Origin of the sequence: Yersinia sp. Marseille-Q5920 (assembly GCF_946902935.1) — a bacterium.
GTDB lineage: Bacteria > Pseudomonadota > Gammaproteobacteria > Enterobacterales > Enterobacteriaceae > Yersinia > Yersinia rochesterensis.
In genome coordinates this window covers 1-230686 of the sequence record NZ_CAMPQA010000005.1, presented here as the reverse complement: position 1 = coordinate 230686, position 230686 = coordinate 1, and the positions used below count along the sequence as shown (strand labels likewise).

Sequence of the window (230686 nt, the reverse complement as noted above, 5' to 3'; positions counted from 1 at the left end):
ACTGATAAACCGTGCCACTCAAGGTGTTTACCCGCCCGCTTCGACGGTAAAACCCTATATTGCTGTTTCGGCTCTCAGTGCCGGTGTTATCACCAAAAACACCAGTCTGTTTGACCCCGGCTGGTGGCAACTCCCTGGTTCAGAAAAACGTTTTCGCGACTGGAAGAAATGGGGCCATGGCCGGTTGAATGTCACCAAAGCGCTGGAAGAGTCGGCCGACACCTTCTTCTATCAGGTTGCTTATGACATGGGGATTGACCGCTTATCCTCCTGGATGACCAAATTCGGTTATGGTGAATATACCGGTATCGACTTATCCGAAGAACGAGCTGGCCTGATGCCGACTCGCGAATGGAAACAAAAACGCCATAAAAAGCCATGGTATCAAGGGGATACTATCCCCGTGGGCATCGGTCAGGGATATTGGACTGCCACCCCGATCCAGATGGCAAAAGCATTGACGACCCTGATTAATGATGGTGCGGTTAAAACACCGCATTTATTGCAAAGCACCCGTATTGATGGCGTTTTAGTGCCTTATAAACAAGAAGATACCACCCAAATTGGTGATATCCATTCCGGTTACTGGGAAATCGCCAAAGATGGCATGTATGGTGTAGCCAATCGCCCTAACGGAACCGGCCGTAAATTCTTTGAAGGTACGCCGTATAAGGCTGCGGTAAAATCCGGTACGGCGCAGGTTTACAGTTACGAAACCTACAATGCTCATAAAGTGGCTGAGCATTTGCGTGACCATAAATTAATGGTCGCCTATGCCCCCTACGAAAACCCGACGGTCTCTGTCGCCATGATCTTAGAAAATGGTGGTGCCGGGCCTGCGGTGGGGACAATTACTCGCCAAATTCTCGACCATATATTGTTGGGCGATAACAACACTGAATTGCCGGACGCAACTCCTCTGCCTCCGGGAGTTGAAGCAGACTAGCGAAGGCAAATTAGTTGAAGCGGATTAAGGTAACTCATGACTGATAATCAACAAAAAGGCTCTTTGTGGTACAAAATGCACATTGACCTGCCGTTTCTAATTTGCGTATTGGCGCTGCTGGCTTATAGCGCCTTCGTGATGTGGAGCGCTAGTGGTCAAGACATCGGCATGATGGAACGCAAGGTAGGTCAAATTGCGATGGGCTTGGTTGTGATGCTGGTGATGGCGCAGATACCGCCCCGCGTCTACGAAAGTTGGGCGCCCTATCTCTATTTCGTTTGTGTCATTTTACTGGTGCTGGTCGATGCATTTGGACAAATCAGTAAAGGGGCGCAGCGCTGGCTGGATTTGGGTTTCATCCGCTTCCAACCCTCTGAAATTGCGAAAATTGCGGTTCCATTGATGGTCGCCCGCTTTATGAACCGTGACGTCTGCCCGCCCTCATTGAAAAATACCGGCATCGCACTGATTTTAATCTTTATGCCGACTTTATTAGTCGCCGCGCAACCCGACCTTGGCACCTCTATCCTGGTCGCCGCCTCCGGGTTATTCGTTTTGTTCCTTTCCGGTATGAGCTGGCGCTTGATCGCGATTGCCGCGGTTTTGGTTGCCGCATTTATTCCTATCCTGTGGTTCTTCCTGATGCATGGCTACCAGCGCGATCGCGTGATGATGCTGCTCGACCCGGAAAGTGACCCACTTGGGGCTGGCTATCATATTATTCAGTCTAAAATTGCTATTGGTTCCGGTGGGTTATCAGGAAAAGGCTGGCTACACGGAACTCAGTCACAGTTGGAATTCTTACCCGAGCGCCATACAGACTTTATCTTTGCCGTGTTAGCCGAAGAATTGGGCTTAATTGGTGTGCTGGTGTTATTAGCCCTTTATCTGTGCCTTATTATGCGCGGCCTGGTGATTGCGGCCCACGCGCAAACCACCTTCGGCCGGGTGATGGTCGGGGGGTTAATGCTGATACTCTTTGTCTACGTGTTTGTTAACATCGGCATGGTAAGTGGAATTTTACCTGTGGTTGGCGTACCTTTGCCTTTGGTCAGCTATGGAGGCTCGGCGCTGATAGTGCTGATGGCCGGGTTTGGTATCGTGATGTCGATACATACTCATCGAAAAATGTTATCTAAGAATTTATAGAGGTGAGCAATGCGTAAGGAATGGCTTTGGATAGGCATCGCAGGCGTGCTGTTATCAGCATGTACCAGTCAGCCTCCGGCACCCCAGCAACAAGTGCAGCAGACATACAACGGCCCGGTGGAAGAAATCGGCGGTGCAGAACCACGCTATGAGCCATTTAATCCTAGTTTTAATCAGGATTATAAGGTTAATGGCCAGTCCTATAGCATTGTCAAAGACCCGCAAAACTTCAGTCAGGTTGGCCTCGCGGCGTGGTATGGCGAAGAAGCTAATGGCAACACCACGGCTACTGGCGAAACTTTTGATCCCAACGCATTGACAGCGGCCCATCCCACTCTGCCTATCCCAAGCTATGTGCGAGTCACCAACATCAGCAATGGTCGCCAGATTGTGGTTCGCGTCAACGACCGCGGCCCTTACACGCCAGGTCGGGTGATCGATTTATCCAAAGCAGCAGCCGATCGCCTAAATATTTCAAATAATACCAAAGTGAAGATTGATTTTATCAATGTGGCACCGGATGGCTCATTATCTGGCCCCGGCATGGTTGGCACCACTATCGCGAAACAAAGTTATGCATTGCCAAACCGCCCAGATTTAGGTTCCAGCGGAATGGGGACACCAATACAGCAGGATGCTCCCGCAGTCAGTGCGCCTGTCCGCCCTATTGATAATAGTCATTTGTCCGGTGCAGATACTAACCAGCCAGTGGCCCCACAAAGCAGCGGCTTCCTGCGTGCATCAACGCCAGTCCCGGCGGGCGTGCTGGAAAGTTCAGAACCCACGACAGTGAGTTCACAACCTGTACAGCCGCCGGTGGTCGCCAACCCCGGCCCGGTGACCTCATCAGAGGCCGCGACACCATCATCGGGTGGTTATGTGGTTCAAGTCGGTGCGTTGAGTGATGCGCAGCGGGCGCAAACTTGGCAGCAAAGTTTGAGTCAACGTTTTGGTGTGCCGGGGAAAGTGGCCGCCAATGGCAGCGTACACCGCGTTCAACTTGGGCCATTCAGCAGCCGCCAGCAGGCCGTTGAACTGCAACAACGCCTGTCGAGCGAAGCTCAGCAGCAGTCATTTGTGGTTGCGGCACCTTAAATCATACATACCTTGTAGCAATTTAAGGCCCGTCTACTAAAAATAACCGTAACTCTCAGTCCAAACAGGATGTTACGGTTAAAATTATAAACGCTACATACGTTTATAACCCAATTAATTGGCGTTGCAGCAAGGCAGCAACGTCAAGTAAGAAGGCTATGGTATGATGTAGCACTTTTTTAACTTACTCCCACGGATGTTGTTGTCCTGACCATGAAATATGTAACTACTTCTCGCATTATCAAGAGCTTGATGCTCGGCACTGTCATTGTTATGAGCGCAGCTTCTGCTGCAAACGCTGATGACGTCAATTTAAAAACCATGATCCCCGGTGTGCCACAGATCGACGCGGAAGCCTACGTTCTGATTGATTACAACTCCGGCAAAGTATTAGCAGAAATGAATGCGGATACGCGCCGCAACCCGGCTAGCCTGACAAAAATGATGACCAGCTATGTTATTGGGCAGGCAATCAAAGCAGGTAAAATCGGGCCAGAAGATATGGTTACCGTGGGTAAAGATGCTTGGGCGACTGGCAACCCAGAGTTCAAGGGCTCCTCGTTGATGTTCCTGAAACCAGGCGACCGTGTGCCGGTATCTAAACTGACCCGTGGTATCAACTTGCAATCAGGTAACGATGCCTGTGTCGCGATGGCCGATTACGTTGCCGGTAGCCAAGACTCATTCGTAAACCTGATGAACAACTATGTTAAAGCGCTGGGCCTGCAAAACACCCAGTTCAAAACCGTCCACGGTTTAGATGCTGAAGGGCAGTACAGCTCAGCACGCGATATGGCATTGATCGGGCAGGCGCTGATCCGCGATGTCCCGGATGAATACGCCATTTATAAAGAAAAAGAATTTACCTTCAATAATATCCGCCAGACCAACCGCAATGGTTTGTTGTGGGATACCAGCTTGAATGTTGATGGCATCAAAACCGGCCATACCGAAGCGGCGGGTTATAATCTGGTAGCCTCGGCTACCGATGGGCAGATGCGTTTGATTTCGGTGGTGTTAGGCGGCCATACCTTTAAGGGCCGTGAAACTGAAAGCAAAAAACTGCTGACCTGGGGCTTCCGTTTCTTTGAAACCGTAGCGCCACTGAAAGTCGGTAAAGAATTTGCTTCTGAACCGGTCTGGTTTGGTGATAGCGACCGTGTACAATTAGGGGTTGATAAAGACGTTTACCTGACAATCCCACGTGGCCGGATGAAAGATCTGAAAGCCAGCTATGTACTTAATACCCCTGAAATTCATGCACCACTGGCGAAGAATCAAGTTGTCGGGATGATTAACTTCCAGTTAGATGGTAAAACCATCGATCAACGCCCACTGGTGGTGATGAACGAAGTTAAAGAAGGCGGTTTCTTCAGCCGCATGGTGGATTACATCAAGCTCATGTTCCACCGCTGGTTTGGCTAAGCCCTAGCTTGAAAAACCACAAATAAGTCCCATATTATAAATAATGTCAAACTCCCGCCTCGGCGGGAGTTATAATTTTATAGTCGGAAATTTTTATTGTTATCTTAATACCTATCCGGCAATAATTTTTCCGACAACAAACTGTCCGTCAACCCCAGGAGCGCACATGAAAACTAAACTGAATGAACTGCTTGAGTTCCCTTGCCCCTTTACCTACAAAGTCATGGGCATTGCTGAACCTCAACTGGTTAACCAGGTGGTTGAAGTGGTACAGCGCCATGCTCCGGGCGATTATACCCCCGAAGTAAAACCGAGCAGCAAAGGCAACTATCACTCCGTTTCCATCACTATCACAGCGACCCATATTGATCAGGTGGAAACGCTGTATGAAGAATTAGGTAACCTGGAACTGGTCAGAATGGTGCTGTAGCGCTATTCCAATACTGCCTTTTCACCTATGGTCCGAACTGCTGACTCAGCTTTCGGGCCTTATTTTTATCTCTAAATTATTCTTTCAATCACCAAACTATCTCTTTCAATCGCCAAAACAGTGGCTCCTCACTGCTGGGCTGGTATACTGACGCCACCATTTCTGTAACCAGATGATGCCTCGCTTGCAACAACACAAGATCATTTTACGCCAGCTAGGGTTACAACCCTATGCCCCCGTATCTCAAGCCATGCATAATTTCACTGAGTTTCGCACCGATAGCAGCGCAGATGAAATCTGGCTGGTTGAGCATCAACACGTTTTTACTCAGGGTCAGGCAGGAAAAGCTGAACATGTTCTGGTGCCCGGAGATATTCCGGTTATCCAGAGTGACCGAGGGGGTCAGGTCACCTACCATGGCCCCGGTCAGCAAGTCATGTATATCATGATTGACCTCAAGCGCGCCAAATTGGGCGTGCGGCAATTAGTCACCGCGATTGAGAATACTGTCATTGAGACTCTGGCTCATTTTGACATTAATTCACGGGCTCGCCCGGATGCTCCCGGTGTGTATGTTGGCCAACAAAAAATTTGCTCATTGGGCCTGCGTATTCGTCGAGGCTGTTCATTTCACGGTCTGGCACTCAATGTTGCCATGGATTTGGAGCCATTCCAGCGCATCAATCCATGTGGTTACGCCGGCATGCAAATGACCCAGGTCAGTGCGCTAAAAACGGGTACCACTATTGCCGATATCCAACCCATATTAGTGCGCGAGTTTACCCGTGAATTAGGCTATTCACCGGCAGAACAGCAATCCTGGGCATTGGCGGACTATTTACCTGTTGGTACCCAATAGCTCAATAACTGTCAATATGTGGTATTCAAACGCCCTATAGCATCCCATTTACAAACGCCTACAAAATTGGGGGCTGAATGGGACGGGCTAAAGATGATATAATTTTTAAACAATTTTCAAAAATTTTTTAACGAACGCCACATCCTGTTGAATTTAATAAAAAATCTCAAATTGAGAGATTCAGAACTGGAACCTGTACGATTATGAGTAAACCGATTCAGATGGAACGCGGCGTCAAATACCGCGACGCAGATAAAATGGCGTTAATCCCGATTAAAACCGTGGTTACCGAACGCCAAGAGCTGCTACGCAAACCCGAGTGGATGAAAATCAAGCTTCCTGCTGACTCCAGCCGCATTCAGGGTATCAAGGCTGCAATGCGTAAAAATGGTCTGCACTCGGTTTGCGAAGAGGCCTCCTGCCCTAACCTGTCGGAGTGCTTTAACCACGGTACCGCGACATTTATGATCCTCGGGGCAATTTGTACTCGCCGTTGCCCATTCTGCGACGTTGCCCATGGCCGCCCGGTCACACCGGATGCCAATGAGCCAGAAAAACTGGCTCAGACTATTAAAGATATGGGTCTGCGCTATGTCGTTATCACGTCTGTCGACCGGGATGATTTGCGTGATGGTGGTGCTCAGCACTTTGCAGATTGCATCTCAGCAATTCGAGCCAAGAATCCAACAATTAAAATAGAAACGCTAGTGCCTGATTTCCGTGGTCGTATGGATCGCGCATTAGATATTTTGACGGTAACTCCACCGGATGTGTTTAACCATAACCTGGAAAACGTTCCTCGGGTGTATCGTCAGGTTCGCCCAGGGGCTAACTATGAATGGTCGCTTAAATTATTGGAGCGCTTCAAAGAAGCTCATCCAGAGATTCCTACCAAGTCTGGGTTAATGGTGGGCTTAGGTGAGACCAATGCCGAAATCGTGGAAGTGATGCATGATTTACGCCGCCACGGCGTCACTATGCTGACACTAGGGCAGTATTTACAGCCGAGCCGCCACCATTTACCGGTACAGCGCTATGTCAGCCCGGCAGAGTTTGATGAGATGAAAGCAGAAGCAATGGCAATGGGCTTCACTCATGCAGCTTGTGGCCCATTTGTGCGTTCCTCTTACCATGCAGACTTACAAGCAAAAGGGTTGGAAGTAAAATAAGCAAATTGGCCTGAATAAATGCTCAGGTTAATTTGGATGAAATATTTTATTACACCTTAAATAATAAATAATCAAAAACGGATTTCCATTGGAGATCCGTTTTTAATTTTCAGCCTGTTTCCATTATCAACCACAGAAGAATTGCCGATAAGACCCCGGCTAATTCATGATCATTCTTCTATAGCAACCGAAATGGCAGCCAAGCAAGCATAATCAGTCTTTATGCTCGATCGGCGGTTTGGCTTCTGTTGCTGTTTTAGACTCAGCGGTCGTGTTGGCTGGCGGAGCATCATCATTGCCCATGGCTTTTTTAAAGCCTTTCAAGGCCGCACCTAAGTCAGCACCCAGTGTGCGCAGTTTGCTGGTACCAAACAACAACACAATTAATATGCCGACTACCAATAATTTGGTAATACTGAGACCTTCCATACGCACCTTCTTGATTAGCACTGTTTATTAAAACATGGGCTATTTACGAATAAATTGCCGATTAAAACAAGAGTAATATGTAACAGATTTCGTTAGTGAACTATGATTTACTCAGAGTCTTTTCTCACTTATTTTGACTCATTCCGGATGAGACATTGCCGTTAACATCCCCCCAAAGCAGAAACAACGAGGGAATCGCCAATTGCCTTATTCAAGTAGAATAAACACCCGCAGATCTGGGTTAAGTTTTGCTAAAAGGACTTATTTACCTCGCGTATTTGGCTTAGGCGTTGGTATGTTTTGTGTCGGCTCAGTACTCTACACCCAGAATGCTCCATTATGGCTTTGGTTCATGCTCGCCCTTAATGGATTAGTCTGGCCACATATTTCATACCTATTGGCTACACGCTCTGAACAACCGTTTGAACAAGAAATCATAAATATGAAAATAGACTCAGCACTGGGTGGTGTCTGGGTCGCAATAATGTCATTCAATGCTCTGCCGTCCGTCGTGATTCTTTCAATGATGAGCATGAACAATATTGCTTCTGGCGGGAAAAACGTTTTTTGCAAAGGCCTTGCATTGCAGATTGCCTGTAGTTTACTGACTGCATGGATATTTAATTTACCCTTTAAACCTGAAACCTCGCCACTCCAGGTCTATGCCTGTCTACCGATGATAATTATCTACCCCTCCCTACTTGGATTAGTCACCTACCGAACCGCAAAACGCCTGGCCGAAAATAAAGAAGAGTTATTGCGTATTAGTGTTAGGGATGGATTAACCGGGCTTTATAATCGCAGGCATTGGGAACATCAACTACATAATCAATTTGATAGTTGCCGACGCTACCAACAGGGTGCCACACTTATTTTACTTGATATTGATAACTTCAAATCGATTAATGATACCTTTGGTCATGCCGTGGGTGATGAAGCTATTACTGTTCTTGCCGAAGAATTATTGCTAGGGCTGCGGGCCATCGACATTGTTGGCCGTTACGGTGGGGATGAGTTCGGTGCTATTTTGCCTAATACTACGGCAGAACAAACACGGGAAGTATTAATGCGAATTCAGGAAAAACTGGCTGATTTAGTTTTTACCCACGCTCCATCCTTACAGCTTAGAGTCAGTGCTGGTATCGCAGATTACCGACACGATATGATTAACTATCAGCAATGGCTAAAAGCCGCCGACTCTGCGCTGTATCTGGCAAAAGACAATGGCCGTAACCGCATTGAACTGGCAAGCTAAATAACGGCAAAGTACCGGCATAGTGTCATCTCTAAAGAAAGGTGTTTATGTTTAATACATTACTGGCAGTATTTATTGGTGGTGGAGTGGGTAGCGTCGCTCGTTGGCTAGTCAGTATGAAGCTAAACAGTTTTTCACCCAATATCCCCGTGGGTACGCTTATTGTAAACTTGGTTGGCGCTTTTATTATCGGCCTGACATTAGCACTATTCACCCGAATCACACACATTGACCCCGTTTGGAAATTACTGATTACCACGGGTTTCTGCGGTGGCCTGACGACATTTTCAACCTTTTCAGTTGAAGTTGTCTATTTACTTCAGGATGGGAAATTAGCGTGGGCTGCTGGTACAGTTGCACTTAATCTGGCCGGTTCACTGGCTATGACTATGCTGGCTTTCATATTAGTTAATTACTTTGCGGGTCAATAAGCGCGGGCATGACAGCACTATTTTTTACATAGTCTTAATGTTTTATTAATCTACAGACTGGATAATTATTTAGTTAAGAACAGTTAACCGCTGGGGTGACTGATGTGCTGGATAAATCCCATGTTTAGTTTACCTAAAACAGGAACCGAATGGCTGGCAGTCATTTTTTGCCTATTGATCACCGCCGCTTTCTTAAAGGCATATCTCTTTTAGTTAATTCCCTCGGGGCTAGAAATAAAAAACCCGCCTGATAAGAATGAGGCGGGTTTTAAGAAATATTGGCTACTTAGATAGCGATAACATTAGCAGCAGATGGCCCTTTGGCACCGTTCGTGATTTCAAATTCTACACGCTGGCCTTCAGCAAGAGTTTTGAAACCGTTGCTAGCGATGGCTGAGAAATGAACGAAAACGTCTTTACTGCCATCTTCTGGGGTAATGAAGCCAAAACCTTTAGATTCATTGAACCACTTAACGCTACCTTTAATCTTAGACATCAAACTTACCTTTACGTGAATGTTGGACACAAAATGTGTGTCCAATACAGTACAGCAATAGAACCGTTTTTTGTCCACGGTAGAGATCACAAAAATTAGATAAAAAGTGAAAAAGCCATCTTTTCTGCTCAATTACTAGCACAGAAATCCATATTTTTTTCTTTTACAACACAGCCTAAAGGGCTCAAAGAAAGTACCAGACTGTATCTGAAAGCGATTCACCTGTATTATACTTACCCATTGGATACGCTAATATGAGATGCATGATGAACGGTAGAATAACAACTTTTTTTGAAGATAAAGGTTTTGGTTTTATCACCGATGAGAACGGAGATAACCGTTATTTTCACGTTATTAAAGTTGCTAATCCCGAGATGATCAAAAAAGGCGCGGAAGTCACTTTCGAGCCGACAACCAATACTAAAGGGTTATCCGCATTTGCAGTGAAAGTGGCCATTGAGAGCAAATACATATTCATTGCTAATGAGAGAATCAAACTCACCAGTATCAAATCATTCAATACCTTTACTAAAGAAGTTCCTGCGCAGGCTGAGATCGATAAAGCCAACACCATCCTTTCAGTCAACTTACTGATGAATAAAATTCGGCCGCAGGAAGAAGATATTTCAGAAAAAACCGTGCCATTGAAAATGTTATCAATAACTACGTTCCAAAATACCACCTACACATTCTCTGAGCATGAGGTTGATATCGACAGTACGATTGCCAAGTTGAAGAGTATTTAGTCTGTTTTTTACTGAAATAACGCGGCATCGCAACCCATAAACAGCCCCAAATAACTTTGGGGCTGTTTGGGGGGCTCCCCAGGGTTTTGAAGCTGGCATCCCTGCCCGCTAGCACAAGAAAATCCCTTTGGTATTCTCTGGTGTCGACGGAAAAAGCAACCAAAATTCAGTCCATTTTCATATTAACTATTTGAACATAAACATTTTAATTAACTCAACATCAGTACGGGCACCCAGCTTTTTCATGGCAGACCGTTTTTGCCCACTAACTGTTTTCTCACTCTTTTTCAAAATTCTGGCGATATCCCCGCCCGAAAATCCTTCATTGAACAATTTCAATACGATATTTTCATTAGGCGTCAAATATTGTCGCTCTGACGATGGCTGACTTAATACTTTCGGGGATTTTCGCTCAGTTAGACTCTCTTTAAGTCCGCGAACCTTACGTTTAAAAACAGTTGAAATCTTGTTGGTAACAGTATCGATGGAGTCTTCTCTGAAGATCATCGTGACATTACTGAACCTTGGGATACCCTGTAAAAAGCTATTCAATCGGGAATCACAAATTAAAAAAACATCTGCTTCTGAAGGCGCTTTATCCAGACGTTTTAGAGCATCAAAAAAACTAAACTCATCAACTCCAATAAAAATGATATCTGCTGAATAAAATGCTTTACGATAGAATTTAATCTCTTTTTTAAACCCTAACGATGTAAATATCTTTTTTACGATGGTTACCATACCCAACGTTTGATATTTGTCGTTATCAACGATCATACAGCTTATCATATTGGCTACACCCGCTAGTGCTTCAGCACCCTATGAATTGTTAACTCACATCTATTTGTGATGAAATAAAAGCTATTAGAAATTATGTAGATAGCCCAGAACACACCTTACTTTGCAGTAAACCATAAGGGAACGAGGATATATATAGGATGTCAACACCGGAGAGTGTAGGAAACGTCTTTTTCTAAAAAGAATATTTCTTAGTTGTTTATTTAGCTTTAAGTCTACCAGACGTGACAGCAATGGGATTATATGTAAAAATAGTGAGAAATTAGTAGCCTAAACAGGAAGGTTCTAATGCTATACCTACGTTATCTGAAGCTGGATATCTCGTTTAACTTTATTTTAAGCCAAACAACTTTATGAGAAACGTCGGTTTACATGCGCTGAAAACATTAAGCTGTTTTTCTGCCGTTACCTTTTATTCTGCCAGTAAAACTTGTACTGAACAGTGTTTTCTCGGTGGAGAAGTGATGGGCGTTCTGTACTTTTTATCGATCATCGCAACCCCACTTTTCTTTATGATTATTGGTTATATCGACTCAAATGATGAGATAGATCAGGCAGATATACTCAGAAAGTTAAAATCTATAATAACTATTATTATTTTCTGGAACGTGCTTTTCTACTTTATCAACGAAGATGGCTTCAAGCGGGGTTACTTCCTGCAAAGTTGGCTTTTATTCAGTATTGCTATTATTTATCTAATCAACCCAATAATCTCTAAGATATTAAAAAGTAACAGAACAGCAATCATAACCCTCTCATGCTTGGTTATATTTTCTGTTTCTATCGATTTAATCAGTGCATTCAGTGAAAAACCCTACCTAATTGATTTTCCGCAATACTTTAGATTATGGACGTGGATCTTCTATTATATGACCGGCAGGTTCCTTTGCTCCAAAGTTTGCCAAAGAATAACCAAAATGCCGAGAGTACGTCTTGCAGCAAAAGTTCTTCTTATCCCGACAGCAGTTTCCATGTATTTCTATGAAAGTTTTATGTCGATGTATGTCTATAAAACAGTAAATGCCAGCTATTTCCTCGATAACCTACATGTTTTAATACTGAGTTTATGCTTATTTGTCATATTTGATAACTTTGACACTAAACATGAATGGATAAAGAAAACATTAGCCTATATCAGCCCATCCATGATTGGGGTTTATATTTTGCATGATGGAATTTTCTATTTCATCGCCAGCGCATATAACTTATCGGATGTCACATTGAGGTTCACACTGCTGTTATCCGTATTTGCTGCATCAGTGCTGTTATCACGGATTTTATTACTCAATAAATATACGTCGCGCTTTATCTCATTTTGATTTATTTCATCGCTAACACATATCCATTTTTTCTGTGACACATGGGCATCACGCCTGTACTCCTGTAAGTGTATTTGGTCAGATGGGGGGTCGGGCTGGAATCTCGTCTGGCACGATGTCAATTTGACATGACCATGAGGGAATACGATGTCTACCTCTGCACGAAACCAGTTATTTGGAACAGTCCATGCCATTGTTGACGGTTCAGCCACCAATGAAAGCCTGGAAGAAATGGCGCTATCGGTAGGAAGTGAAGTCACTGCATTATTTAGAGCATCAAGTGTCATTCTTGCTACCAAGAAAGCATAAGAGCGCCCTATCTTCATAGATTCTATTTTTATAATAGAATAAGCCGCCATCAGGCGGCTTATTTAATGTCGAATGCAGGACAAAACCGCCGCATGATCACTGAGGTCGGTATATATCTCTGTAATGAGCTAATCTCTCCTGGAAGAAATCGCATTCATCCGGCGAAAGTTTCGCTTCAATTTCATCAACATTTATTTTCTTTTTTTGGTTTTCCATAAAAGCAACCGTGGATGCCACAAAGTCTAGGCTGGTATGGCAATATGCTGAAACGAGTTTCTCAAGTGCTGACATATTATCCCCCTTATGTGACAATGCACATCATGAAAGTTAACACAAATAATTATATTAAAAATGAGATCAATATCAACTTAAACAGGATTCATCTCCTGTAAGAGCCCCGCCCTGTGTGACTTGATTGATTTTACTGACATTACCCTGAAACTGGATATTTTGTCGCGGATAGCTGTTTTTTAGCGGGATTTACGTTATCGTTTGGCTAGCCAACTTGAAACTCATCATTTATAACGAGAATTGAAATGAGAAAAACGACGATGATTATGATCGCGATTGCGCTGGTAGTATTCGCTTACACGCATTTTACCGGAGCCTAGCGCTATTAGACCTATGTTAAAAGTCATTGCACAAGATTTTATAAAACCTGAGCACATCAGTGATGTCACGCCACTCTATAAAGAATTAGTGGAAAGAACAAAACTTGAGCCACTATGTATTTCCTATGATTTATTTATCGATCATAAAGATCCCGGCAACTTTATTTTTATCGAAGAATGGCCAGACCAAGCGGCATTAGATATACATTGCGCTTCAGAGCATTTCAGGCGACTGGTTCCACAAATCAATCAATATCAGCGAAAAGAGTGCACACTCATCTTTATGCACTCTTTTAAATAGCCTTTAAAAACAAAGAGCTATGGTGCAAGTTGCTCCTCTTCATGATATTGATTCTGCCACATGGCCGCGTACTGGCCATTTTTCAGCAATAACGCCTCATGCCGCCCACGTTCAACTATTGAGCCCGCTTCCATCACAATAATTTCATCGGCATCAATAATGGTGGATAAGCGGTGAGCAATGACCAGAGTAGTATGGTCGCGGCTAACTTCGCGCAGGTGGGCCTGAATTTCGCGCTCAGTATGAGTATCTAACGCGCTGGTCGCTTCATCAAAAACCAAAATAGCTGGGTTTTTAAGAATAGTGCGCGCAATCGCCACTCGCTGTTTCTCACCCCCTGATAACTTAAGCCCACGCTCCCCTACTCGCGTGTCATAACCATCTGGCAAACTAATGATAAAATCATGAATATGGGCCAGTTTCGCCGCGCGTTCTATTTCTGCAAAGCTGGAAGAAGTTCTGCCGTAAGCAATGTTATAACGCAGCGTGTCATTGAAGAGCACTGTATCTTGCGGCACGATGCCAATAGCCTCACGTAAACTTGCTTGAGTTACATTGCGGACATCTTGATCATCAATATAAATCGCGCCATCAGTGACATCATAAAACCGGAATAATAGACGAGATAGTGTTGATTTTCCGGCTCCCGATGCGCCAACAACCGCCACTGTTTTGCCCGCAGGGATAGTGAAACTCACTTTATTCAGAATAGGTCTACGCGGATCATAACCAAAACTGACTGAGTCAAACCGCACTTCCCCCTTTGTAAGATGTAAAGCCGGCGCATCAGGGCGATCAGTAATCTCTTTTTCCACCATCAACAAATCGAGCATATTCTCCATATCAATCAATGCTTGTCTGATCTCAGAATAAATAAACCCAAAGAAATTGAGCGGCTGGTACAGCTGAAGAAGGTAAGCATTTACCAACACAAAATCACCAATGCTCATACGGCCTTGTGTGATACCTTGCGCCGCCATGGCCATCATCACCACCAACCCGATGGAAATAATTGCCGTCTGCCCGAGACTTAACGCCGTAAAACTGAACTGATTTTTAATTGCAGCATATTCATACAGTTGGCGCGAAGTATTAAAGCGCTCAGCTTCAAACTCTTCATTACCAAAATATTTTACCGTTTCATAATTTATCAGGCTGTCGATAGACTTGGTGTTAGCGTCTGAATTAGCTTGATTTAGCTCACGCCGAAAACGGGTTCGCCAACTAACCGCCACAACAGTAAATAGGATATAGCATGCCACTGTCGCCAGAATGGCGACAGCAAACCAGCCATCTAGCAAATGCCACATGATAAGAGAGACCAGGGTTATCTCAAATAAAATGGGGAATATAGAGAACAAAATGCGGGAAAGCACTGTTGCAACCGCTTGTGTACCGCGTTCAATAGATAAAGATAACCCGCCGGTTTGCCTGTCCAGATGAAAACGCAAACTTAGTTCATGTAATTGTTTAAATACCCGTAAACCAAGTAATCGAGTCGCATTCTGGCTGACGTGCACAAACATCACGTTACGCAATTCTTCGAATAGGGAGGCACTAACTCTCGCGACCCCATAAGCAATTATTAAGGTGATGGGGATAGCCATCATCTTGGCATTTTCACTGCTTAATGTGTCGATCATCGTCCTGTAAGCAAGAGGCACAAGTGTGGTACTGACCTTAGAAACCACCATAAATATGACGGCGGCAATCAGGTAATACCGGAGTTTCGAGTTATTTTTAGGCCACAAGTAAGGTAATAGAAATTTGAGTATACGGGAGCGATCCATATTTATGTATTTGTCATCTCAGGTGAAATGGGAATCATTACTTTTTATATTCTGCCACGTATCAAGGTAATAGCCTAATAAACAAGGCAATATCTTGCTCTAAATAATCATGCGTTTTTGATGATTTATCGGGGACTGGCTGGATACCCGCTAACGGGCATAGGTAGGGTGCGGCTTCCGAATTGGCTCATAATATATGCTTTCGAAAACCGCTATTAAAAATATAATTATTCGTCGAAGAACCAGTATCCCTGATTAACCAACTCAGTTAACTCCGCAATGAAAGCCGGATTACGGAGTGCCTCACCCAGCTCTTCCTTGCCGAGAATAGTATAGCGACACAGCGCATCAGCGGCTGTAGAGTCACAGATTTCCAACCGCTCACTATTGATAAAGAAACTGTCGCCCACTTGTAGAACCCGCAGCCCACTAAGGCGAGTCAAGACTTCACCATCCGTCAGGGCGTCGACAATCTCTTTCGGCTCGTAAGGCGGCTCCGCCGGAGCAATGTCCAACTCATGGCGCGGTGTCGTTGCAAAGCGGCCAAACCATTGCTTAAAGTCTTCTGGTTGATTAATCATCTCGATCATCATCCCACGCAGGCGGTCGAGTTCATATTCTTCAACCCGGCCTGGATGTTCTCGACAGGTTAAATCAGGGTCGCTGTAATGCTCATTACCAAGATCGTTTTCCAGCGCATAGTCAGCAAAACTGCTGATTAAATCCCGCCCATTTGGCCCGCGAAAACCCACCGAGTAGTTAAACGCCGTTTCGTGAGTGAAACCATCGTGTGGGAAGCCCGGTGGAATATATAAAATATCGCCCGGCGCTAAATCTTCATCAATAATGGGGGTGAATGACTCAACATGCAGCAGTGCCGGATGTGGGCAAAACTGCTTTAACGGTAGCTTATCGCCAACCCGCCAACGGCGGCTGCCCATCCCTTGGATAATGAACACATCATATTGATCAATATGCGGCCCAACTCCGCCACCAGGGACAGAAAAGGAAATCATCAAATCGTCTAAACGCCAATCTGGTAACACACGAAACGGCCGAACTAATTCAGCAGAGGGGGCATGCCAGTGGTTAACCGCCTGAGCCAACAGTGACCAGTTGGTTTCACCTAGATTATCAAAGTGCTCAAATGGCCCATTACTCGCCTGCCACTGGCCATTTGTATGGCTGACCAGACGGCTATCTACCTCAGCTTCCATTGCTAAGCCCGCCAACTCGTCCGGCGTAATCGGATCGACAAAATTCGGGAAGGCATTTTTTAATACAACTGGCTGTTTTTGCCAATATTTCTCTAAAAACTCGGGCCAATTAAGGTTAAGTTGATAAGCCATACTTTCATACCACTGAGAAAATAAATGGCCTTGATTATAAAGTGGAGCCACCCCGACTGCCTTGTCATGGGTCAATGACACTCATCAGTTAAGTAAAAACAGATCATCTGTATGCTCCGTGAAGCCAAGGCTGGGATTTTGGGCGTTCAGGTCATGCGTATTCTGAACAGCATTACGTTATTCCTTGGCTATCCGCATAGGGACAATGACAAACCTATCCTTTAATGTGATAAAATGTGTAGAACAGGTGAATATCAATACAATAGCCTGTTATTTGTCACTTTTTTATATTTATTAATTTTAATTTCAAGAGGTTAGCGTGATGGGTTTACCAAACTGTCCGAAGTGTAGTTCTGAATATACATGGCAGGAAGGGGAAAAATTAAATTGCCCAGAATGTGGTCATGAGTGGTCGGAAAATAGCGATTCTGCAGCAGCCGATGAAGGCCTGGTGGTGCGTGATGCCAATGGTAATTTACTGGCTGACGGTGATGCGGTAACTGTTGTTAAAGACCTAAAAGTAAAAGGCAGCTCTTCAACTCTGAAGATCGGAACCAAAGTGAAAAGCATCCGTCTGGTTGAAGGTGACCACAATATCGATTGTAAAATTGATGGATTTGGCCCAATGAAGCTGAAATCTGAGTTTGTGAAGAAAAGCTAATAGCTTAACCAGCTGTTTTCCCCTTGCCCAGTGCGGTTCTGCGGAGCAAGGGGATTTGCTAGCACCGCCTATGATTGCGGCTTAGTTTCCTGCTTGAGAAAATCACTCAGGAAATATTGCGCATTGCCCTCATTAGAAAGCAATTCACTATACATAATAGGATGGTCGCCTTTCTCGCCAGGTAAATATAATTTCCCTAAGTTATTGTTATTAATGATCAAAACTACAATTTTCTTCCCATTAACATTGACACTATAGTCACTGCGATCGTCTTTCTTCTCAACATCCATAATTTGAATTTTCTTATCCCAATCATGGTCGGCATTTGTTATCTGTACTAATGCCTTATTTTCAGAGCGAGGGCCATAACGCAATGTCCAAACTTCAATACCTTCATTGCCTTGCCAGGCCTTAACAGAATCAGCAACTTCAGGGCGAACAGGTTCGGCAGCGAAACTTGTAGCGGATACCGCACATAACAGAGTAAGAAAGAAAAGTTTTTTAAACATCCAAGAGTCCTTTTGTGTTAATTGAAAACGACAATCCTAATATCGTCGAAATACCTATATCTATCTGCAAATGACCGCAAAAGAAAAATTTAATTTTATACTAACCAGAAAAATTGTACTCAAGGTTTTATTAAAACCCATAAAAATAGAGACAATTCTTGATGATTCAATCGATCATTACTCTCAGTTTTAGTCTAAAACGGAATGGCGACTGAAAAATTGTGTCATGGTTCTGCTCCATCGCACCGTCCCATCCCCCCAATTTTACAATCCCCTCCAGTTATTCTGATAAAAAACTCATTTAGATATATCTTTTTCACATCCTCCTCTTGCCAATTTCGATATATCGATATAAATTAGATATATCGAAATTGTTTCGATATATCTAAAGGAGATTCATTATGTTTGGTTTTTCAAAACGTGGTCATCATTGTGGTGGAGAACACCATGAAGGGCAGCACCATCGCAACGAAAGAATGCATCGCGGCGGTCGCCACTCTATGGCAACAGAAACAACCGAAGCCGCAAGAGGCGGCAGACGTGGGCGTGGCGAAAAAATGCATCGCCTGTTTGAACATGGTGATTTGCGGGTTGTCCTGCTAGCACTGCTTGATAAAAAGCCCTGCCATGGCTACGAACTGATTAAAGCTATCGAAGAGGCATCCTCAGGATTATATGTTCCAAGCCCAGGTGTTATCTATCCCACTCTGACTCTGTTAGAAGAACAGGATTTTGTTACCCCAATTGCAACTGGCAATGGGCGTAAAAGCTACCAAATCACGGATGCTGGGAAAGCTGAATTGCAGCAAAACCAACAGATGGTTGATGTTATTTTTTCACGACTGGCGCAGGTAAATCGCCGCCCAGAGGGAAACCTGGCTGAAGGGATTTCTGAGGCCATGCACCGTTTACGCCACATTCTACGCAGCAGTATGATGCGCTCAGATGTGACGCCACAACAGGTTGAGCATATTAATGCAGCATTATTGACGGCAGTAGAAACCATTGAAAAAGAGTTAGAACCCAAGGCGGCAGAGACTCAAGAAGCGGAGAAAAACTAATGCCGGGATATCGCTATAGGATCACCATTGAGCCACTGACTGATCGCAAAGGTGAAGCCATAGATAAAGCCCCGGTAACATTCGAAGCCGAGAATCACGATGAGATCCTCGGCATCATCGAGCGGTTACAGGCGCACGAAGACTTAGACTTTGGTAAAGAGAAAACAGCCGCATTTGCATTAGGTCTGAAGCTGTTTTCGGAAACGATGATGGAGAATCGTAAACACCCGATATTTACCCCATTGCGAACTGCATTTATGGATTTTATGATCAACTTGAAGAAAGGCTCGACACGCGATCGTAGCGAGTAACACATCAAAAACTAATAATAAAAATACTGCTGTATTCGAATAAAATGCATTGCCGGGAATATAAGTCATAGACGTCATTCCCGGCGAATTATTTAACTCAAATCAGCACCATTACTGGCAATAACTTTTTTATACCAATAGAAAGATTTCTTTTTCTTACGCGCTAAGGAACCCTTTCCCAAATCATCGCGATCAACATAGATAAAACCATAGCGTTTGCTCATTTCCCCGGTAGAGGCGGAAACCAGATCAATACATCCCCATGAGGTATATCCGATGACCGGAATACCATCATCAATGGCCTCACCCATGGCTTTAATATGTTCACGTAAATAACTAATACGGTAATCGTCTTCAATTTCACCCTGCGGGTTAATTTCATCTTTAGCACCCAGCCCATTTTCAACTAAGAAAAGTGGCTTCTGGTAGCGGTCATACATCATATTCATGGTGATGCGTAACCCTAAAGGATCAATTCCCCATCCCCATTCACTGACCTGAATATGGGGATTTTTCAAGGATTTAACAATATTAGCGGCGCTGCTGTTATGTTCATTCATATCCGCCGAAGCACAGCGCGAGGCGTAATAGCTGAAGGAGACGAAATCTACTGTATGTTTAAGAATGTCGTCATCCCCCTCTTGTGTGGTAATTGAAATACCTTTCTCCCTGAAAAGGCGTTTTGTGTAAGCGGGGTAAGCTCCACGGGCTTGCACATCAATGAAAAATAGATTTTCGCGGTCTTTTTCCAGCGCCGCCCAAACATCTTCGGGTTTACAGGTTCGTGGGTAAAAGTTCCCTCCTGCCAGCATGCAACCTACCTGATTTTCAGGATTGACCTCATGAGCAATTTTGGTCGCTAATGCGCTGGCGAGCAGTTCGTGATGGGCGGCTTGGTATTTGACTTGTTCCTGATTCTCATTCGGCTCAAACACTAATCCCGCCCCAGAGAATGGGCTATGGAGAAGAATATTAATTTCGTTAAATGTGAGCCAATACTTCACCAAACCATCGAAAGCTTCAAAGCATGTTCGGGCATAGTCGGTGAAAAATTTAACCATTTTTCGGTTACGCCACGAGCCATATTCCGTCACCAGATGCATGGGAACATCAAAGTGACATAATGTTACCAGCGGCTCAATATTGTACTTTTTACATTCATTAAAGAGGTCGCGGTAAAAAGCAATACCCTCGGTGTTAGGTGCCATTTCATCACCATTAGGGTAAATCCGGCTCCATGCTATAGATGTACGGAATACGGTAAATCCCATTTCCGCCATTAATGCGATATCCTCTTTATAGCGATGATAAAAATCAATTGCCTGATGGCTTGGATAAAACTCATCATCTCTTAAGGTAAAACGCTTTTCCTGCCCTAACTTTACGGCCAAACGGTGTGGCCCATGAGGGATCATATCTACCGTCGTCAGCCCTTTTCCGCCTTCAAAACAAGCACCTTCGGCCTGGTTTGCGGCTAATGCGCCGCCCCATAAGAAACCGTCGGGAAATGTTGATACTGACATTCAATACCTCTTCATTTAGTTAATTTTTACTGCACTGTGCGAAACAGCAGGGTCAGTAGAATCGGCGCTGCCACCTACACTGTCTTCAACAGGAATATCTTCAAATCCCAGTAAAAGTGTCGTGACGAAAGAGATAACTATTGCCAGAACCATGACGCCAAACACCCATACAATACTCATTGGATTAGCCGGATCGAAGAACTGAACACTGGTAAATAACCCAGGCGAAGCCATGGAATGGCTAGCTAACCCGCCAATTCCGGCCACCGCGCCACAGATAAATCCACTGATAAGGCTGGCGATTAATGGGCGTTTGAGCCGCAACGCCACTCCATAAAGTGCCGGTTCAGAGATACCCGCTACAATCGCTGAAGCTGCGGCGGCCAACGCCGTTTGCCGCAACTCCGGATTTTTGGTGCGCCAGGCAACCGCCAGAGATGAGCCGCCCAATGACAGATTTGCACCAATTTCCGATGGCATCACCATGCCCTCTTTCCCTGTCTCGGCAATGGTCTGAATAATGGTCGGCGTAAAGACACGGTGCATGCCAGTCATGACCAATAATGGCCAGAGCGCGCCCATAATCGCCACAGAGAGCCAACCCAGATAATCATGAACGGTATAGACCAAAGAAGAAATGCCGCTACCAATCCATATTCCCAATGGCCCAATAAACATAATGGCAATAGGCGCTGAAATCAGCACGATCAGCATCGGTTTAAGGAAGTTTTTAGTCACTGCAGGAGTGATATGGTCAACCCATCGCTCAATATAAGACAGCAACCAAGTCATACAAAGTGCCGGGATAACCGTGTAGGTATACTTCACCGCAGTGACAGTTACGCCCATAAATTCAACATGTTGGCCTTGCGCGGCTTTTGCCATTAAATCAATAAAGGCTGGATGAACCAATACCCCGGCAATAGCGATAGCCAGCGACATATTGGTTTTGAATTTTATCGCCGCAGAAGCCGCCACCATCACTGGCAGGAAGAAGAAAGCACCATCACCAATGACATTGAGAATAATGAGAGTTGATGAGCCTTTCTCAAAGATGCCGGTCATATCCAGTATCATCGCCAGCAGTTTCACCATGGAGCCGCCGATGATGGCAGGAATCAAAGGTGACATGGTGCCAATCAATGCATCCAGTATCCCTGCCCCTATTCGCTTTAAGGTGATTTTATTCTTCTGGGGCAGCGCGTTTGCCGGTAATGCGCCTTCCGGGAGCAGTTTCATCACTTCAGCAAAGGCATAGCTCACATTATTGCCAATGATAACCTGGCACTGATTCTCACTATGTACTACACCCAGCACACCGGTTATAGCCTTCAACTTAGCCAAATCAACCGCACTTGCATCATTGAGTACAAAGCGTAAACGCGTCATACAATGAGTCACAGCCCCGATATTATTGGCCCCACCAATAGCATCAACGATTTGCTGTGATACTGCGGCATAATTTTTTGACATGAGTAACAACTCCCCGTAATGGCACGCGCCGAGCTAAGTGTCCTTTCTGTGCTGAGATAAAATTCCCCATCGCCACAAATCCACAGTTAGCCATTAAATTCATATAGTTATACATTATTCATTGACCGGAAAGGTGTTGTCACTAGCCATTCCCTGACACATAGGTAACCGGTTCCACATGAGAATCTTAAAATATGAGGTAAAATTCAATAGATGAATTTATTCTATTTTAATTCTGTGATGGTGATCGATATCAGAATCTTGCAAACGGGTATGGTTCGCAGCGACGGCCAAGTCACGAATGCCGCTAACTCTTCTGCAATTTCAAGGGCGAAGAGTATAGAATGACAATAATTTCAACGTGTCAGGAAGGGCCTATGTCTACAATGCAAGAAGTGGCAAAGAAAGCCGGTGTTTCAAAAGCCACTGTTTCGCGGGTTTTGTCGGGCAAAGGCTATGTCAGTGATGCAACTAAAAATCAGGTTTTTAAAGCGATTGAAGAGACTGGATATCGGCCAAATTTACTGGCGAGAAATCTGGCGACAAACAAGTCCGAATGCATCGGATTAGTGGTAACCAATACCCTGTATAACGGCAGTTACTTTAATGAAATACTGTCTCAGGCAGCGCAAAAATTAGAAAATAATGGCCGTCAGTTGGTACTGGTTGATGGGAAACACAGTGCGGAAGAAGAACAAGATGCCATTCAATTTCTCCTCGATTTACGCTGTGATGCCATAATCATTTATCCCCGGTTTTTAACTGTTGATGCTATGGATCTGATTATTGATAAATATAAACAGCCGATTATGGTGGTTAACAGAAAACTGCGAAAAAATCATAGCCATTGCATTTTCTGTGATCATAAAGGCTCGAGCTATAATGCAACTAAATATCTTATTGACCAAGGTCATCATGATATCGCCTTTATTACGGGTTCACTTGATTCACCTACTGCCATTGAGCGGCTTTCTGGATATAAAGCAGCATTAACTGAATTTTCGCTGCCAGTTCAAGATAAACTTATCGTGCAAGGCAAATGGACACCAGCAAGTGGTGCAACGGCGATTGAGTCTTTATTAACCAGTCAGTTACCTTTCAGCGCAATTATCGCCAGTAATGATGATATGGCCATTGGGGCGATGAAGAAATTAAATGAAGCCGGTTTAAAAGTCCCTGAGGATATTTCCATCATTGGGTTTGATAATATTCCTATTGCACCTTTCCTGCTCCCGCCATTATCCAGTATTAAAGACCCCGTCAGTGGCATGATAAATGAAGTCATTAATCGGCTGATATCCATGCTAGATGGCGGATATTTATCAAATGAAAATATATTCCAATCTGAATTACTCATCAGAGATTCTGTCAATAAAGGGCCTTTTTTTAACTCACCCAAAATAAAATAGCGATTATTGACTATAACATGAGCAATAAAAAAGGAGCCAAAGGCTCCTTCAAATAAAGCAACAAAGGTTATTTAACCCGAACACCTTCGACTGACAGAATAAGTTCAACTTCCTGTGAAGCTGGGCCTAAGTCAGTGGTGATATTAAAGTCTTTCAGTTTAATATTACCATTAGCTTCAAAACCGGCACGATAACCGCCCCATGGGTCATTACCCTGCCCAGTTAGTTTACTTTCCAAGGTCACTGGTTTAGTGACGCCATTTAATGTCAGATTACCAACCACAGTATAGCCTTCGGCATTTTTCTTCACTTCGGTAGACTCAAATGTCGCCTGTGGGAATTTACTGACATTCAGAAATTCTTTACTGCGCAGATGTTTATCACGCTCAGCATGATTGGTATCAACGCTATTAGTGTTGATCACCACATTGACTTTATCAGCCGCAGGATCTTTCTCATCAAAAGTGAAAGACCCATCGAAATCATTAAAACTGCCATATAACCAGCTATAGCCTAAGTGTTTAATCCGAAACTCAATAAAGGCGTGTTGACCTTCTTTATCAAATTTATATTCGGCGGCTACAGCGCTACCTGCGGTAAACATCAGTGCGCCTACAGTCAGGCCCAAGAGGGTCTTATTAAACATGCTTAATTCTCCATAATACAGTTGGTTAATCGGTGCTACGTCCCAGCATCCGTTTGAGGGTAATATCACCATCAATAACATGGTGTTTAATTGCGGCGAGTCCATGTAATAGTGAAAGCACTACAACAGCCCAGGCCAGATAAAGATGTACGGTACCAGCGGTATCAGCTTGATCAGGTAAACCCGTTAATGTGGCAGGAACAGCAAACCAGCCAAACACATTGATTGATTGCCCATCAGCCGTCGAGATTAAATAACCACTAAACATAATACAAAATAAAACAATATATAAAACCAGATGCGCTAATAACGCGCTAACGCGTGTAAAGCGGCTATAACTTAATAATGGCTTTGGGGGTGGCGAAATAAAGCGCCAGATGACCCTAAATAACATTACAGCAAATAATATACAGCCAATACTTTTATGTATCTCTGGCGCCTGATGATACCAGCCATCGTAGTAGCCTAAAGTCACCATCCATAAACCAAGCGCAAACAGTGAATATACTGTTAATGCCACCAGCCAGTGGACACTAATAGTGATGCGGCCAAACTGCTCCTTGGTATTTTTCCAAAGCATAATGATTCCCTTTTGCTCAATTCATAGAGCAATAGTCAAACATTATTAAATATAAAATCAACACTTATTTGACATAAGATATATTTTTGTAACTGCGGTCAGTTATTTTGCAACAGATGATTATTAGTCAGTCAATATAACTGTCGGACTTTACTTAACCTGACATATACCCGTCATACTTCAAGCTGCATGTGCGTTGGCTACCTTCGTTCACCCCAGTCACTTACTTGTGTAAGCTCCTGGGGATTTACTCTCTTGCCGCTTTCCTGCGACTCGAATTATTTAGGGTATATTTGAGATGAAGATAACCCTTTAACTGAGAAGACAATTACTGAGGAGACTGTTGCAGTGTCCAGTTCAATACCTGTGAGGCCAACTGATCACTTGCCAAGCCAAAGGCCGCCACCACTTCATTCATCTGCGCACCGTTAATAGGCTGGCGAACTTCAAAATGGCGAGTCGCCATAATTCTGCGATCTGAAATCCTCACCAGCCGGGCATCAAAACGGATCAATACTTCACTGTTACCCGCTTGATACACGCCCTGAAATGCCGATAAGTCGCCACTCAACTCCACATCAGCTTGAAGACTATCATCATCACTGCTGACGGCGGGAATTCGGCCATCAGTGCGGAATTCTTGAATCAGGCGATTACGCACCAAAATAGGCGCGGGATCAGTCCAACGCGAATTTTTGTAGACTGCAATTTCCTGCCCCTCGGGCTGAACAGCAATACGCGAGCTATTAATAAACTGGTTGGTCGCCGGTTGTGAAACCCGCAGTGACCAATTCACTGTCTGCGCGCGCGGTGCATTTGCCGCTGGGGGTACCGGCAGCAGATAAACCTGGGATATCGGCGCAGTCGGTAAAATAGTGCAAGCTGACAGTAACATCGCCAGCGTGGATAACATCAACAGCCCGATGCGGCGGCCCGCAAAGCGCATTATCTTCAGAGATATCATCGAGGCGTAAACTCCTGTGTTCTTTCACGACCACGCAGCAGAGCCGCAGGGTTTTCTTCCAAACGGGAAACGGCAGCTCGCAATGTCGCTAATGTTCTGCGTAATTCATCAACAGCTGGCCCCAATTCATTCATCCCTTGCATACCATTATTGAGTGAAGTTTGATTTTCACTGACCAATTTATTAAGGATAATGCTGGTATTTTGCAATGATGCCATGGTCTTAGCGGCATCATTAACCAGTTGTTTGCCCTGCCCGTCCATCAAGCCATTGGCATTGCGCAGTAAGCGGTTGGTTTGTGTCAGTGTCTCATTGGCCTGTTTGCTGGCTTGCGCTAGCTGTTGCAGCATGGTGCGAATATCTTGGCGTTGATCAGCGACAGTCTGGGTGACAAGCGCGAGATTATCCAACGTGGTGATAAGTCGCTTTTGATTATCAGGCGCCAGTAGTTGGTTCAACCGCATCAGCACTTCATTGGCGTTACTCATGAAATTCTCACCATTAGCCAGCAATTGGCTCATCGGTGACGGGGTGGCGATAATGACAGGAATTTCGCCATTTTCACCCTCCAATAGCGGGCTTGACGGGGTGCTGCTACTAAATTGAATATTTGAGGTGCCAGTGATTCCTGCAACTGTCAGCCGGGCTTGAGTATCTTCGCGGATAGGCGTCGAAGCAGACACACGAACACGCGCCCAAACCTTATTGGGGTTTTCGCTGTCCAAACGCAACTGAATTACTTCGCCCACCCGAATGCCACTGTATTGCACGATGCTGCCCTGAGACAGCCCGCTCACCGGCTCATTGAAGACGATATCGTATAGCTTGAACTGGCGATTAGAACCGGCGTTGGTCAGCCATAGGCAGAATAACAGTGCGGCGCTGACCACAATGAGAGTGAACAAACCAATGACAACATGGTGAGCACGGGTTTCCATTTACAACCTCTCTTCGCTATTAATCGCTGCCGCCGCCTGATAAGCAGCTCGCCCACGTGGGCCATGAAAATACGCTTGAATCCAATCATCATCAGTTGCAGCCACATTATCCAAGGTATCCACCACCAACACTTTCTTTTGTGACAACACGGCCACGCGGTCACACAGGGTATAGAGCGTATCCAGGTCGTGAGTGACCAGAAATACCGTCAAATTGAGTGCATCGCGCAAGGTGCGGATCAAACTGTCAAACGCCGCTGCACCAATAGGATCAAGGCCCGCCGTCGGCTCATCGAGAAATAGAATATCCGGGTCTAATGCCAACGCGCGGGCCAAAGCAACGCGTTTGACCATCCCGCCCGACAGTGAAGCGGGATATTTGCTGCCGGCCCCCGGCGGTAACCCCGCCAATGCCAACTTAACTTGCGCTAACCGCTCGGCCTCGCCACGCGGCAAGCCCGCATTTTCGATGAGTGGCAAGGCCACGTTTTCCGTCACCGTCAAAGAGCTAAATAATGCGCCGCGTTGAAATAATACACCAAATCGGCGCTCAACCTGGGAACGGGCCAAGCCCGATAATGTCATTAAATCCTGGCCAAATACATGAATCTGCCCGGCGGTTGGGCGGCGTAACCCGACAATACTGCGCAACAACACCGACTTACCGGTGCCTGACCCGCCAACAACACCAAGAACTTCGCCGCGCTGCACATCAAGATTGAGATCTTGATGCACACACTGTGGGCCAAAGCTGTTAACCAGATTACGAATTTGAATGATTGGGTCTTGGGTTATTTGGCTCACCATCCCATCTCCATGAAAAATAGCGCTGCGACGGCATCAAGCAAAATCACCACAAAGATAGAATGCACCACACTGGTGGTGGTGTGCACCCCGACAGACTCAGCACTGCCAGTGACTTTGAACCCTTCAAGACAACCAATAATCGCAATCAGGAAGGCGAAAATGGGCGCTTTGCTTATCCCCACCAGAAAATGCTGCAATCCATTACTGTTTTGCATAATCGAGAGGAACATGGTGGGTGAAATATCGAGTGCTAAAGCGCAAACCACCATGCCGCCAAAAATGCCGCAAACCATGCCAATAAAGGTCAACATCGGTAGTGAAATCAACAACGCCAAGACTCGCGGCAACACCAATAACTCCACCGGATTTAACCCCAGAGTTTGGATGGCGTCGATTTCTTCATTGGCTTTCATCAGCCCGATTTCAGCCGTAAAGGCGCTGGCGGTACGCCCTGCCATCAAAATGGCGGTGAGCAGCACGGCAAACTCGCGCAGAAAAGAAAACACCACCAAATCGACGGTGAAAATACCCGCACCAAAAGTGGTTAATACCGTGGCCCCGAGGAAAGCAATAACCGCCCCGACCAGAAAAGTCAGCAGCATAATGATGGGAACTGCATTCAGGCCAATTTGTTGAATATTGGCAATCAGCGAAGTCATGCGCCAGCGTGAGGGCCGGAAAATAGTGCTAAATAAGGCCTCAAGTGTCAGGCCGACAAAACCCAGCAACGATTTGATATCTTGCCATAAATTGTCCACCGACCGGCCGGTATTCGCCAATAACTCAAGCCAAAATGACGGCGATTTTTCTGATGGTTCGGCGGCTAAATCCGGCAAAACACGGCTCACTGTTTCCAGCAAAATGCGGCGTTCTTCTGGCAACTTAGGGGCCAGTTCACGCAGATGGCTGATGCGCGCCTCACCCAGCAGCAAGGCTAATAAAGTGGCACCCGCAGTGTCCAAAGCGCCCAATTGGTTGAGATCAAAGACCACTGATGGGGGCGGATTAGTGCGAAACTGCGCCACGACCGGTTCTAAATCACGGTAATGCGCCAGCACCCAATCCCCTTTAATAGAGACCCGGACAGGTTGAGCTGAGCTGTCGATATCGAGTTGTGTTGTGAAAAGCCGCGCGGTCATAGAAAAAGCCTTACTCTTTATTGGAATACGGTTTTGATACTATTTAGCCTATAAAAACTATTTAGCTATCAAAACTATTTAGCTATCAAAACTATCCAGCTATCAAAACTATCCAGCTATCAAAACTCACACCGCTACCTTAAGTAGGTATATCACACACTTTACTCAGTGTAATGGCTAAAGAGTAAGGACTATTTATTTACTGAGAATTTAACCTCTGGCGGCTAATTTGTGGCGTTGTCACGCGGAGCTTTTTCCCACTGCGACACGCGCTGTCCCGGCATGGCGAACCACACAATAACGGCAAGCAGAATCAACAAAATGCTGGCGGTGCCCAAGACCAAACTGTGCGAAGCGGAGAAAGCTAGCTTTGCACTATTGAGTAGAGCTTCATAACCACCAAGGTTATTCACCACCTGAATAGTTTCGCTAATGGAGGCTCTGGCCTGCTCGACTAAACTCAGCGGCAAATCCTCTGGTAGCACAATGGAGGCGGTATAGGCCCGCGATAGCATCAAACCAAAGATTGCCACCCCCAGCCCGGCACCCAATTCATAGGCCATGCCCTCGACCGCACCCGCCGCACCGGCTTTTTCAGGGGGTGCGGCACTCATGATTGCCGCAGTGGAAGCCAATAGAGAAGCTTCAATACTGAAACCGAGCAATATCATCCACCCCCATGCCAGATAAACCTGCGTGGCAAAATCTGTCCAAGCCAATCCCAGAAAACTCAATGAACTCAATGCAATACCGGCACTGGCGACGGTGCGCAGCCCCAGTTTAGCCACTAACCAGCCCGATAGCGGCCCACTTACCCCGCTGGCTATCATCAGCGGCAGCAAAAATATCCCCGCTTCAAGTGGAGTTTTTCCTAACACAAATTGCAATTCTTGAGTCAGAAGTAATTCAAACCCCACCAGCGTTATCATCGCCGTCATCGCCATGACCATACCCACGGCGATAACTCGCTGACTTATCAGCCGAAAATCGATCATTGGAGCGGATGCCGATAATTGATGGCGTACAAAAGCAAATAACATCACGCCGCCCACCAATGCCGCCAGTGACGTCATCAGCGGATCGCCGTTACCGCGCAGCCCGGTTTTGGCGGCATAAACCAACATCAAGATCGCGGTCACCAATACCAATGCAGGGGCTAATTTCCACGTCTGTTCGGTGCGCATTGGCTGATGAGGAATAACCACCAATGTGGCAATGACTACCACAATAACAATGGGAATATTGATCAGGAAAACTGAGCCCCAATAAAAGTATTCCATTAATAGCCCGCCGACTAACGGCCCCATCGCCGCGCCCATGGTGCCGATAGCGACCCAAATCCCTAGCGCCAAAGCCCTTTCGCGTTCATCGGTAAAGATATGGCGCAGCGCAGATAAAGTGGCGGGCAGAATCATTGCCGCACCAATCGCCAAAAAGGCGCGCGCAGCAATTAACGCCGCCACCGAAGGTGCCAAAGCCGCCGCCAAAGAAGCCAAACCAAACAATACCGATCCCAGTAAAGCCAGGCGTTTAAAACCGATGCGGTCACCCAGCGCCCCCATCGGGAGTAATAAACAGGCCATCACCAATGAGTAAATATCAATAATCCACAGTAACTCACTACCGGTGGCCGCCAAGGCGATCCCCAGCCGCGGGGCAGCCACATGGAGCACTGTTGCATCAATAGAAACAGGGAGATACATCAGAATAATAACGTAGAAAATCATCCACTTTTTAGACATACAAACACTCAAATAAATAAAGTTGAACACCTGTTCAATTTTATAATAATAGCGGAAAGTTGAACTAACGTCCAATTCATCACATAATGATGAAAACACTAATGAGTCAGATAAAGGAATCTCTTTGGCCTATTTGAATCGTGAAGAGCGGCACAACACCATTTTGCAAGCAGCGATGCGTGTTGCAATCACCGAGGGGATGGCCGCCACTACCGTGCGCCGTGTCGCCAGTGAAGCGGGGGTGGCTATCGGGCAAGTGCATCATCACTTTTCGTCCGTTTCGCGGCTGCGGGCTGATGCTTTTCTATTATTAGTGAAACAATCTTTGGCCGCTTTTGCGCTAGACAGCCAAAACTTACCTGCCCACGAGCGAGTGCTCTTGGTATTGGGCTATCCGCAAGATGAAGCCGGCAAACGCGAAACCCGGTTATGGAATGAAATCTCGATACTCGCCGAGCGCGATGACTTGATTAAAGCGGCCTGCGCTACCTCAATGTCGGATTGGCATCAGGCCACCGTCGAAGTGATTAATGCAGGAATAGCCAATAATGAATTCCGCTCTGATATCAATGCCAGTGATATCGCATGGCGCTTGATTGGGCTGGTCTGTGGTCTGGATGGATTGACACAATTAACCGAATTAGGTTTTTCCGAAGCCGAGATCCTGCGCCATCTGGCGGTCATGATAAAAACTGAGTTACTCAAAAACACTTAACTTAACACCAGCCTCAGCCGGTCTCTTATCACAGGTTTGACTCGAGACACCGGCCATGCTGGTTATATATCCACCCATTCCCAACGTCATTGGCGTTGTAGCACGATGGTGAAAACTGCTGCAACATCAAGGAAGAAAGGGATTATTGAGAGCCAACTATGACTCAACAATCTACTGTCGCCGATGTTATCTATTATAACGGCACGATTTACACGGCTGATGCCAATAACCAGGTTTGCAGCGCTATCGCACTGGGCCAGGGCTATATTCTGGCGACTGGCGGTGACGAACTGATCCCCCAGTTCTCTTCCCCGAAAACTCAACTTATCGATCTGGCGGGTAAGTTTATGATGCCCGGCCTTATCGATAGCCATATGCACCCCTTTTGGGGCGGTAAGCAGCTGATTGGTTGTAATCTTAATTATGCGGCACTGAGTGTTGAGCAGACGTTGGATATCATCCAGCAACATCTCGATAGTGACCCGTTTAAGGGCGAAAATGACTGGCTAACCGTCCGCGCCTGGCAACGCCAAGCTATGACGCCGGTCGGGGCCGATATGAGCCGAGCCGCCCTCGATTCACTCAATACTCGTCGCCCGGTGGCTTTATTCTCAAATGACTGCCACACACTGGCGGCGAATAGCCGCGCGCTTGAGTTGCTGGGAATTGACGAAAACACTCCCATCCCGCCGGACGGCAAAATAGCCCGTGATGCGAACGGAAAACTCACCGGTATTTTGGAAGATGCGCCCGCCATGCGCGCTTTTGACAGCATTCCTTCTGCTACGCCAGAAAAAAATGTGCAGATTGCCGCCCATGTGCAACAAGTTTTGAATGCTCAGGGCGTCACAACAGTGATGGATACCCGTGTATTTTCCGAGCAATTAGTCGCTTTCCATCAATTATATCAACGCAATGAGCTGACTTTGCGGGTTCTGGGGGCCAAAGAAGTCACGCCAGATAGCCTACAAGGGCCGGAAGATGCCGCGCGCGTGGTGCAGGAAGTGGTGGAATTTGGCCGCCTATGGGGGAGTGATGAGTGGACACCGGCACCGGGATTTGCTGTTGATCACTTGAAACTGTTTATTGACGGCGTATTACAGCCGCCGACCATGACCGCCGCCCTGCTCGAACCTTATCGTGCCAATCACGGCACGGCTGAAAACCCAGACTGGCAGCCAACTGAGCACTATGGCGACCTCTATTTTACCGCGCCGGTGGTCAATGCGGTGATTCTGGAATGTGCCCGCGCCGGTCTTCATCCGCACACTCACACGGTGGGTGATGGTGCAATCGAAATGGTGCTGGACGCAGTGGAACAGATGCGCGCCGCCTTGCCGGGCAAAGATATTCGGCCGGGGCTTGCTCACAATGAGCTGGTGGCTCCCCATCAGTATGACCGTTTTGCCAAATTAGGGGCCACTGCGGTGCTCTCTTTCCAGTGGGGCGGCTTGCCGGGGGTGCTGATTGATGAAGAGCGCGAGATGCTGGGCGAAGCCCGTTTCCAACATATGGAGCCAGCGGCGCGTTTCCTCGATGCCGGGGCGCGTATTGCTTATGGTAGTGACTGGCCGATTGACCGCTTGGATGAATGGTACAATCTGCAAGTGGGGATGACCCGCCGTGCATGGCATCTTGACGGCAATCCTGCCGGCCCGCGGCTGGATAATGACCGCGACTTAACCCTGATTGAGACATTGCGCTCAGCGACCATTGATGCGGCTTATATGATTGCCAAAGAGCAATATATTGGTTCACTGGAAGCGGGCAAATTCGCCGACATTATCATTCTGAAAAATAACCTGTTTGAGCAGTCACCAGAGGTGATTTATCAAACTCAGGTAGAATCCACCTTAATCGGCGGTAAAGTGGTTTATCTGGCCGGATAAATAAGCATTAGCCCCCGAACCACTGGTGTAATTTGGTGATTCGGGGGATAAACAGGCCAAAATCAGCAGCAATTCCTATTAATAGTCTAATTCATCAATCTGGCGAATAACGCGGCAATACCAAGTCGGAAAGGTATTGGCTTTCAAACCTGTATCTCTTGTGTCAGAATCCGCTCCTTTATATTTTAAAGCTGTGAAATACAGCTTAGCGGTGCTTGTCCACACCAGGAGATGATACGGTAATGCCACAAAATATTCAGTTGCGCAGAGTGCTTAAAACCCCCGCGCTGGTCGCTTTCGGGCTTGCCTATATGGTGCCTTTGGGCGTATTTACGACCTACGGACAGGTGACTGTATTAAGTCAGGGGCATTTACCCATTGCCTACCTGGTTACCGTCGCCACCATTCTATTTACCGCCCTCAGTTATTGCCGGATGACTAGCGCCATGCCGCTATCAGGTTCCGCCTATTCTTACGTTCAGCGTAGTTTTGGTGGAAAAACCGGTTTTCTGGTGGGTTGGGCGCAAATTTTGGATTATCTGTTCCTGCCAATCCTTAACTATTTGGTTTTAGGCATTTTCTTGCACGAGGCATTCCCGGCGATCCCTGCTCCGGTCTTTATTATTGCGTCTATCGTCAGTGTCAGCCTGCTGAATATTCTGGGTGTGCGTCTGCTTACCTCAGTGAATTTCTCGCTGATCGCCGCACAGATGGTTTTTATCGTCTTATTTATTGCACTTTCTTTCAGTCAGGCGGATTTAAGCCCAGTGGCATTAATGAAGCCGCTACTGGTCAATGCTGGTGATATGTCGGGCTTATTATCCGGCGCTGCGGTGCTTTGTCTGGCATTCCTCGGTTTTGATGCCATTGCCACCATGGCAGAAGAAGCCCACGATGCTAAGCGCACCCTGCCCCGCGCCATTCTGTTCACGGTGATAAGCGCCGGTGCCATCTTTATTGCGGTGTCTTATGCTGCACACTTGGCTTATCCAGACTGGAAATCATTAATTCCTTATCAGGACACCGCCAGCCTGATTATCTCCGAGCATGTTGGCGGGAAGTGGATGTATAACTTCTTTATGGCCACTTACCTGACCGGCGTTTATGCTTCGGCGATGACCGCACAAACTAGCGTGTCGCGTATTTTCTATGCCATGGGGCGCGAAGGTGTGTTGCCGCGCAAAGTATTTTTCCATCTGCATCGCAAGTTCCATACACCCTGGCGCGCTATTTTATTCGTGGCGACCATCTCGCTGCTGGCGCTGTTCCTTGACCTGAATTTAGTGGTGTCGATGATAAGCTTTGGTGCGCTCGGCGCGTTCACTTTTGTGAATTTGAGTGTCATAAAACACTTTATTTTCAATGAGAAACGGCGCGGCGCTTCAGCCATGTTTAAATACGGGCTGTTGCCAATGATGGGGTTTGTGATGTCAGTCTGGCTGTGGGTTCACCTTGAACAGCGCGCGCTGGAAGTGGGCCTGCTGTGGTTGCTGGCGGGCTTTATTTACCTGCTTTGGCTCACTCGCGGTTGGCGTCAGTCCCCGCCATCGGTTCATCCGGATGATATTTCCCATCTGATAGATTAGTGAAAAGGGCCACTTAATGTGGCCCTAGTTTGAGATAAATGACAAAACAATTGATAGCTCAGTGAGTGAATGGTTTACCGCACCTAGGGGCACTCCGGCGGCCTAAGCCGCTACGACCCCAACGGCACGATTCCCCTTCATTTGACGTTGTTCGCCGTCTGGTTTGTTATATCCACTCAGTTCAGATTAACCTTTCCGCGCTCGGCCCACCGCCTCACCTAACTGCCATACTGCCATGGCGTAATGGGTACTGTGGTTATAGCGAGTGATGGTATAAAAGTTGGGCAAACCATACCAATATTGATAACCGATGCCAACATCCAGGCGCAGCAAGCTGGCTTCCTGATAATCCCCCAGCGAACCGCTTGGGCTTAGCCCTGCGGCAGATAAAGCTGAGAGCGGATATTGGGTCTTAAAGCCATTATCGAGATTCGGCGCTTGCCCGTTTGCCGGTACTGCGACCACCGCCCCTTTCGTCCAGCCGTGTGCTTTAAAGTAATTTGCCACACTGCCGATAGCATCCACCGGATCCCACAAATTGATATGACCATTACCATTAAAATCAACGGCATAATCTTTAAATGACGATGGCATAAATTGGCCATAGCCCATGGCTCCGGCATAAGACCCCCGTAAACTGAGCGGGTCATTGCCCTCGGCTCGCGCCATCAGTAAGAAGGTTTCCAACTCTCCGGAGAAATACTCGGCACGACGTGGATATGCAAAGGAGAGTGTTGCCAGCGCATCAATGATACGGGTCTTACCCATCACTCTGCCCCAGCGAGTTTCAACACCGATAATGCCGACGATAATTTCTGGTGGAACCCCGTAGACCTCATAAGCGCGTTGCAGGGCATCTTCATATTGATTCCAGAAATTCACACCATTCTGCACATTACCCGGAGTAATAAATTGGCTTCGATAACGGTTCCAGGCACCATTTGGCCCAGAGGGGCGGCCAGAAGTCGGCGCTTGCTTATCCATCAAGCGGATAACAAAATCCAGTTTTTTAGTTTGTGCTAATACATCATGGAGTTGCTGACGTTCAAAGCCATGCTCACGCACCATTTTGTCAACAAAGCGGGCGGTATCTGCATTATAGGCAAAATCACCGTTTGGCACGTGGCCCATATGCTGAGGTTCAAGTAAAAAACCGCTGCGAGTCAGGCTATCTGACGGCGTCGCAGCAACAGGAGGCGTCGGTTTGCTGCTACAGGCGGAAAGCAAAATGAGTGAGGAAAGAATGACAGCTAAGTGACGCATCGTATATCCATAAACCATGCCAAAAAGTAATAGCTATGTTAAGTCATTGTCTGTAACGAACAAACAGGAAAATGCGGGATACTCCGCAGTAATTGATCAAGGAATTGCGCTCACCGCCCTTCATTTATCAGGACAAATTGCACTAAACCCCTTGAACAATAAGGAATTATAGCAACATTAGTGAAACATTTCGTAGCAAATAATACGAATGATTTTCACTATTATTAGTACTAATTTTCTATACAATCGAGCTGTTTCGTTGTTGCCTGACTCTTTCGTTTTCTTCTTTGACCTGTTAAAGGATGTCTTTATGAAGTTACGTTTATCCTCTCTCGGCCCCGCAGCTCTATTGGCTTCCTCAATGATGCTGGCGTTTTCCGCTAATGCGGCATCCAATGACGAAGGCATTGTGGTGTATAACGCCCAACACGAAAATCTGGTGAAATCCTGGGTTGACGGCTTTACCAAAGATACCGGAATTAAAGTGACCCTGCGCAACGGCGGGGACAGCGAGTTAGGTAATCAGTTGGTTCAGGAGGGTAGCGCATCACCCGCAGACGTTTTCTTGACAGAAAACTCCCCCGCCATGGTGCTGGTTGATAACGCAAAATTGTTCGCGCCATTGGATGTGGCAACACAAGCTCAGGTGGCCAAAGAATATCGCCCTGAACATGGCCGCTGGACCGGCATTGCCGCCCGCAGCACGGTTTTTGTCTATAATCCGGAAAAAATCAGTGAAGCCGAGTTACCTAAATCTATTATGGATTTGGCAAAACCTGAGTGGAAAGGCCGCTGGGCGGCATCACCATCCGGAGCTGATTTCCAGGCAATTGTTAGCGCCATGCTGGAACTGAAAGGCGAAAAAGCCACATTGGAGTGGTTAAAAGCCATGAAAGCCAACTCCACCGCGTATAAAGGCAATAGCACGGTAATGAAAGCAGTCAATGCCGGCCAGATTGATGGTGGGGTTATCTATCATTATTATCGCTTTGTTGATCAAGCCAAAACCGGCGAGAACAGCGGCAAGACACAATTGCACTACTTCAAACATCAAGATCCGGGTGCATTTGTGAGTATCTCAGGTGGCGGTGTGCTGGCGTCAAGCAAGCATCCGCAAGAAGCCCAGGAATTCATGAAATGGATAACCAGTAAATCCGGTCAGGATATCTTGCGCACTAATAATGCTTTTGAATATGCCGTGGGTGTCGATGCTGCGTCTAACCCTAAATTAGTGCCGCTGAAAGAGTTGGATGCGCCAAAAGTTGAACCGTCTAAGCTGAACAGCAAGAAAGTGGTTGAATTGATGACAGAAGCAGGCTTGTTGTAATAAAGCCAATCTGCTGAGAATATGTACTTTTAGCCCGTCGAGTTCCTGGCCCGACGGGCATTAACACGCCGAGTGCCTTGACGATTATGGCCAATGTAAACCCCGATGTTATCCCAATGCCACTGAGTCAAGCCGCTCAAGTGCACTATAGCCGCCGTCCCGGATCTGGGATTGTGGCTATTGCCGTGATGCTCTCATTACTATCCCTGTTGCCGCTGGGGTTTGTTATTGGCATTGCCATTGATACTGGCTGGCCAACCGTAAAAGCCCTTGTTTTTCGCCCTCGCGTCGGGGAGTTGCTGCTTAACACCGCATTACTGGTGGCATTCACCTTGCCACTCTGCGCCATTATTGGTGTGGCGCTGGCGTGGCTCACTGAACGCACCGCTCTACCCGGCAGGCGAATTTGGTCACTATTGGCTATCGCCCCGCTGGCTGTTCCTGCTTTTGTGCAAAGTTATGCCTGGATTAGCCTGATACCTTCAATGCATGGGCTGGGCGCAGGCGTATTTATCTCTGTTATTGCCTATTTTCCTTTTATTTACCTGCCCGCTTCAGCAGTATTGCGCCGCCTTGATCCCGGCCTTGAGGATACCGCGGCCTCACTGGGTAGCACGCCTACCGCAGTATTTTTCCGGGTGGTATTGCCACAATTAAAATTAGCCGTTTGGGGTGGTTCGATACTGATTGCACTGCATTTATTAGCAGAATATGGGCTATACGCCATGATCCGTTTCGATACGTTCACCACCGCGATTTTTGATCAATTCCAATCTACCTTTAATGGCCCAGCAGCCAATATGTTAGCGGGTGTTCTGGCGTTATGTTGCTTAGGATTATTGCTAATTGAAGCCACCAGCCGCGGCTATAACCGCTACGCGCGCGTGGGTTCCGGTAGCGCACGCAGACAAACTTCTTATTCAATGGGAACCGCCCTCACCTTACTGTGTTTGCTGTTACCGCTGGTAATGACAACCCTCTCGCTCGGCGTGCCCTTTATCACTCTCACCCGCTGGCTCTATATTGGCGGTATTGATATATGGTTGAATGCTGAACTACTGCCAGCATTAAAACAAACGTTGGCATTGGCGCTGAGCGGTGCGGTAATTATCACCCTATGCGCGATACCGATGGCCTGGTTATCCGTGCGCTACCCAAGCCGTTTACACCGGGTCATGGAGGGCTGTAATTATGTCACCAGTTCGCTGCCCGGCATTGTGGTCGCACTGGCGCTGGTGACCATCACTATCCGGATGGCCCGGCCACTGTACCAAACTGAATTCACTCTTTTACTGGCCTATTTATTGATGTTTACGCCACGCGCCTTAATCAGTTTACGGGCCGGTATTGCGACCGCGCCGGTCGAACTGGAAAACGTGGCGCGCAGTTTAGGGAAAACGCCCACTCAAGCTATCTGGAGCACCACGATGCGCTTGGCGGCCCCCGGCGCTGCGGCTGGCGCGGCCTTGGTATTTTTGGCTATCTCCAATGAACTGACCGCCACCTTGTTATTGGCCCCGAATGGCACCCGCACATTAGCGACTGGATTTTGGGCATTGACCAGTGAAATAGATTACGTTGCTGCATCACCTTACGCCCTGCTCATGGTGGCGCTCTCCCTGCCGCTAACCTGGCTTCTTTATTCTCAATCTCAACGTACGGCAGGATTATGAGCACGCTTGAACTTCAACAAATCGGCAAGTCTTACCAATCGGTCAATGTATTAGACGGCATTGATTTACAGGTTACGGCGGGGAGCCGCACGGCGATTGTCGGGCCATCTGGCTCAGGTAAAACCACCTTACTGCGTATTATTGCCGGTTTCGAAACACCGGATAGCGGTAAGGTGATTTTGCAAGGGAACCCCGTATTTGACCACTCAATCCAGGTGCCGGCTCATAAGCGGGGGATTGGCTTTGTCCCACAAGATGGTGCGTTGTTTCCACATTTTACCGTGGCGGGCAATATTGCTTATGGACTAAAAGGCAGTAAGCAGGATAAAGCCCGCCGGGTTGATGAATTAATGGAAATGGTGGCGCTAGACCGGCGATTAGCGCAGCTTTGGCCCCATGAAATATCCGGCGGTCAGCAACAACGAGTCGCACTCGCCAGGGCATTGGCGCAAAGTCCGGTATTGATGTTATTGGACGAACCCTTCTCAGCGCTGGATACCGCCTTACGCGCATCAACCCGCAAAGCGGTGGCTGAACTGTTGTCACAAGCCAATATCGCCTCCATTTTAGTTACACATGACCAAAGTGAAGCGCTTTCTTTTGCCGATCAGGTGGCCGTAATGCGCGCGGGCAAGTTGGCTCATGTTGGCCCACCGCAAGAGCTTTATCTGAGGCCGATTGATGAGCCGACCGCCACATTCCTGGGTGAAACGCTTATTCTTTCTGCTCATATTGAGGCCGGATGGGCCGATTGCGCACTAGGCCGAGTCAAAGTTGACGATGCAACCCGTCATGGGCAAGCACGCATTATGCTGCGCCCCGAGCAAGTGACCATCACACCGCTGCCCGCAGTTCATCATTATCCAACTCACTGTCTGGCTAAAATTATCAGTATTGATTTTGCTGGTTTTATTTCGACACTCACTTTATCAATTGTTCAGCATGAGAAAATTGTTCAGCATGACAAAATTGTAGAAATTAAAACCATCAGTCGCGAAGGGCTCCATATTGGCTTAATGGTTGATTTGACGATAGTGGGTCAGGCCCATATTTTTGCTGACTGACGACACATTTCTATTCACTGAATGCAATAAACACGATTAATGCGCTGTTCGCTCCCGCAGATTACATTATGCTACTGAAATCACGACTACCGGAGCCGCACAGAATGGACGAAATGCACGTCATCATATTGACCATCGGGCTATTTGTACTCACATTTATCAATCCCGGCGCTAACTTACTTATTGTGGTGCAAACCAGTCTCAGCTCTGGCAAAAATGCAGGTTTACTCACTGGGCTGGGCGTGGCTTTGGGGGATGCAATTTACTCAGGATTGGGGTTATTTGGTATGGCGGCACTGATTGCTGAGGGCGGCGCATTGTTCTCGGCAATTAAAATCGGCGGCGGTTTGTACCTGATTTGGTATGCCTACAATATGCTGCGCCACCCTCAGGAACTGCATATGGGTATGGGGGCTGTCGCCACTTCCTCGGTTACACCTTGGTATGTGTTCTTCCGTCGTGGGCTATTGACTGATTTATCTAACCCGCAAACCGTGCTGTTTTTTATCAGTATTTTCTCGGTAACGCTCACCCCGACCACACCAGCATGGGCAAAAATAGTCGCCTGGCTCGGCATTGTTCTAGCCTCTATCCTCTGGCGGTCATTGCTTAGCATGGCGTTCTCACGCCCGGCGGTGCGGCGCGCATATGGTAAAGTTCAACATCTGTTAAGTGGTATTATCGGTGTTGCCGTGGGGGCGTTTGGGCTACGTTTGATTTATGAAGGCATCACCCGCCGCTGATAGCCTAATAGCTATTTAATCGCTATTACAACGGCCTCACTTGGGGCCTCTTTTGTTCCAGTCGCAACTGCCGATACTCCAGCACCGTCAGCACGATAACCACCACATCCAGCAGCGTTATCAGGATCAAAAGCACCGAATGAGTAAAGGTATAACGATAGAGTTGATAGACAATAAACAAGCTAAAAATCACTATTGCCGCAGGGTAATAACCTAGCTTTTTGCGCCACAATCCAATAATGACCCACAGCTTAACAATGCCATGTATTAGTAAATAAAAAGCGGCAAAGTGCAGACTGCTGATGGAAAGGCTTTGTGCCGCATGCAATACATAATTGGCGACCACATCGCCCCGGTCTTCGATAAACTCAACTTGTGTGAGGCGATGCAATATATTCAGTAAAAACTGGGGAGTAATAAAAAAGGTTAAAATACCCGCCACAACCTCCATGATAGCTAATATTGCTTTCAGTAGTAGGCTGACTTCAAAAACAGCATGGATATTTTTCTCTCCGAAGAGGTTATTACGCTCAAATCGATTTTTCATATTCAACATCACACTCATTCCCTGCATGGTAACACTATGAAGAGTATCAATATAGAATAGCAGGTTACTCAGGGCTGATCTAAAAATCGTGATGCTAATTTTCTCTTCCGTTAGAAAAAAACAAACTCATATTTTTAGCCAATATTCGCATGATTCTCATGCCCTTGAATTCCATTTTACAGAGGGAATAGTCACTAATAATCAGTAGCCATTTATTAAGATTTTTCTCAAAAAATTAAGTAAAATTAAATAAACTCGCAAATAGTAATATATTCCTTTCATTTGAGATTGATTCTTTATTACAGAATTTAATCACATTAAAGATATTAATTTTATGTATAGAAAATAGTTAATATCTCGCGTTAACTCATTAATAACCATCGGCATGCTCACATAAATAAGGTCTCTATTTTCGTTATTCCGTCTTAATTGATTTATATCATATGAAAGTAACAAATTATTTCCTAAGGTGGGACATTAGCACTCTATTCTATGTTTTATTTTCGTCAAAATAATGTCCTTCGCAAAGGGAATGTCGATGAATAACAATAAAAGATCTATCGCTGGCTCACTGAGCCGCCGTGAATTCATTCAAACATCTGCCGCAGTCACCGGGGCTGCAGCAATTGCCGGTTCAATCACCCTACCTTTTTCGGTGCAAGCCGCGCCAGAACAGGCGGCTTCAGTCAGCAAAGAAACCATTAAATACAGTGCTTGCTTGGTTAACTGCGGTAGCCGCTGCCCACTAAAAGTACATGTCAAAAATGGTGAAATTGTTAAAATTGCTAATGAAGCTATTTATGATGATTCCACCTTTGGCGAGCATCAAATTCGGCCCTGTTTACGTGGCCGTTCGGTCAGATGGAAAACATATAATCCTGACCGAGTAAAATATCCCATGTTGCGAGTGGGCAAACGCGGCGAAGGTAAATTCAAACGAATCAGCTGGGATGAAGCCACCACAATTGTGGCTGACAATCTAAAAAAAACCATTCAACAACATGGTAATGAAGCCATTTATTATCAATATGGTTCTGGCTCTACCGGGGCTAATTTACAAGGCCGTAATGCTTGTAAAAGAATGCTCAGTTTGCTCGGTGGTTTTCTGGATCAGCACGGCACCTACTCCACGGCGCAAATTAATACCGTGATGCCTTATATTTATGGTAATGCCGATGAAACTCTGCTGGATGAAATTAAAAACTCCGACTTAGTAGTGATGTTTGGCCATAATTTGGCAGAAACACGCATGTCAGGTGGTGGCCAATATATTGAAACGGTTCATGCGCTGGGGAAGAGTAAAGCTAAAGTCATTATTATCGACCCACGGATGACTGACAGTGTCACCACCCTCAATGCCGAATGGATCCCTATATTTCCCGGCACCGATGCCGCACTGGTCGCCGCATTGGGTTATGTATTAATTAAAGAAAACCTGACCGATGAGGACTTCCTGAAGGAATATTGTGTAGGGTGGGATGCCAGCACATTACCCGCCTCTGCTCCGGCCAATAGTTCATATAAAGATTATATTTTAGGTCTGGGTATCGATGGCTTAGAAAAAACACCGCAATGGGCCAGTGAAATAACCGGTATTGCGCCAACCCGTATTATCCAACTCGCACGCGAGTTAGGAAATGCCCGTGCTGCTTGGATTTCCCAAGGTTGGGGCATTCAGCGCAGCGCTAATGGTGAGCAAGCTGCGCGCTCAATTATGATGCTGCCATTGATGACCGGTAATATCGGCAGAGCCGGCACCAATACCGGAGCCTGGGGCGGGAATGTTAAATATCCAGTGCCGGGATTCAATATTCCCAATCCTGTAAAAACAGCGATTCCTTGTTTTATGTGGACAGACGCTATTTTCCGTGGCACTGAGATGACCGCTAAAAATGCCCATGTGAAGAATAAAGATAAACTTGATACCAATATTAAGTTTATGTGGAATTACGCCAGTAACGTGATTGGAAATCAGCATTCTGACCTGAATAAAACCCACGGTATCTTGCAAGATGAATCACTGTGCGAATTTATTTTAGTGTGGGAAAACCACATGACCCGCTCGGCTAAATATGCTGATTTATTATTACCCGATGTCACCTCGGTGGAATCAAATGATTTGATTGATAACTCCTATGCCAGCGGGGCTTATCACTATGTGACGCGGCTGCAAAATGCTATCGAACCTATGTGGGAATGTCGCCCGTCTTATGATGTTTTAGCCGAAATTGCCACCAAATGTGGCATTGGGGAAGCCTTTACCGAAGGGCATTCCCAGCAAGAATGGATTGAAATCAGTTATAACAAAATGCGCGAAAAGAACCCGGCACTGCCGCCCTTTGAGCAGACCAATGACAAAGGAATAATTGACCGGATTTATGCTGACAGCAGTCAATATATCGCCTTAAAAGACTTCCGCGATGACCCGCAAAATAACCCATTGAAAACCCCATCCGGCAAAATTGAGATCTACTCTGAAGCGCTCGCCACATTGGAAAAAGAGTGGCAATTGGCACCCGGAGATCGTATTACCGCCGTCGCTGAATATTGCCCGACATTTGAAGGTGTTGGTGATGTAGAAACCCTGAAAACCTACCCACTGCAAATGACCGGTTTCCATGTTAAAGGCCATTGTCACTCATCTTATTATAATGTCGCCATGTTGCGTGAAGCAGTGCCACACCAGTTTTGGATGAACCCCATCGATGCGCAGGCCCGTGGCATTCAACCCGGTGATATGGTCGAAATATTCAATGGCCGGGGGCGGATGCGTATCGCGGTCAAAATTACCGAGCGCGTTTTACCCGGTGTCATTAGCGTGCCACAAGGAGCATGGCGCAATATCAACAAGGAGGGCATTGATGTGGGCGGTTGTATCAATACCTTGACGACCCAGCGCCCTTCGCCATTAGCGAAAGGTAACCCACAACACACTAACCTCGTTGAAGTTAAACGCGCATAAGGAGTTGAAAAATGAAGCAATATGGTTTTTTTGTCGACTCCACCAAGTGCACCGGGTGCAAAACTTGCCAAATCAGCTGCAAGGATGAGAAGAACTTGGATCTCGGGCCAAAATTACGCCGAGTTTATGAATATGGCGGAGGAAGTTGGACGCAACAGGACAATATTTGGGTACAAAATGTCTTCAGTTATTACCTGTCCATTGCCTGTAATCACTGTTCGTCGCCGACTTGTGTCACCGGCTGCCCGACCGGCGCGATGCACAAACGTGAAGAAGACGGCTTGGTAGTGGTGAATCAGGATTTGTGTGTGGGTTGCCGTTACTGTGAGATGCGCTGCCCCTATGGTGCGCCGCAATTTGATGCCAAAAAGAAACTGATGACCAAGTGCGATGGTTGCTATCAAAGAGTTGCCGAAGGACATAAGCCAGTTTGTGTCGAATCTTGCCCGCAGCGGGCATTAGATTTCGATGAAATCACGATATTACGTGATAAATACGGCCAAGAAAATGCGGTAGCGCCCTTGCCTCATGCCCATCTAACACACCCTAACCTGGTTATCAGAAGCCATCGTGATGCCAAACCATCCGGTGATACATCAGGCCGCATCCAAAATCCGGCGGAGGTATAAAATGCACGAATTACCTTTGGTATTCTTCACCGTACTGGAGCAAACCGCCGTTGGGTTGTTTGCTTTAGTGTTCTTAAGCCATCAACTCGGCCTGACCACGGCACAGCAGCTCAAACAGGCTAATATTCTCGGCCTGATTTTGATGCTTGTGGGCTTAGTCATTGGCGCGCTGCATGTTGGGCAACCCCTACGCGCGATGAACATGTTACTCGGCGTCGGCCGCTCCCCGATGAGCAATGAAATACTGCTCAGCAGTCTGTTTGTGGCGATGGCTTGTGGCACGGTCTTCTTCTCCGTCATGGTGAAGAATACCATGCTGGCAATGCTGTGTAATGTGGCGACAGTGATTTTTGGCTTAGCCTTTGCGTGGTCAATCACTCAAGTTTATCAATTGACCACAGTGCCTAACTGGGATACCTCATACACCTCATTGCAGCTATGGATGACCGTATTGGTCGGCGGCGGCGCTTTCGCCATCCTCACTGGCGCACGCCAGTTGGGTGCCACGGCATTGTTAGTCGGCGCTATCGTGACATTGGTGAATAAACCCGGCTATTTAAGTTTCTTGGGGCACAGTTCTGTGGATCTAAGCAGCCAACAATCTGTATTTTGGGGAGTGCAAATCCTGCTGCTCACATTGGGTATTTTCGTGGCCGCAGCTGCATTACTGAAAGACCGAATTCCCCGCACGACACTGGCGGTGAGTGCTTCAGCGCTAGTCATCGGTGAATTGGCTGGGCGCATTGCTTTCTATAATCTCTGGCAAGTCCCGATGTAATTCAACTCACTGATTTTTCTTAATAACCGAGTAGCCGCCTTCCCCTGCGGCTACTCAAGACGAAAGTGACCGGGCCAGGAGAGAGAAGATTTTGACGTTATTAAACACCACCTTACCACGCATTCTCGGCGCATGTTTTTACTATCCCCCGCAGTCCGATACAGTGCGGCGTCTCTGGCCATTGCTGCCACAAATAAAAGATCTTTTCCCATGGCCCCACCCGGCCAACATTGCCCGCTGCTGCCAACAGATACCTGATATTTCACCAGAACAATTGGAATATGACTTCTCAGTGCTGTTTGAGGGGCAAGGTGAAATGCCCGCGCCGCCGTGGGGGTCAGTTTATCTGGATAAAGAAAATATTCTGATGGGCACCAGCACCCTGCAATATCGTGAATTTCTATCAACATTAGGGCTGGCAAGTCAGAGTGCTATTCATGAGCCGGAAGACCAGTTTGGGTTAATGCTTTTGGCTTTGGTGCATCTCATTGAACAGCCACATTTAACTCAGCAACAGCCAACTGACGCGGCAATAATGCTGCTCACCGAGCACCTGCTACCCTGGGCCTACCGCTATCTTGAGCTGGTCAAAAATGCACAGCTCGAGCATCAGGTTTATCCGCTTTTAGCTGAGATTACCGAGTGTTACCTAAAAACCCTGCAACTGAAATTGGGTTTATTCCCCCATCCCTATGAGCTATATCGGTGATAAAAAAAATCGATGAATAGAGACGAACGCTACTATAAAGCCTATATGGAAAGTCGGGTTATTAGCCGCCGGGGGCTATTTCGTGGCTTATTAAAAGGGGCGGCTAGCGACTCATCACCGGCAAGTCACCCTCATCCGGTAATAAAAAATCCCTGCCAGAATACTTATATCTATTGTGACAGTTGCGCCGATTATTGTGAAAAACAAGCGCTAGTCTGGCGGATCAACCAGCCTCCAATTTTAGTTGATGAACTGTGCGATGGCTGCGGTGAATGTGTGGTTAAGTGCCCGGCAATGGCACTGGAGATGGCATTAACAAGCTAGAGAATAAGGGATTAAATTGGATGCTATTGGGAAACCAACAAATGCCCCCGATAACTTCAGGGGCATGGGGCTAAAAATACTTAATTGCCATCTTTACCGTATTGCGGGGAGCGCGGGCCATACAAAATACCATTTGGCGTTCCAGCCGAAAGCATTCTGACGCTGGTTATACCGGCAATATCATGGCTTTTGTCAGTCATGGTATTGACAATCTGAGAGACCGCCGCCTGAACCAACATACCAATAACGCCACCAGAGGAGCTGTCCCCTTCATTACTGGATGCAGTAGCACTGCCACTCCACAGCAATTTACCCGTTTTTAAATCAACCAATTTTGCATTCGCCGTTACACGGGTGTCACTGGTAATTATCTGATATGAAGTGCCATATTGGACGATGGTTATGTACAGCACCGCATCAGCACCAAAGATTTTGTGGAGCTTAGCAGGGCTGACTGCATTGATATCGCCCGCATTGGTCATGCCATTTTGTTTAAAGGTCTCTTCAACGACGGCGACGGGCAACACATAGTAACCTGCTTCAGATAACGGGTAAGTAACCTGAGACAACACGCCATGGCTGGCTTCTACTTCAGGTGACTGGTTTTGTGGCAGTAGCACCAAAATACTCCGCGGTTTGCTTTGCTTAAACGCAGAATAGTCCTGATGTACTGGCTTGGCGCAACCGGTCAATAACAGCGCCATCATGACAGCACATATCGCAAAAATAGATTTCATTTAAATGCCCCTTTATCCTTGCTCATTAAGAAATCCATAAACGGCGCAGACTCAGGGAATGTCGACTTCTCCGTGTTAAATTCAGCCATCGCCAAGTCTGTATGCCCAGTATTGCCATACAGCATGCCCAGATGTGCATGTAAACCAGGGGGGACTGGCAAACCTTTAGCGCGTGACTTTTCAATACTCTCTTTTAAGGCAGCAATTTGCTGCTCAGGGCTGGCATCGGATTTATAGTATTGATAAACCGTCGCTTGGTAATTATCCCAGTGATAAATCGGTTTCGGTGCCGTGGCACAGCCTGCCAGTACAGCGGCGGCTAATAGCAAAGACATCTTTTGTGTCAATTTCATTTTGCAGTATCCATACTCATTATTAAGATTTATTTCGCAGGCTGCCATGCCCCTGATTCAATGCCAGTGACTAAATTATTAACCGCTTCCCGAATGGCTAAATCCAATACTTTGCCATTCAAGGTTGAGTCGTAACTTGCCGTGCCGCCAAAACCAATAATTTCACGGTTAGACAGTTCATACTCACCCGCGCCCTGTGAAGAGAACACCACTTCTGAGGTATTAACATTAACAATATTCAGATTCACTTTGGCATAAGCCACCTGAGATTTACCACGACCTAAAATACCAAATAGTTGGCGGTCACCCGTTTCTTTGCGGCCAAACTCAGTCACATCGCCGGTGACAACATAGGTTGCCCCTTTCAACTGCTGGCTTTTCCCAGAAATGGCGGCTTCGTTTTTCAACTCTTCCATATTGGTACGCTCTAATACATTAAAGCGGCCAGTTTGTTGCAAGTGCGTCACCAAAATAGTTTTTGACTGATTTCCCAAGCGATCCACACCATCAGAGAAAATTCCGTTCATATAGCTTGAACGATTGTCAAATTTACCCACTGAAATAGGGCTGCGAGGGCCATTATATTGCGTGCCATAAGAGGCAACTTTTGCCACTTCCAACGAACGAGAGGATTCTGTCGCGCATCCACTCAATAAAGTGGTCGTGATTAGGGCGACAGCCCAAAGTGTTTTTTTCATCATAAATTAAATATTCTCAAAAAAAGATTAGAAGCATAGCTGGGAGGAATAAATAACATACCGTTAACTTCATTTAAAACAAACAGTATTCCCAGAGAGGAAAAACCAATAAAAATACCATAAAAACAAAGGTATAGTTAATTTATTTTGATTTTAAGGCATTTTTATCCGCGAAGAATAGTAGCAGAAACGAAATGCGTTTAAAAATATTTAAAAAAATGACTTACAGGGAGAGTTAGCTTAATAAGTAAAACATATTTTTATTTAAAAACAGTTTGTTTCATCACTTATTATTTTAGCTTCTATTAGCCCAATTGATTATAAGTTTCCATCTGTATTTTTAGGCATTCATTACGCTCGTATCCTGAAAAAATGCTTGCCCTGAACTCGCGCTAAATACACCTCATTTGGATGAATGCACTAAATAAGTAACCCCGCATTGCTGATGCCAGTACAATGTCCGCATCTTGAAGTACCTTGTTCCCACAGGAGCTACACCGTGCAACATTACCCAGCCAGCTATACCCATGATGAAGTCAGCGGCGAATATCATATTCATTATCGCGACTTTCCAGAATCAGGTTCAGTGACTTACTCGGTCGACGACATAGAGTTAGAAGCTCAAGACGGTATTAAAAATGGCATTGCCACACAAATAGAAGAACAGCGCCCTGTCCCTGCCCCGTCAGCGTTGCAATCGGGTGATATTGCTATTCACGTGCCTATTTTAGTGCGCCTGAAAGCAGAATTGCACAATGCTATGCTCACCACCCAAACCCGCAAAGCCGATATGGCGCGCAAACTGAGCCTAAATGCTGCTCAGATGGATCGCCTGCTGGATGTGTATTACGCCTCGAAGGTTGAAGCTCTGGAACAAGCCCTTTATTTACTGGGCTTTGAATCGGATGTGGCAGTAAGAAAAATCTAAAAATAACGCTGACGCTCCCGTTATCGCTTAAATTTGAGTCAAGAGAGTAACAAATTGTTATTAGGCGATAATTTAAAAAAAACGTTAATAGCTTCACACTTCAATACATTGACTAACATTCATTACTGTTTTTGTACAAAAATGTGATCTGATGCATGAAGTTACAGTATTGAAAATCGCTCTCTATTGGGATTACATTAGCGCCATTGACTCGCAGAAGTGGCTGAGTGACTCAGTCTGGCGAGGTGGCTCCAAGGAGGAGTGGTCAATGAAGTATTTCTTTATGGGTATCTCAATTATGTTGGTGGTTTGGGTTGGCACTTTCATGATGATGGTCGAATAATCATCGGCTGAGATATTCACTACCTGACATCGTATAAAGGACGCATTTGCGCCCTTTATCACTTTAGGGTTCACATCATTCCCCCGGCATCATTCTACGCAAAGTATCATCACGGCGGATATAATGATGATAAAGTGCCGCCAACGCATGCGCCCCAATCACAAAGTATCCTAAATTAGCAATTAACTCATGGGTTTGCTTGAGATACACCCGCGCATCATCATTGGGTGTTACCCACTGTGGAACTTGCCAACCGAGCAAGAACCACGTTTTTCCTCCATAGGCCTGCGCCAAAACCCCCAATATTGGCAATGATAAAAACATCAAATACAGGCACCAATGTAAAATATGCGCCCCTAATAGCTGCCAATCCGGTAATTTGGGCGTGATCGCCGGTGTCACATTTTGATGCCGCAGCCAGAGCCGCACCAGCATGAGTAACCAGACAGAAATACCAAAATTGAAATGCAGGTTTTTCACCAAGGTTCTATCTTCATCAGGTACCGAGTCACTGAGTAGCATCGCCGCATAGGTCAAAATGATCATCAATAACGTTAGCCAATGTAAGGTTATCTGAGGTAATGAATAGCGATTTCTCATAGCCGCACACTCCACTGAAATAACTCAATTAATCATAAGCATGGTGTAAACAGATGAAGAGAACATGAAGAATGGATGGGTAATAGAGTGAAAAAGTGTTTTTATTCTGACTGAAGGTCTAAGCCACCAGCCAGAATAAGTGTATACGCCGCTAAAAATCGCTAACGGATTAAACCGTTTCCCCCGGAGTGGATTTCCCCGGTTTCAGCAAACCATCAGCACGGAACATACTTTTAATCCCGCGCACCGCCTGGCGGATCCTGTCCTGATTCTCAATCAGAGCGAAACGGACATGGGTATCACCATAATCTCCGAATCCAATCCCCGGCGAGACACAGACTTTTGCATCAGATAGCAAGCGCTTGGCGAATTCCAGCGATCCTAAATGAGCATAAGGTTCGGGAATTTTCGCCCAAACATACATTGATGCTTTTGGATTCTCGACCATCCAACCCGCTTCGTGCAACCCACGAACCAAGGCGTTACGGCGCTGGCGGTATTGTTCGGCGATATCACGCACGCACTGTTGATCCCCTTCCAGCGCAGCAATGGCTGCTACCTGCAATGGGGTAAAGGTGCCGTAATCGTGATAGCTCTTAATTCGCGCCAATGCATTGACCAGTTCGGGGTTACCGACCATAAAACCAATGCGCCAACCCGCCATATTGTAACTTTTAGATAAGGTAAAGAATTCGACCGCAATGTCTTTCGCCCCCGGCACTTGCATGATTGATGGCGCTTTCCAGCCATCATATACAATGTCGGCATAGGCCAAATCATGCACCACCAGCACATCATATTGCTTTGCCAACGCCACTACGCGCTCAAAAAAGTCCAGCTCCACACATTGCGCCGTTGGGTTAGACGGGAAACCAAGGATCATCATTTTCGGTTTTGGAATGGTTTCACGAATGGCGCGTTCCAGTTCACCAAAGAAATCAATACCTTCAGTCAGCGGCACCGAACGGACTTGTGCACCCGCAATCACCGCACCATAAATATGAATGGGATAGCTGGGATTGGGCACCAACACGGTATCACCGTGATCCAATGTGGCCAGCATCAAATGTGCCAGCCCCTCTTTCGAGCCGATGGTGACAATGGCTTCACTTTCAGGGTCAATATCCACCTGATAACGATCCGCATACCAGCGAGAAATCGCCCTGCGCAAGCGAGGTATCCCGCGCGAGGTTGAATAGCCGTGGGTATCTTCACGCTGCGCGACGCTGCACATTTTCTCAACAATATGCGGCGGCGTCGGGCCATCCGGATTACCCATACTAAAATCAATGATGTCCTCACCACGGCGACGCGCCGCCATTTTCAACTCAGCAGTGATATTGAAAACATAAGGGGGAAGACGATCAATACGGGCAAAACGACGTTTGGAAGGGGATTCAGCCATAATTTCCTCGAAGATACGTGAGCGCCCGGACCGTCCGAGCGACGCTGACCATCAAATGGTCTAACATGAAACATATCCTAGCGCTTGATAGCTGTCGATAGGCTGATAACAAATTTCCAACTCATCGGAGTTCAGCGCGATGGCGGACATTCACCGGCTAATAACCCCAATACCCAATCATCACACCACTGTCCATCAAGCTGAAAATTATCACGCAAAGTGCCTTCCAATTGGAAACCACAACTCTCCAGCGTTCGCCGCGAAGCATGATTTCCCACGGTGACTGTGGCTTTCATCTTATGGAATTGGCATTGTTGGAAGCCAAATGCCAGCACCGCCATCAGTGACTCTTTCGCAAAACCTTTACCGTGATAAGAGGGCAAGATGGCATAACCCACCTCGGCTTGCTGGAGCGGCAACCATTCCGCCAAAAAACCCGTCAGCCCCATCGCCTGCCCACTTTCTTTTTCGCGGATAACCAAACATAACCAGTGGTTGGAGGTTTTCTCCCACGGCATTACACGTGACTCAAAACGGGCGCGTATTTCGGCCATTTCCAGCGGGTCCGCAATATAGTGCTGGACGTCCGGGTCTTGATGTAGCTGCAAAAATAGCGGCCAATCTTGTTCATTAAGGCTATCCAGAACCAACCTTGGCGTCCGCAAAGAAATGGGGGAGTGGCTAAACATCGGGATCACAGGCACTTTTTTTCCTTTAATTTTAAGATGTTAATCGTAAAAAGAACGGTAAAAATTAAAGAGGAAATTTTGCCAAAACCTCATCCCTTTATTCTTCTCTATTTTACTTAAATAATGTCACCTCAAGATAACAAAAAATAAACAAATGCTCAGTAAAACGCAAACTTCTTACCGCGACCTCAACCTACAGCTATTGGAGAGTCAACATCATGGCTTCATTACAAATCGACGATATTCCCGCAGCCATCAAAGCGGTGAAGCAACAATTGCGCCAAGCGCTCCCCAATTATCGGCAGGTTTTCCACGCCGTAGAAGAGAATATCCGCCAACAAGTGACTGAGATCCGCCGTAGTCTGGCTCAAGGCGAGAATCCGGTCCCTCGCATTCATGCCGATGATATTATCAATGGCAAAGTCACCGACGAACAGAAAGCACAAATCAAAAAACGGGGCTGCTGCGCCATTCTCGGGGTGTTCCCGACAGAGAAAGCCGCAGCATGGAACCGTGAGATCGGCAATTATCTGGATCGTAATAATTTTGTCGAGCGCCTGAAAAATGCTGCGGAAGATAACTACTTTGGCACGCTGGCGGCCAGCAAACCCCAAATTTACGGCATTTACTGGTCAACACCGCAAGTCGAAGCCCGCCAAGATCCGCGCATGAATGCAGTGCAGATATTCTTAAATAATCTGTGGCAAACCAAAAGCAATGGCAAGCAACACTTTGATGCTAATCAGGTCGTGACCTATGCTGACCGCACCCGCCGCCGCCCGCCAAAATCCTCATCTTTGGGCCTATCGCCTCATGTAGATGGTGGCTCAATTGAGCGCTGGTTAGATGAAAATTTCCGTCATGTTTATCGCCACGTGTTTTCCGGTGAATGGCAACAATACGATCCTTTCGCAGCTGAAGGCCGCCCGGAAGTGCGAGAGTTTCCGTCACCGGCGGTGTGCTCTATGTTCCGAACATTCCAAGGGTGGACGGCGCTGACACCACAGCGCACCCATGCCGGGACGCTAAATGTGATCCCGATTGCCAATGCCATGGCCTACATCCTGTTACGTGCTTTGCAAGACGATGTCGCCGATGATGACTTGTGTGGTGCGGCACCGGGCCGTGCTTTATCGGCCTCTGAACAGTGGCATCCTCTTTTAATGGAAGCTATTTCCCCTATTCCAGATCTGGAAGCCGGTGACACTGTATTTTGGCACTGCGATGTCATTCATTCAGTGGAAAACGAACATCACGGCGAGTTTGACAGCAATGTGATGTATATCGCCGCTGCCCCAGGATGTGAAAAAAATGCTGCCTACTTACCGCGCCAGTTAGCCAGTTTTATAGATGGCCGTTCACCGCCAGACTTTGCTGCCGATGATTTCGAAGTCGATTTCACCGGCCGGGCTACAGTCGATAATTTGACAGATATTGGCCGACAACAACTGGGGATGACAAAGTAGCCGTATTCCGCTTGATACTCTGCCGGAGTTTATTCCTCCGGCAGCCTTCCCCGGCTATTCGGCTCAATAGCACGGATAAAGTAGCAGTCGACCACTATTTTCCTTATAGTTAGCCGCTTACCCGCCTCAAGATCTGATAGTTAGAACCCAAGATCCCCCGGTTGTTGCCAACAGTAAATGTTGCTAACAGAAAATGTTGCCAAGAGAAAATAGTGTGCACCAGATATTTGAAATGCTACTGGCGGTATTTGATCGCGCCGCACTGATGTTAATTTGCTTGTTCTTCCTGACCCGCACCCGCCTATTTCGTCAGTTACTACAAAAAGAGAAACATACGCCGCTGGAATTAGCCGCCGTCACCGCGATCTTTTCGCTGTTTGCTATTTTCGGCACCTATTCCGGCATTAATGTTGAAGGTTCTCTGGTGAATGTGCGGGTCATTGCCGTCATGTCCGGCGGTATTTTATTTGGCCCATGGGTCGGGATTATTACCGGGCTTATCGCGGGTTCCCATCGCTATTTAATTGATATTGATGGTATTACTTCGGTACCCTGCTTAATTACCAGTATTATTGCGGGCTTGATGTCGGGTTATATCAACCTGAAAGTCAAAAAAGAGCGCCAATGGAGTATTGGCATTCTGGCCGGTATGATTTGTGAATCGCTGACTATGCTCTTGGTGGTTATATGGGCCAAACCGACAGCACTGGGTATCGATATTGTGTCTAAAATCGCGATTCCGATGATTTTAGGGGCGGTCTGTATTGGGTTAATTGTGCTGCTGGTGCAGAGTGTCGAGGATGAAAAAGAAGTCATTGCTGCGCGACAAGCAAAATTGGCGCTGGATATTGCGAATAAAACCTTGCCCTATTTTCGCAATATCAACGGTGAATCATTGCGCAGTGTCTGTGAAATTATTCGCAATGATATCAAGGCTGATGCAGTCGCCATCACCGACACTCAACATATTTTGGCGTATGTCGGCGTCGGGGTGGAAACCTATAATATTGGCCATGAAATAATCAGTGATATCACCAAAGAAAGTATTCAGCGCGGTAAAATTACCATCCGCAATAATGATGAAGTCCACCGGACTCCCCAAATTCATTCCCTGATTATTATCCCGTTATGGGAAAAAGGTGAAGTCACTGGCTCGCTGAAAATCTATTATTGCCATGCCCACAAAATCACTTACTCACTCAAAGTCATGGCGGTAGGATTATCGCAAATCATTTCAACCCAGATTGAGGTTTCGCGTATTGAACACCTGCGCAAAATGGCCAATAAGGCGGAATTGCGCGCGCTGCAAAGTAAGATTAATCCGCACTTTTTATTTAATGCTTTAAATGCTATTTCCTCGTCAATTCGTATCAATCCAGATACCGCGCGCCAATTGATCATTAATTTGTCTCGTTATTTGCGCTATAACCTTGAATTAAATGATGAACAAATTGATATCCGTAAAGAACTGCATCAAATTCAAGACTATATCGCCATCGAACAGGCGCGTTTTGGCAGCAAGTTGACTGTCATTTATGATATTGACGATGATATTGCGCTAAAGATCCCCAGCTTGTTGATCCAGCCGTTGGTGGAGAATGCTATCGTGCATGGTATTCAGCCGTGCCGCGGTAAAGGTGTGGTGGTGATCGCAGTTAAAGACAGCGGCGACCAGATAAAAATTTCAGTGAAAGACACTGGCAATGGAATTAATCAGGAGACCATTGCGCGCGTGACTAATAATGAAATGCCAGGCAATAAAATTGGTTTACTGAATGTCCATCATCGAGTGAAATTACTCTATGGCGAGGGTTTGCAGATACGCAGAATGGAACCGGGCACCGAGATTTCTTTTTATATCAGCAAGAATGGTGGCAAAGTCCATGCAGAACCCAGTATTTCAGCCGGAGTTTAACCCGTGAAAGCAATTATTGTCGAAGATGAGTTTCTGGCTCAGGAAGAATTAAGTTATCTTATCCGCCAGCACAGTAATATCACCATCGAAGCCACCTTTGAAGATGGGCTGGACGTACTTAAATACCTGCAAAATCATCAGGTTGACGCCATTTTCCTCGACATTAACATTCCATCATTAGATGGGGTTTTGCTAGCGCAAAATATCAGCAAATTTGCCCATAAACCCTATATTATCTTTATTACGGCTTATAAAGAGCATGCGGTAGAAGCCTTTGAAATTGAAGCTTTTGACTATATTTTAAAGCCTTATCACGAATCACGCATTGTCACTATGCTGCAAAAATTGGAAGCGCTGCATAAGCGTGATCACCAAAATAAAGAGCAAAACAACAGCCCCAGTCACCGCCCGGCAGCCCATACCATCAATCTGATGAAAGATGAGCGCATCATCGTCACGGATATCAATGATATTTATTATGCAGCGGCGCAGGAAAAGGTCACTTTAGTTTACACGCGGCGCGCAGAATTCATTATGCCGATGAATATCACTGAGTTTTGCAGTCGCCTGCCTGAAGAGCACTTTTTCCGCTGTCACCGCTCTTATTGTGTAAATTTAGCCAAAATCCGCGAAATTGTGCCCTGGTTTAATAACACTTATATCCTGCGACTCAGTGAGTTGGACTTTGAAGTCCCCGTTAGCCGCAGCAAGATAAAGGAATTTAGGCAACTGATGCGCCTTTAAATGCATTTCATTCCTCTCTGAATGCAGCTCATTCCCCTTTCGATCTATAGTTATTAGCCCGCCCGTATACTGGTTTCATTCGGCGGGCTGATAACACCGCAATACCAGATTTCCGGTGCTCCATCAGCGCGTAATTCTTAGGCTCCGACGCCATTACTGACCACTATCACGTCAGTAATAGCCATATTCGGGCCGTATGCATTAATGTCTAAGGAGTCCGGCATGAGCAGTAAACCGGTAAATCGTTGGCTAATTGTTGTTGGTACCATCATCGTTCAGATGGGGTTAGGCACTATCTATACTTGGAGCTTATTTAATCAGCCACTGGGAGAAAAATTCAGTTGGTCACTGGGCGCGGTGGCGACCACTTTCTCTATCACCAGTTTCTCTCTGGCTATCGCCACATTATTTGCGGGCCGCCTGCAAGAGCGCATTGGTATCCGTAAACTGACACTGATTTCCGGCATCATCCTCGGTTTGGGGTTGATTGCCAGCTCTTTTGCCACTTCGCTCGGGATGATTTATCTGCTGGCGGGTATTGTAGTGGGCTTTGCTGATGGCACCGCCTACATCACCACTCTATCGAATCTGATTAAATGGTTCCCAGAACGTAAGGGGTTGATTTCAGGTATTTCTGTGGGTGCATTTGGCACCGGCAGCCTGTTGTTCAAATACGTGAATGCCAGTTTAATTGCTAACCAAGGTGTTTCGTTGGCTTTCTTCTACTGGGGCATTATCGTGATGGTCTTGGTTGGGGCCGGTTCTTTCTTGTTGCGGGAAAAAATCGTCGCGCCACAAGCCGCTAGCTTACAATCTGCCCATACTGGCCGTGATTTCAGTGTTAAAGAGATGCTGGCGGTCAAAGAATCTTACTTCCTGTTTGTCATTTTCTTCACCGCCTGTATGAGTGGTTTATATCTGATTGGTATCGTGAAAGATTTAGGCGTGCAACTGGCAGGAATGGATTTAGCCACCGCAGCCAATACCGTGTCCGCCATCGCCATTTTTAACACCGCCGGGCGTATTATTCTGGGGGCGCTATCCGATAAAGTTGGCCGCCTGCGGGTTATCAGTTTTACCTTGCTGGTGACCACCTTGGCAGTATCCGTATTAAGTTTTGTCCCGCTGACTCACGCCCTGTTCTTCTTGTGTGTTGGTGCCATTGCTTTCTGTTTTGGTGGCAATATCACGGTATTCCCAGCGATTGTCGGCGACTTCTTCGGTTTAAAAAATCACAGCAAGAATTACGGGATTATCTATCAAGGGTTTGGTTTAGGCGCACTGGCAGGATCATTTATTGCGGCACGTCTGGGCGGGTATCACGCGACCTTTATCGTCATTGCGGTGATGTCTGTGGTTTCCTTGCTGTTAACCCTGATTATCAAGCCGCCAAAAGGGGCGACTGCCGAGACAAAAAATATCTCAACAGCCCCAACTGCGGTCACTGCTAGCAGTCACGCGTAATCATTCTCCGCCGTAAAAAAGCAGAGCCTTGGCTCTGCTGAGGTTAATAACAAAACTGTTGATAACTGAGTGAGTGAAGGGTCGACCGCACCTAGGGGCACTTCGACGGCTTACGCCGTTACGACCCTAGCGGCACGTTTCTCCTTCATTTGACTTTGTCGGCAGTCGAAGCAGAAAGTAATAAATACGGCATCAAGGATGAAGGGTATACCCTAATTTCTGACGCAAATAAGCCCCCGCCCCCAGCAAACCGGGTTGCTGATGAGTAATCATATAGACCGGAATATCCTGCAAGAAATCTTTGAAACGGCCTTTATCTTCAAAAGCACCGCGAAAACCGGAAGCTTTGAAGAACTCCATAAAGCGCGGCACAATACCGCCAGCAATATAGACACCGCCAAAGGTGCTGAGATTTAAGGCCAGATTGCCGCCAAAGCGCCCCATAATCACGCAAAATAGGGATAATGCGCGGCGACAGTCTGTGCAACTGTTAGCCAGAGCGCGTTCAGTCACATCTTTCGGGGCCAGATTCTCGGGCTGGCGGCCATCAGAAATCACAATTGCCCGATATAGATTGACCAGCCCCGGCCCAGAAAGCACCCGCTCGGCGGAAACGTGGCCCAGTTCCTGACGCAATACCGCCAAAATCCGGTCTTCTTCTTCACTATTGGGCGCAAAATCCACATGCCCGCCCTCACCCGGCAAGCTTATCCAGCGACTATCCACATTAACTAAATGCGCCACCCCCAATCCCGTCCCCGCACCATAGACCGCAACCGGTTTGCCCGGCTGTGGCGATGTGCCGCCAAATTGCAATACATCCTGCGGTGACAGCATTGGGATCGCCATTGATACCGCGGTGAAATCATTGATGATTTCTAAGTACTTTAACCCCAGATTTTGCTGCATTGTGGCGATAGAGAATGCCCACGTGTGATTGGTCATGGCTACCCAATCGCCAGTAATCGGGCAAGCAATGGCGATACAACCATGCTCTACAGTGACCTTATGCTCTGATAAATATTGTGTAATGACAGCTTCCAGACTGTCGTAATCTAAACCTGAATATGTTTTTGCTTGTGATATTTCGCCCGTCGCCACAGCGCAAAGCGCCAAACGGGCATTCGTGCCGCCAACATCACCCACCAGGGCATAGCTCGTCATCAGAAACTTCTCCGTTACAGATATTCTTAACTTCAATTATGCTCACTGTAAAATCAGGCTGGAGAAACAACAATCTCAATACTGGAAACCGTTTCGCTTTGGGATAAAGATCACATAAAAACGTTTCAGCAGCGGCTAATTGTTACTGCTGACGGTAAAAAACAATGGGGGATAAATCAAAATCAGTTTGAACCGCGCCCTTCGCCAGAAGCTGGTTTGAGTTCTACGGGCTGCCGTGAACGAATAATTCGCCCCCGCAAACTGTCATAGGCCCAGTTGTAAAATAGGGTGTAAGGCAGGAAGAACAGGAAGAAACCCACCTCCAGCATAAATGCCTGTAACAGAGAAACCCCCAATACACCGGCCGCAATCGGCAAGCCGATCAAGATAAACCCACTTTCAAAGCCCAATGCATGGAGTGCCCGCACACGTAGGGTCTTGGCGACACGACTAACCGGCCAGAAGGTGTCAAACAAGCTGTTGTAAATAATATTCCACAGCATCGCCACTGAAGAAAGAAGAATGGCCAATGTGCCCATTTGTAATATGGAGCGATCGAGTAACCATGCCCCGACTGGCGCACAAATAGCAACGGCAATGACCTCAAAACCCACGGCATGGATAATCCGCTCAAATAAAGATTTGCGATGAACTTGCATAAAACACCCACTTAATTAATCAGAAACAGATTGTCGATGGTGATTATCATCGATTTTTAAGATAGATTAAAAATAGAACCCATCGATAAAATAGATAGTTTATGCATTATTCCCCCGAAGCACTGATTGCGTTTGTCGAAGCCGCTGCCCTCGGCTCATTCTCAGCAGCTGCCCGCAAGCTGCGCAAAAGCCAGTCGACCATCAGCACCGCTATCACCAATTTGGAGGCGGATCTGGGTTTAACATTGTTTGACCGACAAGCCCGACTACCGGTGTTGACTGACCATGGGCGGCGAGTGCTCTCCCATGTGCAGGAAATTCTAGCTGCCAGTGAGCGGCTGGATAACCTCTCCATCCGTTTGGCGGCCCAGGTTGAGACCCGGCTGACATTTGTATTGTCTGATACCTATCAGCCTACCCATCATGAAAGCTTATTGCGCCGCTTTGAACAGCGTTATCCTGATATCGAATTTGAGTGTTTAATTGCCGAAGATTTCGATGTGATTGACTTACTGCAACTTAGGCGGGCGCATATTGGCGTGGTGGAAGTTCAGCATCATTACCCGCCGGACATTGCTGCTAACCGATTACCCGCCCAGACGGAAATGGCAATTTTTGTCAAACCCGACCATCCGCTGGCGCAGTTACCCCATGTCCACCCCGAACAATTAGCCACCACCCGACAACTTCGCCTGAATACTTATAACCGCACCGAGCGCAATCAGTCGCAGGGGCTAATGTGGTCAGCGCCGAGTTATTTGATGTTGCTGGAAATGGCAGAGCAAGGCTTCGGTTGGGCTATTTTACCGCGCTGGTTAGTTGAGCAATACAGTCATAAAAAACTGGTCGCCTTATCGACCCTTGGTTGGCCTAAAACTATCTCAATTGACGCCGTTTGGTCGAAAAAAAACCCGCCGGGGCCAGCAGGTTATTGGTTGTTGGATCAATTGACCGGTAAGACAAATAACGGCCAGTGAAGTCAGAGCGCTGTATTACCGGCCTGAAGAGATTTGGCTATATTGACCAATAATTCAAGCGCATCCATTTGCGGCAATACCACCACGATAAAAGCCAATCGTTATAGCTCTGCTGCGGCCCATAAATAGCTCATTCAACCACATACCCTTGGTTATTGATCAGAAAAATAATGGAATTTAATCCACCACGCAGCATTGATCCTAACTGACCAAATTCAGTGACCAAAAGCAGACTCTGTGATCTCGCCAACTTACGAGAACAGTGGAAACGCATACATTAAGGCGTCGTTTACTCTCATCAATAAGGGGCATCATGGTCTACCAAGCAGCTTCCTCCCGCTATCAGGAAATGGAATATTACCGTTGTGGTCGTAGTGGATTAATGCTGCCGGCTATTTCTCTCGGCCTGTGGCATAACTTTGGCGATAGCACCTTGTATGAAAATAGCCGTAATCTGATTCATCGGGCTTTTGACCATGGTATTACCCACTTTGATTTAGCCAATAACTATGGCCCGCCCCCTGGATCCGCTGAGCTGAACTTTGGCCGAATATTGCAGCAAGACTTACGCCCTTACCGTGATGAACTGATTATCTCGTCCAAAGCGGGCTATACCATGTGGCCCGGCCCTTATGGGGATTGGGGTTCAAAAAAATATCTGGTCGCGAGCATCAATCAAAGTTTGCAGCGCATGGGTTTGGATTATGTTGATATTTTCTATCATCACCGGCCAGACCCTAATACCCCGCTAGAAGAGACCATGGCGGCACTGGATTTACTGGTGCGCCAAGGCAAAGCCTTGTATATCGGCTTGTCGAACTACCCTGCGGCACAAGCGCGCCAAGCCTGTGAAATTCTCGCACAGCTCGGCACCCCCTGCCTGATTCACCAACCTAAATACTCTATGTTTGAGCGCTGGATTGAAGCCGAGTTACAAGATACGTTGGATGAATATGGCGTCGGTTCTATTGCTTTCTCGCCACTGGCGGGCGGCTTGTTAACTGACCGCTATCTGGCAGGAATTCCATTGGATTCTCGGGCAGCCAGTGACAGTAAGTTCCTGAATCCAGAGCAACTTTCAGCAGAGAAACTGGTCAAGGTTCGTCAATTAAATGAACTGGCGCTTGATCGCGGGCAGAAACTGTCGCAAATGTCGTTAGCTTGGGTATTACGTGGTGGGCGGGTGACGTCAGCCCTGATTGGGGCCAGTAAAACCAGCCAAATTGATGATGCCGTCGGCATGTTGGCAAATACCGAGTTCAGTGACGCAGAAATAAAAGCGATTGAAGATATTTTAGTGTAAACGTTCTCTTTTTAATCACTAAACAGGGGGGATGCCCCCTGTACCCTCTTCATTACCCCCACAGATAAATCCTAAATCCGTATTTTACAGTTTTATCCGAATCTCAACGGCTGACTTTCTGTTTAAGATGACGCCATAGCCTATAAGGCAAAAAAGGATAAATAATGTTAAAGACGGCCATATTTAAATCAATAATGTTAAAACTGAGTATCCTGAGGCCGAGAAAGATAAAACCTTGGCCGTCGATAACCATATTGCTGATAACAATATTAGCCTGGTTCCCTCTTATCCCCATGGCGAATGCCGAGAGCATTGAATTGCTGCCCAGTATTTCTTTACACATTGGCGAACAGGATCGCAATGGTAATTATTGGGATGGTTATGACTGGCGCGACCGCCAATGGTGGAAAAATCATCAAGGGCGAGATTTAGGCGAGCGTAATCGTCATGGTCATTACTGGGATGGTCACCGCTGGCAAGAGAGAAATTGGTGGAAAAAGAACTATTATTACCGCGAAGGGCGCTACTGGAAACATGACAAGCATCATGACAACCGCGGCAAAAAACATCACCGTGGCCAAGGGCGTGATCATCACCATCACGACTAACTCGCGTGCAGTCTCTCAGACGGGTTTATATCTTTAACCCGTCTGACTGATAAACCTAAAGCAGACTCGCCAGCAGATAACCATTTAATCCGATTACGAACAAGACAACAAATTTACCCAGAATCTGAGTCAGTTTGTTATCAACCAACTCCCCCATCAATTCTTTATTGCCGGTGAATACCAATAACGGCACCAGCGCCAATGCAATGCCAAAGCTCAGTAAAACTTGGCTCATCACCAGTATTTTAGTCGCGTCCATGCCGATCATAATGACAATAAAGGACGGCAACATAGTGATCGCGCGGCGTAGCCACATTGGAATATAAAAGTGCACAAACCCCTGCATCACCACTTGCCCAGCCATGGTGCCCACCACTGTCGATGACAGGCCGGCGGCAACCAAACTCAAACCAAAAACTGTGGCGGCAGCATTGCCCAGCAAGGGTTGTAAGGTCAAATAGGCTTCTTCGATTTCGGCAACATGTTGATAACCATTGAAATGGAAAGCCGCAGCAGCGGTTGCCATCATGGCCAAATTCACAAAACCAGCAATCGTCATGGCAATCGCCACATCAAACTTGGTTGAGGCGTAGCGCTCAGTTTTGGATTCTTTGCTTTCCGTCTGTGTTAATGCTGAATGCAGGTAAATGACGTGCGGCATAATTGTCGCCCCCAAGACCCCGGCGGCTAAAAACACCGCGTTACTGTTAGGTAAGCTCGGAATAATCATCCCGCGCCCCAGGGCCGCCAGTTCAGGTTGAGAGAAAATCAGTTCAACAATATAAGATGCCGCGACGAACAAAAGCAGCCCACCAATCACCATTTCGATTGGCTTTTGCCCACGGTTTTGCAGCATAAGAATGAGGAAAGTGGCGATGCCAGTCAGTACCGCGCCTTGTAGCAGTGTTACACCTAGCAGCAATTTGAAGCCGATAGCGGCCCCGATAAACTCGGCCAAGTCTGTTGCCATCACGATAATCTCGGCCTGCACCCAGTAAGCCCATACTACCGGGCGTGGGAAACGATCACGAATATGCTCCGCCAGATTCTTACCGGTCGCGATCCCAAGTTTTGCTGACAGCAATTGGACTAACATCGCCATGACATTAGCCCACACCACCACCCATAAGAGAGTATAGCCAAAGGTAGCTCCGGCTTGAATGTTAGTCGCAAAGTTACCGGGGTCGATATAGGCAATGGCAGCAATAAAGGCAGGCCCCATCAGGGAGAGTTTTATCCTCCTTGAGTTACGGCGGGGTGTATCGACAGCACGGCTATTCAACATTCAGTATTACCCTTGGAAATTTACGGCTACTCTCTTATCACCCATAATATCTAAATGATAATAATTATCAAGCGCATTTGGAATGGTGAAACTTATCTCTCTGATAGCTAATACCGCGTAATCTGCCGTGCAGTAAGGGAGGCGCTCTTGGTTTCTGAAAAATTGTGTTAAATACTGCATCGCAATTTCCGAGCTCGCTCACTACAATTGTTCAAACTAGCATATTTACACTATCCCTGTAGCATATTATTAACATCCTATTTTTTGTGATCAACCCCACTAATTTGTTTGCATTTATGAAAGTGAATTTCTATATTTGCTGTCTATATCTCGTTTTTAATGTAGCCGTTACATAAAATGTCCACCAAAACCTAGTCTGCCTCTAATTTGGAGCACATATGTCCCATATTCTACAGTTTGCGTTGGCCTTAGTCGTAGTGGCCATATTGGCTCTTGTTATCTGCAAAGATCGCAAAAGCATCCGCATTCGGTTTGTTATTCAATTATTGGTTATTGAAGTGTTGCTGGCGTACTTCTTCCTCCATTCAGAAGTTGGATTAGGTTTTGTGAAAGGATTCGCGGGCTTTTTCGACAAATTACTGGGGTTCGCTGCTACCGGCACTGATTTTGTCTTCGGTAACATGGGGGATAAAGGCCTCGCATTCTTCTTCCTGAGAGTGCTGTGTCCTATCGTCTTTATTTCTGCTCTCATTGGTATTCTGCAGTACATTAAAGTTCTGCCCGTCATTATTCGTATTATTGGGACTTTATTGTCCAAAGTTAACGGCATGGGTAAGCTGGAATCATTCAACGCAGTCAGTTCACTGATTCTGGGCCAATCTGAAAACTTCATCGCCTATAAAGATATTTTAGGCAAAATGTCTGAAAAACGCATGTACACCATGGCAGCAACGGCAATGTCGACAGTCTCGATGTCAATTGTCGGTGCTTATATGTCAATGCTGGATGCGAAATTCGTGGTCGCCGCGCTGGTGCTTAACATGTTCAGCACCTTTATCGTGTTGTCGCTAATCAACCCGTATAAAGCTGAGGATGAAGAAGAGTTACAGCTGAGCAACTTGCATGAAGGTCAAAGCTTCTTTGAAATGCTGGGTGAATACATCTTGGCCGGTTTCAAAGTTGCCATTATCGTAGCAGCAATGCTGATTGGTTTTATCGCATTGATTGCTGCGATGAATGCTCTGTTTAGCCTGCTGTTTGGTATTAGCTTCCAGGGTATTTTGGGCTATGTCTTCTTCCCGTTTGCTTGGGTAATGGGCATTCCTGCTCATGAAGCCTTGCAAGTCGGCGGTATAATGGCAACCAAATTGGTTTCTAACGAATTTGTGGCCATGATGGACTTGCAGAAAGTGGCATCAGAATTGTCACCACGTAGTGTGGGTATTCTGTCCGTATTCCTGGTTTCATTCGCTAACTTCTCTTCCATCGGCATCGTCGCCGGTGCGATTAAAGGCCTGAATGAGCACCAAGGTAATGTCGTTTCTCGTTTTGGCTTGAAGCTGCTGTACGGCTCTACACTGGTCAGTGTGCTGTCTGCGTCTATCGCGGGCCTGGTACTCTAAGTATCAGAAAATAATCTCTAAAAAGGCGCTACGGCGCCTTTTTTTATGCCTGTGATTCGAGGGCATGCTATTTGATGTAATGATGCTTATTGGCAGGTTAAAAAGCTAAAGATATAAGTCGGTAAAAAGAAATGGGGGAAATAGCTATTTGGAAGTTTTGGGGGGGTTACTAAGGTACTGGATATAATGGTGGGTCGTGCGGGATGACTCGGCCGCGGGCCTCGCCCTTCGGGTCAACGCTAAAGCGTTGCTGTCTCGCTTCGCTCGGCTCGAACCTGAACGCAGGATCTCACCCACACGATATCGTGTAGTATGCAACTTCTGAGTTTGAGGGATTTAATAAGATACTAGATATAATGGTGGGTCGTGCGGGATGACTCGGCCGCGGGCCTCGCCCTTCGGGTCAACGCTAAAGCGTTGCTGTCTCGCTTCGCTCGGCTCGAACCTGAACGCAGGATCTCACCCACACGATATCGTGTAGTATGCAACTTCTGAGTTTGAGGGATTTAATAAGATACTAGATATAATGGTGGGTCGTGCGGGATTCGAACCTGCGACCAATTGATTAAAAGTCAACTGCTCTACCAACTGAGCTAACGACCCATTATATAATGCTGAAAGTATAAAAGTGGTGGGCGATACCAGATTCGAACTGATGACCCCCTCCGTGTAAAGGAGATGCTCTACCAACTGAGCTAATCGCCCACTTTTACTACTTTGATACTTCAAACAATGAGAGATGAGTGGTGGGCGATACCAGATTCGAACTGATGACCCCCTCCGTGTAAAGGAGATGCTCTACCAACTGAGCTAATCGCCCTCATCTATCTCATTTAATGCTTTGTATTTCATTTACTTTATAACACGTCGAGTTTGGTGGGCGATACCAGATTCGAACTGATGACCCCCTCCGTGTAAAGGAGATGCTCTACCAACTGAGCTAATCGCCCCGCCGTGTTGTTGGAGTCGCATTATAGGGATAGTTCGAAGTGAGTCAACGGTTTTTAAAACGAAAACAATCGTTCGCCGCAAATTTAAACAGGATGCGATATTTATCGCCACTATGAACCTTGGCATACCGGTAACATCGTTGAGGAATTGTCTCAGGGTGGTAGAATGTCGCCTACTTTTTCGAATTTCGAGCAACAGCCAGCTTTTGCTGGTCGGCGTAGCGTAATAAGGCATCGAACCCAATGAAAATCAAAACCCGTTTTGCACCCAGTCCTACCGGCTATCTTCACGTCGGTGGCGCACGTACCGCGTTGTATTCCTGGTTGTTCACTCGCCACTTTGGTGGTGAATTTGTTTTGCGTATTGAAGATACTGATCTTGAGCGCTCAACTCAGGAAGCTATCGACGCCATTATGGACGGTATGAACTGGCTAAATCTGGATTGGGATGAGGGCCCGTATTTCCAAACCAAACGTTTCGATCGCTACAATGCGGTCATTGACCAAATGTTGGAAAACGGCACTGCTTATAGATGCTATTGCTCCAGAGAGCGTCTGGATGAATTGCGCGAAGCCCAAATGGCCAATGGTGAAAAACCCCGCTACGATGGCCGCTGCCGCGATAGCCAGTGTACCCATGGTGCTGATGAACCTTCTGTCGTGCGTTTTCGTAACCCACAGGAAGGCTCGGTTATTTTCGATGATAAAATCCGTGGCCCAATCGAATTCAGCAACCAAGAGCTGGATGATCTAATTATCCGCCGTACCGATGGTTCGCCGACTTATAACTTCTGCGTGGTGGTTGATGACTGGGATATGGAAATCACCCATGTTATCCGTGGTGAAGACCATATCAATAATACCCCGCGCCAGATTAATATCTTGAAAGCGCTGGGCGCGCCGGTTCCTGAATATGCCCACGTTTCAATGATTTTGGGTGATGACGGCAAAAAACTGTCTAAGCGCCATGGCGCGGTCGGTGTGATGCAATACCGCGATGACGGCTATCTGCCAGAAGCGCTGTTGAACTACCTGGTCCGCCTGGGCTGGTCTCATGGTGATCAGGAAATATTTTCTGTTGCTGAGATGACCGAGCTATTCACACTGGATGCGGTCAGCAAATCTGCCAGTGCCTTCAATACTGAAAAACTACAATGGCTGAATCATCACTATATCAATAGCTTGCCGCCAGAACAGGTTGCAGTTCACTTGTCATGGCAGGTTGAGCAGTTGGGTATTGATACTCGCAATGGCCCTGAGTTGGCCGAGATAGTTAAGTTATTAGGTGAGCGCTGTAAGACATTAAAAGAAATGGCCGAATCTTGCCACTATTTCTATGAAGAGTTTGATGAGTTCGATGCAGACGCGGCGAAAAAACATTTGCGCCCTGTGGCCCGTCAGCCCCTGGAGGCAGTTAAAGCCAAACTGGCTGCTATCACCGAATGGACGACTGAAAACGTTCACAATGCCATTCAGGGCACCGCTGATGAGCTAGGTGTAGGTATGGGCAAAGTTGGCATGCCGCTGCGTGTTGCTGTCACTGGCGCAGGCCAATCACCGGGTATGGATGTCACTGTTCATGCCATCGGGCAGGCGCGCTCGCTAGCACGTATTGATAAAGCTCTGGCTTTTATCAGTGAGCGTGAAGCGCAGCAATAAATTCTAACTCATTTATTAGGCGGCTGACTAAAGTCGCCTTTTTTATGCTGTTTTCTCACTGATTTGGCGGCTTTTTCAGCGCTTAACCTAAGAAATAGAATTAGCCGTTGACACTGTTTCAGGGGTTTCATATCATGCGCCCCGTTCACACAATTTATTATGTGCGCATTGGGGCTATAGCTCAGCTGGGAGAGCGCTTGCATGGCATGCAAGAGGTCGACGGTTCGATCCCGTCTAGCTCCACCAAATTTCTTGTTTGGTAAAGTTTTCAAACTCGATAAGTGGATGGCATATAATTCAATACGAACAACCACATTTGTGGGGCTATAGCTCAGCTGGGAGAGCGCTTGCATGGCATGCAAGAGGTCGACGGTTCGATCCCGTCTAGCTCCACCACTCTTTAAAAGACCGGCCTATGGCCGGTTTTTTGCCTTTTAAGCTTTGCTCCCGTTATTCTCTAATTTATCATTCCGCACTGTTATTCTGTTTTTCTTCAAATCTGTTTTTTCTTCAAATACATTGATTACAGAGGAAGTAGCCGATGAACCAACGACAGCAAATCATTGAATGGTTACGTGCCGACCCCTATCGGATGCAAGCTTTATCTTTTGCCCGTGAACTTCGGTTAAACCAGTGGTGCTTGGCCGCAGGATTTGTCCGTAATCTGGTGTGGGATAAGCTGCATGGATACCCTTCCTCTACCCCACTTAATGATATCGATTTAGTCTATTTCGATGAGCAAAACACCCGCGAGCAGCATGATTCACAGCTTGAAGATCAACTTAATCACTCAACATCAGCCCGGCATCAATCATTCCCGTGGTCAGTCAAAAATCAGGCCAGAATGCACCTGCGCAGTGGACGCCAACCTTACATCAGCACTGAAGATGCCATCAGCTATTGGGTTGAAGTGGAAACAGCCATTGGTGCCAGCCTTAAAGAGAATGGCGATATTGAGCTGGTCACCCCGTTCGGTTTGGCTGCTTTGTTTAGTAAAACTATTACGCTGAACAGCAAAAATGGTGAAATCGATACTTACTATCAGCGGGTCAATAGCAAAGGTTGGCAACAACATTGGCCTGAATTGCGCTTGGTGGTTTAGCCACACATAAGCGCTCAAAAAAAACGCCAAGTGATAATATTGTGTAAAACCGCCCTTAGAAGTTAAAGGTTAATATCCCCCTCGTCGATAAGCATTACTCCACTCATGTTATTTCAAGGAATAATGATGTCGACCACAATATCTGCAGCATCAATCTCTGTGAGCAGTAGTAGCTCGTCAGACAACAGTAGCGCGGCACAGATTAAATCCATTAATCAAGAGATCCAAAAACTGACCGAAAAGTTAAGTACCTTAACAGACTCGGATTTAACTGCTGATGAGTTAAAAAAACAGCAACACCAAATTCAGAATCAAATTGCTGCACTACAAGCTGAAATTGCGCGTATTCAAGCCAAAGAAGCGGAGAAAACCAAAGAAGGGGACAACAATACAGTCAGCGCAGCGGCCGGTGATGGCGTCAACCGCCCTTCGGTACAGAACCAGATTGACGTTTATATTTAATGCCGGTGATGCCTTAAAAAACAAGACTATGGCGATGACGGGCATCCGCCCATCGCCATATTTTAGAATGCCAGATTAGCCGCGTTTAAGTGGTTTAACTAAACTATCCAGCCCTTCAATCTTGATGGCCAGAGTCATCTCCATCAGCATACCCAGCTTGCCTTGAGGAAACTCACCTTTGCGCGCAAACCAAAGCAGATACTCCTCCGGAAGATCGATCAATACCCGGCCCTGATATTTACCGAAAGGCATACGGGTATTGGCGATCTCAACTAAATTTTCTTTTTCCACATGCCCCTCCGAATGCCCTTTCATGAGTAAGATTATTCACCAAGCAAAAGGATCATTTCTGCTTCATCGATAACCTTAATCCCCAGTTCCTGCGCCTTCACCAATTTTGAACCAGCAGCTTCACCCGCAATCACCAGATCCGTTTTCTTGGAAACACTGCCACTCACTTTTGCCCCTAAAGCAGTCAGGCGATCTTTTGCTTCGTCACGTGAGAGAATGGTCAGCGAGCCAGTGAGCACCACGGTTTTTCCGGCAAATGGGCTGTCGATCTCTTCGGCAATAATTGGTTGAGGCTCCGGCCAACTGATCACTTTTTCCAGCGCTTCGATCACTTTCTGATTGTGTTCTTCACCGAGGAAATTCCGCACATGTTTGGCCACTATTTCCCCCACATCCGGCACACTTTTTAATGCTTCAATATCTGCCGCACGCAGATTTGCCAGATTACGGAAGTGAGCCGCTAAGTTAGCCGCTGTCGCCTCCCCCACCTCACGAATGCCCAAAGCATACAAAAAGCGGGCAAAAGTGGTTTGTTTCGCTTTTTCTAGCGCCGCTATCAGATTTTGTGCGGACTTCGGCCCCATCCGGTCCAACCCGGTCAGCTTGCCCGCAGTCAGTGTGAATAAATCAGCAGGATTCTCAACATACTGTTTTTCCACCAGTTGCTCGATAATCTTGTCACCCATACCTTCGACATCCAGCGCCCGGCGCGAAACAAAATGCTTCAATGCCTCTTTGCGTTGCGCGGCGCAGAATAACCCACCAGTACAGCGAGCGACCGCTTCGCCCTCAACCCGCTCAATATCAGAGCCGCACACTGGGCAGTGTTCAGGGAAAGTAATCTCTTTAGCATCCTGCGGGCGCTGCTCCATCACTACGCCCACCACCTGCGGAATAACATCTCCGGCACGGCGGACAATTACGGTATCGCCAATGCGTAAACCCAAGCGCTCGATTTCATCGGCATTATGCAGAGTGGCATTGCTGACAATCACGCCCGCCACTTGTACAGGTTCCAGCCGGGCTACCGGGGTAATCGCACCGGTGCGCCCCACCTGAAATTCTACTTCACGGACTTGAGTTATCTGTTCTTGTGCCGGGAATTTAAATGCCGTCGCCCAGCGCGGTGCGCGTGCCACGAAACCCAACTGCTCTTGCAAGTCGAGTGAATCAACTTTGATGACCACACCATCAATATCAAAACCTAAACCGGCGCGGTCTTGTTCAACTTGACGATAGAAAGCAATGACTTGCTCGCTGCCAGTGCACAGTTTGACCCGATTACTGACCGGTAAGCCCCAAGCTTTAAACTGCATTAGGCGCTGAATATGACTGCGGGGAAGTTCACCGCCCTCCAATAAACCCACGCCATAGCAGAAGAAGGTTAATGGCCGTTTAGCGGTAATACGCGGGTCAAGCTGGCGCAGTGAGCCAGCAGCCGCATTACGCGGGTTAGCAAAAATTTTGCCCCCTTTGCGGCGCGCCTCGTCATTCAGTTGCTCGAAACCGGCCTGTGGCATAAAGACTTCGCCACGAACTTCAACCCGACGCGGGATATTATCCCCTTGTAAACGCAGCGGAATAGCCCGGATAGTGCGCACATTGGCAGTGATATTTTCACCGGTGGTGCCATCACCACGGGTTGCGGCCTGTACCAGTTCACCCTCTTCATACAACAAACTCACCGCTAAACCATCAAGCTTCAATTCACAGCAAAATGTCAGCGGTTCCGCGCTTTTCAGCCGGTCATGCACCCTTTTATCAAAAGCCAGATAACTCTCTTCATCAAAGACATTATCCAGAGACAGCATCGGGACTTCATGTTTAACCTGCTCGAATGCATCAAGAGGCGCGGCGCCTACCCGTTGAGTCGGTGAGTCATTGGTAATCAGTTCGGGATGTTGTGCTTCCAAATCGCGTAATTGCTGCATCAACCGGTCGTATTCAGCATCAGGGATCTCTGGCGCATCCAGCACATGATATTGATGCTCGTGATGGCGCAATGAGGTTCTTAGTTGATTAATTTGCTGAATTATCGATTCCATGGCTCACCATCAAAGATAAAAAACCCCCGGCATGCGGGGGTTCGGGTTAATTCAATTCATTGCGAGGCAACATTATCAGGCGGTTGCGTTTGCATCCAACACTTCGCGGATGCGGGCCTTGTACGTTTCCAGTTTTTGCGGGGTCATCATGCGGCGCTCATCATCCAACACCACACCGCCGACATCATCAGCAATACGCTGGGCTGATTGCAGCATCAACTTAAAGTTTTGATGTGCATCGCCATAAGACGGCACCATCATAAACATTGAGACACCCGGCGTTGAGAAGTCAGACATAGTGTCAGGGTCAAAAGAACCCGGTTTCACCATATTTGCCAAGCTGAATAATACTGGGCCACTGCCAGCCGGGCTAAGATGGCGATGGAAAATCCCCATTTCACCAAACTGGAAGCCAGACTGAAGTACACTTTGTAGTAGCACTTCCCCCCCAAGAGCCCCGCCATGATGGGCTGCAACATGCAGCACCAAAACGGTTTCTTTCAGCTTTTGTGGTTTCACTTCAGGAGCTGGAGCGACAGGCTCTGGTTGTGATTCCACAGGTTGCGGAGCCACCCGAGCGGCATGTGTAGCCACAGGTTGTGGTTCTGCGTGACGCGGTTGTGAGTCATATTCCCCAACCGAGCCAAACAAAGGATCACGCTGTGATTCATGCGGTGGTTGCTCAGCAGATAGCCCACCCAAAAGAGGGTCATCGTTTTCTATTTCCACTGAGCCTGTTTGCACTGAAGCAAAAGGTTTCTGGCGAGGTTCCGCCTTAGCCGAAGCCGGTTTGGTTTCAGTATGCTGAATTACCGGCAATTCATCGTCGTCTTCATCAAGATGATTAAACGAAGGCTTCTCTTGTGGATGAGCAGTGCGGACGCGCACTTCTCCCACCCCTTCATCGAGAGTCTCGATCGGGGTTTCAATTCGTTCTTGTTTCGGACGTTTAACTGGGCGATCGCGAAAAATTGATGAGCGTTCTTTACGGCTGGTCCATAAACCATGCAATAACAACGCTATTATGGCGATCGCGCCAACAACGATTAATATCAGACGCAAATCCTGCATCATTACTATCTCTGTTGTTCCTATACATTGCCACCGCGGCAAACATTCACCCTTTAACTCTATTTCCCAACGTACACAAGTGCAAGTCCGTGCTCAATTTTCTTCAAAGAAAGATGATTATACTAGATGTTTTGCTTATTTTTCGCACAAAATGTGACTATGCAGTGGGAAATCATACCGATATGATACACCGGTCAACAAGCTTATAGAGAACTGAATGGCATGGCGTATACGCAAAAAGCAGTAAAAAAGGTCAATGGTATCCATTATTTTGCCCAAGGATGGCAGTTAATTTCCCGTCCGGGTATCCGGCGATTCGTGATTTTGCCTTTATTGGTGAATATTCTGCTGATGGGAGGAGCTTTTTGGTGGTTATTCAACCGGATAGGTGACTGGGTTCCCCAGTTAATGAGTTATGTCCCTGACTGGTTGCAGTGGCTCAGTTATTTATTGTGGCCTGTAATGGTGATTTCAGTGCTACTGGTGTTCAGTTATCTATTTAGTACCCTCGCCAATTTCATTGCGGCCCCCTTTAACGGTTTGCTGGCCGAACAGTTAGAAGCCAGCCTGACCGGTAAACCGCTACCAGACACCGGTATTATGGGTATCCTGAAAGATCTGCCACGGATTATGGCGCGTGAATGGCGGAAATTAGCCTATTACTTGCCACGGGCTTTGGTGCTATTGCTGCTGTACTTCATTCCCGGTATTGGCCAAACCCTCGCTCCGGTTCTGTGGTTCCTGTTTAGCGCCTGGATGCTCTCGATACAATATTGTGATTACCCTTTTGATAACCATAAAGTGAGTTTTCAGCATATGCGCAGTGCTCTGCGTCAAAATAAGGTCGATAACCTGCAGTTTGGCGCTTTAGTGAGTTTATTCACTATGATTCCTTTCCTCAACTTGGTGATTATGCCAGTCGCGGTCTGTGGTGCCACAGCAATGTGGGTCGAGCGCTACCGCGATCAGTTTGTTCAGTCATCACAATAATTTTGCCTGGGCGTGCTGGTCGCGCCCCTATTGCCGAGAATAAAAGTGATTTACCAAGATTAAAAGTTATTGGGATTAAAACTTATTTCCTAATAACATATCGATATACCAATTCCTTACTTCCATAGCCATACTGTTAGCGTATGCTTTGAACGATTCCTACATTTTCATAGAGTTAAAGGACGGGCTATGAGCAAGATATATGAAGACAACTCTTTAACAATCGGCCATACGCCGCTGGTTCGTCTGAACCGTATCGGTAACGGGCGCATTTTGGCGAAGGTTGAGTCACGCAATCCAAGTTTCAGTGTTAAATGCCGTATCGGTGCCAATATGATTTGGGACGCCGAAAATCGTGGCATTCTGACCAAAGACAAAGAACTGGTAGAACCGACCAGTGGTAATACCGGTATCGCGCTGGCATTTGTTGCCGCCGCACGCGGTTATAAATTAACTCTGACCATGCCCGAAACCATGAGTATTGAGCGCCGTAAACTGCTCAAAGCACTGGGGGCCAATTTGGTGCTAACCGAAGGCGCCAAAGGGATGAAAGGGGCCATTGCCAAAGCAGAAGAAATTCAAGCAACCGATCCAGACCGCTATCTTATCTTGCAGCAATTCAGCAACCCAGCGAACCCAGATATTCACGAAAAAACCACCGGCCCAGAAATCTGGGAAGATACTGATGGCGAAGTCGATGTTTTTATCGCGGGTGTCGGTACCGGCGGTACCCTAACCGGTGTCAGCCGCTACATTAAAAATACCAAAGGCAAGGCGATTACCACGGTTGCGGTTGAACCAACAGATTCTCCGGTAATTACTCAGGCATTAGCTGGCCAGGAAATAAAACCCGGCCCGCACAAGATTCAAGGGATCGGCGCTGGCTTTATTCCCGGTAACCTCGACCTGAGTCTGGTTGATCGTGTTGCACTGGTCACCAATGATGAAGCCATCTCGATGGCGCGCCGTTTAATGGATGAAGAAGGCATTTTAGCCGGTATTTCTTCTGGTGCAGCCGTTGCAGCAGCGGTCAAGCTTTCTGAAGAAGATGACTTTACTGACAAAACAATTGTGGTTATTCTTCCGTCCTCGGGTGAGCGCTATTTAAGCACGGCGTTGTTTGCAGATTTGTTCACTGAACAAGAGCTGCAACAGTAGTCAGGCCGTCGCACTAAATGCTAAAAAAGCACCCTCGTGGGTGCTTTTTTTGTGGCGCGCTTCAAAGTTTTTACTACATAAAGATTGATTTTACCCTCTGGGTTTAGTATTTAACCGGTCAATTATTTCGATACGCGAAATTAATCACGTATTGAGCGCCTCTCTGGCTGAATCGATTTATCAATTATGCAACACAACAAAAAATGTCATCACTGAACGCTGATTGAAGACATAACGCAAAGAGAGCATTATTCTTAAAACTGATAGTGATGATTTTAGACCTGAATTAGGGTTGCATCAGAAACTGTCTTTGTGACTTGTCACTGGTTGAGGCATAGTCATGCGCGAGTTGAATGATGAGTTATGCGCGCACCAATACAGGCTAAAGTTTGGTTTTTACACTAAACTTTAGCTCCACAACATAAATCCAATAAGTTGGGGAAATACAATGTTCCAGCAAGAAGTTACTATTACAGCACCAAACGGTCTGCATACCCGCCCTGCTGCCCAGTTCGTAAAAGAAGCAAAAGGCTTTGCAAGCGAAATTACCGTGATTTCTAACGGTAAAAGCGCTAGTGCCAAGAGCCTGTTCAAACTGCAAACTCTGGGCCTGACCCAAGGGACTGTTGTTACGATCTCGGCCGAAGGCGAAGATGAGAAGAAAGCTGTTGAGCATCTGGTAAAACTGATGGCAGAGCTTGAGTAATCACGCGTGCTTTTTTAGTTAACACCAGTCAAGAGTAAGGTAGGGTTATGATTTCAGGCATTTTAGTATCACCGGGTATCGCTTTTGGTAAAGCACTTTTACTGAAAGAAGATGAGATTGTCATCAACCGGAAAAAGATCTCTGCTGACCAAGTGGAGCAAGAAGTCGAGCGTTTCAAAACTGGGCGGGCTAAAGCTGCTGAACAGTTGGAAGCGATCAAGACCAAAGCTGAAGCCAGTCTCGGCGAAGAGAAAGCTGCCATCTTCGAAGGGCATATCATGCTGTTGGAAGACGAAGAGCTTGAGCAGGAAATCATAGCCCTCATCAAAGATGATAAGCAGTCTGCGGATGCCGCGGCTTATTCCGTCATTGAAGGCCAGGCGAAAGCACTGGAAGAACTGGATGACGAATACCTGAAAGAACGTGCGGCTGACGTACGTGATATCGGTAAACGCCTTCTGAAGAACATTCTCGGCCTGACCATTGTTGATTTGAGCGCTATTCCGGATGAAGTGATTCTGGTTGCAACCGATTTGACCCCGTCAGAAACCGCGCAGCTTAATCTGGATAAAGTGTTAGGGTTCATCACCGATTTAGGTGGCCGCACCTCTCACACCTCGATTATGGCTCGTTCACTAGAATTACCGGCTATCGTCGGGACCAGTAATGCGACCAAAGAAATCCAGAATGATGATTATTTGATCCTCGATGCGGTCAATAACAAAATTTATTTAAACCCAACGACTGAAGTGATTGAGCGACTGAAAGCGGTGAAAGCTCAGTACATCACCGAAAGAAATGATCTGGCCAAACTGAAAGACTTGCCTGCAATAACCCTTGATGGTCATCAGGTTGAAGTGGTTGCCAACATCGGCACAGTGCGTGATATCGCCGGTGCTGAACGTAATGGCGCTGAAGGTGTAGGTCTGTATCGTACCGAATTCCTGTTCATGGACCGCGACTCTCTGCCGACTGAAGAAGAGCAGTTCCAGGCTTATAAAGCCGTTGCGGAAGCCATGGGCTCTCAGGCAGTTATCGTCCGTACTATGGACATCGGCGGTGATAAAGACCTGCCGTACATGAACTTGCCAAAAGAAGAAAACCCATTCTTGGGCTGGCGTGCCATCCGTATTGCTATGGATCGCAAAGAGATTCTGCACGCACAGCTGCGCGCCATCTTGCGTGCATCGGCGTTTGGTAAATTGCGTATCATGTTCCCGATGATTATTTCGGTTGAAGAAGTACGCGAACTGAAAGCAGAACTTGAGCTGCTGAAAAGCCAATTACGTGAAGAAAATAAGGCCTTTGATGAAACTATCGAGGTCGGTGTGATGGTTGAAACACCTGCGGCGGCGGTCATCGCTCGCCATTTAGCTAAAGAAGTTGACTTCTTTAGTATTGGGACAAACGATCTAACTCAGTATACTCTGGCTGTAGATCGTGGCAATGAGCTGATTTCTCATCTCTATAATCCAATGTCGCCATCGGTATTGGGCCTGATCAAACAGGTAATTGATGCATCTCACGCTGAAGGTAAGTGGACCGGTATGTGCGGTGAACTTGCTGGCGACGAACGTGCTACACTGTTGCTATTGGGCATGGGGCTGGATGAGTTCAGCATGAGTGCGATTTCGATCCCACGCATCAAGAAAATTATCCGTAATACGAATTTCGAAGATGTGAAAGTGTTGGCGGAGCAAGCACTAGCTCAACCAACAGCGAAGGAATTGATGGATTTGGTTACCACATTCATCGAAGAAAAAACGCTCTGCTAATTCCACGATACTGGACTGCTGCCCAATATAAACTCTAAATAATTCGAGTTGCGGAAAGGTGGCAAGTGAGAGAGTCCCGATGAGCTTACTGTGTTGTAAGTGATTCGGGTGATTGAACGCAGCCAACGCATATGCAGCTTGAAGTATGACGAGTATAAATACTTAGGAGAAGATCATGGGTTTGTTCGATAAACTGAAATCACTGGTTTCAGATGATAAAAAAGACAGTGGCACTATTGAAATCGTCGCGCCGTTGTCTGGTGAGATCGTCAACATCGAAGATGTTCCTGATGTTGTTTTTGCAGAGAAAATCGTTGGTGATGGGATTGCCATCAAGCCTTCAGGCAATAAAATGGTTGCTCCTGTTGACGGCACCATCGGTAAAATTTTCGAAACTAACCATGCTTTTTCTATCGAATCAGACAGCGGCATTGAGCTGTTCGTCCACTTCGGTATTGATACTGTTGAACTGAAAGGCGAAGGCTTCAAACGCATCGCTGAAGAAGGCCAACGCGTCAAGAAAGGCGATGTAGTTATTGAGTTCAATCTGGCCCTGCTGGAAGAGAAAGCCAAGTCTACTTTGACGCCGGTGGTTATCTCCAACATGGACGAGATTAAAGAACTGATTAAACTGTCCGGTAGTGTCACCGTGGGTGAGACGCCGATTATTCGTATCAAGAAATAATTTCATACGAATATGGAAAACGGCGCCTTTGTGCGCCGTTTTGTTTGATAATTTATTCTATCGCACTCCAACGCGGCACTCGCAAGATAATCACCAACCCACCCTGCTCGCCGTTTCTTGCTTCAACCTGCCCACCATGCGCCAAAATCACCTTGCGGGTGATGGCCAGACCCAGACCATAGCCTTTGCCGGAGAGAGCTGATTGGACCCGGACAAAGGGATCAAAAATACTGGAGAGTTTACTGTCTTCAACACCCGGCCCTTGATCAGAAACCTGAATCTGGTAACTCTCATCAGTCAATGAAAGCACCACTTTTACCTGTTGGCCTTGGGCGGAGAATCGCAGCGCATTACGGACAATATTATCAATCGCCCGCCGCATCAGCTCGGCATTCCCCTTGACGGTATAGTCAACTTGCGGTGATACCTGTAGCAGTATTTCAACACCCGGCACCTGTGCTTCATAGCGAGCATCATTGACCACCACGGCCACTAACTCGTACAAATCGAAATACTCGTCATCATCGGCGATATTGTGATTTTCGGTGCGAGATAACGCCAATAACTCACCAATCATCTTATCCAGCCGTTCAGATTCATGTTCAATGCGCAGCAATGAATTTTCGACATTTTTGGGGTTTTGACGTGCTAATCCAATCGCTAATTGCAAGCGAGCCAGTGGAGAACGTAATTCATGAGAAACGTCGTGCAATAATTGCTCGCGGGCACTAACCAACTCTTTCAGCCGCTCAGCCATTGAATCAAAATCACGCGCCACTTCGGTCAGTTCGTCATGGCGATGACGCATAACAGGCAACAGCCGCACCGACAAATCGCCCTGCGCCACCCGTTCGAAACCAGCACGCAGTTGGCGCATTGGCCGCGTCAGGTTCCAGGCCAGCAAGGTACTGAAGAACAAGCCGCCCAGCACTCCCATCCAAATCATGGGGATCGGAATGTTCAATATTTCATGGCGGCCTCCATCGGACCTTCCCTGTTGATTGACTTCCCGCAATCCATCAATGTCGTAACTGATACGATAATTCTGACCATCCGATCCTTTGACCCAAGCTGTAACTTCTCTACTGTAAAATTCTGGCCCTCGACCTTTGGCTGGCAACGTTTTATCCGGTGATTCCGTCGTCACTTGGGGTATTTCTGTCGCTGGCAATACCGAAAAGTGATTTTTATCTGTTTCCGGCCAGTTCGCCGTCATGGCATTTAGGGCTGGCAGGCCACCACTTTGTAGCACCGAGGCCGCAGAAGCGACCTGTAACTTAGCAATCTGGCGTATCATTTCGCGCTCAAGTGGTTCATGGCGATTGCCGTAAAAGGAAAATACCACCCAGAGCATCTGGGTCATTAAAATAAAGGTCAGCCAAAACCCCAGTAGGATTTTCCAGAATAACCGTCCACGCATACTTAACTGACTCCACCAATGGCAATTATCTGATGCGGTAGCCAATGCTACGGACCGTTTCAATATTTAACGTATTCCCCGGCAATGCCGCGAGTTTCTGTCTGATATTGCTGATATGCACATCGACACTGCGGTCATAGGCTTCCCGCGGCCGGCCTAAGCCTTTGTCAGATAACTCATCTTTGGTGACCACCCGCTCTGACGAGCGCAATAACAATTCCAATAAATTAAACTCAGAAGCTGTCAAATCAAAGGGTTTGCCCTGCCATTCACTGCTGCGGGTCGACGGATTGAGCATCAAGTCGCTATGTGTAATGACACTATCATCCGCCGAAAGCGCATCGGGGTGCTCGTCAAAACGGCGTAATACTGCGCGCAGTCGGGCCACCAATTCACGTGGGTAACACGGCTTCGGCATATAATCATCAGCGCCCATTTCCAGGCCGATAACACGGTCAATATTGTCGCCTTTGGCCGTCAGCATAATAATGGGTAAACGGCTTTTTTTACGCACTTGGCGCAAAACATCGATGCCACTCATGTCAGGCAACATAATGTCGAGAATCAAGGCGGTATAGTCCCCAGACAAAGCCGCGGCAATGCCCGCTTTACCGGTGACGACCAATTCGGCATTAAAACCCTCGCCGCTTAGGTATTCCCTCAGCATGCTGCCCAGCTCAACATCATCATCGACTAACAAAATTTTCATCTCTTCGCTCTCCAGCCTGATTTCGGCTATTTTCATGCCTATTTGACTTGCGCGCAGCCGATTTTACTCAATCCTTACATATCCTTGAGTTTTATTTGATTCACCCTCATCGGCTTTGATGGGTCAATAATCCCATGGCCGTTGGTTTCACTCTTTTCTTCATTGTAGCTCAAGGAATTTTGACCGATTATGCAATAGGTTACAGCCGATGAATATCATGCGGGTCTGCGCTACAGCGCGCCCAAAAGATGGGGGTGACAATAGGGTTTGGGATTGAGTAGGGTTTGAAATTTTTGCAATGTGTTATCGAGCAGGACGTGATTCAAACCCGGCTCGAACCACAATGAATCATCAAGATAAACGCTAACCCAATGATCTGTTTTGGGTTCATCAAGGGGAAAATCCCCTTTAATTACTCAAAAACTCCAGTTGATAAATAGCGGTCCCCGCGATCACAGATAATCGCCACAATCACCGCACCTGGGTTTTCGGCGGCTACTCGCAATGCCCCGGCCACTGCACCACCGGAGCTAACACCGCAGAAAATTCCCTCTTCTGTGGCCAGGCGGCGCATGGTTTGTTCAGCTGAAATTTGTGTGATATCCAGCACCTGATCCACCAGCTCGGAGCGGAAAATTCCCGGCATATATTCTGGTGACCAACGACGAATTCCCGGAATACTGCTGCCCTCGGCCGGTTGCAAGCCGATAATAGTTATCTCCGGATTTTGACTTTTCAGATATTGGCTAACCCCTGTGATAGTGCCGGTCGTCCCCATGCTGGAAACAAAATGGCTCACTTTACCCGCGGTTTGCTGCCAGATTTCCGGCCCGGTACCGGTAAAATGCGCATACGGATTGTCAGTATTATTAAACTGATCCAGCACCTTACCCTGCCCTCGTGCTTGCATCGCCAGCGCTTGATCCCGCGCGCCCTCCATACCCTGCTCACGGCTGACCAAAATCAGCTCGGCCCCATAGGCGCGCATGGCGGCCTGCCGCTCTTGGCTCATGTTTTCCGGCATCAGTAATTTCAGCTTATAGCCCTTGATGGCGGCAATCATCGCCAGCGCAATGCCGGTATTACCACTGGTGGCTTCAATCAATACATCGCCCGGAGATATTTCTCCGCGCAATTCCGCTTGCTGGATCATGGCCAGTGCCGCCCTGTCTTTCACCGAACCGGCCGGATTATTGCCCTCCAGTTTGACCCAAATCTGTGCATTCAGCCCTTGGCTCATGCGTTGCAGTTTTACCAGTGGGGTGTTGCCGATGCAGTGTTCGAGGGTCGTCACATTCATTACCTTTAGATACCCTTTCTTCTTGAAGCGGCAGAGGTGTTCGCCGCTCCAATGACTTTGGGTATGACTCTGTGTTTACAAAAAGAAGAAAAACCTATCAGGCGCTTTGGGCTAAAGCAATGGGTTGCAGCAATTGATCGCCAGAATATAAGCGCGCATTTAACCCGCCAACATAATAGCGATTGCCGCGCACCGGGGCGTCAATGTTACCTTCTGGCAAGACCACGCTGATAGGATCCTGATGCCAACCAATAGGTTGCACTGTTAATTGCCAGAAGTGGCCGCGCGGGCTGACTTCAAGCACCTGAACCGGCAGCGGACAGCGGGCACTTGATTGAATGTTGACTTCCATCTCCCAAGGGCGCAGGAAGAGATCCACATTGCCTTGGTGCATTGGGGCTAAATCCAGCGGCCAATGATGGGCACCAATAAACAGCTGTGACCCGCGAATTTCACCGCTCAGGCGGTTAACTTCACCGAGGAACTCCAACACAAAGCGAGTCGCGGGGTCGCGCCACACTTCATCGGGTGTCCCGACCTGTTCAATATTGCCCTGACTCATCACCACCACTCGATCAGCCACTTCCATGGCTTCTTCTTGATCGTGCGTGACAAAGACGCTGGTAAATTTCAATTCATCATGCAACTGGCGCAACCAGCGGCGTAGCTCTTTGCGCACTTGCGCGTCCAGGGCACCAAACGGCTCGTCCAGCAACAGAATTTGTGGTTCAACCGCCAGCGCGCGCGCCAAAGCCACTCGCTGCTTTTGGCCACCAGAAAGTTGTGATGGATAGCGGCTAGCCAAATGGCCCAATTGCACCATTTCCAGCAATTGCGACACTTTCTGCTTGATAGCCGCCGCATTTGGGCGCTCACGGCGAGGTAACACTGTCAAACCAAAAGCAATGTTATCGAACACCGTCATGTGGCGGAACAGCGCGTAATGCTGAAATACAAACCCAACACGGCGGTCACGGGCATGCAAGCGGCTCACATCAGTGCCGTGGAAACTTAAACGCCCGGCGTTTTGGTTTTCCAACCCGGCAATAATGCGCAATAAAGTGGTTTTTCCCGAACCAGAAGGGCCAAGCAAAGCCACCATTTGGCCTGAAGGAATATCAAGTGTGATGTTATTCAGCACTTTGGTGCGGCCAAAATACTTACTGATATTATCAATCTCAATGCTCATGCTTTTTGCTCCTGTTCGAGACGAACAACCTGACGCGCTAAGCGCCATTGCAGGCCGCTTTTCAGAAAAAGGGTCACTATTGCCATCAGCGTCAACAACGCGGCGGCGGTGAAGGCCCCGGCGGTGTTGTAATCCTGATGCAATAACTCAACTTGCAGCGGCAAGGTGTAGGTCTCGCCACGAATAGAACCGGAAACCACCGAAACCGCACCAAACTCACCAATAGCGCGGGCGTTGGTCAACACCACGCCATACAGCAATGCCCAGCGAATGTTCGGCAAGGTCACACGGCGGAACATTTGCCAACCTGAGGCCCCCAACAACACGGCGGCCTCATCTTCCTGACTGCCCTGACTCATCATCACCGGCACCAGTTCACGCACCACAAATGGGCAGGTGACGAAGATGGTGACCAGCACCATTCCGGGCCAGGAGAACATCAATTGGATATCGTGAGAATCCAACCAACCGCCCACCACGCCGTTTGAGCCGTAAAACAACAGATACATCAGACCGGCAACCACCGGTGAAACGGCAAACGGAATATCAATTAATGTCATCAATAACTGGCGACCAGGGAAAACAAACCGCGTCACCAGCCAAGCCAGTACCACACCGAATACCAGGTTCACCGGCACGGTAATCAGCGCCACCAGCACCGTCAGCCAAATGGCGTGCAGCATATCGGGGTCAGATAAGTTCTGCCCGACCACCTCGATCCCTTTCGAAAATGCGGTGATAAAGATCCACACCATCGGGATCACTAGCAGTAAAAACGAGAACAGTGCGCCGATGGCGATCAACGTCCATTTGCCCCAGTTGATGGGCGGGCGGGCCACACCATTAAATTCTGTGATATCAGCCATCAATGCCCCCCTATCCGCCGACCAAAGCGACTTTGTAACGTGTTAATCCCGAACAACAGCACCAGTGAAACCGCCAGAATGACTGACGCAATGGCGCTGGCTGCCGGGTAATCAAACTCTTGCAAGCGGATGAAAATCATCAGCGAAGTCACTTCCGTCTTCCAGGCGATGTTACCGGCGATAAAAATCACCGCACCGAATTCACCCAAACTGCGGGTAAAGGATAATGCAGTGCCCGCCAGCAATGCCGGAGCCAATTCCGGCATCACCACCAGACGGAAACTCTGCCAGCGGCTGGCCCCTAAAGTTTCCGCCGCTTCTTCATATTCTGGCCCTAACTCTTCCAATACCGGCTGCACGGTGCGCACGACAAACGGCAAGCTGGTAAAGGCCATGGCGACCGCAATCCCTAACCAGGTAAAGGAGACTTTGATCCCCAAAACATCGTATAACCAGGCACCGTACCAACCGGTGGTGGAGAACAAGGTTGCCAGTGTCAAGCCCGCTACCGCCGTGGGTAAGGCGAAGGGTAAATCCATCAAACCATCAAGTAAACTGCGGCCGGGGAATTGATAGCGCGTCAAAATCCAGGCCATCAACATGCCAAATACCGCATTGAAAATACTGGCTACACCGGCGGCCAGTAAGGTGACTTTATAAGCGGCGACCACCTGAGGGTTGGTTATCACCTCCCAATACTGTGCCCAACTCATCTGAGCAACTTGCATCACTAACGCGCTGAGTGGTAATAACAAAATCAGGCAGGTGTAAAGCAGGCTGCTCCCAAGACTGAGGGTAAATCCGGGCAGAACCCGTTTACTCGATGCCGACATCATTACTGATGACCTTCTGCTAACAATTTATCCAGCACGCCGCCAGTGGCGAAGTGAGTGCTCATCACCTGTGGCCAACTACCGAATTGCTCTTCAACGCGGAATAATTTGGTATCAGGGAATTGGGATTTAGCCGCTTCCATCGCCGCTTTATCATAAACACGGTAGTTAAAGCTGGTGATTACCTGCTGTGCCGGTGGACTGTAGAGGTAATTGAGATAAGCTTTGGCGGCTTTTTCAGTGCCATTTTTCTCGACATTTTTATCCACCCAAGCTACTGGGAATTCCGCCAGAATATCGACTGGCGGGACAATGACTTCATATTTGTCGCTGCCATACTCTTTGCGAATATTGTTCACTTCAGATTCGAAACTGATCAGCACATCACCCAAGCCGCGCTCAACAAAAGTGGTGGTCGCCCCTCTACCGCCGGTGTCAAAAACCACCACGTTTTTCAGGAAACGCTTCATCCAATCACGGGTTTGGGCCTGGTCTTTACCATTGGCTTGTTCAGTTGCCCCCCAAGCGGCCAGATAGGTATAACGGCCATTACCGGAGGTTTTTGGATTCGGGAATACCAGCTTGACGTCTTCGCGCACCAAATCATCCCAGCTATGGATGTTCTTTGGATTGTCCTTACGCACCAGAAAAGCCATGGTGGAGTAGAACGGCGAGCTGTTGTTAGGTAAACGCGCTTGCCAGTCAGCCGGGATGAGATTGCCGCGGTCATGCAAGATTTGCACATCAGTGACTTGGTTATAGGTCACCACGTCCGCTTTAAGCCCTTGCAAGATTGCCAACGCCTGTTTGGAGGAACCGGCATGAGATTGTTTGATGGTCAGCTTGTCACCAGGATTTTGCTGTTCCCACTGTTTTTCAAAACCGGGGTTTAAGGCACTGAATAACTCGCGGGACACATCATAAGAACTATTAAGCAGCTCGGTGGCACTCGCGGTTGCACTGCCGAAGATTAGCGCGCTAAATAAGGCAACTCGAGTCCATCCATTTTTCTTTATTGAAATCTGTTTCATTTTGCACCTTATTCACTGGGTTCATTCGGCAGCAAGCTTCTTCATTGAGAATGTTGTGCCCTTAAATTATGTTCAGTGTATTTATAACTAGGTGCATACCTATAACGCTTTTATATACCGTTTAGTGATGTTCAAGTATCAAATGCTCTAAGCCAGTCACGATGCTGGTCGCCAGCCACCTATTTCACTTATGTCTGGTCAATAAAAAGCCCGGCCAACCTGCACCGGGCAATAAAAAGTCATTATTTTACTTCTGTGTCACCACACTGACATGATTTGGGCCAACAGCACCACTGAATGGCTTGCCGTCAATGGCATCCACCATCCGTAAACCCGATGGGCGCACCCAGCGCTGCACACGGGATGGCATATCAAAACCAATGAGCAGAATCACGACGAATGTCAGGCTAAATGAGAGTGAACCCAACGCCGTACCGAGGCTGAGATGCTGAGCAATTGAAGCCCCTAGAATGGGCGCTAGCGCCCCGCCCAATGCGCCAACGTTATAGGTAAAGCCCAGCCCCGCAGCACGTTGTTCAGTGTCAAAGTAGCCGCCCAGCAGTTTTGGTAATAACCCGGCAATCCCTTGGCCCAACATCTGTTGCAGGAACAATAACCCGCCGAGGAACAGGATGCTGCTGCCCTGAATGGCAAACAGTGGAATTATCAGTAATTGTGAAATCAGCAAACTGGTGACATAAGCTTTACGCGTTCCCAGCCAATCCCCCAGGAAGCCCCCGACACAGCAGCCCACCGCGGCACCAAACCCACTAAAGAACAATATATTGCCCACAGTATGCGGGTCATAGCCCAAATCCATTTTCAGATAAGTGGGCAATAATGCCTGAATCGGCCATGAGTAGAGGAAGGCACAGAACACCACCACCATCAGCATCACACCGGTCGGCCAGCGATCACCACTGGTTTGTACCATAAAGTAGACGAATACTGCCGCACAAAGAATACCAAGGATCACCACGACTGGGGTAGATACCATGCCGGTGAAACAAGCATAAAGGGCGGCGGAGGCAAAGATGGTCAGCGCAATATTCAGGTAGCTCAAGTTGCTGCGATACAGAATATCCACCATGTTGCGGTCATTAGTCTGCTTCGACTGCTGTTGTTTACTTTGTGCTTTTTCCCAATCTTCTGCTTCCGGCAGATTTTTACGCAACCACAAAGCAAAGATAATTGGCAGTAAGCCAATGTAGAAAAGCATACGCCAGCCGAATGCCGGGACCACATAGCTATAAGCCTGAGCGGCTAATACGGCACCAATAGAGAAACCAGAAATCAGGAAACCGCTGGCTTTGTTACGCATATTCTTCGGCCAGCTCTCCATCACGTAGGTAGAACTGGAGCCATACTCCCCCGCCATCCCGATACCAATAATCAGTCGGGCAATAAATAGCGTGGTGTAACCCGGTGCCAAACCACAGGCCAAGGTACCAAAGGAGAACAGCACAATACTGGTGATCATGGCTAATTTACGGCCATAACGATCACCCATAGCACCCAGCACCAAGCCCCCGAACCAGCGCGAGATAAAGGCCGCTGAAATCAGACTGGTTGCTTGAATCAGCGTCAAACCGAATTCTTGTTTAATATCAGTCAGAACCAGAGTAATAAGAACAAAATCAAAGCCGTCCAGGGCATAACCGATCCAGGCGGCAATAAATGCCTTCCATTGTGCAGGGGTGAGCTGCTTATACCAGCGCAATGGTTTATCCCCACGAGGTGGTTGGTCCGTTTGTGGTTGTACTGAAGTGCTCATATCGTCGCTCTCTCCACCACCAGCTAAGTTCACTGGCAGAAACTGTTTTCCTCGCGGCAGGTAAACCCTAGCAACTGATTGTTTAAAATCACTTAATCTGTCACTACCCGAAGGTTCTCGCCACATTTATATTTATGTGGTTTTACTCCAAACAAAATGCATAAGAGGAGTAAAACTCCATTTGAGTGTATAAGATCAGCCCGCTATTTCAATCACAATGTGTCTAAAACGTGACAAAGATAGCGAAATGCCAGAGTGAGTAAGATAAGCAACAGAATGATGGGGTATTTACCACTGCGGGCGAAAGATCTCCGCAGCAGCAGCTAGATATGGCAGCAGAAAAAGATTACCGGTCATCCATTTTGACTGACGGCTTGGGTTGTTTTACGTTTAATGCTTTCTGCCTGAGCAGGATCCGCTTTGACTAACAGGGCATAAATCAGATCCAAAACAAACAATTGCGCAATTTTGGTGCCGATGGAGTCCCCTTGCAACTGCCCCTGACGGTTGCCGTTAATCAGCACATAATCGGCCAGTTCCGTAATGGTGGAGCCCATATTGTGCGTCAGCGCCACTGTGGTGGCACCGGCCTGCTTCGCCAGTTTTAGTGCTTGCACGGTTTCGGCTGAGGTACCCGAATGGCTGATACCAATTGCCACATCACCGGGGCGCATCAAAGAAGCCTGCATATACATGAAATGATTATTTGTGGCCGCATCGACCCGCAATCCGATACGCATCAATTTACCTTTGGCATCTTCCGCAGTGATACCGGATGAGCCAACACCAAAAATGCAGATGCGATCAGCCGGGCGCAATAGCTTAACCACCTGTTCAACACTCTCAAAAGACAGCAGATTCAGAGTTTCAGACAGCACATTATTAATTGCCGATTGCAATTTATTGCCAATCGCCAATGCATCATCGCCCTCTTGCACATCAGCATCTAACAGGCTGTTTTCACTGTGATGGCGGGTTGCCACCTCAATGGCCAAATCCATTTTGAAATCTTGGAATCCTTTATAACCCAGTGTGCGGCAAAAACGGATGATAGTGGCTTCACCGGCCTGTGTCAGGGAGGAAAGGTCGGCAATAGAAAGCTGAGTAACTTTGGCGGGTTCCGCCAAAATATAGGCGGCAATGCGCTGCGCTGAGCGGGTCAGGCTATTTTGCATCGCACCCAAGGCATCAAGAATTTTACCTGGCTTAAAACGGGGGGCACCAGTATTCACGCGGACACCTCAAGGGAAAGAGAATTGACGGATAAGGACGCTTCTGCCGCGCATCATGACATAATTGGCCCATTTCGTGAAGACAAATGGCGGTATTGTGCGGGGTGAGATCAATAAAAAAACCCCGGGGGTCCGGGGAAGATGTCAAAGATAACGTGCTTTCTTATTATTTGAAAATCATAGAGATAATTCGTTATGCAATAAACTATGATGAACTTTCACCACCACTTTCTTGATAGTGTCCGCCCCCGCAATCTGGCAACCTGGCTTATGAGGTTCGCCCGGTAGAAATACCGCAAACATCCCCGGTAGCATGCATAATTGGCTTTTATCTGGAATCTCGGCAATCAGTTGATAGTCATCGTCAGCATGATAAGGTTCGAGATGCTCAGTGGGCGTCAGAGTCGAGTATTCAATGCCTTCAATGCCACTTATCAGCAGTTGAACATCTGCATAAGTCCGGTGCATTTCGGCCTTCTTATTTTCAGCCGGTTGGGTCTCAAACTCCATCACATTCATGAAAACAAGCTCGCCGTCTATTTCATGACGCCCGCAACTTAGCTCCGCCAACGGCGTCTTAGCCAAATAGGCTAAAACCCATTGCAGACGTTCTGGTAACCCACTGAAAAAAGCTGTTTGTGTTAATGATCCGCTGATCATATTGGCCTCAATAGTTTTGCTATGATGTTATGACTACAGTGATGATCTGGCCCACAGTGCCGCGCCCAACAACCCGCTATCTTGCTGGTGATGGGCAGCCTGAACTGGCACACGATAGATTTCCGGCAATATATTTTGTGCCCCAATAACCCGCTCCAAATACCCCGCCGCCAGCCCAACACTGCCGCCCAAAATGACTATTTCCAGATCCAATGCCATTTTCATATCGGCCAGCATTTGAGCAATCGCAGTCGCGGAGCGGTTAATAATATTTTCTGCATGAATATTACCAAGTTGTGCCAATTCAAATACTTTGGCGGCAGCAACCGGTTGTTTCCAACCCAGTGTTTCTGCGCCGATTGCCGTCCCGGAGGCGACACTTTCAACACATCCTCGACGGCCACAGCCACATAACAGGCCGTGGGGATCTGCCAATGTGTGGCCAATGTGACCGGCCAATCCATGATGACCAACCAGCAATTTTTTATCCAACACGATGCCGCCGCCCACACCGGTGGAAACCGTCACGAACATCATATTTTTTACAGAAATTATATTTTTTACCGAAATTTCATTGTTACCATCACGACTTAATGCCTGATACTCAGCCCAAGCGGCCGCCTGCCCATCATTGAGCAACACACAAGGCAAATCAGTGATCGACTGGATGCAATCTTGTAACGGAAAATCCGCTAAACCGCCCAAATTCGCAGGATTAAGTGCCGTCAAGCGGCCACCATTGATAATGCCAGTTGAAGCAACCGCAATAAAATCAACCAGATGCCGATAAGGTGCAATCAGCGTTTCCAGTGCTATCGCCAGCTGTGCTGCCCCGCCATGTGGTGTCGCTATTTGCTGACGGCCAACTAACATGCCGCTCTCAGTCACCACCGCCGCAGCAATCTTTGTTCCACCGATATCCAGTGCCAACACTTTTCCCATCTGGCGCAACCCCCTATATCTGTAATGATGTTGATAGGATGACTATGACAATTTTCTTGTCACAACTCCATTATTATTTTCATACTGGAGTTGCGCTCCACAATAAATACTTTTTGACCCAATTAATGAAAGGTTGACCATTGCACCCTACAGATAAAAGATCTAACATAATGGAGTAAAACTTCATTTAAAATATTTTATCGGAGCTAAAGACCGTGAGCAATCTGAACCTAAGTAAAAAAAGTCGTCTCCGCCACCAGCTCCAAAATGGCCTTATCGCCTCGTGCCAACCTGTCCCCGGCAGCGCCATGGATACGCCAGAAATTGTGGCGGCAATGGCATTAGCATCACTGGCGGGTGGTGCGGTTGGTCTGCGTGTTGAGGGCATTAGGAATATTGAAGCGGTGCGCCGGGTTACCGATGCCCCCGTTATTGGCATTATTAAACGTGATTTGTCTGACTCAGAAGTCAGAATCACCCCCTGGCTGGAAGATGTAGATGCGTTAAGTGCCGCCGGGGCCGATATTATCGCTTTTGACGTCACCTGCCGCCCTCGCCCAGTTTCAGTAGAAGATTTATTCCAGCGGGCAAAAGCAACAGGCTGCCTGACAATGGCAGATTCCTCTAATATTGAAGATGCTCTGTTAGCGCACCGGTTAGGTATCGATTTTATCGGCACCACATTGTCGGGTTATACCCAAACGTCAATTCCCACCGAACCGGACTTAGAACTGGTAAAACAGCTATCCCAAGCGGGCTGTAGAGTGATTGCAGAGGGCCGTTATAACTCGCCAGCATTAGCCGCAGCGGCAATATCAGCAGGCGCTTATGCTGTCACCGTCGGTTCTGCCATTACGCGTATAGAACATATTTGCAGTTGGTTTTGTGAAGCTATTCAACAAAATACATCACAAAAACACGAAGCAGCAAAACAGACGAAAAACTGATCACACGAGATGTCACTTGTACCCAAAACTATTTTGGCTAACCATGCCCCACTCTCTCTGATTTATTAAGGATGCGTATGAAAAAGTTAACCGGCCTGATCGCAGCTCCGCACACTCCCTTTGATGAGCAGGGTGAAGTTAATTATCCCGTCATCGACCAAATTGCCGAGCATCTGGTCAATGATGGTGTGACAGGGGTCTATGTGTGTGGCACCACGGGTGAAGGTATTCATTGCTCAGTAGAAGAGCGCAAAAAAGTTGCCGAGCGCTGGGTAAAAACGGCGCAAGGTAAACTGAGTATTACCTTACATACTGGCGCATTGAGTATTAAAGATGCCGTCGACCTTTCTCGCCATGCCGAAACACTGGATATCTTCGCAACCTCGGCCATCGGCCCTTGCTTCTTCAAACCGGGTAATATTGACGACCTTATTGCTTATTGTCAGGCAATCGCGGCAGCGGCTCCCTCGAAAGGCTTTTATTATTATCATTCCGGAATGTCCGGTGTGAATTTGGATATGGAACAATTCCTCATCAAAGCCGAATCAAAAATCCCAAACCTGTCAGGGATTAAATTCAATAATGCGGATTTGTATGAATTCCAGCGCTGTCTGCGTGTCAGCGGCGGTAAATTTGATATTCCATTCGGGGTTGATGAGCATTTACCGGGTGGTCTGGCCGTCGGCGCTATTGGCGCAGTTGGCAGCACTTATAATTATGCAGCGCCGTTGTTCCATAAAATTATTGCTGATTTTAATGCAGGTAACCAAGTTGCTGTGCAACGCGGTATGGATCAGGTTATTGCACTTATTCGCGTCTTGGTTGAATTTGGTGGTGTTGCCGCTGGTAAAGCAGCAATGCAATTACACGGCATTGATGCCGGTAATCCGCGCTTACCATTGCGCACACTGACCAAAGAACAGAAACAGACCGTCGTCAACAGAATGCGCGACGCAATAGCGATGTAATTACAATACCGAATGAGTCACCAAAAGATAAAGGCCGGGAAACCGGCCTTTTGTCATTCAGAATAAGAGCAATTATAAAGACAATAATTTAGTTAGCGACGGCGCAAAGTAATAACTGCCGGTCACTGGCTTACTAAAACCTAATAACAGATCGTGCTTGCCGTCAATTGAGCCGAACATGCTCAATAATTGCTGCTCGATATTGTGTAAGCGCGCACAATAGGCAATGAAATACAAACCGTGTTTACCGCTGGCGGTGCCGTAAGGCAAACTTTGACGTAGAATTTTCAGCCCTTTGCCATTCTCTTTAAGGTCAACCCGGCTAACATGGGAAGTATCAGGGCGCTGGTCCGATGGCAACTCTTCGCTGTCATGCTTGGTCCGCCCCACAATTTGTTCTTGTTTATGTTCCGGGATACGCTGCCATTTTTTCAGGTCATGCTCATAGCGCTGAACTAATACATAACTGCCACCGGCATCTTCTTCGCCCTCAGCAATGACAGCAACTTCTGGCCGACTTTCTCCTTGCGGATTCTCTGTACCGTCAATAAAGCCAGTAAAATCACGCTCTTCCACCCAACGGAAACCATGGGTCTCTTCTTCAACTGCAATAGCATCACCAAAAGCGGCAATAGCGGCTTGTGCTAAAGTAAAGTTAATATCTTGGCGTAATGACTGAATATGAATCAATAAATCACGTTGGGTGGCAGGAGCAATCATCGGCGCTTTGCCCAAGGCAACAAAAGGCTTTAATTCTGGTGCACCTTGACCATTGGATAGGTCATGCCAAATATCTGAACCAAACGCGATAACTGCGCCCAAATGCTCATTAGGGAATTTTTGTTGTAACTCTTGCAATGAAAGGCAGAATTTTTTACACCCTTGGCGAATGGCATCAAATTCGCCCTGTACTCTTGCTTCCATAAAAATGGCAAAACGGCAATGCTCCAGCAAAATGCCACTCTGAACTTGAGTCATTTCTTTTCCTCACTAAAAAACTATATCGATTATGCCAAATATCATAACTGAAGCGATTAAAATAACCTTGTGTCAACGCAAAATAAAATTGGGTGAAGGGAAAAGGGTTTTTAACGGGATGGGATTATTATTAAGGCGCTAAATGTAAGCCGCGCCTTAACAGGATAATAATATTTATTCGCTTTTAGCACGCCAGATAATCTTGCTCACTTTCCAGCTTTGCAAAGTATCGTCAGATGGCATTAAGCCCTCAGGGCCATGCCAGTTGCCCGCAAATAAATAGCTAACATGCTTGCTATCGGGCGCGGCACATTCTATTTGCCCACTATCATCACCAGTGCCTTTCTGACAAACACCAAAAGCTTTTTTATATAACTGACTGAATGGCGCACCAATACTAACGCCCCATTGGCTCGGAATATCTTTATCCATGACATCAATGCGCTCTACCGTGCCTTTGGGCTGACCAGAGATAACCAACTTAACTTGGTTTTCTTTCATGGCTTGGTAGAAAGAAACCAGCTTGCCATCATTAGTTGCCATACCGCTGCGCAACCGATAATCACCTTTCAGCCCTTCTTTAATCTCATTTTCGCTCAAAGGGGTACTGGCCGTGATACCACCGACACCATTATCAGTCACTTGCATACTGCTGCTGCCACTAAACCAATTAAGCGGAGACAAACTTGACCAAGAAAACCCGGACGTGGCTGAACACCCGGCCAATAACAGAGGGGCCCCCAGTAATAACAAGCGCACCCCAGACAACTGTGGGCGAATATTCATCTAAAGCTCCTTAAAAAACCACTGCATCCAATCAGCTTGTCTGCAAAGAACATTTTCTACAAAGAACTTTTTTGCAGAGAACTCTACACAGAAGCAAAAGCATGGCAGTTGAAATATGATAACCAGAGATTGGAGTCCAGCTCGCTGAAAAAGTGCCATAACAGGGTCGGCTTTCATCATTCTTTCTTATAATCAGTAAATTCTAATGTGATTTTAGTCTAGTATTGGGTAGCGAGGCCGAAAAGGTCTCTGGTTTCAAATGCAATAATTCATTCATTGAAGGAGCAATAAAATGAAGAAACTGACCTTAGCTGCCACCTTGGTTATGTTATGCAGCACGCCATTACTGGCGCAAAGTGCGACAAACACTGCGCAAGGGGGTTTTGACGGCCCGGCAACAACACAGGCTCAGCCAGCAACACAAGGCGGCTTCTCTGGCCCGAGCACCAGTAGCACGACGGTAGATAAAGTGAGTACCATGCGTGATGACGCCTATGTCACTTTACAAGGGAGCATCGTAGAGCGGCTCAGCCATGATACCTATACTTTCCGCGATAGCACCGGCACCATTACGGTGGATATCGACAGCAAGCGTTGGAAAGGCCAAACCATTACGCCACAAGATAAAGTCCAAATCGAAGGGAAAGTAGATAAAGACTGGAACTCTGTGGAAGTCGATGTGAAAAACATTACCAAGATTAAATAATCAATCTGATAGCTAAAATTATGGGAGTCGCAGCTCTTTGGCTTGCGACTCCAGATAATAATGTCACGCCGCACAATCATTGGAAGCGCAGGTAAGCAGCAAGTGAATAACAAATCGGTCGGGAACCGATTTGAACAGCATTTATGCTAGCCCGTAGGGTGAGCCTCCAGGATGACGCTCATTAATCCCGATGAGTCTATTTATTTTAAGGTCAACGGGCAGTCAATGATTCGGCCAGGTAGACACTAACACCTTAATTCCCTCAGCAGGTATGAATTAAATATATTTAAAATTCAACCCACTAAACCCTCAATACTCCTGATCGACAATCAACCGCTTGCCCAGCATGATGCTGTCTTGGGTTTCGTAATCGAGTTTTTCATACATGCCAATTACCGCGTCATTATCTTCTCGCACCATGATATTCAGCTTTGGGCAGCCACGGGCAATGAGTTTCTTCTCAAGGCGGCTGATCAGCGCATTGGCAAAGCCACGACCACGAAAGTCAGGGTGAACTCCCAGATAATAAGCGGAGCCTCGGTGGCCGTCATAACCGCCCATCACCGAGCCGACAATCGCGCCGCTGACTTCCGCTACCAGGAACAATTCGGGGTCATGATTCAGCTTACGCTCAATATCCATTTCTGGGTCGTTCCATGGCCGCAACAAATCGCAATGCTCCCACAGCAGAATCACTTCTTCAAAATCGCCTTGCTGAAATACGCGGATTTCCATGGATATTCGCACCCTTGAGTAAAATGAATATGTTGATCATTACGCCTTATTATATCACGCAATAATAAAGTGATATTTCCCATAGTGATAGTCCGTAATGATATTTGAGAAGATCCAGATAAATCTCGCCAGAATATTTCCCATTCAGCACTCATACGCACCGAGAGTACAACAATGACAGTAAATCGGGGTATACTTGGCTCCTGATAATTTCCCGGCTACTAGAACCTTTCTGATGAATTTACCCAATACAGACCAAATCAAAACTTACCTGCTGGGTTTGCAGGATAAAATCTGTGCCGCACTGGCTCAAGCTGATGGCAACGCTGAATTCACAGAGGAAAATTGGGTCCGTGAGGAAGGCGGTGGTGGCCGCAGTCGGGTATTGGTCAACGGGGCGGTATTCGAGCAGGCGGGTGTTAACTTCTCGCATGTTTCAGGCGCAGCATTACCAGCATCGGCCACAGCACATCGCCCTGAACTGGCAGGTCGCAGTTTTCAGGCGCTGGGCGTGTCATTGGTCATTCATCCGAACAGCCCTTATCTGCCTACCAGCCATGCTAATGTGCGTTTTTTTATTGCTGAAAAACCCGGCGAAAATCCCGTGTGGTGGTTTGGCGGCGGATTTGATTTAACCCCCTTCTATGGATTTGAAGAAGATGCGGTTCACTGGCATAAAACCGCCAATGGACTGTGCCAACCCTTTGGTGAGCAAGTCTATCCGCGCTATAAAAAATGGTGCGATGATTATTTTTATATTAAGCACCGCAATGAAGCCCGTGGTATTGGTGGCCTGTTCTTCGACGATTTAAACAGCCCCGATTTTGCTACCTGCTTCAATTTCACTCAGGCGGTCGGCAATGGTTTTCTTGATGCTTATATGCCGATTGTTGCACGGCGCAAAGCACTGAGTTGGGGTGAACGCGAGCGCGAATTCCAGCTTTATCGCCGTGGTCGTTATGTTGAGTTTAATCTGGTCTGGGACCGTGGCACATTATTCGGTCTGCAAACCGGGGGCCGCACAGAATCTATTTTAATGTCCCTACCGCCACTGGTGCGCTGGGAATATAATTATCAACCAGCGGCAGACAGCGCTGAGGCGGCATTGTACCGCGATTTTCTGCCAGTCAAAGACTGGTTAGCCGCAGGAGAACACCACTGATGCAAATTTGGGTTGATGCAGACGCCTGTCCGAATGTCATTAAGGATGTATTATTTCGTGCCGCAGACAGAACCGGCATGATGGTCACTTTGGTGGCAAATCAGCCACTTAAAACACCGCCCTCGAAGTTTATCCGCACCTTACAGGTTGCTTCCGGCTTTGATGTTGCCGATAACGAAATCGTGCAGCGCGTCGAAAAAAACGACTTAGTGATCACCGCCGATATTCCGCTGGCGGCAGAAGTGATTGAAAAAGGGGGGATTGCGCTAAACCCTCGCGGTGAGCGTTATACCCCGGATACCATTCGTGAGCGGTTGAATATGCGCGACTTTATGGACACCATGCGCGCCAGTGGTATTCAAACCGGCGGCCCCAACACCTTAAATCAGCGGGATCGCCAGCAATTTGCCAACGAGCTGGATAAGTGGTTACAGCAGGCCAGCAAAAACCGCCGAAATACCCTTCGTTCTTGAAGCCGCAGGGTTGTTAGCTGCGCGCACTCACCCGAATCACTTACAAGTGTAAGCTCATCGGGATTTGCTTGCTGGCTGCCTACCTGCAACTCCAATTACTTTGGGTATAAGTTTTTCATTTCACAAAAAACTACCGAAGCGGAAGAGGTTTTATAGTGGCTCGGTTTGTGCTTCAACCACCGCCAACGCCACCATATTCACAATTCGGCGCACCGAAGCAATCGGCGTCAGAATATGCACCGGTTTTGCTACCCCCATCAGCACTGGCCCGACTGTTACGCCCTCTGAAGAAGTTACGCGCAGCAAGTTATAACTGATTCGCGCCGCTTCCATATTCGGCATAATCAGCACGTTAGCCGCCCCTTTCAGTGGGCTGTCCGGCATCAGGTTATGGCGGATACTTTCCACCAGCGCCGCATCACCGTGCATTTCACCGTCGATCTCCAGTTCAGGTGCCATCTGATTCACCAATTCCAGAGTACGGCGCATTTTACGGGCCGCAGGGCAATTCGAGGTACCAAAACTTGAATGAGACAACAACGCCACTTTTGGCTCAATACCAAAACGGCGCACCGTTTCAGCCGCCATCAAGGTAATCTCGGCTAGCTGCTCTGGCGTCGGGTCATCATTGACGTAAGTGTCGGCGATAAACGTGTTACCGGTGGGCAACAGCAGCGCATTCATTGCGCCCGCCACATGCGCGCCCTTGCGGAAACCGAAGACTTTCTCAACCACATCATAATGCTCATGATAAGTGCCAATAGTGCCACAAATCATCGCATCGGCTTCGCCCCGATGAACCATGATGGAGCCAATCAGTGTTGGGTTGCCAATCACGGCGCGCCGCGCTTGTTCCTGTGAAACGCCTCGGCGCTTCATGATTTGATAGTATTCATGCCAATAATCTTTAAAACGCGGGTCAGATTCATTATTAACCACTTCGAAGTCTTTCCCGGCAGTAATTTGCAGGCCCAATTTCTTCAGTCGAGTCTCAATCACACTCGGGCGACCAATCAAGATTGGATACGCCAACCCTTGAGAAATCAGCTCTTGAGTAGCATGTAATACGCGCTCTTCTTCACCTTCAGCCAACACCACCCGCTTCATCTCTTTTTTCGCCTGCGAGAAAATCGGCTTCATAAACAGGTTGGTTTTATAGACAAATTCCGACAGTTTCTCGACGTAAGCACTAAAATCTGTGATTGGGCGCGTGGCCACACCGGACTCCATCGCCGCTTTCGCCACCGCCGGTGCAATTTTCACAATCAAACGCGGGTCGAATGGTTTAGGAATGATGTATTCAGGGCCAAAGGAAAGGTCTTGTTCACCATAAGCGGATGCCACCACATCACTCTGCTCAGCCAGTGCCAGATCGGCAATAGCATGCACACAAGCCAGTTTCATTTCTTCGTTAATGGTGGTCGCGCCTACATCCAATGCACCACGGAAGATAAACGGGAAGCAGAGTACGTTGTTGACCTGATTAGGATAATCCGAGCGGCCAGTGCAGATAATCGCATCTGGGCGCACCGCTTTGGCTAATGGCGGTAAAATTTCAGGTTCCGGGTTCGCCAACGCCAGAATCAGCGGGCTAGGTGCCATGGTTTTGACCATGTCTTGCGTAAGCACACCGGGGCCGGAGCAGCCGAGGAAGATATCCGCACCCGGCATAGCATCGCCCAGTGTGCGCTGACCATTATCTTCAATTGCGTAAGCCGCTTTAGTTTCCGCCATATTGGCTTCACGGCCTTTATAAATCACGCCCTTGGAATCACATGCAGTGATATTGTGTGGCTTTAATCCCAGTGCGACTAGCAAGTTCAAGCAGGCAATGGATGCCGCCCCAGCCCCAGAGACCACCAATTTCACATCACTAATATCTTTCTTCACCACCCGCAAGCCGTTGAGCACCGCGGCGGTACAGATAATCGCCGTGCCGTGTTGGTCATCATGGAACACCGGGATTTTCATGCGCTCGCGCAGTTTCTTCTCAATATAAAAACATTCCGGTGCTTTGATATCTTCCAGATTGATACCGCCGAAAGTGGGTTCCAGCGAAGCAATAATGTCGATCAGTTTGTCAGGATCGAGTTCATCTATCTCAATATCAAACACATCAATACCGGAGAATTTCTTGAACAGAACCCCTTTCCCCTCCATGACCGGCTTACCCGCTAATGCGCCAATGTTGCCCAGCCCCAGTACCGCAGTACCGTTCGAAATAACCGCGACCAAGTTCCCGCGCGCAGTATATTTATAGGCGGCCAGTGGATCGGCAGCAATTTCCAGACAGGGTGCAGCAACACCAGGAGAATAAGCTAGCGCCAAATCCCGTTGGGTCGCTAGCGGTTTGGTTGGCGACACCTGAATTTTCCCTGGAGTAGGATATTGGTGAAAATCAAGCGCACTCTGTTTCAATTGTTCGTCCATTGTAGGTTCCCTTTGCTTTTATGCTTTGAGGTGGTATGACCAATAACAGAACCAGTATAGTGAGTGAATTATCACAATCTATGAAGCAGGCCATACTCTGCATAACATTTTTGCATCAACAGAAGAATTTACTTATCAATCAGGGGGAGTTATCAACAATGGGAGAATTAAGTGCCGCGAAATCACGGCAACAACATAGCGCTGTAATCCACATAAGAAGATTATTAATTTAATAAGCCGTGAATTTGCGCATACTGCAACAGCATAATGGTTTTACCATCTTTAATTCGGCCATCTGCCATCATGGCAATGGCTTCAGTGAACGGCAACTCCACCACTTCAATAACTTCGTCCTCCACACCGACATCATCGGTGACTTTCTGATCCGGATGATATTCAGCGGCAAAGAAATGGACAATTTCAGTCACTCCGCCCGGTGACATATAAGCCTCAAACAGTTTTTGTACTTTATCGACCTGATAACCAGTCTCTTCAACCGCTTCACGGCGAATACATTCTTCCGGTGAATCGTTATCCAGCAAGCCGGCACAGGTTTCCAGCAACATACCGTCGGAATTACCGTTTACATAGGTTGGCATGCGAAATTGGTTAGTCAGCACCACAGTGCCATTGGGGCGGTTATATAACAGAATAGTCGCGCCATTCCCCCGGTCATACACTTCACGAGTTTGTTGTACCGGGGTTCCATTATCGGTTATTAAATCAAAGGTATATTTATGTAGTTTGAACCAGTTTTTTGATAACAGTTCTTTTTGGATATTCTCAATTTTGACTGACATAGCACCTTCTTTAGCGGGCTAACAATAATTAGCGTAATCTTTCACTGGCAAGTTTATAAACCTCGCTACGTTCTCTTTTTCCTACTGCAACCACAGCAACTATCAAAATATCATCAATAACTTCATACACTAGTCGGAAACCTGAGGACCGTAATTTAATTTTGTAACAGTCTTTCATCCCACGTAGTTTAGCACTCTCAATATGTGGATTATCGCTGCACTTTTTTAATTTTTTGGCGAACTGCTGTTGTATCGTCTTATCCAGTTTGTGCCATTCCTTTAGCGCTTCTTCTCTGAACTTAACGGTATAGATCATAAATAGCTTTCCAAATCAATATCATGAAGTGGTTGGTTACGACGTTCGTTAACCAACTTAGCCAATTCATTATCGTCAAGCGCTTCCATTATTTGTTCATAAAGTTCAGCAGGCACACAATAAAACGCAGGTTGATTACGGTTCAGGATAGCAACAGGGAAACCAGCTCCGGCATTCACTGTCGCCATGGGATTTTTCTTCAGTTCACTCACACTCGCGCTAGTATCTGACAAAATTACACTTGGCATAAGCACCCCCAAAAGACCAGTTAACAGGTCTTATTATGCAAAAGGATACCTAATATAGCAATAAAAAATGCTCTGTCGACACGCAGTCCACAGAGCATTTGATTCGGGTTAACGAGCGCAGCCAACCCGGTTTCAAGTTCGCAGGGGATTAGAAACCGGTCGGCACATCCTTCATATCCGGCAACTTATGGGCAATACCTTTATGGCAATCGATACAGGTTTTACCTGCTTCAATGGCTTTACTGTGCATTTTCGCCGCCACCGTTTTCTGTGCCGTGAAGTCCATATTGTCGAAATTATGGCAGTTGCGGCATTCTTGCGAACCATTGGCTTTCATTCGCGCCCACTCATTTTCAGCCATGGTCAGGCGATGAGCCTCAAACTTCTGCTGCGTGTCAATCAAACCAAAAGTTTTGGCATACAATTCCTTGCTGGCCTTGATTTTACGCACCATTTTCGGCCCCCACTCATGGGGAACATGGCAATCCGGACAGGTCGCCTTCACACCACTGCGGTTGCTGTAGTGGATGGTTCCCATGTATTCCTGATAAACGTTGTCTTTCATTTCATGGCAGCTAATACAGAATTTCTCAGTATTCGCCATTTCCATGCCGGTATTAAAACCGCCCCAGAAAATGATGCCACTAACAAAGCCAATCAGCAGTAACGTCCCGAGTGCCAGCCGGCTAGGCCTGCGCCACCAATGCCATAATCGTTTGATAATACCGGGCTTTTTAGTCTCATTCATTGTTTATTCTCACAATAACCATCTTACTTATTGACCAAAACCAGGTGCTGGCTGGAAGCTATTACCGACAATTGGTGCTGCATCAGTTTGCGGCACATGGCATTGCAAGCAGAAGTAGCGACGCGGCGAAACTTCACTCGATACCTTGCCATCTCGGTCAATAAAGTGGGTTGGGCTCACACGCGGCGCGCCCGTAGCCCGGTAATGTTCAACACCGTGGCATTGTAGACAGCGGTTGGTGTTTTTGCTGACCTGATAACCATCCACACTGTGTGGCACCATCGGCGGTTGGTTAACATAGTTCAGTGCCATCCGCTGTTGCTGTTTGGGCATTTTCACCGTCCCCTCCGCCGTGCCGGAGACCTCGGGCGATTGGCTTAAATCCATCTCGACATTGCTGGCAGCATTAACAACACCGGCCACTACCAACACCGCCAGTAGTGATATCACAGAGATTACCCGGCGGCTGAATGTATGAAACATCGTGTTATTCATTATTTTCTCCTGAAAGACCGCGTCTTTTGCACAATCACGCAACAACCCGCGCCAATTTCACTGCGCATTTCTTGAAGTCAGTTTCTTTGGATAAGGGATCAGTGGCATCCAGCGTCAGGTTATTCACCAGCTGCGCGGCATCAAAGAACGGCATATACACCAGCCCTTGTGGCGGGCGGTTACGGCCACGAGTTTCGACCAGCGAAATCACTTCGCCACGGCGTGAAATCACTTTCACTTTGTCACCGCGCCGTAAATCACGGGCTTTAGCATCCAATGGGTGAATGAATAGCACGGCTTCTGGGAAAGCACGATGTAACTCCGGCACACGGCGGGTCATGGAACCGGTGTGCCAATGCTCCAGCACGCGGCCAGTGGAGAGCCACAGGTCATATTCCTGATCCGGGCTTTCGGCGGCGGGTTCATAAGGCAGCGCGAATATCACCGCTTTACCATCCGGTTTGCCATAAAAACGGACATCCTCGCCTTTCGGTACAAAGGGGTCAAAACCTTCGCGATAACGCCAGAGAGTTTCTTTACCATTTACCACTGGCCAGCGCAGACCGCGCTCTTGGTGGTAGCGGTCGAACGGCGCTAAATCATGACCATGGCCACGGCCAAATTCGGCATACTCTTCAAACAACCCTTTTTGCAGGTAGAAACCGAAGTCGCGCGCTTCATCATTTAATTGGTCAGCAGGAATCTCACTCAACGGATATTTATTCACCACATTGTTGGCAAACAGCACGTCATACAGTGTCTTACCGCGATATTCCGGTTTTTTGTCAATAAGCTCGGCTGGCCACACTTCTTCAACTTTGAAGCGTTTGGCAAACTCAACCATCTGCCATAAATCAGATTTTGCCTCACCCGGTGCCGGCACTTGTTGCCGCCAGAATTGGGTACGGCGCTCGGCATTACCGTAAGCGCCCTCTTTCTCGACCCACATGGCGGTCGGCAAGATAAGGTCCGCGGCCAGTGCACTGATGGTGGGATAAGGGTCTGAAACCACAATAAAGTTACGCGGATCGCGCCAACCCGGCATGCGGTCTTCATTGATATTTGGCCCGGCCTGCATGTTGTTATTGCACATCACCCAGTAGGCGTTGAGAGTGCCATCTTTCAGCGCGCGGTCTTGTGCCACTGCATGTAAACCGACTTTTTCTGGAATAGTGCCCGGCGGTAGCTGCCATTTGGTTTCGGCAATTTGGCGATGTTTTTCATTGGTGACCACCATGTCGGCGGGCAGGCGGTGGGAGAAAGTCCCCACTTCACGGGCTGTACCGCAAGCAGAAGGCTGGCCGGTCAGAGAGAAAGGCCCAGAACCCGGTTTAGAAATTTTGCCGGTTAACAGGTGCAGGTTGTAGCACATGTTATTGGCCCACACACCACGGGTATGCTGGTTAAAGCCCATGGTCCAGTAGGACACCAGCTTCACTTTAGGGTCTGCATATAGCTGCGCCAGTGACTCCAATTGGTCTTCCGGCACGCCGCTCATTTTGGCGGTTTTTTCCAGTGTGTACTCTGCCACAAAAGCTTTAAAATCATCAAAGCTCATTGGCTCAGAGGCATCGCTACCGGGATTTTTAGCCGCTTTTTCCAGTGGATGTGTTGGCCGTAAACCATAACCGATGTCCGTCGCACCCCGGCGGAAATTCACATGGCGGTCAAGGAAGCCCTGATCAACTGCATTATTTTGAATAATGTAATTGGCGATATAATTCATAATCGCCAAATCGGTCTGCGGGGTAAAGACCATCGGGTTATCGGCCAGTTCAAAGCTGCGATGCTCAAAAGTAGACAGTACAGCGATTCTGACATTGTCATCAGTCAGGCGACGGCTGGTCATACGCGACCATAAGATAGGGTGCATCTCCGCCATATTGGAGCCCCAGAGCACAAAGGCATCTGCTTCTTCAATATCATCAAAGCACCCCATCGGCTCATCCATACCAAAGGTGCGCATAAAGCCCACCACGGAAGAAGCCATACAGTGGCGTGCATTGGGATCAAGGTTGTTGGAGCGGAAACCGGCTTTCAGTAATTTGGATGCTGCGTACCCTTCCCACACCGTCCACTGGCCGGAGCCGAACATGCCTACCGCCGTCGGGCCTTTTTCTTTCAGCGCATTTTTAAATTTCAGTTCCATGATATCAAAGGCTTTTTCCCAGCTTACTGGGGTGAAATCGCCCTCTTTATCATATTGACCGTCTTTCATGCGCAACAGCGGCTGAGTCAGGCGGTCTTTGCCGTACATGATTTTAGGCAGGAAATAGCCTTTTATGCAGTTCAACCCACGGTTGACCGGTGAATCCGGGTCACCTTGAGATGCCACGATTCGGCCATTTTGCGTGCCGACCAAAACACCGCAGCCAGTACCACAGAATCGGCAAGGCGCTTTATCCCATTTTATTGCATTTGTTGTCTCGCCCACAGCAGCCTTGGCGACAGTGGGTATGGTCAATCCGGCAGCGCACGCCGCCGCAACTGCGGCATTGGCCTTCATAAAATCCCGGCGACTGAGTTTCATGGCATTTCCTCACCTTGCTGATCCTGCTGGTGATAAACCAGCGATACAGCCAACACACCATCCAGATTGCGTGCTGACTCAATATAATTCAGGAGCACGTCTGAGCGCGCTGCCTGCATAACCACCACCAATTTACCCAGAGCGGTATCACTGGTGGGTATTTCTGTTCCCGGAATCGCCAATAGGCTGTCGATTAGCGGCGCTATTCGCGCAGGTTTGGCTTGTATTACCAATCCACAGACATGCCATTCTTTATCGTCCATCTTCACTCCGGGTGAGGGTTACTGCCTGGACTGGGCAACTGGGTACACAGGCACCACAGCCGGTACAAGCAGGAAGGTCTAATTCGGGTTGAGCAATACCATTTAGCCGTGGGCGGAATTTAATCGCCCGCGTTTCACAACTGTCCTGACAACTGCGACATTCAATATTGTGAAAAGGTAAACAGCAGTCTGATATGTTGATTTTTAGCGACCAGGCGGGCAGTGCGGTCGCGGTGAAAACATCCGCTTCACAGGCCTGTACACAGGCTTGACAGAAATTGCACTCGGCACGCTGAAAATCTATTTCGGGGAACCCACCACTACCAGCAATCAACACGCCAGTTTCACAAGTGGCAACACAGTCATGGCAACGCGTACAGCCAGCAATAAAATCGCTTTCGATGACTGACCACGGTGGCCGAATCACTGAGGGCTGCTGCTTACCGGCTTGCCAAAAGCCAGTCAACAATTTACGCCGTGATAAATCAGTCATGCTGATATCCTTAACATCTACTGGCGCGCGTGCGTATACGTGAGCTAAGTGTTCATTTAAAGCTTGGTGAGTTACACCAATATAATGATAATAATTCTTATTTGTATTAAAGAAGATTCCCCAGTGTTGAGGTATTAGATACAGAATAATGAGTAATAAAATAATTACTCTTTAGAGTTAATCGTCGGTAGATATTGAGCAAGATCAATTAATTTAGTGGTTATTTGCGTGGTTTCTCACTGTTAAATCTATTTGCGTTATTACATTTTTTATATAACGATTCATTTGATGAGAATCGCTATCAAAAAGAAATGCAATTTAGTCATTATTCTTCAGATAAATTGCCGCTGTTAAATGAATTTGGCCGGCGTTTTAAGGTACACTCAAAGCGTGGTTAAACTAACTATGATGGATAACATGGTCGGCCAAATTAACGACCCCAAATAATCCACGATCAACAGCCAATCATTTAATGTTATTGGTTACAGGGACCTTACTTATCATGACCCAAAATCACACCATTATGATCGTTGATGATCATCCTCTCATGCGCCGTGGGATAAAACAGTTACTTGAACTGGATAGCAATTTTAATGTGATTGCTGAAGCCAACTGCGGCAGCGATGCTATTACCAAAGCGGCCGCGTGTCAGCCGGATGTCATTCTGCTTGATCTGAACATGAAAGGAATGTCTGGGCTGGATACCTTGAAAGCATTACGCAATGAAGGCATAGATGCGCGAATTATTGTTTTGACTGTCTCTGATGCGCGCAGTGATGTGTATGCAATGATAGATGCTGGTGCAGATGGCTACCTGCTCAAAGACAGCGAACCTGAAATATTGCTAGAAAATATCCGCCTTGCTGCAAAGGGTGAGAAAGTATTCAGTGATGAGGTCACACAATATTTATCTTCCCGACACGAACAGGTTAATCCATTCTCTGAATTAACCGAGCGGGAATTAGATGTTTTGCAAGAGGTCGCACGCGGAATGTCCAATAAACAGGTCGCGTTTGAGTTACACATTTCTGAAGAGACGGTAAAAGTGCATATTCGTAATTTATTACGGAAACTGAATGTTCGCTCGCGTGTTGCGGCAACCATCCTATTTTTAGAAAATAAAAAATACTAATAACTACCCTATTATCTATACCCTAAGTAATTCGAGTTGCAGGAAGGCGGAAAGAGAGAAAATCCCGATGAGCTTACTGTAGTAAGTGATACGGGTTATTGAACGTCGCCAACGCACATGCAGCTTGAAGTATGACGGGTATAATAGCAGCCAAGCTATTAGGTTATTCAATGGCTGCTAAAATAAAAACATGGTTATCGTCTATCCATTTTTTATTCAGTGGCCCCCAGCTATCTAACCGGTAATATCCAGCATTATTGCGCACCCCATCCTGCACAAATGTCATTGTAATGCCCAATCCTGGCAGCGCTTTCAAGACATCCTGCAATGTGCGCCGCGGCCACCCCGTCAATTCCATTAAGCGCGGCACATTCAATGACTCCCCTCGGCTGATAAGCCAGCAAAGGTAGAGACGACGAGCAAATACCGGATTAAGTTCCATAATACCTTCCTAGGTTGGATAGCTACTCAATAGTCTACTTGATAGCCGAAAAAACGCCTGTTTATCATTCTTATCACCATCAAGATGAATTAACTCAAATTTTAACGATGTTATTTACAGCTTCTCCTTATTTTCTTCACGTTTTATGCCGGATTCCCGCGTAAAGTGCATGGTAGATTCTGCTGCATTTAACTTGAGAGGCTGGCACTGCATGGCAAATTTTTTCATCGACCGCCCAATCTTTGCTTGGGTATTGGCGATAATTTTGTGTCTTACTGGCGCATTGGCAATCTCCACCCTCCCGGTTGAGCAATATCCCAACCTTGCACCGCCAAATGTGCGCATCAGTGCCTCCTATCCCGGAGCTTCGGCGCAAACACTGGAAAATACTGTCACGCAGGTCATAGAACAAAGTATGACCGGGCTGGATAACTTGCTGTATATGTCGTCACAAAGCAGCAGCGCAGGTACGGCCACCGTCACGTTGACTTTCCAGGCGGGCACTAACCCCAATGAAGCTATGCAGCAAGTGCAAAACCAGCTGCAATCGGCGACCAAAAAACTGCCGCAGGATGTCCAGCAGCAAGGTATTTCAGTTTCCAAATCCGGTGATAGCACCTTGATGATGCTGGCCTTTGTGTCCACCGATGACAGCATGGATAAACAAGATATTGCCGACTATGTCGCCAGTAATCTGCAAGATCCACTGAGCCGAATCGAAGGGGTTGGCAGTATCAATGCTTTTGGCTCGCAATATGCAATGCGGATTTGGCTCGACCCCAATAAGCTCAATAATTATCAACTGACGACACAAGATATTGTCACCGCCATCCAATCACAAAATAGCCAAATTGCGGTGGGCCAGCTTGGGGGGACGCCCGCGGTAGACAGCCAATCTTTGAATGCCACGATTAATGCACAATCCCAATTGCAAACACCCGAGCAATTCAGAGCTATCACGCTGCGAGTCAATCAGGACGGTTCGTTGGTCACACTGGGTGACGTCGCAAAAGTCGAATTGGGTGCAGAGAATTACAATTACCTTAGCCGCTACAATGGCCAGGCCGCATCGGGGATGAGTATTCAGTTGGCTTCCGGTGCCAACGAATTGCAAACCGATGCTCTGGTGAAAGCGCGTATTGCCGAACTGACGCCTTTCTTCCCCCATGGCCTTGAGGCAAAAGTCGCTTACGAAACCACCCCCTTTGTGAAAGCTTCCATTAAGGATGTGGTGAAAACATTGCTGGAAGCCATTTTGCTGGTTTTCCTGGTGATGTATTTGTTCTTACAAAACTTCCGCGCCACACTCATTCCGACTATCGCCGTGCCGGTGGTGTTATTGGGCACTTTCGCGATACTGTCGGCATTCGGTTTCAGTATCAATACCTTAACCATGTTTGCCATTGTGTTAGCCATCGGCCTGTTAGTCGATGATGCTATCGTGGTGGTGGAAAACGTGGAGCGCGTGATGAGCGAAGAAGGGCTTGATCCGCGCGAAGCCACCCGTAAATCTATGGGGCAAATTCAGGGTGCACTGGTGGGCATTGCGCTGGTGCTGTCGGCGGTGTTTATCCCGATGGCTTTCTTCGGTGGCACCACCGGGGCCATTTACCGCCAGTTCTCCATTACTATCGTCTCCGCCATGGTGCTTTCCGTACTGGTGGCTTTGATTCTGACCCCGGCACTTTGCGCCACCATGCTCAAACCCATCAAACCGGGGCATCATCATGCCAAACGCGGTTTTTTTGGCTGGTTTAACCGCATGTTTGACCGCAATGCGCACCGCTACGAGCGGGGCGTAGCGCGCGTATTGCACCATAGTGCGCGTTATATGCTGCTGTATGTATTGCTGTTAGGTGGGCTGGCACTGCTGTTTATCAAGTTACCGACTTCATTTTTGCCGCTGGAAGACCGTGGCGTGTTTATGGCGCAAGTGCAACTTCCTGTCGGCTCCACTCAGCAACAAACACTCAAAGTGGTGCAGAAAGTCGAGAATTACTTCCTGACAGCAGAGAAAAATAATGTGCTGTCGGTATTCGCTACCGTGGGGTCCGGCCCCGGCGGTAATGGCCAAAACGTCGCGCGCTTGTTCATTCGGCTGGCAGATTGGGAACAGCGAAAAGACAGCAATGACTCATCTTTTGCCATTATTGAACGCGCCACCAAAGTGTTTAATAAAATTGTCGAGGCCCGAGTCTCGGTCAGCAGCCCACCGGCCATTTCAGGTTTAGGTGGCTCATCAGGTTTTGATATGGAATTACAAGATCACGGCGGCTTAGGCCACGATAAACTGATGGCCGCCCGTGACCAATTACTGCAAATGGCTGCCCAAGACCCCGCGCTGACTCGCGTGCGCCATAACGGGTTAGATGATAGCCCGCAATTGCAGATAGATATTGATCAGCGCAAAGCACAAGCACTGGGCGTGTCATTGGATGATATTAACAACACGCTAAAAACCGCGTGGGGTTCGACTTACGTTAATGACTTTGTTGACCGCGGCCGAGTGAAGAAAGTGTATGTCCAATCCGAAGCCACGGCGCGGATGCTGCCGGAAGACGTCAACAAATGGTTTGTGCGCAATAAAAGTGGCAGCATGGTGCCTTTCTCGGCATTTTCTACCACCCGCTGGGAATATGGGTCGCCGCGGCTGGAGCGCTACAACGGCTATTCGGCATTAGAAATTGTCGGCGAAGCCGCTCCGGGCGTCAGTACCGGTACCGCCATGAATGTGATGGAAGGGTTGGTTAAACAACTGCCCAATGGATTCGGCCTGGAATGGACGGGAATGTCCTATCAGGAGCGGCTATCTGGCTCACAAGCGCCGGCGTTGTATGCTATCTCGCTATTAGTGGTGTTTTTATGTCTGGCGGCGTTATATGAAAGTTGGTCGATACCCTTCTCGGTGATGTTAGTGGTGCCGCTCGGAGTGATTGGGGCGGTCGCTGCCACCTGGATGCGGGGCTTGGAAAATGATGTCTATTTCCAAGTCGGATTGCTGACCATTATTGGGCTATCCGCCAAAAATGCCATATTGATTGTCGAATTTGCCAGTGAGTTGAACCATAAAGGCAAGGATTTGGTGGAGGCGACGCTTGAAGCTTCCCGCCTGCGGTTGCGGCCAATTCTGATGACATCACTGGCATTTATCTTTGGTGTATTGCCGATGGCTATCAGTCAAGGCGCTGGCTCAGGTAGCCAACATGCGGTGGGTACCGGCGTGATGGGCGGGATGATTTCTGCAACTGTGCTGGCTATTTTCTTCGTGCCACTGTTCTTTGTCTTGGTTCGCCGCCGCTTCCCTGGCAGACCGCCGCGCGTGAAACAACAATAGGCCAACACTGGCGGCTTGAAAACCGGCGGCTTGAAAGATGACGGGCATAAAAAAGGCAGAAGCTATAAAGTTTCTGCCTTTCTGCGAGCGAAGCCTCGCCCCTTGGTGTGTATCGATAAAACAACAAAAGATATCAATTCTTACTGCTGGTTTATTCGCTTATGCCTTGCGCAGCATAGCCTCGATAAACTCTTTCCACGTACTTAATTCAAAATCGACCATAACTTCCTCTTCAATTATCGCGACTCATTATACGCCTATTTTTTGAACAGTCAAAATTGAAAACCGCCGAATGAGAAAGCCAGCGAATGGGCGACAAACCCGGCCTACTTTGGGGGAAGCTGGCCGGGGTCACCCAGTTTATTAATGCTGCAAGGCAGATTTACACTTTAGGGAAGACCCATAAATGCTCCACAGGCAAAGAGAGCTGGCAGAGTTCTTCCTGCCCCACTTTCGCGCCATAAGCACGGATGACAAAATCCTCAGCCGCCGTGCGGAACAGGTATTCCCAGCGGTCTCCCAGATACATGCTGGTTAGCAGAGGTAAAGTCAGTTGGTTGCCATTCGGGTCATCCCCTAGACAGACGCGCTCCACGCGGATCACCGCCGTCCCCTCCTGACCAGCAATAACCCCCTCAGCAGCCCGTCCCCATAAGGCCCAATCTTTACCCTCGATTCGCGCCTTACCCTCATGTACCTGCGTAACCTTGCCGTGTAAGCGGTTATTGCTGCCCATAAATTCAGCCGTGAATAACGTCGATGGCGAGCCGTACATTTCCTGTGGCGTACCTTGCTGCTCAATTTTCCCATTATTAAGCAATAAGATACGATCCGATATTGCCATGGCCTCGTTTTGGTCATGGGTGACCATAAGTGCGGACAAGCCGAGTTTAATGATCAATTCGCGCAAGAATACCCGCGCTTCTTCGCGCAGTTTGGCGTCCAGATTCGACAGCGGCTCATCCAGCAAAATCACCGGCGGGTTGTAAATCAGTGCTCGACCAATGGCTACACGTTGCTGCTGACCACCGGAAAGTTGGTGAGGATGACGATGGCCCAATTCCCCCAGTCCCAATTGATCCAGTACATTTTGTACCCGTCGGGTGATTTCTACCGCCGAGATTTTGCGTAATTTCAACGGGTAAGCAATATTCTCAAACACCGTTTTATGTGGCCACAAAGCATAAGACTGGAACACCAAGCCCAGATTGCGTTCTTCAGCAGGGATTTCATGGCGCGACATACCGTCATAAACTGTATTTTCACCAATGATAATGCACCCTTGCACCGGCTTTTCCAGCCCGGCAACTGCCCGCAATAACGTCGTTTTGCCACTCCCCGATGGCCCCAGCAGTGAGACGACCTCACCGCGCTTTAATTGCATCGATACCCCTTTTAATACGGGGTTATCGCCATAAGTTAAATGCAAGTTATCTACTGAAAGTTCAATCATTTAATTTAACTCCAAAGCGCAATGCAACACCCAGCCCCAACACCACCAGCAGGATATTAATAAAAGAGAGTGCGGCGACGATATCAATCGCACCAGCCGCCCACAGCGAGACCAACATTGAGCCGATCGTTTCCGTCCCCGGAGAAAGCAGATAAACCCCGGTGGAATATTCGCGCTCAAAAATCAAGAACATCAGCAACCACGAGCCAATCAGACCATAGCGGGCTAACGGAATGGTGACATGGCGAGTGACCTGGCCCCGGCTGGCCCCATTGCTGCGCGCCGCTTCTTCCAACTCTGGCCCCACTTGTAGCAATGTCGAGGAAATCAGCCGTAGACCATAGGCCATCCACACCACGGTGTAGGCCAACCAAACGCTGAAGATGGTGCTGCGCAAAGAACGGAGCCACACCACCAGATGTTCCCGCAACCATTCAGCCATCGGCAAGACAGATAACCAGCCCTCTTTCAATGAGTTATCCAGCCACATTGGCAAAAACAGGAAGACCCAGAGGAATGCCAGCCCCGCCAGCAAGCCCGGAACCGCACGCGGCACCAGCACGCTGTAGTCGAGAAAGCGCGTGACGCCATCCGGCTTGCGGTGCATGGCAATGCCGATAAACAGATAACAGATAACCGCCAGCGCACCGCCGAACACCCCGATGGCCATTGAGTTGACGATAGCGCGCAACAGATTAGGTTGCTGCCAAATAGTGCGGAAAGTCTCGATAGATAACTCATCCCAGATAGATATCCCCACCCCCCAGTTGGACACAAAAGCGCGCAGCACCACCCCCAGCAGCGGGACGCCAATAGTGACGGTTAGCCAAAAGGCCACCACGCCCCCCGCCACCCAACGCCATTTGCCCAATGGTAAGAGTCGCGCCTGAGCAGCTTTGCCTTTGACTGTCACGAAACGATTAGCGGTGCGCATCAATACGCGCTGTAACATCACTAACGGAATAGTGATGCAGATAAGCACCACGGCAACCGCGGCCATTAGATGGTAGGACGGAGTACCCAGTTTATTGGTCAACTGGTAGAGATAAGTTGCCAGCACCAGGTTGCCCTCAGGATCACCCAATACCAACATCAGCCCAAACACTTCCAGCCCGAGGAAGAACAGTAATACCGTGGCATAGAGGATTGACGGGCGCACCATCGGCAAACTCACCGAACTCATGACCTGTAGAGGAGAGGCCCCCGCCGTGCGCGCGGCTTCTTCAACATCAGAACCCACACTGCGTAATGCCGATGAGATATACAAATAAGCATGGGGAACATGCGTTAAGCCGGCAATCACCACAATGCTGGACATGGCATAAATATTCCACGGCACCACGCCCAGTAAGGTTTCCGCCCACAAGGACATAAAACCCACCGGCCCGACCGCCACCACGTAACCAAACGCCAGCACCATCGGGGAAACAAAAATAGGCACCAAAATTAAGGGTTCTATTATCCGCCGCCCCGGTAAGTCCGTCCTGACCATCAGAAAGGCCAGGATCCCCCCGAGCGGAATAGCAATAACCACCAGCCCGAAGGCCAGAATAAATCCGCTTTTCAGTGCCTTATAAAAATCAGGATCAGCAAAAATAAAGCGGAATGCTTCGAAGCTGAGCACTTTGGCGGGTGAGAAGAAAGGGGCTGAAAGGAAACTTTGAATAACAATAAATGACAGCGGTATGTAAATAACCAATGTTGTTATCAACACTACCAAGCCGCGCGGCAAGCCCTGCCACTTTCTGCGCAATGCTTTCATAATGAGTCCTGTGGGTTAGATATCCATGAATAACAAAGGGTAAATCAGGGGTGCGCACCGCCATCGGCAATACGCACCAGAGGAGGCCTTTATTTCGCCGCAGCAAGACGCCATTGCTTGATATAGTCCAGACGCTTAGCCTGCCCCATATATTCCAAGAGACTTTCATCAACCGGGATAGGCTTGAGTGCCGCCCCCAGTTTTTTGGTCATCCCGTCGATGTCATTACTGCCGTCGATATCATTGCGGATAGAAGGAATATCGGACTGATTAGCCAAAATATTTTGGCCTTTTTCCGATAGCACATAATTAAGCCACAGTTTGGCCGCATTATTATTGCCTGCATTTTTACTGATGAAAATGACGCGCGACAGCACCAAGGTGTAGTCCTGCGGGTAGGCAATCCCAAGAGAAGGGTCGGTTTTGGCTCGAGCTTCCGCGTAAGAACCGAGGAGATTGAAACCAATCAGATTTTCGCCGGATGACACTCTTTCCATCATCGTGCCGGTGGAAGACTGCACTGTCAGCCCCCCTTTGGCCATATCCGCCAAGGTCGCGAAATAGTTAGGATCAGCTTTGAAATCCTGTACTGACAGCATGAATCCTAAACCTGACTTTTCAATATCATAGGTGGTGACTTTCTTTTTGAATTTATCCGGCTGGCTGGCGATAAATTTGGCCAGGGCGGCGTGGGTGGTTGGGAAGTCGGCTGGCGGTATCAGCCGCTTGTTATAAATAAACACCACCGGCTCGTAAGTGGTGCCATAGGCTTTATTTTTCCATACCGCCCATGTGGGCAATTCTTGCTGTTCTGGCGAGAGATATTCCTGCGCATAATCAATCGCCAATTTCAGGGCAGTATCCATAGAGGAACTCCACACCACGTCACCACTACCACTGCCCGATGCTTGTTCACTGATATAACGGTTGTATAACTCGGTGCTATTCATGTCGTTATATTCAACTTTAATCCCCGGATAGGCGGCTTCAAAACCCTTAATCAGTGGGGCGGCAGCTTTGATATCCGTGGAGGCATACACCACCACTTTGCCCTCCTTTTGGGCACCTTCTACAATTTTTTGATAATCAGCGGGGTAATAAACTGGGGGTTGCGCTGCGGATTGAGCGGACATAGAGAAAGCCGCCAGTGCCACTGCGCTGATCATAAACACCTTAATCTTCCATAACATAGAATTAACTCCAATTTACATTTATGAAACCAATTACGAACATATATTCAATATCCATTAATTAGCAATGAAGTTAATTATTTGTCTTCCTATTTTGTGATAGTGCTCGTTTTTTAACCTTAACTTAGTGTAATTATCACTCAATAAAATTATCCACAAAGATTAGAGTGGAATACAAAAGGGGCCGATTAGTGAGTAAACCGCCACTTTGCTTGCCTGTTAGGTAATTCCGGAGTAGCGTGCACATATATCCCCTTCGCACTTGAAGCTGCAGGGGTGTTCGCTTGCTGCCTACCTGCAACGCCAAGTTCTTGGGATATAGCAAGTTCTTTGGACATATATTGGTAAAATACAGAGTAAAACCATGAAGCATTCTATTGATTCGCTGAAAGAGTTGGGCCGTTATGATGATGCAGTGGCAATGGCGCAAAACTTACTGCGCGGTGATCCCCATAACGCCAGCCTGCTGTATAAGATTGCCTCGCTGTATGATGTGCAAGGGTTAGAGTTGCAAGCGATCCCCTTCTATCGTGCTGCTATCGAGCATAATCTGGCGGGTCAAGAGTTACAGGAGGCTTATCTGGGGCTGGGTAGCACTTATCGAGCTTTGGGGTTATATCAAGAATCATTGGATACTTTTGATCGCGCGCTGGTGAGTTTCCCACAGGCCAAAGAAATAACCTTGTTCCGGGCGATGACCCTGTACAATCTGGGTGAAACCAAAGAAGCGGTCGCCACCTTATTGATATTGCTGGCTGAAACTTCAAATCATCAGGATATCAGCCTCTACCAGAAAGCCATTCGCCAATATGCTGCTGATCTTGACCGGATTGGCTAAAAACTCTTGGCTGCATTTTCGCCCTTATAGCCATCTGAATTAAAACCCCATTTTTCGTATTATGGGCAAATATAAGCAGTACCAGAAAACAAAAAGGCCACGTGATTGTGGCCCTCCCGCGTACCGAATTGCAGTATACTTACTCATTGTGACGATTATTTCAAATAGCACAAACTTTCTGATTTTGCATATTTTGTCGCCATTCCGGGCATCGAACCGGACGGTATGCCTCTGCATTTAGTATAACCTTGTTCAACTAACTTCCCTGTATAATAATAATTAAAACCTAAATTCACCACAAAACCAATAATCATCAATAAATACAGCAACTTGGAGCATGCCGTTTGTAACATAATCGATGCTCTACGGCCTTTAAAAATTGGTTCAATAGAAATAATGACTAATATTATTAAAAATAGTGGGGCTATTACTCCGGCGGCTATACTAAGTGAAGAAAAAACCAGAATGTCTGGGGATTCTGACCAATCTCTTAACTCATCAACCAGTATATACATTATGAAAATACATAGTGGTGTAAGAAGAAAGACGATAAAAGAAAATGCAATGCATCTCATTTTTAGTGGTATCTTTTCCATCAAAAATGCCCTCTAATTAACTCAGACATTACATTTTTAATGTATTTTCTCACTTCATATTGAGTAAATTCAATTCCCTTATCAAGCATTGCATCCATTTCAAGAGCAACAATGTCAACAATCCCTTGTTTTAAATCATTAGCTTTCTGTGCAATATCTTGTTGTGACTTTTCAATTAACTCAATAAGTTTATCTGTTATGCCAAATTTTTCATCAAGAGCGTTTAGACCTATTGCAGCAAAAAAACCAACAGTCACAGCAACAACTACTGGAGCAAGGGCTGATGCAAAGAATACTGTGGCTATAGTTCCCCCAAGCCATGCTGCACCAGAGGATAATCCTATCTTAACAATATCAGTTGCTAAACTGCCGATAAATTTAGCTAAGGAGACTTCGTCATTAAGAATATAATCAAGCGTTCTGAAAGCCGCAGCCACATAGAATGTTAATCGGGCTCCCTGTACAATTGAATTATTCAAACCATATTTACCAATACCTAAATCAACAACCTTGGGATTTTTAGCCGCAAATACTGGAGCATTAAGTACTTTACGGATTCCTGGATATCCGGTTAATTTAATTAACTCAGTGCCTTTATGATTGATATACATTGTCGCCTGAATACCCAAACCACCGAGATCAACAATAAGTTTTGATGTCGTGACCACATCCTTGATATTTGTTCCGTAGTTTACGACAACCTCACCTAATGGGCTTTGGGTAATATCAACCCAACCTTTTTGATATGTTCCCCAATCGGCTAGTACTTCATAGGCTTCTTCTGCCGTCAGGAACATAATGTCATGATTATTGTTGCGTAATAAATCACGGACTTTTAAATCGGGCAAATCCCTTGTATTACGCAGTACTGGATAATCAGGTACAAATTCGGAGGGAGCTTTATCGCCAGTAAGATACGGCGGTAGATTGGTTTTTTTGGCTGACTGGGCGAACTGCTGTGGCTCGGCCACTGACGAATCTACCACTGAACGGGAAGCGGCGGCCTGTAGCCCTCCCTGATAAGGGCCATGAGATGCCCACGTCTGTGACGGAATAAAAAAAGCTTTGCACGGGCAAGTTGAACGGCTATATAGCGTACTGGCGACATAATGCCCATGTACTATCTCGCCCGGATGCCCTCCACCCACGCTGTAGCTGCCGGGGTGTTTCCCGCACGAGACTTTACTGCCATTCACAGCGACCGGGTTATTAGCAAATGTCCTCTCTGCCATCCCCTCATGTACTATCCCGCCACAACTGGTTTTATCGCCTTTAACTATCCAATATCCGGTTGACATCAAACTTATTCCTTGTTTTATATAACATATCCATTGGGCGATTTTAGTCCTTTCGTGTTGATGAGTGTAATAATATTTGGGTTAAGGGAAGATTTAATTTTCTTGGTATATGACTCTAGCCTTCCTCGATCCTCTCCCCACCCAATTCAGCACTTCCCCCCCGATCCACGATTAGTTCATATTTGGGATCAAAGTCGTAGCAACTTGCGTTATCATCGAAGTATCTAGTCAACATTGATTCTTGGCGATCTAAATCATCGCCAGATAATTGTTGTTCGGAACTAACACGCACATATAGGTATTATTTTCCCATGTCAGATAACCCAGCAGCCCCATTATTGCGACTTTATGGCATTAAAAATTGTGACACCATAAAAAAGGCCCGTCGCTGGCTGGAAGAGCAAGGTATTACCTATCAGTTTCACGATTATCGCGTGGATGGATTGAGTGACGAGCAGTTGCAAGGTTTTATCGATAAACTGGGTTGGGAGCCGTTGCTGAACACCCGTGGTACCACCTGGCGCAAACTGCCGCAGACCCAGCGCGATACCATCACTGATGCGCAATCGGCCAAATTACTGATGCTGGAGCAGCCCGCTATCATCAAACGCCCGCTGCTGGAAGCCGCCAATGGCGAGATGCTATTGGGCTTCAAAATAGAAAGTTACCAACTATTTATTCAGCAACATCTGGCGCAACAAAACATGACCCATAACCAAAACGCTATTGAGGTGCAATAACATGATCTGTCCGGTAATCGACCTGGCCCAACAATTGATTAAACGCCCGTCGCTCAGCCCAAATGATGCGGGCTGCCAGGAGATCATGATTCAGCGCTTAGAGGCTATCGGCTTTACTGTCGAGCCGATGAATTTTGGTGATACCCTTAATTTCTGGGCATGGCGTGGCGAAGGTAAAACACTGGCGTTTGCCGGCCATACCGACGTGGTTCCTACCGGCGATGAAAGCCACTGGAACAGCCCGCCATTTGAACCGACCATCCGCGATGGCATGCTGTATGGTCGGGGTGCCGCCGATATGAAAGGTTCGCTGGCAGCCATGGTAGTTGCGGCAGAGCGCTTTGTTGCCGCACACCCTAATCATCAAGGCCGGTTGGCATTTATGATTACCTCCGATGAGGAAGCCAAAGCCATTAATGGCACCGTTAAAGTGGTTAACGCCCTGATGGCGCGTCATGAGCGGCTGGATTATTGTCTGGTGGGTGAGCCATCCAGCACCGACCGCGTCGGTGATGTGGTGAAAAATGGCCGCCGCGGTTCAATCACCGCCAACTTGCATATCCATGGTGTTCAAGGGCACGTGGCTTATCCTCATTTGGCTGACAACCCGGTTCACCGCGCGATGCCCGCCCTGAATGAGCTGGTTGCCACGCAATGGGATGAAGGCAATGAGTTTTTCCCCGCTACCAGTATGCAAATCGCCAATTTGCATGCCGGAACGGGCAGTAATAACGTGATCCCCGGTGAGTTCTATGTGCAGTTTAACTTCCGCTTTAGCACTGAACTGACTGACAGCATGATTAAGCAGCGAGTTGAAGCTTTGCTAGACAGCTATCAACTCAATTACACCCTCGAATGGGTATTATCTGGCCAGCCATTCCTGACCGCCCGTGGCGCATTGGTGGATGCCGTGGTCAACGCCGTCGAACATTATGCTGAAATTACGCCACAATTATTGACCACCGGTGGCACCTCCGATGGCCGCTTTATTGCCTTAATGGGCGCGCAGGTGGTTGAGCTGGGGCCGGTCAATGCCACGATCCATAAAGTGAATGAATGCGTTCACGCCGCTGATTTACAACTGCTCAGCCGAATGTATCAGAGAATCATGGAGCAACTCATCGCATGACAGCTAATACATTGACACCACAGATGCTTACCGGGCGCTCAACGGAGCATTTAGTGGTGTTAACGGGCAATCACCGCTTGCAGCCAGCGGCTGTTGATGCCTTTCGGGCCATGCAACAGGCGGCTAAAGTGGCGGGTTTGGATTTACAGCCAGCCAGCACTTTTCGCGATTTTGACCGCCAATTGGCTATCTGGAATGGTAAATTTCGCGGCGAGCGGCCAGTATTAGATAAAGACAGCCAGCCGATAGACATTTCTCGGCTTGATGCCGCCGCCCGTTGCGAAGCTATTTTACACTGGTCTGCTCTCCCAGGGGCCAGCCGCCACCATTGGGGCAGTGATTTAGATATTTACGATCCATCACTGTTACCCATGGGGGAAAAACTGCAACTGGAGCCGTGGGAGTATCAAGCGGGTGGGTATTTTTATCAGCTAACTCAATGGCTTGATGCGCACATGGCTGAATTTGGTTTTTACCGGCCTTTTAGCACAGACACCGGCGGTGTTGCCGCAGAGCCTTGGCACCTAAGTTACCACCCTCTGGCGGTAACGGCGCAGCATTTACTGACACCAGCAATCCTGCTGGAAGCTTGGCAATCACAAGATGTGGCGGGTAGTGAGTGGCTTTCCAGCCATTTACCCATGATTTTTTCACGATTTATAACTATACCCAATGAGTTTCAAGCGACAGAGGCTTGATACATGGCGGGTAAAGGAACTTAACATGCATTGGCTAGCTGATTACTGGTGGGTGGTTCTTATCATACTTGTCGGCATGATCTTAAATGGCATCAAAGAGTTACGCCGTCTTGATCATAAGAAGTTTTTGAGCAATAAGCCGGAGATCCCTCCCCACCGCGACAATAATGCGCAGTGGGATGACGACGACTGGCCGGATAAAGATAAGAAAAAATAAATGGGTGGGGGCAGCGCTCCCCCTGGTTTAATTTCCCGCAAGATCCTGACGCAAATGAGCAATAGCCCGCGCCAGCATTGGCTGATTAATGCCATGTCCGGTATTGGCATCCAGATCCAATGTCACAGCAGCCCCCAATGCCGTTAAGCACTGCGCGGCGGCGTTGGCCTGTTCTACCGGAATAACGCCATCCTGTTCGCCATGAATCAGATGGACGGCCACGTCAGTGATAGGTTGCTGCGGCAAAGTGGCAAAACGCCCACTGAACCCGATGACCTGCCCGGCTAATTGTGGCTGAACTTTCACCCCTTCCAATGACATTATGGTGCCCTGCGAGAACCCCACCAATGCAGTTTGCCGTGCGCCAAGCCCACTTTGTTGCTGCCAATAGCGCACAGTGGCAATAAATTCGGGCATCACTTCATCAATACGCCCTTGCCGCCCCTGCTCGGTGATCCCCTGCACAGAAAACCACTGCCGCCCACCGCCCATGCTGCTGGCAAAAGGCCCATTAATACTGATCACCTGCGCCTGAGGAAAAGCTTGCGCAAAATGGCTGCCGACCGGTGCCATCCCGGCAGCACTGTCGCCAACACCATGAAATAACAAAATTAATTGCTCTGGCTGCGCCGGTTGCTGCACCACAATGTGTTTTTCATTCATAGAGGAGCCTTTAGTATCCAAATATTGATATGGTTAACTATAGGCCGCTGGTTTGAAAAGGATATTGGGTTTTATTGATGGAGTTGGTGCGGATAATTGAAAGAGTGGCACTGTTCATCCCACTCTTGGGAATTCATGCAGTCAAAGCGGGGCCGGAATGTGTGTTTTATCAACATCAATCGCCGCCATCCCCTCGGCGGCCTCCTGCCGCCACTTAGTCACCAATGCTTTGCGCCCGGAAAGGCCCAATTGATGAACAATTTCCGCTGCCGTATGCCCCTGCTGCAAATATTGCCGCAAGGCGGGAAGCGGTAATTCTGTTTGTAATAATTTATTTTGTAATAGTAACCGCTGTAACGCGGGCAAACTCGCCTCTAACGGGCGGAAAGCAAAAGCAAAACCGGCCAACTCACGCCAATCATCATCATTTAAGGTGATATCAGGTTGCTCTGGCGGCAGTAAGGATACTGGCGTTTCCAGACCAATCCATTGCTGCAACCAATACCAATCACGCACTAATTGCTGCCGCGCGGTCTCACAGAGCATTTCCCCTGCCGGACTGAGGGGCAGCATGGCCATTGCCGCGTAACAGCCGCTACTGGCCTCTTTGTGACTGCCCATGCGCACCAGTTGAAAACCGCAGGCACACCAAAAACACGCTAATTCTGCGGTATAGCCAAAACTGACCGAAAGAAAATCTAGCCCTTCCCGTTGCGCACGAGCTTGTTCGGCAACAATCATCTGCCGGGCAATCCCTTGTTTTCGCCAGGATGGCGCTACCGCAACGCGACTGATTCGTCTGGATAATAAGGTCGGTGTTTGCCATTGACCGCTGTGAGCGGCTAGCGATTGCGCCACTAAACTGCCCTTTGGCCGCCGCCTGCCCGCCCAAATCTCGAGCGCTAATCGGCTATCCAGCCCGCCCTCATCCACCAGCCACAAAGCGCCTATCACTGAATTCGCCATCTTGGCGGCAGAAAAATGCATGCCCGGTGCATCCATCAAACGCCGTAAATCCAGCGGAGTGGTGCGGTAATGGGCACTGGAAAGCAAGCCGTAAAAGCGGCGCAATAATTCGGGATTATTCAGCCAATCAGGCTGTTCACAAGTGGAGATTTCGATCTGTGCAATGGCGGATGCTGTCGGCGACAATATATCATTCACCCAATCATCATTAAGCCGGTCATCATTAAATAACATGATGTCGTCGATAATCTGTTCCAGTGGGTCATGGCTGGCCCAGCGGATCGGGTTGGTCAATGTTAAATGATGCCAATCACTCAAGGTCGCGCAAAACTTTAATAAAAATCCGCGCCCGGTGCCTTCATAGCCTTGCACCGTGGTGGTTAACAATGCTCGTGGGAAGTAGGCCAAAAGCGCCGACAGTAGCGCGGTTGGGATGGCGGCGGCCTCATCAATCAATAGCCAGTCAACATCACTGACATCATGGCGTTGACAGAAATCTAGCAGCGCATCTGGTGCCCAAAAACGCGCGCGCTCTCCGGCTCGCTGGCTTAATACTTGAGTTGCTGCCTTGCCCGGCCCGGTGACCCAGCATTTGCCCGGCCACTGCGCCACCAACATACCCGCCAGTGTCGACTTACCGCGCCCACGAGCCGCCGTCAGCACCCAAACACCTTGTTTGGCCTGCATCAAGCGCTGAAGAATATTTTGCTGTTCTGCGGTGGGCGTGCCGTCGGGTTGCTGCCAATGTGGGCGAATATCAAACTGCAGTTCTGGCGGCAACAGCCCCTGCTGCCACAAAACGACATCGGGAGAGGCCAGAAGTTGGCGCTGTAGATGGCGGATAAAATTTGGCGTCGTGATTGGGGCATTCTGCTCACTCCAACGCAAACTGTCGGCATCGGGTAAAAGTGGCCAACTGCCCCACTCTGGCACCAACATCACCAACCAACTGCCAGCCCGCAATGTCCCCGCCAACACCGCCAGCGCTTCTGTATTCAGGCCATTGCTGGCATCAAACACACCGTGTAGCCCCTCCTGCCCCAACAAGGTTTTGGCCGCAGTAGGCCGGATTCCATTAATATTTGGCGGCAAAGATTCCCCAATCCACCACCAATCTCCGGGCAATTGCTCGGACAGATTTATCGCCTGCTGCCGCGCCCAATCAGCACTGCCACTGAGCACCAGTAAACGCCGATGTCCCTGCTGCGCCATCAGCGCTTGGCTGGCGATAATGCCGTTGGTCACCTCAGGATTTACCGATAACCAATGAGAGCAATCCGGCGGCAATCAATGGCCCGACCGGTACACCGCGGAACAGGGCCACGCCCAACACCGTTCCGACCAATAATCCCGCCACTACAGAGGGTTGATGGGTCATTAGCGAGACACCCCGCCCACCGAGCCAGGAAACAGCTACCCCGACCACAATGGCTAAAATAGATTTCCACTGAACAAAGGAGTGCAGCACTTCACTGGCACTGATTTTCCCACTGGCAATTGGCGTCATCACGCCAATAGTTAGAATCAATATGCCGATGGTTAAACCGTATTTCTCTATCCACGGGAAAAACTGATTCAGCGGAGTAATACGCACCGCGATTAATGTCAGAATAGCGAGTGTGACAGTCATGTTGTGGCTGATAATGCCGAGTGCAGCCAGCCCCAAGAGAATTAATAAAGTTGGATCAAGAGCGGTCATGCCTATCCCTGCCTTGCAATGAAGTACCGGCGACGAGTGCGCCGGCAAAAAGTTTTCTTATAATAGTCTCTGCTTACGTGAGGTTCTAGCGCTATTAGCGGGTGGCAAAGGTGTTGCAGTTATTAGGATCGCCACTGTCGAAACCCCGTTTAAACCACGTATAGCGTTGTGCTGAAGTACCATGAGTGAAGCTATCTGGCACCACCCGCCCTTGGCGTTGTTGCTGTAATCTATCATCACCAATGGCCTGTGCGGCATTCAACGCTTCTTGTAAGTCGCCGATTTCCAACACATTTTGCTTTTCCATCGCTTTGCCCCATACACCAGCAAAGCAATCTGCCTGCAATTCCATTTTGACTGATAGGCGATTAGCTTCTGCTTCAGAAACACCCTGCTGCTGTTGCCGCACTTTGGTGTCAATGCCCAACAAATGTTGCACATGATGCCCAACTTCATGAGCAATCACATAGGCTTGAGCAAAGTCACCGTCCGCACCCAGTTTGTTTTTCATATCTTCATAGAAAGATAAATCGATATAAACCGTGCTGTCCGCCGGGCAATAAAATGGCCCCATCACCGACTGACCGGTGCCACACCCGGTGCGAGTTGCACCACGGTACATCACCAATTTTGGCTCTTGGTAACTGCGGCCCATTTCTTGAAAAATAGGTTTCCAGGTATCTTCAGTGTCAGCCAGTACCACGGAGGTAAATTTGGCATATTGATCATCTTTGGCGCTGACAGCGCTTTGTGATCGAGGTTGAGTCTGGGTTTGAGACATAGGGTCACTGCCATTTAGCAATGGCGTCAAGTCAACCCCATAATAACCCGCCACCAGCACGACGATGAGGATGACTAGGCCGCCTTTGCCGCCAATGGGTGGCCGAAAACCGCCACCGCCGCCAGAGGAATCACCCCGCCTGTCTTCTACATTGTCACTTTCGCGACGACCTTGCCAACGCATAGCTTTGCCTCCAGATATATTCCTTATGTATTATCGTAGGAAATCCGTAAGGCGAATACCATTAAAAGAACAAATGATTAATGCCGCAGGGGGAATAAGAAGAATAGGGGGAGATAGAGGTTATCTCCCCTTATACCCGTCATACTTCAAGCTGCATGTGCGTTGACTGCTCTCGCTCACCCGAATCATTGACTGGTGTCAACTCATCGGGATTTCTCAATTGCCGCCTTCCTGCAACCCGAATTATTTAAGGTATAAAACAGTTATGTCAGAGAAAACGTAATCGATTGCGCAGTTAGTCTAATTTTACGCCGATACGGTGCGCAACTTCTTCGTAGGCTTCAATCAAGCCGCCCAAGCTTTGGCGATAGCGGTCTTTATCCATTTTGTTCAGGGTTTTCTTATCCCACAAACGGCTACCATCAGGAGAAAACTCATCACCCAACACCACTTCGCCATTGAACAGGCCGAATTCCAACTTGAAGTCCACCAAGATTAAACCAGCATCATCAAACAACTTGCTCAACACGTCATTGGCCAAATAGCTCAGTTCTTTCATCCGCGCTAATTGTGCTTCTGTCGCCCAACCAAATGTTTTGCAGTAAGACTCATTGACCATCGGGTCATGCATGGCGTCATTTTTCAAGAACAAGTCAAACAGCGGTGGATTCAGTTCCAGACCTTCTTCGATACCCAAACGCTTTACCAAAGAACCTGCGGCACGGTTACGGATAACACACTCAACCGGGATCATTTCCAGCTTTTTCACCAGCACTTCAGTGTCTGACAGCAAGCTTTCCATCTGGGTTGGAATACCGGCTTCTTCCAATTTAGCCATAATGAAATGGTTAAATTTGTTGTTTACCATGCCTTTACGATCGAACTGCTCAATGCGCTGACCATCTAGTGCTGACGTATCATTACGGAACTCCAATACCAACAGGTCAGGATTTTCGGTGGTATAGACGGTCTTCGCCTTGCCACGATACAACTCAGCTAGCTTTTGCATCTTATTACTCCAGTAATGTGAAAGTGTAACTCGCCATAAAATGAATAAAGGGGCCGAAGCCCCTTTTAGGTATTATTGGGTGCTTGTAGCACTCGTCTGGCTAAGCGCCGCCTGGAACACTGCGACCAGCGCATCATTCTGCGACTGAGTCAGAGGCTGCCCTTTAGGGCCGATGAATTGTAAGCTACTGCGGTTATCGAGGTCGCCGACTTGCAGCTTATAATCGCCTGTTGGCAATTCTGGGTCTTTGGCACCCAACGCATCCCAGCTACTGCTACTCATGGATTTACTGGTCACGTTAATTGTGCCCAGTGGACGGCTACGGTCAGTCACCTTCATGCCGACTTTCTCAAGCGCGGCTGGCAGACGTTCCCACAGCACAGCATAAGGTGCGCGAACAATCAGTTGCGGTAAGCCAGTATCATCGCTACCACTTTGAACATCCAAAGTACCGACTTTACGTGCCGCCTGGCTGCTTTCGCTATCAGAACGCACCTTATCCAAACCTTCAATAATGGCATTCAGCATTGCGCCATTGTAGCGCTGGATTTCGGTATAGCTGGTAATTGGTTTACCACCTTGTTGTAATTCAAGGGATTTCACCACCAGAGCTAACTGATAACCTTGCTCCTGCACACTTATCTGATAACGGCCTTCAAACTGGACGTCTTCATCTGCGCGATTCCATTTAACCCAATCAGTTGTCAACGTTTGGCTGGCATCCTGACGGCTGGCAATCGCCCAGTTTTTATCCTGTAGAACGCGGGTAACCTGCGCCCACAGATTACGATTTTGCGGGCTATTCTCTAACAATAGCTTGCTGGTATCGTTAGCATTTTCAGCGCGAGAGCCGCTTAACAATGCCAATGATTGTACCGGAGGACGGATGTCCAACTGTTTGCCCACCGCGCCTTGAGTGTTAACGGAACGGACATCAAAATCACCATTTTGCACAGGCAGAATCATCCCGGCTGGTGAGTTCAGCGGCTTCAGCGCCGGAGCTTCAAGATAAGACTCGTCACCGCTAACCTGGCGTTTGTAGCGTTGGTCAGTGGTACAACCTGCCAGCAACATCGCCAGCGAAATTCCCACAACCGTTACCACCGTCGACTTTTGCAATGTTATTGCCATCAAATTTCCCTAAGAGTTACAGCAAACCTGCGCTTTTCAGCGCGTCTTCCACAACCCGTTGAGCCGGGTCAGTCAGTGGGGTCATTGGCAGACGCATTGTGTCATTCGCCATTAACCCCAGCTTCTTCGCGGCCCATTTCACCGGAATTGGGTTTGCTTCTACAAATAAATGCTGATGCAACGGCATCAAGCGCTGATTCAAACGGCGTGCCTCTGCAAAGTTACCCTGTGCAGCCAATGCGCAAAGTTCAACCATTTCGCGCGCAGCAATGTTTGCTGTCACCGAAATAACCCCTTTGCCACCCAATTGCATAAAGTCTAAACCGCTCGCATCGTCACCACTGAGCAGGATGAAATCTTCATCATCAACCAGCACTTGGATCTGACTTACACGACTTAAGTTCCCTGTTGCTTCTTTCACAGCAACAATATTTTTAATCTTAGCTAAACGGGCAATGGTCGGCGGTAACATATCGCAACCGGTACGCGATGGCACATTATAGAGAATTTGTGGCAAATCGGTACTTTCAGCAATCGCTTTGAAGTGCTGATATAACCCTTCCTGCATCGGGCGGTTATAATACGGTGTTACCGTCAAGCAACCCACCACACCGGTATTATTGAACCGCTGTGTGAGAGAAATCGCTTCGGAGGTGGCATTCGCGCCTGTTCCGGCAATGATTGGAATGCGGCCATCGGCCAATTCGAGGGTTTGCAAGACCACATCGACATGCTCATCATGATTCAGTGTTGCTGATTCGCCGGTCGTGCCGACGGAAACAATCGCCGCAGTGCCACTGGCCACATGATAATCGATAAGTTTTTTAAGGCTCGCGCGATCGACAGCACCCTTGTTGTCCATCGGCGTTATCAGTGCAACTATGCTTCCGGTAAACATTCGATTTTCTGTAAATTCTGGACTTCCCATAAACATTGCCCACCCACTCCTTAAACAAGTTCCTCATGGTACTTTTGACCTCTACCCAAAAGCAAGTAAACAACTGTGTTGTAAGCGCTTGGCAGCAGGTTTTTTTTATGTTTACCATGGTAACCCCAAAGAGCATGACAGGAAGAGCGATTTTGCCGCAGCTTGAACATTATCTGGTCATTACCGCACTCGGTGCTGACCGCCCTGGAATAGTGAACACCATCACCCGCCATGTCAGTAGCTGCGGTTGTAATATTGAAGATAGCCGGCTGGCCATGTTCGGTGAGGAATTCACCTTTATTATGCTGCTTTCGGGCAGTTGGAACGCCATCACCCAACTGGAATCCACCTTGCCGCCAAAAGGTGCAGAGCTTGATTTGCTGATTGTAATGAAACGGACCAATGCGCAAAATCAGAAAGCCATGCCTGACACCGTATGGGTCAAAGTTGAAGTTAATGATTCCCCCCATATTATTGAACGGTTTACCAATCTGTTTCATTGCCACAATATGAATATTGCGGAGCTGGTTTCCAAGACTCAACCGGCTGAAGGTGACCTTCCTGCGCGATTGCATATCCAGATAAGTGCCCACAGCCCAGCCAGCCAAAACAGTTCGATAATCGAAGACGCTTTTTATCAGCTATGTACAGAACTCAACGCACAAGGCAGTATTAGCGTTGTGAACTATCCACAGCATGACTCACGAATGGAGAGTTAGTAATGAGCCCATTGAAAGCCGGTGATATTGCGCCGAAGTTTAGTTTGCCCGACCAAGACGGCGAGCAAATTAGTTTGGCCGACTTCCAGGGACAACGTGTCTTGGTCTATTTTTATCCGAAAGCCATGACACCTGGCTGTACTGTTCAGGCCTGCGGTCTGCGCGACAATATGGATGAATTGAAAAATGCAGGTGTTGAAGTGCTGGGTATTAGCACCGATAAACCTGAAAAGCTGTCACGTTTTGCCGAAAAAGAGCTGCTGAATTTCACTTTGCTGTCTGATGAAAATCATGAAGTTGCAGAGCAATTTGGCGTCTGGGGCGAGAAAAGCTTTATGGGGAAAACCTACGACGGCATCCATCGCATCAGCTTCTTAATAGGTACTGATGGCAAGGTGGAGCATGTGTTTGATAATTTCAAAACCACTAATCACCACGATATCGTTTTGGACTATTTACGCCAAAGTGCTTGAGTCATAACACACCGGCCCTGACCGATAAATTGCAAAAAAGAGCGCTCAAACGCTCTTTTTTATTGGCAATAAATCGAATGATCCCCAAAGCCATTGCTGTTGCAGCAAGGCAGCCAGCGAACTCATCCCGATGAGCTGACTCCGGTCAGTGATTCGGGTGAGTGAGTGCAGCTAACACCGCTGCGGCATCAAGGGCACAGGGGATAGTTAATCCGCATCCGGGATAAACTCCTCCGGCCAGGCATGAATAACGGCTTTGACCAAAGTCGCCAACGGGATGGCAAAAAACACCCCCCAAAAGCCCCACATCCCACCAAAAATAATCACTGACAAGATAATGACCAGCGGATGCAAATTCACGGCTTCCGAGAACAACACTGGCACCAACAAGTTGCCATCCAGCCCCTGCACCACCAAATAGGCGACAAAAAGCGTCCAGAAATCTGCGCCAATGCCCCATTGGAATAACGCCACTAACACCACCGGAATGGTCACAATCACCGCGCCAATATACGGAATCAGAACAGAAAAACCGACCAACACCGCCAGCAACAGGGCGTAATTCATCCCCAGCACGAAGAACACCAAATACGTGGCGATACCAACCACCACCATTTCCAGCACTTTTCCGCGAATATAGTTGGTAATCTGTTGGTTCATTTCCAGCCAAACCTGCCCCGCCAAACCCCGATTGCGCGGTAAAATACGGCGCACAGCATTCAGCATTTGTTCTTTATCTTTGAGCAGGAAAAACAGCATCAGCGGCACTAAAATCAAATAGATAGCCAATGTCAGTAAGCCGATTAATGAAGCTAGCGAAATTTTCACCACTGACTCGCCCATACCAGAGAGCTTGCTGCGCAGATTTTCCGCCATCATATCGACAATACCGGCATCCACCAATGCGGGGTAGCGCGAGGGTAAAGTTTGAGCAAACGCATTGAATTTATTCAGCATTTTCGGCATATCTGACATCAGATTATTGCCCTGTTGCCAGACGGTGGGAGCAACAACAAACACCGCCAACAACGCAATACCGCCGAACACCACCAACACAATACTGGCCGCCCACGGGCGCGAACAACCAATACGCTGTAACCGAGCCGTCGGCCACTCTAACAGATACGCCAGAACAATCGCCGCCAATAGCGGGGCCAAAATACCGCTAAAGAAGTAGAGAATACAGAACCCAGCCAACAGAATAACCAGTAACGCGATAACCTGCGGGTCGGTAAAACGACGGCGATACCATTGTAACAACAGCTCTAGCATCCGAAATTGCTCCTTAAGTACCATGAGGAATCCGCAGATTGGGGAATTCCTTAAACAACCCCATCATACAGGGGCATAACCCGAAGGTCAGTTTTACGCGCCAGCCGTTTCTTTATCGCCATTCCTTTATATAACTATTTCTTTATACCTATATGCTGACTAAGATAGTTGCGAGTCTCAGTTAGGGATGATGAGCTTAACCTTTGACCTATTTAAGACTATTTTTGTGATCTAGTTCGCTTCCGTGATGATTGTACTGGAGAGCAGTGCAAGGAAGAAGAACTCTTACACATCTCGGAGTCTAATTGTCATTACATCAGTAGGGGCAACCTCGTTTATGACAGATAAGCTAAGTCAAACAAGTCAGCTAAATAAAACAGGTCAGTTAAATAAAACAGGTCGGGTAAGTAAGACGGTGATAGCTACATTGCTCAGTAGCTTACTGCTTACCAACCCTATAGCTGTCAATGCTGAGACACAGACCCAAGACCTGCTGCCCGATATCGGTACTTCAGCGGGGGCAACATTAAGTATTGATCAGGAAAAAGCCATGGGGGACTTTTATGTCCGCCAGATGCGCGCCAGTGCTCCACTGATTTATGACCCATTATTGACACAATATATCAATTCGCTGGGTAACCGCTTAGTCGCCAATGCTTATTCGGTGCGTACACCATTTCATTTCTACTTGGTGAATAACGACCAGATAAACGCCTTTGCATTCTTTGGTGGCAATGTGGTGCTGCACTCGGCCCTGTTCCGCTATACCGATAATGAGAGCGAACTGGCCTCGGTATTAGCCCATGAAATATCGCATGTCACTCAGCGCCATCTGGCGCGAGCAATGGAAGAACAGCAGCGCATGGCCCCCCTGACGTGGGTGGGTGTGCTAGGGTCTATTCTGCTAACAATGGCCAGCCCACAGGCGGGTATGGCGGGCTTGAGCGGTACATTAGCCGGTGCTCAGCAAGGGATTATCAGCTTTACCCAAGGCAATGAACAGGAAGCCGATCGAATTGGCATTCAAGTGCTACAACGTTCAGGGTTTGATCCACAAGCGATGCCGAACTTCCTGCAAAAATTAGCCGATCAGTCGCGATATGCATCCAAACCACCGGAAATGCTCTTGACTCACCCATTACCCGACAGCCGATTATCTGATGCGCGTAACCGGGCTAATCAGATGAAACCGCACCCGATTGCCTCGTCGCAAGATTATTTGTTCGCCAAAGTTCGTATTTTGGGCATGTATGGTTCGACCGAAAATAGCCTGACGCCCGATCTATTGGAAACCCTGAGTAAAGGGACGACGCGCGAGCAATTGGCCGCTAAATACGGCCAGGCCATTTTATGGTACCAGGCAAAAAAATACGATGAAGCCCGTAATGAGTTACAACCGCTGTTAACCCAACAGCCGGGCAACATTTGGTTCCTCGATTTAATGACTGATATCGATTTGGGGCAAAATAAAGCCGCTAGCGCCATTAGCCGCCTGCAAGCCGCAACAGCCAATCTGAAAGATGAGCAGCCGGTATTACAACTGAATCTGGCTAATGCTTATGTTGAGGGCGGAAAACCGGCAGAGGCCATCAAAATCTTGCGCCGTTATACTTTCAGCTATCCGAATGACCCTAACGGCTGGGATTTATTGGCACAAGCGGCGGCGGCACTGGGCCTGCGCGATCAAGAACTGGCAGCGCGTGCAGAAAGCCTGGCATTGAGTGGTAAATTGACTCAAGCCATTGGCTTGCTCAGTGATGCCAGTGCGCGGATGAAGTTAGGGAGTTTAGAACAGGCTCGCTATGATGCCCGTATTGACCAGTTGCGCCAATTGAATGAGCGCTTCCGTAAATACCAGAAGTCCTAAGGAAAGTTACTATGAAAAACGTCACGATTTACCACAATCCGCGTTGCTCCAAAAGCCGGGAAACACTCGCATTAGTTGAGCAACAGGGCATTCAACCGCAAGTGGTATTGTATTTAGATACCCCGCCCTCGGTGTCGACGTTAAAAGAATTACTGCAACAATTGGGCTTCAGTGACGCCCGCCAATTGATGCGCACCAAGGAGGAACTCTATAAGGAGTTGAATCTGGCAGATAACGCGCTGACACAACAGCAATTGCTGCAAGCCATGAGTGATAACCCTAAGCTTATCGAGCGCCCAATTGTGGTTTATCACGGCAAAGCGCGTATTGGCCGCCCACCAGAACAAGTATTAGAAATTTTGAAGTGATTTAATCAGTCGTTAAAAGATAATGATTGAACGAGTGCGAGGCCGCTTATTCGTTCAATATCTATAATCCGAGGATCTCTTTCACAAAGGGGATGGTCAGTTTGCGCTGCGCAGTAATAGAGGCGCGATCAAGCTGATCCAGCGTCATAAACAGCGTGCGCATTTCCCTGTCCAGGCGCTTTAGCAGAAAACGGCCGACATCTTCCGGTAATTCAAAACCCCGCAATTTGGCGCGTAATTGCAAAGCTTGCAATTTTTCATCATCAGACAAGGGCTGCAATTTATAGATTTGCCCCCAATCAAGCCGGGAAGCCAGGTCAGGTAAACCGAGATTCAACTGCCGCGGTGGGCGATCGCCGGTAATCAGTAAGCGGGTACGCCCTGTTTCTACAATGCGATTATAAAGATTAAATATCGCCATTTCCCACTGTTCATCACCTGCAATGCACTCAATATTATCAATACAAATCAGAGCCAATTGCTCCATGCCATCCAACACTTCCGGCACAAAATAAGCGCGTTTATCCAGCGGGACATAACCCACCGCCTCACCTTTTTGCGATAACTCAGCACAAGCAGCATGCAACAAATGGCTGCGGCCACCGCCTTCGCGCGACCAGAAATAGATATAACTGCCATGAGACTGGTGAACAGCAGACTGGATCGCCGCTAATAGGGATGGGTTCTCCCCCGGATAAAAACTAGCAAAAGTTTCATCATCGGGAAGATAAAGTGGCAGTGAAAGCTGTGCCGGCGTATTCAGAAGCACCTCAACCAACAAAACGGGCGGGAAAACGTGACAAGTTTACCACAAAAATGGGCAACAGCATAAAAACCTGATCTGAGGCGAAAAACTGGCCGAACCGACAAACGCAGCTCGACCAGCAATCACTTTATTTCAGTGTCAGCTCTTCTTCCGTGGCCTCAATAATCTCTTCTTCAGTGCGGATCAAACTGATAACCTTGAACAACAGACTCAGGCCGATGCCTACTACTGTTGCCAGCGCCATGCCTTTCAGTTCAGTTGCACCAATGTTCACTTTCGCGCCACTCACCCCAATAATTAGGATGACGGAGGTTAAGATCAAGTTTTGTGCTTTGTTGTAGTCCACTTTGGACTCGATCAACACACGGATACCTGACGCCGCAATAACACCGTATAGCAGCAGTGAAACACCGCCCATGACTGGCACTGGAACCGCCTGAATTGCCGCAGCCAATTTGCCAACACAAGAGAGCATTATCGCCAGAATCGCGGCACCACCAATCACCCAAGTGCTGTAAACGCGGGTAATTGCCATAACCCCGATATTTTCACCATAAGTGGTATTCGGTGTGGAACCGAAGAAGCCGGAAATCACAGTCGAAATACCATTGGCAAACATTGAACGGTGCAGGCCGGGATCACGAATTAAATCCTTTTTCACAATATTCGCCGTTACCACCAAATGCCCAATATGCTCGGCAATCACCACCAATGCGGCGGGCAAGATGGTCAGAATGGCAAACCACTCAAAACGCGGGGTATAGAATGTCGGTAAAGCAAGCCAGTGGGCATCGCGAATAGGGGCCAAATCAACCACGCCCATCACAAATGACAAGGCATAGCCCGCCAACACACCAATCAGAATAGGGATAATGGCGAAGAAACCGCGAAATAGCACCGAGCCGAGGATGGTCACCCCCAAGGTCACCATTGAAATGATGATAGTGCTTGAATCGACGGTTACCCCCTCCGCAGGTAGTAGCCCAGCCATTCCCGCAGCTACGCCAGCCAATTCAAGGCCGATAACCGCAACAATCGCCCCCATCGCCGCGGGTGGGAATAGCACATTCAACCAACCGGTACCGGCTTTTTTCACAATCAGCGCCACCAGGCAGAACAGCACGCCGCACATGATAAAACCGCCCAGGGCGACTTCGTATCCCAATGGCAACAACAGTAATACCGGTGAAATAAAGGCAAAACTGGACCCCAGATAAGCTGGGATTTTTCCCTTACAAATGAATAAGTAAAGCAAGGTTCCGACACCGTTAAATAGCAGCACTGTTGCCGGATTAATTTTAAACAGAATAGGAACTAAAACAGTGGCACCAAACATCGCAAACAAGTGTTGGAAACTCAGGGGGATCGTCTGGAGCAGCGGTGGACGCTCGCTGACGCCAATGGTGCGACGGCTCATTTTCTCTATCCTCTAATGAAAGTTATATGGTGTTGTGTTGAATGCTAAAAATTATTCAAAAAAAAGCCGACTATCGAGTCGGCTATCTAGAAGTTATTTGGTTCCGAAAATCTTATCACCGGCATCACCCAATCCTGGGATGATGTAGCCGTGTTCATTTAGACCTTGATCGATGGAAGCAGTGTACAGCTCGACATCTGGATGAGCGGCTTCCAATGCTTTAATACCTTCAGGTGCGGCAACCAACACCAATACTTTGATGCTCTTACAGCCAGCATTCTTAAGTAAATCAATGGTCGCAATCATTGAACCACCGGTTGCCAGCATCGGGTCAACCACCAGCGCCATGCGCTCATCGATATTTGACACCAGTTTCTGGAAGTAAGGTACTGGCTTCAGCGTTTCTTCATCACGATAAACCCCTACCACACTAATTCGCGCACTAGGGACATTTTCCAAGACCCCCTCCATCATGCCCAAACCGGCACGTAAAATGGGCACTACCGTGATTTTCTTACCTTTAATCTGTTCAATCTCAACCGGCCCATTCCACCCTTCGATGGTGACTTTTTCAGTTTCTAAATCGGCGGTTGCTACATAAGTCAGTAAACTTCCCACTTCAGACGCTAACTCGCGAAAACGCTTTGTACTGATATCATTCTCACGCATCAAACCAAGTTTATGTTTTACTAGCGGGTGTTTCACCTCAACGATCTTCATTATTTTTCTCCTGGTTAGGCGACTGGCGGCCAAAAAAATCGCGAGATTATACCGCCTTTTTTTTTGAACACCACAATGAATAGCCTGATTCAGATCAATAGAAAACCATTATTAAGTCAAGTAAGCTAAAAATCAGCGTGATATCACAAGCCACTCGCAAACGTTTGCCTGCGCTGTTAGAATTGTCGCGTTTTCTTCCAAAGCTCAACCACGGGGACCTCGCAGTGACCAACAAAACCTCTCTCAGCTATAAAGACGCAGGTGTAGATATTGATGCCGGCAATGACCTTGTTGATCGCATAAAAGGTGTGGTTAAACAAACTCGTCGCCCAGAAGTGATGGGGGGATTGGGCGGGTTCGGTGCCCTGTGCGCTTTGCCACAAAAATACCGTGAACCTATTCTGGTTTCAGGCACTGACGGCGTCGGCACCAAGCTGCGTCTGGCGATGGATCTGAAACGCCACGATACCATCGGTATCGATTTGGTCGCCATGTGTGTTAACGACTTGGTGGTCCAAGGTGCTGAGCCACTGTTTTTCCTTGACTACTTTGCTACTGGTAAACTGGATGTGGATACTGCCGCCAGTGTGATTACCGGGATTGCCGAAGGGTGCAAACAGTCAGGTTGTGCACTGGTTGGGGGCGAAACCGCCGAAATGCCGGGGATGTACCACGGCGAAGATTATGACGTAGCAGGCTTTTGTGTCGGCGTGGTCGAAAAATCTGAAATCATCGACGGCAGTAAAGTCGCGCCGGGCGATGCTCTGGTGGCTTTAGGTGCCAGCGGCCCGCATTCTAATGGCTATTCACTGGTGCGTAAAATTCTGGAAGTCAGCAATACTGACCCAGAACAGACTCAATTAGACGGTAAATCTCTGGCCGACCATTTGCTGGAACCGACCAAAATCTATGTAAAATCCATTCTTAGCTTGATTGAGCAACTTGATATCCATGCGATTGCTCACTTGACCGGTGGCGGCTTCTGGGAAAATATCCCACGCGTATTACCACAAGGAACTCAAGCGGTTATTAATGAAAATAGCTGGCAGTGGCCCGCAGTATTTAGCTGGTTGCAAGAGGCCGGTAATGTTAGCCGCCACGAAATGTACCGCACATTTAACTGCGGCGTCGGCATGGTTGTTGCCTTACCTGCGGAACTGGCAGATAAAGCGGTTGAGTTGCTGACAGCCTCTGGCGAAAAAGCTTGGAAAATTGGTGTCATAGCGGCGGCGGCAGATGGTGTAGAGCAAGTTATTATCAATCCATAACATCGCCAACCCCCCTGCAGCTTCAAGTCCGAAGGGTATTACCCAAAGTCATTGAAGTGGCAGGTAGGCGGCAAATGAATGAACCCGATGAGTTTACATCAGTAAATGATTCGGGTAAGTGAGTGCAGCCAACACCCCTGCAGCTTCAAGTCCGAAGGGTATTATGAAAAAAATAGTGGTTTTGGTCTCGGGCCAAGGCAGTAATTTGCAGGCACTGATAGACGCCCAACAGCAAGGGCGTATTTCAGGCGAGATTAGTGCTGTCTTCAGTAATAATCTGCAAGCTTATGGATTAGAGCGTGCTGAATTGGCGGGCATTGCACACCATGCAATAGATGCCAAATCTTATGCCTCGCGTGCCAGTTTCGATTTGGCATTAGCGCAAGCTATTGATGAATATCAGCCTGATTTAGTGGTACTGGCGGGCTATATGCGCATTCTCAGTCCAGAGTTTGTTCAGCATTATGCTGGTCGGATGTTGAATATTCACCCCTCACTGTTACCGAAATATCCCGGCTTGCATACCCATCGTCAAGCATTGGAAAACGGCGATCTTGAGCACGGTACTTCAGTCCATTTTGTGACGGAAGAACTGGATGGCGGCCCGGTCATCCTGCAAGCCAAAGTCCCGATTTTCAGTGATGATACTGAAGAGGATGTGGTCGAGAGAGTCCAAACTCAAGAACACAGTATTTACCCGTTAGTGGTCGGTTGGTTTACTGATGGCCGTTTAGCAATGCGCGAGAATGCAGCGTGGTTAGATGATAAACGTTTGCCACCACAGGGTTATGCGGCTGAGTAAAGACAGGTTAAGTGATATTGATTAAAGGCGCAGCCATTTAAGGTGAGCGCCTTTTTTAATTCCCCTGTGCTTATACCTTGTGCTAATAGTATAATTTTTAGGGCAGCAGCCGCTGTCGTCATATGAGGAATCAGCATGTCTACCACTAGCAGCGTCCGGTTACGTCCGTTGGAACGGGATGATCTGCCGTTTGTACATCAGTTAGATAACAATGCCAGCGTTATGCGCTATTGGTTTGAAGAGCCTTATGAGGCTTTCGTCGAGCTGTCTGATCTGTATGATAAACATATTCATGATCAAAGCGAACGCCGCTTTATTATTGAAAGCCAGGGGACAAAAGTCGGTCTGGTTGAGTTAGTTGAAATTAATCACATTCATCGCCGTGCTGAGTTTCAGATTATTATCGACCCAGCCCATCAAGGCAAAGGTTATGCCGGTTCAGCAGCAAAGTTAGCAATGGAATACGGTTTTTCCGTACTGAACCTCTATAAACTGTATTTGATTGTGGATAAAGAAAATGAGAAAGCAATTCATATCTACAGCAAATTGGGCTTTGAATTGGAAGGCGAGTTAAAACAAGAGTTCTTTATCAATGGTGAATATCGCACTGCCATTCGCATGTGTATTTTCCAGCCGCAATATTTGGCTAAATATAAAACCCCATCGATAAAGAGTGCTTAATTTTTCGGGGCTAATTCAGTTGGCCCCAACATCCATTTACGTCAGCAGCGATAATAAGGGGAAATCCTCTTTTAGCGCTAAATCCATGACATCTTGTTTAAACTTCTGGCTTGAGTTATCAGTGGAATCACGACACGCATGGTAAGAATATATGATATCAATCACGTGACTTTCGGTTATCTCTCCGTGATGGCTAACATGGGCTGAGATGAGTGCTTTCAGAAAGAAAAAATCTATCACTTGAAGATTAAATACAGCAACCGCCGACTTATCCCCCATGGCTAATTGGTCATGATGAATACGATAAAGAAAATAATTACGCAATACTGAATTGTGCTGCATGAAAAATGGCAATGCATACTGATGCCAGGCATCACTTAATTTCTGTTCAATACTCTTCGGACTCGTCAGTTTATCGCTGAGAATTATCTGCAAAGTATTTGCATAGGCCGCCAATACATTTTTGCCACGGATATCGGGCATTTGTGCCATAAAATGACGAAAGTAATCTAATAGCTCGCAACGAATTGCGGGAGAATAATCTATAGCCATTAAGGCATCAGCAGCTTTCCCCGAGGCGACGGCGGATATTAACTTGGCACGTAAACTATCAATCTCGGCCATTTTATTTTTATTCACATCTGAACCCATTAGGTCCATCTGCAAAAAAAGGTTTATTGCCCATAGGCTTTCTTCAATAACATTACTCTCTTCACTTGCAGCAATAATAGCGACACAAGCACGATTGGCTAGCCGCTGGTCAATAATAATATCCGGCGCTTTATAATAATCATATTGATGGATAGTCGAAAATCGCAATGTTAATGCTTCCGGAGAAAATAAGACTTTCCGCGTAACTTCCGGGCAGGAAAGTGACATACTTTTTATTTTCTGATTTTTATAAATATGCTCGATGCGGGGATAAGTCGCACAACAGTTACTCAGTGCATTAGCGCCTGCATGTTTGTGAATTTGACATAACTGTTGTTCATCAAGAAAGGGGCAACACCCTTGGCTGTCGGGGTGGATATTGGCCCAAGAGGCAAGGCTGTCTTGGGTAACGGAAATATGGCTAATGGCAATACGTTTGATATCTGCGTAAGGGCTTTTAATATATTTTTGATAACGATTTCTATCCAGCGTCACATTTTGACCTTTACAGCAATGTTCACGACAAGCTGTACCGACACAGTTAAATGTCTCCATAAAATCAGGCTGAGTTATCAATAGCTCTTTCACTTAATGCTTCCATTCAATAGTCACCTCAATAACAAGCGGCACATGAAAGTATAAACTTAAATCGCAATTGATAAATAAAGAGAACACCTTAGAAAGGTGGAGTGGTCTGCTATGATTATATAATCGGACTGATTAGCCGTAGCGCCCGGTAATATAATCTTCGGTACGTCGCTGATGTGGCGAAGTAAACAGCGCGTCAGTGTCATTATATTCCACTAAACACCCTTGGTGGATAAATGCAGTATAATCTGAAACCCTGGCCGCCTGTTGCATATTGTGGGTCACTAAAACCACGCTATATTGCTGTTTTAATTCAGTAATAAGCTCTTCGATAGTCAATGTCGAAATAGGGTCTAATGCCGATGTCGGCTCATCCAACAAGAGTACCTCCGGCTCAATCGCAATCGCTCTGGCTATCACTAAGCGCTGCTGTTGACCACTGGAGAGACGAAAAGCATTTTCACGCAACCGGTCTTTAACTTCATGCCACAGTGCAGCGGCCCGCAATGAGCGCTCTACAGCTTCATCAAGCACCCGCCGGTCGCGGATCCCCTGCAAGCGCAGGCCATAGACCACATTCTCATAAATAGATTTTGGGAAAGGATTAGGCCGCTGGAAGACCATGCCGACTCGCCGACGCAAAGCAGCAACATCAGTATTTTTCTCAGTAATCGCTTCATTACCAAGAAAAATTTGACCTTCGAGGCGGCAGTTATCCAGCAAATCATTCATTCGATTAAAGCAGCGCAACAAAGTTGATTTGCCACAACCAGAGGGGCCAATCAGCGCAGTAACACGGTGCCGGGGCACATTAAAAGAAATATCGTGCAGCACCTGTTTGTCGCCATAAAATAAATTGAGCTTTTTGACCGCCAGTGCAGTTTGCTCATGAGTTAATTGCTGCACATCTAATAGCGGCAGCGAATCCGGCATCAAAAGTCCCATAAATTATCCTGCGGGTTAAAAAGTTTAGTCATAGCATTAAACCACGATATTTTTCGCGTAAATGATGGCGAATACCTATCGCCGCTAAATTAAGACCAACCACAATAATCACCAGTAATAACGCGGTGGCAAACACTAATGGCCGGGCAGCTTCTACATTGGGACTTTGGAATGCCATATCGTATATTTGGAAGCTTAAATGCATAAATTTACGTTCTAAATGCAGGAAAGGGAAAACACCATCCACTGGCAAGAGCGGTGCTGATTTCACCACCCCCACCAGCATCAATGGGGCCGTTTCCCCTGCGGCTCGCGCAACCGCTAAAATCAGCCCGGTAATCATGGCGGGAGCGGCCATTGGCAACACAATATGCCACAATGTCTCGGCTTTGCTCGCCCCCAACGCCAAGGAGCCATGCCGCAAGTTGGCCGGGATGCGAGATAACCCCTCCTCGGTCGCCACAATCACCACCGGCAATGTCAATAAAGCCAGTGTTAATGCCGCCCATAGCACACCCGGCGTACCGAATGTCGGGCTGGGCAGAGCTTCGGGATAAAATAGTTTATCCAGTGAACCGCCAATCAAATAGACAAAGAAACCGAGGCCAAATACTCCATAAACAATGGACGGCACGCCCGCTAAATTCACCACGGAAATACGAATCATCCGGGTCAGCGCATTTTTTCCTGCATATTCGTGTAAATAAACCGCCGCAATCACCCCCAGTGGCATGACCACTATGGACATTAATATCACCATCAGCACGGTACCAAAAATAGCGGGAAACACACCGCCATCAGTGTTGGTATTACGTGGATTATCGGTCAGAAACTTATTCATTTGCACCGTAAAATGGCGCAGTTTCTGCCAGAGGCTCATATCATTAGGGTACCAGGCGCGGTCGATTTGGCTCAGCGGCAGTGGATGAACTTGCCCATTCATATCCCGCAACAGCAGGGTGTAGCGGTTTTGGTCCGTTTGCAGGCCGCGCAATTTTTCCATCATCGCCTGATGGCTACGCTGGAGTTCGCCCCATTCAGCTTCAATTCTGTCTTGTGATTTGCTGTCAAAATCATTCGTCATTTGCAGGCGTTTTTTCTGTAACCGCAGTGCTTCAAACTGCTGATTCAGCATGTTCATTTGGCGGAACTGAATATCCTGGGACTGCCTAACCAGCGCTTGTATCACCGGAATGCGCTTTTGCAGCTCCAGCGCTAAATTATCCCCCACGACGGGCTGGCCGTTATCCCGCATTCCTGCGAGAAAACCATATGCGGTGCCATTGTTTTGTCTTTCTAATACCAACAAATCTTTGGGCTGACTGCGCTGTTGAATATCCGTGTCCAGCAGCCGATGAAAATCTTGCCCTTGTATCTCGCGGTTGCCGGTCTTAATCAGATAACGGGTCAGGGTCGCGCCCGACTCTGGCGGTAAAATAATGCCCGCCTGCTCTAACTGCTGGCGCGGGAGAGACTGTTGCTGATAAATTTCGCCAATGACCCTAACTGGGCCGGCGGCAGTTTGCTTGAGTTCAAACAGGTAAACTGGGCTGGGCCAGAAATAACGCATCCCCTGCCCCGCCAATAATAAGACCACACCCAGCAAGGCCAACAAGCTGATACTCACCGCCCCGGCAGTCAGCCAGATCCACGGCGAACCGGATGCAAACCACTTTTTAGTCGAGTTGGTCATCACGCAGTTGGCTCCATTTGATAGCGTTCACGTAACCGCAGGCGAATGGATTCGGCGAGTGTATTAACTAAAAATGTGAAACAAAACAGCACTAACGCCGTCAAGAATAGTACCCGATAATGGCCACTTCCTATTACGGCCTCCGGCATTTCAATGGCAATATTGGCGGCCATTGCCCGTAGCCCTTGGAAAATGCTGCCATCGATAATTGGCGAATTCCCGGTCGCCATCAGCACAATCATGGTTTCCCCCACCGCGCGGCCAAAACCAATCATTAACGCCGAGAAAATACCCGCATAAGCCGATGGTAAAATAACACGAATTAATGTCTGCCAAGGTGTCGCCCCCAATGCCAGTGAGCCTTGGCTCAGTGATGGCGGAACACTAAATAGCGCATCTTCAGCCAGTGAGAAAATAACCGGAATCAGGGCGAACCCCATGGCAACCCCAACCACTAAAGCATTGCGCTGAGAATAATTATCGCCCAACCATTCATGTAACGGCCCCCCCAGCACCCCTATCGCCAGTTTCGGCCCTAGCCAGAGTGCCAGCCAGCCAGTCAACAGAATAACCGGCAGCAAAATAATGATATCCCAGCCCGCGGGCAATTGGCGTTGCGTTTTTGCCGACAATCGCGCGCTCCCCCAGCCACACAATAAAATTGTCAGGGCCAGCAATGGCGGCAACAACAAGATGCCGGTCAAATAATGCTCAATGACCGGTGCCAGCCAAATACCGGCAATCAAACCGATAACCACCGTCGGGAATGCCCCCATCATCTCAATTGTCGGTTTAACAATTCGCCGTAAGCCCGCCGACATAAAATAAGCAGTATAAATAGCACCGGCCAATGCCAAGGGTACGGCGAATAACATGGCATAACCCGCCGCTTTTAATGTGCCGAAGATGATGGGTATCAGACTGAATTTGGCTTGATAGTTCTCTTGTGCCGAACTTGACTGCCAGACATAAGCCGGTTCGGGATAATTTTCATACCACACCCGCTGCCATAGGCTACGCCAATTGATATCAGGATAGCGATTGTCTAATTGATAGGTAGACCAACCGGCGGCATTCTCTACCAGCAGACTATCGCCCCAGGGGGAGAACGCGGCATGGGTAATACCCGCAGCCAGTTTATGTTGTAATAGCGGTGCAGACTGGATACTGGAAAAGAGCGATAACTCACCTTGTGGCGATAATGAAGCAAATACCCGCCGCGCATTTTCAGTCGTCAGTAAGCCCTTACTTGCGGGAGTAAAGCTGCGAATCCGGGTCAAATGATATTGATTGTTCGGCTCTTTGGGCACATCAAACCACTGCGTAACAACACCGTCCGGCGCTTGAACCAGCAGTGACTTCCCCCCTGCCAGTAGAGAAAGTATCAATGGCCCTTGCGGTGGGTGTTTATCATCCGCCGATTTATCCGCTAACAAAGAGACAATTTCACGCAAGGCAAGCTCAGTGCCAAATTGGTAAATATAGAGCTGATGACCGGATAACAGATAGAGCAAACGCCCGTCGGGCGTTAATAACAGCTGGTCAATGGCCTTGGGCACCTCCGTCATCTCGATGACCTGCTGCCCTTGAGCGGTAAATCTGCCAGCCATTAAACGGCCATCATCCGTGGTGGCGGCCAGAGAAAAATGCTGCGGTTGCGGTTCAGCCAACACCAAATGATGCAAATTTTGGCCTTTCAAATCCAGAAAACGCGGCTGCTCACCCAGAGGAAATTGCCAACGCGGTGCGGTCGCTGAAAAGTCGGGTTGCAGTAGCATGAAGCGGCCATTACTCAGACCAATGCCATACAAAGGTTGCCCACCCACAGCGCGACTGATTGACACCGGCGGCGGTGATAACTGTTGCTCACTGATAAGGCTCCCGGCGGGAGATTCCCCCTGCGGATTTAGCCGGATGAAATAGCCTTTTCCTTTATCATCAATGCGATATCCGACCTTCCCTTGGGTACCTACCCCCAGAGCAAGCGTGGGTGCTGTGCGATCCACGGCAAACTGACTATCTAAATTGATTGAAGCTGGCTTAAACAGAGGCAGCGCTGCGTACAATAAATAAACAAAAATCAGCATTAATGTCAGCAAAACCAACAGGCCACTGCCCGTCACTAACATACGCACCAGACGTTCAATGACAGCCCGGCGCTTATCTCTCCCTGATGTTGTTACCACGCCCGCTTGCTGCATAATCTGCTGTTGCCCCATGCCCTTTCAGTGTTTTTCGTCTATTTTGTCAATCCAAGCGCCCATCTTTAATAGATATAGCGCCGGATGACCGTGCATCTTATGTCAGTTTTGTGGCGTTTGCATGACTATGTTGGCGTTATTAACGAACAAAGTTAACTAATGATATCTGTTGGACTTTCTTGTCAAACTTTCGCAATAATGATTAAGGACACTAGATACTCCCACAATAATCTTACTGGAGTTGCAATGGGTCAGGAAAAGCTCTACACCGAAAAAGAACTCAGTTGGTTATCTTTTAATGAGCGGGTATTGCAGGAAGCGGCGGATAAGAGCAATCCACTTATCGAGCGGATGCGTTTTCTTGGCATTTACTCCAACAATCTCGATGAATTTTATAAAGTCCGTTTCGCCGATCTGAAGCGGCGCATTCTGATTAGCGAGGAGCAAGGCTCTGCCGTGACTTCCCGCCATTTGCTTAAAAAAATCCAAAGCAAAATAGTGAAAGCGGATCAAGAATTTGACGGGCTTTATAATGATCTCTTGCTGGAAATGGCACGTAATCAAATCTTCCTGATTAATGAGCGGCAAATTTCCGAAAACCAGCAAGTCTGGTTAAAGCAATATTTTAAACAGCATTTGCGCCAACACATCACGCCGATTCTGATTAACCACGACACCAATCTGGTGCAATTTTTAAAAGACGATTACACCTATCTGGCGGTAGAAATCATTCGCGGTCAGGATATTGCTTATGCCCTGTTAGAAATTCCCTCAGATAAAGTGCCGCGCTTCGTTAACTTACCACCAGAAGCCCCACGCCGTCGCAAACCAATGATATTGCTTGATAATATTCTTAGGTATTGTCTCGATGAGATTTTTAAAGGCTTCTTTGATTACGACGCACTGAATGCCTATTCCATGAAAATGACCCGCGATGCAGAATATGATTTGGTCACTGAAATGGAATCCAGTTTGTTGGAATTGATGTCATCAAGCTTAAAACAGCGCCTAACGGCTGAGCCAGTACGCTTTGTTTATCAACGCGATATGCCGGATGAAATGGTGGAATTACTGCGCAATAAGCTGGGTATTTCTAATGATGACTCGGTTATTGCCGGTGGCCGTTATCATAATTTCAAAGACTTTATCAGCTTCCCGAATGTGGGCAAAAGCAATCTGGTGAATAAACCCTTACCGCGCCTGCGCCATATTTGGTTTGATAAATTCCGCAATGGTTTTGATGCTATTCGCGAACAAGATGTGCTGCTGTATTACCCTTATCATACTTTCGAACATGTATTGGAATTGCTGCGTCAGGCATCATTCGACCCCAGCGTTTTAGCCATTAAAATCAATATTTATCGCGTCGCGAAAGATTCGCGCATTATTGAGTCGATGATCCATGCGGCCCATAATGGCAAGAAAGTGACGGTGGTGGTGGAATTACAAGCGCGTTTCGATGAAGAAGCCAATATTCACTGGGCCAAAAGCTTAACGGCCGCCGGTGTACACGTTATTTTCTCCGCACCGGGACTAAAAATTCATGCCAAGTTATTCCTAATCTCCCGTCTTGAAGGCGAGGAAATCGTGCGTTATGCCCATATTGGTACCGGCAACTTTAATGAGAAAACAGCTCGAATTTATACTGATTATTCCTTGCTGACGGCCGATGCACGGATTACCAATGAAGTGCGGCGGGTATTTAACTTTATTGAAAATCCTTACCGCCCGGTCAAATTCGATAATTTGATGGTGTCACCACAGAACTCGCGCTTGATGCTGTATCAACTGATCGACCAGGAAATTATTAATGCTCAGGCGGGCGAAAGCGCCGGTATCACCCTGAAGATAAATAATTTAGTGGATAAAGGCTTGGTAGATAGGTTATATAGCGCCTCCAGTGCGGGGGTGAAGATCCGCTTATTAATACGTGGGATGTGTTCTTTAATCCCAAATATGCCGGGGATCAGCGATAATATTCAAGTCACCAGTATTGTTGACCGCTTCTTAGAGCATGACCGAGTGTACGTTTTTGAGAATAAAGGCGACAAACTGGTCTATCTCTCTTCCGCTGACTGGATGACCCGTAACATTGATTATCGTATTGAAGTCGCAGTTTCATTACTGGACCCGAGGTTAAAACAGCGGGTGCTGGATATTTTAGAGCTGTTATTCAACGACACGGTAAAAGCCCGTTATATTGATAAAGAACTGAGTAATCGTTATGTACCGCGTGGAAATAGGCGCAAAGTACGTGCACAGATTGCCATCTATGATTATTTAAAAGCGCTGGAACAACCAGACGTATCGAGCTAAAACTATGCCGCTAACCAATAATTCAACTACCATAAAACCGCAAGAAATTGCGGCTATCGATCTGGGTTCTAACAGTTTTCATATGGTTATTGCCCGTGTCGTTAACGGCGCATTGCAGGTTTTAGGCCGCCTAAAGCAGCGCGTGCATCTGGCTGATGGTCTGGATAGCAATAATATGCTCAGCGAAGAAGCTATTGAACGGGGTCTGGCTTGTCTGGCCCTGTTTGCAGAACGTTTGCAAGGTTTCTCGCCAGACAACGTCTGTATCGTGGGTACGCATTCACTGCGACAAGCCGCGAATGCAGAGACTTTCCTCAAACGCGCCGCCGAGGTTATTCCTTATCCGATCGAAATCATTTCGGGTCAGGAAGAAGCGCGTCTGATTTTCATGGGAGTCGAACATACTCAGCCGGAAAAAGGCCGCAAACTGGTGATTGATATCGGTGGTGGTTCAACCGAGTTGGTTATTGGCGAAGATTTCGAACCTCTGCTGGTAGAAAGCCGCCGTATGGGGTGTGTCAGTTTTGCTCAACAGTTTTTCCCACACGGCGAAATCAGTAAGACTAACTTCAAACGTGCCCGTCTGGCTGCCGCGCAAAAGTTGGAAAACCTCGCCTGGCAATACCGAATTCAAGGTTGGCAATATGCTCTGGGAGCATCCGGCACCATAAAAGCCACTTATGAAGTCTTGGTGGAAATGGGCGAGAAAGACGGTTTGATCACCCCAGAGCGCCTCGAAATGCTGGTTGAGCAAGTGCTGCAATACAAACACTTCTCAGCATTGAGCCTGCCGGGGTTATCGGAAGATCGCCAGTCGGTATTTGTGCCCGGTTTAGCTATTTTGTGTGGTGTGTTTGATGCATTGGCAGTCAAAGAGTTACGTTTATCCGACGGTGCGCTGCGTGAAGGCGTGCTGTATGAGATGGAAGGCCGCTTCCGCCATCAAGATATCCGTCAGCGCACGGCTAAAAGTTTAGCAGAACACTATAATATTGACCGGGAACAAGCGCGCCGGGTGCTGGAAACCACTGAGCAGCTTTATACCCAATGGTTGGCGCAAAACACCAAGCTGGTACAACCGCAACTTGAAGCATTGCTAAAGTGGGCGGCAATGCTACATGAGGTCGGGCTGAGTATTAATCACAGCGGGATGCATCGCCATTCTGCCTATATCTTGCAAAATACCAACTTGCCGGGCTTCAATCAGGAGCAGCAATTGCTATTGGCAACTTTGGTGCGTATGCATCGAAAAGGGATTAAGCTTGATGAGTTGCCGCGCTTGAATTTATTCAAGAAAAAATATTATTTGCCGCTAATTCAATTATTACGGTTAAGCACTTTATTGAATAATCAGCGTCAATCGACCACCACCCCGGAAACTCTGCGGCTGATAACTGATGACAGCCACTGGACATTGCGTTTCCCTGCAGGTTATCTGGCACAAAATAACCTGGTACAACTAGATTTTGAACGTGAGCAGGCTTATTGGGATGACGTGGTGGGCTGGAAGCTTTTCATTGAAGAAGAACCCTCGGAAGAAGCCGATTCTGAAGCGCCCAAAGCATGATCAGATTGAATCCCGATGAGCTTATTTATACAGAATCAACAACAAGTCAGTGATTCGGGTGCGTGAAGGCAGCTAACTTTTGCTGATACCAATAAGCTGCTATTTCAAGAAAGAAGGGTAAAAATGATGAAAAGAAGGCCATCGACACCACTAACAAAAATTATCTTACTGGTGAGCTTTCTCATTCTATTTGGTCGCTTATTGTTTGCAGGGATCGCTTCTATTTCTCATCATCAAGAGCGGCGTGAAGCACAACGGATCGAGCAGTCCGTGGACGGTGAACTCCCTGGCCCCCATGAAACTGACCTCAGTCCCTAAACTTTCGTACTCATACGCTCGTTTCATATACACGGACATCACACATTATGCCAGTACCAATCATTCCGGTTTCGTTTTCTGCCGCGGCAAAAAAAAGCACTAAAAATAATGCGAAAAAACTGGCAGAAATCCGCAATCGAATACTTTCTCTATTACTGAATAATAAAGACTTGGTCGATGGTATTCTTGGCCGTCAGGAAGACCGCGAAAAGATCAGTGATGAGAAACTTGCTGAAAAAACATTAGAAATCAAAACGCTGCTCGACGATTTACACGCAGCTGACCTTGCCGACTTACTCGAAGCCTTACCCAATGATGAGCGTTTGGCATTGTGGCGGTTAGTCAAAAACGAGAAACGCGGACAAACGCTGGTCGAAGTCTCTGAGACAGTGTGGGACACGCTTATCAAAGAGATGAGCGATAAAGATCTGTTAAAAGCGATGCGCACCTTGCATGTCGATGAACAGGCTTATCTGGCCGAATATCTGCCGCGTAACTTAATGGGCCGCTTACTCACCTCACTTGACCCTGACCAACGGGCCAGAGTGCGGGAAGTTATCCAATATGGTCGCGATACTGTCGGCCAAATGATGGATTTCGAACTGGTGACGGTGCGAGCTGATGTCACCCTCGGCACGGTACACCGCTATTTGCGCTATCGGAAAAACATTCCCGATGCCACGGATAAAATCTTCGTTATTGATCGCAAGAATACCTTACTCGGTGAACTGCCTCTGACCGCGATCCTCCTCAACTCACCGGATACGAAAGTATTCCAAGTGATGGAGAGCAACCCGACCACTTTCCAGCCGGAGCAAAAAGCGGAAGATGCTGCGGGTGCCTTTGAACGTTATGACTTAATCAGCGCCGCGGTAATTGATGCCAAAGGCAAACTAATGGGCCGGCTGACCATCGAAGAGATAGTCGACGTCGTCAATGAAGAGAGTGACACCACGTTAAGGCGCATGGGCGGTTTGAGTCCGGAAGAAGACGTGTTCTCCCCGGTAGGCCGTGCGGTTCGAACCCGTTGGTCATGGCTGGCAATCAATCTCTGCACCGCGTTTGTGGCCTCAAGGGTCATCGGGTTATTTGAAGATACTATCTCGCAATTAGTCGCATTGGCGGCATTAATGCCAATCGTCGCAGGTATTGGCGGTAACACCGGTAACCAAACCATCACCATGATTGTCCGCGCCTTGGCATTGCACCATATTCAGCAGGGTAATGTGACTTTCCTGATGTTCAGAGAATTGGGTGTGGCGCTAATCAATGGTTTGATCTGGGGCGGGATTATGGGGTTTGTCACTTATCTGCTCTATGGCGATCCGGCCATGGGTGGCGTGATGACGTTGGCAATGATCCTTAACTTGTTAATGGCCGCGCTAATGGGGGTCATTATCCCGATGACTATGGCCCGTTTAGGCCGTGATCCGGCTATCGGTTCCAGTGTCATGATCACAGCCATCACCGATACTGGCGGCTTTTTCATTTTTCTGGGACTTGCCACCCTATTCTTAGTTTAATGATTATGATAATAAAAAAATAATTAATTGAGCATGGAGTAAACAAATCACATCTATCCATGCTCAGCTATACTAAACTATTGAATATGACCGCGTTTCAAATACAGTATATTTTTATGTGATGGGTTTCCCCTATCATAATCAAAATTCTTGCGAGCAAAATAAGGCGCTATATGGATCTCAGTGCAGCCGAAAAACCAGCTCCTGACAATAAAGCGATTATTCACATTACTATCATCAGCATAGTGGTGTTTTTGCTCGCACTTTTTTGTATCCGCCTTTCTGAGCAATCAGAAAACCTGGCTCCGTTATGGTTCCCGACCGCCGTATTGGTCGTAGCGTTATTCCACCTCCCAACACGCTATTGGTCGTGGCAATTATTAGCCGCCGGAATATGTATTGTTGCCGCTAATTTTATTTTATATGGCATCAGTGGGTTCCCCCTGCCACTGACATTCATCAACCTCGCGGAGTCGGCTGCTGGCGCGTGGTTACTGCGTAAACTTTTGCAACCCAAAGACCCCCTTAATAACCTTTTTAGTTGGCTCAAATTCGCCCTTTGTGCTGTGATTTTGGTTCCTCTAATCAGCGGATTAGCAGCAGCTTGGTATTTAGCGCCGCAAAACGGCAGCTTTACCCAAGTGCTGACAGTGTGGTTTATGTCCGAAGCTATCGGCATGTTGGCTTTAGGCCCGGTTGGCCTGCTTTATCGCCGGGGTTATTTCAATCTCGCGACCAAAACCAAAGCGCTGTTTGATATGACGTGGATAATGATAGTCTCGCTGACCGCTTGTTATATCAGCCTGATTTATATGCCTTATCCTTTTACTTTCGTTATTATGGCGCTGATCTGGACATCTATCCGCTTACCCCGTTTTGAGACTTTTACTCTCTGTTTTCTGGCCACATTGCTGATTGCAATGATGATCAACTTCAACCTATTTACCCTTCAGGCGGACGCCAAACTATCCGTTCAGGCATTTTCTTTTATTCCATTATTGATGGTGCTGATTCCTCCGCACGCCATGGCCATGGTGATGCACGCCTTTCGCATGGAAAAAAAACATATTATTGAAAGTGAAAACCGCTTTCGTAATGCCATGGAATACTCGGCCATCGGCATGGCATTGGTGTCGCCGGAAGGTAAATGGATGCAGGTCAATCAAGCGCTGTGCAAATTATTGGGTTACCGCCAAGAAACCTTGCTCACCCTGAATTTTCAGCAAATAACTCACCCGGAAGATCTCTCCGTCGACTTGAAATTGCTCGAGGATCTATACCATGGTCGCATTCCCAGTTATTCGATGGAAAAACGCTATATCCGCAGTGATGGCGAGGTGGTGTGGGCGCTGTTGGTGGTGAGCGTGGTACGCGACCATGAGCAACAGCCGCTTTATTACATTTCACAGGTCGAAGATATTAATGACCTGAAAAAGAGCGAAATCGTTAACCGCCGCCTGATGGAGCGCATTACGCTGGCGAACGAGGCCGGCGGGATTGGTATCTGGGAATTGGATATCAGAAAGCAGCAGATCAGTTGGGATAAGCGAATGTATGAGCTTTATCATGTCCCGCTCAACACCCCAGTTGATAATGATGTTTGGCAGCAATACATTCACCCTGATGATATTAACCGCGTTAATCGTGAATACAGCGCTGCACTCAATCAACGCAAGCCCTACCGGCTCGAATTCAGATTATTGTTACCGAATGGCGATATTGTTCATTTACGCAATCAGGCCAATATGATTTGCGACAAAAATGGCGATATTCTGCGCCTGATGGGCACCACGCTGGATATGACCGAAATCAGAAATCTGACCGAAGCGCTGCATGAAGAAAAAGAGCGGCTGCATATCACTCTGGACTCCATCGGCGAGGCGGTGGTCTGTACTGATCAGGATATGAATATCACCTTTATGAACCCGGTCGCGGAGAAAATGACCGGTTGGGCTAATACCATCGCGCTGGGTCAGCCCGTGCATCATATTATTAAGCTAACCGACGGCGTTGATGGGCCGGAAATTGATAATCCAATAGAACATTGTCTCACCCATCGCCCTTACTCCTCGCTGAATGAGTCGATGGTATTACATCATCGCGACGGACATTATTACGACATTCAGGAGTCTGTCGCCCCACTGAAAACGCTGGAAGGCACTATTGTTGGGGCAGTTTTGGTGTTCCAGGATGTCGGCGAATCGCGCGCAATGATACGCAAACTCAGCCACAGCGCGTCACATGATAATCTCACCGGCTTGCCAAACCGCGCTAATTTCGACAATAAATTAAAAGCGGCTATCCAGAAAAGTGTCGATTCTAACCAACAACACGCGCTGGCTTTCTTGGATCTGGATTATTTTAAAGCTGTTAACGACACCGCCGGGCACCCAGCTGGAGATGCACTGCTCAAAGAACTTAGTCAGTTAATGCGTCAACATTTACGCAATAGTGACTGTGTCGCACGACTGGGGGGCGATGAATTCGGTTTACTGATGCTTAATTGCACCCTATCTCACGCCAAAGCCATTACCCAAAGTCTGGTATCCATGATCAATGACTATCATTTCTACTGGGAAGATAAACTGTACCGTATTGGTGCCAGTGCTGGCGTCACGCAAATCAGCAGCAACAACAGTCAGCGCAGTGAGATTATGGCGCAAGCTGACATCGCCTGTTATACCGCCAAGCACAGTGGGCGCGGTCAGGTTTATCTCTACCAGCCACGACAAAAACAGCTGCTAGCCCGCCAGCACGGGCTACTCAGCCGAGAAGATGTCGAAAGTATTCTCCGTGAAAATCAATTATCGCTACAGATGACCCCGACAGCGCCACCGAAAACGCCGCTATCGGTCTGCTTCTATCAGGTCAGTTTCGAGATTAATCGGCCACAAGATATTGCCGTTAGCCAGTCTGCCTTTGAGGAAGCGGCGGTATTGTATAATTTGCAGCCGGAAATCGACCATTGGGTCTGCGAGCAACTGTTAGTGGAGCACGCCCCAGCACTACAGCGTAAAGGGCTGGCACTGGCTATCCCGCTGTCGGAAGTGGCTCTGCTCAAAGAAGATTTCCGCCAGTCACTGCTCACATTGCTACCACAGACCCCCTTGCCACCACAAAGTCTCTATTGGATGGTCGATGAAGCCACATTGCTGCAATATCCGTTTGCGATTGGTAATTTCCTCGCCAAACTGCAACTACTAGGCTGTAAACTTATTGTGAAAGAGTTTGGCCATAACCTGAATGATTTTGAATTATTAGCGGCGCATACCATTGATTATCTGAAATTTAACAGCAATTTAATTTCCAATATTCATACAAATCAAATGGATGAGGTTCTGATATCCATCATTAACGGCACAGCACAACGGGCGAATATCGCCACACTGGCTGGCCCGGCAGAATTACCGCCGACCCTCAGTAAGTTAATTGATATCGGTGTTGATTTAGTCGATGGCGAAACGATTGGCCGCACGCAACCTTTGTCAGAGGTGCTTAACAGTGGATATTTCGCGATAAAATAGCGCGATAACCTGACTTGACGATTGCCCCGCCGCTCACTCTGGGGTAAAGTCGCGCCCTTTATTTGGCCTGGGGGCAATTATGTTCATTGGATTTGACTACGGCACAGCAAACTGCTCGGTTGCCGTGATGCGGGACGATGCGCCCGAATTGCTAGTGCTGGAAAATAATGACGTTTATTTGCCCTCGATGCTGTGCGCCCCGACGCGGGAAGCCGTAAGTGAGTGCCTGCACCGCCATTGGCAGGTGCCAACAGGCAGTGACGAAAATCAGCAACTATTACGCCGGGCCATGGCGTTCAATCGCGAAGAAGATATTCCGGTGGCCGCCGACAGCTTGATGTTCGGCTTGTCTGCACTGGCTCACTATATTGAAGATCCCGAAGAAGTTTACTTTGTAAAATCGCCTAAATCTTTCTTGGGTGCCAATGGGTTGAAACCGCAACAGTTGGCGCTGTTTGAGGATTTAGTCTGCGCCATGATGTTCCACATCAAACGCCAGGCGGAAGCGGTATTGTCATCAGAAATTAGCCAGACGGTGATTGGCCGCCCAGTTAACTTCCAAGGTTCCGGCGGTGAAGAAGCCAACCGACAAGCCGAGGGGATTTTGCTGCGTGCCGCGCAACGCGCGGGTTTTCGCGATATCGCCTTCCAGTTTGAGCCGGTGGCTGCGGGGCTGGATTTTGAAGCCACACTGACCAGTGAAAAAACCGTTTTAGTGGTGGATATCGGCGGGGGAACCACGGACTGCTCGGTGCTATTAATGGGCCCAAAATGGCAAGGTTTGGCCGACCGCCAGCAAAGTCTGCTGGGTCACAGCGGTTGCCGTGTCGGGGGGAATGACCTTGATATCATGTTGGCATTTAAGCAACTGATGCCGCTGTTTGGTATGGGAGGCGAGACCGAAAAAGGCATTGCGATGCCGTCATTGCCCTACTGGAACGCGGTTGCCACCAACGATGTTCCCGCCCAGAGTGATTTCTATAGCACCGTGAATGGCCGTTTCTTGCGAGATTTAATCCGTGATGCGGCTAACCCACAGCAAGTTCAGCGCTTGTTGAAAGTCTATCAACAACGTTTAAGTTACCGCCTGGTACGCGCCGCAGAAGAGAGCAAGATTGCGCTGTCCGAGCAACAACAAGTCGCCGCAGCACTGGATTTTGTTCAGCCGGAATTAGGGCAAACTATCAGCCAGCAGCAGCTTGCTGAAGCTATCGCCCAACCCCTGCAACGCATTCAAGAGCAAGTCAGCCTGGCGCTAGCCACCAGCCACATCACGCCCGATGTGATTTACCTGACTGGCGGCAGTGCCCGCTCGCCATTACTGCGTGCCGCCTTACAGCAGCAATTGCCGGGTATCCCACTGGTGGGGGGCAATGATTTTGGCTCCGTCACCGCCGGGTTGGCGCGTTGGGCACAGACACTTTATCGGTGATATTTTTATATTGATGTTGATGTTGATGTTGATGTTGATGTTGATGTTGATGTTGATGTTGATTAAGTGATCTGGTTCGGTTGTTAGAGCACCGGAGCATTGTTTCGGTTGATAGTCATTCAGTGATTACTTAATCCCAGTCGCCTCAACCGAGCAGGAGGGCTAGCCGGCCCTCCTGCACCTGCGGCTTGCGCGAAACATTACTGCTATTCGCAGTCCCCTCCGGCAGCCATTGGCCTCATCGAGCCAGCGCGAGTCGCGTCCTGCTCCAGCGCGCTTTTCGCCGGGGTAATTCGTCCCGTCCTTGGGACTCACCCCTTCGGGGCCGCTGCTCGCAGCGTTCAAATCTGCTCCCGGCAGATTTGTCCATGGCGGCTCACTCGGGCCATCGTCTTTGTCGGTAATATTCCTGATTGCGCTCAACATCAAAATCAAAACTATGGTTTTGACCTTGATGTTAAAAGCACATTTGAGCCGCCGAGTGAAGAATGAAGGTAGGACGCGAGGCATGGATGCCGAGCGAGGGCCGCTTGAGCATGGATGCGAATCGGCCCGGTCCGTTAGCGAAATGATGTATGAGGGAACCCACGGAGTGGGCAGGCGATACGTGCGAAGCGCGGGATTCCACAAGGGTGCGCGCCCGCACCCTTTGGCGGTTGGTTCATCGGGGGATAAGTGAGTTCGGTGCTTTAACAACCGAACCCGATCACTAATCACCAAATCGACTCTCAACCAAATCAATGATCAAATACTTAATCAACTAAAACACAAATCCCCCCAAACCTTGACAATATTTTCATATTTCCTCCATTTTTATCCGGTAAATCCCCGCTAAACTAGTAACATATGTATACCCGTCATCTTTCAAGATACAGGTGTGTTGGCTGCGCTCGTTACTCAGCCCATCCTTGGGCCTCGCCTCGCGAGGCCGCTGCAAGCAGCGCTCCTGAATCTCGAAATCTATGGGGTATGAATTTTTATTTTTTGCACCTGTGTGCGCATAAACAGATCAATAAAAGGGACTCACCGCATCATGAAAGCTCAATCCAAACGCACTTCCCGATTGCTGACTTTATTGGGAATCGTGGTGGCGATTATTGTTGCTGTGTTTGTCTGGCGTCATTTCAGTGCTGCCCCACCAAACAGTGCGCCGGGGGCACAGCAAAATGACGGAGGGAGCAGCTCCGCACGCGCGGGTGGCCGCCGTAATATGCCGATGTCTCCAGTGCAAGCCGCCACCGCCACCGAACAAGCTGTGCCGCGTTATCTCACCGGCTTAGGGACAGTGATTGCCGCGAACACCGTCACGGTCACCAGCCGGGTTGATGGCCAGTTAATGGCTATCCACTTTACTGAAGGCCAGCAGGTCAAGGCCGGTGACTTACTGGTCGAAATTGACCCGCGCCCTTACCAAGTCCAACTGACTCAAGCTCAAGGGCAACTGGCCAAAGACCAGGCCACACTGGACAATGCTCGCCGCGATTTGGCCCGCTATCAAAAACTGGCTAAAACCGGCCTGATTTCACAACAAGATTTAGATACTCAAGCCTCATTGGTGCGCCAGAGCGAAGGCAGTGTAAAAGCCGATCAAGGGGCTATCGACAGCGCCCAACTGCAACTGACGTATAGCCGCATTACCGCGCCCATCTCCGGTAAAGTCGGGTTAAAACAAGTGGATGTCGGCAACTACATTACCAGCGGCACCGCCACCCCGATTGTGGTTATCACTCAAACACATCCTGTTGATGTGGTCTTCACCCTGCCGGAAAGTGATATCCCGGCCATTATGCAAGCACAGAAAAATGCAGCAAAAAACAATACTACCGTGCCGGTTGAAGCATGGGACCGCACCAATAAGCAGATGCTAGCCCAAGGTTATCTGCTCAGTATTGATAACCAAATTGATACCACCACCGGCACCATTAAGCTGAAAGCCCGCTTTGCCAATGAAGATGACGTGCTGTTCCCGAATCAATTTGTGAATGCGCGTATCAAAGTGGATTTACTGCAAAATGCCGTGGTGGTGCCAACCGCGGCGGTGCAAATGGGTAACGAGGGGAGTTTTGTCTGGACATTAAATGACGAGAATAAAGTCAGTAAGCACTTAGTCACCACCGGAATTCAAGATAGTAAACAAGTGGTTATCAGCACCGGGCTGGAAGCTGGTCAGCGCGTGGTCACTGACGGTATTGATCGCCTGACGGAAGGTTTGCAAGTTGAAGTGGTCACTCCGCGTTCAGCGGATGCTGCGCCAGCCAATGTGGCAGAAAAATCGGCTACGACCGAAAAAGGCACACACCGTCGAGGTGAAAAACCGGCGACTGATACACCGGCTGGCACCGCCCCAGCAGCGGAGAAATCCTGATGCAAGTGATGCCTCCAACACCCGGCGGCGGGCCATCACGGCTGTTTATCCTGCGCCCAGTCGCCACCACATTATTTATGGTGGCCATTCTGTTAGCGGGGATTCTCGGCTACCGCGCCTTACCGGTTTCCGCCCTGCCGGAAGTCGATTATCCGACCATTCAGGTAGTCACCCTCTATCCCGGCGCTAGCCCGGATGTGGTGACCTCCGCCATTACTGCGCCATTAGAGCGCCAGTTTGGTCAGATGTCTGGCTTGAAACAAATGGCGTCACAAAGCTCCGGTGGCGCATCGGTCATCACTTTGCAATTCCAGCTCACTTTGCCGCTGGATGTAGCCGAGCAAGAAGTGCAGGCGGCGATTAACTCCGCCACAAATCTGCTGCCCAATGACCTGCCCTATCCGCCAATTTACAGCAAAGTGAATCCGGCGGATCCGCCCATTCTGACTCTGGCGGTGACCTCCACCGCGATCCCGATGACTCAAGTGGAAGATATGGTCGAAACCCGCATTGCGCAGAAAATCTCGCAAGTGACCGGGGTTGGTTTGGTCACCATCTCTGGCGGTCAGCGCCCAGCAGTGCGGGTAAAACTCAATGCACCGGCGGTAGCCGCCTTAGGGTTAGATAGCGAAACCATTCGCACCGCCATCAGCAATGCCAACGTCAACTCCGCCAAAGGCAGTCTGGACGGGCCAACTCGCTCGGTCACCTTGTCGGCCAATGACCAAATGAAATCCGCCGAGGATTACCGCGACCTGATTGTGGCTTACCAAAATGGTGCGCCAGTGCGCTTGCAGGATGTCGCCACCATCGAACAGGGCGCAGAAAATAACAAACTGGCCGCCTGGGCCAATACCCAACAGGCGATTGTGCTGAATATCCAGCGCCAGCCGGGGGTTAATGTGATTGCCACTGCCGACAGTATTCGCGAAATGCTGCCGGATTTGATCAAAAGCCTGCCGAAGTCGGTTGATGTCAAAGTGCTGACCGACCGCACCACCACTATCCGCGCCTCGGTCAGTGATGTGCAGTTTGAATTAATGCTAGCGATTGTATTGGTGGTGATGGTGATTTACCTGTTCCTGCGCAATGCAGCAGCCACCATTATCCCCAGTATTGCCGTGCCGCTGTCACTGATTGGGACATTCGCCGCGATGTATTTCCTTGGTTTTTCAATCAATAACCTGACATTAATGGCCCTGACCATTGCCACCGGTTTTGTGGTCGATGATGCCATCGTGGTGATTGAAAATATTTCGCGCTATATCGAAAAGGGCGAGAAACCGCTGGATGCCGCGCTAAAAGGGGCTGGTGAGATTGGATTTACCATTATTTCTCTGACTTTCTCATTGATTGCGGTGTTGATTCCGCTGCTATTTATGGGTGATATCGTCGGCCGCCTGTTCCGCGAATTTGCCGTCACACTGGCGGTGGCTATCCTGATTTCAGCGGTGGTTTCCCTGACACTGACACCAATGATGTGCGCACGGATGCTCAGTTATGAATCTCTGCGCAAGCAAAACCGCCTGTCGCGCGCCAGTGAAAAATTCTTTGATTGGGTCATCGCCCATTATGCAGCCGCACTGAAAAAAGTGCTTAATCATCAATGGATTACTCTGGGTGTCGCCCTAAGCACTCTGGTGTTGACCGTGTTGCTTTACTTATTGATCCCTAAAGGCTTTTTCCCCTTGCAGGACAATGGACTCATTCAGGGCACTTTGGAAGCGCCGCAATCTGTTTCATTCAGTAATATGGCGGAACGCCAGCAACAAGTGGCCGCGATTATCCTGAAAGATCCGGCGGTCGAAAGCTTGACCTCATTTGTCGGGGTCGATGGCACCAATGCCACTCTCAACAATGGTCGGTTGCAGATTAACCTTAAGCCGTTGAGCAGCCGAGAGGAGCGCATCCCAGAGATAATCAACCGCTTGCAGCAGAGTGTGGCCGGAATTCCGGGGATTAAACTCTATTTGCAGCCGGTGCAAGACTTGACCATTGATACCCAACTGAGCCGTACCCAATATCAGTTCACTCTGCAAGCTACCTCACTGGAGGAACTGAGCACCTGGGTGCCGAAATTGGTCAGTGAATTACAGCAACAAGCGCCATTCCAGGATGTCACCAGCGACTGGCAAGATCAGGGGTTAGTGGCCTTTGTTAATGTCGACCGAGACAGCGCCAGCCGTCTGGGGATCACCATGGCAGCCATCGACAACGCGCTCTATAACGCCTTTGGCCAGCGGTTGATTTCCACCATTTATACCCAAGCCAATCAGTATCGGGTGGTGTTGGAGCATGATGTCAAAGCCACACCGGGGCTGGCGGCTTTCAATGATATCCGCCTGACTGGCAGTGACGGCAAAGGTGTGCCGCTAAGCAGCATTGCCACTATTGAAGAGCGTTTTGGGCCGCTTTCTATCAACCATTTGAATCAGTTCCCATCAGCCACCATCTCATTCAATTTGGCGCAGGGCTATTCTCTGGGGGAAGCCGTCAATGCCGTGACCCAAGCGGAGCAGGCAATTGAGCTACCGGCGGATATTATGACCCGCTTCCAAGGTTCGACACTGGCATTCCAGGCCGCACTGGGCAGCACGCTATGGCTGATTATTGCCGCTATTGTGGCGATGTATATCGTGCTCGGGGTGTTGTACGAAAGTTTTATTCACCCGGTGACTATCTTATCCACCCTGCCGACCGCCGGTGTCGGGGCTTTGCTAGCCCTGATGTTGACCGGCAATGAGCTGGATGTGATCGCCATTATCGGGATCATTCTGCTGATCGGCATCGTGAAGAAAAACGCCATCATGATGATCGACTTTGCGCTGGCCGCCGAGCGGGATCAGGGCATGACGCCGTATGATGCAATTTATCAAGCTTGTTTATTGCGCTTCCGCCCTATTCTGATGACCACATTGGCCGCGCTGTTTGGCGCGTTGCCACTGATGCTCAGTACCGGTTCCGGGGCCGAATTACGCAATCCTCTCGGGGTCTGTATGGTCGGCGGACTGATTGTCAGCCAGGTGCTGACCCTGTTCACTACGCCAGTTATCTATCTGTTATTTGATAAACTGGCACGCAATTCCCATGGCAAAAATCGCTATCATCATGAAGATATTGAGACGCCAGAATTGCCAGATGGGCGGGAACAGCCGTGAAATTCTTTGCTCTGTTCATCCAGCGCCCGGTCGCCACCACCCTGCTGACACTGGCCATCACCCTCAGCGGAATTATCGGCTTTAGCTTATTGCCGGTATCACCGCTGCCGCAGGTCGATTATCCGGTGATTATGGTCAGTGCCTCCATGCCCGGTGCCGACCCCGAAACCATGGCGTCATCCATTGCCACACCACTGGAACGCGCACTGGGAAGAATTGCTGGCGTCAATGAAATGACTTCAACCAGCTCGCTGGGCAGTACGCGAATTATTCTGCAATTCTCCCTCGACCGCGATATTAATGGTGCGGCCCGTGATGTACAGGCGGCGCTTAATGCCGCGCAAAGCTTGCTCCCCTCGGGCATGCCAAACCGCCCAACCTATTTCAAAATGAACCCGTCTGATGCGCCAATTATGATCATGACGCTGACCTCGGATACTTTCAGTCAGGGCCAATTATATGACTTTGCCTCGACTCAATTGGCACAGAAAATTGCTCAGACCGAGGGCGTCAGTGAGGTTTCCGTCGGTGGCAGTTCACTGCCTGCGGTGCGGGTAGAGCTTAATCCTAGCGCACTGTTCAACCAAGGTGTGTCACTGGATGCGGTGCGTCAGGCGATTAGCGCGGCCAATGTGCGCCGCCCGCAAGGTTCCATTGATAGCAATGAGCAACATTGGCAGGTGCAGGCCAATGATGAGATCAAAACTGCCGAGGGTTATCGCCCGCTTATCATTCACTACAACAATGGATCCGCAGTGCGGCTGCAAGATGTCGCCAATGTCGTCGACTCCGTGCAGGATGTGCGCAATGCCGGGATGTCTGACGGTAAACCCGCGATTCTCTTGGTGATCAGCCGTGAACCGGGGGCGAATATTATCGCCACGGTCGACAGAATTCGGGCCGAACTCCCGGCCCTGCGCGCTTCTATTCCGGCCTCGATTCAATTGAATATTGCGCAAGATCGCTCGCCGACGATCCGCGCCTCACTGGATGAAGTGGAGCAATCGCTGGTGATCGCCGTGGCATTGGTGATTCTGGTGGTGTTCCTGTTCCTACGATCAGGCCGCGCCACCTTGATCCCCGCCGTTGCGGTGCCGGTTTCGCTGATTGGCACCTTTGCTGCTATGTATTTGTGCGACTTTAGCCTTAATAATCTGTCATTGATGGCGCTGACCATCGCCACCGGATTTGTGGTCGACGACGCCATTGTGGTGCTGGAGAATATTTCTCGCCATCTGGAGGCCGGGGTCAAACCGATGGTTGCCGCCCTGCGCGGGGTGCGCGAAGTCGGCTTTACTGTGCTGTCGATGAGTATTTCTCTGGTGGCAGTGTTTATTCCGCTGCTGCTGATGGAGGGGTTACCGGGGCGGTTATTCCGTGAGTTTGCCGTTACATTGTCGGTGGCTATCGGTATCTCGTTAGTTATTTCGTTGACCCTAACGCCGATGATGTGCGCCCATTTGCTACGCGCCCATCCGGCCGGTCAGCAGCAACGTATTCGCGGTTTCGGTAAAGTGCTGCTAGCTATTCAGAAAGGTTATGGCCGCTCACTCAATTGGGTGTTGGGCCATACGCGCTGGGTAATGGCCGTGCTGCTTTCCACTATTGCGCTGAATGTTTGGCTCTATATCAGTATCCCAAAAACCTTTTTCCCTGAGCAGGATACCGGCCGCATGATGGGCTTTATTCAAGCCGATCAGAGTATTTCTTTCCAGGCAATGCAGCAAAAACTGAAAGATTTTATGAAAATTGTCAGTGCCGATCCAGCGGTCGACAATGTGACTGGATTTACCGGCGGTTCGCGCACCAACAGCGGTTCGATGTTTATCTCATTGAAACCACTGAGTGAACGCAGCGAAACAGCCCAACAAGTGATTGCCCGGCTACGCGGCAAATTGGCAAAAGAGCCGGGGGCCAGTTTGTTCCTCTCTCCGGTGCAGGATATTCGCGTCGGTGGCCGTCAATCCAACGCCAGCTATCAATTTACGTTATTGGCGGATGACTTAACCGCCCTGCGTGAATGGGAGCCAAAAGTCCGAGCTGCCCTGAGCAAGTTACCGGAGTTAGCCGATGTGAACTCCGACCAACAGGATAAAGGCTCGGAAATGGCGCTGACCTATGACCGCGAAACCATGGCGCGGCTGGGTATTGATGTGTCAGATGCCAACGCGTTGCTCAATAACGCCTTTGGTCAGCGGCAAATTTCCACTATTTATCAGCCACTAAACCAATACAAAGTGGTGATGGAAGTCGCGCCTCAATACACGCAGGATGTGAGTTCACTGGACAAAATGTTTGTGATTAACAGCAACGGTCAGTCAATTCCACTGTCTTATTTTGCTAAATGGCGGCCGGCGAATGCCCCGCTGGCGGTCAATCATCAAGGTTTATCAGCCGCCTCGACTATCTCATTTAACTTACCCGATGGCGGTAGCCTGTCTGAAGCCACCGCCGCAGTTGAGCGGGCAATGACAGAGTTGGGGGTGCCGAGCACGGTGCGCGGCGTGTTTGCCGGTACCGCGCAGGTGTTCCAGGAAACCTTGAAATCTCAGCTTTGGCTGATTATGGCGGCGATCGCCACGGTGTATATCGTGCTGGGGATTTTGTATGAAAGTTATGTTCATCCGCTGACCATATTATCAACGTTGCCCTCCGCCGGGGTCGGGGCATTACTGGCGCTGGAACTGTTCGATGCGCCCTTTAGTCTCATCGCCCTGATTGGTATTATGCTATTGATTGGTATCGTGAAAAAGAACGCCATCATGATGGTCGACTTTGCTCTCGATGCACAACGCAATAGCAATATTAGCGCCCGCGATGCCATTTTCCAGGCCAGTTTGCTGCGCTTTAGACCGATTATGATGACCACACTGGCCGCCTTATTCGGCGCGTTGCCGTTGGTCTTGGGCAGTGGTGATGGCGCTGAATTACGCCAACCACTCGGGATTACTATTGTTGGCGGGTTGGTCATGAGCCAGTTACTCACCTTATATACCACGCCAGTGGTTTATCTCTATTTTGACCAGCTACGCAGCCGCTTTAGTAAAAAGCCGTTGATGAGACTGGAATAATGGCAAACGCTATAGACTTAAAAGTGCAGCCAACACACCTGCGTGTTTAAAAATGATGGATATGGCAATTATTATTGCGCTACTAGCCCTGATATTTAACCGCGTACCACCGGATACCAGCATTAATCGTAATCTACCCCGCCCGTCCGCGAAACCGGCTAACCGATAAAATAGGTGGAAATAGCATGAGAATCGGCATTACCGGAAAACTGTTTATGGCGATATTTGCCACCTGCATGCTGGTGCTCATCACCATGCATTGGGGAATAAGAGCCAGCTTCGAGCGCGGCTTTATTGATTATATCAAGCAAACTAATGAACAGCGGATAGCCATGCTAGGAGATGCGCTTGAAGTTCAATATCAGCGCTACGGTAATTGGGATTTTTTGCGCAATAATGATCAAGTTATTTATCAGATAATGAAGTCTCTCGAGCAAAGTAATGATAACGGCCGCAACTTGCCCCCACGCGGTTGGCGCACTCAATTTTGGGTGGTGGATAATGATAATAATCTGCTGGTTGGGCACACCGGGAAGCTCCCCAAAGAGGCCAGCAGCAGGGCAATAACCGTGAATAAACAGGTGGTTGGCTGGGTGATATCTACCCCACCGGAAAAACTAACCCGCAATGCTGATATTAATTTTGATCAGCAACAGCGCCGCACCAGTTGGATTATTGTCGCCTTGTCGACTTTCTTGGCCGCTGCTGTGACCTGGATTTTATCGCGCGGCATGTTGGCTCCAGTAAAACGCTTGGTGGAAGGGACTCATCGGCTGGCTGCCGGTGATTTCAGCGCCCGCGTGGCGGTCAGTAGCCGCGATGAATTGGGTCGTTTGGCGCAGGATTTTAACCAGTTAGCCAGTTCACTGGAGAAAAATGAACAGAATCGGCGCGACTTTATGGCCGATGTCTCCCACGAGTTACGCACTCCACTGGCGGTATTGCGCGGTGAACTGGAAGCTTTGCAAGATGGCGTGCGCGCGCCAACACCAGAATCGCTGATTTCACTGCAAGCTGAGGTCGCCATACTGACAAAACTGGTGAATGACTTACACCAACTTTCGCTCTCTGATCGAGGGGCGCTGGCTTATCGTAAAACCCAGTTAGATGCCACTCGCCTGCTGCAAATTGCTATTGCCAGCTTCCATGGCCGCTTTGAAGATAAAAATATCCGCATCACCACCCACCTACCTGAACAAGCTGTCATGTTTGGCGACCCCGACCGGCTAAATCAGCTGTTTCACAACTTGTTGGAAAATAGCCTGCGCTACACCAATGAGGGGGGGCAATTAGAAATCAGCGCTCAGCTTGCAGAAGAAACCTTAACGCTAAGCTGGCAGGACACTAAACCGGGCCTTAGTGATGAACAGTTACAACGCATCTTTGAGCGTTTTTATCGCACTGAAAGCTCACGTAACCGCGCCAGTGGCGGCTCGGGGCTGGGCTTGGCAATTTGCCACAATATTGTTGAAGCACATGGCGGTAAAATCAGTGCCGAACATTCGCCTATGGGCGGCCTGCGGATTACGGTAGTATTTCCGCTATTCCATTCAATAGGGTAATTCATCTTATGCACGAACAGCTACAGTCTAGCAGCCAGTTTGGTACCGTATTGATTGTTGAAGATGAGCCCAAACTGGGCCAGTTATTGGTCGATTACCTGCAAGCCGCAGGTTACAGCACTCAGTGGCTCACCAATGGTGCCGAAGTGGTCGCCGCCGTCCGCCAGGCTCCTCCCGCCATCATCTTGCTGGATTTGATGCTACCCGGCAGTAATGGCATCAGTATTTGCCGTGAAATCCGCCGTTTTTCCGATGTCCCTATCATGATGGTCACGGCGAAAACGGAAGAGATTGACCGGCTATTGGGGTTAGAAATAGGGGCTGATGATTATATCTGCAAACCCTATAGCCCACGGGAAGTGGTGGCGCGAGTCAAAACTATCCTGCGCCGTTGCCAACAACAGCGGGAACAACCCAGTGAAAGCGCACAGTTGCTGATTGATGAATCCCGCTTCCAGGCAAGCTATCAGGGCCATTTGCTGGAGCTGACCCCAGCGGAGTTTCGCCTGCTAAAAATCCTGGCAACCCAACCGGGCCATGTCTTTAGCCGCGAGCAACTGCTGAATAATCTGTATGACGATTACCGCGTGGTGACTGACCGCACTATCGACAGCCATATCAAAAATCTGCGGCGAAAATTGGAAGCCCTTGATGGTGAGAAGCCCTTTATTCGCGCGGTTTATGGAATGGGGTATCGCTGGGAGGCCGAGATTTGCCGTTTGCTGTAATTCGCTCTTTACTAATGTTGGTGGTGTATGAGTCGTTGACTACACTCTAATAGGCATATTACCAAAAGGAGCAACATTATGGCCACCGGTCACTATGAGATTAAGAAAGCAAAAAATGGGCAGTATCATTTCAGTCTGAAAGCCAGCAATGGCGAAATAATTCTCACCAGTGAGATGTACGCCAGTAAAGCTTCCGCTGAAAACGGCATATCATCGGTACAAAGTAACTCTCCACTGGAAAGCCAATATGAGTTAAAGCTCAACACGAAAAATGAGCCTTATTTCGTGTTGAAAGCGAAAAACCATCAGGTTATTGGTGTCAGTGAATCCTACAGTTCCGAAGCTGCCGCTAAAAAGGGAATTGCTTCTGTCGTGAAAAACGGCCCGACCACCATAATTAAAGACCTGACACTGTAATCTTATTGATTCGATAGCACTATTTTGCCGAACTACCCTGCTAAGAATGTATTCGCGCGGAGTATGTGACCGCGCTTTTCTCTCCTCATATTGATCCAGATCATTTAAACCTTACAAAAATTGTGCAATGGCTGATTTTCACGATGGGCAAGGTTACAATCCTCGGCTTTTAGCCACTCCCTCGGGCGTGGTTCTGACTTGAACTCAGACTGAGAGCCGTGATATGTCCTTACCAAAAGAGTCGTCATCATCAATATCTTCACCAAATATGCCTTTTACACCGGAATTGTTATCCCCGGCCGGCACCCTTAAAAATATGCGTTATGCTTTTGCTTATGGCGCAGATGCGGTTTATGCCGGTCAGCCGCGCTATAGCCTGCGAGTGCGTAATAATGAATTCAATCACGAGAATCTGGCATTAGGTATTCAGGAAGCCCATGATTTGGGCAAGCGCTTCTATGTGGTGGTGAATATCGCCCCCCACAACTCCAAACTGAAGACCTTTCTACGTGATTTAAAACCGGTAATTGATATGGGGCCAGATGCCCTGATTATGTCTGACCCCGGTTTAATCATGATGGTGCGAGAAGCTTTCCCACAGATGGATATTCACCTGTCGGTGCAAGCCAATGCTGTTAACTGGGCGACCGTTAAATTCTGGCAGCAAATGGGCTTGACCCGCGTGATACTTTCCCGTGAATTATCATTGGAAGAAATCGCTGAAATCCGCGCACAAGTGCCCGACATGGAGCTGGAAATTTTTGTGCACGGCGCACTTTGCATGGCCTATTCCGGCCGCTGCCTGCTCTCCGGCTACATTAATAAACGTGACCCGAACCAGGGAACATGCACCAATGCCTGCCGCTGGGAATATAATGTTCAGGAAGGCAAAGAAGATGATATTGGCAATATCGTGCATATCCATCAGCCTATTGCGGTGAAGAATGTCGAACCCACATTGGGTATCGGCGCCCCAACCGACAAAGTATTTATGATAGAAGAAGCCCAACGCCCAGGTGAGTACATGACGGCGACTGAAGATGAGCATGGCACTTACATCATGAATTCCAAAGACTTGCGTGCTATTCAACATGTAGAGCGCTTGACCCAAATGGGCGTGCATTCGCTGAAAATTGAGGGCCGCACTAAGTCATTCTATTATTGCGCCCGTACCGCGCAGGTTTATCGCCGCGCTATTGATGATGCCGTGGCCGGTAAACCTTTTGACCCGACTTTGCTAACCACATTGGAGGGCTTGGCTCACCGCGGTTATACCGAAGGTTTCCTACGCCGTCATGTGCATGAAGATCAACAAACTTACGACTACGGCTATTCAGTTTCAGAACGCCAGCAATTTGTCGGCGAGTTTACCGGTGTTCGCCGTGATGGGCAGGCTGAAGTCATCGTCAAAAATAAATTCTCAGTCGGTGACAGTGTTGAGTTGATGACTCCCCAGGGTAATATCCAGTTTATCCTTGAAAGTATGCAGGATAAAAAGGGTCAACCGGCAGATATCGCGCCGGGTAACGGGCACATCATGTATTTGCCTATTCCCGAAGACATTAATGTAGAATATGGCTTACTGATACGGAATTTGAACGGAACAAATAGCCGTAATCCTCACGAAAAAGCCTAAGAAGCTGTAATACCAAATAATGCCATCGTTCAGATGGCATTTTTAGCAAATATTAGAAATGGATCACATCAATTATAATAACACTGGGGTAGGATAGCTCGAGTACAATCAAGAACTAAAAAAGTTTTACAGCAAGACTAGGAACCACCTCCTTGGCTAGCCCAATCTCCCTTGGGCTGGCCTTTTCTTTTTATCATCCTAACCTGTTGATTATAGGTAATTTGTCTCATTTTTTTATTATTAGTGGTTCTTGTTATACTGTTTAATAATAACGAGAATTATCTCCTTCCATGAATAATCCCACACCAAATAAAAATCATCTTAGTTAAATAAATATTCCAGTAAAAATAAAAACTATTTTATTAGAGCCAACTATTACTAATATTCTCCATTATTTATTGAATAATCTGATAGATAAATTAAACAAGTGTGGGTTATTGTTAAGTTTATTGCAAAAACGCTCTGGAGCAAGTTATGACCTCAATGCCACAGACACTCCTCATCCTTAATGGTAAAGGAGCGGGTAACCAAGATGTTCGCAATGCCGTCAAAAACTTGCGCGAGGAAGGTGTGACTCTCCATGTTCGTGTTACTTGGGAGCACGGTGATGCAAAACGCTATGTCGAAGAAGCCGCATTATTGGCGGTTGATACAGTCATTGCCGGTGGTGGCGATGGCACTATCAATGAAGTCGCCAGCGCACTGATAACATTACCGGAGGAAAATCGCCCCTGTTTGGGTATCCTGCCATTGGGGACGGCCAACGATTTCGCCACCAGTTGCAGCATTCCTCTGCAAATAGAAAACGCATTGCAATTAGCGGTGAAAGGCCGCGTGGTTGCCATTGATTTAGCGCAAGTGAATGATAAACACTATTTTATCAATATGGCTACCGGGGGCTTTGGGACTCGCATAACGACCGAGACGCCGGACAAACTCAAGGCGGTATTAGGTGGCGCGTCTTACTTTATTCACGGCCTGATGCGCATGGACGCCATTAAAGCTGACAGCTGTGAAATTCGCGGCCCTGGCTTTGAATGGTCTGGCGATGCTTTGGTAATAGGAATTGGCAATGGCCGACAAGCCGGTGGCGGGCAACCGCTCTGCCCTGATGCTCTGATTAATGATGGTTTGTTGCAATTGCGTTTGTTGATCGCCGAAGAATTACTGCCCGCGCTATTGGCCAGCGTCTTCAGTGGTGAGAAAAACAAGAATGTCATTGAAACATCGCTACCCTGGCTCGACATCACCGCGCCGCATGACATTACTTTCAATCTGGATGGTGAGCCGTTATCAGGAAAAAACTTTCATATTGAGATAATCCCCAATGCTATCCAATGTCGCCTCCCTCCTAATTGTGAGCTGCTAGGCTAACTATCTACACAAGGGCTAGCAATCGTTAGCCTATGATTATTCTCTATTTTATCCCTATATTAACTTCTGCATCTTTCATTTCAAATCCGACGTCAGCTTAGACGGTCATATTTTCACCATACGGAAACCTTTCATTTCGATTTAATTTTCTTTTATTTTTAATCTTCATTTTGAAAGCTTTTTCTTTCAAAGTGTGATCTATATGCGATAAATAGATCTAAAAAATGATTATGGTAGTGCACATGGCGACAAACAAGATGCTGAAGTTCATTCTGAACTCTCCGTGTTTTGAAACCGCTTTAGCAGGCGGAACATTAAATTTCTTTTGATAACAAAAGTTTATAAAAACAGCCATAACCTCGATTACAGGAGAAGAAGAATGATTGAACTTATAACCCATGGAGCCGAGTGGTTTATCGGACTCTTCCAGAAAGGGGGAGAAGTTTTTGTTGGAATGGTCACCGGGATTTTACCTTTATTAATTAGTTTGTTAGTCATCATGAATGCGCTGATCAAATTTGTCGGTCAGGACAGGATTGAACGATTGGCGCAACGTTGCGCGGGGAACCCTGTTTCTCGTTATCTGTTGCTGCCAGTGATTGGTACCTTTGTATTCTGTAACCCGATGACATTAAGTCTCGGGCGCTTTATGCCAGAAAAATACAAACCAAGCTATTACGCCGCAGCGTCTTACAGCTGTCACTCAATGAATGGTTTGTTCCCACACATCAATCCAGGTGAATTATTCGTCTACCTCGGTATCGCCAGTGGTTTAACCACACTGGGCCTGCCATTAGGCCCGCTGGCGGTGAGCTACTTCCTGGTCGGGATGGTGACCAACTTCTTCCGCGGCTGGATTACTGACCTGACGACATCCATTTTCGAACGCAAAATGGGCATCCGCCTAGACCGTGACGTACAACTTTAATATGTAATTCAAATACATACTGTGTGGAGCAGATCATGAGTGAATTTATCCGGATTGAAAAAGGCGAAGGCGGTTGGGGTGGTCCATTAGAGTTGCCAATCGTCCCCGGTAAAAAAATTGTCTATATCACTGCCGGAACCCGCCCGGCCATTATTGACCGCATCAGCGAACTGACTGGCTGGGAAGCCGTCGATGGTTTCAAAGAAGGCGAGCCGCCAGCGGAAGAAATCGCCATTGCCATTATTGACTGTGGGGGCACCCTGCGCTGTGGTTTGTACCCTAAGCGCCGTATACCTACCGTCAACATCCATTCAACCGGTCAATCTGGGCCGATGGCGCAATACATACTGGAAGATATTTATGTCTCCGGCGTCCGTGAAAAGAATATCCAGAAAATCAGTAAAACCGACAGTGCAGCCGCCGCCGCTCCGACAGTAGAAGCCACACCCAAAGCGGCGGACACCCCTGCTGCCAAAGGGGGGCGTGATTACGATACCACCAAGAAAATCACCGAACAAAGTGACGGTTTGCTGGCAAAAGTGGGGATGGGCATGGGTTCTGTTGTGGCCGTGTTCTTCCAGTCAGGCCGCGACACCATTGATACTGTACTGAAAACCATTCTGCCATTTATGGCCTTCGTCTCGGCATTAATCGGCATCATCATGGCATCCGGTTTGGGTGATTTTATTGCCCACGGCTTAACGCCGCTGGCCAGCAGCCCGATTGGCTTAGTGCTCTTGGCGCTGATTTGTTCCTTCCCGCTGTTGTCACCATTCTTAGGCCCAGGGGCAGTTATTGCGCAAGTTATCGGCGTATTGGTTGGGGTACAAATTGGTTTGGGGAATATCCCACCGCAATTAGCCCTGCCAGCATTATTTGCGATTAATGCTCAAGCAGCATGTGACTTCATCCCTGTCGGCCTGTCTCTGGCTGAAGCGAAGCAAGATACCGTCCGCGTGGGTGTTCCATCCGTCTTGGTTGGCCGCTTCCTGACAGGTGCGCCGACGGTATTGATTGCTTGGGCAGCATCTGCCTTTATTTATCAATAAGATGTTATTAGCAAGAGAGAAGAATTAGACTTTCTGTAATAAATTCAACGGTTAAGGATGTACGTGTGAATACTATTTATCAGACAACTATTACCAATATCGGAGGCAGCGCCCGTGAGGCGCTGCTGGATGACATGCTCATCACCTTCCGCGAAGGGGCACCTAAAGATATTGAAGAGTTCTGTTTTATCCACCAGCACAGCGCCACTGATGGGGAATTACAGGCTGGCAACATTATGGAATTGGCCGAGATACGCTATGTCATCACCGCCGTGGGCGAAGTGGCGACGCAAAACCTCCGTGAATTGGGTCATATCACCATCCGATTTAATGGCGATGAGCATCCAGAGTTCCCAGGTTCTATTCATGTTATTGGCCCGACACCAACTGATATTTCTGTTGGCAGTTCGTTGAAATTTATTCGTTAATTTATTTATTAATTTATATCCGACGTTTTGAAGTTGCAGGGCGTACAGCTAATACCGCTGCAATTTCAATCACTAAGGATAAATTGGGAGGTCGTTATGTCACAACAAGTAGCAGTAGTGATTGGTGGTGGGCAAACTCTGGGTGCATTTTTGTGCCATGGTCTGGCCGAAGCAGGTTATAAAGTGGCGGTTGCTGATTTGAATTCAGATAACGCACAGTTGGTCGCGGACCAGATTAATGCCGAATATGGTACCGACAGCGCACAAGGTTTCCAGGTTGATGCAACCAATGAAAACAGCGTACAGATGTTGGCAAAAGCGGTCGATCAGCGCTTCCATCAAGCTAATTTGCTGGTTTACAGTGCTGGCATTGCTAAGGCCGCGCCTATCACTGATTTCCCGCTGGATGATTTTGACCGCTCACTGCAAGTGAACCTGGTAGGTTACTTCTTATGTGCTCGCGAATTCTCCCGCCTGATGATCCGTGATGGCATTGCCGGGCGCATCATCCAAATCAATTCTAAATCAGGTAAAGTCGGCAGCAAACACAACTCGGGTTACAGCGCCGCGAAATTTGGTGGTGTTGGTTTGACACAATCATTGGCGCTCGATTTGGCGGATTACGGCATCACCGTGCATTCACTGATGTTAGGAAATCTGTTAAAATCGCCGATGTTCCAATCACTTTTGCCGCAATACGCTGCAAAATTGGGCATTAAACCCGAAGAAGTTGAAAAATATTATACCGATAAAGTGCCACTAAAACGCGGCTGCGATTATCAGGATGTGCTCAATACGCTGTTGTTCTACGCCAGTGATAAAGCCGCGTATTGTACCGGCCAATCTATTAACATTACCGGCGGGCAAGTGATGTTTTAAAGCAATAATTTTTAAAGCAATGAGTTATCAAGCCCGAATCACTGACTCGCACCAGTGATTCGGGTGCATGAGTGCAGCTAACACCGCTGCGGCGTCTAGGGCGAAGATATGACTCAAAGCCATTGGCGTTGCAGCAAGGCAGCCAACGAGTAAATCTCGATGAGCTGACATCAGTCAGTGATTCGGGTGCATGAGTGCAGCTAACACCGCTGCGGCGTCTAGGGCGAAGAGTAAAAGGGTAAATTATGTCTCCTACATCAGCACTGATCAGTATTGTCATCATCGCCTGGGTACTCCAGATTTTGCTCGGATGGTGGCAAATCAACCGCTTTAACCGTGCTTTTGATAGGCTTTGCCAAAACAGTAAATCGGTCGGAGTGGGCCGTTCTGGTGGGCGTTTTAAACCGAGAGTGGTGATGGCGCTGGCTTTTGATGAGAATATGCGCGTCAGTGACAGCATGATCATGCGTGGCATCAGTGTTTTTGCCCGCCCACGCGCATTACCGCACCTTCATGGATTACATCAGCAGGATTTAATCCCGGATGTGATCTTCCCTACGGATACAGCATGTCAAACTGCACTATCATTAGCGATTAAACCGAAATCATGATATTTTCATAATGAAAGTTATTCTTTTTCATGTGAAAGTTATGTCTGAAAAAGAGGCAATGGAAATACTTGAGCAGGAATCGTTATGAAACCAAAGCAGCGACAAGTCGCTATCCTGGAATATCTCCAGCAGCACGGTAAAACGGCGGTTGATCAACTTGCCGCCCATTTTTCGACCACTGGCACGACAATCCGCAAAGATTTAACCAGCCTCGAAAATGAAGGTGCAGTGATTCGCACCTATGGCGGGGTAGTATTAAATCGTGATGATGTTGAGCAACCCATCGACCGTAAAACCCATATAAATACCGAGAAGAAAAAACAAATCGCCAAAGCGGCCAGTAAGCTGATTAAAGATGGCGATAGTCTGGTTTTTGATGCGGGCAGTACCGTACTGCAAATGGTGCCGCACCTGACTAAATTCAATAATATTACGGTGATGACCAACAGCTTGCATATCGTCAATGAATTGGTTGAGCTGGATAACGATCAGACTATCTTGATGCCGGGCGGCACTTATCGTAAAGGTTCAGCATCTTTTCATGGTAGCTTGGCAGAATCCGCCTTTGATAACTTCAGCTTCGACAAGCTCTTTATCGGCGCAGATGGCGTCGATCTCAAAGCAGGTGTCACCACGTTTAACGAAGTTTATCATGTCAGTACCGCTATGTGTCACGCCGCCAGCCGTATTATTCTGCTGGTCGACTCTTCCAAATTTGGCCGTAAAAGTCCCAATGTTGTTTGTGCACTGAGTGCCGTCGATACTCTGATTACCGATAAAGGTATTAGCGACGAATATTTGCAGGAACTGCAGAAAATGGGCATTAACATCATTCTGGTTGATAAAGATGACTAATCCATTACTTACCTATGCCCGTGAAACACTGGAGATTGAGCTAACAGAAGCCCAGCGCTTGTTATCACGTTTAGATGATAATTTTGTCCAAGCTTGCGAGCTATTGTTGAGCTGTACCGGCAAAGCGGTTGTTTCTGGCATTGGCAAATCCGGTCATATTGGTAAAAAAATTGCCGCTTCACTGGCCAGCACCGGCACTCCGGCCTTTTTCGTGCATCCAGCCGAGGCATTGCACGGTGATTTAGGTATGATTGGCCCGCAAGATGTGCTGATTTTTATCTCTTATTCGGGCCGAGCTAAAGAACTGGATATGATCCTACCCTTGCTAGCCGACAGCCATATTCCAGTGATTGCAATTACCGGCGGTTTAGAGTCGCCATTAGCGCTGGCGGCGGCTTGCGTGCTGGATATCAGTGTTGAACATGAAGCTTGTCCGATGGGGCTAGCGCCAACATCCAGCGCCGTCAATACCCTGATGATGGGTGACGCGCTGGCAATGGCATTAATGCGCCATCGCGGTTTCAATGCAGAAGACTTTGCGCGCTCACACCCCGGTGGCAGTTTGGGGGCGCGGTTGCTCAACCGAGTTCATCATTTAATGAGAACCGGTGACCGCTTACCGGTGGTAAATGAATCCGATAGCGTAATGGAAGCAATGCTGGAATTGAGTCGCACCGGATTAGGGCTGGTGGCGGTTTGTGATCCAAATCAACGGGTGGTCGGGGTATTCACTGATGGTGATTTACGCCGCTGGTTGGTTAAAGGCGGCACTTTGCAACAGCCGCTCGGCGGCGCGATAACTCGCCCGGGTTACCGCTTGCCAGAACAATGGCGCGCGGGTGAAGCACTGGAAGCTCTGCATCAGCATCATATCAGTGCGGCACCGGTGGTTAACCTTGATGGGAAACTGGTTGGCGCTATCAATCTGCATGATTTGCACCAGGCAGGCGTTGGCTGATACCCCCTTATCTTTCAAGTTGCAGGTGTGTTGGCTGCTTTCCTGCAACTTGAAAACAATCAAGAATCAGTGCCAGTTAGGATCTTGCTCTAATTGTTTTTTCAGCAAAGTCTGAACACTCTCACTCGGGCGACCAAGCCATTGATAAGTCGCGAACTTGCTCGGAGTATTGAGCGCTTCTGGCTTATCCTCTACCGACACTCGCATCCCCCATGCCTGCCAAACTTGTTTTTTATCCTTGCTAAAAGCCACCCACATAAAATTATTACTGCAATCATGAGGTTTGCAAATTCGCCCCACTTTATACTGCTGGCCTTCCCAATTGATGACTTCATACGGCGCGGATGTCCCTACCCCTTTACGCGCCCATGTAGGCAAATTTTTCTGACTCTTCACCATTTTTTGCCAGCTATTTTTATACACCGGTTGTTGTAGAAGATCAGCGGTGGTGGGAAGGGGCTTAGCAGGTGCGCCCTGAACAGGCGCTGAGTCTGATGGAGCCGAAACAACATTCATCGCTGGCTGCGCGAAAGCCCAGGAACTGGCACTGAGTATCGCCGCAGCAACAAGACAATGGAGGGTTTTATGACCTTTCATTATCGAAATCCTTATTATCTGATTAATCTATACCCTAAATATATTGAACAGGCCTCAATGCAATAAATTGGCATGCGTGATAGTAGTTTGCATATTTATGACCCTTAACAGTAGGAAAAGTTGATCCATAGCACGAATTTTCATCCTAATTCTCGTTATACCGCAATCTGTATGACAGCTTGAGGTAAGCTATAAACCAGTAGATGATGAGTTGATAACCACCCGCGAAAAAGGCCCTGCTATGTTGACCCTTGAGTTACCCGAAGCCCCTAAGAAGCTGTATTACTCTGCTGGGGATGCCCATCCGCTAGATAAGCTTGAGAGCGATAAAATCGTCCAAATGGTGGTCGATCTGGATGTTGCCAACTCTGACAGTGAGCACTATGTTACCGGCTGGATGGGGCTAAATAGCGTGGTGGTGATACGGAATTATCAAAATAAGCGCGGCACCGCCAATGGCTTTGTGTTGAACAAAGGGGATAGCTATCGGCTGAGTATTCAGTCGATTGAGTTTCGTATCCCCAAGGTGGTGTTGTGGATGAGTTTTCGCCGTAAGCCCCGCACCATGGAGTTAATCACTTACGAAACATTAGGCGAGCAACCCAGCGGGATGCAGCAATATCGTAATATTCTCGAAGAGGAATTACGCCAGCAACTGGATGAAGATTGGCGTGAACTGAACGATTATCTGGGCGCGGCTTGCTGGCAAATCGAAAATAATGTTCCTTTGTGGCAACAAGCTCATCGAGAAATAACTTTGGCTGCCGTCAGCCAGCTCGCGGCAGCCCCCATTTTCCAAACCAAACCTTTGCAAGCTGACGGCAATTATGTCGGTTTCTGGGCCGGAGAATACTTTTTCGCCGTCAGACAACCCACGGCAGATAACCCGTTGCCAGCAATACAAATTTCTTGGCGGGAAGACGAAAAAAGCATCGGCAGTTATCAGTTCGACCTGATCAAAGATGAAGCTGGCGAGCCGAAGTTGCTACTGTGTATTCGCCCACGCAAAGGGGCTAAAAGTTACCTGCTTAATCGTTTTGATGCTCATCATTTGCAACGTGCCATCGCGATGTTTACGATGACACAGCGCTATTTACTGGCGTAATAATTTCATCGACTTCAGCCTCCAAAGTCAATGGAATTGCAACCAGACAGCCCCCTGCGGTTTCAAGGTCGAAGGGGATTACCACCATTGATGGAAATGGTGCACCGGCCCGATCCCCTGCCCCACCTCGAGGGTGTCGGCTTGTTCCAGTGCCCCTTGCAGATAATCTTTAGCTACACTCAGGGTAGCGGCCCAATTCGCGTGCCGTGGCCGTAATGCCGCCAGTGCAGCCGACAAGGTGCAACCGGTGCCGTGGGTATGTCGGGTATTAATCCGCCGTGTCACAAAGCGCTGCTCACTTTGCGCGGTAAACAGCCAATCTGGGCTTTCTTCGCCACTCAAATGCCCCCCCTTCATCAATACCCCCTGACAGCCGAGAGCTAACAATGCCCGCCCTTGTTCACACATTTCTTGTTCATTATGCGCGGGTTGGCAATCAAGCAATGTTGCGGCTTCCGGTAAATTAGGTGTAATCAAATCAACTTGCGGGAGCAATAAGCGGCGCACCGCATCAACGGCCTCTGGTGCAAGTAACGGGTCCCCGCTTTTGGCAACCATCACAGTATCTAACACTACAAATGGAATGGGATAACGCCGTAGTTGCGTAGCAACAATATCGACAATTTCCGCATTTGCCAGCATACCAATTTTGGCGCTATCGATACGCACATCACTGAGGACAGAATCTAGCTGAGCAGCAACAAAAGCGGGTTCGATGGGATAAACAGACTGTACACCACCGGTGTTTTGCGCCACTAAAGCGGTAATAACACTGGTGCCGTAGGCCTGTAATGCAGAAAAGGTTTTCAGATCAGCCTGGATACCGGCACCGCCGCTTGGGTCAGTTCCGGCAATAGTTAACACATTGATACGCTTCATTAATATACTTCCCTACGCTGGCATTATCCAGATCAGGTAATACGGGTAATATCTCAGCCATTCCACTATTTGTGGCAGGCACCCCGAGTCAGAATTGTTATTATCACGGGCAGATGATAGAAGGTCAATAATACATTCACCAAACCAATGGCTTAGTGATATAAATAGCATGTGATAAAAGGGAGCCAAAGCCCCCTTATTCTTCTTCATTATTCTCCGCGTAATGCTTTAACATCATCGGCTTTGATATTCAGTGTGGGTTGCCCAAACTGCTGCAATAGATAATTACTCAAACTGACAACCTGCTCATCAGTTAATGTGTTGGCAAAACCGGGCATAAAGACCTCGCCATCATTGGTTTTGCGCGACACGCCGTGGAGAATGACATTAATCAGGTTATTTTGCGCGGATGCCCCGACCACCGAATTCTTCATCAATGATGGGTAATAACCATCTTTCACGCCCTCACCGGTAAAACTGTGGCAACTGGCACAGTTCCCCAAATACAAGCGCGCGCCGTCAGTGTTATTGTTCCCCGTAACAGTATCCGCCGTGAAAGGTACGCCACGTAAGGTATTAACACTGGTCGCCGACTGCCCCCAATCCGAACGGCTCTTAGTTTCGTCATTTGGATTTAATGGCTTCAGCGTGCGCAGATACACCGCCATTGCATTCAGATCACTGTCAGTCAGATGTCGGGTGCTGTTTTCAATCACTTCCGCCATCGGCCCAGCCGCTTGTGCTTTACCGTCAACATGGCCGCTGCGCAGATATTGTACGACCTGTTGCTGGCTCCAGCCCCCAATCCCAGCATGCGGATCTGAGGTAATATTGAATGCCGTCCAACCATCAATATCAGCACCGGCATAAGCTTTACTGTCTTTCATTCCCATGGTGATATTGCGCGGAGTATGACATTCACCACAATGCCCCAGCGCCTCAACAAAATAAGCCCCCTGGTTCCATTGTGCATCTTTGCTGGTATCGGGCTGGAAGCGCTGCCCCTCAAAATTCACCAGATTCCAGAACCACAGCCCCCAGCGCTGATTGAATGGGAACGGCATGTCATTTTCGCGATTCGGTTGATGCACTGCCGGTAAGCTAAACAAATAAGCTTTTATGGCTTTAACATCATCATCCGTCAGCAAGGTATAAGAGGTATAAGGGAAAGCAGGATAGAGATTCTCGCCGTTTTTGCCTTTCCCTTCATGCAGTGCGCGCAAAAACTCTTCATCCGTCCAACCACCAATTCCGGTTTCTTTATCGGGGGTAATATTCGGCGAATATAAGGTGCCCATCGGGGTTTTAAAGGCCAATCCACCGGCAAAGGGTTTGCCATCTTTAGTGGTGTGGCACGCCACACAGTCTGCGGCTTTGGTCAAATACTCACCCCGCGCAATCAGGTTAGCATCCGCACGAGCATATCCAGTTGCAGCGAATCCCAATGCTATAAACAGGAATTTCATTGAGTGACCTAGGGTTAGCTTTTTCATCTTACACCTCGGCCTTTAAAGTTTCAGCGATACGCAGAGAGAGCGCGGCAATCGTCAAAGTACAGTTCACTGAACCGACAGTTGGCATCACACTGCTGCTGGCGATAAACAAATTTTTGTGGTCATGGCTGCGGCAATCACTGTCCACCACGGAATCTTTGGGGTCATTGCCCATAATGGTGGTGCCAGTAATATGGTTATTATTGGCAAAGTTATTGTGGAACTGCACTTCAGTGCCGCCCATCAATCTGGCCGCTTCGGCATAGACTTGCTGAGTATGCACTGCACTTTTGCGCACATAATCATCCATTGCATAGTAAAATTCCGGCTTCGGAATGCCAATGGCGTCTTTCTCTGTCGGGCTGGGAATAATACGATTTTCCACATGCGGCAAGATTTCATGGAAACTGTCGAATTGCACAAAACGCGCCGCCCGATCGCGGATTTTGGCGTCAAGCTGCGGCCCGAGTTGTAATTCTCCTTGCTTGAGCAACTCAATGGTGACTTGATCTGTGCGGGACAAATTAGATAAATGAATCTTTTTCGCCGCATATTCAGCACGGAATGCGCCATCGCGGAACCCAATCAAAGAGGTCATTTCCTGCGGGCCACGCCCAGGCCAGAGCGGCTCACTAGCCATAAAGGTGACGCCAGTTCCGGGGTGGTCCATCAGATTGCGCCCGACCATATCGGAGCTATTCCCGACACCGAGTGGATTTTTATCATTGGTGGACATCAGCATCAATTTCGGCGTTTCAATGCCATTGGCTGCCAACACAAAATACTTGCCCTCAGCGCGGTGCTCATTACCTTGTGCATCCTTAAACAAAGCGGCGGTAATTTGCTGCTGATCATCCACTTCCAGCTGATAAACCACCGCTTGTGGGCGAATAATAGCCCCCGCCAGCTCGGCTTTTTCAACATGAGTTATGGCGTTATACATCGCCCCTATCGGGCAAATTGGCATACAGTTATTGTTGCCGCAGCAAGTGGGACGGCCATCATAAGGGCGACTGTTGCGCGCCACCGGCTCAGTCACAACATCAAAACGACTGCCATTAAAAGTGTGGCTGTTGAGCACGGTTTTAATGCGCTGTTCATTCCACGATAACGGCAGCGGTGCCATCGGGTAAGGCGCACTACGCGGGGAGCCAAGATCTTCATCACTCGGCCCCCAAACACCGAGTTCCTGCTCTGCGCGTAAATACCATTTTTCCAGCGCGGCATAGTCAATCGGCCAATCGCGCCCGACGCCATAGATTGTTTTTAGCTTGAAATCATTCGGCAGAAAACGCCAGGCCGATGCTGCCCAGTGCCAGGTGGTGCCCCCTACCGCGCGAATATATTGTACATCGTAGGGGTGCTCACCCTTTTGAATCAAATAGTTATTATTAGGGTTAGATTCAGGATGGGGGGCATAAGATGTTGAGGGGTAAGGCGCCATATTGTCTGATTTGTCGGGCTGATTGCGGAAGTTTTCCACAATTTCCCAACGCGAAAGGCGCGGCCCCGCTTCTAAAACCAATACTGACTTGCCAGCCATCGCCAATTGATGCGCGACTAAACCGCCAGCAACGCCCGAGCCAATGACGACGATGTCCACCTTGAGTGTGTCAGCCATAAATGTATCCTCCAAAATTATAAGGCGACATCAGGCTTTACAGCCCAGTATCCGGGTTTATTCGGGCAATAAGAGCGAATAACCAACACATCGGATACCGCATCGAACATTAATGCATTTTCATAACTGATGACTGCCGCATCAGTTCCTTCACCAATCACTCCCACATACCAACCTTGCAAAATCTGCCGGGCAATCTGCTGCTGTAGTGGCGGCCATTGATGAGGTTCGCCGCTAGGTAAAGGTTGTAATAAGGCCAGTTTCTGGTCAAAACCACCGATTTTACCGAGTAAAACCTGATAGAGGCGCTGACCAACCTGCGCATTAAGTTGGCGCTTACCCGTCAGTGCGCGGGAGACCAACATGAATCTTTCAAAGTGCTGCGGCGAGGTTTGAGTTGATGCTGCGAAAGCATCCAAAGAAAGGGGGTTCATCAGGCTGCTGACCAGCCCAACACCGACATACCCGAGTAAACGCCGACGTGAAATGCCGCGTAGCTGAGGTATCGGAGAGCGAGTTACCGACATGTTTTTTCTCCACAAAAGAGCATGCACGCAGTGTTCATCTGTTGATCATGCTGTTAATCAGCATAGTCAATAGATGCGGGTGACTGCGGGCGAAACCACCGAGTAAGGTACTCTCGGCAGTGGCAATCTTGACGAATAATGAATGGAATTCCCGCCTTATGGCGATGTGAATTATAAGATGAAGATGTTAAATATTTAGTTTAGTTGTAAATATTCGTCAAGATTATACCCCTAATTAAGAAGGGTAAAGTTAAATGTGACGCAAGTCACATTTTGTAACTATGATGCCGAGTTATTGCCCCATTCGATTAATACATCAACACGATTAAGAACATGTGCAGCCTGATACCAAATTTTGGTGTATTTAGTTGAGTTGTAAGTTTGTAAAAACGCGATTAACAGCGCTTTTGTTTGCTCCAATGCTATTTTATCGGTCGGCTGATTTTTATTTTCTTCAAACAGGGTCTCCAGAGCTTCAAGCTTGTGCAGGAAAGCAGCCAATTCATCAGTCCATTCATCTTGATGTAGCCTATTGGCTATTTTTGACAGTAACCAGGGAATATAGTCGTGACTGAGGCTGATATTCTGTACGTGATAATTAGTTGAAGACCAAGTGGTATCAAGTCCCCCACATTGATCGCCAGTTTTATCGCGCATAGACCTCAGTTCACAAACCTCCTTCTCCATATCTAAAGCATATCCTAATGTCTGAGTGCTAATAAATATCGCACCCTGCGGATTTCGCTCATTAAAATTAACAGCATGAGCAATACGAGCGCCTAATTCAGGCCCCATTAATTCACCACGATAATCCATTTTTTGTGGGGTTTCATTGGTATAAAAATGTAGAACTTTATTTTCACGACCATTCACTAAATAGAGAAACTGATGATCAGCTATAAAATTCCACTGCTGATTATAGCGATTATAGGCAATGCCATTATCACAACGATAGCCAATTGAGTTGTCGCTATAACTACTGCGATTATAGGTGAAACTGATCGGAAAATACTGACCCACAGGATTATTCACCAATGAAAGACATGATGATTCTATTAACATACGTTCGGTATTTGACTTACTGTAAGCAATTAAAGCTCTGGTCTCCGCATTATAGTAAATATTCTGCCCTATTTTATTACCTCCTAAATAGATATTAACATCATCAATTTTATCCAAATGATTAACAACAATATCCCGATAACCCACCTCATTTAATGACATCAATGTTTCTTTATATTGTAAAAAAGGTCTTACAGCCAACAATTTCATTTCTTCAATATATTTCTCATCAAACCATATTGTATCATGGTTAATTTGAACTTCAGGGCCATAATCTTGTTTCCCTCGACCAAATAGATGGTTCGATAATATTGGCTTATTTTTTAAATTAATATAAAACCCTTCATCATCCAGTGACAAGGCCGTACTTGTCCCCTGATTAACTAATACTATTTTATTCGCTATTTTTTGCGGCAGCCACCTCTGCCCCGGATTGCTAAAGTCACAATAACTAAATGTCACACCCGCCTTTAAATTATCTTTCCTCCGGTCTGCTGGGAGCAAGCAATAGATATTGCGATCAAAACCTTGCCCGGTAAAGGCGGTCATAATTTGCCCGGTATGGCTGTAAAATATAGAGGAGCTTTGGCTGTCGACATCTGAGGGTCGGCTCTTTCGACTTAAAAGAATACTGTGCCCACTGCTCAAATAATAATTGTAGCCAATATATTTTTCTTGAAACAGCTTAGAGCGATAGCTAAAGATAATTCGTTTATTACTTGGATATAAAGTTTTTGGAAATACACGATAAGAACTGATATCAGAGGTCAGTCCATTTCTTTCCAATTCAGCAGCATTGGTATTTTTATAAAGTGATACTGATTTTCCGGAAAATGAAAAATCACTAAAGACATCGACTTGAAAATTTAATGGTATCTTAATAGATGAAATATTATTATTCCACTGACTAAACAGCCATTCATCTTCAGTATAGGAGGGTACACAAAATTTTTTAGAATCGCCTTTTTCAATATAATTATCGACAGAATAAAAACAGACATTATCATCATCAAAACTATTGGATATTGCACTAAATGAGATAAAAACTAAACTATAAAAAACCTTACATACTTGAACATTGATATTCATGCTTCACCTTTAAAGAGTAAGCTAGCAGAAACATGCTATTTTGCATGAGCCAATAAGTAATAACTTGATTTTTTATACTCACACAAACATAAACGACATCAAAGAACAATCCACATAAAATGAATTCATTTTTTACTGACATTTAAAGGCAAAATAATAAATACATTTTTTCTTATAGCTAAAATAAAAATAAAAAACCCCCGGAATATCGGAGGTTTTATTTATATCAGTGGAAATATCTTATTGATAAAATAAAATATTTATTCCCACTCAATGGTTGCTGGTGGCTTGCCGCTAATATCATAAACCACACGAGAAATACCATTCACTTCATTAATGATGCGGTTTGACACGCGACCTAGGAAATCATATGGCAGATGCGCCCAATGCGCAGTCATGAAATCGATGGTTTCAACAGCACGCAGTGAAACAACCCAATCATATTTACGGCCATCACCCATTACGCCGACGGAACGAACCGGCAGGAAGACGGTGAAGGCTTGGCTGACTTTATTGTACAGATCCGCTTTGTGCAGCTCTTCAATAAAGATCGCGTCGGCGCGGCGCAGTAAATCGCAATATTCTTTCTTCACTTCGCCCAATACACGCACCCCCAAACCTGGGCCTGGGAATGGATGGCGATATAGCATGTCGTACGGCAGGCCCAGCTCCAGACCAATCTTACGCACTTCGTCTTTAAACAACTCTTTCAGTGGCTCGACCAAGCCCAACTTCATCTCTTTCGGCAAGCCGCCCACATTATGGTGAGATTTAATCACATGCGCTTTACCGGTAGCGGATGCTGCTGACTCAATCACATCTGGGTAGATAGTGCCCTGTGCCAGCCATTTCACCTGTTCTTGTTTGCAAGCTTCTTCATCAAACAGCTCTACAAACACGCGACCGATAATTTTACGTTTTGCTTCTGGTTCATCAACACCAGCCAATGCCGTCAGGAAACGTTCTTCCGCGGCTACATGGACAATATTCAGACCAAATTTATCGCCGAACATTTCCAATACTTGATCAGCTTCGTTCAAGCGTAACAGGCCGTTATCAACAAACACACAAGTCAGGCGTTTGCCAATCGCACGGTGCAGCAGCATCGCGGTTACTGAAGAATCAACCCCCCCGGATAAGCCCAAAATCACGTGGTCTTCACCGATTTGCTCACGCAGGCGCACAATCGCATCTTCAATAATGGTGGCTGGGGTCCACAGCGCTTCACAGGCACAGATATCCAGAACGAAGCGCTCCAACAGGCGTTGGCCTTGCTTGGTGTGTGTCACTTCAGGATGGAATTGCACACCATAAAAACGTTTTTCTTCATTGGCCATAATGGCAAACGGGCAGGTATCCGTGCTGGCAACCGTCACAAAGTCAGACGGGATTGCAGTCACTTTGTCGCCATGGCTCATCCACACATCCAATACGGCTTCACCCGCTGGATTGATCGCATCTTTGATATCGCGAATAAGTGCGCTGTCAGTTTTAATCTCAACCTGCGCATAGCCAAATTCGCGCTGGTTTGACCCTTCAACTTTACCGCCCAACTGCATAGCCATGGTTTGCATGCCGTAACACACACCCAGCACAGGGACACCGGCAGTGAACACATAATCCGGCGCGCGTGGGCTGTCGTGTTCAGTGGTGCTTTCAGGGCCGCCAGAAAGAATAATGCCGCTTGGATTAAAATCGCGGATCTGGGCTTCAGTCACGTCCCACGCCCAAAGTTCACAATAGACACCAATTTCACGAACACGTCGCGCCACCAGTTGGGTGTACTGCGAGCCGAAATCGAGGATAAGGATGCGATGCTTATGAATATTTTTTGTCATGTGTGCCGCTTTTAAAAATAATTAATTAAATTAAATGGTTACCAGAGTCACTTCCGTCGGAAAAACCAACAAGCTAGTTAATGTCCGCAGCCCAGCATGCGCAGTTGACACCAAGTCAATGAGCAATGCGAGCAGCGGACAATCACCAAATTCGCCGGTTTAGCCCTTGGAATTAACCCATCCGATAATTCGGGGATTCTTTGGTGATGGTAACATCATGCACATGGCTTTCTTGAATCCCAGCACCACTGATACGCACAAACTCAGCTTTGGTACGCAATTCATTGATAGTGCCGCAGCCGGTCAGCCCCATACAAGAGCGCAAGCCCCCCATTTGCTGATGCACAATCTCTTTCAACAAACCTTTGTATGCCACACGCCCTTCAATACCTTCCGGTACTAATTTATCGGCAGCATTATCGGTCTGGAAGTAGCGATCTGAAGAGCCTTTGGACATCGCGCCCAATGACCCCATACCGCGGTAAGATTTGAATGAACGGCCTTGATAGAGTTCGATTTCGCCGGGTGATTCTTCTGTCCCTGCCAGCATCGAGCCGACCATGACACATGAAGCACCCGCAGCAATGGCTTTAGCAATATCACCAGAGAAACGAATACCACCATCCGCAATAACCGGGATACCAGTGCCTTCCAGCGCTTCGACGGCATCAGCAATTGCAGTAATCTGTGGCACACCAACGCCAGTCACAATACGGGTGGTACAGATTGAGCCAGGGCCGATACCCACTTTGACCGCGCTCACGCCAGCATCGGCCAATGCTTTCGCACCTGCCCCTGTCGCGACATTACCACCAACAATTTGCAGGTTAGGATATTTGGCTCGGGTTTCGCGAATGCGCTGTAACACGCCCTCGGAATGACCATGAGATGAGTCGATAAGTAAAACATCAACACCCGCAGCGACCAGCGCGTCGATACGCTCTTCATTGCCCGCACCGGCACCGACAGCGGCACCAACACGCAGACGGCCATGCTCGTCTTTACAGGCGTTTGGCTTGCGTTCTGCTTTTTGGAAATCTTTCACGGTAATCATGCCGCGCAGATGGAAGCTATCGTCAACGACCAGCACTTTCTCGACACGTTTTTCATGCATTTTTTGCAGTACAACTTCGCGGGCTTCGCCTTCTTTGACCGTTACCAAGCGCTCTTTCGGTGTCATCACCGCCGTCACGGGTTGGTCCAGATCAGTCACAAAGCGCACATCACGGCCAGTAATGATCCCAACCAGCTCGTAATCTTCGGTCACTACCGGATAACCGGCGAAACCGTTACGGGCGGTCAGTTCTTTAACCTGACGGAGAGTTGTGGTTGGCGTTACAGTCTGTGGCTCAGTCACCACGCCACTTTCGTGTTTTTTCACGCGGCTGACTTCTTCAGCCTGGCGCTCAATGGACATATTTTTGTGGATGAAACCTAAACCGCCCTCTTGTGCCAGCGCAATGGCCAGACGAGCTTCGGTTACGGTATCCATTGCTGCGGACAGCATAGGGATATTCAGGCGGATAGTTGCAGTCAGTTGGGTACCAAGTTCTGCTGTATTAGGCAAGACTGTGGAGTGGGCTGGAACCAGGAGAACGTCGTCAAATGTTAGAGCTTCTTTCGCGATACGTAGCATGGGCAATATCTCACCAAGGTGAATGTGAAAAAGATAAAATATTGCCGTGGCATTATACAGAGCGTAATCGGTTGCCTCCAGCACTTTCTCATTATTTTTCTTGCTATGCGGTTTGAGGCAGGTAATATCGATCAATTAAGTGCTTGTTTTAAAATTTGATCCAGGTCACATGTCACAAACTTCTGCGTCATCAATTTTTACCGTCAGCCGCCTTAATCAGACGGTGCGACAACTGCTGGAAATGGAAATGGGCCAAATTTGGCTCACGGCCGAGATTTCCAATTTCTCTCAGCCTTCGTCTGGTCACTGGTATTTCACCTTAAAAGACGACCGGGCGCAGGTGCGCTGCGCGATGTTTCGCAACAGCAATCGCCGAACCACTTTCCGCCCGCAAAATGGCCAGCAAGTTTTGGTCAGGGCATCAATTACCCTGTATGAACCGCGCGGTGACTACCAGTTAATTGCTGAAAGTATGCAACCTGCTGGCGACGGGCTACTGCAACAACAGTTTGAGCAGCTTAAACAACAACTGGCCACAGAAGGGCTTTTTGATCAAAGTCACAAGCAACCACTACCCAGTCCAGCCAGACAAGTCGGGGTGATAACCTCATCTAGCGGCGCGGCTCTGCACGATGTTTTGCACGTTTTACAACGCCGTGATCCATCACTGCCAGTGATTATTTATCCAACAGCAGTGCAAGGTGCCGATGCCCCCCTACAGATAGTCCGAGCCATTCACTTGGCTAATCTGCGCGGAGAATGTGATGTGCTGATCGTCGGGCGGGGTGGCGGTTCACTGGAAGATTTGTGGAGTTTTAATGACGAGCGAGTCGCCCGCGCCATTTTTAACAGCCGAATTCCCATTGTCAGTGCGGTCGGCCATGAAACCGATGTCACCATTGCGGACTTTGTCGCAGATTTACGCGCCCCAACCCCGTCAGCCGCCGCAGAACTGGTCAGCCGCAACCAAATTGAGCTGGTCCGGCAAATTCAGGGGCAGCAGCAGCGCATGGAAATGGCGATGGATTATTATCTGGCGCAGCGTAGCCAGCAATTTAGCCGCCTTGAGCATCGGCTCCAACAGCAACACCCACATTTGCGCCTAGCGCGTCAGCAAACACTGCTGTTGAAGTTACAGCGCCGTCTGGAAGACAGCGCGCAAAACCAAATTCGCTCATTAGGCCGGCGCACTGAACGGCTCCAGCAGCGCTTGATTCAAGTTCAACCGCAAGGGCAAATTCACCGTTATAACCAACGGGTACAGCAGCAGGAATACCGCTTGCGCCAAGCATTAGAGCGCCAACTGAATGGCTATCGTCAGCGCTTTGGTATCGCCTGCTCGCAATTGGAGGCAGTCAGTCCATTAGCTACATTGGCCCGCGGCTACAGTGTCACACAGACCCCCGCAGGCACCTTGCTTAAGACTACCAAACAAGTGCATACCGGCGACAAGCTAACGACCCGACTGCAAGATGGCTGGGTGGAAAGTGAAATCACTCAAATCAATGTGACAAAAAAGCCCCGTCAGCGTAAGCCGACCCATTAGCCAAATCGCCACCTTTGAAATAATTTGATGTTGCCGGTAGGCGGCAAGAGAGAGACAAATTGGTCGGGAACCGATTTGAACAGTATTTATGCTCGCCCGCAGGGTGAGCCTCAGGGATGAGGCTCATTAATTCCGAATCATTTACCCAAATAAGTGATTCAGGTGAGCAATCAGACTGTCGGCAGATAACTAAAACGAACGCGGCTTTTCGAAATCAACCCATGACCATTCTGGCAAAAATAATCAACGGCCCCACAAGCTTTCAACACTTGGAGCGGTTTGGCGCAATCAGGGCAATCGGCCTGTTGCTGATAGTTGCCGTGGCAGTTAGAGCAGTGAAAGTGACCACTCACTTGCGTCATTGCTTTCTGACAAATCGGACATAATGCATCCATCATTTCTCTCCTCGAATTGACTTAAAAACTCACATTACGCCCAGTGCGCGTAAGAAATAAATCCCAATAGCAGTCGTGAAAAATGAGCCGACGGTAGTAATCGCAATAATATTCGCAGCCAGCGTCGCATTTCCCCCCATCGCCCGGGTCATGACATAGCTACCCGCAGCAGTCGGAGTTGCAGAAAATAGAAAAATAATCCCTAAGGTTGCACCACGGAACCCCATCAGCAAACCGCCTAAAGTCATCAATATTGGCACGATGAATAATTTTGCCACTGAGGATAACGCAGCCACATTAGAGGAGCGGAACATCGCATGCCAATCCAGACTCGCGCCAGTGCAGAGTAATGCCAGTGGGAGTGCCAAGGCGGAGATATAACTGCCTGTCTGGACAATGACTTGAGGAATAGGTAGACGGGTTTGAGCATAGGCCAAACCACACACCAAACCAATAATCAGAGGATTGGTGACAATGCTGCGTAGTAATGCCAATTTGCTGATTTTCCCGCCCTGCCCACCTTGTAAGCTGCGGGTCAGTGTTATCACTGACAGCATATTAAATAATATGACGGTCACCGTCAGGTACATCGAGCCCAGCGCTACCCCTTCGGCACCATAGGCCGTCATGGCAAATGCCAAGCCGACAATCGCGGTATTAGCTCTGAAACCACCCTGCACGAACACACCGCGCTCACGCGGGTCTTTTACCAGCCACTTGGCGGCAATTTCGAGCAATAAAAATGTCACTAAGGTGCCAACCGCACCATAGATCACTAAGGGCAAGTTATCCATCAAGCTGACATGATTGGTCGCAACACTGAAAAACAGCAAACAAGGAAGCGCCAGATTGAAGACAACTCGGGTTGCACCATCGCAGAACCGATCATCCATCAAGCCATAGCGCCGTAACAATACACCCAGTAACATCATCAATAAGTTGGGCACTGTTACACCAAACGCGAAACTCCAGGTTTCCCAAGACATGGCTGACGTTCAACTCCTTTTGTTTTGCGCGACTCACCCCAGAGAACAACCCCCTAAGAGGGTGCGCTAAAAATGCAAAAAGCGCGGGATGCCCGCGCTTTGCTGCTATTACTTACCTTTTTTCAGGTGCGACATCAAACGCTTACGTTTCCGCATCTGATTTGGCGTCAGAGTATTGCGTTTGCCCGCAAACGGGTTTTCACCCTCTTTAAACTGAATGCGGATTGGCGTACCCATAACTTTCAATGAACGACGGAAGTAATTCATCAGGTAGCGTTTGTAAGAATCAGACAAATCAGTGACCTGATTGCCATGGATAACCACGATAGGCGGGTTATAGCCACCGGCATGCGCGTATTTCAACTTCACTCGACGACCACGAACCAACGGAGGCTGATGGTCTTCCTCTGCCATTTGCATTATACGAGTCAGTAAGGAAGTACCTACTCGCTTAGTTGAACAGTCATAGGCTTCCTGAATGGATTCAAACAGGTTGCCGACGCCACTGCCATGCAAAGCGGAGATAAAGTGAATACGAGCAAAGTCAACAAAGCCGAGGCGCAGGTCTAGCATATCTTTAACCTGAGCACGGGCTTCTTCTGTCATGCCATCCCATTTGTTGACCGCAATAACAAGTGAGCGCCCACTATTGAGAATAAAGCCTAACAGAGACAAATCTTGATCTGAAATACCATCACGGGCATCAATAACCAACAGCACCACATTGGAATCTTCAATTGCCTGTAAGGTTTTAATCACTGAGAATTTTTCAACTGTCTCAGTAATTTTACCGCGTTTACGCACACCCGCAGTATCAATCAGAATATATTCACGCTCATCGCGGGTCATTGGAATATAAATACTGTCGCGGGTGGTACCCGGCAGGTCATAAACCACCACACGGTCTTCACCGAGGATACGGTTAGTTAGTGTGGACTTCCCTACGTTAGGACGCCCGACGATAGCCAGCTTGATTGGCAGAGTTCGCGGGTCAAAATCATCTTCTTCGTCTTCTGGGATTTCATCTTCGTCAGCTTCCTGCGCTGCCCAATAGGCCGCATTAGCTTCTTCGTCTGTCAGCTCAACTTCTGGCTCTTCGGCGTCCATATAAGGCGCCATAACATCTTCAATCAGCTGAGTCACACCACGGCCATGGGAAGCCGCAATAGCATGAACTTCACCTAATCCTAATGAATAGAAATCGGCGGCAGCAGTATCGGCGTCAATACCATCAGTTTTGTTGGCAACCAGGAAGGTGGCTTTCTCACGGCTGCGTAAATGCTGGGCAATGCCCTGATCCGCTGGCATCAACCCGGCGCGCGCATCGACCATAAACAGGACAATATCGGCTTCTTCAATCGCCAATAACGATTGACCCGCCATCTTGGTTTCTACGCCATCTTCTGTGCCATCAATACCTCCGGTATCGATAACAATAAACTCATGACCCTCGACCTCGGCACGACCATACTTACGGTCACGCGTTAGCCCGGGAAAGTCCGCAACTAACGCATCACGGGTGTGCGTTAAGCGGTTAAATAAAGTGGATTTACCCACATTCGGGCGCCCGACCAGCGCGATGACAGGTATCATTTTTGGAGCCTCATTACTTAATTTTCAAAGCGTTACAGCGCTGTATCGAATATTCGACAGCGCAGTTTTTAGAATACAAACGGCCCCTGAACCTCAGGAGCCGTTTAAAAACCTTTGTCCTTGAAGTTACAGCGGTGTGACTTACTGCAACGCCAAGGCACTCAGGTATTAGCCTGTTAAACAGGCGCTAAATCAGGATTAACGGGTGAACGCGTATACCGTGCCGCCTCTTGCCTGCACCAGCAACTTATCGCTGGCAACCACAGGCGCACTCAGGAAGCCAGAGCTGTCTACACTCTGCTGAGCAACAAAACGACCATCATCGGTATTCACCCAATGCAGATAACCTTCGGCATCACCTACAACCAGATAACCATTATACATCACTGGCGCGGTCAAGTTACGATGTAATAAATCGCTTTGACTCCAAAGGGTTATGCCGCCATCGGTCTTCAGTGCAACAATGCGGTCATTCTGATCGACCAGATAAATACGGCCACCGTCAACAATGATGTCATTGACTGAACCCATTTCGCGTTTCCACAAAATCTGGCCAGAGCGCAGATCCAGTGCAGTCAGATTACCGTTGTATGCCAGAGCATAAACCACGCCATCAACAACGACTGGGGTGGTATCGACATCATTCAGGCGGTCAATTTCAGTGGTCCCGGTCACTTGGGAAATACGTTGCTGCCAAATCAACTGGCCCTGTTCCATCATCACCGCACTAACACGGCCATTATCACCACCGACAATAGCTGCACCGAATGCCACTGTTGGGGCTGATTCACCACGCAGAGACAATGCAGGAGTATCGAGGTTTAGAGTCCACTTAATTGCACCGTCAGACTCATTCAGTGCTTGCAGCATGCCATTGGAAGTATGGATCAGTACCACACCATCGCTGACAACCGGACGGGACAAGGCTTCGCCCGCAACCGCCGTCTGCCATGCAACCTTACCATCGTCAGAATTAAGGGCATACACCACCGCTTTCTCACTGCCGACATACACATGAGCACCTGAAGCGGTTACGCCGCCAGATAACATTGCAGAACGGTTACTGGAGAGGAAGTTGGTTTTCTCAGACAGGTCGGTTTGCCAAATTTGCTTGCCGGTATCGGCTTCCATGGCTTTTACCAGACCTTTACGGTCTGCCGCAAAGACAGAAGTCCCCTGCCAGGCTGGGCGCAGATGAGAGTAGTAATCACCAACACCACCACCAACAGAAGTGCTCCACACTTTAGTCGGTGTGAATTGATTCTCAACTTTTGGCAGTGGCGACATGGTAACCACATCTTCTTCACTGTTGAACAGTGAACAACCACTCAATAGGGCAACAGATACCAGTCCTACTAAGAGTGTTTTACGCAATTGCATGGGAATACCCCTTAGCTGGACAAATTATTCAATTTCATGCGCAGCAAAGCTTGCAGCGCCTGAGAAGCATTTGATTCGACGCCTTTACTGTAAGCTGCCCGTGCACCTGCGGTATCACCTTTGCTTAATAATGCATCGCCACGAACATCTTGCGCCATCGCAGTCCAGCCATCACCTTGCACTGCATCCAGAGTTTTCAATGCTTCATCTGGTTTTTTCAATTGCAGTTGCAAACGAGCAAGACGCAGATTAATCAGCGACAACAGATTTTCATCTTTTGTCTGGCCCAATGCTTGGGTAAGTTGCTGTGCCGCTTTATCAAACTCGTTTTGCTCAACAAAATGGTGAGCCAGTTCTAACCCGGCCAATACGCCGTAGTTATTTTTATTGCCCTGAACAAATTTTTCAGCAAGAGCAACACCATCAGCACTATTGGCTGATAAAGCATCACTGGCTTGCTGATAGGCAGAGGAGGCTTCCGTCAAGACAGTGTTCTGATGACTCTGCCAGTAACGCCAACCCACTAATGCACCAATCCCGAGCACCACACCCACGGCTAGCGCTTTACCATTCTCACTAAAGAAACGGCGTACTGCATCAACCTGGTCATTATCAGTGGTATAGACTTCCACGGTGTCTCTCTCCTTAAACCAACATCAAAGCCAGACGCGCAGCAACATCCGCTTGCGCCAGCGTTTCTTGTTCACCCGTTCGCAAATCTTTTACGACCACTTGCTGTGCAGCCACTTCGCTTTCACCAAGTATTAATGCGACGCGGGCACCCCATTTATCAGCGCGGGTAATTTGTTTTTTGAAATTACCGCCGCCGTAGTTAGTCATCAACTTTAGCGTTGGCAAATCATCACGCAGGCGCTCAGCAAGTTGCATAGCAGCACTTTGTGCCCCCTCACCCGATGAAATGAGATACACATCAATTGTCGCTGGCACTTGGAAGTCAGGATTAACTGCCTGTACCAACAGGACTAAACGTTCAAGCCCCATAGCAAAACCAACAGCAGGTGTTGCACGACCACCCAGTTGCTCTACCAAGCCGTCATAGCGCCCACCGGCACAAACTGTACCTTGTGCGCCCAAACTGTTGGTTACCCACTCAAATACCGTGCGGTTGTAATAATCCAAACCACGGACTAAACGCTCATTGACGGTATATGGGATACTGGCCTGGTCTAAAAGTTCACACAAGCCCGCAAAATGTTGTTTGGATTCTTCATCCAGATAATCAGACAGTTTAGGCGCGTCATTAAGTAACAGCTGAACATCCGGATTTTTGGAATCCAACACCCGTAATGGGTTGCTGTACATGCGGCGCTTACAATCTTCGTCCAGCACGTCAACATGTTGTTCCAAGAAAGTGACCAATGCTTCGCGGTAATCTGCGCGCGCATCCAATGAACCAATAGAGTTCAATTCAAGCTGTACATGCTCTGAAATCCCCAACGCACGCCACCAGCGGGCAGTTAGTAGAATCAATTCTGCATCAATATCAGGCCCTTGTAGACCAAAGACCTCTGCGCCCAACTGATGAAACTGACGGTAGCGCCCTTTTTGTGGACGCTCATAGCGGAACATCGGGCCGATATACCACAGACGCTGTTCTTGATTGTACAGCAGACCATGTTCAATGCCTGCGCGCACGCACCCTGCGGTGCCTTCCGGGCGCAGTGTCAGACTTTCGCCATTGCGATCGTCAAAGGTATACATCTCTTTCTCAACCACGTCGGTAACTTCACCGATAGCGCGCTTGAATAACGGGGTCTGCTCTACAATCGGCATGCGGATTTCGCTATAACCGTAGCCCGCCAGCACTTGTTTTAAAATGCTTTCAATACGCTGCCATATCGCCGTATCGGCTGGCAGGTAATCGTTCATACCACGGATGGCTTGAATGTTCTTTGCCACGTCTGTTCTCTGTAGTTTTATGTCCGGTCTACTTGATGTTGCAGCGGTGTCGGCAGCAACGCCAATGACATTGGGCATAGTGCAAAAAATAAAGCCGATTATAGAGGCTTGCCACCCACATATTCAATGGCGACAGTTTGTTATACCCGTCATACTTCAAGCTACATATGCGTTGGCTACGTTTAATCACCCGAATCACTTACTGATGTAAGCTCATCGAGATTCCCTCGCTTGCCGCCTTCCTGCAACTCGAATTATTTAGGGTATAGCTCTACAGGCTCAATATAAAGCGGGCCACGCCCGCTTTTTTGTATTCATCGATGACAAATAACCCGAGATACTTATTTATCATCCAGCATATTGATAACTATACGGTTATTCGCATCAAGCATCGATGCCTTTGCACGAATTTTCGCTTCTAACTGGTCAATCATCTTTTCGTTATCAAAACGTTCTTTCTGACGAACACCATCTTCGTAGAAACCACTCTTATTATGTGCACCCGTCACACCGATAGTCGACACCAATGCTTCGCCCGGCCCATTGACCACGCAACCAATAATAGAAACATCCATTGGGGTAATCAGATCTTCTAACCGCTGCTCCAGCGCATTTACCGTACCGATAACATCAAACTCTTGGCGGGAACAGGTTGGGCAGGCGATAAAGTTAATCCCACGAGAACGGATCCGCAGTGATTTCAGGATATCAAAGCCAACTTTGACTTCTTCGACCGGATCGGCAGCCAACGAGATACGCAAAGTGTCGCCAATGCCTTCTGACAGCAACAAGCCCAACCCAATAGCCGATTTTACCGAGCCACTGCGCGCACCACCCGCTTCAGTTATCCCTAAATGCAAAGGATTATTAATTTGCTTGGCCAACAAACGGTAGGAATTTACCGCCAGGAAAACATCGGAGGCTTTTACGCTGACTTTAAACTGATCAAAATTGAGGCGATCAAGAATATCAACATGCCGCATCGCTGATTCAAGCAGGGCTTCTGGCGTAGGTTCACCATATTTTTCCTGAATATCTTTTTCCAGCGATCCGCCATTGATACCAATACGGATAGGAATATTGTGGTCACGGGCACTAGCAACCACTTCCCGAATACGGGATTCGTTACCAATGTTACCGGGGTTAATTCGCAAACAATCAACACCGTATTCAGCGACTTTCAGCGCAATACGGTAATCGAAATGGATATCAGCAACCAGCGGCACATTTGACTGCTGTTTGATTAACTTAAACGCCTCAGCCGCATCCATCGTCGGTACTGAGACTCGCACGATATCTACGCCAACACGCTCTAATGCCTTTATTTGAGCAACAGTTGCATCAACATCAGTAGTCTTGGTATTGGTCATTGATTGCACAGCAATCGGTGCACCATCACCAATGGGTACTTTACCGACGTAAATCCGAGTCGATTTACGGCGGATAATGGGGGATTCATTATGCATTACACACTCTCCTTTACAGTCGTGTAGTTTTCGCAACTAAGTGGTCTTCCAAAACCACGATCTTTCTCAAGACGTTCTCTCTCAAGACAATGGCAGTTTGTTAGAACCACAAAGTTGTTTGTCAAAAACACAATATTACTCTACACCGACAGTCAGGCGGGCTACGCGATTAGCCTTAATGTACTTGCTCAAATCTACTGGATTACCCTGATACATAATCGTCAATGCACTCGGTGCACCAATGGTCAGTTTATAGGGCGATTTTCCTGATAGATTGAGGGTCGCGCCTCCTTTTTGGATACCGCTAAATAATGTCTTTCCGCTCGCATCAACTACCTGTAGCCAGCAGTCAGCGGTGAAATTCATGACCAATGAGCCGACAGATGAGGCAGCACTCGTTACCCCAGCATCTGCTGTAGGTAATGGTGATTGCGCGGTAGGGACATCAGGCATAGGTGCCTGGCTGGGTGAAACGACCGCAGGCTCCGCTGAGGCCGTTCCTTGGGGATCAATTGTGGCAACACGGTTATTCACCGTATCTGCCGGTGCTGCACTGTTCGTCGCTGGTGCAGTACCGTTTTCTATTGGAGTAGATGGTTGGCTATTTGCGACCGGAGCTTGAGTCTCTGCTGAGGTCGCAGGTTCGCTATTATCATCAGTGAGCGACACAGATTGACCGTCATTTTGCGACAACTGAGCAGAGGATTGATCAGCCATACTGACTATTTCTGCTTGCTGCGCCTGATGATTTTGCCACCACCATGCTCCCGTTAGGCCGAGCACAACCAACACAATAAGCCAGGTGAAACTCATCAACCAGCTATCACGTTTTTTATGCTTTTTACCCAATGAGAAACTTTGCATCGGAGCCACTTTTTCCGCTCTGATCGGTGCTTGTTTTTCCAACATTGGTAATAGTTCATCTTCAGGAAGGTGAACCAGTTTAGCGTAAGAACGAATGTAACCACGGTGGAATGTCGAGGCGAGATTAGCTTGTGCTTTATCCTCCTCAATATCACGGATTGTGGATACTTTCAGACACAGACGTTCTGCAACCATCTGCTGAGTTAGCCCTAGTGCTTCACGGGCTTGACGCAGGCGCACACCTGTCGTCTCTGGAACAGTTTGATCTTGGGAGGCTTCAGTATTCATTAGCTAGAAAATGCTGGTACTGTTTGGATTGTGGAAAACTTCGCGCAAGCTGCTTGCCATAGCGTTGAACACTATCTTGACGGCCTGCTAGCGCGGCGAAACGAATTTGTAACCATAAACTTTCAGCACTGGCTGGAAGGATATGTTGATAAACATCCAGTAATAATTGCGCCTGAGCGCGATTTCCTTCTCCAAAATGCCTTTCAGCTTCTGTGAGCAACGGCTCACCTTTATCCGGATCATACTTCAATGCCCGGCTCAACAATACCCGAGCCTGGTCATTTTGATTCGCCCGTAAAAAGCAATATCCCGCGTTTTCCAGACTATCTGCAACCTGACCGTAATCAGGCGACAGCACCGCTGCGCTAAACTGTTGTTGGGCCGGTACATACTGCCCTAAACTACACAGAAACGCACCGTAATTATTCAGTACAGTGCCATTTCCCGGTGCCAGTTTCATTGCTTGTTGATAACGCTGCTCTGCGGCGCTGTTTTCACCGATGCGTTGCTCATAAAAAGCCATACCTAATTGAGCACGATAATCCTGTGGATCTGCCGCTACAGCCTTCTCAAGGTTCTGCCGCGCAGCATTAAGATCACCTTGCGCCAGATACTCTAAACCCAGTTGCAAACGAGTCTGCCCTGCGGCGGGTTGGCTCACTTTTTCCGGCGATGAACCAGAACAGCCTGCCACCAATGCGCCCGCTATCAGGCAAACTCTCCACAGTTTTATCAGCTTCATGCTTTCTCAATTATCCTTATATGTGAAGATACCCGTCATCTTTCAAATTGCTGATGTGTTAGCGGCTCTCATGATGCGGCCCATCCATGGAGTTCACGTCTACCTGACCACTGCAATTTTAAACTCTCTGGGTATAGAGCACTCAACGAATTATAAGTTGAATAACAAATAGTTATACACAAACAATTAGCATTATGAATCAGACTGTTTTAATGGCGATAGGTTCACCCGCCATTTTCTTTTTCAAAGTGCGCTTGGTACGGTCAATGACTTCACCGGCCAATTGACCACATGCCGCATCGATATCATCACCACGCGTCTTACGAACTATTGTCGTAAACCCGTATTCCATCAATACCTTAGAGAAACGATCCACCCGGCTGTTCGAGCTACGGCCATAAGGTGCCCCTGGGAACGGGTTCCATGGGATCAAGTTAATCTTACACGGCGTATCTTTCAAACATTCAGCTAGCTGATGAGCTTGCTCGGTGCTGTCATTGATGTGATCCAGCATAACGTATTCAACCGTAACCCGCCCACCATTGGCATTCGATTTCGCTAAATAGCGGCGAACGGCGGCCAGAAAAGTTTCAATATTGTATTTACGGTTGATAGGCACAATTTCATCGCGGATATCGTCTGTAGGGGCATGCAGCGAGATGGCCAAAGCCACATCAATCATATCACCCAATTTATCCAGCGCCGGAACCACACCGGAAGTGGATAATGTCACTCGACGTTTGGATAAACCGAAACCAAAATCGTCCATCATGATATCCATGGCCGGTACCACGTTATTCAGGTTCAATAAGGGTTCGCCCATCCCCATCATCACCACGTTAGTAATAGGGCGGTTACCGGTTGCCTTTACTGCACCAATAATCTTGGCCGCACGCCATACCTGGCCGATGATTTCAGACACCCGCAAGTTACGGTTAAAACCTTGCTGTGCCGTTGAGCAGAATTTACATTCTAAAGCACAACCCACCTGTGATGACACGCACAAGGTCGCGCGGTCCCCTTCAGGGATGTACACCGTCTCGACTTGCTGATCGCCAACTTTGATGGCCCATTTAATGGTGCCGTCGGTTGAGCGCTGTTCTTCCGCCACTTCAGGTGCGCGGATTTCGGCCACGCGCTGTAACTTGGCGCGCAGCACTTTATTAATGTCGGTCATTTGCTCGAAATCGTCGTAGCAATAGTGATACATCCACTTCATGACCTGGTCGGCACGGAAAGGCTTCTCGCCCATCTCGGCAAAAAACTCGCGCATTTGCTGACGATTTAAATCCAGCAGATTGATTTTGCTGGTGGCTGATGCTGCGGTGGCAACCGCGTTGTCAGGCTGAGGGGCAGCATCAATTGGCGTTGATGCAGTTAATAATTGTTCAGACATGAGTTGTCGTGGCCTCGTTATTACACTTTACGGCGCTGCGCTTTAAACCGGGTACGGCTTTCGAAACGGCGATGAATAAATAGATGAATAAATAATAGAACGCCCCAGCGGAGTTGTCTCCACCGGGGCGCGGCATTGTACGAATTTTAAAGCAGGGATTCCATGATTGGAAAGGCGCACAAGCAACTTTATTGTTTCAGTTGATTAAATAGTGGCCATTTCTACATCTAATCAATTAATTAGCTGCGAGGAAAAATTTCATTCGCAGCAAAGAAATAAGCAATTTCCCGCTGAGCTGATTCAACCGCATCAGAACCGTGTACGGCATTAGCAGTGAAACTATCAGCAAAATCAGCACGCAGAGTACCCGCCAGCGCGTTATCCGGGTTAGTTGCGCCCATAATATCACGGTGGCGCTGAACGGCATTTTCACCTTCCAAAACCTGAACCATGATTGGGCCAGAGGTCATAAACTCAACCAAGCCATCGAAGAATGGGCGGCCTTTATGTTCAGCGTAAAAACCTTCCGCTTGTTCTTTGGTCAGGTGCAGCATTTTTGCAGCAATGATTTTGAAACCAGCACTTTCAAAACGCGCATAGATGGCACCGATGTCATTATTGGCAACAGCATTGGGTTTGATAATGGAGAAAGTACGTTCTAAAGCCATGATAACCTCTATTGGATTTTTAATATTAACCGGACTCGGAACACGCCCCGATAAGTATCATAAATAAACACTTAAACTTGGCTGGTGGACAGTTCCTTTACGACAAAATTATGCCGTCCTTTGTACAGTGGCCGCCGATTATATGTGCGCGCCTCACACTTGCCTACGGGAATTACAACATTTCATTAAAAAAATTTTATCTTAATTACTCATTTTTATGCACAACTCACATTTTAGATACAAACCTGTTTTATCACTGCCCCCTATTAAAAGGCAACTCCCTGGCAGCACAGGTGAATTTGGGGTCAGAGCTCATCAATAAACTTAAATCCCACTTTCTTTTTGACAATGGCCGAAGGCTTACTGATAACGTCGGATACTAGCGCTCGTTTGCCTTTTTTACTCAAATGATCAGCCAAGGCCTTGATCGCTGCAGTTCCTGCCCCTCTTATTGTGCCCTCTACTTCTGGGTGTAATACATAATCAGGGTGAGTCAGTGAACCTGAAATACCAACATCAAACTCATTGATATCAATAGCCATTGTGATGCTAATTATCTGCCCGGAAAGGCGGACTACCACATAAATATAGTCATCACTGCTGGTTCGCAACCAACTTTGCGCAACATCACTAACAATACGCGCTGCCTCAATCACTCCATCACCAGTCGTGACCGCATCATTAATCCCCCTCCTACCGGCACTACTGCTAGCACCAGTATCAGTCAAAACCTTATCATCCTTGCTAACCGGATCATCCATATTTTCACCTGATGCAGGCACCGTCAGAGAGGGTTGTTTAGCTTGGTGATACACTTTTCGCCATTGGTTAATCACTGGTATAATATTTAGCCTGGCTGCCAGTGTGTTGTCCGTAGTCCCACTAATCACCTCTATATCAAAATTTAATTCGGAATCTTCTACCCAATTCCCCCCTCGACGTATACGGGGCGGGGTCACGGTAAATTGAAAATTTGGCAGCGCTAATTCATAACGACCCAAGGATAACTCCTGTGCTACCGCCGGTGAGTGGGCGCTATTATCAGCGTCATGCTGGCGCAAATAATTGGCATAACTAAGCTGTGAGAAATCAAATGCCGTTTTGATGTGTAAAAAACCCGCCGCATTTTCAGCCAGATGTGCCTGAACACTTTCAATCAACCGCGTTTCCACCAGGCCATTCGTCTGCGTATCATCGATATTTCCCTCTTTAATAATGTGTTCAATGACACGACCAAAATTTTCAGCATTCCAATGATCTACACTGTCACCAAATAGCAAAGTGAAATCAGTCAAAATACTTAATGTCCAATCAACACAATTCGGGGTTAGATCACGCCGAATACGTAAATTAGGCAATAATTGTTCTTTCATCGGCACCTTGCAGGCTAATGCAGTCGCCGGTATGGTTAATGCTTTGCTCCACATATCAACATTTATATGTGTTAATGTTGCCTCAATGTCAGAAGAAATATCTGTAATACTCGTTTCAAACTCCATAGTGTTATTAGTGTTTTTTTTCGGCAACGGCTTTGCAGAACCAGATATTTGTAATATTTTATTGTCGTTATTAGCAAAGAAAGCAACAGTATTATTTATAAACCTGTCGGCTTGATTGCAGTTACCTTGGATAACATAGTTATAAATACTAATGATGGGTATAAACCAACAGGCAGCATTTCCAATAAAGCTTCGTACCTGTCGAGATGACATCTTCTCTGCTGCCAGGACGACTTTATTAATAATCAGAGGCTTACTTTTATGATCATAATATTTGTTATTATAATTCTCAACAAATAATCTTATATTAGCAAATTCAACATCAAATAAAGAACCAACCAAAGGTGATATATATACTGCTTGACTCCCCACAGACTCAATAAACTGAACTTCAGAATAACCACCATTAAACCTAAATAGAAATGATAATGTATCACTAAGTTCATCTAATTCAAATATATAACTATTTTCTTGGTGATTCTTATGCAGCAACAATATCACCAACCCCATAACCTTGATAATGTCGCCATCAAAAAGTTTAATGGCATAATTATCTTCCCCACTAATATTGAAACTAATTAATACATCTTTATATTTAATTCTGTCATCTATCCAATATTTTCCAAATTCATACCCTATAGGAATATAAATAGATTTTTTCACAATACAATATTGATCACAAGTAAAATACTCCTGTTGAGAAACCTTCATGCTGGTTATATTTTTATTCATACCAATTGCTTCTAAATCGCCAGCAGAAAAATCATTCATTATTACATAATATTTCCCGCTGTAATTATCATCTTCATAAAGAGTCACTTGAGTATCTGGCGGTAGCTTTATAGAACTAATTCTATCATTAAATGTATTGACGATATGATATTTACGATCCGCAGGATCACTGTCATGATAAAGGTCTAAACTCTCATTACCGGACAAACAAAACGAGTCACCAGCAAACGCATCAAGTTCATAAAAACACGCGGCGCTTCTGACCTTAAAAGAACTAATGTTGTCATTTAAATCTGCCCAGCGCAGGGATGACAATGAATCCACACTATCTTTCAATGTTAATGTTCTGCCAGAAAAGTTGATATCTTTAAAAATAGAAACCACTAACCCACGAGGAACAGAAATTGACGATATCCGATCATTCCACTTAAGAGGTATATCATTAATAGCATTACCCTCTGTAGTACAAAGAGATTCCCCCTTATAATTTTCATCAACGAAAAAACAAACTTTAGGGTCATTAGAAAACACATCAAAACTTAACATTGAAACTAACGAAAACAATATGAATGGAATTTTATTTCTTATCATACATCCTCCAATATTTTATTAATTATAATGAAATTACATTATTTTATTATAGTAAAGTTCTTAACAAAATTAAGCGCATAATTAACCTGAAATTAAAGGAAATCATATAAAAATAACCTCGAACATATTACATTAAAATAAAGAAGGTCATTAATATGATTTTTATTACAAGCATATTATTTTAGTGAAATAGAAAAAATAGACTATCATTTAAAATCATAAGCATAATCGCTAATTTAATTTAAATACCAAATTACTCACCTGCCCACTTTCATCCAATATATTAAGCTGATAACGGCCCGGTGTTGTTAATGTTTGTATCCACGACTGATTATTCTCAGTCACCGCCACCTGCTCCCCATTGAGGAACCACCATCTTTGTCCACGCCCACCTTGTGCTGCTAAGCGGAGGTCGAGACGATTTCGGCCCGGCAATCGCTTCACAACGGCACCGTCACGGATACCTAAAACCAACAAGGGTGCCGCCTCAATATCACCTTGTGGCGGGCATTCACTGCTGGCTGCGGGGAGTCTTTGGCTACGGCGCTCTGCCAGCGGTAGCCAGGGTTCAAGCGGTAGTGGCCAGAGAGTTAACAGGGCTGGGTTAGCGCCCGGGCAATCTGCCGCAACTCGTTTGCCTTGAAGATTTAACCACACACGGAGTTGGCTACCCTGCATATTTTCCTGACCAGGTGCAGCCAGGGTTGGGGGCAAAGTGCCGTCAAGAACCCAGCTTTGCCGCCGCTGTCGGCAGTTACTATCACCCGCAGCAAGCGGTTGCCCACCCGGCCAGCAAATTTCTTCGCGGCTAACAGAAGATGGGCGGGGATCAAGAGGCAACTGGCGGCCATTTTGCTGTAATCCCGTCATCAGTAAGTTATTGACCTGATTAAGAATAGGAATGGCAGTGGCATAACCAAACTGCCCGGCGACCGGTGTACCATCTGGCCGACCAACCCACACGCCAATGGTATAACGCGCGTTAATACCTATCGCCCAAGCATCACGATAACCATAGCTGGTGCCGGTTTTCCATGCCAGCGGCACAGTGGCCGGTAAAATATCATCCGGTAATGGCCGGGCTTCCCCCGCCATGATTCGCCGGGTAATCCATGCAGCGCCTGGCGAAAATAACCGCCGCTCCTGCACCTGCTGTTGGGGTTCGAACCGCAAACTGGCCGCCATTCCGCCGCGCGCAAAAGCACTGTATGCCGCGACCAACTGATCCAGCCGTGACCCTGTTCCTCCCAAAATCACCGCCAAACTGGGTTCACTGTGAAGAGGAAAACGTAAGTTCAAACCGCCATTACGCAAATTAGCGGTAAAACGTTTCGGGCCATAGGCTTCCAGTAATTGCACCGCCGGTAGATTTAATGAACGCACCAATGCCTCGCTGGCACTGACCGGGCCGTGGAATCCGGTATCAAAATTGCCGGGCCGATAATCACCAAAACGGCGCGGCACATCTTGCAGCAGTGATTCTGCATGGATCAGGCCATCATCCAAGGCCATCGCGTAGAGAAATGGCTTCAATGTTGACCCCGGCGAGCGCCAGGCGCTGACCATATCCACATGGCCGAAGCGGCGGTCGTCTTGAAAATCGACCGAGCCGAGGTAAGCACGCACTTTCATGCCGCTGTGCTCCACCACCAGCAATCCCAATGACGTTTTCTCGGGAAGTTGATGACGCCAACCTGCGGCCATATCTTCCAATTGCCGCTGTAACCCGGCATCCACTGTAGTTTGAATCACTTCCCGCTGATTGCCCGTCGTCAAGCGCCGAGCCAATAATGGCGCTAATTGCGGCACCTGACGTGGAGCCAGCCAAATATCTTCTTGTTTTATATCAGCCACTTGCTTCGCCGGCCACACCTGGTAATCCGCCAGTCTACTTAGCACTTTATCGCGTGCAGCTTTAGCCCGCAGCGGATAGCGATCCGGGCGCAAACGGCTCGGTGCTTGCGGCAACGCGGCCAATAATGCCGCTTCTGCGGGAGTTAATTCAGAGGGCGGTTTGCCCAGATATGTCCAACTGGCCGCGCCAATCCCTTGCAATGTGCCGCCGAAAGGGGCGCGATTAAGGTAAATTTCGAGAATTTGGTCTTTAGAAAAGTGCCATTCCAACTGAAACGTTCGCCAGACTTGGCGCAGTTTACCGGCTAACGTGCGGGGATGTGGGTCGATTAAGCGGGCAACTTGCATAGATACGGTGCTGCCGCCAGAAAGAATCTTACCCGCCCGCAAATCCTGCCAGGCGGCGCGGGCCAGCGCCAATGGGTTCACACCAGGATGAGAATAAAACCAGCGGTCTTCAAAGGTCAGCAGCGCTTGCAGATAATAAGGAGAAACCTGTGGCAGTGCCACCGGATAGCGCCACACACCATCAGCATCGGCAAAGCGCCATAACGGCGTGCCATCTTCGGCGGTGACCACTCGCGCGATCTGTACTTCGGTCAGCGGAAGCGGCCAGCGTTTATCCGCCAACCACAATAGGGCCGGAAACAGTAAAACGATAAGCGCCAGCAGCCAAAGTTTACGGCGATGACGGGAAAAGCCTATTTTTAGCATCAAGACTATTTCGCTCCCCTTTTACCGGTACCGCAAAAGGGGAGTAAGTGTTTACTTCACTATTTCGAGCTGCGACACCGTGCTACCCAGTGCTCGCCAGTCCGGAACATACATAGATTCCACCTGTGGCGCAGGCACTTGATAGACTCCCGGTGTTACCGCGCGCGCCAGGTATAGCAAGGTGGTGTGGCGGTATCCATCGACATTGACTGCGGCAACATAGCGGTCATCGCGAAATTCCTGATGTTTGATATCCGACTGCTGCATATCTTGCATCAACTCCGTCACACTGCTGGCGCTATCCCCCAGACTGGCACTGCTGTCGCCCAAGTTTTGGTTTTCCAATTCCAAACCGGCGGGCAGCAAATCGACCACCAGCGCATCTGGCACCCGTTTATCGGCCCAGACATCTAAATGCACCAAAACTAACTCGCCACTTTTCAACTGTGATAAGCGCAGCGGCTGGCCATCAAGCCCCATATAACTGCGGGTGATATGTAAATTATTGCTAAATGGCGCAGGCGTTTGCTGCGGGTATCCCACGATATCCACACGGCTATACAAAGCAACATCGCCACGGTTTTGTAATTGCATTCCGCTCGCCAGCTGTTGCGCCGACCAGTTTTGGTTCAATGCCGTGCTTTGCGTCAATGTTGCTACCTGTTCGATCGGCTCAACCTGTGGAGCTATCGCCACCTGCCACGGCGTTTCTGCCCCACTCATCAATGTGCGGCCCGCAAGGAATACCGCATTGCTCTCCTGCGTGGACAGATAGTTGCGGCTGGTCAGCGCATCAGACAGTGCCAACAGCCGGGTATCACGCGCTTCCGGCAGTAAATTGTTATCAGTTAACAGGGCTAAAATCAGCGCATCATCGCGCAGCGAACTGCCGTAATCTTCCAGCCAATAATCTTTATCACTGCGGCTGGTGTTCAGCCCTTGGGTAATGGCCTCTTTAGCTCGTGGCATATCCCCCATCAATTTCAGCGCCACGCCCAGTTGCACCAACGGCAAACCGGAGTGCGCATCATTGCTGCGGCTATACAATTGGCGCAAAGCGCCCAATGAAGCTTGCTGCTGCTGTGCCAACACCAAGCCCGCGTAGGCCTGCACCGCAAAACGGGTATGTTTAGTTTGTTCGCTGTAGCGAATTTCAATTTGGCTCGGGTCTTGTAAATAGCGCTGCAAACGATTATTCGCCGCAGTGAGCGCCGCTACTGGCACACTGTACCCTTGCTGGCTGGCGCGATAGAGGAAATCAGTGGCATAAGCCGTCAGCCAAAATTCTTCTGGGCTATTATTGCTCCATAAGCCGAAACCGCCGTTATAGCGCTGCATACTGAGCAAATGCTCGATACCGACATCAATGCTTTTGCGCCGTTTTTCATCACTGTCGGCCTTGATACCCAGCGCCGTCAATTGAGCATGATTGCTGTACAAAGAGGGATATAACCCGCTGACGGTTTGTTCCAGACAGCCATAAGGATAGGCATATAACTCACTGATATAACGCGCTAAATTCAGTGGCGGCCGGCTGGTTATCAGCAATTTCCCTTGTAGAGTTTCAGCGGCCAGCCCTGCGGTAGCCTCTGCGGGTAAACTCCAGCTATCACCACTGTGCAACACATTGGCGAAATGGCGAGTCTGAGCCGGATACGCGGGCCGCACTCCAATTTTCCAATGATGCTGGTAATCCGGCAGCTTTTCATTCGGTAAAACCATCCCCGTGATGGTCAGGCCGATATCACCCTGCCCAAAGCCATTCAAGGCCCGCACCGGGATCAGCACCGTCTTGCGCTCGCCATTGGCCAGCGAGATAGCTTGGTTTTGTGCGCCATTGAGTGCCAGTAAATCGCTGGCGGCCCATTGAAGTGACAAAGTTTGAGGTTGGCCGGATAAATTGCTCAAATCCAAGGCCAGTTGGGTACTATCCCCTCCGGCCAGGAAACGCGGGGTGGCGAGTTGGGCGATCAATGGGGCCGCGACCACCACTTTAGCTTCCGTTTTACCGAAATCTTCTTCGCTCCAGGCTTGTGCCATCAAGCGCAGCTCACCGTTAAAGTCAGGGATAGCCAGTTCAATGGTGCCCTCACCCTGTGCGTTTAATGTCACCGGCTGGGCTTGTTGCGCCACAATAGTGACTTCCGTAATGGGCTTTTTACCACCACGGGAAAGCGCATCTTCGTCATCCCCATCCCCACCAAAACGCAGACTCGCCAACCGCCCCTGCCCTTCAATTAATTGCCCATAAACATCATATTGATCAGCACTGTAGCGTTTGCGACCAAAGAAAGCGTCATAGGGATCTGGCGTGGCGTAATCCGTGATATTGAGAATCCCGCTGTCAACCGCCGACAACAATACTTGCACTTTTTCGGGTAACGGCGCACCGGTGCGGCTAGCTTTCACCTTGACCGTCAAGGTCTGATTCGGGCGAATTCGCTCCGGTGATTCCAGCTCGAGCGCCAGTTTGCGGGTTTCATCCACCAGCGGCAGATGCAGCAAACCAATGGCGCGTTTGGGGGTCGCCTGCTGTGACTTATCACCAGGGCGAATTACTGTCGCGCTAAGATACAAATCATGGCGGTTCCACTGTTTGTTAATCGGCACTTCAACCTCAGCGCCGCCAGCCGGAATGGTCACCTCCTGCCACCACAATGGGCCGTCACTGGACTCCACCAGCAAATAGCCATTACCGGCAGCCGGGGCTTCAATGTGTAATTTTACTTTTTCGCCCGGGCGATAAGCCGGTTTATCCAGTGTCAGTTTGACCTGGTCTGGCCGAACCGCACCACTGCCTGCGGTATTATCCTGCCAGCTATACCCCGCCCAGAAACGGGAGCTAGTGACTAATTCATTATCTGGATGACTCACCTCAATCCGATATGCGCCCCACTCCACCGGGAAGCTGACCTTGGCGCTGCCGTCGGCGGGAATATTCACTGACTGCTCGGCCAGTGTCAGATCTTTTTTATCATACAGTGACTGCCAGCCATCACTTTCTGACCACTGCCAATAGTAGTCGCGGCGCTCACGCACCAGTTTGACTTTCAAACCATTCACCGCCAGTTTTTCACCGTCAGCATTAGCATAAACAATGTCGAAATCAGCGCTGGTGTCTTGATCAACCATGGCCTGCGATTTATAGCTGTCACTGCGGTAATCATAAACTTGCTGCTGGTTAAACAAGGGGCGAATCCCCACCAGCGCATCAGCTGGCCACAATGCTTGCTCAGCGCGCCGTGTGACCGGCCGCCCGCCGGATTCCAGCAAACTGGCCTGTAAAATCAGTTTCAGCGGCGATTGCGCATTCTGCCAACTGTTATCGACTTCGATGTCAGCTTGGCCATCACTGTCAAGAGTGGTATCAAACTCATCCAAGGTGCGCGAGAGATTTTCTTCAATAACTGAACCGAATTCAAAACCGGGTAATGATGCCACCGCTTCCCGCAATGGGCGCAGGAATAACTGCCCTTGCAACCGGTTACCGGATGCTGGAGCGCCATAAAGATAGCGGCCAGTGATGGCAAAGCTCGCTTCGCTGTCGGTGGCAATGGGTTCTTGACTCGTGGCAATCTCTAATGCCATGCGTTCTGGCAGAAAATCTTCGACTTTAAATTTATACAGGCGCGGCTGGTTATCGCCCAGATTCATGCGCAGTGACCATTCACCGGTGGGGCCGCCTTCCGGAATGGCGTATTGATATTGATACAAACCGGCTTGCGGCTGCCAAACAAAGCTGCGCACCACTTGGTTATCGGGCTTGAGAATATCCACTTTAACCGGCTGGGTGGTCAGGGGTTTACCATCAGCGTCACGCAGTAACCCATTGACAATTAACGTTTCTCCGGGGCGATAAAGGTCTCGCGGGCCAAAAACAAAAAATTGCTTTTGGAAACCTTCCGGCCCGGCGATATCAAACTCGGCCAGATCCAGCGCCGGTGTATTGAAATCAATCAAGCTGGTTTGGCCGTTTTGCGAAGCCAGCAGCAATTTCGCCTTAGCATTCTTTTCCAACTGCGCATGGCCCTGACCGTCAGTTTCAACCTGTGCCAGCACTTGGCCTTTTTCATCCAGCAATTGCAGCTGCACCCCTTTCAAGGCCGCCCCGCCAGCTAATGCTTGGGTAAAGACATCCATCCGGTCATGGTAGCTGTGCAGCGAAACACCCATATCACTAAGCGTAAATAAGGTGGCCGCATTGGTGTAGCTGTAACGCCCGGCTTGTTGCATCACCGCCAAATAAACACCGGATTCTTGCAGCGGCTTGATTTCGGCTAATGGAAGCATCAGTTTTTCGCGGGTATTGGCGGTAGGATTGAGGTCAAAACGGCCGTTATAGACTAGATCGGCCATTTTCAACAATTCGTCCGATTCCCAATTCGACAGCGCGCTGCGGTACTGCCAGTTCGCCAGGAAATTAGCCAGGCTGCTTTGCTTAATGCGGAAAAAGTTAACATCAATGCTATCAACATTGAGCGCCATAACCGGCAAGCCCTGTGCCAATTTACCCGGCAATAAAGAACCTTTACTGGCAAACCCGACACTCGGTTTGATATCGCGGGTGGTTATTTGCTGCTGTTGTTGTTTACCCAGCTCAGTACCGCCGATCCCTCGCAAAGTGCTATCAATGGTCAGCAGTAATTTACGTTCAGGTTTAAGATGACGTAACCGCAGCTCCATCAGATTGTCGGATAACTCCCAGGCACCGTCGATTTTACCGCTAACGGTATCAACCAGATGCACATGAGAGGAAAAGTCTTGTTTGGGATCCAATGGTTGCGAGAAAGTCAGCACCATGGCACTGGCACCATCGAGTTGTAGTTCAGAGGCATCCAGTAAAGTTAGCGGCTGACCCGCATGCTGTTTTGTTAGCTCCGCCAACTTGTTTGCATCGTCTATTTTGCTCACCGTTGCTTCGGCTGCCGGTTCACTGGTCTGTGTCGTGGCTGGGGCAGCTGGAGCGGCAACATCCTTATTTTTACTCTCATCATCACAGCCCGCTAATAACAGCACGCTACTTAACAAAACGGCACTGACCAAGAGAGCCATCTGGCGCCCTTTTATTCTCGACATTAACCGATGCAAACCGTTGTGATTCATATCTCTCTCCCTGGTTGATGGCAAGATTATAGCATTCACCTGAAAGGGAATATAGACAGATAAACCGACATTATTTTATATAGGAAATATTCTCGTTTTTTATCTAATTAGCTTTATATAAATAGAACAAAACAGGAAAAAACACATAATAATCATATTTAATATTTTTTTAATAAAAATTTAAATTAACGCCGACATAAAATAACCATTTGCATTATTGGATTTTTATCCAGTAAAAACAATGAATTAAAACAAACACATTTAAATAAAAACAAAACAAAAGATAAAATAAATATAAACAGACACCTTTTATTTTTTAATAAATAGGCAAAACCACCTCACGCCATTATATTTCACCCAACATCTTTCCGTTATTGAAAATATTTAGTGCGTGTCTATCAAAATTAATCTGTAAATAGGAACTTATAAAACCATGAGTCATCACAGCACTCTGAATACGCGTTTATTACCTTTATCTATCTTGATTTCTTCGCTGGTGTCAGGTGGGGCAGTAGCCGCATCAACAACAGCGGTTACACCCAATATATCGAATGGCAGCAACACTCAGATAACCAGCCGTCTCACGGCCAATAATAACGTGGCTAACAACAAAAAACCTGAGGATATCCTGCTAGAAACTTTCTTCCCAGCGGGTCAACCCATTACATCACAGATGAAAACTGAGGCTGAATCGCAAATTGCGGCAATAAAAAGTGATCACCAGCAGCAAATTGTGAATATTAAAGCTGCTATTGACACAATGGCACCTGAACAAAAAAAACAAGCGAATAAAGAATTAGCTGCCTTTGAAAAGGTATTTGCAAAAAATATACTGGGAGCAGAGGCCGCTCTTACCTATGCAAAAGATCAGAGTGATGACAACAAGAACAAACTCCTTCAAGCCGCGAAAAATGCTTTTGCTACCAGTCTAGAGACCAAAGCACCGGGTCAGTTCACACCAGAAGAAGCCGATTCGCTGTTTAATTCGTCACTAACCCAAGACCAATCAACTCTTTCGCCCGTGATTAAGCAAAAAATCACAGCAATCGAGCAGCAACAACAAACTGACAAAGATGCCCTGAATAAGCTTCAGGATTATCTAAATCAAGGTGTGATTACCTCAGAACAAAAAGAAAAACTGGCAATCAACTTCGCCGATAAAAAAGCTAAATTAGATACGCAAGTAGCGGCTAAACAGGCACAGGAAGCAGCAAAGCAAGCAAACACTAAGGCAAAATCGAACGAGCTTCTTCTCGGTGTTAAATCAAGCGTTCTTGATACACTCGCTACAAAAACAGAAAAAGCGAAAACTAAAGCTGAAGATGAGTTAACAAAACTTAATAAAGAAAAAGCGGTGGCGATTACAGCGGTAGATCAAAATTGGGATGTAAATACGTTAAATCTCGCAAAAGAGTTACAGGATCTGATTAATACCTCAACGACTCCCGCGTTAAAAATAGCGGAAGCTAAAGCAGCCCAACAGGCTATCGCAGAAGCAGAAGCTGCAGATCAGTTAGTTCAGGATGCAACTACTGCACACACAGCAGCCGAAAATGCCGCCCAAAACACAGCCACTCAGTATAATGCTGCCCAACAGCATAAACTTGACGTAAATGCCGAACTGGCAACCAAAACAACCGAAATGAATAATGCAGTAGCAGCGCTCGCTAAGTTAGATAAAGCGACCGATCCTACTGTTGATATGCCGGTATTTGATAAAATCATTGCCAAAAGTGAGCTGCAAACAGTCACCGCAAACACGATGGCAATGGCTACCCAAGTATCGGGCGGCACGCAACATGTTGAAAAAGACGGCCAGGTCATTGGTAGCATTATTAGCGAAGACGGTACCCTAAACTTGGCCGTTGGCGCACTGGCTCACGATACAGTGATCAATAAAGGCATCATTAACAACAATGGTGGTACTGATCACGATTCAGTCATCAATGATGGTGGCAAGCTGTCACTGAAAGGTGAAAAGAAACAAGATGCGAATGGCAAGGATGTCATAAACGTTGCTGAATCCTATGGTGCGAAAATCCTTGAAGGTGGTACAGCGACGGTTGGCAAATTTGCCGAAATTCATAACCTTAGCAGCACAAAAGGGACTGTTGAGCTGAAAGATGGCGCTAAAGCCTTTAACACCGCTATTGATGGCGGCACGCTGACTATCGAAAAAGGGGCTAACTCGCAACATACTTCACTGAATGGAGCCAATCTGGAGTTGATCGAGGGAGCAACGGCTGATAGCACTAAAGTCGGTGAAGACGCGGTATTTACTTTAAAGGCTAATGCTAAAACCAGCGGAACTGAGGTGCGTGCTGACAATAGTGAGTTTACCTTGGAAAAAGGTTCGTCAGCCTTTTTAACTCATGTGCTCAATGGCACGATGACCGTTAATGACGGTGCCAGTGCGGATGAAGTCAATGTATCTGGTGAAGGTACACTGATTCTCAAATCTGGTGCCACAGTCGAAAACGCTCATATATCTAATAGAGCCACCACATTTACCCTCGAAAGTGGTGCCACAGCCACTGACACTCTGCTGGACTTTGCCGAATTAGAGTTGGTAAAAGGTGCAACAGCGGATGCGACCAAACTGACGTCAGGTTCAGTCTTTACCCTGCAAGAGGGTGCAAAAACTAAAGATACCGTTGTCAGTCACAGCCAGTTTTTTGTTAATGACAGTGCAACGGCCAGCAGCACCACCTTGAATTCCGGCGACTTTATTGTTGATGGCACCGCCAATAACACCACCGTGACAGGCGGCAAATTTGCGCTGAATAAAGGTGCGACAGCCAACACTACCACCTTGAATTCCGGCGACTTTATTGTTGATGGCGCAGCCAATAACACCACAGTTACAGGCGGTAAATTCGCGCTGAATAAAGGTGCCACAGCCAACACGACCACCTTACATGGCGGCGACTTTATTGTTGATGGCGCAGCCAATAACACCACCGTGACAGGCGGCAAATTTGCGCTAAATAAAGGTGCGACAGCCAACACTACCACCTTGAATTCCGGCGACTTTATTGTTGATAGCGCAGCCAAAGACACCACCGTTAAAGGCGGCAAATTCGCGCTGAATAAAGGTGCCACAGCCAACAAGACCACCTTGAATGAGGGTGAATTCACCGTAAAAGCAGGTGCGAAAGCCACAGCAACAACAATCAATGGCGGCACATTTGATGTTCAAGAGGGTGCTGCTATCGAAGATACCCTGTTCAATACAGTTGATTTCACACTGGTTGACAAGGCAACTGCCAATAACACCACCGTTAACGGCAGCAAATTGACGATTAATAAAGGTGCCATTGCTAACAATAGTCTGGTCAAAGGCGGTAAATTTGATCTGATGGCGCGTGCACAAGCGCATAAGCTGGTAGTTGAAAATGGCCGTGCCTTGATTTCAGGTCATTTAGTGAATGCCGCATTCACTGGCAGCACCGTCATTTTTGATAGAACCGCAAACATTAGCGGCACTATTGATGCCAATAAAGACAGTATTCTCAGCGTGCAGGGTGGCGCAACCACCCAAAATGCAGACCTGAACTTAGCCGGTAATATGCAGTTGTTCTCCGCAGATGCACCACTCACCGCGGTGCGCACGGCTTCCCGCGCTGCTTTTGCTGGTAACAACGGCAAGCCAGCACAATTCGCCTTTAAAAATGTGAAATTGGCGGGTGGTAATATTGATATGAGCCGGTCTGCGGCTCAACTGACTATGGCATCGCTGGCGGGTGACGGTAGTTTTAATCTGGGTTCAACACTGGTTAATCATACCAGCGCACCATTGAATATCACGGGTAGTGCCGATGGGGCTTTTTCCATTAAGATAAACACCAGTGGCGTGGCCCCAGCGAATCTGAATGTTATTGATGTAAAAGGAAAAAATACTGCCCACTTCGTCCTGGCTAATGGACCGGTAGACTTAGGTAACTATAAACACTCACTGGTCAGTGATGGTAAAGGCGGCTTCAAACTGGTCGCAGATAAAACGAAATTGACGTCAAATACGGCGGGTATTTTAGCCGTCGCCAATACCATGCCCGTTATCTTTAACGCCGAATTAAGCTCAATTCACAATCGCTTAGATAAACAAAGTTCAGCAACCAACGAAAGTGGGGTGTGGTTAACTTACCTGAATGACAGTTACGACGTGAAAGGCACCGCAACCAACTTCAATCAGAAGTTAAGTGGCATGACTTTAGGTGGCGATAAAGCCATTGAGTTGGGTGATGCCGTGTTCAGTGTGGGTAGCTTCGCCAGCCATACTAGCGCCAATATCAAATCTGATTACCAGAGCAGCGGCAGTGTGGAAAGCAACTCATTGGGCGCTTACGTCCAATATTTGGCAAACAGCGGCTATTACCTGAATGGTGTGTTCAAAACCAACCAGTTTAAACAGAACCTCAGTGTGACATCACAAGCTAATAACGCGACTGGAGCAGCTAACTTCTCCGGCATGGGGCTGGCAGTAAAAGCGGGTAAACATATCAATATTGATGCGATGTATGTTTCCCCTTATGTGGCCTTGAACACCTTCAGCTCGGGTAAAAGCCAATATAAATTGTCTAACGGCATGGAGGCGCAGAACCAAGGTTCACGTACGACAACCGGCACTCTGGGCATGAACACGGGTTATCGCTTTGTGTTGAATAGCGGCGCAGAAATAAGGCCTTATGCAATTTTCTCGGTAGACCATGACTTGATGGCAAGTAACAAGGTGATGATTAACAACGAGATGTTTGATAATAGCCTGAAAGGGACTCGTGCTAACGCCGGTGTGGGTATCAATGTAAACCTGACGTCTAACCTGTCTATCGGCTCAGAAGTTAAAGTTTCTAAAGGTAAAAACATTACCACCCCAATGACTATTAATATGGGCGTTGCTTATACCTTCTAAATTACACAGTAATTTCTTCATGTAGCAATGATGATTATCTGTCATAAAAAGGGAGCCAAATTGGCTCCCTTTTCTCATTAATGGCTGGTCGAAGGAATAATATTCCTCAGCCAACTGCCCCATCTGCGCTGGTAAAATGCTTGGGTATGCGTCATCAGGTAATGGCTTACCCCCCGCTCTTTCTCATTCACCACGCAAAAATCTACCGGGCCATCATCCGGTGCATAGTCACTGGCAACATTACCGGCCTCTTGAATCAATTGGTCAATCTCATCATCTGTGCCATCCACTTCCAGCCCAACCAATAAGTTAGGTTTATCATCCACACTCTTATCATGCATCAGTGCCAAAAAAGCACGCCGCACTGGTTTACGCTGGCTAAACAGCTGGATCAGGGCATCCACCATTGCTGCGGGATATTCTTCCGGCTGCCCCAACAGAATTTGGCTCTCTTTATCCACCACCATTTCGGCTGATTGGGCTAAACCGCCATTTTCCAGCAGCATCGCCACTTCTTGCGGCCAAAACTCTTTACCATGCTCTGATTTTGGGTTCAAAAACAGATGCGCACCTTGGGTTATTTCAAATAACACCCGCACTGGCATGGCGATAAAAGGCTGTTTTACCGACAGTTTTTCACTATCAACCTGTTGATCTTCGGCGATATCCAGCGCTTGCTGGAGCACCTCTACCGAGGTAAAGAAGGGAATGACCGATTCACCATCCTGCTTTTCCCAATGCAGAATATTCACCCCATCGCCTGTTGTAAAGGCCATCTCACCCTCTTCATCGCCCTGCTCTGACCCGTCCACCAGCACCAAAACCGTGGCATCCAACAGTGTGCGAAAAAAAGCGGTGCGATGAATTGATTCCGTCGCCGCCAGTTTCAGCAAAGACTCCAGACTTTGGTCTTCATCATGATGGTGACTATCGTGGCTATCAGCAGCAGGGGGTTGTGGCAAACTCATGCTCTACTCCAGAAAAACATAAAATAGATCGAACAAAGGGACGCAAATGCGCCCCCGAGACTCTTTTCAAATCATTAAGATGATTATTTTGCTTTCGCCAACAGCAAGTTAGCAATAGTACGAACACCCAGGCCTGTAGCACCGGCAGACCACTGATCAACCGCACCTTTACGGTAAGTCGCGGAGCAGTCAATGTGCAGCCAACCTTGCTGATAGTCTTTCACGAAATGTGACAAAAATGCGGCGGCAGTGCTGGCACCCGCACTGTAGGCTGCCCCCGCGACATTATTCAACTCAGCAAAGTTGGATGGCAGTTGGCTGCGATGGAATTCAGCTAACGGCAAGCGCCAGAAAGGCTCATGCTCACTTTGCGCGCTGCTCAACAACTCTTGTGCCAATTCATCATCAAAACTAAATAGCGCGTGGTAATCATTACCCAACGCTGTTTTTGCCGCGCCGGTCAAAGTGGCAGCATCAATAATCAGCGGTGCATTCTGCTCTGAAGCATCAATCAGACCATCAGCCAAGACTAAGCGCCCTTCAGCATCAGTATTCATGATTTCGACAGTCTTGCCATTGCGATAGCGAATGATATCACCCAGCTTAAAGGCATTACCGCTAACCATATTATCCGCACAACACAAATACAGTTTCACCCGCTCTTTCAAACCACGGGCTGCTGCTAATGCCAATGCGCCCGTGACTGTCGCCGCACCGCCCATATCGGACTTCATAGAGTCCATAAATGCGCTCTGTTTCAGGCTGTAACCGCCTGAATCAAAAGTAATTCCTTTGCCAACCAAACATGCCATCACCGGCGCATCTGGGTTACCGGTCGGGTTATAGTCCAAAGCTAGCAACACCGGCGCACGATCAGAACCACGGCCCACGGTGTAAATCCCGGCATAGCCCTGTTCACGCAGATCTTCGCCTTTGGTAATGCGGTAGCTGACAGCATCGCATGATACTGCGCACAGCAAATCAATCGCATTTTTAGCCAATTGTTCTGGCCCTAAATCTTCTGCGGGCGCATTAATGGTATCGCGCACCCAGTCAATGATTTTTAGCCGTTGTTTTAGCTCGGTTTTTTCGTTCTCTGGCAGTTCTGCCCATTCCACACTGCGCTGGCCTTTTGGCCCACGGAAACCTTGCCAAAATGCCCAGCTTTGCTCCAGACCCCAGCCCTCACCGGCCAGTTTTACCTGTTTGATACCTTGCCCATCTATTTTGCGGGCGGCGCGTTGAATGGTACCCAATTCATTTTTACCCGTCAGGTGGATAGTCATCCCCTCGGCATCGGTACTCAACTGGGCTTTCTCTCCCCAACGGGCGTCGGCTGGGGTATTTGATAAGGTTACTTGCATCATTTCTGTTGTCATGAACTACCTCTTCATTATTATTTTTTGCTGTTATTCAGCTGCTTATACGCGGCCCTGTGTTAGCCACGGCGGATCAAAACGTTCTACTCTAAAAAATACTGTCTGCTATACAGTAACAGCCAGCTATAAAGTAACAATAGAAAAAAGGGCCGCTCGTGCGACCCTCAGGTATTTATTCAAATTCATCTAACCAGACGAGCAGGATGGCTTCCAGCACTTTTTCATTTGATCCTTGCGGATCGTCATCGAAATCTTCTAAATCACAGATCCATTGGTGCATATCAGTGAAACGCACTGTTTTCGGATCGGTGTCCGGGAACTGGTCGTAAAGCGCTTCGCCAATCTCGCGGGTATCTTGCCAGGTTAAGCTCATATCATGTTCTCGTGTATATACTCTAAATAATTCGAGTTGCAGGAAGGCGGCAAGTGAAAGAGTCCCGATGAGCTTACTGTTGTAAGCGATTCGGGTGATTGAACGTAGCCAACGCACATGCAGCTTGAAGTATGACGAGTATAATTAATGTTCTCGCGCATGGTTGATAGTATAACGCGGGATCTCAACCACCAGATCTTCATCCGTCACTGTCGCCTGACAACTCAGGCGGCTTTCTGGCTCCAGACCCCAAGCTTTATCCAACATATCATCTTCCAGCTCACTGCTTTCTGGTAGCGAATCAAAGCCTTCGCGCACGATACAGTGGCAAGTCGTGCAAGCGCAGGATTTCTCACAGGCATGCTCGATGTCGATTCCATTGCGCAGGGCAACGTCCAGTATAGTCTCACCTTGGGTTGCTTCCAGCACTGCACCATCCGGGCAAAGGTCTTTATGGGGCAGAAATACTATTTTGGGCATGATTAAACCTCATCCACTGAATGGCCAGCCAAAGCACGGCGAATAGAAGCATCCATCCGGCGCGCGGCAAAATCTTGCGTTTGTGCATCTAACGCTTTTATCGCAGCTTCGATTGCATGTGGGTCAGTGCCCTGCATCTGCTGCTGTAATGCCGCCATCGCCTGAGCGATAGCAGTACTTTCTTGCTCACTGAGTAGTGCTGCGTCTTGTGCCAATGCGCCTTGTAAACTTTCCAACACGCGGGAGGCTTCGACTTGTTGTTCCGCCAGCTTACGTGCGCCAATGTCGCTGTGCGCGTTCGCCATCGAATCTTTAATCATATTGGCAATTTCATCATCAGACAGCCCATAAGAGGGCTTCACCTGAATCGATGCCTCCACGCCGGTGGATTTTTCCATCGCCGTGACACTCAACAAACCGTCCGCATCCACCTGGAAAGTCACACGAATATGCGCGCCCCCCGCGGGCAGCGGCGGTAAACCCCGTAAACTAAAGCGGGCGAGAGAACGGCAATCTTGTACCAGTTCGCGCTCACCTTGCAGCACGTGAATCATCATCCCGCTCTGGCCGTCTTTAAAGGTGGTAAATTCTTGCGCGCGGGCGACCGGAATAGTGGTATTGCGTGGAATGATTTTCTCCACTAAACCGCCCATGGTTTCCAGCCCTAATGACAGCGGGATAACATCAAGCAGCAGCATGTCACTGTCGGGTTTATTCCCCACCAGAATATCGGCTTGAATCGCCGCGCCAATAGCGACCACTTTATCGGGATCAATCGAAGTCAGTGGCGTGCGGCCAAAAAATTGCCCAACCTGCTCGCGCACCAAGGGCACACGGGTCGAGCCGCCGACCATTACCACTTCCAGCACTTCATCGGCAGTGACGCCCGCATCTTTTAACGCGCGGCGACAGGCCATTAATGTGCGTTTAACTAATGACGCTATCAGAGATTCAAACTGCTGACGGGTGATTTGCCCTTGCCAGCCAGCCACGGAGACATCAGCAATCTCAGCATCACTCAAGGCAATCTTAGCCGCGATGGCCGCATCCAATAATTGCCGCTGGACACCATGGTCATCACGGGAATCAATACCAGCTTGCTCACGCAGCCAATCGGCTAATAGGTGGTCAAAGTCATCGCCCCCCAGTGCCGAGTCGCCGCCAGTTGCCAGCACTTCAAACACACCGCGGCTCAAGCGCAAGATAGAGATATCAAATGTCCCGCCGCCCAAGTCATAAACGGCGATCACCCCTTCCTGACCTGAATCCAGACCATAGGCGATAGCCGCAGCGGTCGGCTCATTGAGCAAACGCAACACATGCAACCCCGCCAGACGAGCGGCATCTTTGGTGCCCTGCCGTTGAGCATCATCAAAATAAGCGGGGACAGTAATGACCACGCCGTCCAATTCCCCTTCCAAGGCCGCCTGTGCCCGCTGTGCCAATGATTTGAGAATATCTGCAGACACTTGCACCGGATTAACCAACCCGCTCGCCGTCTGGATCATCGGTAAACCATTTTCACTGGATTGGAATTGGTAAGGCAGATTAGGGTAGCGCTGCACGATATCGGCCAAAGAACGGCCCATCATGCGTTTAACTGAACTGATGGTATTGACCGGGTCCAATGCCGCTAAATTGCGCGCATTCCAGCCGACATCAATGCCATTTTGTTGATAGTGAACCACTGAGGGCAAAAGATCCCGCAGCTGTTCATCTGCCAGCGTTTGCGCTTTACCGCTGCGCACTGTCGCTACCAGTGAGTTGGTGGTGCCTAAATCTATCCCTGCAGCCAACCGACGTTGATGCGGCGGTGCAGTTAAACCAGGCTCACTAATTTGTAATAAGGCCATGTTGAGATTCCATCAATCTATACTCGTCATACTTCAAGCTGCATCTGCGTTGGCTTGCCGCTTTCCTGCAACTCGAATTATTTAGAGTATATAAAACGTTAACGACACGCTCTAATAAGAAGTAGCCGCGCATTTCGCGCCATCAATAAATTTATTTTTTATTTTTATCAATCAGATACAATTTTATTGCCTTATTACGTTCTCAGGAAAAATCATCAAACAGGCGCTCTTCTAGCTGTTCAACCTGCTGTCCTAACTTATCCAGAAAACGTAATTTTCGAACCGTGTCAGCGGCTTGTTCCCACTGTTGTTGATCCAATTGCTCCACCATCAGTTGGCTGCGCGTTTTCGTCATCAGTGCCAAACGGCGACTGAATGCAGCAAGTTGCGCCTCAGCATCTGAGTGGCGTTCGATAGCATCAAGCTCTTCCCGCAGCTCCAATTGCTCCATCAGAAACGCGGTATCACGCATAGTATGCTGTTCGTTGCCTAAATCAAAACCCTGCAAAGATAGCATATACTCAGCCCGTTTTAACGGGTGCTTGAGGGTTTGGTAAGCATCATTGATGGTCGCGGCTTGTTGCAATGAGGCCAAACGCTCGCGTTCAGGCTGATTTGCAAAACGGTCAGGATGGAATTGGCGTTGCAATTCTTGATAGCGGGTCGTGAGTTGGTTGCCGTCAATCAGGTACTGAGCCGGCAGCCCGAATAATGTGAAGTAATCCATAGCATGCTCTGGGGTTATCCCCTTCGTCCTTGGAATTGCATGGGTGTTAGCTGCACTCACGCCCTCGAATCACTCACTTGTAGTTGACCTACTTGAATAAGCTCATCAAGATTTGTTTGCTGGCTATCTACCTGCAACTCCAATGACTTTGGGTATATAGGCATCAAGTTCCTGAGGCAGGAACAAAAACAGGGGTCAGACGTTAAAGCTTTCACCACATCCGCACTCATTGGAGACGTTCGGATTGTTGAATTTAAAGCCTTCGTTCAGACCTTCTTTGACGAAATCCAGCTCGGTGCCGTCAAGATAGACCATGCTTTTGCCGTCGATGATCACTTTCACGCCTTTGTCTTCAAAAACGATATCGTCATCGTTCATTTCATCAACAAATTCCAGGACATATGCCATACCGGAGCAGCCCGACGTCCGTACGCCTAAGCGCAGACCTAAGCCCTTACCACGGTGATTTAAAAAGGCGCTGACCCGTTGTGCAGCACTGTCGCTGATTGATATCGACATAGACCTTCCTCAACGCTGAAAACCAGCTCATATCCTCGTTATCTTTCAAACTGCACGTGTATTAGTATGCAGTATTTTGAAATCCTTAGGAAAAATGAGCCAGTTATTAATAACCTATTTTACAACTACTTGGCAGTATGTTTGCTTTTGTAGTCGGCGATAGCTGCTTTAATGGCATCTTCAGCCAAAATTGAGCAGTGAATTTTGACTGGCGGTAACTCCAGCTCTTCTGCGATCTGAGTATTCTTGATCGCTTCAGCCTGCTCGAGAGACTTACCTTTCATCCATTCAGTTACCAGAGAGCTGGAGGCAATAGCAGAGCCGCAGCCATAAGTTTTGAAACGTGCATCTTCAATGATGCCAGCGTCGTTAACTTTAATCTGCAACTTCATGACATCACCACAAGCGGGTGCGCCAACCATTCCGCTACCAATGGTAGGATCTGCGTTGTCGAATGACCCGACGTTACGTGGGTTTTCGTAGTGATCGATTACTTTTTCGCTGTAAGCCATGTGATTACTCCTGAGTCTTAAAATCTGGAATTAATGGTGCGACCATTCAATGCTGCTGATATCCACGCCCTGCTTAAACATATCCCACAGCGGAGACAAGTCACGCAGACGGCCAATGGATTTGCGAACCAGCGCAATGGCGTAGTCGATCTCTTCTTCAGTGGTGAAACGCCCCAGAGAGAAACGAATTGAACTGTGAGCCAGTTCGTCGTTCATCCCCAACGCACGCAACACGTAAGAAGGTTCCAGACTCGCGGAAGTACAGGCTGAACCCGATGAAACAGCTAAATCTTTCAGTGCCATGATGAGCGACTCACCTTCAACATAGTTGAAACTGATGTTCAGAATGCCAGGTGCGCCATTCTCTAAATCGCCATTCAGGTAAACTTCTTCGATATCTTTGAGACCATTCCACAACCGCAGACGCAGTGAACGCAGGCGCGCAGCTTCGCTTTCCATCTCTTCTTTGGCGATACGGTAAGCTTCACCCATGCCAGCTATCTGATGAACGGGTAAAGTCCCTGAACGCATACCGCGCTCATGACCCCCGCCGTGCTGCTGTGCTTCAATGCGAATGCGAGGTTTACGACGAACAAACATTGCGCCAATGCCCATCGGGCCATAAACTTTATGGGCAGAGAAAGACATTAAATCGACTTTCAGTTGGCTCAGATCGATGGGTAATTTACCGACGCTTTGTGTCGCATCAACATGGAAAATGATCCCGCGACTACGGCACATTTCGCCGATTGCCGCGATATCCTGCACCACACCGATTTCATTATTCACGTGCATGATAGAAACCAGAATGGTGTCTTCACGCATGGCGGCTTCAAGCTGTTTCAGGTCGATAATGCCGTTAGACTGCGGTGCCAGATAAGTCACTTCGAAGCCTTCACGCTCCAACTGGCGACAAGTATCCAACACTGCTTTATGTTCGGTCTTACAGGTGATGATGTGCTTGCCTTTCTTCTGGTAGAAGTTAGCAGCACCTTTAATCGCAAGGTTATCGGACTCAGTTGCACCGGAGGTGAAGACTATCTCGCGAGGGTCCGCACCGACTAATGCAGCAATATCATTACGTGCAATATCAACAGCTTCTTCTGCTTGCCAGCCAAACTTATGAGAACGAGAGGCGGGGTTACCAAAAATACCGTCCAGAGTCAGGTACTGCATCATTTTTTCAGCGACACGAGGGTCTACCGGGGTCGTTGCTGCATAATCCAGATAGATCGGTGTCTTTATTTTTGATTCGGTCATTGCTCTTATGCTCCGTACATCACTTCCAAAACGTAAAATTCCGCAGATTCTGCTTATGCGCGCAGATTGACGTTAATCGTCTCTTGCGGTCGGCCATTGGCCGTACGGCGCGTATCGTTATTTTGACGATCCGCAACCTCAAGAATATCTTGGTTATTAACCAGTTCTGCCAATGTAATGTTGTTGAGGAAGCTGCTAATGCGCTCACTCAAATCACGCCACAAAGTATGAGTCAGGCAACGATCGCCACCCTGACAACCTTCTTTACCCTGGCAACGGGTGGCATCGACAGATTCGTCAACGGCAGTGATAACCGCACCGACCGCGATTACTGAAGCATCTTTACCCAGCAGGTAACCGCCACCTGGACCACGAACGCTGGCGACTAAGCCATTTTTGCGTAACCGTGAAAAAAGCTGTTCCAAGTAGGATAATGAAATCCCCTGACGTTCAGAAATATCGGCCAGAGGAACTGGCCCGTCATGGGAATGTAATGCTACATCAAGCATAGCGGTCACGGCATAACGGCCTTTGGATGTCAGTCTCATAGCTAAGATTACCTGTTGGTGAGAACAAGCCAGAACTTTGACATACCCGAGTGTTTCAGTCAACTATTTAACCTAGTAAATCGCTCAAGTATTATTTAACAATTTCATTTTCAATAATATGGAACAGTTTCTATAATAACCAATTGATATTGGTCATTAATTTTTGTTGTTATGCTCACTGGCATCAGCACCACGCTGCGGGTATTTATCTTGTTTCTCAATGGATGTCAGCATCCCACGCAGAATATTCAGCTCTTGAGCTTCCGGGCGCGCACGGGTAAACAGGCGGCGTAACTTGCTCATAATCTGCCCCGGATGGGCCTGGCGAATAAAGCCAGTATGAGACAAAACCTGCTCCAGATGCAGATAGAAACGCTCCAAATCATCCACTAATGGATAAGGCGCTTCCTCTTCTACGACTACTGGCGCCGCTGCTTGCTGGCGGTCAAGGAAAGCCACTCGCACTTCATAGGCTAAAATTTGCACCGCCATGGCCAAATTCAGTGAACTGTATTCCGGGTTAGCCGGGATTGCCACATGATAATGGCACTTTTGTAGCTCATCATTCGTCAAGCCAACCCGCTCACGACCAAACACCAGTGCTACCGGCGCATGTTCAGCTTCACGTGCGCTGCGCACGCCACATTCACGCGGCTCTAGCATAGGCCAAGGCAAGGTGCGCGAACGGGCGCTAGTACCAACCACCAAGCTGCATCCCGCCAGCGCTTCATCCAGGGTATCCACGATGGTGGCATTGCCAATCACATCACTGGCACCCGCAGACAATGCAATAGCCTGAGAATCAGGTTTAACCAAAGGATTAACCAGATACAAATTGGTTAATCCCATTGTTTTCATGGCCCTGGCTGTCGAACCCATATTGCCGGTGTGTGAGGTTTCAACCAAAACGATACGAATATTGTGTAGCATACAAACTCTGAGGATAACGGGGAATCGGCATATCTTAACACAGACATAGGAATTTATCCGATCCCCTGCTATACTACGCGCCGTTTCTCGTTCTTTAACATCCTAGTGGAAGATACCCATGCATCCGATGCTGACTATCGCCATACGCGCTGCGCGTAAGGCCGGTAACCTGATTGCCAAAAATTATGAAACTCCGGACGCTGTCGAAGCGAGCCAGAAAGGCAGTAATGACTTTGTTACCAATGTTGACCGCGACTCAGAGAGTCTGATTGTTGACGTTATCCGTAAATCTTACCCAAAACACACCATTATTGGTGAAGAATGTGGTGAGTTGCTCGGCGAAGACGATGATGTGCAATGGGTTATTGATCCACTGGATGGCACTACCAACTTCATCAAACGTCTCCCTCATTTCGCAGTCTCTATCGCCGTACGCATCAAAGGCCGTACCGAAGTTGCCGTAGTTTATGACCCAATGCGTAACGAACTGTTTACAGCTACCCGTGGTCAAGGCGCTCAATTAAACGGCTACCGTCTGCGTGGCACCAATGCCAAAGATTTAGACGGCACTATTCTGGCTACCGGTTTCCCATTCAAAGTGAAACAACATGCTCCCGCTTATCTGCGCGTTGTGGGTAAACTGTTTGAACAGTGTGCTGATTTTCGTCGCACCGGTTCAGCGGCGCTGGACTTGGCTTATGTCGCCGCAGGCCGTGTTGATGGTTTCTTTGAAATTGGCTTGAAGCCTTGGGATTTTGCTGGTGGCGAACTGTTAGTTCGTGAGTCTGGCGGTGTGGTAACTGACTTTGCAGGCGGCCATAACCACTTCAGCTCCGGCAATATCGTGGCCGGTAATCCGCGCGTTGTGAAAGGTATTCTTCAGTCTATCATTCAGGCCGAAGTGAGTGACGCCTTAAAACGTTAATTAAACACGATTAACGGATGCACATTAAAAAGCCAGTCGGCTAACCCTGACTGGCTTTTTTTATTGTGAGAATTAGCGGCCAAATGGCCTGACTCCGCCGATAAAGTCCGGCTGACTGGAAATATAAAGCAGAGCGCCGGCAAACAGCAGAATAATTCCGCCGGTTAATGCCAATGTCGCCCAAGCTATCGCCCCCCATGCTGCGGGTGCCCGCTTACGGCTTAAATGCACCGCCAGCCGCCGTGCATAGTGAACAAATAGCGCCAGTAACGAGATGGTCAATGAGGTGCCGATCGCCATCGCAATGGCTGACAAAATACCCCACCAATAGACTCCAATGACTTTAGCAAACAACAGCACCATAATCGCACCGGAGCAAGGCCGCATGCCCATCGCCAAAACAATCGCCAGACGAGTGCGCCAATCATTACCCGCTTGTAGTTCTTGAGAATTGGGCATATGGCGATGCCCACAGCCGCAACTTTCACTGTGAACATGAGTCGCACTCAATGGCTGTAGGCGCTGAATGCTGATTTTCTGCGGTTTTAATAACTTCACTTGATGATAAAGCCGCTTTATTGCACGGAAACACAATAAAACGCCGAGCGCGATAACCAACAGAAAACTGCCTTTCTCCAACCAAAAGCTGCTTTGGTGCAAATAGCGGGAGGAGAGTTGCAATATGCCCAACAGCACAGTAACCAGCAAGATAGCGACGCCCCCTTGCAATATCGACGCCGCAAACGTCAGTTTCAAACTGTTTTTAAGTTGCGCCGGGTGGGTGGCAAGATAAGTCACTATCACCACTTTGCCATGCCCCGGCCCTACGGCATGTAGCACGCCGTAAATCAGGCTGAACATCATCAGCGCTAAACCGGCCTGATGCGGATTGGCTTTCACCTGTTGCAGTAACTGGGCCATCTGCTGATGCATACTTTTTTGCCAAGCCACTGTTTTAAATAACAGTTCCGGCCAATAAAGCCATGCCACCTGCGCGGCAGCGGCCAGCAACACTAAAAACAGCACCAGTGGCCATAAATTTATTAGCCAATGTTTTGGCCGCGACACAGTGGCGAGACCTACTGGCATTGCACGGTGACCCGTTGGGCGAATTGTTTGCCAAGTTCCATATCTTCTCCTGGTGAATCACTTTTATCCAAAGACAGTGCGTAAGCTTGTAATGATGTATTGGGGTTGGGCGTGAATAAGGTCAATTTGCAGCTTTTCGCCATTTCATCCGACAGCCTTACCGCCTTATTACCGTCATAAGTCATATCCACAAAATAGGTAGGGTCGTAAGTCGAGATAATAAAAGGCTTTCCGGCCAGCGGCTGCGGTTCGGCCAAGGGCAAAATAAATTCTAGAACCGCCTGATGCCCCTTGCGCGACAAATGATATTCTGTCGGAAAATTTTTATATTTCACCGGCTTACCGTCACGGTAGATATCAGTGAAATAGTGCTGTCCCAGCACATTCGCCATCACTTCAGCCGCCAGTTTTTTCCAGATTTCCGAGTCACTTTTGGCATTTTCTGCGTCATATAACAGATCTGCGGAAGTAATTTCATCCATCGTCCACACCATTTTTATTCCCACCAACGTCTGTTTTTCACTGACGAAGCTGGCATCCATATCGATAAAACTATGAGGGTGGGCCTGAGCCAGTGGGCTGAAAATAAGAGCGCCCCCCGTTAACAGCAAGGTAATCAGTCGGTTAATTACGCCAAATTTGTTATAACATAACATATAGTGCATTAATCAATCCTTGGAAATTCCACGATAACTGTGATGTAAGTTGTAAGTCGATGTAAAAGCTCCCAGCCCTAACCTACTGAATGAATCTCTTTTGCTATGCTTAAGCATGATGAATAACAACACATCCATCACGGACGGTTATATGCACTTGGACACGTCTTCTGTGCCGCTGTTATCCAGTCAACCACTGTCCGGGCAACAACGCCGCTGCCATATGTTACTGATGCTCTTCATGCCCACAAGCAGGGTACAATTGGAGGCTATCAGCCAAATCAACGGCGTCGAGCAGCCCACTACCCGGCAAGATATAGCCGAGGTTACTCATGAAATCCAGTGTTTCTACCATTTGCAACTGAGGGCCAATGTCGATGACATCTGTTTGATTCAGGGCAGTCGGCTCGACAAAAGGCTGTGTTTAATCCACTGGCTGCGCCGAGGCATTCGCTATTGCCCTGAGTTTATTGAACACTATTTTGCGCCTAGTTTATATCATGCTCTCTCATGGGATAATCGGCTGATTTCAGAGGATTTACCCAACATAATCGCCCAATGTGAACCCTATCTGAACCGCCATCTCAATGAAAAAGATCGCCAGTTTTTGCAACTGTATTTAGCTTATTGTGCTTGGGAAAATCGGCAGCATGCTCTGCCAGAATTATCCCTCGCCCAGCAACAATGGCTAACATGTAAACCCGCGCTGGTAGCTGCTGACAGCTTATTTGATTTATTTAATCCGCTGCTGGGCGACCCGCTCGATAAAATCGAACGCGACGTGCTCATCCTGATGCTGACCATGATTAAGGCGCATAATTATCACGGTTCTCAATCAGTGGAAGATTCACGTCTAAACAAGGCCATCGACCAGTTAGTCATGCATTTTCAACAACTTTCCGGTATGACACTGAGCAGCAATAAGCGGTTAATGAACCAGCTTTTTGCCCATCTCGCCCCAGCTATTGAGCGCTGTTATTTCAATATCGGCATTGATAATTCATCGCTGGAAGAAGTTAACCGCCAATACCCCCGGCTGTTACGAACCACTCAGCAAGCGCTGGCGGCGTTCGAACAAGAATATCAGATTCAATTCTCTGCCGACGAGGCGGCCCTGATAGCCATTAGATTTGGTGCCTGGTTGATGCAGGGAAATGCATTACAAGAGAAGCAAATTTTGTTGCTGACAAGGAATAACTCAGAGTTGGAACAACAAGTTGAACAGCAAATTCGCGAGTTAACTCTGTTGCCGTTGCATATTAAATATTTGCCCCATGATGTGTATTTGCAATCCGGTGCGCCCGCCGGAACTGCGGTGGTGCTGACCCCTTATGCCGTGGGGCAACCTGAATCAACACCTCCGCTGATTCAGGTATTATTACCCATGAGCGCGCAACAAAATCAGCAATTACGCCGCCTATTAGATTTATCCTAACGGGCGAGGTCTTCCGGGTTTGCCACCACCCGAGGACGAATAAACAGTACTGGAATCACGATTAATGCCATCACCCAGAAAACACCGCCCTGATAATGTTCGAACAAGAAACCCGAGATAATGGTCATCACCGCAATTCCTCCGCCCATCGCCAGTGCAGAATAAACCGACTGCAAACGAATCACATCTGCCCCGCGCCGGGCGGCAATAAAGCGCATCGCCGCCAAATGGCACACAGTAAATGAGCCACAATGCAGAATTTGAATCAGAATAAGCCACGACAACTCCGTGGTGGAAGCCATCAAACTCCAGCGGATAATGCCACTCACAGCAGAAAGCAATAACAGGCTGCGGGCAGTCCAGCGGCGGAAAAGGACATTACTGAATGCAAATACCAGGATTTCGGCCACCACCCCCAAAGACCATAAATAGCCAATGGTTGCGGCAGAATAACCGGCCTCTTGCCAGTAAATAGAACTGAAACTGTAATATCCGGCATGTGCGCCTTGCAAGAGAGTCACACACAGCAAAAAGCGCCATACCTGCGGCTCAGAGAGCAATACTTTCCAGTCTGTGGCGGCCACATTACGGTGTTTAACCTCGCCTTGCGGCATCACACTCGGTTTCAGCAATGCTCCCAGTAACATGGCTGAAACGCCGAACAGCAAGCTGTAAAGAATCGCCGGATGGCCCCAAACCGAGACCAACTTGCCGGTTAATGCGGAACCAATAACAAAAGCCAGTGACCCCCACAGCCGGACTTTGCCGTAATCCATGGTTATCTGTTTTTGCCAGGTCGCTGCCAGCGCATCAGTCAGTGGCACTAATGGGCCAAAAAATAGGTTAAAACCGGCAATAATCACCATTAGCCAAGCCCAGCCATTGCCAAACCAAAAACCCACGGCGAAAGCCAATGTCAGAAGCGCCAGAATGCGGATTGCAGTCACCAGATGGGATGGGTCTTTAACACTGGGGGCAATAATTAAACTGCCGAGAAAACGGGAAATTAATCCAGCGCCCAGCAAAATACCAATGGTTTCAGGCGGGATCCCTTCCCCTTGTAACCAAATGCCCCAGAAAGGCAGGAAAATCCCATAAGAAAAGAAATAAGTGAAATAGCTGAGCGACAGCCAACGTGTTGATTGCAATACCATGAATCCCTCCGAGGTCAGCCGGTCACTGTGACAGAGGCCCCGCCTGCTAGCAAATTTGTCATTAGGTAAACATGTAATTTGAGATTAGCTTCACATTTACTTAACGCTAATCACAAAAAAACCCGCCAAGCGCTGAGGGATCCCCACTAATTCAGCGCTAATAAACCAACACCATACTTCGGTAGGTTTTGGCGAGGTGATTAAGAACTGCATCCAGTGCTGTTCGCGTTAAAATTAGCGGAGAGTGTCGCAAGATATTCTCCGCTAATGTCAGATAAGATATAACCCGTCGTGACTTAAGGCTGTTAGCCTGATACCTCAGATGTAACCCTTTATTT

The 230686-nt window shown here is 47.9% G+C and carries 200 protein-coding genes, 6 tRNA genes, 2 other RNA genes, 3 pseudogenes and 1 riboswitch (1 of these 212 cut by a window edge); of the genes and pseudogenes, 94 read left to right on the top strand and 117 right to left on the bottom strand.

Annotated features, from left to right (window positions below; translation table 11 throughout):
• The 7 genes from mrdA to lipA form a co-directional block, all read left to right on the top strand.
• Positions 1-946, top strand: the end of a protein-coding gene (gene mrdA / locus OVO64_RS09490) for a peptidoglycan DD-transpeptidase MrdA (protein ID WP_050291452.1). 950 nt of this gene lie to the left of the window's left edge; only the last 946 of its 1896 coding nucleotides appear in the window; its start codon lies off the left edge, out of view; its stop codon occupies positions 944-946.
• Positions 947-982: 36 nt separating this feature from the next.
• A complete protein-coding gene (gene mrdB, locus OVO64_RS09485; protein WP_038634793.1) occupies positions 983-2095 on the top strand; it encodes a peptidoglycan glycosyltransferase MrdB in 1113 nt (370 codons plus the stop codon).
• A gap of 9 nt (positions 2096-2104) precedes the next feature.
• Positions 2105-3190 (top strand): endolytic peptidoglycan transglycosylase RlpA, encoded by a 1086-nt coding sequence (rlpA, locus tag OVO64_RS09480; RefSeq protein ID WP_038634795.1) that lies wholly within the window; start codon positions 2105-2107, stop codon positions 3188-3190.
• 213 nt (positions 3191-3403) lie between these two features.
• A complete protein-coding gene (gene dacA / locus OVO64_RS09475; protein WP_038634797.1) occupies positions 3404-4615 on the top strand; it encodes a D-alanyl-D-alanine carboxypeptidase DacA in 1212 nt (403 codons plus the stop codon).
• 166 nt (positions 4616-4781) lie between these two features.
• Positions 4782-5045, top strand: coding sequence for a DUF493 family protein YbeD (ybeD, locus tag OVO64_RS09470; protein ID WP_005158389.1), 264 nt, complete (start codon positions 4782-4784; stop codon positions 5043-5045).
• Positions 5046-5217: 172 nt separating this feature from the next.
• Positions 5218-5904, top strand: a complete 687-nt coding sequence (gene lipB / locus OVO64_RS09465) for a lipoyl(octanoyl) transferase LipB (RefSeq protein WP_050291453.1) — start codon at positions 5218-5220, stop codon at positions 5902-5904.
• A gap of 203 nt (positions 5905-6107) precedes the next feature.
• Positions 6108-7073: a lipoyl synthase gene (lipA, locus tag OVO64_RS09460; protein ID WP_032819853.1), complete on the top strand. Its 966-nt coding sequence runs from the start codon at positions 6108-6110 to the stop codon at positions 7071-7073.
• Between the two features lie 213 nt (positions 7074-7286).
• On the opposite strand, the gene tatA is transcribed toward lipA, so the two are convergent.
• On the bottom strand, positions 7287-7502 hold the full coding sequence (gene tatA, locus OVO64_RS09455) for a Sec-independent protein translocase subunit TatA (RefSeq protein WP_038634802.1): 216 nt from the start codon (positions 7500-7502) through the stop codon (positions 7287-7289).
• A 202-nt stretch (positions 7503-7704) separates the two neighbouring features.
• On the opposite strand from tatA, the gene OVO64_RS09450 reads away from it, so the two are divergent.
• Both OVO64_RS09450 and crcB read left to right on the top strand, forming a co-directional pair.
• Positions 7705-8757, top strand: coding sequence for a diguanylate cyclase (locus OVO64_RS09450; RefSeq protein WP_071841731.1), 1053 nt, complete (start codon positions 7705-7707; stop codon positions 8755-8757).
• Between the two features lie 47 nt (positions 8758-8804).
• A complete protein-coding gene (gene crcB, locus OVO64_RS09445) occupies positions 8805-9188 on the top strand; it encodes a fluoride efflux transporter CrcB (RefSeq protein ID WP_038634804.1) in 384 nt (127 codons plus the stop codon).
• 286 nt (positions 9189-9474) lie between these two features.
• Here crcB and cspE read toward each other — a convergent pair whose 3' ends face one another.
• Positions 9475-9684: a transcription antiterminator/RNA stability regulator CspE gene (gene cspE / locus OVO64_RS09440; protein ID WP_002210315.1), complete on the bottom strand. Its 210-nt coding sequence runs from the start codon at positions 9682-9684 to the stop codon at positions 9475-9477.
• A 266-nt stretch (positions 9685-9950) separates the two neighbouring features.
• Between cspE and OVO64_RS09435 the strand changes: the two genes are divergently transcribed.
• Positions 9951-10430 carry a cold-shock protein gene (locus tag OVO64_RS09435; protein WP_038634807.1) on the top strand — a complete coding sequence of 160 codons (480 nt, stop codon included), beginning with the start codon at positions 9951-9953 and terminating at the stop codon, positions 10428-10430.
• A 186-nt stretch (positions 10431-10616) separates the two neighbouring features.
• On the opposite strand, the gene OVO64_RS09430 is transcribed toward OVO64_RS09435, so the two are convergent.
• Positions 10617-11207: a helix-turn-helix transcriptional regulator gene (locus OVO64_RS09430; RefSeq protein WP_145509479.1), complete on the bottom strand. Its 591-nt coding sequence runs from the start codon at positions 11205-11207 to the stop codon at positions 10617-10619.
• Between the two features lie 374 nt (positions 11208-11581).
• Here OVO64_RS09430 and OVO64_RS09425 point away from each other — a divergent pair, with 374 nt between their 5' ends.
• Entirely contained in the window at positions 11582-12547 is a 966-nt protein-coding gene (locus OVO64_RS09425; protein WP_038634812.1) for an acyltransferase, read from the top strand.
• Positions 12548-12703: 156 nt separating this feature from the next.
• Positions 12704-12856 (top strand): annotated as a pseudogene (locus OVO64_RS20615) (transporter); the annotation flags it as partial.
• Positions 12857-12952: 96 nt separating this feature from the next.
• Here OVO64_RS20615 and OVO64_RS09415 read toward each other — a convergent pair.
• Positions 12953-13147, bottom strand: a complete 195-nt coding sequence (locus tag OVO64_RS09415) for a glycogen synthase (RefSeq protein ID WP_038634818.1) — start codon at positions 13145-13147, stop codon at positions 12953-12955.
• A gap of 333 nt (positions 13148-13480) precedes the next feature.
• Here OVO64_RS09415 and OVO64_RS09410 point away from each other — a divergent pair, with 333 nt between their 5' ends.
• Entirely contained in the window at positions 13481-13768 is a 288-nt protein-coding gene (locus tag OVO64_RS09410) for a putative quinol monooxygenase (RefSeq protein ID WP_038634821.1), read from the top strand.
• A 17-nt stretch (positions 13769-13785) separates the two neighbouring features.
• On the opposite strand, the gene OVO64_RS09405 is transcribed toward OVO64_RS09410, so the two are convergent.
• Both OVO64_RS09405 and OVO64_RS09400 read right to left on the bottom strand, forming a co-directional pair.
• Positions 13786-15558, bottom strand: coding sequence for an ABCB family ABC transporter ATP-binding protein/permease (locus OVO64_RS09405; RefSeq protein ID WP_038634823.1), 1773 nt, complete (start codon positions 15556-15558; stop codon positions 13786-13788).
• A 227-nt stretch (positions 15559-15785) separates the two neighbouring features.
• Entirely contained in the window at positions 15786-16907 is a 1122-nt protein-coding gene (locus tag OVO64_RS09400; protein ID WP_038639658.1) for a cupin domain-containing protein, read from the bottom strand.
• Between the two features lie 319 nt (positions 16908-17226).
• Here OVO64_RS09400 and OVO64_RS09395 point away from each other — a divergent pair, with 319 nt between their 5' ends.
• Positions 17227-17568, top strand: coding sequence for a zinc ribbon domain-containing protein YjdM (locus OVO64_RS09395; RefSeq protein ID WP_162472775.1), 342 nt, complete (start codon positions 17227-17229; stop codon positions 17566-17568).
• A gap of 68 nt (positions 17569-17636) precedes the next feature.
• On the opposite strand, the gene OVO64_RS09390 is transcribed toward OVO64_RS09395, so the two are convergent.
• The gene (locus OVO64_RS09390; protein WP_038634830.1) at positions 17637-18077 is read right to left on the bottom strand and encodes a hypothetical protein; all 441 of its coding nucleotides are present in this window, start codon (positions 18075-18077) and stop codon (positions 17637-17639) included.
• 401 nt (positions 18078-18478) lie between these two features.
• Here OVO64_RS09390 and OVO64_RS09385 point away from each other — a divergent pair, with 401 nt between their 5' ends.
• Together OVO64_RS09385 and OVO64_RS09380 are read left to right on the top strand one after the other, a co-directional pair.
• Entirely contained in the window at positions 18479-19138 is a 660-nt protein-coding gene (locus tag OVO64_RS09385; protein WP_038634832.1) for a PadR family transcriptional regulator, read from the top strand.
• Positions 19138-19449 carry a DUF3861 domain-containing protein gene (locus OVO64_RS09380; protein ID WP_038634834.1) on the top strand — a complete coding sequence of 104 codons (312 nt, stop codon included), beginning with the start codon at positions 19138-19140 and terminating at the stop codon, positions 19447-19449. Before OVO64_RS09385 ends, OVO64_RS09380 begins: the two co-directional genes overlap by 1 nt.
• A 92-nt stretch (positions 19450-19541) precedes the next feature.
• Here the strand turns inward: OVO64_RS09380 and OVO64_RS09375 are convergent, their stop codons facing one another.
• Positions 19542-20972, bottom strand: coding sequence for a 6-phospho-beta-glucosidase (locus tag OVO64_RS09375; protein ID WP_038634837.1), 1431 nt, complete (start codon positions 20970-20972; stop codon positions 19542-19544).
• Between the two features lie 15 nt (positions 20973-20987).
• Positions 20988-22445, bottom strand: a complete 1458-nt coding sequence (ascF, locus tag OVO64_RS09370; protein WP_038634840.1) for a PTS cellobiose/arbutin/salicin transporter subunit IIBC — start codon at positions 22443-22445, stop codon at positions 20988-20990.
• Positions 22446-22822: 377 nt separating this feature from the next.
• On the opposite strand from ascF, the gene OVO64_RS09365 reads away from it, so the two are divergent.
• On the top strand, positions 22823-23854 hold the full coding sequence (locus OVO64_RS09365) for a LacI family DNA-binding transcriptional regulator (protein WP_038634843.1): 1032 nt from the start codon (positions 22823-22825) through the stop codon (positions 23852-23854).
• 67 nt (positions 23855-23921) lie between these two features.
• Here OVO64_RS09365 and OVO64_RS09360 read toward each other — a convergent pair whose 3' ends face one another.
• The 7 genes from OVO64_RS09360 to OVO64_RS09330 all read right to left on the bottom strand — a co-directional run bounded on the left by OVO64_RS09360 (position 23922) and on the right by OVO64_RS09330 (position 30670).
• Positions 23922-24500: a YceI family protein gene (locus tag OVO64_RS09360; RefSeq protein ID WP_038634846.1), complete on the bottom strand. Its 579-nt coding sequence runs from the start codon at positions 24498-24500 to the stop codon at positions 23922-23924.
• 25 nt (positions 24501-24525) lie between these two features.
• Positions 24526-25080, bottom strand: a complete 555-nt coding sequence (locus tag OVO64_RS09355; RefSeq protein ID WP_038634849.1) for a cytochrome b — start codon at positions 25078-25080, stop codon at positions 24526-24528.
• Positions 25081-25408: 328 nt separating this feature from the next.
• Positions 25409-26044 carry an ABC-type transport auxiliary lipoprotein family protein gene (locus OVO64_RS09350; protein ID WP_038634852.1) on the bottom strand — a complete coding sequence of 212 codons (636 nt, stop codon included), beginning with the start codon at positions 26042-26044 and terminating at the stop codon, positions 25409-25411.
• Positions 26041-26982 carry an MlaD family protein gene (locus tag OVO64_RS09345; RefSeq protein ID WP_038634855.1) on the bottom strand — a complete coding sequence of 314 codons (942 nt, stop codon included), beginning with the start codon at positions 26980-26982 and terminating at the stop codon, positions 26041-26043. The genes OVO64_RS09350 and OVO64_RS09345 overlap by 4 nt, the downstream gene beginning before the upstream one ends.
• Entirely contained in the window at positions 26983-27789 is an 807-nt protein-coding gene (locus OVO64_RS09340; protein WP_038634858.1) for an ABC transporter ATP-binding protein, read from the bottom strand.
• Positions 27783-28928: an MlaE family ABC transporter permease gene (locus OVO64_RS09335; RefSeq protein WP_038634861.1), complete on the bottom strand. Its 1146-nt coding sequence runs from the start codon at positions 28926-28928 to the stop codon at positions 27783-27785. The genes OVO64_RS09340 and OVO64_RS09335 overlap by 7 nt, the downstream gene beginning before the upstream one ends.
• 224 nt (positions 28929-29152) lie before the next feature.
• Entirely contained in the window at positions 29153-30670 is a 1518-nt protein-coding gene (locus tag OVO64_RS09330) for a SmvA family efflux MFS transporter (RefSeq protein WP_072103545.1), read from the bottom strand.
• Between the two features lie 124 nt (positions 30671-30794).
• Between OVO64_RS09330 and OVO64_RS09325 the strand changes: the two genes are divergently transcribed.
• The 3 genes from OVO64_RS09325 to OVO64_RS09315 all read left to right on the top strand — a co-directional run bounded on the left by OVO64_RS09325 (position 30795) and on the right by OVO64_RS09315 (position 34860).
• Positions 30795-31385 carry a TetR family transcriptional regulator gene (locus tag OVO64_RS09325; protein ID WP_038634863.1) on the top strand — a complete coding sequence of 197 codons (591 nt, stop codon included), beginning with the start codon at positions 30795-30797 and terminating at the stop codon, positions 31383-31385.
• Positions 31386-31543: 158 nt separating this feature from the next.
• Positions 31544-33274, top strand: coding sequence for an amidohydrolase (locus OVO64_RS09320; RefSeq protein WP_038634866.1), 1731 nt, complete (start codon positions 31544-31546; stop codon positions 33272-33274).
• Positions 33275-33516: 242 nt separating this feature from the next.
• Positions 33517-34860, top strand: a complete 1344-nt coding sequence (locus OVO64_RS09315) for an APC family permease (protein ID WP_038634869.1) — start codon at positions 33517-33519, stop codon at positions 34858-34860.
• Between the two features lie 186 nt (positions 34861-35046).
• Here OVO64_RS09315 and mltB read toward each other — a convergent pair whose 3' ends face one another.
• Positions 35047-36123, bottom strand: coding sequence for a lytic murein transglycosylase B (gene mltB, locus OVO64_RS09310; protein WP_038634872.1), 1077 nt, complete (start codon positions 36121-36123; stop codon positions 35047-35049).
• A gap of 310 nt (positions 36124-36433) precedes the next feature.
• Between mltB and OVO64_RS09305 the strand changes: the two genes are divergently transcribed.
• The 4 genes from OVO64_RS09305 (at position 36434) to OVO64_RS09290 (ending at position 40930) form a co-directional block, all read left to right on the top strand.
• Complete coding sequence (locus tag OVO64_RS09305) at positions 36434-37450, top strand: iron ABC transporter substrate-binding protein (RefSeq protein WP_267248729.1); 1017 nt, start codon at positions 36434-36436, stop codon at positions 37448-37450.
• 86 nt (positions 37451-37536) lie between these two features.
• The gene (locus OVO64_RS09300) at positions 37537-39123 is read left to right on the top strand and encodes an ABC transporter permease (RefSeq protein ID WP_267248728.1); all 1587 of its coding nucleotides are present in this window, start codon (positions 37537-37539) and stop codon (positions 39121-39123) included.
• Positions 39120-40187: an ABC transporter ATP-binding protein gene (locus OVO64_RS09295; protein ID WP_038634879.1), complete on the top strand. Its 1068-nt coding sequence runs from the start codon at positions 39120-39122 to the stop codon at positions 40185-40187. The genes OVO64_RS09300 and OVO64_RS09295 overlap by 4 nt, the downstream gene beginning before the upstream one ends.
• A gap of 104 nt (positions 40188-40291) precedes the next feature.
• Positions 40292-40930 carry a LysE family transporter gene (locus OVO64_RS09290; RefSeq protein ID WP_038634882.1) on the top strand — a complete coding sequence of 213 codons (639 nt, stop codon included), beginning with the start codon at positions 40292-40294 and terminating at the stop codon, positions 40928-40930.
• A gap of 25 nt (positions 40931-40955) precedes the next feature.
• Here the strand turns inward: OVO64_RS09290 and OVO64_RS09285 are convergent, their stop codons facing one another.
• Positions 40956-41486 carry a DUF2127 domain-containing protein gene (locus OVO64_RS09285; RefSeq protein WP_038634885.1) on the bottom strand — a complete coding sequence of 177 codons (531 nt, stop codon included), beginning with the start codon at positions 41484-41486 and terminating at the stop codon, positions 40956-40958.
• A 529-nt stretch (positions 41487-42015) separates the two neighbouring features.
• Here OVO64_RS09285 and OVO64_RS09280 point away from each other — a divergent pair.
• The 5 genes from OVO64_RS09280 (at position 42016) to OVO64_RS09260 (ending at position 46879) form a co-directional block, all read left to right on the top strand.
• Entirely contained in the window at positions 42016-44439 is a 2424-nt protein-coding gene (locus OVO64_RS09280; RefSeq protein ID WP_038634888.1) for a DmsA/YnfE/YnfF family dimethyl sulfoxide reductase, read from the top strand.
• A gap of 11 nt (positions 44440-44450) precedes the next feature.
• Positions 44451-45068, top strand: a complete 618-nt coding sequence (locus OVO64_RS09275; protein ID WP_038634891.1) for a DMSO/selenate family reductase complex B subunit — start codon at positions 44451-44453, stop codon at positions 45066-45068.
• 1 nt (position 45069) lies between these two features.
• A complete protein-coding gene (locus tag OVO64_RS09270) occupies positions 45070-45846 on the top strand; it encodes a dimethyl sulfoxide reductase anchor subunit family protein (protein ID WP_267248727.1) in 777 nt (258 codons plus the stop codon).
• Between the two features lie 91 nt (positions 45847-45937).
• Positions 45938-46555, top strand: coding sequence for a TorD/DmsD family molecular chaperone (locus OVO64_RS09265; RefSeq protein ID WP_038634897.1), 618 nt, complete (start codon positions 45938-45940; stop codon positions 46553-46555).
• A 12-nt stretch (positions 46556-46567) separates the two neighbouring features.
• The gene (locus tag OVO64_RS09260) at positions 46568-46879 is read left to right on the top strand and encodes a 4Fe-4S binding protein (protein WP_038634900.1); all 312 of its coding nucleotides are present in this window, start codon (positions 46568-46570) and stop codon (positions 46877-46879) included.
• A gap of 80 nt (positions 46880-46959) precedes the next feature.
• Here OVO64_RS09260 and OVO64_RS09255 read toward each other — a convergent pair whose 3' ends face one another.
• The 3 genes from OVO64_RS09255 to OVO64_RS09245 are packed head-to-tail and all read right to left on the bottom strand — an operon-like array spanning position 46960 to position 48670.
• Complete coding sequence (locus tag OVO64_RS09255) at positions 46960-47616, bottom strand: DUF799 domain-containing protein (RefSeq protein WP_038634903.1); 657 nt, start codon at positions 47614-47616, stop codon at positions 46960-46962.
• Positions 47613-47969 (bottom strand): DUF4810 domain-containing protein, encoded by a 357-nt coding sequence (locus OVO64_RS09250; RefSeq protein WP_038634906.1) that lies wholly within the window; start codon positions 47967-47969, stop codon positions 47613-47615. Before OVO64_RS09250 ends, OVO64_RS09255 begins: the two co-directional genes overlap by 4 nt.
• A gap of 29 nt (positions 47970-47998) precedes the next feature.
• A complete protein-coding gene (locus OVO64_RS09245) occupies positions 47999-48670 on the bottom strand; it encodes a CsgG/HfaB family protein (RefSeq protein ID WP_038634908.1) in 672 nt (223 codons plus the stop codon).
• Between the two features lie 496 nt (positions 48671-49166).
• Here OVO64_RS09245 and OVO64_RS09240 point away from each other — a divergent pair, with 496 nt between their 5' ends.
• Both OVO64_RS09240 and ypdK read left to right on the top strand, forming a co-directional pair.
• On the top strand, positions 49167-49595 hold the full coding sequence (locus OVO64_RS09240; protein WP_267248726.1) for a hypothetical protein: 429 nt from the start codon (positions 49167-49169) through the stop codon (positions 49593-49595).
• A gap of 268 nt (positions 49596-49863) precedes the next feature.
• A complete protein-coding gene (gene ypdK / locus OVO64_RS09235; RefSeq protein ID WP_098057507.1) occupies positions 49864-49938 on the top strand; it encodes a membrane protein YpdK in 75 nt (24 codons plus the stop codon).
• Between the two features lie 75 nt (positions 49939-50013).
• Here ypdK and OVO64_RS09230 read toward each other — a convergent pair whose 3' ends face one another.
• The 3 genes from OVO64_RS09230 to OVO64_RS09220 form a co-directional block, all read right to left on the bottom strand.
• Positions 50014-50538: a cytochrome b gene (locus tag OVO64_RS09230; protein ID WP_050291458.1), complete on the bottom strand. Its 525-nt coding sequence runs from the start codon at positions 50536-50538 to the stop codon at positions 50014-50016.
• 169 nt (positions 50539-50707) lie between these two features.
• On the bottom strand, positions 50708-51943 hold the full coding sequence (gene alaC / locus OVO64_RS09225; RefSeq protein ID WP_038634919.1) for an alanine transaminase: 1236 nt from the start codon (positions 51941-51943) through the stop codon (positions 50708-50710).
• A gap of 131 nt (positions 51944-52074) precedes the next feature.
• Positions 52075-52632 (bottom strand): GNAT family N-acetyltransferase, encoded by a 558-nt coding sequence (locus OVO64_RS09220; protein ID WP_042562610.1) that lies wholly within the window; start codon positions 52630-52632, stop codon positions 52075-52077.
• 218 nt (positions 52633-52850) lie between these two features.
• Here OVO64_RS09220 and OVO64_RS09215 point away from each other — a divergent pair, with 218 nt between their 5' ends.
• The 4 genes from OVO64_RS09215 (at position 52851) to OVO64_RS09200 (ending at position 58221) form a co-directional block, all read left to right on the top strand.
• On the top strand, positions 52851-54098 hold the full coding sequence (locus OVO64_RS09215) for a DUF1479 domain-containing protein (RefSeq protein ID WP_050291459.1): 1248 nt from the start codon (positions 52851-52853) through the stop codon (positions 54096-54098).
• Positions 54099-54312: 214 nt separating this feature from the next.
• A complete protein-coding gene (locus OVO64_RS09210) occupies positions 54313-56013 on the top strand; it encodes a sensor histidine kinase (protein ID WP_038634925.1) in 1701 nt (566 codons plus the stop codon).
• Between the two features lie 3 nt (positions 56014-56016).
• Positions 56017-56757, top strand: a complete 741-nt coding sequence (locus tag OVO64_RS09205) for a LytR/AlgR family response regulator transcription factor (RefSeq protein ID WP_038634928.1) — start codon at positions 56017-56019, stop codon at positions 56755-56757.
• Positions 56758-56979: 222 nt separating this feature from the next.
• Positions 56980-58221 carry an OFA family MFS transporter gene (locus OVO64_RS09200; RefSeq protein ID WP_038634930.1) on the top strand — a complete coding sequence of 414 codons (1242 nt, stop codon included), beginning with the start codon at positions 56980-56982 and terminating at the stop codon, positions 58219-58221.
• 192 nt (positions 58222-58413) lie between these two features.
• Here OVO64_RS09200 and glk read toward each other — a convergent pair whose 3' ends face one another.
• A complete protein-coding gene (glk, locus tag OVO64_RS09195; RefSeq protein WP_267248725.1) occupies positions 58414-59385 on the bottom strand; it encodes a glucokinase in 972 nt (323 codons plus the stop codon).
• A 182-nt stretch (positions 59386-59567) separates the two neighbouring features.
• A complete protein-coding gene (locus OVO64_RS09190) occupies positions 59568-60044 on the bottom strand; it encodes a multidrug/biocide efflux PACE transporter (RefSeq protein WP_145510160.1) in 477 nt (158 codons plus the stop codon).
• A gap of 101 nt (positions 60045-60145) precedes the next feature.
• Here OVO64_RS09190 and OVO64_RS09185 point away from each other — a divergent pair, with 101 nt between their 5' ends.
• The 3 genes from OVO64_RS09185 (at position 60146) to OVO64_RS09170 (ending at position 62932) form a co-directional block, all read left to right on the top strand.
• Entirely contained in the window at positions 60146-61021 is an 876-nt protein-coding gene (locus tag OVO64_RS09185) for a LysR family transcriptional regulator (protein ID WP_145510161.1), read from the top strand.
• A 313-nt stretch (positions 61022-61334) separates the two neighbouring features.
• On the top strand, positions 61335-62324 hold the full coding sequence (locus OVO64_RS09175) for an aldo/keto reductase (protein ID WP_050291460.1): 990 nt from the start codon (positions 61335-61337) through the stop codon (positions 62322-62324).
• Between the two features lie 164 nt (positions 62325-62488).
• Positions 62489-62932, top strand: coding sequence for a DUF2502 domain-containing protein (locus tag OVO64_RS09170; RefSeq protein WP_072089030.1), 444 nt, complete (start codon positions 62489-62491; stop codon positions 62930-62932).
• 55 nt (positions 62933-62987) lie between these two features.
• On the opposite strand, the gene OVO64_RS09165 is transcribed toward OVO64_RS09170, so the two are convergent.
• Positions 62988-64217 carry an Nramp family divalent metal transporter gene (locus OVO64_RS09165; RefSeq protein ID WP_038634952.1) on the bottom strand — a complete coding sequence of 410 codons (1230 nt, stop codon included), beginning with the start codon at positions 64215-64217 and terminating at the stop codon, positions 62988-62990.
• Positions 64218-64615: 398 nt separating this feature from the next.
• Between OVO64_RS09165 and OVO64_RS09160 the strand changes: the two genes are divergently transcribed.
• Positions 64616-65800: a NupC/NupG family nucleoside CNT transporter gene (locus OVO64_RS09160; protein ID WP_038634955.1), complete on the top strand. Its 1185-nt coding sequence runs from the start codon at positions 64616-64618 to the stop codon at positions 65798-65800.
• Between the two features lie 187 nt (positions 65801-65987).
• On the opposite strand, the gene OVO64_RS09155 is transcribed toward OVO64_RS09160, so the two are convergent.
• The 6 genes from OVO64_RS09155 to OVO64_RS09130 all read right to left on the bottom strand — a co-directional run bounded on the left by OVO64_RS09155 (position 65988) and on the right by OVO64_RS09130 (position 66750).
• Positions 65988-66113, bottom strand: a non-coding RNA gene (locus tag OVO64_RS09155) — RtT sRNA.
• A 44-nt stretch (positions 66114-66157) separates the two neighbouring features.
• Positions 66158-66283, bottom strand: a non-coding RNA gene (locus OVO64_RS09150) — RtT sRNA.
• 44 nt (positions 66284-66327) lie between these two features.
• Positions 66328-66403: transfer RNA gene (locus OVO64_RS09145), tRNA-Lys, on the bottom strand.
• Between the two features lie 26 nt (positions 66404-66429).
• Positions 66430-66505: transfer RNA gene (locus OVO64_RS09140), tRNA-Val, on the bottom strand.
• Between the two features lie 39 nt (positions 66506-66544).
• Positions 66545-66620: transfer RNA gene (locus OVO64_RS09135), tRNA-Val, on the bottom strand.
• Positions 66621-66674: 54 nt separating this feature from the next.
• A tRNA-Val gene (locus OVO64_RS09130) sits at positions 66675-66750 on the bottom strand.
• A gap of 243 nt (positions 66751-66993) precedes the next feature.
• Between OVO64_RS09130 and gltX the strand changes: the two genes are divergently transcribed.
• The 5 genes from gltX to OVO64_RS09105 all read left to right on the top strand — a co-directional run bounded on the left by gltX (position 66994) and on the right by OVO64_RS09105 (position 69973).
• Positions 66994-68409 carry a glutamate--tRNA ligase gene (gltX, locus tag OVO64_RS09125; RefSeq protein WP_050291462.1) on the top strand — a complete coding sequence of 472 codons (1416 nt, stop codon included), beginning with the start codon at positions 66994-66996 and terminating at the stop codon, positions 68407-68409.
• Between the two features lie 170 nt (positions 68410-68579).
• Positions 68580-68655 (top strand) — tRNA-Ala (locus tag OVO64_RS09120).
• Between the two features lie 74 nt (positions 68656-68729).
• Positions 68730-68805: transfer RNA gene (locus OVO64_RS09115), tRNA-Ala, on the top strand.
• 145 nt (positions 68806-68950) lie between these two features.
• Entirely contained in the window at positions 68951-69511 is a 561-nt protein-coding gene (locus OVO64_RS09110; RefSeq protein ID WP_267248724.1) for a nucleotidyltransferase family protein, read from the top strand.
• Positions 69512-69637: 126 nt separating this feature from the next.
• Entirely contained in the window at positions 69638-69973 is a 336-nt protein-coding gene (locus OVO64_RS09105) for a FlxA-like family protein (protein ID WP_267248723.1), read from the top strand.
• A gap of 75 nt (positions 69974-70048) precedes the next feature.
• Here OVO64_RS09105 and OVO64_RS09100 read toward each other — a convergent pair whose 3' ends face one another.
• The 3 genes from OVO64_RS09100 to zipA form a co-directional block, all read right to left on the bottom strand.
• Positions 70049-70264 carry a DUF3820 family protein gene (locus tag OVO64_RS09100; protein WP_004703771.1) on the bottom strand — a complete coding sequence of 72 codons (216 nt, stop codon included), beginning with the start codon at positions 70262-70264 and terminating at the stop codon, positions 70049-70051.
• 32 nt (positions 70265-70296) lie between these two features.
• Complete coding sequence (gene ligA, locus OVO64_RS09095) at positions 70297-72309, bottom strand: NAD-dependent DNA ligase LigA (protein WP_038634971.1); 2013 nt, start codon at positions 72307-72309, stop codon at positions 70297-70299.
• Between the two features lie 75 nt (positions 72310-72384).
• A complete protein-coding gene (gene zipA, locus OVO64_RS09090) occupies positions 72385-73383 on the bottom strand; it encodes a cell division protein ZipA (protein WP_038634973.1) in 999 nt (332 codons plus the stop codon).
• Between the two features lie 219 nt (positions 73384-73602).
• Between zipA and cysZ the strand changes: the two genes are divergently transcribed.
• The 5 genes from cysZ to crr all read left to right on the top strand — a co-directional run bounded on the left by cysZ (position 73603) and on the right by crr (position 78694).
• Entirely contained in the window at positions 73603-74370 is a 768-nt protein-coding gene (gene cysZ, locus OVO64_RS09085) for a sulfate transporter CysZ (protein ID WP_038634976.1), read from the top strand.
• A 189-nt stretch (positions 74371-74559) separates the two neighbouring features.
• Complete coding sequence (cysK, locus tag OVO64_RS09080) at positions 74560-75528, top strand: cysteine synthase A (RefSeq protein ID WP_038634979.1); 969 nt, start codon at positions 74560-74562, stop codon at positions 75526-75528.
• A gap of 448 nt (positions 75529-75976) precedes the next feature.
• Positions 75977-76234, top strand: coding sequence for a phosphocarrier protein Hpr (ptsH, locus tag OVO64_RS09075; RefSeq protein WP_004393588.1), 258 nt, complete (start codon positions 75977-75979; stop codon positions 76232-76234).
• A 47-nt stretch (positions 76235-76281) separates the two neighbouring features.
• Positions 76282-78009, top strand: a complete 1728-nt coding sequence (gene ptsI / locus OVO64_RS09070; protein ID WP_038634982.1) for a phosphoenolpyruvate-protein phosphotransferase PtsI — start codon at positions 76282-76284, stop codon at positions 78007-78009.
• Between the two features lie 175 nt (positions 78010-78184).
• Positions 78185-78694, top strand: a complete 510-nt coding sequence (gene crr / locus OVO64_RS09065) for a PTS glucose transporter subunit IIA (protein ID WP_004392561.1) — start codon at positions 78185-78187, stop codon at positions 78692-78694.
• Positions 78695-78746: 52 nt separating this feature from the next.
• Here crr and OVO64_RS09060 read toward each other — a convergent pair whose 3' ends face one another.
• The 11 genes and pseudogenes from OVO64_RS09060 to OVO64_RS09010 form a co-directional block, all read right to left on the bottom strand.
• Positions 78747-80114 carry an ATP-binding protein gene (locus tag OVO64_RS09060; RefSeq protein ID WP_038634984.1) on the bottom strand — a complete coding sequence of 456 codons (1368 nt, stop codon included), beginning with the start codon at positions 80112-80114 and terminating at the stop codon, positions 78747-78749.
• 25 nt (positions 80115-80139) lie between these two features.
• On the bottom strand, positions 80140-80823 hold the full coding sequence (locus OVO64_RS09055; protein WP_050291523.1) for a response regulator transcription factor: 684 nt from the start codon (positions 80821-80823) through the stop codon (positions 80140-80142).
• A gap of 412 nt (positions 80824-81235) precedes the next feature.
• Positions 81236-82117: a cysteine synthase CysM gene (cysM, locus tag OVO64_RS09050; protein WP_038639672.1), complete on the bottom strand. Its 882-nt coding sequence runs from the start codon at positions 82115-82117 to the stop codon at positions 81236-81238.
• 103 nt (positions 82118-82220) lie between these two features.
• On the bottom strand, positions 82221-83312 hold the full coding sequence (gene cysA / locus OVO64_RS09045; RefSeq protein WP_038634987.1) for a sulfate/thiosulfate ABC transporter ATP-binding protein CysA: 1092 nt from the start codon (positions 83310-83312) through the stop codon (positions 82221-82223).
• Positions 83302-84178: pseudogene (gene cysW / locus OVO64_RS09040) on the bottom strand (sulfate/thiosulfate ABC transporter permease CysW). The gene cysA and the pseudogene cysW overlap by 11 nt, the downstream one beginning before the upstream one ends.
• The gene (gene cysT, locus OVO64_RS09035) at positions 84178-85014 is read right to left on the bottom strand and encodes a sulfate/thiosulfate ABC transporter permease CysT (protein WP_038634993.1); all 837 of its coding nucleotides are present in this window, start codon (positions 85012-85014) and stop codon (positions 84178-84180) included. Before cysT ends, cysW begins: the two are co-directional and overlap by 1 nt.
• Positions 85014-86042 (bottom strand): sulfate ABC transporter substrate-binding protein, encoded by a 1029-nt coding sequence (locus OVO64_RS09030; protein ID WP_038634996.1) that lies wholly within the window; start codon positions 86040-86042, stop codon positions 85014-85016. The genes cysT and OVO64_RS09030 overlap by 1 nt, the downstream gene beginning before the upstream one ends.
• 247 nt (positions 86043-86289) lie before the next feature.
• Positions 86290-87816, bottom strand: a complete 1527-nt coding sequence (locus OVO64_RS09025; RefSeq protein ID WP_038634998.1) for an MFS transporter — start codon at positions 87814-87816, stop codon at positions 86290-86292.
• 353 nt (positions 87817-88169) lie between these two features.
• On the bottom strand, positions 88170-89048 hold the full coding sequence (locus OVO64_RS09020) for a MurR/RpiR family transcriptional regulator (RefSeq protein WP_038635000.1): 879 nt from the start codon (positions 89046-89048) through the stop codon (positions 88170-88172).
• Between the two features lie 177 nt (positions 89049-89225).
• Positions 89226-89708: an N-acetylneuraminate anomerase gene (nanQ, locus tag OVO64_RS09015; RefSeq protein WP_145510181.1), complete on the bottom strand. Its 483-nt coding sequence runs from the start codon at positions 89706-89708 to the stop codon at positions 89226-89228.
• A 33-nt stretch (positions 89709-89741) separates the two neighbouring features.
• Entirely contained in the window at positions 89742-90650 is a 909-nt protein-coding gene (locus OVO64_RS09010) for an N-acetylmannosamine kinase (protein WP_050291468.1), read from the bottom strand.
• A gap of 224 nt (positions 90651-90874) precedes the next feature.
• On the opposite strand from OVO64_RS09010, the gene OVO64_RS09005 reads away from it, so the two are divergent.
• Complete coding sequence (locus OVO64_RS09005) at positions 90875-91597, top strand: N-acetylmannosamine-6-phosphate 2-epimerase (RefSeq protein WP_071841809.1); 723 nt, start codon at positions 90875-90877, stop codon at positions 91595-91597.
• A 77-nt stretch (positions 91598-91674) separates the two neighbouring features.
• Positions 91675-92565, top strand: coding sequence for a dihydrodipicolinate synthase family protein (locus OVO64_RS09000; protein WP_267248721.1), 891 nt, complete (start codon positions 91675-91677; stop codon positions 92563-92565).
• A gap of 72 nt (positions 92566-92637) precedes the next feature.
• Here the strand turns inward: OVO64_RS09000 and OVO64_RS08995 are convergent, their stop codons facing one another.
• The gene (locus OVO64_RS08995) at positions 92638-93543 is read right to left on the bottom strand and encodes a Dyp-type peroxidase (RefSeq protein ID WP_038635014.1); all 906 of its coding nucleotides are present in this window, start codon (positions 93541-93543) and stop codon (positions 92638-92640) included.
• A gap of 174 nt (positions 93544-93717) precedes the next feature.
• Positions 93718-94329 carry an RpoE-regulated lipoprotein gene (locus OVO64_RS08990; protein WP_145510182.1) on the bottom strand — a complete coding sequence of 204 codons (612 nt, stop codon included), beginning with the start codon at positions 94327-94329 and terminating at the stop codon, positions 93718-93720.
• 292 nt (positions 94330-94621) lie between these two features.
• Here OVO64_RS08990 and OVO64_RS08985 point away from each other — a divergent pair, with 292 nt between their 5' ends.
• The gene (locus OVO64_RS08985; RefSeq protein WP_038635020.1) at positions 94622-95035 is read left to right on the top strand and encodes a YgiW/YdeI family stress tolerance OB fold protein; all 414 of its coding nucleotides are present in this window, start codon (positions 94622-94624) and stop codon (positions 95033-95035) included.
• 309 nt (positions 95036-95344) lie between these two features.
• Here the strand turns inward: OVO64_RS08985 and OVO64_RS08980 are convergent, their stop codons facing one another.
• Positions 95345-95770 (bottom strand): GNAT family acetyltransferase, encoded by a 426-nt coding sequence (locus OVO64_RS08980; RefSeq protein WP_004392525.1) that lies wholly within the window; start codon positions 95768-95770, stop codon positions 95345-95347.
• Positions 95771-96005: 235 nt separating this feature from the next.
• Between OVO64_RS08980 and hemF the strand changes: the two genes are divergently transcribed.
• Together hemF and OVO64_RS08970 are read left to right on the top strand one after the other, a co-directional pair.
• Positions 96006-96932, top strand: a complete 927-nt coding sequence (gene hemF / locus OVO64_RS08975) for an oxygen-dependent coproporphyrinogen oxidase (RefSeq protein ID WP_038635025.1) — start codon at positions 96006-96008, stop codon at positions 96930-96932.
• Complete coding sequence (locus OVO64_RS08970) at positions 96932-97405, top strand: YaiI/YqxD family protein (RefSeq protein WP_038635028.1); 474 nt, start codon at positions 96932-96934, stop codon at positions 97403-97405. Before hemF ends, OVO64_RS08970 begins: the two co-directional genes overlap by 1 nt.
• Before the next feature lie 150 nt (positions 97406-97555).
• On the opposite strand, the gene maeB is transcribed toward OVO64_RS08970, so the two are convergent.
• The 9 genes from maeB to napF form a co-directional block, all read right to left on the bottom strand.
• Entirely contained in the window at positions 97556-99835 is a 2280-nt protein-coding gene (gene maeB / locus OVO64_RS08965; RefSeq protein WP_038635031.1) for an NADP-dependent oxaloacetate-decarboxylating malate dehydrogenase, read from the bottom strand.
• Between the two features lie 224 nt (positions 99836-100059).
• Complete coding sequence (gene nudK, locus OVO64_RS08960) at positions 100060-100635, bottom strand: GDP-mannose pyrophosphatase NudK (RefSeq protein WP_038635033.1); 576 nt, start codon at positions 100633-100635, stop codon at positions 100060-100062.
• Between the two features lie 28 nt (positions 100636-100663).
• The gene (locus tag OVO64_RS08955; protein ID WP_038635036.1) at positions 100664-100951 is read right to left on the bottom strand and encodes a type II toxin-antitoxin system RelE family toxin; all 288 of its coding nucleotides are present in this window, start codon (positions 100949-100951) and stop codon (positions 100664-100666) included.
• Complete coding sequence (locus OVO64_RS08950; protein WP_038635039.1) at positions 100948-101199, bottom strand: type II toxin-antitoxin system Phd/YefM family antitoxin; 252 nt, start codon at positions 101197-101199, stop codon at positions 100948-100950. The genes OVO64_RS08955 and OVO64_RS08950 overlap by 4 nt, the downstream gene beginning before the upstream one ends.
• A 148-nt stretch (positions 101200-101347) precedes the next feature.
• Positions 101348-101947 (bottom strand): cytochrome c-type protein NapC, encoded by a 600-nt coding sequence (gene napC, locus OVO64_RS08945; RefSeq protein WP_050291471.1) that lies wholly within the window; start codon positions 101945-101947, stop codon positions 101348-101350.
• 27 nt (positions 101948-101974) lie between these two features.
• Entirely contained in the window at positions 101975-102430 is a 456-nt protein-coding gene (gene napB / locus OVO64_RS08940; RefSeq protein ID WP_145586196.1) for a nitrate reductase cytochrome c-type subunit, read from the bottom strand.
• A gap of 46 nt (positions 102431-102476) precedes the next feature.
• On the bottom strand, positions 102477-104972 hold the full coding sequence (napA, locus tag OVO64_RS08935) for a nitrate reductase catalytic subunit NapA (RefSeq protein ID WP_038635047.1): 2496 nt from the start codon (positions 104970-104972) through the stop codon (positions 102477-102479).
• Positions 104969-105235: a chaperone NapD gene (gene napD, locus OVO64_RS08930; RefSeq protein WP_019081761.1), complete on the bottom strand. Its 267-nt coding sequence runs from the start codon at positions 105233-105235 to the stop codon at positions 104969-104971. The genes napA and napD overlap by 4 nt, the downstream gene beginning before the upstream one ends.
• Positions 105225-105728, bottom strand: coding sequence for a ferredoxin-type protein NapF (napF, locus tag OVO64_RS08925; protein WP_038635051.1), 504 nt, complete (start codon positions 105726-105728; stop codon positions 105225-105227). Before napF ends, napD begins: the two co-directional genes overlap by 11 nt.
• 502 nt (positions 105729-106230) lie before the next feature.
• On the opposite strand from napF, the gene narP reads away from it, so the two are divergent.
• Positions 106231-106860 (top strand): nitrate/nitrite response regulator protein NarP, encoded by a 630-nt coding sequence (gene narP / locus OVO64_RS08920; protein WP_038635054.1) that lies wholly within the window; start codon positions 106231-106233, stop codon positions 106858-106860.
• A gap of 163 nt (positions 106861-107023) precedes the next feature.
• On the opposite strand, the gene OVO64_RS08915 is transcribed toward narP, so the two are convergent.
• On the bottom strand, positions 107024-107302 hold the full coding sequence (locus OVO64_RS08915; protein WP_038635056.1) for a winged helix-turn-helix domain-containing protein: 279 nt from the start codon (positions 107300-107302) through the stop codon (positions 107024-107026).
• Between the two features lie 211 nt (positions 107303-107513).
• Between OVO64_RS08915 and acrD the strand changes: the two genes are divergently transcribed.
• Entirely contained in the window at positions 107514-110636 is a 3123-nt protein-coding gene (gene acrD, locus OVO64_RS08910) for a multidrug efflux RND transporter permease AcrD (RefSeq protein ID WP_038635059.1), read from the top strand.
• Between the two features lie 382 nt (positions 110637-111018).
• Here the strand turns inward: acrD and OVO64_RS08905 are convergent, their stop codons facing one another.
• From OVO64_RS08905 to OVO64_RS08895, 3 genes are all read right to left on the bottom strand, one after another.
• The gene (locus OVO64_RS08905) at positions 111019-112089 is read right to left on the bottom strand and encodes an ABC transporter ATP-binding protein (protein ID WP_038635062.1); all 1071 of its coding nucleotides are present in this window, start codon (positions 112087-112089) and stop codon (positions 111019-111021) included.
• The gene (locus tag OVO64_RS08900) at positions 112082-113851 is read right to left on the bottom strand and encodes an ABC transporter permease (RefSeq protein WP_038635065.1); all 1770 of its coding nucleotides are present in this window, start codon (positions 113849-113851) and stop codon (positions 112082-112084) included. The genes OVO64_RS08905 and OVO64_RS08900 overlap by 8 nt, the downstream gene beginning before the upstream one ends.
• Before the next feature lie 89 nt (positions 113852-113940).
• Positions 113941-115041, bottom strand: coding sequence for an ABC transporter substrate-binding protein (locus OVO64_RS08895; protein ID WP_038635068.1), 1101 nt, complete (start codon positions 115039-115041; stop codon positions 113941-113943).
• Positions 115042-115405: 364 nt separating this feature from the next.
• Between OVO64_RS08895 and OVO64_RS08890 the strand changes: the two genes are divergently transcribed.
• Complete coding sequence (locus OVO64_RS08890) at positions 115406-115879, top strand: tetratricopeptide repeat protein (RefSeq protein WP_038635072.1); 474 nt, start codon at positions 115406-115408, stop codon at positions 115877-115879.
• 155 nt (positions 115880-116034) lie between these two features.
• Here OVO64_RS08890 and OVO64_RS08885 read toward each other — a convergent pair whose 3' ends face one another.
• Positions 116035-116475, bottom strand: a complete 441-nt coding sequence (locus OVO64_RS08885) for a DUF1240 domain-containing protein (RefSeq protein WP_050291473.1) — start codon at positions 116473-116475, stop codon at positions 116035-116037.
• On the bottom strand, positions 116475-117773 hold the full coding sequence (locus OVO64_RS08880) for a PAAR domain-containing protein (RefSeq protein WP_050291474.1): 1299 nt from the start codon (positions 117771-117773) through the stop codon (positions 116475-116477). The genes OVO64_RS08885 and OVO64_RS08880 overlap by 1 nt, the downstream gene beginning before the upstream one ends.
• Before the next feature lie 311 nt (positions 117774-118084).
• Between OVO64_RS08880 and OVO64_RS08875 the strand changes: the two genes are divergently transcribed.
• From OVO64_RS08875 to OVO64_RS08860, 4 genes are read left to right on the top strand one after another with little or no spacing between them, the layout of a single operon-like run.
• The gene (locus OVO64_RS08875; RefSeq protein ID WP_038635080.1) at positions 118085-118513 is read left to right on the top strand and encodes an ArsC family reductase; all 429 of its coding nucleotides are present in this window, start codon (positions 118085-118087) and stop codon (positions 118511-118513) included.
• 1 nt (position 118514) lies between these two features.
• A complete protein-coding gene (gene dapE, locus OVO64_RS08870) occupies positions 118515-119642 on the top strand; it encodes a succinyl-diaminopimelate desuccinylase (RefSeq protein WP_038635102.1) in 1128 nt (375 codons plus the stop codon).
• Positions 119639-120340 (top strand): M15 family metallopeptidase, encoded by a 702-nt coding sequence (locus OVO64_RS08865; protein ID WP_032821282.1) that lies wholly within the window; start codon positions 119639-119641, stop codon positions 120338-120340. Before dapE ends, OVO64_RS08865 begins: the two co-directional genes overlap by 4 nt.
• A 25-nt stretch (positions 120341-120365) precedes the next feature.
• Positions 120366-120557, top strand: coding sequence for a YpfN family protein (locus OVO64_RS08860; protein WP_032821281.1), 192 nt, complete (start codon positions 120366-120368; stop codon positions 120555-120557).
• A gap of 27 nt (positions 120558-120584) precedes the next feature.
• Here the strand turns inward: OVO64_RS08860 and ypfH are convergent, their stop codons facing one another.
• The 7 genes from ypfH to dapA all read right to left on the bottom strand — a co-directional run bounded on the left by ypfH (position 120585) and on the right by dapA (position 127887).
• Positions 120585-121220, bottom strand: a complete 636-nt coding sequence (ypfH, locus tag OVO64_RS08855) for an esterase (RefSeq protein WP_145586176.1) — start codon at positions 121218-121220, stop codon at positions 120585-120587.
• Between the two features lie 141 nt (positions 121221-121361).
• Positions 121362-123431, bottom strand: a complete 2070-nt coding sequence (locus tag OVO64_RS08850) for a tRNA(Met) cytidine acetyltransferase TmcA (protein ID WP_162928729.1) — start codon at positions 123429-123431, stop codon at positions 121362-121364.
• Position 123432: 1 nt separating this feature from the next.
• Positions 123433-123885, bottom strand: coding sequence for a DUF441 domain-containing protein (locus tag OVO64_RS08845; protein ID WP_038635159.1), 453 nt, complete (start codon positions 123883-123885; stop codon positions 123433-123435).
• A 94-nt stretch (positions 123886-123979) separates the two neighbouring features.
• Positions 123980-124849: a neutral zinc metallopeptidase gene (locus OVO64_RS08840; RefSeq protein WP_050291477.1), complete on the bottom strand. Its 870-nt coding sequence runs from the start codon at positions 124847-124849 to the stop codon at positions 123980-123982.
• A 295-nt stretch (positions 124850-125144) separates the two neighbouring features.
• Entirely contained in the window at positions 125145-125858 is a 714-nt protein-coding gene (purC, locus tag OVO64_RS08835; RefSeq protein WP_005162080.1) for a phosphoribosylaminoimidazolesuccinocarboxamide synthase, read from the bottom strand.
• A 72-nt stretch (positions 125859-125930) separates the two neighbouring features.
• The gene (gene bamC / locus OVO64_RS08830) at positions 125931-126989 is read right to left on the bottom strand and encodes an outer membrane protein assembly factor BamC (RefSeq protein ID WP_038635164.1); all 1059 of its coding nucleotides are present in this window, start codon (positions 126987-126989) and stop codon (positions 125931-125933) included.
• A gap of 16 nt (positions 126990-127005) precedes the next feature.
• A complete protein-coding gene (dapA, locus tag OVO64_RS08825; RefSeq protein ID WP_038639679.1) occupies positions 127006-127887 on the bottom strand; it encodes a 4-hydroxy-tetrahydrodipicolinate synthase in 882 nt (293 codons plus the stop codon).
• A 182-nt stretch (positions 127888-128069) separates the two neighbouring features.
• Here dapA and OVO64_RS08820 point away from each other — a divergent pair, with 182 nt between their 5' ends.
• The gene (locus OVO64_RS08820) at positions 128070-128636 is read left to right on the top strand and encodes a glycine cleavage system transcriptional repressor (RefSeq protein ID WP_038635167.1); all 567 of its coding nucleotides are present in this window, start codon (positions 128070-128072) and stop codon (positions 128634-128636) included.
• 2 nt (positions 128637-128638) lie between these two features.
• Positions 128639-129109, top strand: coding sequence for a thioredoxin-dependent thiol peroxidase (gene bcp, locus OVO64_RS08815; protein WP_038635170.1), 471 nt, complete (start codon positions 128639-128641; stop codon positions 129107-129109).
• 207 nt (positions 129110-129316) lie between these two features.
• On the opposite strand, the gene OVO64_RS08810 is transcribed toward bcp, so the two are convergent.
• On the bottom strand, positions 129317-130381 hold the full coding sequence (locus OVO64_RS08810; RefSeq protein WP_038635173.1) for an AI-2E family transporter: 1065 nt from the start codon (positions 130379-130381) through the stop codon (positions 129317-129319).
• Between the two features lie 337 nt (positions 130382-130718).
• On the opposite strand from OVO64_RS08810, the gene OVO64_RS08805 reads away from it, so the two are divergent.
• Together OVO64_RS08805 and arsC are read left to right on the top strand one after the other, a co-directional pair.
• The gene (locus OVO64_RS08805; protein WP_267248720.1) at positions 130719-132248 is read left to right on the top strand and encodes a tetratricopeptide repeat protein; all 1530 of its coding nucleotides are present in this window, start codon (positions 130719-130721) and stop codon (positions 132246-132248) included.
• A gap of 11 nt (positions 132249-132259) precedes the next feature.
• A complete protein-coding gene (gene arsC, locus OVO64_RS08800; protein WP_038635182.1) occupies positions 132260-132616 on the top strand; it encodes an arsenate reductase (glutaredoxin) in 357 nt (118 codons plus the stop codon).
• A 61-nt stretch (positions 132617-132677) separates the two neighbouring features.
• Here arsC and hda read toward each other — a convergent pair whose 3' ends face one another.
• The 3 genes from hda to upp form a co-directional block, all read right to left on the bottom strand.
• Positions 132678-133385 carry a DnaA inactivator Hda gene (gene hda / locus OVO64_RS08795; protein WP_032820160.1) on the bottom strand — a complete coding sequence of 236 codons (708 nt, stop codon included), beginning with the start codon at positions 133383-133385 and terminating at the stop codon, positions 132678-132680.
• Between the two features lie 124 nt (positions 133386-133509).
• Complete coding sequence (gene uraA, locus OVO64_RS08790) at positions 133510-134799, bottom strand: uracil permease (protein WP_145510185.1); 1290 nt, start codon at positions 134797-134799, stop codon at positions 133510-133512.
• 93 nt (positions 134800-134892) lie between these two features.
• Positions 134893-135519 (bottom strand): uracil phosphoribosyltransferase, encoded by a 627-nt coding sequence (upp, locus tag OVO64_RS08785; protein ID WP_038635186.1) that lies wholly within the window; start codon positions 135517-135519, stop codon positions 134893-134895.
• 224 nt (positions 135520-135743) lie between these two features.
• Between upp and purM the strand changes: the two genes are divergently transcribed.
• The 3 genes from purM (at position 135744) to speG (ending at position 138270) form a co-directional block, all read left to right on the top strand.
• Positions 135744-136787 carry a phosphoribosylformylglycinamidine cyclo-ligase gene (gene purM / locus OVO64_RS08780; protein WP_145588868.1) on the top strand — a complete coding sequence of 348 codons (1044 nt, stop codon included), beginning with the start codon at positions 135744-135746 and terminating at the stop codon, positions 136785-136787.
• Positions 136788-136950: 163 nt separating this feature from the next.
• The gene (gene purN / locus OVO64_RS08775; protein WP_038635189.1) at positions 136951-137589 is read left to right on the top strand and encodes a phosphoribosylglycinamide formyltransferase; all 639 of its coding nucleotides are present in this window, start codon (positions 136951-136953) and stop codon (positions 137587-137589) included.
• Positions 137590-137724: 135 nt separating this feature from the next.
• Positions 137725-138270 carry a spermidine N1-acetyltransferase gene (gene speG / locus OVO64_RS08770; protein WP_038635191.1) on the top strand — a complete coding sequence of 182 codons (546 nt, stop codon included), beginning with the start codon at positions 137725-137727 and terminating at the stop codon, positions 138268-138270.
• A gap of 36 nt (positions 138271-138306) precedes the next feature.
• Here the strand turns inward: speG and fliB are convergent, their stop codons facing one another.
• The 4 genes from fliB to OVO64_RS08750 all read right to left on the bottom strand — a co-directional run bounded on the left by fliB (position 138307) and on the right by OVO64_RS08750 (position 144348).
• A complete protein-coding gene (fliB, locus tag OVO64_RS08765; RefSeq protein WP_072089032.1) occupies positions 138307-139509 on the bottom strand; it encodes a flagellin lysine-N-methylase in 1203 nt (400 codons plus the stop codon).
• Positions 139510-139641: 132 nt separating this feature from the next.
• Positions 139642-140454, bottom strand: coding sequence for a phosphate ABC transporter ATP-binding protein PstB (gene pstB / locus OVO64_RS08760; protein ID WP_145510186.1), 813 nt, complete (start codon positions 140452-140454; stop codon positions 139642-139644).
• A gap of 28 nt (positions 140455-140482) precedes the next feature.
• A complete protein-coding gene (pstA, locus tag OVO64_RS08755) occupies positions 140483-142147 on the bottom strand; it encodes a phosphate ABC transporter permease PstA (RefSeq protein WP_145510187.1) in 1665 nt (554 codons plus the stop codon).
• Entirely contained in the window at positions 142147-144348 is a 2202-nt protein-coding gene (locus OVO64_RS08750) for an ABC transporter permease subunit (protein ID WP_267248746.1), read from the bottom strand. The genes pstA and OVO64_RS08750 overlap by 1 nt, the downstream gene beginning before the upstream one ends.
• A gap of 246 nt (positions 144349-144594) precedes the next feature.
• Between OVO64_RS08750 and ppk1 the strand changes: the two genes are divergently transcribed.
• From ppk1 to gutQ, 21 genes are all read left to right on the top strand, one after another.
• Positions 144595-146664: a polyphosphate kinase 1 gene (gene ppk1, locus OVO64_RS08745; RefSeq protein ID WP_267248719.1), complete on the top strand. Its 2070-nt coding sequence runs from the start codon at positions 144595-144597 to the stop codon at positions 146662-146664.
• A 4-nt stretch (positions 146665-146668) separates the two neighbouring features.
• Positions 146669-148231, top strand: coding sequence for an exopolyphosphatase (gene ppx, locus OVO64_RS08740; RefSeq protein WP_038635207.1), 1563 nt, complete (start codon positions 146669-146671; stop codon positions 148229-148231).
• A gap of 126 nt (positions 148232-148357) precedes the next feature.
• Positions 148358-148549 (top strand): YfgG family protein, encoded by a 192-nt coding sequence (locus tag OVO64_RS08735; protein WP_038639690.1) that lies wholly within the window; start codon positions 148358-148360, stop codon positions 148547-148549.
• A 47-nt stretch (positions 148550-148596) separates the two neighbouring features.
• Positions 148597-150072 carry a magnesium transporter gene (gene mgtE, locus OVO64_RS08730; RefSeq protein ID WP_042562350.1) on the top strand — a complete coding sequence of 492 codons (1476 nt, stop codon included), beginning with the start codon at positions 148597-148599 and terminating at the stop codon, positions 150070-150072.
• 173 nt (positions 150073-150245) lie between these two features.
• Complete coding sequence (locus OVO64_RS08725; RefSeq protein ID WP_267248718.1) at positions 150246-153596, top strand: diguanylate cyclase; 3351 nt, start codon at positions 150246-150248, stop codon at positions 153594-153596.
• Between the two features lie 79 nt (positions 153597-153675).
• Positions 153676-155028, top strand: a complete 1353-nt coding sequence (yegD, locus tag OVO64_RS08720; RefSeq protein ID WP_038635214.1) for a molecular chaperone — start codon at positions 153676-153678, stop codon at positions 155026-155028.
• Between the two features lie 1033 nt (positions 155029-156061).
• Complete coding sequence (locus OVO64_RS08715; RefSeq protein WP_038635220.1) at positions 156062-157393, top strand: MdtA/MuxA family multidrug efflux RND transporter periplasmic adaptor subunit; 1332 nt, start codon at positions 156062-156064, stop codon at positions 157391-157393.
• Entirely contained in the window at positions 157393-160551 is a 3159-nt protein-coding gene (locus OVO64_RS08710; protein WP_038635223.1) for an MdtB/MuxB family multidrug efflux RND transporter permease subunit, read from the top strand. Before OVO64_RS08715 ends, OVO64_RS08710 begins: the two co-directional genes overlap by 1 nt.
• A complete protein-coding gene (gene mdtC, locus OVO64_RS08705) occupies positions 160548-163622 on the top strand; it encodes a multidrug efflux RND transporter permease subunit MdtC (RefSeq protein ID WP_038635227.1) in 3075 nt (1024 codons plus the stop codon). The genes OVO64_RS08710 and mdtC overlap by 4 nt, the downstream gene beginning before the upstream one ends.
• A gap of 185 nt (positions 163623-163807) precedes the next feature.
• Entirely contained in the window at positions 163808-165184 is a 1377-nt protein-coding gene (gene baeS, locus OVO64_RS08700) for a two-component system sensor histidine kinase BaeS (RefSeq protein WP_120011147.1), read from the top strand.
• A gap of 8 nt (positions 165185-165192) precedes the next feature.
• Complete coding sequence (gene baeR, locus OVO64_RS08695; RefSeq protein ID WP_038635233.1) at positions 165193-165912, top strand: two-component system response regulator BaeR; 720 nt, start codon at positions 165193-165195, stop codon at positions 165910-165912.
• 78 nt (positions 165913-165990) lie between these two features.
• Positions 165991-166329, top strand: a complete 339-nt coding sequence (locus OVO64_RS08690; RefSeq protein ID WP_038635235.1) for a YegP family protein — start codon at positions 165991-165993, stop codon at positions 166327-166329.
• A 268-nt stretch (positions 166330-166597) separates the two neighbouring features.
• A complete protein-coding gene (gene yegQ / locus OVO64_RS08685; protein WP_038635238.1) occupies positions 166598-167965 on the top strand; it encodes a tRNA 5-hydroxyuridine modification protein YegQ in 1368 nt (455 codons plus the stop codon).
• A 483-nt stretch (positions 167966-168448) separates the two neighbouring features.
• On the top strand, positions 168449-169339 hold the full coding sequence (yegS, locus tag OVO64_RS08680) for a lipid kinase YegS (protein WP_072089049.1): 891 nt from the start codon (positions 168449-168451) through the stop codon (positions 169337-169339).
• Between the two features lie 379 nt (positions 169340-169718).
• A complete protein-coding gene (locus OVO64_RS08675) occupies positions 169719-170267 on the top strand; it encodes a PTS glucitol/sorbitol transporter subunit IIC (RefSeq protein ID WP_038635245.1) in 549 nt (182 codons plus the stop codon).
• Positions 170268-170302: 35 nt separating this feature from the next.
• Positions 170303-171316 (top strand): PTS glucitol/sorbitol transporter subunit IIB, encoded by a 1014-nt coding sequence (locus tag OVO64_RS08670; protein WP_038635248.1) that lies wholly within the window; start codon positions 170303-170305, stop codon positions 171314-171316.
• A 65-nt stretch (positions 171317-171381) separates the two neighbouring features.
• On the top strand, positions 171382-171744 hold the full coding sequence (gene srlB / locus OVO64_RS08665) for a PTS glucitol/sorbitol transporter subunit IIA (protein WP_050291479.1): 363 nt from the start codon (positions 171382-171384) through the stop codon (positions 171742-171744).
• Between the two features lie 96 nt (positions 171745-171840).
• On the top strand, positions 171841-172623 hold the full coding sequence (srlD, locus tag OVO64_RS08660; protein WP_038635254.1) for a sorbitol-6-phosphate dehydrogenase: 783 nt from the start codon (positions 171841-171843) through the stop codon (positions 172621-172623).
• Between the two features lie 245 nt (positions 172624-172868).
• Positions 172869-173234 (top strand): transcriptional regulator GutM, encoded by a 366-nt coding sequence (gutM, locus tag OVO64_RS08655; RefSeq protein ID WP_038635257.1) that lies wholly within the window; start codon positions 172869-172871, stop codon positions 173232-173234.
• A gap of 84 nt (positions 173235-173318) precedes the next feature.
• Positions 173319-174089 (top strand): glucitol operon DNA-binding transcriptional repressor SrlR, encoded by a 771-nt coding sequence (gene srlR / locus OVO64_RS08650; protein ID WP_038635260.1) that lies wholly within the window; start codon positions 173319-173321, stop codon positions 174087-174089.
• A complete protein-coding gene (gene gutQ / locus OVO64_RS08645; protein WP_038635263.1) occupies positions 174082-175047 on the top strand; it encodes an arabinose-5-phosphate isomerase GutQ in 966 nt (321 codons plus the stop codon). Before srlR ends, gutQ begins: the two co-directional genes overlap by 8 nt.
• A 66-nt stretch (positions 175048-175113) precedes the next feature.
• Here the strand turns inward: gutQ and OVO64_RS08640 are convergent, their stop codons facing one another.
• Positions 175114-175644, bottom strand: a complete 531-nt coding sequence (locus OVO64_RS08640) for an inhibitor of vertebrate lysozyme family protein (protein ID WP_050291481.1) — start codon at positions 175642-175644, stop codon at positions 175114-175116.
• A gap of 241 nt (positions 175645-175885) precedes the next feature.
• Between OVO64_RS08640 and OVO64_RS08635 the strand changes: the two genes are divergently transcribed.
• The gene (locus OVO64_RS08635; protein ID WP_186377409.1) at positions 175886-176749 is read left to right on the top strand and encodes a hypothetical protein; all 864 of its coding nucleotides are present in this window, start codon (positions 175886-175888) and stop codon (positions 176747-176749) included.
• A gap of 78 nt (positions 176750-176827) precedes the next feature.
• On the opposite strand, the gene thiD is transcribed toward OVO64_RS08635, so the two are convergent.
• The 7 genes from thiD to guaB all read right to left on the bottom strand — a co-directional run bounded on the left by thiD (position 176828) and on the right by guaB (position 186894).
• A complete protein-coding gene (thiD, locus tag OVO64_RS08630) occupies positions 176828-177628 on the bottom strand; it encodes a bifunctional hydroxymethylpyrimidine kinase/phosphomethylpyrimidine kinase (RefSeq protein WP_050291482.1) in 801 nt (266 codons plus the stop codon).
• Positions 177621-177724: riboswitch (TPP riboswitch) on the bottom strand. Its footprint overlaps the gene before it by 8 nt.
• Positions 177725-177837: 113 nt before the next feature.
• The gene (locus OVO64_RS08625) at positions 177838-179121 is read right to left on the bottom strand and encodes a cytochrome c (protein WP_038635279.1); all 1284 of its coding nucleotides are present in this window, start codon (positions 179119-179121) and stop codon (positions 177838-177840) included.
• Position 179122: 1 nt separating this feature from the next.
• On the bottom strand, positions 179123-180742 hold the full coding sequence (locus tag OVO64_RS08620) for a GMC family oxidoreductase (protein WP_120011145.1): 1620 nt from the start codon (positions 180740-180742) through the stop codon (positions 179123-179125).
• A 17-nt stretch (positions 180743-180759) separates the two neighbouring features.
• Positions 180760-181269 carry a sugar dehydrogenase complex small subunit gene (locus OVO64_RS08615; protein ID WP_120011144.1) on the bottom strand — a complete coding sequence of 170 codons (510 nt, stop codon included), beginning with the start codon at positions 181267-181269 and terminating at the stop codon, positions 180760-180762.
• A gap of 279 nt (positions 181270-181548) precedes the next feature.
• Complete coding sequence (locus OVO64_RS08610; RefSeq protein WP_267248717.1) at positions 181549-183420, bottom strand: hypothetical protein; 1872 nt, start codon at positions 183418-183420, stop codon at positions 181549-181551.
• A 260-nt stretch (positions 183421-183680) separates the two neighbouring features.
• Complete coding sequence (gene guaA, locus OVO64_RS08605; RefSeq protein WP_038635417.1) at positions 183681-185258, bottom strand: glutamine-hydrolyzing GMP synthase; 1578 nt, start codon at positions 185256-185258, stop codon at positions 183681-183683.
• A gap of 172 nt (positions 185259-185430) precedes the next feature.
• The gene (guaB, locus tag OVO64_RS08600) at positions 185431-186894 is read right to left on the bottom strand and encodes an IMP dehydrogenase (protein ID WP_038639720.1); all 1464 of its coding nucleotides are present in this window, start codon (positions 186892-186894) and stop codon (positions 185431-185433) included.
• Between the two features lie 169 nt (positions 186895-187063).
• On the opposite strand from guaB, the gene xseA reads away from it, so the two are divergent.
• Complete coding sequence (gene xseA / locus OVO64_RS08595; RefSeq protein ID WP_038635420.1) at positions 187064-188440, top strand: exodeoxyribonuclease VII large subunit; 1377 nt, start codon at positions 187064-187066, stop codon at positions 188438-188440.
• A 170-nt stretch (positions 188441-188610) separates the two neighbouring features.
• On the opposite strand, the gene OVO64_RS08590 is transcribed toward xseA, so the two are convergent.
• The 14 genes from OVO64_RS08590 to OVO64_RS08525 all read right to left on the bottom strand — a co-directional run bounded on the left by OVO64_RS08590 (position 188611) and on the right by OVO64_RS08525 (position 210631).
• Positions 188611-188835: a zinc ribbon domain-containing protein gene (locus OVO64_RS08590; RefSeq protein ID WP_038635423.1), complete on the bottom strand. Its 225-nt coding sequence runs from the start codon at positions 188833-188835 to the stop codon at positions 188611-188613.
• Between the two features lie 29 nt (positions 188836-188864).
• Positions 188865-189821 carry an AEC family transporter gene (locus OVO64_RS08585; RefSeq protein ID WP_038635426.1) on the bottom strand — a complete coding sequence of 319 codons (957 nt, stop codon included), beginning with the start codon at positions 189819-189821 and terminating at the stop codon, positions 188865-188867.
• 108 nt (positions 189822-189929) lie between these two features.
• Positions 189930-191414, bottom strand: a complete 1485-nt coding sequence (der, locus tag OVO64_RS08580) for a ribosome biogenesis GTPase Der (protein ID WP_004391234.1) — start codon at positions 191412-191414, stop codon at positions 189930-189932.
• A 198-nt stretch (positions 191415-191612) separates the two neighbouring features.
• On the bottom strand, positions 191613-192794 hold the full coding sequence (gene bamB, locus OVO64_RS08575; protein WP_038635430.1) for an outer membrane protein assembly factor BamB: 1182 nt from the start codon (positions 192792-192794) through the stop codon (positions 191613-191615).
• An 11-nt stretch (positions 192795-192805) separates the two neighbouring features.
• A complete protein-coding gene (locus OVO64_RS08570) occupies positions 192806-193426 on the bottom strand; it encodes a YfgM family protein (RefSeq protein WP_038635435.1) in 621 nt (206 codons plus the stop codon).
• A 13-nt stretch (positions 193427-193439) separates the two neighbouring features.
• On the bottom strand, positions 193440-194714 hold the full coding sequence (gene hisS / locus OVO64_RS08565) for a histidine--tRNA ligase (RefSeq protein WP_038635437.1): 1275 nt from the start codon (positions 194712-194714) through the stop codon (positions 193440-193442).
• Positions 194715-195055: 341 nt separating this feature from the next.
• On the bottom strand, positions 195056-196180 hold the full coding sequence (ispG, locus tag OVO64_RS08560; protein ID WP_038635441.1) for a flavodoxin-dependent (E)-4-hydroxy-3-methylbut-2-enyl-diphosphate synthase: 1125 nt from the start codon (positions 196178-196180) through the stop codon (positions 195056-195058).
• 135 nt (positions 196181-196315) lie between these two features.
• Positions 196316-197332, bottom strand: a complete 1017-nt coding sequence (gene rodZ / locus OVO64_RS08555) for a cytoskeleton protein RodZ (protein WP_038635443.1) — start codon at positions 197330-197332, stop codon at positions 196316-196318.
• Positions 197322-198074, bottom strand: a complete 753-nt coding sequence (gene pilW / locus OVO64_RS08550; protein ID WP_145509817.1) for a type IV pilus biogenesis/stability protein PilW — start codon at positions 198072-198074, stop codon at positions 197322-197324. The genes rodZ and pilW overlap by 11 nt, the downstream gene beginning before the upstream one ends.
• Before the next feature lie 199 nt (positions 198075-198273).
• A complete protein-coding gene (locus tag OVO64_RS08545) occupies positions 198274-199470 on the bottom strand; it encodes a bifunctional tRNA (adenosine(37)-C2)-methyltransferase TrmG/ribosomal RNA large subunit methyltransferase RlmN (RefSeq protein WP_038635448.1) in 1197 nt (398 codons plus the stop codon).
• Positions 199471-199709: 239 nt separating this feature from the next.
• Positions 199710-200138, bottom strand: a complete 429-nt coding sequence (gene ndk / locus OVO64_RS08540; RefSeq protein ID WP_038635451.1) for a nucleoside-diphosphate kinase — start codon at positions 200136-200138, stop codon at positions 199710-199712.
• 305 nt (positions 200139-200443) lie between these two features.
• On the bottom strand, positions 200444-202960 hold the full coding sequence (locus tag OVO64_RS08535) for a peptidase inhibitor family I36 protein (protein WP_186379528.1): 2517 nt from the start codon (positions 202958-202960) through the stop codon (positions 200444-200446).
• Between the two features lie 231 nt (positions 202961-203191).
• A complete protein-coding gene (gene pbpC / locus OVO64_RS08530; protein ID WP_186377437.1) occupies positions 203192-205528 on the bottom strand; it encodes a peptidoglycan glycosyltransferase PbpC in 2337 nt (778 codons plus the stop codon).
• 51 nt (positions 205529-205579) lie between these two features.
• Complete coding sequence (locus OVO64_RS08525) at positions 205580-210631, bottom strand: alpha-2-macroglobulin family protein (protein ID WP_267248716.1); 5052 nt, start codon at positions 210629-210631, stop codon at positions 205580-205582.
• Positions 210632-211064: 433 nt separating this feature from the next.
• Here OVO64_RS08525 and OVO64_RS08520 point away from each other — a divergent pair, with 433 nt between their 5' ends.
• The gene (locus tag OVO64_RS08520; protein ID WP_267248715.1) at positions 211065-215540 is read left to right on the top strand and encodes an autotransporter outer membrane beta-barrel domain-containing protein; all 4476 of its coding nucleotides are present in this window, start codon (positions 211065-211067) and stop codon (positions 215538-215540) included.
• Positions 215541-215617: 77 nt separating this feature from the next.
• Here OVO64_RS08520 and sseB read toward each other — a convergent pair whose 3' ends face one another.
• The 11 genes from sseB to trmJ form a co-directional block, all read right to left on the bottom strand.
• Entirely contained in the window at positions 215618-216508 is an 891-nt protein-coding gene (gene sseB / locus OVO64_RS08515) for an enhanced serine sensitivity protein SseB (RefSeq protein WP_038635462.1), read from the bottom strand.
• Between the two features lie 83 nt (positions 216509-216591).
• The gene (gene pepB / locus OVO64_RS08510; protein ID WP_038635464.1) at positions 216592-217887 is read right to left on the bottom strand and encodes an aminopeptidase PepB; all 1296 of its coding nucleotides are present in this window, start codon (positions 217885-217887) and stop codon (positions 216592-216594) included.
• Between the two features lie 172 nt (positions 217888-218059).
• Positions 218060-218260: a Fe-S cluster assembly protein IscX gene (gene iscX, locus OVO64_RS08505; RefSeq protein WP_004702435.1), complete on the bottom strand. Its 201-nt coding sequence runs from the start codon at positions 218258-218260 to the stop codon at positions 218060-218062.
• Between the two features lie 144 nt (positions 218261-218404).
• A complete protein-coding gene (gene fdx / locus OVO64_RS08500) occupies positions 218405-218740 on the bottom strand; it encodes an ISC system 2Fe-2S type ferredoxin (RefSeq protein WP_038635467.1) in 336 nt (111 codons plus the stop codon).
• A 2-nt stretch (positions 218741-218742) separates the two neighbouring features.
• Positions 218743-220593: a Fe-S protein assembly chaperone HscA gene (gene hscA, locus OVO64_RS08495; RefSeq protein ID WP_050291489.1), complete on the bottom strand. Its 1851-nt coding sequence runs from the start codon at positions 220591-220593 to the stop codon at positions 218743-218745.
• Positions 220594-220795: 202 nt separating this feature from the next.
• Entirely contained in the window at positions 220796-221320 is a 525-nt protein-coding gene (gene hscB / locus OVO64_RS08490) for a co-chaperone HscB (RefSeq protein ID WP_038635472.1), read from the bottom strand.
• 195 nt (positions 221321-221515) lie between these two features.
• Complete coding sequence (gene iscA, locus OVO64_RS08485) at positions 221516-221839, bottom strand: iron-sulfur cluster assembly protein IscA (protein ID WP_004393580.1); 324 nt, start codon at positions 221837-221839, stop codon at positions 221516-221518.
• 125 nt (positions 221840-221964) lie between these two features.
• A complete protein-coding gene (gene iscU, locus OVO64_RS08480) occupies positions 221965-222351 on the bottom strand; it encodes a Fe-S cluster assembly scaffold IscU (protein WP_004393581.1) in 387 nt (128 codons plus the stop codon).
• A gap of 30 nt (positions 222352-222381) precedes the next feature.
• Positions 222382-223596 carry an IscS subfamily cysteine desulfurase gene (locus tag OVO64_RS08475; protein WP_038639726.1) on the bottom strand — a complete coding sequence of 405 codons (1215 nt, stop codon included), beginning with the start codon at positions 223594-223596 and terminating at the stop codon, positions 222382-222384.
• 68 nt (positions 223597-223664) lie between these two features.
• Positions 223665-224159: a Fe-S cluster assembly transcriptional regulator IscR gene (gene iscR, locus OVO64_RS08470; protein WP_038635476.1), complete on the bottom strand. Its 495-nt coding sequence runs from the start codon at positions 224157-224159 to the stop codon at positions 223665-223667.
• Between the two features lie 156 nt (positions 224160-224315).
• Entirely contained in the window at positions 224316-225089 is a 774-nt protein-coding gene (trmJ, locus tag OVO64_RS08465; RefSeq protein WP_050291490.1) for a tRNA (cytosine(32)/uridine(32)-2'-O)-methyltransferase TrmJ, read from the bottom strand.
• Positions 225090-225207: 118 nt separating this feature from the next.
• On the opposite strand from trmJ, the gene suhB reads away from it, so the two are divergent.
• Complete coding sequence (gene suhB / locus OVO64_RS08460; protein ID WP_038635480.1) at positions 225208-226014, top strand: inositol-1-monophosphatase; 807 nt, start codon at positions 225208-225210, stop codon at positions 226012-226014.
• A gap of 72 nt (positions 226015-226086) precedes the next feature.
• Here suhB and OVO64_RS08455 read toward each other — a convergent pair whose 3' ends face one another.
• Both OVO64_RS08455 and OVO64_RS08450 read right to left on the bottom strand, forming a co-directional pair.
• On the bottom strand, positions 226087-227103 hold the full coding sequence (locus OVO64_RS08455) for a nickel/cobalt transporter (protein WP_038635483.1): 1017 nt from the start codon (positions 227101-227103) through the stop codon (positions 226087-226089).
• Complete coding sequence (locus OVO64_RS08450) at positions 227094-227759, bottom strand: DUF1007 family protein (protein ID WP_186368475.1); 666 nt, start codon at positions 227757-227759, stop codon at positions 227094-227096. Before OVO64_RS08450 ends, OVO64_RS08455 begins: the two co-directional genes overlap by 10 nt.
• Positions 227760-227910: 151 nt before the next feature.
• On the opposite strand from OVO64_RS08450, the gene csiE reads away from it, so the two are divergent.
• Positions 227911-229194: a stationary phase inducible protein CsiE gene (csiE, locus tag OVO64_RS08445; protein ID WP_038635489.1), complete on the top strand. Its 1284-nt coding sequence runs from the start codon at positions 227911-227913 to the stop codon at positions 229192-229194.
• Here csiE and OVO64_RS08440 read toward each other — a convergent pair.
• Positions 229191-230348: a 3-phenylpropionate MFS transporter gene (locus OVO64_RS08440; protein WP_038635491.1), complete on the bottom strand. Its 1158-nt coding sequence runs from the start codon at positions 230346-230348 to the stop codon at positions 229191-229193. The genes csiE and OVO64_RS08440 overlap by 4 nt on opposite strands.
• A gap of 157 nt (positions 230349-230505) precedes the next feature.
• Positions 230506-230686, bottom strand: a pseudogene (locus OVO64_RS08435) (IS4/IS5 family transposase); the annotation flags it as partial.

Bases quoted from the DNA above. Each gene is read 5' to 3' on its own strand.
- pstA (WP_145510187.1), bottom strand. From the start codon at position 142,147: ATGACCAACTCGACTAAAAAGTGGTTTGCATCCGGTTCGCCGTGGATC.
- OVO64_RS09200 (WP_038634930.1), top strand. From the start codon at position 56,980: ATGAGCAGTAAACCGGTAAATCGTTGGCTAATTGTTGTTGGTACCATC.
- dacA (WP_038634797.1), top strand. From the start codon at position 3,404: ATGAAATATGTAACTACTTCTCGCATTATCAAGAGCTTGATGCTCGGC.
- OVO64_RS08985 (WP_038635020.1), top strand. From the start codon at position 94,622: ATGAAGAAACTGACCTTAGCTGCCACCTTGGTTATGTTATGCAGCACG.
- rodZ (WP_038635443.1), bottom strand. From the start codon at position 197,332: ATGAATACTGAAGCCTCCCAAGATCAAACTGTTCCAGAGACGACAGGT.
- pilW (WP_145509817.1), bottom strand. From the start codon at position 198,074: ATGAAGCTGATAAAACTGTGGAGAGTTTGCCTGATAGCGGGCGCATTG.
- trmJ (WP_050291490.1), bottom strand. From the start codon at position 225,089: ATGCTACACAATATTCGTATCGTTTTGGTTGAAACCTCACACACCGGC.
- nanQ (WP_145510181.1), bottom strand. From the start codon at position 89,708: ATGATCAGCGGATCATTAACACAAACAGCTTTTTTCAGTGGGTTACCA.
- purC (WP_005162080.1), bottom strand. From the start codon at position 125,858: ATGCAAAAGCTAGCTGAGTTGTATCGTGGCAAGGCGAAGACCGTCTAT.
- OVO64_RS08620 (WP_120011145.1), bottom strand. From the start codon at position 180,742: ATGGCTGACACACTCAAGGTGGACATCGTCGTCATTGGCTCGGGCGTT.
- tatA (WP_038634802.1), bottom strand. From the start codon at position 7,502: ATGGAAGGTCTCAGTATTACCAAATTATTGGTAGTCGGCATATTAATT.
- OVO64_RS08525 (WP_267248716.1), bottom strand. From the start codon at position 210,631: ATGAATCACAACGGTTTGCATCGGTTAATGTCGAGAATAAAAGGGCGC.
- napA (WP_038635047.1), bottom strand. From the start codon at position 104,972: ATGAAACTCAGTCGCCGGGATTTTATGAAGGCCAATGCCGCAGTTGCG.
- OVO64_RS08610 (WP_267248717.1), bottom strand. From the start codon at position 183,420: ATGAATATCAATGTTCAAGTATGTAAGGTTTTTTATAGTTTAGTTTTT.
- cysZ (WP_038634976.1), top strand. From the start codon at position 73,603: ATGGCGTATACGCAAAAAGCAGTAAAAAAGGTCAATGGTATCCATTAT.
- ppk1 (WP_267248719.1), top strand. From the start codon at position 144,595: ATGGGTCAGGAAAAGCTCTACACCGAAAAAGAACTCAGTTGGTTATCT.
- srlR (WP_038635260.1), top strand. From the start codon at position 173,319: ATGAAACCAAAGCAGCGACAAGTCGCTATCCTGGAATATCTCCAGCAG.
- OVO64_RS08640 (WP_050291481.1), bottom strand. From the start codon at position 175,644: ATGAAAGGTCATAAAACCCTCCATTGTCTTGTTGCTGCGGCGATACTC.
- OVO64_RS08450 (WP_186368475.1), bottom strand. From the start codon at position 227,759: ATGTTATGTTATAACAAATTTGGCGTAATTAACCGACTGATTACCTTG.
- OVO64_RS09405 (WP_038634823.1), bottom strand. From the start codon at position 15,558: ATGGATCGCTCCCGTATACTCAAATTTCTATTACCTTACTTGTGGCCT.
- hemF (WP_038635025.1), top strand. From the start codon at position 96,006: ATGAATTTACCCAATACAGACCAAATCAAAACTTACCTGCTGGGTTTG.
- OVO64_RS08980 (WP_004392525.1), bottom strand. From the start codon at position 95,770: ATGGAAATCCGCGTATTTCAGCAAGGCGATTTTGAAGAAGTGATTCTG.
- bcp (WP_038635170.1), top strand. From the start codon at position 128,639: ATGAGCCCATTGAAAGCCGGTGATATTGCGCCGAAGTTTAGTTTGCCC.
- OVO64_RS09230 (WP_050291458.1), bottom strand. From the start codon at position 50,538: ATGAGAAATCGCTATTCATTACCTCAGATAACCTTACATTGGCTAACG.
- iscX (WP_004702435.1), bottom strand. From the start codon at position 218,260: ATGAGCTTAACCTGGCAAGATACCCGCGAGATTGGCGAAGCGCTTTAC.
- ybeD (WP_005158389.1), top strand. From the start codon at position 4,782: ATGAAAACTAAACTGAATGAACTGCTTGAGTTCCCTTGCCCCTTTACC.
- maeB (WP_038635031.1), bottom strand. From the start codon at position 99,835: ATGGACGAACAATTGAAACAGAGTGCGCTTGATTTTCACCAATATCCT.
- OVO64_RS09010 (WP_050291468.1), bottom strand. From the start codon at position 90,650: ATGGGAAAAGTGTTGGCACTGGATATCGGTGGAACAAAGATTGCTGCG.
- OVO64_RS09345 (WP_038634855.1), bottom strand. From the start codon at position 26,982: ATGGAAACCCGTGCTCACCATGTTGTCATTGGTTTGTTCACTCTCATT.
- cysK (WP_038634979.1), top strand. From the start codon at position 74,560: ATGAGCAAGATATATGAAGACAACTCTTTAACAATCGGCCATACGCCG.
- OVO64_RS08725 (WP_267248718.1), top strand. From the start codon at position 150,246: ATGGATCTCAGTGCAGCCGAAAAACCAGCTCCTGACAATAAAGCGATT.
- OVO64_RS08995 (WP_038635014.1), bottom strand. From the start codon at position 93,543: ATGACTCAAGTTCAGAGTGGCATTTTGCTGGAGCATTGCCGTTTTGCC.
- yegD (WP_038635214.1), top strand. From the start codon at position 153,676: ATGTTCATTGGATTTGACTACGGCACAGCAAACTGCTCGGTTGCCGTG.
- ascF (WP_038634840.1), bottom strand. From the start codon at position 22,445: ATGTCAAAAAATTATGCCGCAGTATCACAGCAAATCGTTGATGCTATT.
- OVO64_RS09160 (WP_038634955.1), top strand. From the start codon at position 64,616: ATGTCCCATATTCTACAGTTTGCGTTGGCCTTAGTCGTAGTGGCCATA.
- OVO64_RS09290 (WP_038634882.1), top strand. From the start codon at position 40,292: ATGGACGAAATGCACGTCATCATATTGACCATCGGGCTATTTGTACTC.
- lipB (WP_050291453.1), top strand. From the start codon at position 5,218: ATGATGCCTCGCTTGCAACAACACAAGATCATTTTACGCCAGCTAGGG.
- arsC (WP_038635182.1), top strand. From the start codon at position 132,260: ATGAAAAACGTCACGATTTACCACAATCCGCGTTGCTCCAAAAGCCGG.
- dapA (WP_038639679.1), bottom strand. From the start codon at position 127,887: ATGTTTACCGGAAGCATAGTTGCACTGATAACGCCGATGGACAACAAG.
- iscR (WP_038635476.1), bottom strand. From the start codon at position 224,159: ATGAGACTGACATCCAAAGGCCGTTATGCCGTGACCGCTATGCTTGAT.
- pstB (WP_145510186.1), bottom strand. From the start codon at position 140,454: ATGGGACTTTTGATGCCGGATTCGCTGCCGCTATTAGATGTGCAGCAA.
- yegS (WP_072089049.1), top strand. From the start codon at position 168,449: ATGCCACAGACACTCCTCATCCTTAATGGTAAAGGAGCGGGTAACCAA.
- pbpC (WP_186377437.1), bottom strand. From the start codon at position 205,528: ATGCTAAAAATAGGCTTTTCCCGTCATCGCCGTAAACTTTGGCTGCTG.
- OVO64_RS09280 (WP_038634888.1), top strand. From the start codon at position 42,016: ATGAATAACAATAAAAGATCTATCGCTGGCTCACTGAGCCGCCGTGAA.
- OVO64_RS09365 (WP_038634843.1), top strand. From the start codon at position 22,823: ATGTCTACAATGCAAGAAGTGGCAAAGAAAGCCGGTGTTTCAAAAGCC.
- srlD (WP_038635254.1), top strand. From the start codon at position 171,841: ATGTCACAACAAGTAGCAGTAGTGATTGGTGGTGGGCAAACTCTGGGT.
- OVO64_RS08970 (WP_038635028.1), top strand. From the start codon at position 96,932: ATGCAAATTTGGGTTGATGCAGACGCCTGTCCGAATGTCATTAAGGAT.
- OVO64_RS09410 (WP_038634821.1), top strand. From the start codon at position 13,481: ATGTTAAAAGTCATTGCACAAGATTTTATAAAACCTGAGCACATCAGT.
- ligA (WP_038634971.1), bottom strand. From the start codon at position 72,309: ATGGAATCGATAATTCAGCAAATTAATCAACTAAGAACCTCATTGCGC.
- OVO64_RS09215 (WP_050291459.1), top strand. From the start codon at position 52,851: ATGGCTTCATTACAAATCGACGATATTCCCGCAGCCATCAAAGCGGTG.
- OVO64_RS09425 (WP_038634812.1), top strand. From the start codon at position 11,582: ATGAGAAACGTCGGTTTACATGCGCTGAAAACATTAAGCTGTTTTTCT.
- OVO64_RS09190 (WP_145510160.1), bottom strand. From the start codon at position 60,044: ATGCAAGTTCATCGCAAATCTTTATTTGAGCGGATTATCCATGCCGTG.
- OVO64_RS08625 (WP_038635279.1), bottom strand. From the start codon at position 179,121: ATGAAAAAGCTAACCCTAGGTCACTCAATGAAATTCCTGTTTATAGCA.
- OVO64_RS09355 (WP_038634849.1), bottom strand. From the start codon at position 25,080: ATGCTTTGGAAAAATACCAAGGAGCAGTTTGGCCGCATCACTATTAGT.
- uraA (WP_145510185.1), bottom strand. From the start codon at position 134,799: ATGAGCCGTCGCACCATTGGCGTCAGCGAGCGTCCACCGCTGCTCCAG.
- OVO64_RS09315 (WP_038634869.1), top strand. From the start codon at position 33,517: ATGCCACAAAATATTCAGTTGCGCAGAGTGCTTAAAACCCCCGCGCTG.
- OVO64_RS09030 (WP_038634996.1), bottom strand. From the start codon at position 86,042: ATGAAACAGATTTCAATAAAGAAAAATGGATGGACTCGAGTTGCCTTA.
- ispG (WP_038635441.1), bottom strand. From the start codon at position 196,180: ATGCATAATGAATCCCCCATTATCCGCCGTAAATCGACTCGGATTTAC.
- speG (WP_038635191.1), top strand. From the start codon at position 137,725: ATGTCTACCACTAGCAGCGTCCGGTTACGTCCGTTGGAACGGGATGAT.
- OVO64_RS09250 (WP_038634906.1), bottom strand. From the start codon at position 47,969: ATGAAATTGACACAAAAGATGTCTTTGCTATTAGCCGCCGCTGTACTG.
- OVO64_RS08440 (WP_038635491.1), bottom strand. From the start codon at position 230,348: ATGGTATTGCAATCAACACGTTGGCTGTCGCTCAGCTATTTCACTTAT.
- OVO64_RS09380 (WP_038634834.1), top strand. From the start codon at position 19,138: ATGCCGGGATATCGCTATAGGATCACCATTGAGCCACTGACTGATCGC.
- ptsH (WP_004393588.1), top strand. From the start codon at position 75,977: ATGTTCCAGCAAGAAGTTACTATTACAGCACCAAACGGTCTGCATACC.
- OVO64_RS09270 (WP_267248727.1), top strand. From the start codon at position 45,070: ATGCACGAATTACCTTTGGTATTCTTCACCGTACTGGAGCAAACCGCC.
- mltB (WP_038634872.1), bottom strand. From the start codon at position 36,123: ATGCGTCACTTAGCTGTCATTCTTTCCTCACTCATTTTGCTTTCCGCC.
- OVO64_RS08865 (WP_032821282.1), top strand. From the start codon at position 119,639: ATGACAGCTAATACATTGACACCACAGATGCTTACCGGGCGCTCAACG.
- OVO64_RS08585 (WP_038635426.1), bottom strand. From the start codon at position 189,821: ATGTCTTGGGAAACCTGGAGTTTCGCGTTTGGTGTAACAGTGCCCAAC.
- OVO64_RS09260 (WP_038634900.1), top strand. From the start codon at position 46,568: ATGAATAGAGACGAACGCTACTATAAAGCCTATATGGAAAGTCGGGTT.
- OVO64_RS08990 (WP_145510182.1), bottom strand. From the start codon at position 94,329: ATGAATATTCGCCCACAGTTGTCTGGGGTGCGCTTGTTATTACTGGGG.
- OVO64_RS09165 (WP_038634952.1), bottom strand. From the start codon at position 64,217: ATGTTGAATAGCCGTGCTGTCGATACACCCCGCCGTAACTCAAGGAGG.
- OVO64_RS08810 (WP_038635173.1), bottom strand. From the start codon at position 130,381: ATGCTAGAGCTGTTGTTACAATGGTATCGCCGTCGTTTTACCGACCCG.
- OVO64_RS08590 (WP_038635423.1), bottom strand. From the start codon at position 188,835: ATGGATGCATTATGTCCGATTTGTCAGAAAGCAATGACGCAAGTGAGT.
- OVO64_RS09285 (WP_038634885.1), bottom strand. From the start codon at position 41,486: ATGTTGAATATGAAAAATCGATTTGAGCGTAATAACCTCTTCGGAGAG.
- alaC (WP_038634919.1), bottom strand. From the start codon at position 51,943: ATGGCTGAATCCCCTTCCAAACGTCGTTTTGCCCGTATTGATCGTCTT.
- hscA (WP_050291489.1), bottom strand. From the start codon at position 220,593: ATGGCCTTATTACAAATTAGTGAGCCTGGTTTAACTGCACCGCCGCAT.
- OVO64_RS09170 (WP_072089030.1), top strand. From the start codon at position 62,489: ATGTTAAAGACGGCCATATTTAAATCAATAATGTTAAAACTGAGTATC.
- ypfH (WP_145586176.1), bottom strand. From the start codon at position 121,220: ATGAATGAAAAACACATTGTGGTGCAGCAACCGGCGCAGCCAGAGCAA.
- OVO64_RS09220 (WP_042562610.1), bottom strand. From the start codon at position 52,632: ATGTTTAGCCACTCCCCCATTTCTTTGCGGACGCCAAGGTTGGTTCTG.
- OVO64_RS09430 (WP_145509479.1), bottom strand. From the start codon at position 11,207: ATGATCGTTGATAACGACAAATATCAAACGTTGGGTATGGTAACCATC.
- gutQ (WP_038635263.1), top strand. From the start codon at position 174,082: ATGACTAATCCATTACTTACCTATGCCCGTGAAACACTGGAGATTGAG.
- OVO64_RS09415 (WP_038634818.1), bottom strand. From the start codon at position 13,147: ATGTCAGCACTTGAGAAACTCGTTTCAGCATATTGCCATACCAGCCTA.
- OVO64_RS08895 (WP_038635068.1), bottom strand. From the start codon at position 115,041: ATGTTATGGAAGATTAAGGTGTTTATGATCAGCGCAGTGGCACTGGCG.
- ptsI (WP_038634982.1), top strand. From the start codon at position 76,282: ATGATTTCAGGCATTTTAGTATCACCGGGTATCGCTTTTGGTAAAGCA.
- OVO64_RS09320 (WP_038634866.1), top strand. From the start codon at position 31,544: ATGACTCAACAATCTACTGTCGCCGATGTTATCTATTATAACGGCACG.
- gltX (WP_050291462.1), top strand. From the start codon at position 66,994: ATGAAAATCAAAACCCGTTTTGCACCCAGTCCTACCGGCTATCTTCAC.
- OVO64_RS09025 (WP_038634998.1), bottom strand. From the start codon at position 87,816: ATGAGCACTTCAGTACAACCACAAACGGACCAACCACCTCGTGGGGAT.
- iscU (WP_004393581.1), bottom strand. From the start codon at position 222,351: ATGGCTTACAGCGAAAAAGTAATCGATCACTACGAAAACCCACGTAAC.
- OVO64_RS09295 (WP_038634879.1), top strand. From the start codon at position 39,120: ATGAGCACGCTTGAACTTCAACAAATCGGCAAGTCTTACCAATCGGTC.
- OVO64_RS08455 (WP_038635483.1), bottom strand. From the start codon at position 227,103: ATGCCAGTAGGTCTCGCCACTGTGTCGCGGCCAAAACATTGGCTAATA.
- crr (WP_004392561.1), top strand. From the start codon at position 78,185: ATGGGTTTGTTCGATAAACTGAAATCACTGGTTTCAGATGATAAAAAA.
- zipA (WP_038634973.1), bottom strand. From the start codon at position 73,383: ATGATGCAGGATTTGCGTCTGATATTAATCGTTGTTGGCGCGATCGCC.
- ppx (WP_038635207.1), top strand. From the start codon at position 146,669: ATGCCGCTAACCAATAATTCAACTACCATAAAACCGCAAGAAATTGCG.
- crcB (WP_038634804.1), top strand. From the start codon at position 8,805: ATGTTTAATACATTACTGGCAGTATTTATTGGTGGTGGAGTGGGTAGC.
- napD (WP_019081761.1), bottom strand. From the start codon at position 105,235: ATGGACGATAAAGAATGGCATGTCTGTGGATTGGTAATACAAGCCAAA.
- OVO64_RS09435 (WP_038634807.1), top strand. From the start codon at position 9,951: ATGAACGGTAGAATAACAACTTTTTTTGAAGATAAAGGTTTTGGTTTT.
- bamC (WP_038635164.1), bottom strand. From the start codon at position 126,989: ATGGCAATAACATTGCAAAAGTCGACGGTGGTAACGGTTGTGGGAATT.
- OVO64_RS09400 (WP_038639658.1), bottom strand. From the start codon at position 16,907: ATGGCTTATCAACTTAACCTTAATTGGCCCGAGTTTTTAGAGAAATAT.
- cspE (WP_002210315.1), bottom strand. From the start codon at position 9,684: ATGTCTAAGATTAAAGGTAGCGTTAAGTGGTTCAATGAATCTAAAGGT.
- baeS (WP_120011147.1), top strand. From the start codon at position 163,808: ATGAGAATCGGCATTACCGGAAAACTGTTTATGGCGATATTTGCCACC.
- OVO64_RS09060 (WP_038634984.1), bottom strand. From the start codon at position 80,114: ATGCGTGGACGGTTATTCTGGAAAATCCTACTGGGGTTTTGGCTGACC.
- guaA (WP_038635417.1), bottom strand. From the start codon at position 185,258: ATGACAAAAAATATTCATAAGCATCGCATCCTTATCCTCGATTTCGGC.
- OVO64_RS08535 (WP_186379528.1), bottom strand. From the start codon at position 202,960: ATGATAAGAAATAAAATTCCATTCATATTGTTTTCGTTAGTTTCAATG.
- OVO64_RS08885 (WP_050291473.1), bottom strand. From the start codon at position 116,475: ATGGAAAAGATACCACTAAAAATGAGATGCATTGCATTTTCTTTTATC.
- xseA (WP_038635420.1), top strand. From the start codon at position 187,064: ATGTCACAAACTTCTGCGTCATCAATTTTTACCGTCAGCCGCCTTAAT.
- OVO64_RS08710 (WP_038635223.1), top strand. From the start codon at position 157,393: ATGCAAGTGATGCCTCCAACACCCGGCGGCGGGCCATCACGGCTGTTT.
- OVO64_RS09255 (WP_038634903.1), bottom strand. From the start codon at position 47,616: ATGAAATCTATTTTTGCGATATGTGCTGTCATGATGGCGCTGTTATTG.
- cysT (WP_038634993.1), bottom strand. From the start codon at position 85,014: ATGATGTCGGCATCGAGTAAACGGGTTCTGCCCGGATTTACCCTCAGT.
- OVO64_RS08675 (WP_038635245.1), top strand. From the start codon at position 169,719: ATGATTGAACTTATAACCCATGGAGCCGAGTGGTTTATCGGACTCTTC.
- OVO64_RS08735 (WP_038639690.1), top strand. From the start codon at position 148,358: ATGAAAAGAAGGCCATCGACACCACTAACAAAAATTATCTTACTGGTG.
- OVO64_RS08520 (WP_267248715.1), top strand. From the start codon at position 211,065: ATGAGTCATCACAGCACTCTGAATACGCGTTTATTACCTTTATCTATC.
- napF (WP_038635051.1), bottom strand. From the start codon at position 105,728: ATGACTGATTTATCACGGCGTAAATTGTTGACTGGCTTTTGGCAAGCC.
- OVO64_RS08880 (WP_050291474.1), bottom strand. From the start codon at position 117,773: ATGTCAACCGGATATTGGATAGTTAAAGGCGATAAAACCAGTTGTGGC.
- mgtE (WP_042562350.1), top strand. From the start codon at position 148,597: ATGCCAGTACCAATCATTCCGGTTTCGTTTTCTGCCGCGGCAAAAAAA.
- fdx (WP_038635467.1), bottom strand. From the start codon at position 218,740: ATGCCCAAAATAGTATTTCTGCCCCATAAAGACCTTTGCCCGGATGGT.
- OVO64_RS09360 (WP_038634846.1), bottom strand. From the start codon at position 24,500: ATGTTTAATAAGACCCTCTTGGGCCTGACTGTAGGCGCACTGATGTTT.
- csiE (WP_038635489.1), top strand. From the start codon at position 227,911: ATGCACTTGGACACGTCTTCTGTGCCGCTGTTATCCAGTCAACCACTG.
- OVO64_RS09390 (WP_038634830.1), bottom strand. From the start codon at position 18,077: ATGTTTAAAAAACTTTTCTTTCTTACTCTGTTATGTGCGGTATCCGCT.
- glk (WP_267248725.1), bottom strand. From the start codon at position 59,385: ATGACGAGCTATGCCCTGGTGGGTGATGTTGGCGGCACGAATGCCCGT.
- OVO64_RS09175 (WP_050291460.1), top strand. From the start codon at position 61,335: ATGGTCTACCAAGCAGCTTCCTCCCGCTATCAGGAAATGGAATATTAC.
- cysA (WP_038634987.1), bottom strand. From the start codon at position 83,312: ATGAGCATTGAGATTGATAATATCAGTAAGTATTTTGGCCGCACCAAA.
- OVO64_RS08805 (WP_267248720.1), top strand. From the start codon at position 130,719: ATGACAGATAAGCTAAGTCAAACAAGTCAGCTAAATAAAACAGGTCAG.
- OVO64_RS08670 (WP_038635248.1), top strand. From the start codon at position 170,303: ATGAGTGAATTTATCCGGATTGAAAAAGGCGAAGGCGGTTGGGGTGGT.
- OVO64_RS09110 (WP_267248724.1), top strand. From the start codon at position 68,951: ATGAACCAACGACAGCAAATCATTGAATGGTTACGTGCCGACCCCTAT.
- OVO64_RS08890 (WP_038635072.1), top strand. From the start codon at position 115,406: ATGAAGCATTCTATTGATTCGCTGAAAGAGTTGGGCCGTTATGATGAT.
- OVO64_RS08950 (WP_038635039.1), bottom strand. From the start codon at position 101,199: ATGCCAAGTGTAATTTTGTCAGATACTAGCGCGAGTGTGAGTGAACTG.
- OVO64_RS08875 (WP_038635080.1), top strand. From the start codon at position 118,085: ATGTCAGATAACCCAGCAGCCCCATTATTGCGACTTTATGGCATTAAA.
- gutM (WP_038635257.1), top strand. From the start codon at position 172,869: ATGTCTCCTACATCAGCACTGATCAGTATTGTCATCATCGCCTGGGTA.
- sseB (WP_038635462.1), bottom strand. From the start codon at position 216,508: ATGAGTTTGCCACAACCCCCTGCTGCTGATAGCCACGATAGTCACCAT.
- OVO64_RS09375 (WP_038634837.1), bottom strand. From the start codon at position 20,972: ATGTCAGTATCAACATTTCCCGACGGTTTCTTATGGGGCGGCGCATTA.
- OVO64_RS09350 (WP_038634852.1), bottom strand. From the start codon at position 26,044: ATGATATCTCTGAAGATAATGCGCTTTGCGGGCCGCCGCATCGGGCTG.
- purN (WP_038635189.1), top strand. From the start codon at position 136,951: ATGAAAAAAATAGTGGTTTTGGTCTCGGGCCAAGGCAGTAATTTGCAG.
- hscB (WP_038635472.1), bottom strand. From the start codon at position 221,320: ATGGATTACTTCACATTATTCGGGCTGCCGGCTCAGTACCTGATTGAC.
- napB (WP_145586196.1), bottom strand. From the start codon at position 102,430: ATGTTTCATACATTCAGCCGCCGGGTAATCTCTGTGATATCACTACTG.
- acrD (WP_038635059.1), top strand. From the start codon at position 107,514: ATGGCAAATTTTTTCATCGACCGCCCAATCTTTGCTTGGGTATTGGCG.
- OVO64_RS09055 (WP_050291523.1), bottom strand. From the start codon at position 80,823: ATGAAAATTTTGTTAGTCGATGATGATGTTGAGCTGGGCAGCATGCTG.
- OVO64_RS09330 (WP_072103545.1), bottom strand. From the start codon at position 30,670: ATGTCTAAAAAGTGGATGATTTTCTACGTTATTATTCTGATGTATCTC.
- napC (WP_050291471.1), bottom strand. From the start codon at position 101,947: ATGAATGAGACTAAAAAGCCCGGTATTATCAAACGATTATGGCATTGG.
- OVO64_RS09275 (WP_038634891.1), top strand. From the start codon at position 44,451: ATGAAGCAATATGGTTTTTTTGTCGACTCCACCAAGTGCACCGGGTGC.
- OVO64_RS08915 (WP_038635056.1), bottom strand. From the start codon at position 107,302: ATGGAACTTAATCCGGTATTTGCTCGTCGTCTCTACCTTTGCTGGCTT.
- OVO64_RS08840 (WP_050291477.1), bottom strand. From the start codon at position 124,849: ATGCGTTGGCAAGGTCGTCGCGAAAGTGACAATGTAGAAGACAGGCGG.
- OVO64_RS08750 (WP_267248746.1), bottom strand. From the start codon at position 144,348: ATGCAGCAAGCGGGCGTGGTAACAACATCAGGGAGAGATAAGCGCCGG.
- narP (WP_038635054.1), top strand. From the start codon at position 106,231: ATGACCCAAAATCACACCATTATGATCGTTGATGATCATCCTCTCATG.
- mrdB (WP_038634793.1), top strand. From the start codon at position 983: ATGACTGATAATCAACAAAAAGGCTCTTTGTGGTACAAAATGCACATT.
- OVO64_RS09340 (WP_038634858.1), bottom strand. From the start codon at position 27,789: ATGGTGAGCCAAATAACCCAAGACCCAATCATTCAAATTCGTAATCTG.
- OVO64_RS09335 (WP_038634861.1), bottom strand. From the start codon at position 28,928: ATGACCGCGCGGCTTTTCACAACACAACTCGATATCGACAGCTCAGCT.
- OVO64_RS09000 (WP_267248721.1), top strand. From the start codon at position 91,675: ATGAAAAAGTTAACCGGCCTGATCGCAGCTCCGCACACTCCCTTTGAT.
- baeR (WP_038635233.1), top strand. From the start codon at position 165,193: ATGCACGAACAGCTACAGTCTAGCAGCCAGTTTGGTACCGTATTGATT.
- lipA (WP_032819853.1), top strand. From the start codon at position 6,108: ATGAGTAAACCGATTCAGATGGAACGCGGCGTCAAATACCGCGACGCA.
- iscA (WP_004393580.1), bottom strand. From the start codon at position 221,839: ATGTCGATATCAATCAGCGACAGTGCTGCACAACGGGTCAGCGCCTTT.
- OVO64_RS08900 (WP_038635065.1), bottom strand. From the start codon at position 113,851: ATGAAAGCATTGCGCAGAAAGTGGCAGGGCTTGCCGCGCGGCTTGGTA.
- rlpA (WP_038634795.1), top strand. From the start codon at position 2,105: ATGCGTAAGGAATGGCTTTGGATAGGCATCGCAGGCGTGCTGTTATCA.
- nudK (WP_038635033.1), bottom strand. From the start codon at position 100,635: ATGTCAGTCAAAATTGAGAATATCCAAAAAGAACTGTTATCAAAAAAC.
- OVO64_RS08615 (WP_120011144.1), bottom strand. From the start codon at position 181,269: ATGTCGGTAACTCGCTCTCCGATACCTCAGCTACGCGGCATTTCACGT.
- OVO64_RS08545 (WP_038635448.1), bottom strand. From the start codon at position 199,470: ATGTCTGAACAATTATTAACTGCATCAACGCCAATTGATGCTGCCCCT.
- OVO64_RS09300 (WP_267248728.1), top strand. From the start codon at position 37,537: ATGGCCAATGTAAACCCCGATGTTATCCCAATGCCACTGAGTCAAGCC.
- OVO64_RS09385 (WP_038634832.1), top strand. From the start codon at position 18,479: ATGTTTGGTTTTTCAAAACGTGGTCATCATTGTGGTGGAGAACACCAT.
- OVO64_RS08955 (WP_038635036.1), bottom strand. From the start codon at position 100,951: ATGATCTATACCGTTAAGTTCAGAGAAGAAGCGCTAAAGGAATGGCAC.
- OVO64_RS09305 (WP_267248729.1), top strand. From the start codon at position 36,434: ATGAAGTTACGTTTATCCTCTCTCGGCCCCGCAGCTCTATTGGCTTCC.
- OVO64_RS08905 (WP_038635062.1), bottom strand. From the start codon at position 112,089: ATGATTGAACTTTCAGTAGATAACTTGCATTTAACTTATGGCGATAAC.
- OVO64_RS08860 (WP_032821281.1), top strand. From the start codon at position 120,366: ATGCATTGGCTAGCTGATTACTGGTGGGTGGTTCTTATCATACTTGTC.
- OVO64_RS08715 (WP_038635220.1), top strand. From the start codon at position 156,062: ATGAAAGCTCAATCCAAACGCACTTCCCGATTGCTGACTTTATTGGGA.
- ndk (WP_038635451.1), bottom strand. From the start codon at position 200,138: ATGGCTTTAGAACGTACTTTCTCCATTATCAAACCCAATGCTGTTGCC.
- bamB (WP_038635430.1), bottom strand. From the start codon at position 192,794: ATGCAATTGCGTAAAACACTCTTAGTAGGACTGGTATCTGTTGCCCTA.
- OVO64_RS08690 (WP_038635235.1), top strand. From the start codon at position 165,991: ATGGCCACCGGTCACTATGAGATTAAGAAAGCAAAAAATGGGCAGTAT.
- guaB (WP_038639720.1), bottom strand. From the start codon at position 186,894: ATGCTACGTATCGCGAAAGAAGCTCTAACATTTGACGACGTTCTCCTG.
- der (WP_004391234.1), bottom strand. From the start codon at position 191,414: ATGATACCTGTCATCGCGCTGGTCGGGCGCCCGAATGTGGGTAAATCC.
- upp (WP_038635186.1), bottom strand. From the start codon at position 135,519: ATGAAGATCGTTGAGGTGAAACACCCGCTAGTAAAACATAAACTTGGT.
- OVO64_RS09245 (WP_038634908.1), bottom strand. From the start codon at position 48,670: ATGATGAAAAAAACACTTTGGGCTGTCGCCCTAATCACGACCACTTTA.
- yegQ (WP_038635238.1), top strand. From the start codon at position 166,598: ATGCCTTTTACACCGGAATTGTTATCCCCGGCCGGCACCCTTAAAAAT.
- pepB (WP_038635464.1), bottom strand. From the start codon at position 217,887: ATGACAACAGAAATGATGCAAGTAACCTTATCAAATACCCCAGCCGAC.
- OVO64_RS08845 (WP_038635159.1), bottom strand. From the start codon at position 123,885: ATGACCGCTCTTGATCCAACTTTATTAATTCTCTTGGGGCTGGCTGCA.
- thiD (WP_050291482.1), bottom strand. From the start codon at position 177,628: ATGAAGCGTATCAATGTGTTAACTATTGCCGGAACTGACCCAAGCGGC.
- dapE (WP_038635102.1), top strand. From the start codon at position 118,515: ATGATCTGTCCGGTAATCGACCTGGCCCAACAATTGATTAAACGCCCG.
- OVO64_RS08635 (WP_186377409.1), top strand. From the start codon at position 175,886: ATGTTGACCCTTGAGTTACCCGAAGCCCCTAAGAAGCTGTATTACTCT.
- suhB (WP_038635480.1), top strand. From the start codon at position 225,208: ATGCATCCGATGCTGACTATCGCCATACGCGCTGCGCGTAAGGCCGGT.
- OVO64_RS09185 (WP_145510161.1), top strand. From the start codon at position 60,146: ATGCATTATTCCCCCGAAGCACTGATTGCGTTTGTCGAAGCCGCTGCC.
- OVO64_RS09105 (WP_267248723.1), top strand. From the start codon at position 69,638: ATGTCGACCACAATATCTGCAGCATCAATCTCTGTGAGCAGTAGTAGC.